Annotated in this window: 182 protein-coding genes, 1 tRNA gene and 2 pseudogenes (1 of these 185 running past the window's edge); 100 read left to right on the forward strand and 85 right to left on the reverse strand. The window is 68.1% G+C overall.

Annotated features, from left to right (window positions below):
- Positions 1–774: the 5' portion of a signal recognition particle protein gene (gene ffh / locus CAL24_RS20535; protein WP_028352855.1), read on the reverse strand. 636 nt of this gene lie to the left of the window's left edge; only the first 774 of its 1,410 coding nucleotides appear in the window; its start codon is at positions 772–774; its stop codon lies off the left edge, out of view.
- 108 nt (positions 775–882) lie between these two features.
- Here ffh and CAL24_RS20540 point away from each other — a divergent pair, with 108 nt between their 5' ends.
- The 4 genes from CAL24_RS20540 (at position 883) to CAL24_RS20555 (ending at position 3,285) form a co-directional block, all read left to right on the forward strand.
- Complete coding sequence (locus CAL24_RS20540; RefSeq protein WP_094807765.1) at positions 883–1,725, forward strand: cytochrome C assembly family protein; 843 nt, start codon at positions 883–885, stop codon at positions 1,723–1,725.
- Between the two features lies 1 nt (position 1,726).
- Entirely contained in the window at positions 1,727–1,978 is a 252-nt protein-coding gene (locus tag CAL24_RS20545; RefSeq protein WP_094807766.1) for a PP0621 family protein, read from the forward strand.
- Positions 1,979–2,072: 94 nt separating this feature from the next.
- Complete coding sequence (ampD, locus tag CAL24_RS20550) at positions 2,073–2,651, forward strand: 1,6-anhydro-N-acetylmuramyl-L-alanine amidase AmpD (protein WP_028352858.1); 579 nt, start codon at positions 2,073–2,075, stop codon at positions 2,649–2,651.
- A gap of 13 nt (positions 2,652–2,664) precedes the next feature.
- On the forward strand, positions 2,665–3,285 hold the full coding sequence (locus CAL24_RS20555) for a glutathione S-transferase family protein (protein WP_028352859.1): 621 nt from the start codon (positions 2,665–2,667) through the stop codon (positions 3,283–3,285).
- A gap of 22 nt (positions 3,286–3,307) precedes the next feature.
- Here the strand turns inward: CAL24_RS20555 and CAL24_RS20560 are convergent, their stop codons facing one another.
- Together CAL24_RS20560 and CAL24_RS24465 are read right to left on the reverse strand one after the other, a co-directional pair.
- Positions 3,308–4,114, reverse strand: a complete 807-nt coding sequence (locus CAL24_RS20560) for an IclR family transcriptional regulator (RefSeq protein WP_094807767.1) — start codon at positions 4,112–4,114, stop codon at positions 3,308–3,310.
- A gap of 109 nt (positions 4,115–4,223) precedes the next feature.
- Entirely contained in the window at positions 4,224–4,349 is a 126-nt protein-coding gene (locus tag CAL24_RS24465) for a hypothetical protein (RefSeq protein WP_269321370.1), read from the reverse strand.
- Here CAL24_RS24465 and CAL24_RS20565 point away from each other — a divergent pair.
- The 4 genes from CAL24_RS20565 (at position 4,348) to CAL24_RS20580 (ending at position 8,547) form a co-directional block, all read left to right on the forward strand.
- On the forward strand, positions 4,348–5,355 hold the full coding sequence (locus tag CAL24_RS20565) for a 2-dehydro-3-deoxygalactonokinase (RefSeq protein WP_094807768.1): 1,008 nt from the start codon (positions 4,348–4,350) through the stop codon (positions 5,353–5,355). The genes CAL24_RS24465 and CAL24_RS20565 overlap by 2 nt on opposite strands.
- Complete coding sequence (locus CAL24_RS20570; RefSeq protein WP_094807769.1) at positions 5,352–6,005, forward strand: 2-dehydro-3-deoxy-6-phosphogalactonate aldolase; 654 nt, start codon at positions 5,352–5,354, stop codon at positions 6,003–6,005. The genes CAL24_RS20565 and CAL24_RS20570 overlap by 4 nt, the downstream gene beginning before the upstream one ends.
- A complete protein-coding gene (gene dgoD, locus CAL24_RS20575) occupies positions 6,002–7,150 on the forward strand; it encodes a galactonate dehydratase (protein ID WP_028352941.1) in 1,149 nt (382 codons plus the stop codon). Before CAL24_RS20570 ends, dgoD begins: the two co-directional genes overlap by 4 nt.
- An 89-nt stretch (positions 7,151–7,239) precedes the next feature.
- Positions 7,240–8,547: an MFS transporter gene (locus CAL24_RS20580; RefSeq protein ID WP_051439247.1), complete on the forward strand. Its 1,308-nt coding sequence runs from the start codon at positions 7,240–7,242 to the stop codon at positions 8,545–8,547.
- 17 nt (positions 8,548–8,564) lie between these two features.
- Here the strand turns inward: CAL24_RS20580 and CAL24_RS20585 are convergent, their stop codons facing one another.
- Positions 8,565–9,056, reverse strand: coding sequence for a MarR family winged helix-turn-helix transcriptional regulator (locus CAL24_RS20585; protein WP_028352863.1), 492 nt, complete (start codon positions 9,054–9,056; stop codon positions 8,565–8,567).
- Between the two features lie 140 nt (positions 9,057–9,196).
- Here CAL24_RS20585 and CAL24_RS20590 point away from each other — a divergent pair, with 140 nt between their 5' ends.
- From CAL24_RS20590 to CAL24_RS20600, 3 genes are read left to right on the forward strand one after another with little or no spacing between them, the layout of a single operon-like run.
- The gene (locus tag CAL24_RS20590) at positions 9,197–10,462 is read left to right on the forward strand and encodes a flavin-dependent oxidoreductase (protein WP_094807770.1); all 1,266 of its coding nucleotides are present in this window, start codon (positions 9,197–9,199) and stop codon (positions 10,460–10,462) included.
- The gene (locus CAL24_RS20595) at positions 10,459–10,938 is read left to right on the forward strand and encodes a DUF3237 domain-containing protein (RefSeq protein WP_028352865.1); all 480 of its coding nucleotides are present in this window, start codon (positions 10,459–10,461) and stop codon (positions 10,936–10,938) included. Before CAL24_RS20590 ends, CAL24_RS20595 begins: the two co-directional genes overlap by 4 nt.
- Before the next feature lie 57 nt (positions 10,939–10,995).
- Positions 10,996–11,961, forward strand: coding sequence for a Bug family tripartite tricarboxylate transporter substrate binding protein (locus CAL24_RS20600; RefSeq protein WP_028352866.1), 966 nt, complete (start codon positions 10,996–10,998; stop codon positions 11,959–11,961).
- A 135-nt stretch (positions 11,962–12,096) separates the two neighbouring features.
- Here CAL24_RS20600 and htpG read toward each other — a convergent pair whose 3' ends face one another.
- Positions 12,097–14,004: a molecular chaperone HtpG gene (htpG, locus tag CAL24_RS20605; RefSeq protein ID WP_028352867.1), complete on the reverse strand. Its 1,908-nt coding sequence runs from the start codon at positions 14,002–14,004 to the stop codon at positions 12,097–12,099.
- Between the two features lie 274 nt (positions 14,005–14,278).
- Between htpG and azu the strand changes: the two genes are divergently transcribed.
- From azu to CAL24_RS20650, 9 genes are all read left to right on the forward strand, one after another.
- The gene (gene azu, locus CAL24_RS20610) at positions 14,279–14,728 is read left to right on the forward strand and encodes an azurin (protein WP_028352868.1); all 450 of its coding nucleotides are present in this window, start codon (positions 14,279–14,281) and stop codon (positions 14,726–14,728) included.
- A gap of 140 nt (positions 14,729–14,868) precedes the next feature.
- A complete protein-coding gene (locus tag CAL24_RS20615; RefSeq protein WP_094807771.1) occupies positions 14,869–17,112 on the forward strand; it encodes a NosR/NirI family protein in 2,244 nt (747 codons plus the stop codon).
- A gap of 43 nt (positions 17,113–17,155) precedes the next feature.
- The gene (gene nosZ, locus CAL24_RS20620; protein ID WP_028352870.1) at positions 17,156–19,063 is read left to right on the forward strand and encodes a TAT-dependent nitrous-oxide reductase; all 1,908 of its coding nucleotides are present in this window, start codon (positions 17,156–17,158) and stop codon (positions 19,061–19,063) included.
- 9 nt (positions 19,064–19,072) lie between these two features.
- Positions 19,073–20,368, forward strand: a complete 1,296-nt coding sequence (locus CAL24_RS20625; protein WP_028352871.1) for a nitrous oxide reductase family maturation protein NosD — start codon at positions 19,073–19,075, stop codon at positions 20,366–20,368.
- The gene (locus CAL24_RS20630) at positions 20,365–21,270 is read left to right on the forward strand and encodes an ABC transporter ATP-binding protein (protein WP_094807772.1); all 906 of its coding nucleotides are present in this window, start codon (positions 20,365–20,367) and stop codon (positions 21,268–21,270) included. Before CAL24_RS20625 ends, CAL24_RS20630 begins: the two co-directional genes overlap by 4 nt.
- Positions 21,267–22,097: an ABC transporter permease gene (locus CAL24_RS20635; RefSeq protein WP_094807773.1), complete on the forward strand. Its 831-nt coding sequence runs from the start codon at positions 21,267–21,269 to the stop codon at positions 22,095–22,097. The genes CAL24_RS20630 and CAL24_RS20635 overlap by 4 nt, the downstream gene beginning before the upstream one ends.
- A complete protein-coding gene (locus tag CAL24_RS20640) occupies positions 22,094–22,666 on the forward strand; it encodes a nitrous oxide reductase accessory protein NosL (RefSeq protein ID WP_094807774.1) in 573 nt (190 codons plus the stop codon). The genes CAL24_RS20635 and CAL24_RS20640 overlap by 4 nt, the downstream gene beginning before the upstream one ends.
- Positions 22,663–23,709, forward strand: coding sequence for an FAD:protein FMN transferase (locus tag CAL24_RS20645; protein WP_094807775.1), 1,047 nt, complete (start codon positions 22,663–22,665; stop codon positions 23,707–23,709). The genes CAL24_RS20640 and CAL24_RS20645 overlap by 4 nt, the downstream gene beginning before the upstream one ends.
- Positions 23,710–23,762: 53 nt before the next feature.
- Positions 23,763–23,847: transfer RNA gene (locus CAL24_RS20650), tRNA-Leu, on the forward strand.
- A 54-nt stretch (positions 23,848–23,901) separates the two neighbouring features.
- Here CAL24_RS20650 and CAL24_RS20655 read toward each other — a convergent pair.
- Positions 23,902–24,723 carry an AraC family transcriptional regulator gene (locus tag CAL24_RS20655; protein WP_094807776.1) on the reverse strand — a complete coding sequence of 274 codons (822 nt, stop codon included), beginning with the start codon at positions 24,721–24,723 and terminating at the stop codon, positions 23,902–23,904.
- A 150-nt stretch (positions 24,724–24,873) separates the two neighbouring features.
- Here CAL24_RS20655 and CAL24_RS20660 point away from each other — a divergent pair, with 150 nt between their 5' ends.
- Positions 24,874–25,827, forward strand: coding sequence for an alpha/beta fold hydrolase (locus CAL24_RS20660; protein WP_028352886.1), 954 nt, complete (start codon positions 24,874–24,876; stop codon positions 25,825–25,827).
- 108 nt (positions 25,828–25,935) lie between these two features.
- Here CAL24_RS20660 and CAL24_RS20665 read toward each other — a convergent pair whose 3' ends face one another.
- The gene (locus tag CAL24_RS20665; RefSeq protein WP_094807777.1) at positions 25,936–26,958 is read right to left on the reverse strand and encodes a zinc-binding alcohol dehydrogenase family protein; all 1,023 of its coding nucleotides are present in this window, start codon (positions 26,956–26,958) and stop codon (positions 25,936–25,938) included.
- Between the two features lie 102 nt (positions 26,959–27,060).
- On the opposite strand from CAL24_RS20665, the gene CAL24_RS20670 reads away from it, so the two are divergent.
- A complete protein-coding gene (locus tag CAL24_RS20670) occupies positions 27,061–27,456 on the forward strand; it encodes a winged helix-turn-helix transcriptional regulator (RefSeq protein ID WP_038852881.1) in 396 nt (131 codons plus the stop codon).
- Here the strand turns inward: CAL24_RS20670 and CAL24_RS20675 are convergent.
- Genes CAL24_RS20675 through CAL24_RS20695 form a run of 5 tightly spaced genes read right to left on the reverse strand, consistent with a single transcriptional unit; the run spans position 27,434 to position 32,145 of the window.
- The gene (locus tag CAL24_RS20675) at positions 27,434–28,525 is read right to left on the reverse strand and encodes an SDR family oxidoreductase (RefSeq protein ID WP_094807778.1); all 1,092 of its coding nucleotides are present in this window, start codon (positions 28,523–28,525) and stop codon (positions 27,434–27,436) included. The genes CAL24_RS20670 and CAL24_RS20675 overlap by 23 nt on opposite strands.
- A gap of 7 nt (positions 28,526–28,532) precedes the next feature.
- The gene (locus CAL24_RS20680) at positions 28,533–29,504 is read right to left on the reverse strand and encodes a tripartite tricarboxylate transporter substrate binding protein (protein WP_094807779.1); all 972 of its coding nucleotides are present in this window, start codon (positions 29,502–29,504) and stop codon (positions 28,533–28,535) included.
- A complete protein-coding gene (locus CAL24_RS20685; RefSeq protein WP_094807780.1) occupies positions 29,501–30,448 on the reverse strand; it encodes an SMP-30/gluconolactonase/LRE family protein in 948 nt (315 codons plus the stop codon). Before CAL24_RS20685 ends, CAL24_RS20680 begins: the two co-directional genes overlap by 4 nt.
- Positions 30,449–30,457: 9 nt before the next feature.
- Positions 30,458–30,784, reverse strand: a complete 327-nt coding sequence (locus CAL24_RS20690) for an AtuA-related protein (RefSeq protein WP_028352890.1) — start codon at positions 30,782–30,784, stop codon at positions 30,458–30,460.
- Positions 30,785–30,786: 2 nt separating this feature from the next.
- Positions 30,787–32,145 carry an acyclic terpene utilization AtuA family protein gene (locus CAL24_RS20695; RefSeq protein ID WP_094807781.1) on the reverse strand — a complete coding sequence of 453 codons (1,359 nt, stop codon included), beginning with the start codon at positions 32,143–32,145 and terminating at the stop codon, positions 30,787–30,789.
- 123 nt (positions 32,146–32,268) lie between these two features.
- Between CAL24_RS20695 and CAL24_RS20700 the strand changes: the two genes are divergently transcribed.
- Positions 32,269–33,192 carry a LysR family transcriptional regulator gene (locus CAL24_RS20700; protein ID WP_249278599.1) on the forward strand — a complete coding sequence of 308 codons (924 nt, stop codon included), beginning with the start codon at positions 32,269–32,271 and terminating at the stop codon, positions 33,190–33,192.
- A 65-nt stretch (positions 33,193–33,257) separates the two neighbouring features.
- Here the strand turns inward: CAL24_RS20700 and CAL24_RS20705 are convergent, their stop codons facing one another.
- Together CAL24_RS20705 and argH are read right to left on the reverse strand one after the other, a co-directional pair.
- Positions 33,258–34,226, reverse strand: a complete 969-nt coding sequence (locus CAL24_RS20705; protein ID WP_094807782.1) for a Bug family tripartite tricarboxylate transporter substrate binding protein — start codon at positions 34,224–34,226, stop codon at positions 33,258–33,260.
- Between the two features lie 43 nt (positions 34,227–34,269).
- A complete protein-coding gene (argH, locus tag CAL24_RS20710) occupies positions 34,270–35,772 on the reverse strand; it encodes an argininosuccinate lyase (protein WP_170947134.1) in 1,503 nt (500 codons plus the stop codon).
- A gap of 165 nt (positions 35,773–35,937) precedes the next feature.
- Here argH and CAL24_RS20715 point away from each other — a divergent pair, with 165 nt between their 5' ends.
- The 11 genes from CAL24_RS20715 (at position 35,938) to CAL24_RS20765 (ending at position 45,210) form a co-directional block, all read left to right on the forward strand.
- Positions 35,938–36,849: a LysR family transcriptional regulator gene (locus CAL24_RS20715; RefSeq protein ID WP_094807783.1), complete on the forward strand. Its 912-nt coding sequence runs from the start codon at positions 35,938–35,940 to the stop codon at positions 36,847–36,849.
- A gap of 117 nt (positions 36,850–36,966) precedes the next feature.
- The gene (locus tag CAL24_RS20720; protein WP_028352896.1) at positions 36,967–37,869 is read left to right on the forward strand and encodes an amidohydrolase family protein; all 903 of its coding nucleotides are present in this window, start codon (positions 36,967–36,969) and stop codon (positions 37,867–37,869) included.
- Between the two features lie 715 nt (positions 37,870–38,584).
- Positions 38,585–38,869 (forward strand): hypothetical protein, encoded by a 285-nt coding sequence (locus tag CAL24_RS24245; protein WP_212591748.1) that lies wholly within the window; start codon positions 38,585–38,587, stop codon positions 38,867–38,869.
- Positions 38,870–38,989: 120 nt separating this feature from the next.
- Positions 38,990–39,997 (forward strand): GlxA family transcriptional regulator, encoded by a 1,008-nt coding sequence (locus CAL24_RS20730; protein WP_081760312.1) that lies wholly within the window; start codon positions 38,990–38,992, stop codon positions 39,995–39,997.
- Between the two features lie 163 nt (positions 39,998–40,160).
- Complete coding sequence (locus CAL24_RS20735) at positions 40,161–40,844, forward strand: ABC transporter permease (protein WP_028352898.1); 684 nt, start codon at positions 40,161–40,163, stop codon at positions 40,842–40,844.
- Positions 40,841–41,845, forward strand: a complete 1,005-nt coding sequence (locus tag CAL24_RS20740; RefSeq protein ID WP_094807784.1) for an ABC transporter ATP-binding protein — start codon at positions 40,841–40,843, stop codon at positions 41,843–41,845. The genes CAL24_RS20735 and CAL24_RS20740 overlap by 4 nt, the downstream gene beginning before the upstream one ends.
- Positions 41,842–42,555, forward strand: a complete 714-nt coding sequence (locus CAL24_RS20745; protein WP_028352900.1) for an ABC transporter permease — start codon at positions 41,842–41,844, stop codon at positions 42,553–42,555. The genes CAL24_RS20740 and CAL24_RS20745 overlap by 4 nt, the downstream gene beginning before the upstream one ends.
- A gap of 36 nt (positions 42,556–42,591) precedes the next feature.
- On the forward strand, positions 42,592–43,473 hold the full coding sequence (locus CAL24_RS20750; RefSeq protein WP_028352901.1) for a glycine betaine ABC transporter substrate-binding protein: 882 nt from the start codon (positions 42,592–42,594) through the stop codon (positions 43,471–43,473).
- Between the two features lie 14 nt (positions 43,474–43,487).
- Positions 43,488–44,342 carry a nitrilase-related carbon-nitrogen hydrolase gene (locus CAL24_RS20755; RefSeq protein ID WP_094807785.1) on the forward strand — a complete coding sequence of 285 codons (855 nt, stop codon included), beginning with the start codon at positions 43,488–43,490 and terminating at the stop codon, positions 44,340–44,342.
- A 116-nt stretch (positions 44,343–44,458) separates the two neighbouring features.
- The gene (locus CAL24_RS20760; protein ID WP_028352903.1) at positions 44,459–44,782 is read left to right on the forward strand and encodes an ArsR/SmtB family transcription factor; all 324 of its coding nucleotides are present in this window, start codon (positions 44,459–44,461) and stop codon (positions 44,780–44,782) included.
- Positions 44,779–45,210, forward strand: coding sequence for an SRPBCC family protein (locus CAL24_RS20765; protein ID WP_094807786.1), 432 nt, complete (start codon positions 44,779–44,781; stop codon positions 45,208–45,210). Before CAL24_RS20760 ends, CAL24_RS20765 begins: the two co-directional genes overlap by 4 nt.
- 109 nt (positions 45,211–45,319) lie before the next feature.
- Here the strand turns inward: CAL24_RS20765 and CAL24_RS20770 are convergent, their stop codons facing one another.
- Entirely contained in the window at positions 45,320–46,102 is a 783-nt protein-coding gene (locus CAL24_RS20770) for an NAD(P)H-dependent oxidoreductase (protein ID WP_094807787.1), read from the reverse strand.
- A gap of 97 nt (positions 46,103–46,199) precedes the next feature.
- Here CAL24_RS20770 and CAL24_RS20775 point away from each other — a divergent pair, with 97 nt between their 5' ends.
- The gene (locus tag CAL24_RS20775) at positions 46,200–47,132 is read left to right on the forward strand and encodes a LysR family transcriptional regulator (protein WP_094807788.1); all 933 of its coding nucleotides are present in this window, start codon (positions 46,200–46,202) and stop codon (positions 47,130–47,132) included.
- Here the strand turns inward: CAL24_RS20775 and CAL24_RS20780 are convergent.
- The 5 genes from CAL24_RS20780 to CAL24_RS20800 form a co-directional block, all read right to left on the reverse strand.
- On the reverse strand, positions 47,129–47,452 hold the full coding sequence (locus CAL24_RS20780) for a DUF2007 domain-containing protein (RefSeq protein ID WP_028352907.1): 324 nt from the start codon (positions 47,450–47,452) through the stop codon (positions 47,129–47,131). The two genes, CAL24_RS20775 and CAL24_RS20780, sit on opposite strands and share 4 nt — an antisense overlap.
- A gap of 85 nt (positions 47,453–47,537) precedes the next feature.
- A complete protein-coding gene (locus CAL24_RS20785) occupies positions 47,538–48,533 on the reverse strand; it encodes a Bug family tripartite tricarboxylate transporter substrate binding protein (protein WP_028352908.1) in 996 nt (331 codons plus the stop codon).
- Positions 48,534–48,579: 46 nt separating this feature from the next.
- The gene (locus CAL24_RS20790; RefSeq protein WP_094807789.1) at positions 48,580–49,491 is read right to left on the reverse strand and encodes an allantoinase PuuE; all 912 of its coding nucleotides are present in this window, start codon (positions 49,489–49,491) and stop codon (positions 48,580–48,582) included.
- A 1-nt stretch (position 49,492) separates the two neighbouring features.
- Positions 49,493–50,011, reverse strand: coding sequence for an ureidoglycolate lyase (locus CAL24_RS20795; protein ID WP_094807875.1), 519 nt, complete (start codon positions 50,009–50,011; stop codon positions 49,493–49,495).
- A complete protein-coding gene (locus CAL24_RS20800; protein WP_028352911.1) occupies positions 50,011–50,667 on the reverse strand; it encodes a GntR family transcriptional regulator in 657 nt (218 codons plus the stop codon). Before CAL24_RS20800 ends, CAL24_RS20795 begins: the two co-directional genes overlap by 1 nt.
- Positions 50,668–50,992: 325 nt before the next feature.
- On the opposite strand from CAL24_RS20800, the gene CAL24_RS20805 reads away from it, so the two are divergent.
- Positions 50,993–51,964, forward strand: a complete 972-nt coding sequence (locus tag CAL24_RS20805; protein WP_094807790.1) for a Bug family tripartite tricarboxylate transporter substrate binding protein — start codon at positions 50,993–50,995, stop codon at positions 51,962–51,964.
- Positions 51,965–51,993: 29 nt separating this feature from the next.
- Positions 51,994–52,902 carry a LysR family transcriptional regulator gene (locus CAL24_RS20810; RefSeq protein ID WP_028352913.1) on the forward strand — a complete coding sequence of 303 codons (909 nt, stop codon included), beginning with the start codon at positions 51,994–51,996 and terminating at the stop codon, positions 52,900–52,902.
- Between the two features lie 22 nt (positions 52,903–52,924).
- Here CAL24_RS20810 and CAL24_RS20815 read toward each other — a convergent pair whose 3' ends face one another.
- Complete coding sequence (locus tag CAL24_RS20815) at positions 52,925–53,833, reverse strand: alpha/beta fold hydrolase (RefSeq protein ID WP_094807791.1); 909 nt, start codon at positions 53,831–53,833, stop codon at positions 52,925–52,927.
- An 88-nt stretch (positions 53,834–53,921) separates the two neighbouring features.
- Here CAL24_RS20815 and CAL24_RS20820 point away from each other — a divergent pair, with 88 nt between their 5' ends.
- On the forward strand, positions 53,922–54,308 hold the full coding sequence (locus CAL24_RS20820; protein ID WP_094807792.1) for a MerR family transcriptional regulator: 387 nt from the start codon (positions 53,922–53,924) through the stop codon (positions 54,306–54,308).
- Between the two features lie 5 nt (positions 54,309–54,313).
- Here CAL24_RS20820 and CAL24_RS20825 read toward each other — a convergent pair whose 3' ends face one another.
- Genes CAL24_RS20825 through CAL24_RS20850 form a run of 6 tightly spaced genes read right to left on the reverse strand, consistent with a single transcriptional unit; the run spans position 54,314 to position 59,247 of the window.
- Positions 54,314–55,036 carry an amino acid ABC transporter ATP-binding protein gene (locus tag CAL24_RS20825; protein WP_094807793.1) on the reverse strand — a complete coding sequence of 241 codons (723 nt, stop codon included), beginning with the start codon at positions 55,034–55,036 and terminating at the stop codon, positions 54,314–54,316.
- Between the two features lie 23 nt (positions 55,037–55,059).
- Positions 55,060–55,752, reverse strand: a complete 693-nt coding sequence (locus tag CAL24_RS20830; protein ID WP_028352917.1) for an amino acid ABC transporter permease — start codon at positions 55,750–55,752, stop codon at positions 55,060–55,062.
- A gap of 6 nt (positions 55,753–55,758) precedes the next feature.
- The gene (locus tag CAL24_RS20835; protein ID WP_094807794.1) at positions 55,759–56,463 is read right to left on the reverse strand and encodes an amino acid ABC transporter permease; all 705 of its coding nucleotides are present in this window, start codon (positions 56,461–56,463) and stop codon (positions 55,759–55,761) included.
- A gap of 25 nt (positions 56,464–56,488) precedes the next feature.
- Positions 56,489–57,319, reverse strand: a complete 831-nt coding sequence (locus CAL24_RS20840; protein WP_094807795.1) for an ABC transporter substrate-binding protein — start codon at positions 57,317–57,319, stop codon at positions 56,489–56,491.
- 18 nt (positions 57,320–57,337) lie between these two features.
- Positions 57,338–58,570, reverse strand: a complete 1,233-nt coding sequence (locus CAL24_RS20845; RefSeq protein WP_094807796.1) for an aminotransferase class I/II-fold pyridoxal phosphate-dependent enzyme — start codon at positions 58,568–58,570, stop codon at positions 57,338–57,340.
- Positions 58,571–58,578: 8 nt separating this feature from the next.
- A complete protein-coding gene (locus tag CAL24_RS20850) occupies positions 58,579–59,247 on the reverse strand; it encodes an RraA family protein (protein WP_028352921.1) in 669 nt (222 codons plus the stop codon).
- A 391-nt stretch (positions 59,248–59,638) separates the two neighbouring features.
- On the opposite strand from CAL24_RS20850, the gene CAL24_RS20855 reads away from it, so the two are divergent.
- From CAL24_RS20855 to serB, 4 genes are all read left to right on the forward strand, one after another.
- Positions 59,639–60,160, forward strand: coding sequence for a sigma-70 family RNA polymerase sigma factor (locus CAL24_RS20855; RefSeq protein ID WP_028352922.1), 522 nt, complete (start codon positions 59,639–59,641; stop codon positions 60,158–60,160).
- Positions 60,157–61,230, forward strand: a complete 1,074-nt coding sequence (locus tag CAL24_RS20860) for a FecR family protein (RefSeq protein WP_231501663.1) — start codon at positions 60,157–60,159, stop codon at positions 61,228–61,230. The genes CAL24_RS20855 and CAL24_RS20860 overlap by 4 nt, the downstream gene beginning before the upstream one ends.
- 166 nt (positions 61,231–61,396) lie before the next feature.
- Positions 61,397–63,787: a TonB-dependent siderophore receptor gene (locus tag CAL24_RS20865; RefSeq protein ID WP_170947135.1), complete on the forward strand. Its 2,391-nt coding sequence runs from the start codon at positions 61,397–61,399 to the stop codon at positions 63,785–63,787.
- A gap of 98 nt (positions 63,788–63,885) precedes the next feature.
- Complete coding sequence (gene serB, locus CAL24_RS20870) at positions 63,886–64,779, forward strand: phosphoserine phosphatase SerB (protein ID WP_249278601.1); 894 nt, start codon at positions 63,886–63,888, stop codon at positions 64,777–64,779.
- Here serB and CAL24_RS20875 read toward each other — a convergent pair.
- The 8 genes from CAL24_RS20875 to CAL24_RS20910 are packed head-to-tail and all read right to left on the reverse strand — an operon-like array spanning position 64,743 to position 73,868.
- Positions 64,743–65,744 carry a LacI family DNA-binding transcriptional regulator gene (locus CAL24_RS20875; RefSeq protein ID WP_081760314.1) on the reverse strand — a complete coding sequence of 334 codons (1,002 nt, stop codon included), beginning with the start codon at positions 65,742–65,744 and terminating at the stop codon, positions 64,743–64,745. The two genes, serB and CAL24_RS20875, sit on opposite strands and share 37 nt — an antisense overlap.
- The gene (locus CAL24_RS20880) at positions 65,741–67,927 is read right to left on the reverse strand and encodes a N,N-dimethylformamidase beta subunit family domain-containing protein (protein WP_051439253.1); all 2,187 of its coding nucleotides are present in this window, start codon (positions 67,925–67,927) and stop codon (positions 65,741–65,743) included. The genes CAL24_RS20875 and CAL24_RS20880 overlap by 4 nt, the downstream gene beginning before the upstream one ends.
- 43 nt (positions 67,928–67,970) lie before the next feature.
- Positions 67,971–68,666: an ABC transporter ATP-binding protein gene (locus tag CAL24_RS20885; RefSeq protein WP_038852887.1), complete on the reverse strand. Its 696-nt coding sequence runs from the start codon at positions 68,664–68,666 to the stop codon at positions 67,971–67,973.
- A gap of 2 nt (positions 68,667–68,668) precedes the next feature.
- Positions 68,669–69,415, reverse strand: coding sequence for an ABC transporter ATP-binding protein (locus CAL24_RS20890; protein WP_028352927.1), 747 nt, complete (start codon positions 69,413–69,415; stop codon positions 68,669–68,671).
- Positions 69,412–70,392 carry a branched-chain amino acid ABC transporter permease gene (locus CAL24_RS20895; protein WP_051439254.1) on the reverse strand — a complete coding sequence of 327 codons (981 nt, stop codon included), beginning with the start codon at positions 70,390–70,392 and terminating at the stop codon, positions 69,412–69,414. Before CAL24_RS20895 ends, CAL24_RS20890 begins: the two co-directional genes overlap by 4 nt.
- A complete protein-coding gene (locus CAL24_RS20900) occupies positions 70,392–71,252 on the reverse strand; it encodes a branched-chain amino acid ABC transporter permease (RefSeq protein ID WP_028352928.1) in 861 nt (286 codons plus the stop codon). The genes CAL24_RS20895 and CAL24_RS20900 overlap by 1 nt, the downstream gene beginning before the upstream one ends.
- A gap of 24 nt (positions 71,253–71,276) precedes the next feature.
- Positions 71,277–72,497 carry an ABC transporter substrate-binding protein gene (locus tag CAL24_RS20905; protein ID WP_028352929.1) on the reverse strand — a complete coding sequence of 407 codons (1,221 nt, stop codon included), beginning with the start codon at positions 72,495–72,497 and terminating at the stop codon, positions 71,277–71,279.
- Between the two features lie 45 nt (positions 72,498–72,542).
- Positions 72,543–73,868, reverse strand: a complete 1,326-nt coding sequence (locus CAL24_RS20910) for an aspartate aminotransferase family protein (RefSeq protein ID WP_028352930.1) — start codon at positions 73,866–73,868, stop codon at positions 72,543–72,545.
- Positions 73,869–74,225: 357 nt separating this feature from the next.
- Between CAL24_RS20910 and CAL24_RS20915 the strand changes: the two genes are divergently transcribed.
- The 4 genes from CAL24_RS20915 (at position 74,226) to CAL24_RS20925 (ending at position 76,420) form a co-directional block, all read left to right on the forward strand.
- Positions 74,226–74,507 carry a peptidylprolyl isomerase gene (locus tag CAL24_RS20915; protein ID WP_028352931.1) on the forward strand — a complete coding sequence of 94 codons (282 nt, stop codon included), beginning with the start codon at positions 74,226–74,228 and terminating at the stop codon, positions 74,505–74,507.
- 239 nt (positions 74,508–74,746) lie between these two features.
- Positions 74,747–75,115, forward strand: coding sequence for an EF-hand domain-containing protein (locus CAL24_RS20920; RefSeq protein ID WP_028352932.1), 369 nt, complete (start codon positions 74,747–74,749; stop codon positions 75,113–75,115).
- Between the two features lie 22 nt (positions 75,116–75,137).
- Positions 75,138–75,302, forward strand: a complete 165-nt coding sequence (locus tag CAL24_RS24180) for a hypothetical protein (RefSeq protein WP_155808128.1) — start codon at positions 75,138–75,140, stop codon at positions 75,300–75,302.
- 59 nt (positions 75,303–75,361) lie between these two features.
- Positions 75,362–76,420, forward strand: a complete 1,059-nt coding sequence (locus tag CAL24_RS20925; protein ID WP_051439256.1) for a LacI family DNA-binding transcriptional regulator — start codon at positions 75,362–75,364, stop codon at positions 76,418–76,420.
- Here the strand turns inward: CAL24_RS20925 and CAL24_RS20930 are convergent.
- Together CAL24_RS20930 and CAL24_RS20935 are read right to left on the reverse strand one after the other, a co-directional pair.
- A complete protein-coding gene (locus CAL24_RS20930) occupies positions 76,387–77,733 on the reverse strand; it encodes an Nramp family divalent metal transporter (protein WP_170947136.1) in 1,347 nt (448 codons plus the stop codon). The two genes, CAL24_RS20925 and CAL24_RS20930, sit on opposite strands and share 34 nt — an antisense overlap.
- 118 nt (positions 77,734–77,851) lie before the next feature.
- Positions 77,852–78,721 carry a TauD/TfdA dioxygenase family protein gene (locus CAL24_RS20935; protein ID WP_028352933.1) on the reverse strand — a complete coding sequence of 290 codons (870 nt, stop codon included), beginning with the start codon at positions 78,719–78,721 and terminating at the stop codon, positions 77,852–77,854.
- Between the two features lie 172 nt (positions 78,722–78,893).
- Between CAL24_RS20935 and CAL24_RS20940 the strand changes: the two genes are divergently transcribed.
- From CAL24_RS20940 to CAL24_RS20955, 4 genes are all read left to right on the forward strand, one after another.
- Entirely contained in the window at positions 78,894–79,493 is a 600-nt protein-coding gene (locus CAL24_RS20940; RefSeq protein WP_028352934.1) for a hypothetical protein, read from the forward strand.
- A gap of 68 nt (positions 79,494–79,561) precedes the next feature.
- Positions 79,562–80,329 (forward strand): GntR family transcriptional regulator, encoded by a 768-nt coding sequence (locus tag CAL24_RS20945; protein WP_094807798.1) that lies wholly within the window; start codon positions 79,562–79,564, stop codon positions 80,327–80,329.
- Between the two features lie 5 nt (positions 80,330–80,334).
- Positions 80,335–81,192 (forward strand): sulfite exporter TauE/SafE family protein, encoded by an 858-nt coding sequence (locus CAL24_RS20950; protein WP_094807877.1) that lies wholly within the window; start codon positions 80,335–80,337, stop codon positions 81,190–81,192.
- Positions 81,189–81,488, forward strand: coding sequence for a DUF1634 domain-containing protein (locus CAL24_RS20955; RefSeq protein ID WP_028352937.1), 300 nt, complete (start codon positions 81,189–81,191; stop codon positions 81,486–81,488). The genes CAL24_RS20950 and CAL24_RS20955 overlap by 4 nt, the downstream gene beginning before the upstream one ends.
- Positions 81,489–81,494: 6 nt before the next feature.
- Here the strand turns inward: CAL24_RS20955 and CAL24_RS20960 are convergent, their stop codons facing one another.
- Positions 81,495–81,968 carry an Lrp/AsnC family transcriptional regulator gene (locus CAL24_RS20960; RefSeq protein ID WP_038852892.1) on the reverse strand — a complete coding sequence of 158 codons (474 nt, stop codon included), beginning with the start codon at positions 81,966–81,968 and terminating at the stop codon, positions 81,495–81,497.
- A gap of 129 nt (positions 81,969–82,097) precedes the next feature.
- Here CAL24_RS20960 and kynU point away from each other — a divergent pair, with 129 nt between their 5' ends.
- Positions 82,098–83,348, forward strand: a complete 1,251-nt coding sequence (gene kynU, locus CAL24_RS20965) for a kynureninase (RefSeq protein ID WP_028352939.1) — start codon at positions 82,098–82,100, stop codon at positions 83,346–83,348.
- A gap of 49 nt (positions 83,349–83,397) precedes the next feature.
- On the forward strand, positions 83,398–84,813 hold the full coding sequence (locus CAL24_RS20970; RefSeq protein ID WP_028352940.1) for an amino acid permease: 1,416 nt from the start codon (positions 83,398–83,400) through the stop codon (positions 84,811–84,813).
- Between the two features lie 472 nt (positions 84,814–85,285).
- Here CAL24_RS20970 and CAL24_RS20975 read toward each other — a convergent pair whose 3' ends face one another.
- The 4 genes from CAL24_RS20975 to CAL24_RS20990 are packed head-to-tail and all read right to left on the reverse strand — an operon-like array spanning position 85,286 to position 89,603.
- Positions 85,286–86,899, reverse strand: coding sequence for a GMC family oxidoreductase (locus CAL24_RS20975; protein ID WP_038853714.1), 1,614 nt, complete (start codon positions 86,897–86,899; stop codon positions 85,286–85,288).
- Between the two features lie 19 nt (positions 86,900–86,918).
- Positions 86,919–87,734 (reverse strand): shikimate dehydrogenase family protein, encoded by an 816-nt coding sequence (locus tag CAL24_RS20980; RefSeq protein WP_094807799.1) that lies wholly within the window; start codon positions 87,732–87,734, stop codon positions 86,919–86,921.
- Between the two features lie 22 nt (positions 87,735–87,756).
- Complete coding sequence (locus tag CAL24_RS20985; RefSeq protein WP_094807800.1) at positions 87,757–88,737, reverse strand: transketolase family protein; 981 nt, start codon at positions 88,735–88,737, stop codon at positions 87,757–87,759.
- A gap of 11 nt (positions 88,738–88,748) precedes the next feature.
- Entirely contained in the window at positions 88,749–89,603 is an 855-nt protein-coding gene (locus CAL24_RS20990) for a transketolase (RefSeq protein ID WP_094807801.1), read from the reverse strand.
- Positions 89,604–89,717: 114 nt separating this feature from the next.
- On the opposite strand from CAL24_RS20990, the gene CAL24_RS20995 reads away from it, so the two are divergent.
- The 8 genes and pseudogenes from CAL24_RS20995 to CAL24_RS21030 all read left to right on the forward strand — a co-directional run bounded on the left by CAL24_RS20995 (position 89,718) and on the right by CAL24_RS21030 (position 98,419).
- On the forward strand, positions 89,718–90,449 hold the full coding sequence (locus tag CAL24_RS20995; RefSeq protein ID WP_028354945.1) for a GntR family transcriptional regulator: 732 nt from the start codon (positions 89,718–89,720) through the stop codon (positions 90,447–90,449).
- Positions 90,450–90,459: 10 nt separating this feature from the next.
- Positions 90,460–91,527, forward strand: a complete 1,068-nt coding sequence (locus tag CAL24_RS21000; protein ID WP_094807802.1) for a glycerol dehydrogenase — start codon at positions 90,460–90,462, stop codon at positions 91,525–91,527.
- Between the two features lie 491 nt (positions 91,528–92,018).
- Entirely contained in the window at positions 92,019–93,218 is a 1,200-nt protein-coding gene (locus tag CAL24_RS21005) for an ABC transporter substrate-binding protein (protein WP_028354947.1), read from the forward strand.
- Positions 93,219–93,288: 70 nt separating this feature from the next.
- Positions 93,289–94,155, forward strand: coding sequence for a branched-chain amino acid ABC transporter permease (locus CAL24_RS21010; protein WP_028354948.1), 867 nt, complete (start codon positions 93,289–93,291; stop codon positions 94,153–94,155).
- A gap of 10 nt (positions 94,156–94,165) precedes the next feature.
- Positions 94,166–95,947 carry a branched-chain amino acid ABC transporter ATP-binding protein/permease gene (locus CAL24_RS21015; RefSeq protein WP_094807803.1) on the forward strand — a complete coding sequence of 594 codons (1,782 nt, stop codon included), beginning with the start codon at positions 94,166–94,168 and terminating at the stop codon, positions 95,945–95,947.
- The gene (locus CAL24_RS21020; protein WP_094807804.1) at positions 95,940–96,644 is read left to right on the forward strand and encodes an ABC transporter ATP-binding protein; all 705 of its coding nucleotides are present in this window, start codon (positions 95,940–95,942) and stop codon (positions 96,642–96,644) included. The genes CAL24_RS21015 and CAL24_RS21020 overlap by 8 nt, the downstream gene beginning before the upstream one ends.
- A gap of 14 nt (positions 96,645–96,658) precedes the next feature.
- Entirely contained in the window at positions 96,659–97,654 is a 996-nt protein-coding gene (locus CAL24_RS21025) for an NAD(P)H-quinone oxidoreductase (RefSeq protein ID WP_094807805.1), read from the forward strand.
- A 2-nt stretch (positions 97,655–97,656) separates the two neighbouring features.
- A pseudogene (locus CAL24_RS21030) lies at positions 97,657–98,419 on the forward strand (SDR family oxidoreductase).
- Positions 98,420–98,449: 30 nt separating this feature from the next.
- Here the strand turns inward: CAL24_RS21030 and CAL24_RS24390 are convergent.
- The 8 genes from CAL24_RS24390 to CAL24_RS21065 all read right to left on the reverse strand — a co-directional run bounded on the left by CAL24_RS24390 (position 98,450) and on the right by CAL24_RS21065 (position 105,596).
- Entirely contained in the window at positions 98,450–98,845 is a 396-nt protein-coding gene (locus tag CAL24_RS24390) for a hypothetical protein (protein ID WP_249278602.1), read from the reverse strand.
- Positions 98,846–98,854: 9 nt separating this feature from the next.
- Positions 98,855–99,667 (reverse strand): beta-ketoacyl synthase N-terminal-like domain-containing protein, encoded by an 813-nt coding sequence (locus tag CAL24_RS21035; RefSeq protein ID WP_249278603.1) that lies wholly within the window; start codon positions 99,665–99,667, stop codon positions 98,855–98,857.
- On the reverse strand, positions 99,664–99,981 hold the full coding sequence (locus CAL24_RS24395) for an acyl carrier protein (protein WP_249278604.1): 318 nt from the start codon (positions 99,979–99,981) through the stop codon (positions 99,664–99,666). The genes CAL24_RS21035 and CAL24_RS24395 overlap by 4 nt, the downstream gene beginning before the upstream one ends.
- Positions 99,982–100,102: 121 nt before the next feature.
- Positions 100,103–101,257, reverse strand: coding sequence for a fimbrial protein (locus CAL24_RS21045; RefSeq protein ID WP_081760443.1), 1,155 nt, complete (start codon positions 101,255–101,257; stop codon positions 100,103–100,105).
- The gene (locus tag CAL24_RS21050; protein ID WP_094807807.1) at positions 101,242–103,683 is read right to left on the reverse strand and encodes a fimbria/pilus outer membrane usher protein; all 2,442 of its coding nucleotides are present in this window, start codon (positions 103,681–103,683) and stop codon (positions 101,242–101,244) included. Before CAL24_RS21050 ends, CAL24_RS21045 begins: the two co-directional genes overlap by 16 nt.
- Before the next feature lie 71 nt (positions 103,684–103,754).
- Positions 103,755–104,507: a fimbrial biogenesis chaperone gene (locus tag CAL24_RS21055; protein ID WP_094807808.1), complete on the reverse strand. Its 753-nt coding sequence runs from the start codon at positions 104,505–104,507 to the stop codon at positions 103,755–103,757.
- Positions 104,508–104,616: 109 nt separating this feature from the next.
- A complete protein-coding gene (locus tag CAL24_RS21060; RefSeq protein WP_028354957.1) occupies positions 104,617–105,144 on the reverse strand; it encodes a fimbrial protein in 528 nt (175 codons plus the stop codon).
- Positions 105,141–105,596 (reverse strand): hypothetical protein, encoded by a 456-nt coding sequence (locus CAL24_RS21065; RefSeq protein WP_212591750.1) that lies wholly within the window; start codon positions 105,594–105,596, stop codon positions 105,141–105,143. Before CAL24_RS21065 ends, CAL24_RS21060 begins: the two co-directional genes overlap by 4 nt.
- Positions 105,597–106,030: 434 nt before the next feature.
- On the opposite strand from CAL24_RS21065, the gene CAL24_RS21070 reads away from it, so the two are divergent.
- The gene (locus tag CAL24_RS21070; RefSeq protein ID WP_094807809.1) at positions 106,031–107,869 is read left to right on the forward strand and encodes an ATP-binding response regulator; all 1,839 of its coding nucleotides are present in this window, start codon (positions 106,031–106,033) and stop codon (positions 107,867–107,869) included.
- Positions 107,870–107,882: 13 nt separating this feature from the next.
- On the opposite strand, the gene CAL24_RS21075 is transcribed toward CAL24_RS21070, so the two are convergent.
- The 4 genes from CAL24_RS21075 to CAL24_RS21090 all read right to left on the reverse strand — a co-directional run bounded on the left by CAL24_RS21075 (position 107,883) and on the right by CAL24_RS21090 (position 111,930).
- Positions 107,883–108,563, reverse strand: a complete 681-nt coding sequence (locus tag CAL24_RS21075) for an Hpt domain-containing protein (RefSeq protein ID WP_028354958.1) — start codon at positions 108,561–108,563, stop codon at positions 107,883–107,885.
- Positions 108,564–108,624: 61 nt separating this feature from the next.
- A complete protein-coding gene (locus CAL24_RS21080; RefSeq protein WP_028354959.1) occupies positions 108,625–109,251 on the reverse strand; it encodes a response regulator transcription factor in 627 nt (208 codons plus the stop codon).
- Positions 109,252–109,255: 4 nt separating this feature from the next.
- Positions 109,256–110,965, reverse strand: coding sequence for a PAS domain-containing hybrid sensor histidine kinase/response regulator (locus CAL24_RS21085; protein ID WP_170947137.1), 1,710 nt, complete (start codon positions 110,963–110,965; stop codon positions 109,256–109,258).
- Between the two features lie 62 nt (positions 110,966–111,027).
- Complete coding sequence (locus tag CAL24_RS21090; protein ID WP_028354961.1) at positions 111,028–111,930, reverse strand: LysR family transcriptional regulator; 903 nt, start codon at positions 111,928–111,930, stop codon at positions 111,028–111,030.
- A 187-nt stretch (positions 111,931–112,117) separates the two neighbouring features.
- Between CAL24_RS21090 and CAL24_RS21095 the strand changes: the two genes are divergently transcribed.
- The 4 genes from CAL24_RS21095 to CAL24_RS21110 all read left to right on the forward strand — a co-directional run bounded on the left by CAL24_RS21095 (position 112,118) and on the right by CAL24_RS21110 (position 115,869).
- The gene (locus CAL24_RS21095; protein ID WP_094807811.1) at positions 112,118–112,735 is read left to right on the forward strand and encodes a nitroreductase family protein; all 618 of its coding nucleotides are present in this window, start codon (positions 112,118–112,120) and stop codon (positions 112,733–112,735) included.
- Between the two features lie 12 nt (positions 112,736–112,747).
- Complete coding sequence (locus CAL24_RS21100; protein ID WP_094807812.1) at positions 112,748–113,641, forward strand: EamA family transporter; 894 nt, start codon at positions 112,748–112,750, stop codon at positions 113,639–113,641.
- Positions 113,642–113,724: 83 nt separating this feature from the next.
- Positions 113,725–114,798 carry a tartrate dehydrogenase gene (locus CAL24_RS21105; RefSeq protein WP_094807813.1) on the forward strand — a complete coding sequence of 358 codons (1,074 nt, stop codon included), beginning with the start codon at positions 113,725–113,727 and terminating at the stop codon, positions 114,796–114,798.
- Positions 114,799–114,879: 81 nt separating this feature from the next.
- Positions 114,880–115,869, forward strand: a complete 990-nt coding sequence (locus tag CAL24_RS21110) for a tripartite tricarboxylate transporter substrate binding protein (RefSeq protein ID WP_094807814.1) — start codon at positions 114,880–114,882, stop codon at positions 115,867–115,869.
- A gap of 18 nt (positions 115,870–115,887) precedes the next feature.
- Here CAL24_RS21110 and CAL24_RS21115 read toward each other — a convergent pair whose 3' ends face one another.
- Positions 115,888–116,805, reverse strand: coding sequence for a LysR family transcriptional regulator (locus CAL24_RS21115; RefSeq protein ID WP_094807878.1), 918 nt, complete (start codon positions 116,803–116,805; stop codon positions 115,888–115,890).
- 126 nt (positions 116,806–116,931) lie between these two features.
- Between CAL24_RS21115 and CAL24_RS21120 the strand changes: the two genes are divergently transcribed.
- The 7 genes from CAL24_RS21120 (at position 116,932) to CAL24_RS21150 (ending at position 124,909) form a co-directional block, all read left to right on the forward strand.
- On the forward strand, positions 116,932–117,441 hold the full coding sequence (locus CAL24_RS21120) for a sigma-70 family RNA polymerase sigma factor (protein WP_028354967.1): 510 nt from the start codon (positions 116,932–116,934) through the stop codon (positions 117,439–117,441).
- Complete coding sequence (locus CAL24_RS21125; RefSeq protein WP_283162980.1) at positions 117,420–118,397, forward strand: FecR domain-containing protein; 978 nt, start codon at positions 117,420–117,422, stop codon at positions 118,395–118,397. Before CAL24_RS21120 ends, CAL24_RS21125 begins: the two co-directional genes overlap by 22 nt.
- Positions 118,398–118,531: 134 nt before the next feature.
- A complete protein-coding gene (locus CAL24_RS21130) occupies positions 118,532–121,123 on the forward strand; it encodes a TonB-dependent hemoglobin/transferrin/lactoferrin family receptor (protein WP_094807815.1) in 2,592 nt (863 codons plus the stop codon).
- Positions 121,124–121,193: 70 nt separating this feature from the next.
- A complete protein-coding gene (locus tag CAL24_RS21135; RefSeq protein ID WP_094807816.1) occupies positions 121,194–122,246 on the forward strand; it encodes a hemin-degrading factor in 1,053 nt (350 codons plus the stop codon).
- 17 nt (positions 122,247–122,263) lie between these two features.
- The gene (locus CAL24_RS21140) at positions 122,264–123,133 is read left to right on the forward strand and encodes a heme/hemin ABC transporter substrate-binding protein (RefSeq protein WP_094807817.1); all 870 of its coding nucleotides are present in this window, start codon (positions 122,264–122,266) and stop codon (positions 123,131–123,133) included.
- Positions 123,120–124,121, forward strand: coding sequence for a FecCD family ABC transporter permease (locus tag CAL24_RS21145; protein ID WP_038853728.1), 1,002 nt, complete (start codon positions 123,120–123,122; stop codon positions 124,119–124,121). The genes CAL24_RS21140 and CAL24_RS21145 overlap by 14 nt, the downstream gene beginning before the upstream one ends.
- Positions 124,121–124,909: a heme ABC transporter ATP-binding protein gene (locus tag CAL24_RS21150; protein WP_028354973.1), complete on the forward strand. Its 789-nt coding sequence runs from the start codon at positions 124,121–124,123 to the stop codon at positions 124,907–124,909. The genes CAL24_RS21145 and CAL24_RS21150 overlap by 1 nt, the downstream gene beginning before the upstream one ends.
- Before the next feature lie 10 nt (positions 124,910–124,919).
- Here CAL24_RS21150 and CAL24_RS21155 read toward each other — a convergent pair whose 3' ends face one another.
- Genes CAL24_RS21155 through CAL24_RS21175 form a run of 5 tightly spaced genes read right to left on the reverse strand, consistent with a single transcriptional unit; the run spans position 124,920 to position 129,311 of the window.
- Positions 124,920–125,909: a Bug family tripartite tricarboxylate transporter substrate binding protein gene (locus CAL24_RS21155; RefSeq protein ID WP_094807818.1), complete on the reverse strand. Its 990-nt coding sequence runs from the start codon at positions 125,907–125,909 to the stop codon at positions 124,920–124,922.
- Between the two features lie 53 nt (positions 125,910–125,962).
- Positions 125,963–126,628, reverse strand: coding sequence for an RraA family protein (locus CAL24_RS21160; RefSeq protein WP_094807819.1), 666 nt, complete (start codon positions 126,626–126,628; stop codon positions 125,963–125,965).
- A complete protein-coding gene (locus tag CAL24_RS21165; RefSeq protein ID WP_349290570.1) occupies positions 126,629–127,483 on the reverse strand; it encodes a carbon-nitrogen hydrolase family protein in 855 nt (284 codons plus the stop codon).
- On the reverse strand, positions 127,441–128,394 hold the full coding sequence (locus CAL24_RS21170) for a LysR family transcriptional regulator (RefSeq protein ID WP_094807821.1): 954 nt from the start codon (positions 128,392–128,394) through the stop codon (positions 127,441–127,443). Before CAL24_RS21170 ends, CAL24_RS21165 begins: the two co-directional genes overlap by 43 nt.
- A complete protein-coding gene (locus CAL24_RS21175; RefSeq protein WP_170947138.1) occupies positions 128,391–129,311 on the reverse strand; it encodes a TauD/TfdA dioxygenase family protein in 921 nt (306 codons plus the stop codon). The genes CAL24_RS21170 and CAL24_RS21175 overlap by 4 nt, the downstream gene beginning before the upstream one ends.
- 201 nt (positions 129,312–129,512) lie before the next feature.
- On the opposite strand from CAL24_RS21175, the gene CAL24_RS21180 reads away from it, so the two are divergent.
- Positions 129,513–130,373, forward strand: coding sequence for a GNAT family N-acetyltransferase (locus tag CAL24_RS21180; RefSeq protein WP_170947139.1), 861 nt, complete (start codon positions 129,513–129,515; stop codon positions 130,371–130,373).
- A gap of 26 nt (positions 130,374–130,399) precedes the next feature.
- Here the strand turns inward: CAL24_RS21180 and CAL24_RS21185 are convergent, their stop codons facing one another.
- Together CAL24_RS21185 and CAL24_RS21190 are read right to left on the reverse strand one after the other, a co-directional pair.
- Positions 130,400–134,359 carry a DUF3683 domain-containing protein gene (locus CAL24_RS21185; protein ID WP_094807823.1) on the reverse strand — a complete coding sequence of 1,320 codons (3,960 nt, stop codon included), beginning with the start codon at positions 134,357–134,359 and terminating at the stop codon, positions 130,400–130,402.
- A gap of 83 nt (positions 134,360–134,442) precedes the next feature.
- The gene (locus tag CAL24_RS21190) at positions 134,443–135,000 is read right to left on the reverse strand and encodes a YqaA family protein (protein ID WP_028354976.1); all 558 of its coding nucleotides are present in this window, start codon (positions 134,998–135,000) and stop codon (positions 134,443–134,445) included.
- A gap of 236 nt (positions 135,001–135,236) precedes the next feature.
- Between CAL24_RS21190 and ilvA the strand changes: the two genes are divergently transcribed.
- The gene (ilvA, locus tag CAL24_RS21195) at positions 135,237–136,745 is read left to right on the forward strand and encodes a threonine ammonia-lyase, biosynthetic (RefSeq protein WP_028354977.1); all 1,509 of its coding nucleotides are present in this window, start codon (positions 135,237–135,239) and stop codon (positions 136,743–136,745) included.
- A 170-nt stretch (positions 136,746–136,915) separates the two neighbouring features.
- On the opposite strand, the gene CAL24_RS21200 is transcribed toward ilvA, so the two are convergent.
- Together CAL24_RS21200 and CAL24_RS21205 are read right to left on the reverse strand one after the other, a co-directional pair.
- Positions 136,916–137,983 (reverse strand): porin, encoded by a 1,068-nt coding sequence (locus CAL24_RS21200; RefSeq protein WP_094807824.1) that lies wholly within the window; start codon positions 137,981–137,983, stop codon positions 136,916–136,918.
- Positions 137,984–138,301: 318 nt separating this feature from the next.
- Positions 138,302–138,628 carry a DUF4148 domain-containing protein gene (locus tag CAL24_RS21205; protein WP_094807881.1) on the reverse strand — a complete coding sequence of 109 codons (327 nt, stop codon included), beginning with the start codon at positions 138,626–138,628 and terminating at the stop codon, positions 138,302–138,304.
- Positions 138,629–138,860: 232 nt separating this feature from the next.
- Here CAL24_RS21205 and CAL24_RS21210 point away from each other — a divergent pair, with 232 nt between their 5' ends.
- Positions 138,861–139,778 carry a LysR family transcriptional regulator gene (locus CAL24_RS21210; protein ID WP_028354980.1) on the forward strand — a complete coding sequence of 306 codons (918 nt, stop codon included), beginning with the start codon at positions 138,861–138,863 and terminating at the stop codon, positions 139,776–139,778.
- Positions 139,779–139,787: 9 nt separating this feature from the next.
- Here CAL24_RS21210 and CAL24_RS21215 read toward each other — a convergent pair whose 3' ends face one another.
- From CAL24_RS21215 to purT, 8 genes are all read right to left on the reverse strand, one after another.
- The gene (locus CAL24_RS21215) at positions 139,788–140,336 is read right to left on the reverse strand and encodes an adenine phosphoribosyltransferase (RefSeq protein WP_094807825.1); all 549 of its coding nucleotides are present in this window, start codon (positions 140,334–140,336) and stop codon (positions 139,788–139,790) included.
- Between the two features lie 52 nt (positions 140,337–140,388).
- Entirely contained in the window at positions 140,389–142,071 is a 1,683-nt protein-coding gene (gene cydC, locus CAL24_RS21220) for a thiol reductant ABC exporter subunit CydC (protein ID WP_094807826.1), read from the reverse strand.
- On the reverse strand, positions 142,068–143,807 hold the full coding sequence (gene cydD / locus CAL24_RS21225; protein WP_094807827.1) for a thiol reductant ABC exporter subunit CydD: 1,740 nt from the start codon (positions 143,805–143,807) through the stop codon (positions 142,068–142,070). Before cydD ends, cydC begins: the two co-directional genes overlap by 4 nt.
- A complete protein-coding gene (gene cydX / locus CAL24_RS21230) occupies positions 143,804–143,929 on the reverse strand; it encodes a cytochrome bd-I oxidase subunit CydX (RefSeq protein WP_094807828.1) in 126 nt (41 codons plus the stop codon). The genes cydD and cydX overlap by 4 nt, the downstream gene beginning before the upstream one ends.
- 9 nt (positions 143,930–143,938) lie before the next feature.
- A complete protein-coding gene (cydB, locus tag CAL24_RS21235) occupies positions 143,939–145,093 on the reverse strand; it encodes a cytochrome d ubiquinol oxidase subunit II (protein WP_094807829.1) in 1,155 nt (384 codons plus the stop codon).
- Positions 145,094–145,108: 15 nt separating this feature from the next.
- Positions 145,109–146,686 (reverse strand): cytochrome ubiquinol oxidase subunit I, encoded by a 1,578-nt coding sequence (locus tag CAL24_RS21240; protein WP_028354986.1) that lies wholly within the window; start codon positions 146,684–146,686, stop codon positions 145,109–145,111.
- 126 nt (positions 146,687–146,812) lie between these two features.
- Positions 146,813–147,358: a GbsR/MarR family transcriptional regulator gene (locus CAL24_RS21245; protein WP_028354987.1), complete on the reverse strand. Its 546-nt coding sequence runs from the start codon at positions 147,356–147,358 to the stop codon at positions 146,813–146,815.
- Between the two features lie 135 nt (positions 147,359–147,493).
- Positions 147,494–148,708: a formate-dependent phosphoribosylglycinamide formyltransferase gene (purT, locus tag CAL24_RS21250; protein ID WP_028354988.1), complete on the reverse strand. Its 1,215-nt coding sequence runs from the start codon at positions 148,706–148,708 to the stop codon at positions 147,494–147,496.
- A 104-nt stretch (positions 148,709–148,812) separates the two neighbouring features.
- Between purT and CAL24_RS21255 the strand changes: the two genes are divergently transcribed.
- The 8 genes from CAL24_RS21255 to hprK all read left to right on the forward strand — a co-directional run bounded on the left by CAL24_RS21255 (position 148,813) and on the right by hprK (position 154,697).
- On the forward strand, positions 148,813–149,802 hold the full coding sequence (locus CAL24_RS21255; protein ID WP_028354989.1) for a KpsF/GutQ family sugar-phosphate isomerase: 990 nt from the start codon (positions 148,813–148,815) through the stop codon (positions 149,800–149,802).
- On the forward strand, positions 149,799–150,407 hold the full coding sequence (locus tag CAL24_RS21260; protein WP_028354990.1) for a KdsC family phosphatase: 609 nt from the start codon (positions 149,799–149,801) through the stop codon (positions 150,405–150,407). Before CAL24_RS21255 ends, CAL24_RS21260 begins: the two co-directional genes overlap by 4 nt.
- A gap of 13 nt (positions 150,408–150,420) precedes the next feature.
- Positions 150,421–151,038: an LPS export ABC transporter periplasmic protein LptC gene (gene lptC, locus CAL24_RS21265; RefSeq protein ID WP_094807830.1), complete on the forward strand. Its 618-nt coding sequence runs from the start codon at positions 150,421–150,423 to the stop codon at positions 151,036–151,038.
- Positions 151,035–151,649 carry a lipopolysaccharide transport periplasmic protein LptA gene (lptA, locus tag CAL24_RS21270; protein ID WP_094807831.1) on the forward strand — a complete coding sequence of 205 codons (615 nt, stop codon included), beginning with the start codon at positions 151,035–151,037 and terminating at the stop codon, positions 151,647–151,649. The genes lptC and lptA overlap by 4 nt, the downstream gene beginning before the upstream one ends.
- Before the next feature lie 32 nt (positions 151,650–151,681).
- Positions 151,682–152,467, forward strand: a complete 786-nt coding sequence (gene lptB, locus CAL24_RS21275) for an LPS export ABC transporter ATP-binding protein (RefSeq protein ID WP_028354993.1) — start codon at positions 151,682–151,684, stop codon at positions 152,465–152,467.
- Positions 152,468–152,720: 253 nt separating this feature from the next.
- Complete coding sequence (hpf, locus tag CAL24_RS21280) at positions 152,721–153,059, forward strand: ribosome hibernation-promoting factor, HPF/YfiA family (protein ID WP_028354994.1); 339 nt, start codon at positions 152,721–152,723, stop codon at positions 153,057–153,059.
- Positions 153,060–153,295: 236 nt separating this feature from the next.
- Complete coding sequence (locus CAL24_RS21285; protein ID WP_028354995.1) at positions 153,296–153,751, forward strand: PTS sugar transporter subunit IIA; 456 nt, start codon at positions 153,296–153,298, stop codon at positions 153,749–153,751.
- Between the two features lie 19 nt (positions 153,752–153,770).
- Positions 153,771–154,697, forward strand: a complete 927-nt coding sequence (gene hprK, locus CAL24_RS21290; protein WP_028354996.1) for an HPr(Ser) kinase/phosphatase — start codon at positions 153,771–153,773, stop codon at positions 154,695–154,697.
- Positions 154,698–154,737: 40 nt separating this feature from the next.
- On the opposite strand, the gene CAL24_RS21295 is transcribed toward hprK, so the two are convergent.
- Together CAL24_RS21295 and CAL24_RS21300 are read right to left on the reverse strand one after the other, a co-directional pair.
- Positions 154,738–156,018 (reverse strand): c-type cytochrome, encoded by a 1,281-nt coding sequence (locus CAL24_RS21295; protein WP_094807833.1) that lies wholly within the window; start codon positions 156,016–156,018, stop codon positions 154,738–154,740.
- A gap of 10 nt (positions 156,019–156,028) precedes the next feature.
- Positions 156,029–156,770, reverse strand: a pseudogene (locus tag CAL24_RS21300) (c-type cytochrome).
- 150 nt (positions 156,771–156,920) lie between these two features.
- Between CAL24_RS21300 and rapZ the strand changes: the two are divergent.
- Together rapZ and CAL24_RS21310 are read left to right on the forward strand one after the other, a co-directional pair.
- On the forward strand, positions 156,921–157,793 hold the full coding sequence (rapZ, locus tag CAL24_RS21305) for an RNase adapter RapZ (protein ID WP_028354999.1): 873 nt from the start codon (positions 156,921–156,923) through the stop codon (positions 157,791–157,793).
- The gene (locus tag CAL24_RS21310; protein ID WP_094807834.1) at positions 157,790–158,734 is read left to right on the forward strand and encodes a septal ring lytic transglycosylase RlpA family protein; all 945 of its coding nucleotides are present in this window, start codon (positions 157,790–157,792) and stop codon (positions 158,732–158,734) included. Before rapZ ends, CAL24_RS21310 begins: the two co-directional genes overlap by 4 nt.
- 1 nt (position 158,735) lies before the next feature.
- Here CAL24_RS21310 and CAL24_RS21315 read toward each other — a convergent pair whose 3' ends face one another.
- Both CAL24_RS21315 and rsmI read right to left on the reverse strand, forming a co-directional pair.
- Positions 158,736–159,299 carry a methylated-DNA--[protein]-cysteine S-methyltransferase gene (locus tag CAL24_RS21315; RefSeq protein WP_028355001.1) on the reverse strand — a complete coding sequence of 188 codons (564 nt, stop codon included), beginning with the start codon at positions 159,297–159,299 and terminating at the stop codon, positions 158,736–158,738.
- Positions 159,296–160,204, reverse strand: coding sequence for a 16S rRNA (cytidine(1402)-2'-O)-methyltransferase (gene rsmI, locus CAL24_RS21320; RefSeq protein ID WP_094807835.1), 909 nt, complete (start codon positions 160,202–160,204; stop codon positions 159,296–159,298). The genes CAL24_RS21315 and rsmI overlap by 4 nt, the downstream gene beginning before the upstream one ends.
- Positions 160,205–160,269: 65 nt before the next feature.
- On the opposite strand from rsmI, the gene CAL24_RS21325 reads away from it, so the two are divergent.
- The 6 genes from CAL24_RS21325 (at position 160,270) to CAL24_RS21350 (ending at position 164,506) form a co-directional block, all read left to right on the forward strand.
- Complete coding sequence (locus CAL24_RS21325) at positions 160,270–160,758, forward strand: YraN family protein (RefSeq protein WP_094807836.1); 489 nt, start codon at positions 160,270–160,272, stop codon at positions 160,756–160,758.
- A 29-nt stretch (positions 160,759–160,787) separates the two neighbouring features.
- Complete coding sequence (locus CAL24_RS21330) at positions 160,788–161,381, forward strand: phosphoheptose isomerase (protein ID WP_170947140.1); 594 nt, start codon at positions 160,788–160,790, stop codon at positions 161,379–161,381.
- A complete protein-coding gene (locus tag CAL24_RS21335; RefSeq protein ID WP_094807838.1) occupies positions 161,378–162,115 on the forward strand; it encodes a BON domain-containing protein in 738 nt (245 codons plus the stop codon). The genes CAL24_RS21330 and CAL24_RS21335 overlap by 4 nt, the downstream gene beginning before the upstream one ends.
- Positions 162,116–162,610 carry a peroxiredoxin family protein gene (locus CAL24_RS21340; protein ID WP_028355006.1) on the forward strand — a complete coding sequence of 165 codons (495 nt, stop codon included), beginning with the start codon at positions 162,116–162,118 and terminating at the stop codon, positions 162,608–162,610.
- Positions 162,611–162,667: 57 nt separating this feature from the next.
- Positions 162,668–163,552: a LysR family transcriptional regulator gene (locus tag CAL24_RS21345; RefSeq protein ID WP_038853708.1), complete on the forward strand. Its 885-nt coding sequence runs from the start codon at positions 162,668–162,670 to the stop codon at positions 163,550–163,552.
- A 129-nt stretch (positions 163,553–163,681) separates the two neighbouring features.
- A complete protein-coding gene (locus CAL24_RS21350; protein WP_094807839.1) occupies positions 163,682–164,506 on the forward strand; it encodes a TauD/TfdA dioxygenase family protein in 825 nt (274 codons plus the stop codon).
- A gap of 16 nt (positions 164,507–164,522) precedes the next feature.
- Here CAL24_RS21350 and CAL24_RS21355 read toward each other — a convergent pair whose 3' ends face one another.
- A complete protein-coding gene (locus tag CAL24_RS21355; protein ID WP_094807840.1) occupies positions 164,523–165,308 on the reverse strand; it encodes a MetQ/NlpA family ABC transporter substrate-binding protein in 786 nt (261 codons plus the stop codon).
- A gap of 224 nt (positions 165,309–165,532) precedes the next feature.
- Here CAL24_RS21355 and argB point away from each other — a divergent pair, with 224 nt between their 5' ends.
- From argB to slmA, 3 genes are read left to right on the forward strand one after another with little or no spacing between them, the layout of a single operon-like run.
- Positions 165,533–166,435 (forward strand): acetylglutamate kinase, encoded by a 903-nt coding sequence (gene argB / locus CAL24_RS21360; protein WP_028355009.1) that lies wholly within the window; start codon positions 165,533–165,535, stop codon positions 166,433–166,435.
- Positions 166,435–167,181, forward strand: coding sequence for a pyrimidine 5'-nucleotidase (locus CAL24_RS21365; protein ID WP_094807841.1), 747 nt, complete (start codon positions 166,435–166,437; stop codon positions 167,179–167,181). The genes argB and CAL24_RS21365 overlap by 1 nt, the downstream gene beginning before the upstream one ends.
- Before the next feature lie 36 nt (positions 167,182–167,217).
- Positions 167,218–167,790: a nucleoid occlusion factor SlmA gene (gene slmA, locus CAL24_RS21370; protein WP_094807842.1), complete on the forward strand. Its 573-nt coding sequence runs from the start codon at positions 167,218–167,220 to the stop codon at positions 167,788–167,790.
- A gap of 18 nt (positions 167,791–167,808) precedes the next feature.
- Here slmA and rodA read toward each other — a convergent pair whose 3' ends face one another.
- The 5 genes from rodA to CAL24_RS21395 all read right to left on the reverse strand — a co-directional run bounded on the left by rodA (position 167,809) and on the right by CAL24_RS21395 (position 173,622).
- Positions 167,809–168,945: a rod shape-determining protein RodA gene (gene rodA, locus CAL24_RS21375; RefSeq protein ID WP_094807843.1), complete on the reverse strand. Its 1,137-nt coding sequence runs from the start codon at positions 168,943–168,945 to the stop codon at positions 167,809–167,811.
- The gene (gene mrdA / locus CAL24_RS21380) at positions 168,942–171,056 is read right to left on the reverse strand and encodes a penicillin-binding protein 2 (RefSeq protein WP_094807844.1); all 2,115 of its coding nucleotides are present in this window, start codon (positions 171,054–171,056) and stop codon (positions 168,942–168,944) included. The genes rodA and mrdA overlap by 4 nt, the downstream gene beginning before the upstream one ends.
- A gap of 8 nt (positions 171,057–171,064) precedes the next feature.
- The gene (mreD, locus tag CAL24_RS21385; RefSeq protein ID WP_094807882.1) at positions 171,065–171,583 is read right to left on the reverse strand and encodes a rod shape-determining protein MreD; all 519 of its coding nucleotides are present in this window, start codon (positions 171,581–171,583) and stop codon (positions 171,065–171,067) included.
- A gap of 31 nt (positions 171,584–171,614) precedes the next feature.
- Positions 171,615–172,499: a rod shape-determining protein MreC gene (mreC, locus tag CAL24_RS21390; RefSeq protein ID WP_094807845.1), complete on the reverse strand. Its 885-nt coding sequence runs from the start codon at positions 172,497–172,499 to the stop codon at positions 171,615–171,617.
- A 79-nt stretch (positions 172,500–172,578) separates the two neighbouring features.
- The gene (locus CAL24_RS21395; protein WP_012247450.1) at positions 172,579–173,622 is read right to left on the reverse strand and encodes a rod shape-determining protein; all 1,044 of its coding nucleotides are present in this window, start codon (positions 173,620–173,622) and stop codon (positions 172,579–172,581) included.
- Positions 173,623–173,844: 222 nt separating this feature from the next.
- On the opposite strand from CAL24_RS21395, the gene gatC reads away from it, so the two are divergent.
- The 4 genes from gatC (at position 173,845) to CAL24_RS21415 (ending at position 179,578) form a co-directional block, all read left to right on the forward strand.
- Positions 173,845–174,153 carry an Asp-tRNA(Asn)/Glu-tRNA(Gln) amidotransferase subunit GatC gene (gene gatC / locus CAL24_RS21400; protein WP_028355016.1) on the forward strand — a complete coding sequence of 103 codons (309 nt, stop codon included), beginning with the start codon at positions 173,845–173,847 and terminating at the stop codon, positions 174,151–174,153.
- Positions 174,154–174,156: 3 nt separating this feature from the next.
- Entirely contained in the window at positions 174,157–175,713 is a 1,557-nt protein-coding gene (gatA, locus tag CAL24_RS21405) for an Asp-tRNA(Asn)/Glu-tRNA(Gln) amidotransferase subunit GatA (protein WP_094807846.1), read from the forward strand.
- Positions 175,710–177,167, forward strand: a complete 1,458-nt coding sequence (gene gatB / locus CAL24_RS21410; protein WP_028355018.1) for an Asp-tRNA(Asn)/Glu-tRNA(Gln) amidotransferase subunit GatB — start codon at positions 175,710–175,712, stop codon at positions 177,165–177,167. The genes gatA and gatB overlap by 4 nt, the downstream gene beginning before the upstream one ends.
- A 281-nt stretch (positions 177,168–177,448) precedes the next feature.
- Positions 177,449–179,578 carry a LamG-like jellyroll fold domain-containing protein gene (locus CAL24_RS21415; RefSeq protein ID WP_028355019.1) on the forward strand — a complete coding sequence of 710 codons (2,130 nt, stop codon included), beginning with the start codon at positions 177,449–177,451 and terminating at the stop codon, positions 179,576–179,578.
- Between the two features lie 126 nt (positions 179,579–179,704).
- Here CAL24_RS21415 and pyrE read toward each other — a convergent pair whose 3' ends face one another.
- Positions 179,705–180,382: an orotate phosphoribosyltransferase gene (gene pyrE, locus CAL24_RS21420; RefSeq protein WP_028355020.1), complete on the reverse strand. Its 678-nt coding sequence runs from the start codon at positions 180,380–180,382 to the stop codon at positions 179,705–179,707.
- A 150-nt stretch (positions 180,383–180,532) separates the two neighbouring features.
- On the opposite strand from pyrE, the gene CAL24_RS21425 reads away from it, so the two are divergent.
- Entirely contained in the window at positions 180,533–181,321 is a 789-nt protein-coding gene (locus CAL24_RS21425; RefSeq protein ID WP_028355021.1) for an exodeoxyribonuclease III, read from the forward strand.
- 418 nt (positions 181,322–181,739) lie between these two features.
- Positions 181,740–183,083, forward strand: coding sequence for an NADP-specific glutamate dehydrogenase (gene gdhA / locus CAL24_RS21430; protein WP_094807847.1), 1,344 nt, complete (start codon positions 181,740–181,742; stop codon positions 183,081–183,083).
- Between the two features lie 208 nt (positions 183,084–183,291).
- Here gdhA and CAL24_RS21435 read toward each other — a convergent pair whose 3' ends face one another.
- Both CAL24_RS21435 and CAL24_RS21440 read right to left on the reverse strand, forming a co-directional pair.
- Positions 183,292–183,864 carry a trimeric intracellular cation channel family protein gene (locus CAL24_RS21435; RefSeq protein WP_231501749.1) on the reverse strand — a complete coding sequence of 191 codons (573 nt, stop codon included), beginning with the start codon at positions 183,862–183,864 and terminating at the stop codon, positions 183,292–183,294.
- A 106-nt stretch (positions 183,865–183,970) separates the two neighbouring features.
- Positions 183,971–185,212 carry a muropeptide transporter gene (locus CAL24_RS21440; RefSeq protein WP_028355024.1) on the reverse strand — a complete coding sequence of 414 codons (1,242 nt, stop codon included), beginning with the start codon at positions 185,210–185,212 and terminating at the stop codon, positions 183,971–183,973.
- Between the last annotated feature and the right edge of the window lie 281 nt (positions 185,213–185,493).

Genomic DNA, 185,493 nt, shown 5'->3' on the forward strand with positions numbered 1-185,493 from the left:
CACCCCGGTCAGCGGCAGCGCGTCGGCGAAGGCACGCGCGGTGTTGACCGCGTCCTGGCCCTGCATGGCGTCGACCACGAACAGGGTCTCGACCGGGTGGACCAGGTCGTACAGGGCGCGGATCTCGCGCATCATGGCCTCGTCCACGCCCAGGCGGCCGGCCGTATCCAGGATGAGCACGTCGTAGTGGTGGCGGCGCGCGTGGTCGACCGCGTTGCGGGCGATGTCTTCCGGCTTCTGGCTGGGGTCGGAGGGCAGGAAGTCGATGCCGGCCTGCGCCGCCACGGTCTTGAGCTGTTCGATGGCGGCCGGGCGGTAGACGTCGGCGCTGACGGTCAGCACCTTCTTCTTGCCGGTGTTGCGGCCGTTCTGCACGTGCTGGCCCTGGGCCAGCCAGCGGCCCAGCTTGCCGCTGGTGGTGGTCTTGCCGGCGCCCTGCAGGCCGGCCATCAGGATCACGGCGGGCGGCTGCACGGCCAGCGACAGTTCCCCGGCGCCCTGGCCCAGGTCGCCGCCCATCAGGGCGGTCAGTTCCTTGTGGACCACGCCGACCAGCGCCTGGCCGGGGCTGAGGCTGCCGGCCACTTCTTCGCCCAGCGCCTTTTCCTTGACGCGCGCCACGAAGTCGCGCACCACCGGCAGCGCCACGTCGGCCTCGAGCAGCGCCATGCGCACTTCGCGCAGCATTTCCTGCGTGTTGGCCTCGGTCAGGCGGGCTTCGCCGCGCAGCGTCTTTACGACGCGCGACAAACGTTGAGTCAGGTTATCGAGCATGAGAGGCGTTTCCGCTTACACTAGTTGATTGAACGGTGGCCCGGGCAGGCGGCTTTTTGTGCCTGCTGGCGAATAGCGCCCTGCGGCCCCATCCAGACAACGGTTTTTATGTCATTAGGCATTGTATTTCACGCCGTGGCCGCCCTGGCCTACGCCGTGCTCGCGGCGGCGTTGTGGCGGCGCCTGCGGGGCGCGGGCAGCGTCGAAAAAACGGGCCGTATTGCCCGGGCCTGCCTGCTGGGCGCCCTGGTGCTGCACGGCATCGGCCTGCAGCAATCCATGCTCGGCGGCGGCAATCTGTTCATCGGCTGGGCCCTGGCCCTGTCGGCCGCGGTCTGGCTCGGCATGGTGGTGTTCTGGCTGGAAAGCCTGCTGGTGCGCATCGACGGCCTGCAACTGCTGCTGGTGCCGGCCGCCACGCTGGTCTGCGCCATGGCGGCGCTGTTTCCCGACGGCCAGCTGGTGCCGCACGCCGACAACACCTGGCTGCGCCTGCACCTGCTGATCGCCCTGGCGGCCTATGCGCTCATCACCGTGGCGGCGCTGCACGCCCTGCTGATGGCGCTGCTCGACCGCCACCTGCACCGCCCGCTCGACGCGCCGGCCGAGCGCAGCATCGTCAGCCGCGTGCTCGACGCCCAGCCGCCGCTGCTGGTCCAGGAACGGCTGCTGTTCCGCGTCATCTGGATCGGCTTCGTGGTGCTGACCGCCGCCGTGGCGTCGGGCTCGATCGCCTCCATGCAGCTCACCGGCAAGGTGCTGCCGTTCGACCACAAGACCGTATTCACCCTTTTGTCATGGCTGACCTTCGGCGTGTTGCTGCTCGGCCGCCACATCCGCGGCTGGCGCGGCCGCGTGGCGCTGCGCTGGACGCTCACCGGGTTCGCCTTCCTGATCCTGGCCTATACCGGCAGCCGGTTCGTGCTGGAAGTCATTCTTCATCGGAGCTGAAGTGGGCAAGCTGCTGATCTGGGTCGTCATCATCCTGGTGGCCATGCTGGTGCTGCGCATCGTCGCGGCGCGGGCCGCCACCAAGCGCAATGCTCCCCCGCCGCAACCGCCCGCGCGCCAGCCGGGCGGCCAGCCGGCCGAGTCGATGGTGCGCTGCGCCCATTGCGGCATTCACCTGCCGCGCTCGGAAGCGATCATGCTCGAGGGCAAGGTGTGGTGCAGCCGCGACCACGCCCGCCTGGGCGAGCGCTGACCCGGCGCGAGCCCGGCACGGCCGGCCCGGAGGGGGGCCGCCGGCAAGGCGGGCATAATGAGGGTTATGCTTCCCCATTCGATGAGCCGCATCCATGTTCCTACAGCTTGATCGACACGGGTGGCTGGCGCCCGCGCCGGGTGTGCGCCTCCTCCCTTCGCCCAATTGCGATGCCCGCCCCGCCGGCCTGCCGGTTTCCCTCCTGGTGATCCACAACATCAGCCTGCCGCCCGGCGAATTCGGCGGGCCGCACGTGGCCGGCCTGTTCCTCAACCGGCTCGACTACGGCGCCCACCCCTGGCTGGAACGCCTGCGCGGGCTGCGCGTGTCGGCGCATTTCTTCGTGCGCCGCGACGGCGCCATCGTGCAGTTCGTGTCCACCGAGGCGCGCGCCTGGCATGCCGGCGTCTCGCGCTTCGGCGCGCGCGAGCGCTGCAACGATTTTTCGCTGGGCATCGAGCTGGAAGGCACCGATACGCTGCCCTACACCGACGCGCAGTACACTGCCCTGGCCAAGCTGGCCCGCGTGCTGCGCGCGCGCTACCCGCTGCGCGCCGCGTGGGGCCACCAGCACATCGCGCCCGGCCGCAAGACGGACCCGGGCCCGGCTTTCAATTGGGCGCGCTTCGGCCGCGCGGCCGGATTCCCCCGGCGCATGCTCGCGCCCTGCTGACCAAGGAACCATCATGCTGAAGATCTGGGGACGCCTGAGTTCGGTGAACGTGCAGAAAGTCGTCTGGGCGGTGCGCGAGCTGGCGCTGCCGCACACGCTGACGCAAGTCGGCGGCCAGTACGGCGGCCTGGACACGCCCGAATACGGCAAGATGAATCCCAACCGCAAGGTGCCCGTCATCGACGACGGCGGCCTGGTGCTGTGGGAATCGAACGCCATCGTGCGCTATCTGGCCGCGCGCTACGGCGAAGGCTCGCTGTGGCCCACCGATGTGGCGCTGCGCGCCCATGCCGACCGCTGGATGGACTGGACCGCCACCGAATGGCAGCCGGCCATCGCGCCGGCCTTCTTGGGCCTGGTGCGCACGCCCGAGGCGCAGCGCGACGCGGCCGCCATCGAGGCCTCGGCGCGCAAGGCCAATGCGCTGGCCCTCATGCTGGAAGACGCCCTACAGCAGCGCGAATTCATCGCCGGCGCCCACTTGACCATGGGCGACGTGGTGCTGGGCTGCGTGGCGCACCGCTGGCTGGGCACGCCCATCGAACGCCCCGCCACCCCGGCCCTGTCGGCCTGGTACCGCCGGCTGATGATGCGCCCGGCCACCCAGGGCGTGCTGACCCTGCCGCTGGCCTGACGCGCGGCCCGGCCACCGCCGTTCAGGCGCGCGTTGCCGGACGCCAGCCCAGTTCCGCCGAGATCGCCGCGGCCACTTGCTTGACGGTGGGCGTCAGTTCGCCCATGCGTTCCAGCGACAGGTACGGCACCGTGCTGGACACGCTCAGCGCCGCCACGATGGCGCCGCCCGCATCGCGGATCGGCGCGGCCACGCAGCGGATCGACGGTTCGTTGTCTTCCAGGTCGTAGGCATAGCCGTGCGCGGCGTAGTCGCGCATGCGGTCGCGGAACGCCTCCCAACCCTGCCCCGCCCCCGCCGCGCGCGGCGACACGGGCGCCCCCACGCGCTGCAGGCGGCGCCAGTCGGACTCGTCCAGGTCCAGCAGCAGCGCCTTGCCGACGCCCGTGGCGGCAAGCGGCATCCGATGCCCCACGCGCGAGCGCATCTCCAGCCCCTTCTTGCCGGGGATTTTCTCCAGGTACAGCACTTCGTCGCCGTCGCGCACGGCCAGGTGGATGGTGTCGCCCGTCAGTTCCGCCAGCCCGTGCAGGTGCGGCCGCGCCAGCGCGGCCAGCGGGAACGCCTCGCGCGCCTGGAAGCCCAGCTCGATCAGCTTCGGCCCCAGCGCATAGCCCACGCCCGCCACGACGCGCAGATAGCGCTCCTGCACCAGGCTGCTGGCCAGCCGGTGCGTGGTGCTGCGCGCCACGCCGATGCGGGCGCAGATCTCGCGCAGGTCGCGCGCCCCGTCGGCCACCGCCTGCACGATCGCCAGCCCGCGCATCAAGGTCTGGGTGCCGGTGGGAGCGGCGGAAGCGGTCGAATCGGAAGCGGTAGGAGTGGGCATCGCGGAAATCTGCAAAACGGACGAGCGTGGCCGCCAGGGCGGCAAGCCCGCAAGAATACCGGACCGTGCCGGATTGCGCTGAGTTTATCCCTATATATGGGATTAAGTTCTATATTTTGAGATTTTTTCGCGATTCTTCTAGAATTTCCGGCATGCCGCCGGCCGCCAGCCGCGGCCACCCGATGACGACAAGGCAGCCGCCGCGCGCGGCCGCCACACGACGAGACAGCTTCATGCCTACCCATCCGCCCGGCCGCGCGGCCCTGATCGCGCTGGATTGGGGCACCTCCTCGCTGCGCGCCTATCTCCTGGACCAGGACGGTCAGACGCTGGAAACCCGCCGCCTGCCGTGGGGCATCATGCACCTGCCCCAAGCCGTGCCGCATGAGCCGGCGGCGCGCGGTTTCGAACTGGCATTCGAGCAGGCTTGCGGCGACTGGCTGCGCGCCGCGCCGGACCTGCCCGTCATTGCCTGCGGCATGGTCGGCAGCGCCCAGGGCTGGCGCGAGGCCGCCTACCTGGAAGTGCCCACCGAACTGCCGCGCATCGCCACCCGGCTCACGCTGGTCGAGCGGCCCGGCGCCACGCCGGTGCACATCGTGCCGGGCCTGATCCAGCGCCACGGCCTGGCCAACGTGATCCGCGGCGAAGAGACCCAGGTGTACGGCGTGCTGGCGCAACAGCCCGACCTGGCCGATGACGTGCTGATCGGCTTGCCCGGCACGCACTCCAAATGGGTGGCCGTGCGGCGCGGCCGCGTCACGCATTTCGACACCTTCATGACCGGCGAGGTCTACGCCGCCCTGCGCAGCCACACCATCCTGGGCCGCACCATGGCCGCCGACGCGCCGTCCGACCCGGCCGCCTTCGCGCGCGGGCTGCGCGTGGCCGGCTCGCCGGCCGGCCGCGCCGGCGTGCTGTCCACCATCTTCAGCGCGCGCGCGCTCGGCCTGGCCGGCGAACTGGCCCCGGCGGCCCAGCCCGACTACCTGTCGGGCCTGCTGATCGGCCACGAAATCGCCGCCCTGGCCGAGCTGCTGCGCCACAGCGGCGGCCAGCCACGCATCGTGCTGTGCGGCGACGCCGAACTGTGCCAGCGCTACGACGCCGCGCTGCGCCACTACGGGCTCGACGCGCCGGCGCTGGCCCGCCACGCCACGGAGCGCGGCCTCTATCACCTGGCCCGCGATGCCGGCCTGGTGGCCGCCGCGCCCGCACAACCCGCCAAGGAACCCTCATGAACGCTTCCGCCCTGCAAACCGCCATGGCTCGCTGCGGCCTGATCGCCATCCTGCGCGGCATCCGTCCCGCCGAAGCGGTCGCCGTCGGCCAGGCCCTGTACCGGGCGGGTTTCCGGCTCATCGAAGTGCCGCTGAACTCGCCCGAGCCGCTGGACAGCATCGCCGCGCTGCGCCAGGCGCTGCCGGACGACTGCCTGGTCGGCGCCGGCACCGTGACCGACTCCGCCGACTGCGCCCGCATCGCGGCCGCCGGCGGGCAGCTCGTCGTCATGCCGCACAGCGATGCCGCCGTGATCCGCGCGGCCAAGGCCGCCGGCCTGGCCTGCTGCCCGGGCGTGGCCACGCCCACCGAGGCCTACGCCGCGCTGGCGGCCGGCGCCGACGTACTCAAGATGTTCCCGGCCGAACAACTGGGCCCGGCGGTGCTCAAGGCATGGCGGGCGGTGTTGCGCCCGCCCGTGGCGCTGGTGCCGGTGGGCGGCATCGTGCCCGACAGCATCGCCGCCTACGCCCAGGCCGGCGCCAGCGGCTTCGGCCTGGGCTCGGCCCTGTACAAGCCGGGCGACGCCGCCGCCAGCGTCGCCGCCCGCGCCCAATCCTTCATCGCCGCCTGGCGAGCCGCCTATCCCGCAAAGGAAAACCAAGCATGAAGATCACCAAGCTCACTACCTACGTCGTGCCGCCGCGCTGGCTGTTCCTGAAAATCGAAACCGACGCCGGCGTGGTCGGCTGGGGCGAGCCCGTGGTGGAAGGCCGCGCCCATTCCGTGGCGGCCGCCGTCGAGGAACTGTCGGACTACCTGGTCGGCAAGGACCCGCGCAACATCGAGGACCACTGGACCGTGCTGTACCGCGGCGGCTTCTACCGCGGCGGCGCCATCCACATGAGCGCGCTGGCCGGCATCGACCAGGCGCTGTGGGACATCAAGGGCAAGGACCTCGGCGTGCCCGTGTCGCAGCTGCTGGGCGGCAATGTGCGCGACCGCATCCGCGTGTACTCGTGGATCGGCGGCGACCGGCCGGCCGATACCGCCGCCGCGGCCAAGGCGGCGGTCGAACGCGGCTTCACCGCCGTCAAGATGAACGGCACCGAAGAGCTGCAATTCATCGACTCGTTCGACAAGGTCGAGAAATGCCTTGAGAACGTGGCGGCGGTGCGCGACGCGGTCGGCCCCAACGTGGGCATCGGCGTGGACTTCCACGGCCGCGTGCACAAGCCCATGGCCAAGGTGCTGATCAAGGAACTGGCGCCCTACCGGCTGATGTTCATCGAGGAACCCGTGCTCAGCGAACACTACGAGGCGCTCAAGGAACTGGCGCCGCTGTCGTCCACGCCGATCGCGCTGGGCGAGCGGCTGTTCTCGCGCTGGGACTTCAAGCGCGTGCTGGCCGAGGGCTATGTGGACATCATCCAGCCCGATCCTTCGCACGCCGGCGGCATCACCGAGACCCGCAAGATCGCCGCCATGGCCGAGGCCTACGACGTCGCCCTGGCGCTGCACTGCCCGCTCGGCCCGATCGCGCTGGCGACCTGCCTGCAGATCGACGCCGGCTGCTACAACGCCTTCATCCAGGAACAGAGCCTGGGCATCCACTACAACGCCGACAACGACCTGCTCGACTACGTCAGCAACCGCGAGGCGTTCGCCTACCAGGACGGCATGGTGGCCATTCCGCAGGGTCCCGGCCTGGGCATCGAAGTCAATGAAGACTACGTGCGCGAACGCGCCGCGGTGGGCCACCGCTGGCGCAACCCGATCTGGCGCCACGCCGACGGCAGCTTCGCCGAATGGTAGGCCCGCCGGACCGCCCCTAGACCAACGATCCCTGTCCGCGCCGGCCGACGCCAGGCCGCGCGCGCCGCCAAGAGCCCGAGGAGACTTTCGTGCCGACCGCCAACACCGCCACCCTGGGCGCCGCGCAGCCCACGCGCAGCCGCTACCTGATCATGGTGATGCTGTTCATCACCGTCGTCATCAACTATCTGGACCGCAGCAACCTGTCGATCGCCGCGCCGGCGCTCAAGGACGAGTTCGGCCTGGACACCGTCCACGAAGGGCTGATCCTGTCGGCCTTCGGCTGGACCTACGCCGCCATGCAGATCCCGGGCGGCTGGCTGGTCGACCGCGTGTCGCCGCGCGTGCTGTACGCGCTGGCCCTGATCCTGTGGTCGGCCGCAACCTTCTTCATGGGCTTCGCCGGCAGCTTCGTGCTGCTGTTCGTGCTGCGCCTGGCCGTCGGCGCGCTCGAGGCGCCGGCCTACCCGATCAACAACCGCGTGGTCACCACCTGGTTCCCTGAACGCGAGCGCGCCACCGCCATCGGCTTCTATACCTCCGGCCAGTTCGTGGGGCTGGCCTTCCTGACGCCGGTGCTGGCCTGGCTGCAGCACCACTACGGCTGGCACATGGTGTTCGTCAGTACCGGCCTGCTGGGCATCGTATGGGGCGTGGTGTGGTTCCTGGTGTACCGCGAGCCGCGCGAGTTCAAGGGCGCCAACGAGGCCGAGATCGAGCTCATCCGCCAGGGCGGCGGCGTGGTCGACCTGGAGCGCCGCGTCACCGAGAAAAAAGCGCCGTTCCGCTGGAGCGACCTGGGCCTGGTGATGTCGCGCCGCAAGCTGTGGGGCGTGTACCTGGGCCAGTTCTGCCTGACCTCCACGCTGTGGTTCTTCCTGACCTGGTTCCCCACCTACCTGGTGAAATACCGCGGCATGGACTTCATCAAGTCCGGCTTCCTGGCCTCGGTGCCGTTCCTGGCCGCCTTCATCGGCGTGCTGTGCTCGGGCGTGCTGTCCGACTTCCTGATCCGCCGCGGCGCCACGGTCGGCATGGCGCGCAAGCTGCCCATCATCCTGGGCCTGCTGATCTCCACCGCGATGATCGGCGCCAACTTCACCGACTCGACCGCCTGGGTCATCTTCTTCCTGGCCGTGGCGTTCTTCGGCAACGGCCTGGCGTCCATCACCTGGTCGCTGGTGTCCACCCTGGCGCCGGTGCGCCTGCTCGGCCTGACCGGCGGGGTGTTCAACTTCGTGGGCAATTTGTCGTCGATCTGCACGCCCATCGTGATCGGCTTCCTGGTCACCCAGGACAGCTTTGCGCCCGCCATCATCTACGTATCGTCGCTGGCCCTGCTGGGCGCGCTGTCGTACATCCTGCTGGTGGGCAAGGTCGAGCGCATCGAGGCCTGAACGGCAACGGCCGCCGGCTAGCCGAGCCGCCCCAGCAAAGCCATCAACTGGCGGCGCTCGGCCGCGCTCAGGCCGGCGCTGATGCGCCGGTCGTGCGCCAGCACGGCCTCGGTGATCGCCGCATGGGCGCGCCGGCCCGCCGGCGTCAGGACCAGCGCGTAGGCCCGCTTGTCGGCCACCGCCTCGTGGCGGGCCACATAGCCCAGGTCCTGCAACTGGTTCACCAGTTGCACCGCGCCCGACCGGGCGATCCCCAGGATGCGCGCCAGGTCGGTCAGCTTCAGGTCGGCATTGGCGGCGATCAGCGTCAAGGCCGAGAAGCGCTGCGGCGTGATGTCCCAAGGCTCCAGCGCGGCCAGGAAGTCCTCGTAGATCAGGATCTGCGCGCGCCGGATGGCATAGCCCACCAGCTCGTCGAGCGCGCCGTACTCGACCCCGGCGACGTGCGGGTCGAAACGCTCGCCGCGCGCCTGCGGGCGGCGCGGCCGGGACGATCGGGCTTGGGGCATGGCAACGGCTGCAATTCAAGGGGACTACACACTACCCCAGACCCGCCCGCCGCGCCACCCGCCCCGGGTTAGTCCCAGTGTGGCCGACCCGGCGATTTTGTTATGGTGCATAACAAAATCGATAAAGCTGGAGAGAGACCATGGACATCGTGATCGCCGGCGCGGGCATCGGCGGCCTCACCCTGGCATTGCTGCTGCACCAGCGCGGCATCGGTTGCCGCGTCTACGAAAGCGCCCAGGAACTGCGGCCGCTGGGGGTCGGCATCAACCTGCTGCCGCACGCCGTCAACGAGCTGGAGCAGCTCGGCCTGCTCGATGCGCTGGCGCGGCGCGCCATCCCGACTTCGGCGCTGCACTACTACAACAAATTCGGCCAACCCATCTGGCGCGAGCCGCGGGGCCTGGCGGCCGGCTACCCGCTGCCGCAGTTCTCCATCCATCGCGGCGAGTTCCAGATGCTGCTGGCCGATACCGTGCGCGCGCGGCTGGGCCCGGACGCCATCGTGACCGGCATGGCGCTCGAATCGGCCGACCAGGACGGCGGCCAGGCGCGCGCGCACCTGCGGCGCCGCGCCGACGGTGCGCTCCATACGGTCACGGGCGACGCGGTGGTGGGCGCCGACGGCATCCATTCCGCCTTGCGCCGCCAGCTTCATCCCAGCGGCGACGAGCCACGCTTCTCGGGCCGGATGCTGTGGCGCGCGGCCACCGAGGCCCCGCCATACCTGGACGGCTGCACCATGTTCATGGCCGGCCACCAGGACCAGAAGTTCGTCTGCTATCCGATTTCCGAGCCGCTGCGCCAGGCGGGCCGCTCGCTGATCAACTGGATCGCCGAACTGGCGGTCCCCGGCGCCGCGCTGCCGGCCACCGACTGGAACCGCCGCGTCGACGCATCGGTATTCGCCGGACGCTTCGCCGACTGGCGCTGGGACTGGATCGACATCCCCGCCATCATCGACGGCGCGCAGGCCATCTACGAATTCCCCCTGGTCGACCGCGACCCGCTGCCGCGCTGGACCCGCGGCCGCCTGACCCTGCTGGGCGACGCGGCCCACCCCATGTACCCGATCGGCTCGAACGGCTCGGCGCAGGCGATCCTGGACGCGCGCTGCCTGGCCGACTGGCTGGCGCAGGCGCGCCAGGGCAAGGTCCGCGCCCTGGAAACCGCGCTGCTGGAGTACGAAGCCGAACGCCTGCCGCGCACGGCCGGCATCGTGCTGCGCAACCGGCTCAACGGCCCCGAGCAGGTCATGCAAATGGCCGAAGAACGCGCCCCGCAGGGCTTCGCCGACATTGCCGATGTAATCGACGAACAAGAGCTGCACGCCATAGCGCTGCGCTACAAGCAGCTGGCCGGCTTCGACCCGGCCGCGCTGCGCCGCCCCGCCGGAGAGACGCCATGACCACCGCCGCCGCGCATGCCGCGCCGCCCCCGCTCGAATACGTGGCCACGCTGCACGTCCAGGTAGGCCCGCCCCAGGAAGTCGGCGACACCCCGCAGGGACGCCGGCGCGTCATCCCGATCCTGGGCGGGCGGGTCGAAGGCCCGCTGCTCAATGGCGCCATCCTGCCGGGCGGCGCCGACTTCCAGTCGATCCGGTCGGCCACCTACACCGATATTCATGCGCGCTACGTCATCGAGACGCCCACCGGCCAGCGGGTCTATGTCGAGAACACCGGCATCCGCACCGGCAGCGCCGACGACATCGCGCGGCTGGCGCGCGGCGAACCGGTCGACCCCGCCCGCATCTATTTCCGCAGCTACCCGCGCTTCGAGACCGCCGCGCCCGAACTGGCCTGGCTGCACGACTGCCTGTTCATCGGCACCGGCGCCCGCTACCCGGACCGCGTGGAACTGCGCTTCTACCGCATCGGCTGAGCCCGAGTATTGACAAACGCCGGCCACGCACCGGCGGCCATCCCAAGGAGACGACCCATGCCCTCGCTTTCCCGCCGCCTGCTGACCGCGGCCCTATTGTGCCTGCCGCTGGCCGCCGTGGCGCAATACCCCGACGCGCCCATCCGCCTGAACGTCGGCTTCCCGCCCGGCACCGGGCCCGACATCGTCGCGCGCACCCTGTCGCACCACCTGGGCGAACGGCTCGGGCAGAGCGTGGTGCTGGAGAACCGCGCCGGCGCGGGCGGCCAGATCGCCGCCCAGGCGGTCGCGCGCAGCCCGGCCGACGGCTACACCCTGCTGCTGGGCGAAGTCGGCTCCATCAGCATCTCGCCCGCCACGTACAGCAACCTCAATTACGACCCGGCGCGCGACTTTGCGCCGGTCTCCGAAGTCGTGCGCGCCGACTTCGTCCTGGTGGTGCCGGCCAGCTCGCCGCACCGGGACCTGGCGGCGTTCATCGCCGCCGGCAAGAACGCCGGCGACCGCGTGAACTTCGGCACGTTCGGCGCCGGCACGCCGGGCCATTTCGGCGCCGAGCTGTTCGCGCGGGAAGTCGGCATGAAGATCGAGCCAGTGCACTACCGATCCACCGGCGACGCGGTCTCGGCCTTGATATCGGGCGGCGTGCAGGCCGCCTTCGTCACCACGGCGATGGCCGCGCCGCAGGTCAAGGGCGGCAAGATGCGCGCGCTGGCCATCACCGGCGCGCAGCCTTCCCCCGCGCTGCCCGGCGTGCCCACCTTCGCGCAGGCCGGCTACGACAAGGTCGATTTCGGCGCCTGGTTCGCCCTGTTCGCGCCGGCCGGCACGCCGGCAGCGGTGCTGGACCGCCTGCAGTCCGAAAGCGCCGCCGCATTGCGCGTGCCCGAGGCCCGACGCACCCTGGGCGACGCCGGCTTCACCATCGTCGGCTCCGACCGCCAGGCCCTGCAGGCCTTGCTGGCATCCGAAGCCCGCCGCTGGTCGGACATCGTCAAGGCCACCGGCTTCAAGGCCAACTGACGCATCCCCGCCGCGTCCTGCATCAACTCAGCGACGGCAAGTGTCGTTCCAGGTGTCAGACACGTCCAGCGGCGACATCCATACCCAGGTCTGCAGGTGTCAGACACCTCCGGTGTCTGACACCCATTGCCCACCTCAAGCCTTCAGCAACAAGGCATTCATGCGCTTGACGAAGGCAGCCGGGTCGGCGATCTGCGCGCCTTCGGCCAGCAGCGCCTGGTCCAGCAGCAGGCGCGCCCACTCGCCGAACTCGTCGTCGCCGGCGTCGCGCACCCGCGCGATCAGCGCGTGCTCCGGGTTGATCTCCAGCACCGGCTTCACGTTGGGCGCGTCCTGGCCGGCGGCCTTCAGCATGCGCAACAGGTGGGGGCTCAGCTCGTTCTGGCCCACCACCACGCAGGCCGGCGAATCGACCAGCCGCAGCGTCACCCGCACTTCCTTGACCTGGTCTTCCAGCGCCTTCTGCAGGCGCTCGACCAGCGGCTTGAAGGTCTCGGCCACTTCGGTCTGGCGCTTCTTCTCGTCCTCGTCGGCCAGCTCGGCCAGGTCCAGGCCGCCCTTGGCCACCGACACCAGCGGCTTGCCGTCGAATTCGCGCAGGTAGGACAGCATCCATTCGTCGACGCGGTCCGACAGCAGCAGCACCTCGATGCCCTTCTTGCGGAAGATCTCCAGGTGCGGGCTATTGCTGGCCGCCGCGAAGCTGTCGGCCGTCACGTAGTAGATCTTGTCCTGGCCTTCCTTCATGCGCGACACGTAGTCGGCGAACGACACGGTCTGGGCAGCCTCGTTGGCATGGGTCGAGGCAAAGCGCATCAGCTTGGCGATGCGTTCAAGATTGCCGGCATCCTCGCCCGCGCCTTCCTTCAGCACCTGGCCGAATTCCGTCCAGAAGGCGGCGTAATCCTCCGGCTTGTTCTCGGCCAGGTCCTCCAGCAGCGACAGCACGCGCTTGGCCGAGCCCTCGCGGATGGCGCGCACGTCGCGGCTTTCCTGCAGGATCTCGCGCGACACGTTCAGCGGCAGGTCGGCCGAATCGATCACCCCGCGCACGAAGCGCAGGTACGACGGCAGCAGTTGCTCGGCGTCGTCCATGATGAACACGCGCTTGACGTACAGCTTCACGCCGCGCCGCCCTTCGCGGTCCCACAGGTCGAACGGCGCGTGCTTGGGCACGTACAGCAGCTGCGTATATTCGCTGCGCCCCTCGACCCGGTTGTGGGTCCAGGCCAGCGGGTCGTCGTAGTCGTGCGACACCGTCTTGTAGAACTCGCGGTACTGCTCGTCGGTCACGTCGTTCTTGCTGCGCGTCCACAGCGCATTGGCCTGGTTGACCGTCTCCAGTTCGTCCTTCTTGACCTGCTCGCCCTTGTCGCTGTCCCACTCTTCCTTGGCCATGCGGATCGGCAGCGAAATATGGTCGGAATAGCGGCGCAGGATCTCGCGCAGCTTCCAGCCATTGAGCAGTTCGTCCTGGTCTTCGCGCAAGTGCAGCGTCACATCGGTGCCGCGCGTGTCTTTCTCGGCGGCGGCGATGCTGAACTCGCCCTGGCCGTCCGATTCCCAGAGGATCGCCTCGCCGGCGGCGGCGCCGGCCCGGCGGCTCAGCACCGTGACCTTGTCGGCCACGATGAACGACGAATAAAAACCCACCCCGAACTGGCCGATCAGCTGCGCGTCTTTCTGCTTGTCGCCGGTCAGCTGCGCGAAGAACTCGCGCGTGCCCGAACGGGCGATGGTGCCCAGGTTGGCCACGGCCTCGTCGCGCGACAGCCCGATGCCGTTGTCGGAAATGGTGATGGTGCGCGCGGCCTTGTCGTAGTCAACGCGGATGGCGAGCTCGCCGTCGCCTTCCAGCAGCGCCGGGTCGTCGATGGCCTGGAAGCGCAGCTTGTCGCAGGCGTCGGAGGCGTTCGAGACCAGTTCGCGCAGGAAGATTTCCTTATTGCTGTACAGCGAATGGATCATCAGGTGCAGCAACTGCTTCACCTCGGCCTGGAACCCCAGGGTTTCAGGCGTGGCGGACGTGGCGGTTTGGCTCATGATTCGAACGATATGATCAAAAATTGAACAAAATACCGGCCCGGCGTCGGGGATTCCGCCGGCCGGGCCCGGAAACCGCAAGTTATATGGGCGGCCCCGGGGAATTTCAAGACACCGCCCGCCCGGCCCGGTGGGCACTTAACATAGCCCCTTGCATGTGTCATTGTGTGGGGTCAAAGCCGCCGCAGGCAGGCCTGGATAAACTTTTGATTTTGGCGACACCGCCCCCGGCCCCTGCCGGCCCCTTCCCGTCGCCGTGTTACTGGAGATCCCCATGCTGGTCAAAGCCACCCTTGCCGTCCTGCTGTCCGCCGCCAGCCTGCCCGTGCTGGCAGCGCAGTGCGAAACCACCGTCGAAAGCAACGACGCCATGCAGTTCAACACCAAGGAAATCGTCGTCGACCAAAGCTGCAAGGAATTCACCGTCCACCTCAAGCACGTCGGCAAGATGGCCAAGGCCGCCATGGGCCACAACTGGGTCCTCACCAAGGAAGCCGACATGCAGGCCGTCGCCACCGACGGCATGACCGCCGGCCTCGACAAAGACTACGTCAAGCCCGACGACGCCCGCGTCATCGCCCACACCAAGCTCATCGGCGGCGGCGAATCCGACTCCGTCACCTTCGACACCTCCAAGCTCGCCGCCGGCGACAAATACGCCTTCTTCTGCTCCTTCCCCGGCCACTGGGCCATCATGAAGGGCGCACTGAAGTTCGGCAGCTGATCCGCCTCGCTTCCATCGACGGGCGCCCCACGGGGCGCCCGTTTCGTTTCATACGTCCCCGACCGGGTTGACCTAGCGCAACGCGCGCCCCTGCGCGCCTGCGTAGCATGGCGTGCAACAACATTTCAAAGAGTAATCGCATGCCAGGGCTCGTAGTACCGGCGAATTCCTCGGGGCTATTTCGCATCTTCGCCTTCCTCCTCCTGGCCTGTACCGCTGTCCTCCTCAGCACGGCGCAAGCCCAGCGGCTGCCGCATTTCCTGGCCGCCTTCCCGCCCGGCGAACTCTACCCCGGCGCCGACCGCCTCGGCCCGCCCGAAGGCCAGCCGCTCGCCGCCCGCGCCTACGCCGGCGACCGCCCCCTGGGCCATGTCTACCTGACCACCGACGTGGTCAACACGCGCGGCTATTCCAGCAAGCCCATCGACGTCGTGGTGGCCCTGGCCGACAACGGCCGCATCGAAGCCGCCCGCCTGGTCGAACACCACGAACCCATCGTGCTGATCGGCATCCCCGAATCCCGCGTCGAGGCCTTCATCAACGGCTATGTGGGCCTGAACTTCATCGATTCCCCGCCGCGCCACGGCGCGCCGCCGCCGGTCGACATCATCAGCGGCGCCACCGTCACGCTGATGGTCATCGGCGACAGCATCACCCGCTCCGCCATCGCGGTGGCGCGCAGCCGTGGCATCGGCGCGCCCGCCGCCGCCCCTGCCGGCGCCCCCGCCGCGCCGGCGCGGGTGGTGGACGACGCCCTCGGCCCGGTCCAGCCGTGGCAAGCCCTGCTCGACAGCGGCGCGGTGCAGCGCCTGCGCCTGTCGGTGGCCGACGTCAACCAGGCGTTCGAGCGCACCGGCCGGCACGACGCCGCCGCCCGCCCGGAAGCCGCCGACCCCGCCGCCACCTTCATCGACCTCTACGCGGCGCTGGTCAGCGTGCCCACCATCGGCCGCAGCCTGCTGGGCGACGCCACCTGGCAGCACCTGTCCGCCCGCCTGGCGCCGGGCCAGCAGGCCGTCCTGGTGGCGGGTAGCGGGGCCTACTCGTTCAAGGGGTCGGGCTACGTGCGCGGCGGCATCTTCGACCGCATCGAGATCATCCAGGGCGAAAGCAGCTTCCGCTTCCGCGACCGCGACCACCAGCGCCTGGCCGACGTCGCCGCCCCCGGCGCCCCGTCGTTCCCGGAAGTCGCCCTGTTCGTCGTCCCGGAAGACGCCACGCTGGACCCGGTCGCCCCCTGGCGCCTGCAGCTCATGGTGCAGCGCGTGCTCAGCGTCACGGACAAGGCTTTCGTCACCTTCGACCTGCCGTACGAACTGCCGCAGGCCTACACCCGTCCGGCCCCCGGGGCGGCGCCGGCCGACGCGCCCGTCGCGCAGCCCGCCGCGGCCGAGCCCGCCTTCGACGACACCGCGCCCGCGCTCTGGAAGCAGATCTGGCACGCCAAGCGCGGGCAGGTCGTCATCCTGGCCGTCGGGCTGGACGTGCTGGTGGGCATCTTCTTCTTCCAGGACCAGCTCACCCGCCGCCCCCTGCTGCACGACCGCGTGCGGCTGGCCTTCCTGGCCTTCGCGCTTTTCTGGATCGGCTGGTATGCCCAGGCCCAGCTGTCGGTGGTCAACGTGCTGACCTTCACCACCGCGCTGCGCACCGAGTTCCGCTGGGACGACTTCCTGATGGACCCGCTGGTGTTCATCCTGTGGTGCGCCACCGCCATCTCCATGGTCTTCTGGAACCGCGGCGCGTTCTGCGGCTGGCTGTGCCCCTTCGGCGCCCTGCAGGAACTGGCCAACCGGCTGGCCAGGCGGTTGGGCATCAAGCAGGTCACCGTGCGCCACGGCGTCAACCAGCGCCTGTCCACCCTCAAGTACGTCATCTTCCTGGTGCTGTTCGGCTATTCGCTGTACGACCTGGCCCTGGCCGAGAAGCTCGCCGAAGTCGAACCCTTCAAGACGGCCATCATCCTGCGCTTCGTGCGCGACTGGCCCTTCGTGGTGTTCGCGGTGGCGCTGGTGGTCGCCGGGCTGTTCATCGAACGCTTCTTCTGCCGCTACCTCTGCCCGCTCGGCGCGGCGCTGGCCATCCCCGCGCGCCTGCGCATCTTCAACTGGCTGCGCCGCTACCACGAATGCGGCAACCCCTGCCAGCGCTGCAACCAGGAATGCCCGGTGCAGGCCATCGACCCCACCGGCGCCATCAACCCCAACGAATGCATCCAGTGCCTGCATTGCCAGATGCTGTACCACCATGACGGCAAATGCCCGCCCCTGATCCAGAAGAAGGCCAAACGCGAACGCCGCCGCGCGCCGCCCGCGGAAGCCGTGCTGCACCACGTGCCGCGCGCCAAGCCCGACTCGCCGCCGTCTCCCTCCGCCAATTTCTGACCCCACACCACGGCCCCACGCCATTACATCCAAGGAGTTAGCCATGTCCGATCAGAAAACCGACCGAACCGGACTCAGCCGCCGGGGCTTCCTGGGCACCGCCGCATTATCCGGTGCCGCAGGCCTCGTCGGCGGTGCGCACCTGTCCGGCGCCCACGCCAAAGACGACAAGCCGGGCGGCCAGTCCGGCCACGTGGCCCCCGGCGAGCTCGACGAATACTACGCCTTCAACTCCGGCGGCCAGTCGGGCGAAGTCCGCATCCTGGGCCTGCCCTCCATGCGCGAGCTGATGCGCATCCCGGTCTTCAACCACTGCAGCGCCACGGGCTGGGGCGTCACCAACGAAAGCCGCAAGGTTCTCACCGAGGGCCTGACGGAAGAAACCCGCGCCTACCTGAAAGACAAGGGTGGCGTCTACCTGAACGGCGACGCGCACCACCCCCACATGTCGTTCACCGACAGCACCTACGACGGGCGCTACGTCTTCATCAACGACAAGGCCAACAACCGCGTCGCGCGCATCCGCTGCGACGTCATGAAAACCGACAAGGTCACCGAGATCCCCAACGCCTCGGGCATTCACGGCCTGCGTCCGCAGCGCTACCCGCGCACCGGCTACGTGTTCGCCAACGGCGAGCACATCGTGCCGCTGCCCAACGACGGCACCGTCACCGACGACCCCAAGAAGAACTTCTTCGCCATCTACACCGCCATCGACGGCGACACCATGAAGATCGCCTGGCAGGTCATGGTCGACGGCAACCTCGACAACGGCGACGCCGACTACCAGGGCAAGTACTCCTTCGCCACCTGCTACAACTCCGAGAAAGGCGTCACCGTCGAAGAAGCCTCGGCCAACGAACAGGACTGGGTCGTGGTCTTCAACATCAAGCGCATCGAGGAAGGCGTCAAGGCGGGCGACTTCAAGACGCTGAACGGCGTGCCGGTGCTCGACGGCCGGGCCGGCTCCAAGTACACCCGCTACATCCCCGTGCCCAACTCGCCGCACGGCTGCAACGCCGCGCCCGACGGCATCCACGTGGTGCTCAACGGCAAGCTGTCGCCCACCGTCACCGTGCTGGACGTGCGCAAACTGGACGACCTGTTCGACGACAAGATCAAGCCGCGCGACTGCGTGGTAGCGGAACCCCAGCTCGGCCTGGGCCCGCTGCACACCGCCTTCGACGGCCGCGGCAACGCCTACACCACGCTGTTCATCGACAGCCAGATGGTCAAGTGGAGCCTCGACAAGGCCCGCCGCGCCTATGCCGGCGAGAAGGTCGACCCCATCATCCAGAAGCTCGACGTGCACTATCAGCCCGGCCACAACCACAGCACCATGGGCGAAACGCGCGAGGCCGACGGCAAGTGGCTGGTGTCGCTCAACAAGTTCTCCAAGGACCGCTTCCTGAACGTCGGCCCGCTCAAGCCGGAGAACGACCAGCTCATCGACATCTCGGGCGACGAAATGAAGCTGGTGCACGACGGCCCCAGCTTCGCCGAGCCGCACGACATGCTGCTGGTGCACCGCTCCAAGGTGCATCCGCTCAACGTCTGGAAGCGCGACGACCCCATGTGGGAAGACGCCCGCCAGCTGGCCAAGAAGGACGGCGTGGTGCTCGAGGACGCCGCCAAGGTGGTGCGCGACGGCAACAAGGTGCGGGTCTACATGATCGCCGTGGCGCCGATGTTCAGCGTCAAGCGCTTTGAGGTCAACCAGGGCGACGAGGTCACCGTGGTGGTCACCAACATGGAAGTCATCGAAGACCTGACCCACGGCTTCACGCTGGAAGGCCACGGCATCGCCATGGAAATCGGCCCGCAGGCCACTTCCTCGGTCACCTTCAAGGCCGACCGGCCGGGCGTCTTCTGGTACTACTGCCAGTGGTTCTGCCACGCGCTGCACATGGAAATGTCCGGCCAGATGGTCGTCCTGCCCAAGAAGTCGTAGCGGGCACGCATGGGCCATGCCTTTTCCCCGCCGTTGCGCGGCGTGGCCCCGGCCGGCATGCTGCTGGCCGGGCTGGCCCTGGCCGGCGGCGCCGCGGCGGCCGTCGTCGCGCTGCCGGCCGGCGCCGACCTGCAACAGGCCATCGCCGCCGCCGCGCCCGGCGACGTGCTGCGCCTGGCGCCGGGCGAATACCCCGGCAACCTCGTCATCGACAAACCGCTCACGCTCGAAGGCCCGGCCGACCGCTCGGCCGTCATCCTCGGCGAGCGCGCCGGCCGCACCATCTGGGTGCACGCCGAGCGCGTCACGCTGCGCCAGCTCACCATCCGCCAATCCGGCCTGAGCCTGCCCGCCATGGACGCGGGCGTGTTCCTGGACCGCACCGCCCACCATGCCGTGGTCGAGCACAACGACATCCTCGACAACCTCATGGGCGTCTACGTATGGGGCCCGAACGAAGCGCTGGTGCGCGCCAACCGCATCGTCGGCAACACCGAACTGCGCGTGGCCGAGCGCGGCAACGGCGTATCGCTGTGGAACAGCCCCGGCAGCCGGGTGCTGGACAACGACATATCCGCCGGGCGCGACGGCATCTTCTCCAATACCAGCCGCAACAACATCTTCCGCGGCAACCATTTCCACCAGCTGCGCTACGCAGTCCACTACATGTACACCAACGACAGCGAAGTCAGCGACAACTTCTCTGAAGACAACGACATCGGCTACGCCATCATGTATTCCCATCGCCTGGTTGTGCGCGGCAACACCGCCGTGCGCAGCCGCGACCAGGGCCTGATGTTCAACTATGCCAACGACGCGGTCATCACCGGCAACGCGGTACGCGGCGCGCCGAAATGCGCGTTCCTGTACAACGCCAACAACAACCGGTTCGACGCCAACCACTTCCAGGACTGCGACATCGGCATCCATTTCACCGCCGGCTCCGACGGCAACGAAATTTCCGGCAATGCCTTCATCAACAACAAGAACCAGGTCAAGTACGTGGGCACGCGCGTCATCGAATGGTCGCGCCACGGCCGCGGCAACTACTGGAGCGACAACACCGCCTTCGACCTGAACGGCGACGGCATCGCCGACACCGCCTACCGTCCCAACGACGTGGTCGACCAGATCCTCTGGCGCGCCCCGGCCGCGCGCATCCTGCTCAACAGCCCCGCCGTTTCCATCGTGCGCTGGGCGCAGTCGCAATTCCCGGCGCTGCTGCCGGGCGGCGTCATCGACAGCGCCCCGCTGATGCAGCCGCCCGCCCTGCCCGCCGCCGGCGCCATGAGGGCCGCCCGATGAACGCCGTGCAAATCGCGCTGGAAGGCGCCAGCAAGCACTACGGCGCCCATCGCGCGCTCGACCGCGTCGACCTGCAACTCAACGCCGGCGAGTGCGTGGCGCTGGCCGGCCACAACGGCGCGGGCAAGAGCACGCTGATCAAGCTGGTGCTGGGCCTGATCCGGCCCACCCACGGCCGCGTGCGCCTGCTGGGCCACGACGCCGCCAGCCGGCCGGCCGCCCGGCTGCGCCACGACATCGGCTACCTGCCCGAAACCGTCGCCCTGCACCCCGCCATGACCGGCGCCGAAACCCTGGACTTCTACGCGCGCCTGAAGCGCCAGCCGCTGGCGCGCAACGCGGCGCTGCTCGACAAGGTCGGCATTGCCGACGCCGCGCGCCGGCGCGTCGGCGGCTATTCCAAGGGCATGCGGCAGCGGCTGGCGCTGGCCCAGGCCTTGCTGGGCCAGCCCCGCATCCTGCTGCTGGACGAACCCACCACCGGGCTGGACCCGGCCTCGCGCCTGATGTTCTACGACATCGTGCGCGAGCTGCGCGACCAGGGCGCCGCCGTGCTGGTCAGCACCCACGCGCTGGCCGAGATCGCCGACCACGTCGACCGGGTCGTCGTCATGAAGAGCGGCCACAAGATCGCCGACGGCAGCCTGTCGCAGCTGCGCCGCGCCATCGACGTGCCGGTGCGCATCGGCATCACCCTGGCGGTCGACGCCGCGGCCGGCGCGCTGCCGCCGCCATGGCGCCAGACCGGCCCCGCCCGCTTCGAACGGACCTGCGCCGAACACGACAAGGTCGAGGCCGTCCGCGCGCTCGGCGCCATCGACCTGCCCATCGCCGACCTCCACGTGCACATCCCCAGCCTGGACGAGATCTACGCCCACCTGCTCGAACGGAACCCCGTATGAACGCCGTATTCACCATCGTCGGCAAGGAAATCCGCGACGGCCTGCGCAACCGCTGGGTGCTCGCCACCGCGCTGCTGCTGGCCGCGCTGGCCCTGTCGCTGGGCTTCCTGGGCAGCTCGCCCACCGGCGCGGTCAAGGTCGACCCACTTACCGTCACCGTGGTCAGCCTGTCCAGCCTGTCGATCTTCCTGGTGCCGCTCATCGCCATGCTGCTGGCCTACGACGCCATCGTCGGCGAAGCCGACCGCGGCACCCTGGCCCTGCTGCTCAGCTACCCCGTGTCGCGCTGGCAGGTCATCGTCGGCAAATTCGTCGGGCACCTGGCCATCCTGGCGCTGGCCACCACCGCCGGCTACGGCTTTGCCGGCCTGGCCCTGCAGCTTGCCCATGGCGGCGCCGATGCCGCCGCCTGGCGCCCTTTCGCCTTCCTGATCGCCGCCAGCGTGCTGCTGGGCGCCAGCTTCCTGGCCATGGGCTACCTGGTCAGCACCCTGGTGCGCGAGCGCGCCACCGCCGCCGGCATCGCCATCGGCGTATGGCTGTTCTTCGTGGTCATCTACGACATGGCCCTGCTCGGCCTGCTGGCCGCCGACCAGGGCCGCACCGTCACCGCCGGCCTGCTCAACGTGCTGCTGCTGCTCAACCCCTCCGACGTCTACCGCCTGATGAACCTGACCGGCTTCGAGAACATCTCCATGTACGCCGGCATGGCCGGCGTCAGCGGCCAGGCCAGCCTGGGCACCGCCACCCTGGCCATCGCGCAACTGCTGTGGATCGCCATCCCGTTCCTGCTGGCCGCCATCGCCTTCCAGAGAAAATCCCTATGAGCGCGCCGCGCAACCTGCCCGCCCGCCTCCGGCCGGCCGCCTGCGCCGTCCTGCTGGCCCTGCTGGCCGCGTGCGGCGGCGACGACCGGCAAGCCGCCTCGGCCCCGCCGCCGGCGGCCATCACCGTGGACGCCGTCGGCCACTACTGCGGCATGGCCCTCAATGAACACGTCGGCCCCAAAGGCCAGATCTTCCTCGACGGCCGCGACACCCCGGTGTGGTTCTCGACCGTGAAACAGGTCTTCGCCTACACCGTGCTGCCCGAGGAACCCAAGACCATCCGCGCCATCTACGTCAACGACATGGCCGGCGCCGAACGCGGCGTCGCGCCCGACCCCGCCGCCTGGATCGACGCGCGCCGCGCCTACTACGTCATCGAAGGCGGCTACATCGGCGGCATGGGCGCCGAAGACGCCCTGCCCTTCGGCCGGCGCGACCAGGCCGAGGCCTTCGCCCAGGCCCATGGCGGGCGCGTCGTCGCTTTCCACGACATGCCCGAAAGCTACATCTTCTCTTACGACGCGCCGCCGCCCGCGCCGGCCCCTGACTCGTCCGGATCCACGCCATGAACCCACCCGTCCGCGCCCGCCGCCGCTTCCTCGGCATCACCGCCGCCGTCTCCGCCTGGGCCCTGGTCCCCGCCAGCCTGCGCCCGGCCCGCGCCGCCAGCGCCACGCCCACCGCGCAATGGCGCGGCGTCGCGCTCGGCGCCGACGCCGAACTGCGGCTCTACCACCCCGACCCGCGCGCCGCCCGGCGCCTGCTCGACCAGGCCCTGGCCGAAGTCCAGCGCCTGGAAAAGCTCTTCAGCCTGTATCGCCCAGACAGCGCGCTGGTCGCCCTGAACCGCCAGGGCCATCTGGACCAGCCGCCCGCCGACCTGCTGCGCCTCTTGAGCGAAAGCGCGCACTACAGCCGCCTGACCGACGGTGCCTTCGACCCCAGCGTGCAGGCCCTATGGCAGGTCTATGTCGACCACTTCGCGCGCCCGGGCGCCGCCCCGGACGGCCCCGACGCCGCCACCCTGCAGGCCGCGCTGGCCCGCGTCGACCACCGCGCCATCCAGGCCGGCCCCGCGCGCATCGCCTTGCTGCGTCCCGGCATGGCCCTGACCCTGAACGGCATCGCCCAGGGCTACATCACCGACCGCGTCACCGAACTGCTGCGCGCCGGCGGCCTGGACCGCGCCCTGGTGGACCTGGGCGAAATCCGCGGCCTGGACCGATCCGCCCCCGGCCAGTCCGCCCCATGGCGCGTCGGCCTGGCCCAGCCCCAGGACGCCGAGCGCATCCACACCACCGTGGAAATCCGCAACCAGGCCATTGCCACCTCGAGCGGCTACGGCACCCCGCTGGATCCGGCCGGCCGCCACAGCCACCTGTTCGACCCGCGCACCGGCCGCGCCCAGCCGCGCTACCGCAGCGTCTCGGTGGCCGCCCCCAGCGCCACCACCGCCGATGCCCTATCCACCGCTTTCTCGCACATGCCGCTGGACGCCACGGCACCGCTGGTACGCCAGCTGGGACTGCGGGCCTGGTTCGTGCTGGCCGACGGCAGCGTCACGGCACAAGGCCGGGACGCCCCGAGCGCGAAGTCCAAAGACCGCATATAATCGCGAGTTCCTCTCCACGCCAACCCGCTTGTCGAGGTTGCGCGCCCCCCCGTGCCCGGGTGGTGAAATTGGTAGACGCAGGGGACTCAAAATCCCCCGCCGCAAGGCGTGCCGGTTCGATTCCGGCCCCGGGCACCATCCAGCACACCCCTCGCGCCCCCCACTCACCTCCTGGCCCCTCTCGGTCGAACACTATAAATAACTCGCTCGCCATTCCCGCGGCGACTGTCCCGACTGCGCCTTGAACGCGCGGGACAGCGCGGCTTCGCTGCCGTATCCCACCTCGGCGGCGATGATCTTCAAGGGGCGGCCGCGGCGCAACGCCTTCTGCGCCAGCCGCACCCGCCAGCCTTGCAGATACTGTCCCGGCGTCAGGCCGACCTTGTCGCGGAAGGTAGTGGCGAACACGCTGCGCGACATGCCGGCGGCATTCGCCAGTTCGTCCAGGGTCCAGTCCCGCGCCGGCGCTTCGTGCATCGCCACTAGCGCGTTGCGCAGGCGCGGATGCGACAGGCCGGACAGCAGGCCGCCATGTACCGCACCGCTTTCCATCAACTGGCGCAGGACCTGGATCATCACCACTTCGAACAGCCGCTCGATCAGCGCGACGCGGCCGCAGCGCTGTTCGAAGGCTTCCTCGAACAGCAGCGCCAGCACCGGCTCGGCGCCTGCGATGTCTTCGAGCGGCAGGCAGACCACGTCCGGCAGCGCCGCGGCGATCGGATTGCCCGCGCCGCCCTCGAATGACAGGTTCGCGCACACCATGTCCGCGCCGCGCGCCGGGTCGGTGACGAAGTGATGCGTCAGGGGCCGCGGGAACAACAGCAGGCTGGGACGCGCGACGGGCAGCAAGTCCGTGCCGTAGCGCACCTCGACCCAGCCGCTGCGCACCAGGTGCAGCTGTCCGTGCGCGCCATCGCTGTGCACCGTGTTGAGGCCGCACAGCGCGCCCGTGTTGAACACCTGGGCGTTCACCGGGAAATGCGCCATCAATGCCGCGAGCCGGTCAGCCATGGCAGTACTCCTGATCAAGTTTTCCGTATTTTACGTCACCTGGAGTTTCGCCTGGGCGCGCAGAATGCGTCTTACCGGGTCCACCCGCCCGGCCAGCCCACTGATTCGGAAACCCTTCCCCGTCCTCTACGCAACTCAGGAGTTACTGCCATGAAAACCACCACCCGCACCATCGCCGCCGGCCTGCTGGCGGCTTCGCTGCAAGCCGGCGCCGCCGAGCACGCCTCGCAACCCGCCTCTCCCGCGCAAATCGCCGCGCGCGCCACGGTAGACGGCAACTACATCGTCACGGCCGACGGCGTGCGCCTGTACTACAAGGACTGGGGCCCGAAGGATGGCCCGGTCGTCACCCTCAGCCACGGATGGCCGCTCAGTTCGGACAGCTGGGAATCGCAGATGATCTTCCTGGCCGACCATGGCTACCGAGTGATCGCCCACGACCGGCGCGGTCATGGACGGTCCAGCCAGCCCTGGGACGGCAACGACATGGACCACTATGCCGACGATCTCGCTGCCGTGATCACCGCCCTCGACGTGAAGGACGTCACCGCGGTGGGGTTTTCCACCGGCGGCGGCGAAGTGGCGCGCTATATCGGCCGCCATGGCACCAGCCGGATCAAGAAGGCCGTGCTGGTCAGCGCGGTGCCGCCGCTGATGCTGCGCACGGCGGACAACCCGAACGGGCTGCCGCTGGAAGTCTTCGACGGCATTCGCAAGGCCTCGCTGGAGAACCGCTCGCAGCTGTACCTGGACCTCGCGTCCGGCCCGTTCTACGGCTTCAACCGTCCCGGCGCCAAGGTTTCGCAAGGCCTGGTCAACAGTTGGTGGGCGCAGGGCATGCAGGCCGGCCACAAGAACACCTACGATTCCATCGCGGCCTTCTCGGCCACGGATTTCCGCGCGGACCTGAAGAAGTTCGACGTGCCCACCTTGGTGATCCACGGCGATGACGACCAGATCGTGCCGCTCGACATTTCCGGCAAGGCGTCGGCCGCGCAGATCAAGGGGGCGAAGCTGATCGTCTACCCCGGCGCGCCGCATGGCCTGACCGACACCCACAAGGCGCGCTTCAATCAGGACCTGCTGGATTTCCTCGAGGACTGAGCCGGCCGCCAGGCGCTACCGGCCGCGGGAGCATGTCCCGCGGTCGTTCGCGGCCCGCGCCCTGTTGCCGGATCCGCAACAGGGCGCGGGCTTTGGCCTTGTGCCCGGCTATTGCGGCGCGAACCCGGCCAGCGTGATCTTGCCGATAGCCTGGCCGCTCTCCAGCAGCGCATGGGCCCGGCGCAGGTTCTGCGCGTTGATCGTCCCCAGCGACTGGGCATGGGTCGAGGCGATCTTGCCCTGGTCGGCCAGCCCGGCCACCTCGCGCAGGATCTCGTGCTGGCGGGCGATATCGGCGGTTCCCAGCAGCGGCCGGGTGAACATGAATTCCCAATGGATCGACAGGCTCTTGCGCTTGAGCGGCAAGATGTCGAGCGACTTCGGGTCGTCGATGAGCGCGATGCGCCCCTGCGGGGCGATGAGCGCCACGATGTCGTCCAGGTAGCGGTCGGTATGCGTGGTGGAAAAGACGAAGGCCGGCGCCCCCAGGCCCAGGGCTTCGACCTGCGGGGCCAGCGGCTGGCGGTGGTCGATGACGTGATGGGCGCCCAGCCTGGTGGCCCATGCGACGCTCTCCGGCCGCGAGGCGGTCGCGATGACGGTCAGGCCGGTCAGGGCGCGCGCCAGCTGGATGGTGATGGAGCCGACGCCGCCGGCCCCGCCGATCACCACGATGGCATCGGCCGCGCCCGCCACGGGCTGCCCGACCCGCAAGCGGTCGAACAAAGTCTCCCAGGCGGTCAGCGCGGTCAGAGGCAGCGCCGCGGCCTGTTCGTCGCCGAGCGTGGCCGGCGCATGGGCGGCGATGCGCGCGTCCACCGCCTGCAGCTCGGCGCAAGAGCCCTGCCGGTCGATCGCGCCCGCATAGAACACCCGGTCGCCGGGCTTGAATCCCGTCACGCGGGAGCCGACCGCCCGTACGCGGCCCACGGCATCCCAGCCCGGGATGCGCCAGGCGCCGGCGGCGGGCTGCGCGGACGCGCGCACTTTGGTATCGACAGGATTGACGGCGATGGCCTGCACTTCGACCAGCAGGTCGTGTTCGCCGTAGTCAGGGTCGGGCAGGTCGAGGTCGACCAGGGCGCGGGGATCGGCAATCGGTAGCGGCTGGTTGAAACCGACGGCTTTCATGGCGTGCTCCATTCAGTGAATAATGGATGCCATTTTTGCCGTTATTGCCGGTCTTGGTAAGAACGCACATATTTTGCATATAGTGTCGAAAAAGGTACTGTCATGGCCCGCACCCCGCATCAATCCTTCACCTGCGCCGCCGGCTGCACCGTCGAGGCCACGCTCAACCTGATCGGCGGCAAGTGGAAAGGCGTCATCCTGTACCGCCTGCTCACCGAACAGGTACTGCGCTTCAACGAACTGCGCCGCCTGCTGCCCAGCATCACGCAGCGCATGCTCACCAACCAGCTGCGCGAGCTGGAAGGCGACGGCCTGATCACCCGCAAGGTCTATCCCGAGGTGCCGCCCAAGGTGGAGTACCGCCTGAGCCAGTACGGCCAGACGCTGGCCCCGGTCATCCATGCGCTGAAGGCGTGGGGCGACGCCCATATCCAGGGCGGCGCGCGCCAGGCCCAGGGCCGGCAGGAGGCCAGGCTCAGGCGCCCGGCGCCGGGATGATCTTGCGGTCGGCCAGCACCCGCAGCCAATGGTGTACGCACTCTTCAGTGTCGTAGACCTGCGTGAAGCCCGCCTGCTTGATCTTCACGGTGCTGACGAAGGCGGGCGCGGGCGCCGCGCGCAGGCCATAGCCGAATCGCGCGTCGGCCGAGTAATGCGACTGGCCCAGCAGTTCCTCCATGCCGAGCGGCCGCAGCCCGTGTTTCTTGACGATCTGTGCCCACAGCGTCGCGCGGCTGGGCAGGTACTCGGCCAGGCACAGGGGCTGGTCCGGGCCCGGCTCGACTTGCAGCAAGGCGGCCAGGCCGGGCCACAGATCGCGCCAGCTGAAGACTTCGCCGTTGGTCAGGTTGTAGTGCTCGCCCCAGGCGCGCGGGTTGCCGGCCGCCCAGACGGCGGCGTCGCCGATCAGGCGCGCGTCCACCGCTTCGCGCGGGTACGGAATGTGGCCGGGATAGCTGAACGCCCTGCCCTCTTCCCGGCACAGCGCGGCATACACGCCGATGACCGGGATGGTGTTCATGGCCACGCCCACGTTGGGTCCCAGCACGATGGCGGGACGGAAGATGGTCCAGCCGAAGCCGTGTTGGCCGGCCTGCTCGCGGATGTAGTCTTCCTGGAACCAGTATGAATTCGGATGGTCGTCGCGCGGCTCGCGCTCGCGCGCGGGGATGCGGATGGGATGCAGGTGGACGCCGTACGCCTTGGTCCCCTGCAGCAGCGTGACATGCCGCAGGTGCGCCGTGCGGGCCAGCGGCTCGATCACGTTCTTGATCATGGCCAGGTTGGTGGCCATTTGTTCCGGGTCCCGCCAGCCGGCGATCAGGGTCGGCTTTTCGTAGACCGCGGCGTAGACCACGTGGCTCACTTGCGGCAGGCGCCCGAAGGCGGCCTGGCAGGCGGCGGCGTCCTGCAGGTCGACGGGCAAGTGCGTGAACGGCCGCTCGCTGAAGACTTCGGGACGGCGCCGCGAAACCGCGACCACGTCCCAGCCCGCGTTCAGGAACGAATCGACCGCCGCGGTGCCCACCAGGCCGCTGGCGCCGGTAATCAGTACGGTACGAGGCATGGCCGCGTCAATCCATGACCAGGTTGATCTGCTTGAACAGCGTCTTGAAGCGCTCGAACTCGTCGCGCATGCGCTGGCCGAACGCGGCGCGGCTGTCCGAGGCCGCCACGATGCCCAGGCTGGCGAACTTCGCCTGCACGTCGGGACTGGCCACCGCCTTGGCGATTTCGTCGTGCAGGCGGTCCAGGATCTCGGTGGGCGTGCCGGCCGGCGCCACGATGCCATACCAGGCCACGCTCTCGGCGCCCGGCAGGCCGGCCTCGGCCACCGTGGGCACGTCGGGCAGCAGCGGCGAGCGCTTCGCGTCGGCGACCGCGATGGCCCGCAGCTGGCCGGATTTCACGAACGACAGGATCGGCGGCACGCCGCTGATGACGATCTGGGTGCGGCCGCCCAGCGTGTCGGTGATGGCTTCGCTGTTGCCCTTGTACGGCACGTGCAGGATGCGGGTCTTCGACAGGTGCTGGAACAGCTCGCCGGCGATGTGGCCGCTGGTGCCGACGCCGGCCGACGCGAAGCTGACCTTGTCGGGGTTGGCCTTGATGTAGGCGATCAGTTCCTGCAGGTTCTGTACCGGCAGCGACGGATTGACCAGGATGACGTTGGGGCCGGTGGCGATCAGGGCGACCGGCGCCAGGTCCTTCATGGAGTCGTAGGGCATCCGGGAGCGCGCGTTCGGGTTGACGGTAATGGGTCCGGCGGAGGCGAAGCCGATGGTGTAGCCGTCCTTGTCGGCCTTGGCGACGATGTCGGTGCCCAGGTCGCCGCCGGCGCCCGGCTTGTTCTCGACGATCACGGGCTGGCCCAGTTGCTCGGACAGCGGCTTGGCCACCAGGCGGGCGATGATGTCGATGGAGCTGCCGGGGCCGTAGGTGGCGATCAGGCGGATGGGGCGCGCGGGCCAGGTGGTGGCCGCCTGGACGGCGGCCGCCGTGGCCAGGCCGAAGGCCAGGCCGGCGATCAAGCGGTGCAGCTTCATGATGTTGTCTCCTGAGGATGTGCTGTGCTTGGCATGTGGGAATACATCGGCTTGCCGGGATGCGGCAGGCGCGCGCGCAGGATGACGCCCTGCTCCGCTTCGGTGATATACAGGCTGCGCCCGTCGTCGCCGCCGAACGCGACGTTGGTGGTCCGCAGGCCGGCGCAGGAACGGATGCGGTACAGCGGCTCGCCCAGCGGGCTGAACAGCCACACCGTGCCGGCCTGGGCATGCACGATGGCGAGGTTGCCGGCCTCGTCCAGCGCCAGGCCGTCGGGGCCGGCGGTGCTGCCCGACAGCTGGATGAAGCGGCTGGCCTTCTTCATGGCGCCGCCGGGCTCCAGGCGCAGGGCGTAGATGGCGTTGTCGTGCGTGATGGCGACGTACAGCACGTTCTCCGCCCGGTTCAGCACCAGCCCGTTGGGGCCGGCCAGGCCGTCCATCAGCAGGTCCACGGTCTTGCCGTCGGCGCGCAGGCGGAACACGCGGCCGGTGGGGTTTTCCAGCGCGCTCTCGCCCTGGTCGGTGAAGTACAGGTCGCCGTTGGCGGCGAAGAACAAGTCGTTCAGGCCGCGCAGCCCTTCGCGCTGCACATGTTGCAGGTAGGGCCGGATGGTGCGGGCCGCGGGGTCGACCAGCATCAGGCCGTGCAGATGATCGGCCACGAAGATGCGCCCGTCCTGGTGGATCTTCAGGCCGTTGGGCTCGCCCTCGTAGCGCACCACCACCTCGAAGTTGCCGGCCGGGTCCACCCGCAGGATGCGGCCGTGCGCCAGGTCCACGCACCAGAGGTTGCCGGCGCGGTCGAAGGCCGGCCCCTCCAGGAACGAGTGCATCTTCACATGGCGCGCGGCCAGCCAGGTGGACGGCTGGTCCGTCAGGTACAGCGATTCCGGCAGGCGGGCGAATATCTCGGTGGGCAAGGGTTCTGCGGGAGGATACATATCGGCCTCTCAGGATTGCGCGGCGCCGCCGGGCAGTTCGATGCCCAGCATCAGCGCGCTCAGCGACTTGCCATGCGGGTCGAGCCGCAAGGAACGCGTCACGCCGCCGGCCAGCACATTGGGAATGACGAAATTCAGCGCCTTCAGGCTGGCCACCTCGTAGCGCCTGACCGCCCCCGCCCCCAGGTGGGCGAAGGCCTGCTCGACGCGCGCGGCGGTCAGTTGCTGGCGCAGCACCTGCCAGCCGGCATCGTCGTAGGCAATGACGGCGATGCTGGAAGTATTGCCCTTGTCGCCGGCACGCGCATGCGCCAGTTCGTAGACCAGGATGCCCATCGCTATGCCCTCGCCATGATCACTTGCGGGACGACCCAGTTGCGCGGGATCAGCACCGCGTCCACGGCGATGATTTCCTTGGCGCCCAGGTTGACCGGGCCGCCCGCGCCGTAAGGCCCCTGCATGTTCAGCTGCCGCACATGATCGCCCAGCAGGTGGGCGCTCTTCTTGTCGGGGCAGCGCGCCGCCACGCGCAGCCGCACTTCATAGGGTTGGCCGGCCAGCGCCGCCGGATGGCTGCCGTGCAGGCTGGTGACGCCGATCAGGTCGACCTGGATTTCGCCGGCGACGCCGCCATCGAGCCGGAAGCGCTCTTTCACCGTCTCGGCCGCCAGCTGCGCGCGCGCCACCGCGTTGACGCCGGCGTAGGCCACTTCGCCGGTGCCGATCCAGCCGTCGAAGTAGCCCACCACCACTTTGTAGCTGTCGGTGCGTGGCCGGGCATGGATGCCCCGCACGGCCACGCGGTCCGGCGACAGCGCCTCGAAGTGCAGGCCGTCCAGGCTCAGCACGCAATCCGGCGTGATGTAGGCGTCGGGATCATGGATCTCGTACAGCGCCTGCTCGGTGCAGGTCATGCGGTCCAGCCGGCCGCCGGAGCCGTCCGGCTTGCCGATGAACAGTTCGCCGTCGGGGTACAGGTCGGCATAGGGGTAAGGCAGCTCGGCCAGGCGCGGCACGTCTTTCTTGCCCGGGTCGGCGAAATAGCCGCCGGTGACCTGGGCCGAGCATTCCAGCAAGTGACCCATGATCGTGCCGGCCGCCACGCTCGGCAGGTCGTCATAGGCCCATTGGTGGTGGTGCAGCGCCACGCCCAGGAACAGCGAGGGGTCGGCCACGCGGCCGGTCATCACCACGTGGGCGCCGGTGGCCAGGGCGTCGCGCACGACGTCGGCGCCCAGGTAGGCATTGGCCGAGGCCAGCCGGGGCAGGATGTGCTCCAGCGGCAGGCCGCGGTCCATCAACTGCAGTTCCGGATGCGTGCGCACGCGGTCGATCACGTCGTCGCCCACCACCGCCGCGCATTGCAGGTCGCGCCAGCCCTGCTCCCGGCCGATCGCCAGGGCCGCCTGCGCGGCGCCGACGGGATTGGCCGCGCCCATGTTGGACACCAGCCGCACCCCCTTGCGCCGGCACAGCGGCAGGAAGGCGCGCATGCGTTCTTCCAGCATCGGGTTGTAGCCGCGCGCGCCATCGTGGCGGCGCGACAGGGTTTCCCTGGCGATGGTGCGCTCGGCCAGGCATTCGCAGACCAGGTAATCCAGGTCGCACTGTTCCAGCAACTGCAGCGCCGGGCCGATGCGGTCGTCGGCCATGCCGGCCCCGACCCCGACGCGCAGGCGCCTGTGCGGCTCGTTCATGCTTGTCTCCGTACGGCCGCGCCCGCCCCACTGGCGGCGCAGCGCTTGCAGGCAGTATGCGCAAGGATGCCTAATGTTCAAAATGATATATTTATATCTCGGTGATAACTTTTGTGCATTACCATGGCAAGCCCGCGGCTGACCCTCACTATCTCAGAACTGGAAGCCGTGCTGCTGGTGGCGGAGGCGCGCAATTTCCGCATGGCGGCCGAGCAGGCGCACGTCTCGCAGCCGGCCCTCAGCCGGCGCATCCAGGCGGCCGAGCAGAAGCTCAATGCCCGGCTGTTCGACCGCGACAAGCACGGCGTGGCGCTTACCGATGCCGGCGCGGAACTGGTGCCGATCGCCCAGCGCATGCTGTCCGAGTTCCGCGATTCGCTCAGCGACCTGTCCGAATTCATCGCCGGCCGGCGCGGCAGCGTCAACATCTGGGCCCTGCCGTCGGTGGCGGCCGCCGTGCTGCCCCCGGTCGCGCAGGCGCTGCGGCAATCGCACCCGCACATCCGCCTGGTGATCCAGGCGGCTTCGGCGCGCCAGGTGACCCAGGCCGTGGCGGAAGGCAAGGCGGACCTGGGCATTTCCATCGAGATCGCCGGCCAGCCCGCCGACGTGGAGTTCGCGCCGCTGCTGAAGGAAAAGTTCGTCCTGATCTGCCCCATCGACGACCCGCTGGCGCGCAGGAAAAAGGTGGACTGGAGCGTATTCGCGAGCCGGCCGTTCGTGGCCAGCGGGCCGGCCAGCAGCATCCGGGTGGTGACGGACAGGATACTGGCCGCCTCGGGCCGCGCCGCGGACGCGAACTATGTGGCCGACAACATTTCGGTGGTAGGGGCCATGGTGGCCGCCGGGGTGGGCGTGGCGGCCGTGCCGCAACTGGCGCTGCGCCTGATGGACACCACGCGCCTGCGCAGCGTGGCCCTGCATGCGCCGGTCGCCACCCGCGAGATCGGCATCCTGATAAGAAAACGGCGCTCGCTGTCGGCCGCGGCGCTAAGGTTCGTAGGAGTACTGCAAAAGGTCAGCGGAAAGATTGCCGAGGCACAATAGCTCTCCGACAACAGTCATCCTGCCGCGTCGACGGCAGCCAGGCATCCTCCAGAATCCCGCGCGGCTCAATCGACCGTGGCCCCCGAGGCGCGCACCAACACGGCCCACTTCTCGGCATCCGCGCGGATGCGGCCGGCGAACTCCTCGGGCGTGCCCGATAGCGACGCGGCGCCCAACTGCACCAGCCTGGCCTGCAGTGCCGCGTCCTTGCCCATGCGCATCATCTCGGCCGACAGGCGGTCGACGATGTCCTGCGGCATGCCGCGCGGACCCACCACGCCGAACCAGACGTCGGCCACATAGCCCTTGACGCCGGCTTCGTCCATGGTGGGCACGTCGGGCAGCTGCGGGGCGCGGGTCTGGCTGGTGACGGCCAGGGCGCGCAACTTGCCGGCCTTCACGTACGGCAGGGCCCCGGGGAAGTTGTCGAACATCAGCTGCAGCTGGTTGGACAGCAGGTCGGCCATGGCCGGGCCGCTGCCCTTGTAGGGCACGTGCATGATGTCGACCTGCGCCATCGACTTGAACAGTTCGCCCGACAGGTGGTTGGTGGTGCCGTTGCCGGCCGACCCCATGTTGAGCTGGCCCGGATTCTGCCGCGCGTAGGCGATCAGTTCCTGCACATTGCGGGCCGGCACGGCCGGGTTCACCACCAGGATGTTGGGCACGCCGGCGAACAGGCCCAGGGGCGTGAAGTCCTTGTCGATATCGAAGGGCAGCTGCTTGTACAGCGAGCCGTTGATGGATTGGGTGCCGACCGTGCCGAACAGCAGGGTGTAGCCGTCGGCCGGCGCCTTGGCCACCACGTCCGAGCCGATGACGCCGCCCGCGCCCGGCCGGTTCTCGACCACTACCTGCCGTCCCAGGCTATCGGCCAGGCGCTCCGCGAATACGCGGCCGAGCAGGTCGGTGGTGCCGCCCGGCGGGAACGGCACGACCAGGCGGATGGGACGGTCCGGGTACGCGCCTGCCTGCGCGCCGGCGGCGGCGACAGACAGCACGGCAATCGACAACATGCGGATGATGGCTTTCATGATGATTCCCCTTGTTTGATGTTGCGTCGTTGAACGGCCGCCTTCAGCCGGCGGCCAGGGCCTCCAATGCCTGCTCGCGGGATTGGGCGGCTTGCGCCAGGGCCGCGCGGCGCGCCGCCAGCCGTTGGCGCGCCGCCCGCAGCGCGTCGTCCTGCTCGCGCGCCCGCGCCGCGACCCGCTCCGGCGCCGGCCCGCCCGGCACCGCCCGGGCCGCCACGCCGGCCACCGGATCGAGGCAGCGCGCCACGGTCCGCGGGTCCAGGCCCATCGGCCGGCCGAGTTGCTCGCGGCCGGCGGCATCGATCATCTGCGCCGTGATCGCGTCGGCCGGCAGGCCCTGGTCCAGCGCCTGGCGCACCACCGCGCCGACGATATGGTGGGCCTGCCGGAACGACACATCGGCCTGGCGGACCAGCGCATCGGCCAAGTCGGTGGCCATGGAAAAATCCTGCCGCGCCCGCGCCTCCATGTGCGCGCGCAGCGGCCGCGCGGCGCCCAGCACCAGGCCGAACAGCCGGGCGCCCCGCTCGCATTCCTGCGCCGCCTCCCAGAAGCTGCGCATGCTCTCGCGATTGCCGTGGCCGGTATGCGTGAAGTTGGACTCTTTCACGCTGCTGAGCGCCGCCGCCTGCAGGCCGATCATGTGCCCGGCCTTGCCCTTCAAGTATTCGAGCACCACGGGGTTCTTCTTCTGCGGCATGATGCTGGAGGTGCCGGCCACGCTGTCGGGAAACTCGATCAGGCCGAACTCGGGCGTGGACCAGACGTAGAAGTCCTGCGCCACCCGGCTCCAGGTCACGGCCGCGACCGTCATCGCCGCCAGCAGTTCCCAGGCGAAGTCGCGCGAGGCGACCGAGTCCAGCGCATTGCTCGTGCAGGCGGCGAAGCCGAGCAGGCGCGCGGTTTCTTCGCGCTGGATCGGGAAGGCCGTGCCGGCCAGGGCGCCGGCGCCCAGCGGGCAGGCCTCCAGCCCCGCCAAGGCGGCTTCCAGGCGGCCCAGGTCGCGGCCCAGGGTCTCGGCGACCGCCGCCAGGTAGTAGCCATAGGTAATGGGCTGGGCCGCCTGCAAGTGCGTATAGCCCGGCATGACCACGCCGGCGTACTCGCGGGCGCCGTCGAGCGCGCGCTGCCAGGCGTCGCAGACGGCGTCCATCAGTGCCAGGCCGGCATCGCGGGCCCGCAGGCGGTCGTGGGTGGCCAGGATGTCGTTGCGGCTGCGCGCAATGTGCAGGCGGCCGCCCGCCTCGACGCCGGCCAGCTCGATCAGGCGCGCCTCGTAGTTGAAGTAGGCGTCTTCGCGCTGTGGGTCCAGCGGCACCGCGGCGGGCCCTTCCCGCTCCATCTGCCGCAGCACGCGCGCCAGTTGCGCGGCGGCTTGCGGCGCCAGCAGCCCGGCCCGGCGCAGCATCAGCAAGTGGGCCTGGTTGATCTGGGTGAGATACGCGAAACCGCTGGCGAACTCGCGCGCCAGGCGCGGCTCGTAGATGTATTCGCAGATTTCCGGCGCGGTGGCCTGCCGCAGGCGCCGGCTGACTTTCGATTCCATGATGCGGTGTCCTTCATCCTCATGCGCGCCATTGCCGGCGCCGACTGCAGGCAGTATGGAAATCGCCTCATATACGGTCAAATCATTTGTTTTGTAGAATTCATACGGTTTTGATATGACCTTTCCGACACGCCGCCGCGCCGGCCGGCACACGTCTCCGCCGCCATGAACTTCAAGCAGATCGAGACTTTCCGCGCCGTCATGCTGACGCGCTCCATGACCGTGGCCGCGGCCCAGCTGCATACGTCGCAGCCCAATGTCAGCCGCGTGATCGCGCAGCTCGAGGCCGCCACCGGCCTGCGCCTGTTCACGCGGCAGTCCGGCCGCATCGAACCGACCGCCGAGGCGGAATTCCTGTTGCGCGAGGTGGAGCGCTCGTTCGTCGGCCTGGACAGCCTGCGCGACGCGGTGCGCGCCATCCGCCAGCAAGGCGCGGGCACGCTGCGCATCGGCGTGGTGCCCTCGCTGGCGATGAGCGTCATCCCGCTGGGCATCCGGCTGTTCCGCCAGCGGCATCCGCAAGTCCCCATCGCCGTGCATACCAGCGATTCGCCCACCGTCGCCAAGTGGACGGCCACGCGCTTCTGCGATGTTGGCCTGGTGTCTTATCTTTCCGACGTGCCGGGCGTGCAAGCCCGCCTGTGGCATCGCGAGCAAGGCGTGTGCATCGTATCCGCCGGCCACCGGCTGGCGCGCAAGCGCCGCATCGCCAGCCGCGACCTCGATGGTGAAGAGTTCATTTCGCTCAACCATGGCGACGGCACGCGCGCCATCGTCGACGCCGCCTTCGTGCCGGACCGCCGCCGCCTGACTTTGGAAACTCCCTACGCGGTCACCATCTGCACGATGGTCGGCATGGGCCTGGGCGTCAGCGTGGTCAACCCGCTGGTCGTTTCCAGCCTGCAGCTGCCCACCGTCAAGAGCCTGCCCTTCGAACCGGCCACGTTCTTCGAGAGCCATGTGCTGCACGCGCAGTCGCACGCGGAACCGGCGCTGGCCGGCGTGTTCATGGAATGCCTGCAGGAAGCGATCGACGCCGGCGCGCGGCCCGGCGACGCGCGGCGAGCGCGCCGTTAGGGGGCGGCAAGCCCCCATCATCGGCATGGCGACTGCTTGATATGAGTTGTCGCTTTGGTCGGAGGGAGCAAGCAAGGGAAACGTATATCTTCGTGTCGTTCTGATGAGCTGTCGGCCATGACGACCTCCACGCCACGAATCGATGCACACGTGCATTTCTTTACCCTGCGGGACTTGCAACGCGCCGGAACCCGGCTTCCCTATGCGCTGCCCGCGCCGCACTCGCTGGGCGGCTATCTCGACCGGCTGATCGGCGCCGGGGTGCGCATGGCACTGCTCAACAATGTGCACCTGAGCATCTTGCCGGATTCCAGCCACGTATTCGCGTCGTTCGCCGAACTGGCGCAATTGCAGCGGCGCGATCCGGGCCGCTACGGCGGTATCCGGCTGGTAGGCACCATTCTGGCCGACCCGGCCTACGCCACGGCGCAGCGCCTCGCCCACCCGCAAGTACAGGGCGTGCGCATCGTCCTGCACGATACCCCTGCCGATGCCATTCGCGACGATGCTTACACAGGGCCGGACTGGCAAGCCCTGTTCCACCGATTGCGCGGCGACCAGCACGTGCACATCTATGCGCAGCATGCACAGGCCAACCTGAAAGTCCTGCGCCAGTTGCCGCCGCTCGCGCGCGTGCTGATCGACCACCTGGGCACCTGCCACGCCGAGCGCGGCGCCGACGAACCGGCCTATGCCGAATTGCTCGACGAAGCCCGCCGGCGCGGCAATGTCTATTTCAAGGGCCCGGGCTACCGCACCGCGACCGATCCGGCAGTAGTCGCGCCGTTCGCGACACGCATCATCGAACGGGTCGGCCCTGGCAGATTGCTCCTGGAGGCCAGCGATGCCCCTCACGTGGGCCGCGCGGCACGGGGCAGCGCCTATGCGGACCGCTTCACTGCCCTGGCCGCGCTCGATTTCTCGACGCGGCTCGCCGAGGCCGCCGCCAGGCGGACAGGCCTCGCCGCGGAGACCCTGCTGCGCGGGGCGTGCCCCGACCTCTTTCCCTCCTCTCGTTGAAACACTGCGAGCAAAACCATGATGAACATCATCGAAGAAGACATTGCCTTTCCCGTTCCGTACCGCGATGGCGTCCTGCAACTGCGCGGACGCGTGCTGCGTCCCGCCGATTCCGGCGGCGCGCAACCCGAACTGCCACCGGTCGTGTTCAACTCCGGCTTTACCGGCGGCGCCAGCATGTACGGGCAATTGGTCGGCAAGGCGCTGGCCGAGCATGGCTACCGCGTCATGACGTACGACGTGGCGGGCTTCTTCAAGAACAAGGATGTGCGCAATACCTTCCGGCGCGACGGCCGCACGATTACCGATGTCGACCTCGAGGACCAGAAGATCGAAGTCCTGGCCGCGGTATCCTGGACACAACAGCGCTTTGGACGCATGCCGGTCGTCGCTTCCTGGGCGATGGGATCGGTGGCCAGCCTGGCGGCGGTCGCCGAACTGGCCCGCTCGGGCGGCGAACAAGTGCCCTTCTATGTGCCGATGAACTACACGCGCATCGCGGCGCTGCAGGACCTGCGCGCCGACAAGGCCGCCGCCCACGCGGCGCTCATGCGGTTGGCCGATGACGACGGCATTCCGCCGTTCGATACCGGCACGGAGGCGACGCGGCTCGGCTACTACCCGCTCGATCCCGCCACGCAGGCTTATGTCGACCGCCAACTGGGGGGGGTACACGGATGCCGAAGGCGTCGAACGCTGGCCCGGTTGCGCCTACGTGAGCGCGAGATCCTACAAGGAAGGCATCGGCTTCGACCCGGAAGCCGGGCTGGGCGCCGCCGCCGGCCGCTTCCCGCCCGCGCTGATCATTCACGGCGCGCGCAATACCCTGCACATGCCGGGCGAGTCGATCCGGCTGCACCATGCCTATCCCGGCCAGAAGCAGGACCGGCCGCTGCTGATCGAGGATATGGAGCACGGCCAGCAGATGGCATCCGGGCATCCCGTGTTCCGCTACATGATCGGTCAGATCGACCAGGGAATCCGCGCGCACTGCGCCTGAGGCGCGCAAGCGCGGCGGCGCCCGCCGGCGCCGCCGCGGCAGTGGCCGGACGCGCCGCCTTTCTGCTATACACCAACTTCGACACGGGCCACCGGCACTGGCAATGCAGAAAGGAGCACTATGGGAAATTCGTCAGCGACGACGACCGGAATCGCGGACAGCGCAGCCCCGGCCTCTGCCACGCCACGGCGCATCGGCCTGCTGATCTTTCCCGAGTTCTCCCTGATGGCGCTCGCATCCGCCATCGAGCCCCTGCGCGCGGCCAACCGGCTCGCCGACCGCCAGCTCTACACCTGGCATCTACTGTCGCCCGAGCAAGGCGGCGTATCTTCCAGCAGCGGATTCGAACTGCAGACCACGTCAATCGACGATGCGCCGCCAATAGATCGCCTGTTCATCGTGGCCAGCCTGAGAATCGAGAAGCTGCACGATGCGCGCGTCAATCGCTTCCTGCAAAGGCTTGCCGCAACCGGGACCACGCTCGGGGCCCTGAGCACCGGCACCTTCGTGCTGGCGCGTGCCGGCCTGCTTTCCGGCCACCAATGCACGCTGCACTGGGAATCGCTGCGGCAGTTCGCCGAAGAGTTCCCTACCATACAAGTCTGCCGTGAACTGTACGTGCGCGACCGCACCCGCTGGACCTGCGCCGGCGGCACCGCGGCGATAGACCTGATGCTCGATCAGATATCCAGCGACTACGGGGGCCAGCTGGCGGCCGACGTGGCCGAGCAGTTCCTGCACAGCCGCATCCGCGGCCCGCACGAGCACCAGCGCATGGCGATCCAATGGCGCTATGGCGTGAACGATTCCCGCATCACCGCGGCAATCGCCTGCATGGAAGAAAACCTTGAGCATCTAGTCGCCATCGAGGATATCGCCAAGCGCTGCAACCTGTCCCTGCGACAGCTCGAACGCCTGTGGCACCATCACTTCGGCATGACGCCCCAGCGCTTTTACCTGGCCGTGCGGTTGAACGAGGCGCGCCGGCTGCTCAAGGAAAGCACGGAATCGATCTCGTCGATCGCGCTGCGCTGCGGGTTCGTCTCGGCTTCGCACCTGGGCAGCGCCTACCGCAACGCCCACGGCCATACGCCCGGCGACGAACGTCGGAAATCCGACAATCGCTGAACAACCGCCCGGCGCTCCAGACTACGCGGCAAGGGGCTGGGCAGGCCGGCGCCCGGCGCATGATGTCGGATTCTTGATATAGTCTGTCGGGCCATCGGTTCACCCCCGGGCGCCTCTTATAGCATCATCCCCCCCAAACCCCACCCGAGGGGAGGAGACGCAAATGGAGACGCTTCGCTTCATCGGCGAGAACTTGCCGTTGATCGGCTCGCTGACGCTGCAGCACCTGGGCATCGTATCGGTGGCCGTCGGGCTCGCCGTGCTTACCGGCGTGCCGATCGGAATCGCAATATCCCAGCACGAACGCGGCGCGCGCGTAGTGCTGGCCGTCGCCGCGATCGTGATGACCATACCGTCGGTCGCGCTGTTCGGCCTGATGATTCCCCCGCTTTCGCTCATCGGGCAGGGTATCGGCATGGTCCCGGCGATCATCGCGCTGTTCCTGTATTCGCAGTTGCCGATCATCCGCAACACCACCACGGCGATTTCCAACGTCGATCCGGCCCTGCGCGAAGCCGCGTACGGCATGGGCATGTCGTCATGGCAACGCCTCTGGAAGGTTGAACTGCCCATCGCCGTTCCGCTCATCATGGCCGGTGTACGCGTGGCCGTGGTCATCAATATCGGCATCGCGGCTATCGCCACCTACATCGGCGCCGGCGGATTGGGCGCCCTGATCAGCCGCGGCATTTCGCAATCCGATTCGCGCCAGCTACTGGCCGGCGCCCTGCTCATCAGCATCATCGCGGTGGCCGCGGACTACCTGCTGCACTGGCTTCAAGGCGCGCTGACGCCCGAGGGCCTGCGTCAGCCGGCGCGCGCCAGCCGCAAGGAAGCCATTGCATGATCCAGATCCAGAACCTCTGCAAGCGATACGGCGCCATCACGGCGGTCGAGGACGTCTCGTTCGAAGTCGAGGAAGGCCAAGTCTGCGTGCTGCTCGGCTCTTCAGGCTGCGGCAAGACGACGACGCTGAAAATGATCAACCGTCTGATCGAGCCCACGTCGGGCCGGGCGCGGATCGCCGGCCGTGACACGGCCGAGCTGGACTCGGTCACGCTGCGACGCTCCATCGGCTATGTCATCCAGCAAGTCGGCCTGTTCCCGAACATGACGGTCGAAGACAACATCTGCGTCGTCCCCAACCTGCTGGGATGGGACAAGCAGAAAAGCCGCCGGCGCGCCGCCGAACTGCTGGAGATCGTCGCGCTCGACCCGGCCATGTTCCTGAAGCGCTATCCGCGCGAACTGTCGGGCGGCCAGCAGCAGCGCGTCGGCGTGGCCCGGGCGCTGGCCGCCGACCCGCCTGTCATGCTGATGGACGAACCCTTCGGCGCGATCGACCCGATCAACCGCGATGCCATCCAGGACGAGTTCATGCGCATCCAGCGGCAGGTCCGCAAGACGGTGCTGTTTGTCAGCCACGATATCGACGAGGCAGTCAAGATGGCCGACTGCGTCGCCCTGTTCCGGGCTGGCCGGATCGAACAATTCGGATCGCCGGACGACCTGCTGGCCCGTCCCGCTACGGACTTCGTCGCGGATTTCATGGGCAGCGACCGCATCCTGAAGCGGCTGCGGCTGATGCAGGCGCACAGTATCGTGCGCCGCGATGCCGGGGCGGCCGGCGTGCCGCTGGAGATGGACCGCGATGGCCGGATCATCGGCGCGGTGCCTCTGCGGGTGCGCCCCGCGGATGACCTGCGGCACGTGCTGTCGGCCCAGTTGGCGAGCCGCACCACCTGGGCGGCGTGCGTCGATGACGACCGGCGCTGCCTCGGCGTCGTGCTGCAGTCTGACATCCTGGCCAGGCTGACGGAACACCAGGCGACCGCGAGGCAGGCATGACGCGCAAGGGCCTAATCCTCGCTTGCGCCGCGCTGCTGATATCCGTGGCGTATTCGGCCCATGCAGGCGTGTGGACCGCCATGGGCGCCTATCGCGAAGACGTCGTCTACCTGTCTATCCAGCATATGCAGCTCGTCGCGATCTCGAGCAGCCTGGCGTTGGTCGTGGCGATTCCGCTGGGCATCTGGATGAGCCGCCCCGCCATGTACCGGTTCACGCAGCCGATACTGCAGCTGCTGAATATCGGGCAGGCGATTCCCAAGCTTGCACTGCTGGCGCTGGCGATGAGTTTCGTCGGGCTGGGCGCGCCCTCGGCGATCTTCGGGCTGTGGGTGGCCACCCTGCTGCCGGTCGCCGTCAACACCTTCGAAGGCCTGCGGGCCGTGCCCGCCCATCTCGTCGAGGCGGCCGAAGCCATGGGCATGACGCGCGCGCAGATCCTCTGGCGCGTCGAGCTGCCGAATGCCCTGTATGTGATGTTCGCCGGCATCCGCACCGCGCTGGCGATCAATGTGGGAACGGCGCCACTGGCGTTCCTGGTGGGCGGCGGCGGCCTGGGCGAGCTGATTTTCACGGGGATCGACCTCATGGAACCCGGCATGCTCCTGGCAGGCGCCATTCCGACCGCCCTGCTGGCCGCGGCCGTCGACTTGCTCATCGGCCAGGTCCAGTTCTGGCTCATCCCGAAAGGGGTCAACCCGCTGCGCTGACTGCGCGGCCTGAATCAACAACAGGGGATCAATACCATGCTCACACGTACCTTTCATATTGCGGCGATGGTCGCCGGCGCGGTGCTATCACTGTGCGCGCAGGCCCAGACGATCGTCGTTGGCGGCAAGAATTTCACGGAGCAGCAGATCCTGGCGGAGATGACCGCGCAATACCTGGCCGGCAACGGTTTTACCGTGGACAAGCGGGTCGGCCTGGGATCGGCGGCGCTGCGCCAGGCGCAGGAAGCCGGCCAGATCGACGTGTACTGGGAATACACCGGCACATCCCTCGTCACTTTCAACAAGATCAAGGAACGGCTGGATGCCAAGGCCACCTACGAGAAGGTCAAGCAGCTCGATGCCGCGAAAGGGCTGGTGTGGCTCAATCCGTCCAAGGTCAACAATACCTATGCGCTTGCCATGCGCCGCGCCGATGCGCAGGAAAAGGGCATCAAGTCGCTGTCCGACCTGGCCGCCAAGGTCGACGGCGGCGAGCCGCTCAAGTTCGGCAGCAATGCCGAATTCTATGCCCGCTCCGATGGCCTGCGGCCTCTGCAGGCCACCTATGGATTCGAATTCGGCCGGGCCAACATCGTGCGCATGGACAGCGGCCTGGTGTATCAGGCACTGCACGATGGACAGATCGACATCGGACTGGTCCTAGCGACGGACGGTCGTGTGCAAGCCTTCGATTTCGTCACATTGGTTGACGACAAAGGCCATTTCCCGAACTATGCGCTGACACCGGTCGTGCGGCAGGCCACCATCGACCGGCACCCGAAGCTGGCGCAGGCGCTGAACAAACTGTCGGCGAAACTCGACGACACGGTCATGACCGGTCTCAACGCCGCGGTCGATGTCAACAAGAAGAGCGTCGAAGAGGTCGCGGCCGGATTCATCAAGGCACAATCTTGGTAGCTCGGGAGCAACCCATGGCCGCCCGCCTGAAAGTCGCCGTCGCGCAGATCGCCTGCATCCCGGGCGATTTGCAAGCCAACCTGCTCAATCATCTGCGCATGGCCGAACAGGCTCGCCACGCGGGAGTCGACCTGCTGGTGTTCCCGGAACTGTCGTTGACTGATTATCTTCCGGCGCCTGATTGCGCCGCGCTGGCGCTGGGACGCGACGCCCCGGTTTTCGGCCAGTTGGCCCGGGCGGGCGGCAGCATGGCGATGTCGGCCGGCTTCATCGAACGGGGCGACGACGGACGCTACTACAACGCGCAGGCTTTCCTCGCGCACGGCCGCCTGCAGGCCGTGCATCGCAAGCTCTACCTGCCCGGCTACGGCACGCTGCGCGAAGACCGCGTCTATGCCAAGGGAGAACAGCTGCGCATCCAGGCGCTTGGCGACAATTGGCAGGCGGCTACGCTGATCTGCGCCGATCACTGGAATCCGGCCTTGCCGTGGCTGGCGGCGCTGGGCGGCGCCAACCTCATGCTGGTGCCAGCGGCGTCGGCGCGCGGCGCGGTCGGCGACGGCTTCGACAACCCGCGCGGCTGGGAGATCAACCTGCTGCATACCGCGCTGACCTACGGATTGCCTACCGTTTTCGCCAATCACTGCGGCCAGCGCGGCGACGCCGATTTCTGGGGCGGCTCCCGCATCCTGGATGCCTGCGGCCGCGAGCTGGCGTGCGCCGGCAGCGGGCCGGACCTCATCATGGCCGACATCTTCGCCGCCGACGGCGTGGCCGCCCGGCGGCGGCTGCCCACCGCGCGCGACAGCGACCCGGTGCTGGTCGGACAATTGCTGGCCCGCTACCCGGGCGCGCGCGACACGCCCTGAAGAGTCCTCATTGCGCGACTTCGCGCCGGGCCCGCCGGTGCATCGGGCCCCCTGCTCTTGACCAATTGATAACTCATGATTTATGGTTAATTCATAACTTTCTGGTTATTAATTTCATGCCCCAACCGCCCGACCTCCTGTTCCGCACCTTGGCCGACCCGACCCGGCGGGCGATTTTCGAACGCCTGTGCCGTGACGGCGAACAGACGGTGGTCGCGCTCACCGCGCCGTCCGGGATCTCCCAGCCGGCGGTTTCCAAGCACCTGGCCGTGCTGAAGCAGGCCGGCCTGGTGCGGGATCGCCGCGCGGGCCGGTCGACGCACTACAGCGCCCGGCCGGACGCGCTGGCCCCACTAGTGGACTGGACCAGCCAGATGACTGAATTCTGGGAACGCCGGTTCGATGCCCTCGATGACCTCTTGAAAAGGATGGACCAATGAGCAATGCCGATACCGCCGCGCGTTCGGTCGTGGTCGAACGCGAATTTCCGCATCCGCCGGAAAAAATCTGGCGCGCCTTGACGCAGCCGCACCTGATCGCGGAATGGTTGATGAAGAACGATTTCCAGGCGGTGGTGGGCCACCGCTTCCATCTGAACGGCGATTGGGGCGGCACCCTGGACTGCGAAGTGCTCGCGGTCGAGCCGCCCGCGACGCTGTCGTACACCTGGAACTTCCCGAATGAAGACCCGGCCTACAACCTGCGCAGCGTGGTGACCTTCACGCTGGCCCCGACCGCCGCGGGCACGCGCTTGCGCGTCGAGCAGTCCGGCTTCGGCCCGGACCAGAAGCAGGCCTACGGCGGCGCCCGGGCGGGCTGGCCGCAGTTCCTGGACAAGCTCGAACAGGTGCTGGCCCGGGCCGATTGAAACGGCGGGGGCGGGGCGCCCTGGCCGGCTGGCCAGCCTGCGCGGGTTGCTGGTCAAGATCTCGGACGGCAAGACGCACCAGGACCCGGCCGCAGGCCCGCGGCCGGCGTCACTCGCGCACGTGCAGCGCGAAGCCCTTCGCGCCGCGCCCGCCGAGTTCCGGACGCAGCTCCATGCTGGGGATGAAATAGTCGCCGCCATTCTGTTTGCGGTAGGGAATCGGCGGCGTGGTTGCCAGCGCGCGCATCCGTTCGCGCAGCGCCTGCGCCGTCGCGGCGAAGGCGGCCTCGTCCATGCGGTCGACCTTGTAGGCCACGAACGGCGGCAGCACGTCGTAGCCGGGATAGTGCAGGATGCCGTGATTGATGGGGAACAGCAGGTCGTCGATCGGGCCGTTGATGCCGCGCGCCGAATAATGTTCCTGCCAGCCGCCGGTGGTCACGATCAGCATGGCGCGCTTGCCGGCGAAGACGCCTTCGCCGTACCGGTCGCCCCAACGAGTGTCGTTGTGCTCGCCCACGCCATAGGCAAAGCCGTACGAATAGACGCGGTCCACCCAGCCTTTCAGGATCGCCGGCATGGTGAACCACCAGAGCGGGAATTGCAGCAGCAGGGTATCGGCCCAGCGCAGTTTTTCGTGTTCCGCCTTGACGTCGGCGGTCAGGGCATCGGCGGCGTAGGCCTGCTTGGACGCGCGGCTGGGCTGCAGGCGCTCGGCCGCGTCCAGTTGCGGGAAATCCAGGCGGTCGATCTGGGCTTTCCAGCCGTCCGCGTACAGGTCGGACACGCGCACTTCGTGGCCGAGCGACACGAGTTCATCGACAGCGGCGTCGCGCAGGGCACCGTTCAGCGACCGGCGCTCGGGGTGGGCAAAGACCAGCAGTACTTTCATGATCGGGAATCCTTCGGGGTAAACACTCAGGCCTCAAGCGTAGACAGCCCGCCGTCAATCCGGTAGATAGCTGGAATGGATATGATTCTGCCGGATTATGGATAAATCAGACGTCACGCTCGAACGCATGCGCGCCTTTGTCCGGGTGGCCGAACGCGGCAGCCTGTCGGCCGTGGCGCGCGAGCTGGGCGTGGGCCAGTCGACCGTCTCGCGCCAGTTGAAAGAACTGGAGGAAGCCGTCGGCGTCGCGCTGCTGAGCCGCACCACGCGCCGGGTCACGGTGACCGACGAAGGCGGACGCTACTACGCCCACTGCGTGCAGATCCTGCGCCTGGTCGAACAGGCGCGCGAGGAAGCGCTGGGCGAGCGCGGCGCGGCCGCCGGGACCGTGCGCGTGTCATGCACCGCGGCCTTCGGCGTGCTGCACGTCAGCCGGCTGGTCTTCGCCTTCCAGGACCGCTTCCCGGATATCCGCGTCGACCTAGGCCTGACCGACGACCGCATCGACCTGGTGCGCGAAGGCGTCGATATCGCCCTGCGCCTCGGCCCGCTCGGCGACAGTTCGCTGAAGCTGCGGCCGCTCGGGCTGTCGCGGCGCCTGCTGGCGGCGGCCCCCGCCTACCTGGCGGCGCGCGGCACGCCGGCACGCCTGGCCGACCTGGCCGGCCACGAATGGATACGCATGTCGAACGTATCCGGCAGCGACAGCCTGGCGCTGCGGGGGCCGGACGGCAAGGAACACCTGGTGCCCATCGGCGGCCGGCTGCGGGTCGACCACGGGCTGGCCGCGCGCGAAGCCATCGCGGCCGGGCGCGGCATCGCGGCCGCCCACCAGTGGCTGGTCGGCGACTTGCTGGCCAGCGGCGCGGTCAAGCCGGTGCTGCCGGGCTACGGCTTGCCGCCGGCGCCGCTGAACATGCTGATCGTTCCCGAACGAGCCGGCATTGCCCGCGTGCGGCTGTTGATCGACTTCCTGGCCGAACACATCGGCGCCCTGCCCGGCATCGAGGCGCCGCGCCGGGGCCGCTAGCCGGAAGCGCCGGCCGGGCGCGCGGCGCCGCATTGCCAGCAAGTGGAGAACTGCGGCTCGAGCCATTCGCCGCAGGCATCGCAGTGCCAGTGCGGCAGGTCGCGCGCCGCGCCGGCATACCCCTCGATGAGGCGCATGGCGGCGGCGCGATCGTCCTCGTTGTCGATCCACAGGTCGGGGCCGCACTGGTCGACCGGGATCTCCCCGGCCGCCCCTTGCAGGTAGCGGCCACTGACGTGGCAGGCAATGCCGGCCTGCTGCAGCAGGTTGGCCCAGTGCTGGCCGAGCAGCAGGTCGGGAGCGCGGATCAAGCGGATCATCGGCACCACCAATGGAAGAAAGACCTCTTGCATCATAAAAGCAGATGCGAGCGGCTGTCCCGCGATGGCGCCGTGGCCCCGCGGCCTAGTCGAGCTTGACCCCCGCCCGGCCGACCACCTCGGCCCACAAGGGCACCTCGCGTTCGATCAGGGCCTGCAGGTCGGCCGGACTGGACGACTCCAGCAGCAGGCCTTCCTCGGCGTAGCGCTGGCGGAACTGCGGGTCGTCGAGCGCCTTGGCCAGCATGGGCTGCAGCACGTCCACGACTTCCTGCGGGATTCCCTTCGGGCCGACCACCGCATACCAGGTGGTGGCTTCGAGCCCCTTTACGCCCAGTTCGCCGGCGGTGGGAACATCGGGGATCACGGCGAGCCGCTGGTTGCCGGTGATGGCCAGGGCCTTGACCTGCCCGCCGCGATACTGCTGCAGCATCTCCGAGACCTGGGTCACGCCCAGGTCCAGCTCGCCGGACATGATGGCCATCAATACCGGCGCGCTGCCCTTGTAGGGCACGTGCACCATCGCGTTGCCCATCTGGGCGTTGAGCAGCTCGCCCGTCAGGTGCGTGATGCTGCCGGCGCCGGACGAACCATAGTTGAGCGCGCCGCGATTCGCGCTGGCGGAGGCGATCAGGTCGGTCAGCCGCTCGGCCGGCAGCTTGGTGCTGGCGGCGAACACCAGCGGGCTGCGCCCCACCAGGGTCAGGGGCGTGAAATCGCGGCGCGGGTCGTACGGCAGTTTGGAGTACAGGCTGGGCGCGGTCGCCAGCGTGGACACGTTGCCCAGCAGCAGCGTATAGCCATCGGCCTCGGCGCGCGCCACGCTCGCGGTGCCGATGGTGCCGCCGGCGCCGGCGCGGTTTTCCACGACCACCGGCTGGGCGGTCTGTGCGCCGAGGTTCTTGGCCAGCGCGCGCGCCAGGGTATCGGCCGCGCCGCCGGGCGCGAAGGGAACGACCAGCCGGATCGGCTTCTCCGGGTACGCGGCGCCATGGGCGGCGAGCGGCCCCAGGGCCAGCAGCGCCGGCATGACGGCAGTGGCGAGCAAGCGCCTGCGGGCAGCGCGGAATGACGTAACCATGGTGTTCTCCTCGTTCAGGTAGTTTGTGTTGTGGAAATGCCCCGCGTCAGGCAATGGGGGGATGCGTGGCCAGCCAATGGCGCGCCACATCGGCGCGCCGGCAGACCCAGACGTCCCGGTGGGCGGCCACGTGGTCCAGGAAGCGTTCCAGCCCGGCGGCCCGGCCGGGGTGCCCGGCCAGCCGCAAGTGCAGCCCGACCGACATCATCTTCGGCTGCGCGGCGCCTTCGCGATAAAGCATGTCGAAGGCGTCCCGCAGCGACTCGTAGAAATCATTGGCGGTGGCCAGCGCGCCGCGGATGAACTTGGCGTCGTTGTGGACCAGCCCATACGGCACGACCAGGTGCGCGCGCTGCTCGACCCGCACGTAATAGGGCAGCTCGTCGTTGTAGGCGTCGGAGTCATACAGGAACCCGCCTTCCTGCGCCACCAGCCGGCGCGTATTGACGCTGGGCCCGTAGCGGCAGTACCAGCCCTGCGGGCGCTGGCCGACGCTGGCCTGGATCGAGCGGACCGTGCGGGCGATGCGCTCGCGCTCCTCGTCCAGGCCGAGGTTCTGGTGGCGCTCCCAGCGCCAGCCATGCGCGCAGATGTCCCAGTCGCTTGCCCGGATGGCGCGGCAGACCTCGGGGTTGCGCTCCAGGGCCAGGGCGCAGGCGAACAGGGTGGCGGGAAACTGCCGCTCGCGCAGCAGCCGCGCGATGCGCCAGAAGCCCACGCGGCTGCCGTACTCGAACATCGATTCGGCCGCCAGGTCGCGGCCGGTGAAGCCGCCAGCGCCGCCCTCCGTCAGGCCGGTTTCCGACGCCGGATCGCCATCGGGCATCGACGGTTCGCCGCCCTCTTCGTAGTTGATGCAGAAATTCAGTGCCAGGCGCGCCTGCCCCGGCCACTTGGGATCGGGCGGATTGGCGCCGTATCCGACGAAATCGCGTGCGAGCGCATCGGCCAGGCTCATGTCAGGCTCCTTCGGGCAGGGTTGCGGGCATCGTCACATGCACCGGCGCGGGCAACGGCCAGAACTCGTCGTCGCCGCCGTCGCCGGCCACCGCCATGGTCACCACGAATTCGGCCCCGCCCCGCATGGCCGACAAGCCATGGTGCCAGACGCCCGGCGCGTAGCTCACGCCCTGGCGGCCGGACGCCACGAAGGCCTGCAGCCGGGCCAGGTCCGGCAGGCCGTCGGGCAGCGAAGGCGCGACGATGACCAGGTACGGGCTGTGCGTCAGCGGAATGAAGGTCTGGGCGGAACGGACGTGGCGCTCGAGGGCGGTCACGCCGACCGGGCTGGCGAGGGGCTGCTCGACGCGCGAGATCCACATCTTGTGCTGCAGGCCGCCGGCCGCCATCGAATAAGGCGTGGAGACATAGCGGCGCCGCGCCGGCCCGGCGTGTTCGAGCACATCGCCATAGGGCGCGAACGCCTCTTGTGTCAGCGGGACCGCGCGCACGGCGGCGGGCGGGGAAGATATCTGCATCATTGCCCCAGGTAGCCGAGCGTCTTGAGATAGGCCTGGCGCACGTTGGCCAGGTGCGCCACCATGGCGGCACGCGCCGCTTCCGCATCGGCGCGCCCGAGCGCGTCGAGGATCGCGAGGTGCTCCTGGCGCGCCAGCAACCAGCGGTCGGCGATCCGCTCTACGTTGCACAGCCGGGCGCGCAGGCGCACGTCGGCGATCATGGCCGCCATGGTGCGGTTGCCGCAATGCTGGGCCACCAGGTTGTGCACTTCGTTGTCGTATGACCAGTCCTGCTGCTCGGTCAGCATGGTCTGCTCCAGGATGGCCTGCAACCGCTCGCGCACTTCTTGCAGCCGAGCGGGCGGGATTCTGCCGGCGGCCAGCGCGGCCGCCTCGCCTTCGAGCAGCGTGCGCACCTGCAGGAATTCCAGCAGCTCGGTGGCGCCGAAAGCTTTCACGATGACCGAGCCGTTCGACAGGCGGGCCAGGATGCCTTCGCCCAGCAGGCGGTTCAGCGCGGCCCGCATGGGCGTGCGGGATACGGCCAGCTCATCGGCCAGGCGTCGTTCTTCCAGTACTTCGCCGGGGCCGATGCGCCGCGACACGATGCTGTCGAGGACCGCCTGGTAGGTACGCTCGGAGACGCTTTCCAGGGGTTTGGGTGGATACGGCATGTGTATACAGATGGGATCCCAATGGAATCCAATTGTAGCGGAAGTGCCGCCCTTGGCAAGCGCGGCCGTGTCCGCGGTCCGGACCACCCGCGCAGGGAATCTCCATACAGTCATTACAATCCTGCCCATGCAGGCGGGCGGCCATGCCCCCGCCCGGCACACATATCCGGGCCCGTCCTCCCACCCAGCGGCGGGCCCGTAGGGATGCCGACCCGCCTACGCGCGGACGGCATCCCATGATCGACCCGGCCCTACCCTGCGCTGCGATGTCGTTCTGATGATTTCCCGACCGATTCATTGAGAACCACGAAAAAAGGTATTTTTCATGTCGCAGCGACTCAAGCGCCTTGCCGGCCTTGCCGCCAATCTCCTCGTCAGCGCCGCGGGCGTCGCCCACGCCGCGTATCCCGAACGGCCGATCAACCTGGTGGTGCCCTTCCCGCCCGGCCAGGCCACCGACATCTTTGCCCGCATGGTGGCCGAGCAATTGGCCAAGGCAGTGGGGCAACCCGTCGTGGTGGAAAACAAGGCCGGCGCCGGCAGCAACATCGGCATGCAGCATGTGGCCCGCTCCGCGCCCGACGGCTACACCCTGGTGGTGGGCGGCAGCGCGGCGGCGGTCAACCAGACGCTCTACAGCAACCCGGGCTATTCGTTGCAGGACGACTTCAGGCCGGTGGGCGGCATCTTCACCGTGCCGCTGATCTTCCTGGCCACGCCGCAAAGCGGCATCGCCTCGCTGGCGCAGCTGATCGAACAGGCCAAGGCCAAGCCGGGCGAACTGGCATACGCCAGCGCCGGCATCGGCGGCACGCAGCACCTGTCGGCCGAGATGTTCAAGGCCGACGCCGACATCGACCTGCGCCACATCCCCTACAAGGGCAGCGGCCCCGCCCAGGCCGATTTCCTGGGCAACCATGTGCCGCTGATGGTGGACTCGGTGACCGCCGCGCTGCCGCACGTGCAGTCGAAGGCGGCCGTGCCGCTGGCGGTGACCACCAGCCAGCGCGTGCCGCAATTGCCGGAGGTGCCGACCGTGGCCGAATCCGGCCTGCCCGGCTTCGAGGCGGTCGGCTGGGCGATGATCTTCGCGCCCGCGCAAACGCCCGACGACGTGGTCGCCTACCTGAACCAGAAGGTCAACGCCATTCTCGAATCGCCCGAGATGGCGCGCGCCCTGGCGGAGCGCGGCGGCCAGCCGCTGGTCTACGCGCCCGAGGAAGGCCGGCGTTTCGTGGCCAACGAAGTGGAAAAATGGGGCAAGGCCGTGAAGCGGTCGGGCGCCTCGGTGGACTGATCGTCCGCGCACGCCGCCGAGCCGCCGCCATGCTGACCTTCAAGCAGATCGAAGCACTTTACTGGGTGGTGCAGCTCGGCGGCTTCGCCAATGCCGCCGAACGGCTCAACACGACGCAGTCGGCCATCACCAAGCGCATCCAGGAACTGGAAACCAGCTTCGACATCCAGATCTTCAACCGCAGCGGGCAGAAGGCCACGCTGACGCGCACCGGCGAGGAATTGCTGGAAATGGCCGCCGACCTGCTCGGCCGGCGCGACCAGATGCTGCTGAAGATGAAGGGCTTCAAGCCGTTTTCGGGTTCGCTGCGGCTGGGCATCACCGAGATCACGGCCATGACCTGGCTGCCGCAGTTGATGCAGGCCCTGCGCACTACCTTCCCCGAGCTGATCGTGCAGCCCAAGATCGGCATGGCGTGGCAGCTGCAGCAAAGCCTGCTGAACGGCCAGCTGGACATGGCGATCCTGCATTGGGAAATCCGCCATCCGCACCTGGAGATCGAACCGATTGCCCAGGTCGACTTCGGCTGGGCGGGCAGCCCGGCGGTGATTTCGCCGGCCAAGGTCTATACGCCGGAAGACATCTCGCGCATGAACATCATCCGGCAGGATCCGGATTCAGCCCTGAACGCCATTTACGACGAATGGCTGGCGCCCTATACCTCGCAGTCGAACCTGTTCACCATCAACAGCCTGCAGGCCATGGTGGGCCTGACCGTGGCGGGGTTCGGCGTGGCCTGCATCGCCACCGGGTATTTCTCGGACCTGTTCAAGAGCCGCAAGCTGGTGCTGGCGCGCACCACCAAGCCGATGCCCACGTCGATGTACTGCGCCATGTACGCCAAGCAATCGAACACCATGTTCTACCAGGAAATCGCCCGCATCGCGCGCGACGTGTGCGATTTCTCCCGGCCGTACGGCGGCGGCCTGGGCGCCTAGGCCGGCCGCAGGTTCCGCCGCCTCAGCGTGACAGGGCCGCGGCGACGAAGGCGGCCAGGTCGCGATTGAACCGCTCGGGCTCTTCCAGGAAAGGCGCATGGCCGGCATCCGCGTACAACCTGGCCTGGATGTCCGGGTTCAGGCTGGTGGCGCGGGCGATGGACGGGCCGGCTTGCACCAGGGCATCGTGGGCGCCATAGATCAGCAATAGCGGCACCCTGGCCTGGCCCAGGCCTTGGCGGGCCGCCACGCTCATCGACGGAACCGCCCGCTGCATGTCCCATGCGGCCAGCGCCGCATTGGCCAGCAGCCGCTCGAAGGTAGGCGCGTCCGGCTGCGCATGGAAGCACAAACGCAGGAACCGCCGCTGCCCATCCAGATGGGTCTTCAGGTCGGCCGACACCATGTCCCGGTATACCTCCGGGTGGGGCGCAATCTGGTCCGGGTGCAGCTCAATCACGCCGCCGACATAAAGCGCGCCGGCAATGCCTGCATCGCCATGGGCGGCCAGATAGTTCGAGATCACCGCGGCTCCCAGCGACCAGCCCACCAGCACAGGCCGGCGCGCGCCCGAGGCAGCGATGACGGCGGCCAGGTCGTCGGCCCAGCGCCGGCCGTCGCGATAGGCCTCCAGCCCGGCGGGCTTGCCGGACAGGCCGTGGCCGCGCAGGTCATAGGTAATCAGCCGATAGCGCTGCAACGCCGGACTGGCGAGCTGCCGTTGCCAGCTCAGGTGACTGCCCAGCAGCCCGTGGACGAAAATGACTGGCGGGCCGGCAGGGTTGCCGGACTCCTGGACCGCCAGGCTGACGCCATCGGGCGCCGTGACGGTATAGGCCTTGATGCCGGCCTGCGCGCTCGGCCACCAGGCCAACAAGACGAACGCCGCAGCCACCATGGCACAGGCGCGGCGAAGCAGAAGGGAATACATGGGTGAAGACTCCGCGATCATTGACATACGCGCAGTCTCAACCCTGACACCAGTGTAAGAGTCAAGCGGGAAGTGCTATCTTTTCGCCATGAACCCGACCACACCGTCAGGCCCCATGTCGATCGGCGCGTTGGCGCGCGCAACCGGGGCCAGCATACGCTCCATCCGCCATTACGATGCGCACGGATTGCTGGCCAGCGACCGCGCGGCCAACGGCTACCGGACGTTCCCTCCTGCGGCCGTGGCGCAGGTCAGGCAGATCCAGCGCCTGATCGCGACCGGCTTCAGCCTGGCGGAGATCCGCGCATTCCCGGACTGCATGCGCATGATCGAAGGCGCCAGCGCCTGCCAGGAAACCACCGGCGCGCAGCGCCGGCGGCTCGCCTCGATCGAGCGGCAGATCGCCGACCTGGAACGCCGCCGCGCCCGGCTACTGGAGATGTTGGCCGCGGGCGCCGTCCCGGCGAAGCGCTGAGCGCCTCAGTGCCGGATGTCGGCCAGGAACTTGCGGGCCCGCTCGGTGCCGGCCTGCGCGAAGAACTGCTCGGGCGGCGCCTGCTCGACGATGCGGCCGGCATCCATGAACCAGACGGTGTCGGCCACGTCGCGCGCGAAATTCATCTCGTGGGTGACGCACACCATGGTCATGCCTTCGGCGGCCAGCGACTTCATCACCAGCAGCACCTCGTTGACCATCTCCGGATCGAGCGCGCTGGTGGGCTCGTCGAACAGCATGATGCGCGGCTTCATGGCCAGCGCGCGGGCGATCGCCACGCGCTGCTGCTGGCCGCCCGACAGCTCGCCCGGATAGGCGTCGGCCTTGTGCGCCAGGCCGACGCGCTCCAGCAGCGCCAGCGCGGTCTCGCCCGCTTCGCCCTTGCTCATGCGCTTGAGCATCACCGGCGCCATCATCAGGTTGTCCCGCACGCTCATGTGCGGGAACAGGTTGAACTGCTGGAACACGAAGCCGATGTGGCTACGCATCTCGTCCAGCGACTTGCACTGGTAGACATCCACGCCGTCGACCAGGATGCTGCCCTTCTGGATGGGCTCCAGGCGGTTGATGGTGCGGATCAGCGTCGATTTGCCCGAGCCGGACGGCCCGCACACCACCAGCACCTCGCCCTGGCGCACGCTGGCGTTGATGTCGTCGAGGGCGAGATACTCGCCATACCATTTACTGACGTTCTTGAATTCGATCATGAGAGTACCCAGGGGCGCCGCCGCTAGACCGTCACGATGCGCGTGCCGCGCATGCGGGTCTCGACGAGCTTGACGACGCCGGTAAGAATCAGGTTCAGCGCGAAGTAGGTCAGCGCCAGCAGCGTGAACACCTCGAACGGCTTGGTCAGCAGGATGTTATTGACCTGGGCGGCGGCGAATGTCAGCTCGTGCACGCTGATGACGAAGCCCAGCGAGGTCTCCTTCACCGTGGAGATGAACTGGCTGAGCATGCTCGGGATGGTGTTGTACAGCGCCTGCGGCAGCACGATCTTGCGCATGGTCTGCATATGGCTCAGGCCCAGCGACCGGCCGGCTTCCATCTGCCCCTTGGGCAGGGCCTGGATGCCGCTGCGGATGATCTCGGACAGGTACGCGCCCTCGTAGATGATCAGCGCGGCGGCCATGGTGACCACGCCGCTGACCGAGGCGCCGATCACCAACGGCAGGAAGAAATAGGCCCAGAAGATGAACATGATGAGCGGCAGCCCGCGCACCACGTACACCACGGCCGTGGCCGGCCAGTAGAACACCCGGTGCGAGCTGATGCGGCCCAGCGCCAGCAGCACGCCAATGGGAAACGCCAGCGCCAGGCTGACCAGCGCCAGCCCCACGGTGGCCACCAGCCCGCCCATGGGGCCATTGGGCCACTGGCCCACCAGCAGCAGCAACCAGTTGTCGGAGAGAATTTCCAGCATGACGATTTACCGGGCCTTGGCCACGTAGGCGACCCGTTTGGACAAATAGGCGCCGGCCAGCATCAGCAGCAGCGAGATAGCGAGGTACAGCACCGTGACCACGAAATAGATCTCGAAGGTCTTGAAGGTGGCGGACTCGATCTCGCGGCCCGCGCCGGTCAGCTCGATCAGGCCGATGGCCATGGCCAGGCTGGTGTTCTTGAACAGCAGCAGGGTCTGGTTGGTGAGCGGCGGGATCGAGATCTTGAAAGCCTGCGGCAGGATCACCTTGCGCATCGCCTGCAGATAGCCCAGGCCCAGGCTGCGCGCGGCTTCCATCTGGCCGCGTGGAATGGCGCGGATGGCGCTGCGCAGGTCTTCGCCCACATAAGCGGCCGTGACCAGCCCGATGGCGATCGTGGCGTAGAAGAACTCGCCGCCGATGATGTTGATGGCGTCGTTCAGGGCCGGCGGCACGATGGACGCCACCCCGAAGTACCACAGCAGAATGTGCACCAGCATCGGCACATTGCGGTGGAAGGCCACGTACACGGCGATCAGCCAGTTGAGCGGCCGCAGGTTGAGCATGCGCAGCACGGCCAGCAGGCTGCCCAGCGTGAACGCCATCAGCCAGGCCAGCAGGGTCATCTTCAGGGTGGTGGCCAGGCCACCCAGTATCAGGGTCGGGTAGCCGTTACTCAGTAACGCACCAAAATCCAATGTGTATTTCATAACCAGCTACCCGCCACGCAGGCCATCAGCCCTTGATTTCCTCGACCTTGAACGCGCGCTTGGTCGGGAACTTGGTGTCCGGGCCGAACCAGCGGTCGAAGATGGTCTGCAGCTTGCCCGAGGTTTCCAGGTCGGCCAACGTCTTGTTGACCTCGTTGCGCAGGCCGTCCTCGCCCTTGCGCAGGCCGATGCCCCAGGGCTCGACGAACAGCGGCTCTTCGATGATGTCGAGCTTGACCGGCGACTTCTCGGCGTCCTGCTTGAACTTCAGCAGCATCAGCTCCGAGCCGACGAAGCCGGACACTTTCCTCTGCTGCAGGGCCATGAAGGCGGTCGGGGGATCCTTGAAGGTCACCGTGGTCACGTCGGGGATCAGGCGCTTGGCGCCGGCTTCCGACGACGACCCCGAGACCGCGCTGACGCGCTTGCCGGCCAGGTCGGCGGGCGTCTTCAGGGTGCCGGCGTCGTCGCGGCGGATCAGGATCTTCTGCGGGCTGACGTAGTGCTGGTAGCTGTAGTCGATCTGCTTGGCGCGATCGGCCGACCAGCCCAGGTTGGCCGCCACCAGGTCGACCCGCCCGCCGGCCAGCTCGGGAATGCGGGCCGCCACCGAGATCATCTTGATCTCCAGCTTCACGCCGAGGCGATCGGCGATCTCCTGGCACAGGTCCACCTCGTAGCCCACCACCTGGCGGGTCTTCGGGTCCTGGAAGCTGAACGGCTCGGACGTGCCCAGCGTGCCGCACACCAGCGTGCCGCGCGCCTTGACGTCGGCCAGCGCGTCGGCCTGCGCCACGCCCGCCACACCCAGGGCCGCCAGCAGCGGCACGCACTTCAACAGGTTCTTCAATCGCATGGTTTTCTCCCTGAATAGTTATTTAAGTTGGCCGCATGCCCACGCCAGCTTTTCGCAACCGGTGCGGATCGTATCCAGGTCGGTGGCGAAACTCATGCGCATGTGGCCGGGGTTGCCGTAGGCGGAGCCGTCCAGGACGGCGACACCCGCGGCGTCGAGCAGGTAATGCACGAAATCCAGGTCATTCCCGATGGGCTTGCCCGCGGGCGTGCGCTTGCCGATGAAGCCCTGGATGCTGGGAAATACATAGAACGCGCCCGCCGGCCGCGGGCACGACATGCCCTCGATGCCGTTCAGCAGGTCGACGATCAGGTCGCGGCGTTCCTTGTACAAGGCAATGATGTCGGCCACGCATTGCTGGTCGGCCGACAGCGCGGTGGCCGCCGCCACCTGGCAGATCTGGCTGGCGCACGAGGTGGACTGCGAAATCAGCGTCGAGATCGCCTTGACCAGCCAGGCCGGCCCGGCGGCATAGCCGACGCGCCAGCCCGTCATGGCATAGGCCTTGGACACGCCATTGACCAGCAAGGTGCGCGGCGCCAGCGCCGGCGCCACGGCCAGCGGCGAAACGTAGCGGCCATCGTAGCAAAAATGCTCGTAGATCTCGTCCACCATCAGCAGCACCTGCGGATGCTTTTCCAGCACGGCCAGCAGTGCGGCCAGCTCCGCGTCGGTGTAGATGGCGCCGGACGGATTATTCGGCGCGTTGAGCAGCAGCCATTTGGTGCGCGGCGTGATCGCCGCTTCCAGCGCCGCCGGCGTCACCTTGAAGTCCTGCGCCTCGGTGGTCGGCAGGATCACCGGCTTGCCGTCATTGAGCAGCACCATGTCGGGATACGACACCCAGTAAGGCGTGGGGATGATGACTTCGTCGCCGGCATCGAGCGTGGCCTGCAGGGCCGAGAAAATCAGCTGCTTGGCGCCGGTGCCCGCCACCAGCTGGTCCAGCTCGAACGACAGCCCGTTCTCGCGCTTGAACTTCTGCTGCACGGCAACCAGCAGCTCGCGGATGCCGGACGACGAGGTGTACTTCACCGCGCCGCTCTCGATGGCGGCGATGCCGGCCTGGGCGATGTGGCGGGGCGTGCCGACATCCGGCTCGCCGATCGTGAAATCGACGATCGTCTTGCCCTCGGCGCGCAGCAGGTCGACCTTGCGCTTGGCCGCCATGCTGGGCGACGGCTTGATGGCGCCCATGCGCCGGGCCAGGAACGCGGCGGCCTGGTCCTGTTGATTCGGGGTTGCGGTCATGTCGCGGCCTACAGCAGGTTCTTGGCTTCGAGGACGGGATGCAGCCAGCTCTGGCGCGCGGCGCCGCTGGCGATCTCCGCCATGATTCGTTCTTCCTTGGCGGCGTGCTCGCGCGCCTTCTGCACCAGCGCCTCGGCCTGGCTGGGCGGGAACGACACGATGCCGTCCTCGTCGGCCACGATCACGTCGCCCGGCTGGATCACCTGGCCGCCGATATTGACCGGCACGTTGACCTCGCCCGGGCCGTCCTTGTAGGGGCCGCGATGCACGTGGCCGCGCGCGTAGCAGGGGAATTCATCGTTCTCGAACGCCGCCACGTCGCGGATGGCGCCGTCGACGATCAGGCCGGCGCAGCCGCGCTGCTGCAAATAGCTTTTCATGATCTCGCCGACGCAGGCGTTGGTGAGGTCGCCGCCCGCATCCACCACCAGCACGTGGCCCGGCTGCACCAGGGTCATGGCGTGATAGATGAAGAGGTTGTCGCCCGGCCGCGTCTTGACGGTAAGCGCGCTGCCCACCAATTTGCCCCTGCGGTTGTAGCGGGTCAGCCCGACCACGCCGCGCTGGCGGTTCAGGTTGTCGCTCAGGTGCGGGGTGACGATCGACCGCAGCGCGGCGACCAGGTCGGCGCCCAGCACTGGCGGGGCGGGATTGAGAGTGAATGAAGGATTCTGCATGGGTCCGTACTCCAGGAGTAGCGATCATGCAAAAAACCTCTTGAATCCTAAAGGGAATTTAAAGCTTAAGCTTTTATTCCCTGGAGGAATGAAAGTCGCCCGCCGGCCTTGCCTCCGGCACCGGGAATGAGCCCGATAGTTCCGCCAAAACAAGGGCTTACCGCCGCACGAGGCGGCCACGCCGACGGCTGCGCCGCGGCACCGCGCCGCACATTCGTGGCGCACCGGACGGCCGCGGGTTGGGGTAAATCCCCATACGGCGCGCGTCCGCCTGCCGCAACAGAAGCAGACGAATAAGAACCATTTCCATTACTATTCATTTCCTGCTTCAACAATCCCGCAGGGTTCGATCGTGAGCGCCGCGCCCTTTCCCTACTCCTCCCCGCCGTCCATGGACGTGCTTTATGCGGATCACCACGCCTGGCTGCGCGCCTGGCTGCAGCGCCGCCTGGGCAACGCCGCCGACGCCGCGGACCTGGCGCACGAGGCGTTCCTGCGGCTGATCCTCAAGCCGGCGCCGCGCGGCTTCGGCAGCCCGGGAGAAGCGCGCGCCTACTTGCGCGCCATGGCGCAGGGCATGTGCATCAATCTGTGGCGCCGTCGCGAAATCGAACAAGCGTGGCTCGACACGCTGGCGGCCCAGCCGCAGGCCCATGCGCCCTCGGCGGAACGGCAGGCGATCGTGCTGGAGGCCCTGCAGGAAATCGCCGCGCTGCTGCTCGACCTGTCGCCCAAGGCGGCGCAGGCTTTCCTGATGTCGGCGGTGTGCGGCATGAGCGCGACCGAAGTCGGCGCCGAACTGGGCGTATCGTCGCGCATGGTGCGCAAGTATGTCGCCCAGGCCATGCTGCGCTGCATGCAGGGGCATGCAGCGCAGACGGCGGCCGCGCTGCGCCAGGCGGCCGCGCCTTGAGCGGCCCGCGCGCCCTGCCGGACACTCCCGCGGCCGCTGCCGCGCGCCGGCAGGCCGGCGGCGACGAGGCGCCGCCGCCGCACCATGTCATGGAGCAGGCGGCGCAATGGTATGCGCTGCTGGTCTCGGGCGAAGCCAGCGCGGCCGACCAGGCCCGGTGGCGCGCCTGGCTGGCGGCGCATCGCCAGCATCGCCAGGCGTGGCAGTACGTGGAATCGGTCAGCCAGCGCGTGCTGGCGCCGCTGCAGGACACGCCCGACCCGCGCCTGATGGCCAGCCAGGTGTACAGCGCCCATGCGCGGGTGCGGGCCCGCCGGCGCACCCTGGCCGCGTTGGGCGCCGTGGCCGCCACCGGCATCCTGGGTTGGGCGGGCCGACCCTGGCCGGCGCTGGAGGACGCCTATATAGCCTGGACCGCCGGCTACCGCACGGGCACGGGCGAGATCCGCGCTTTCACCCTGGAAGACGGCTCGCGCATCTGGCTCAATGCGGCCAGCGCGGTCGATGCCGATATGGGCGCCGGCATGCGCCGGCTGTACCTGGCGGCCGGCGAGATCCTGGTGGCCACCCGGTCCGGCGACCCGCGCCCCTTCATCGTCGATACGCCGCAAGGCCGCATGCGCGCGCTGGGCACCCGCTTCACGGTGCGGCGCGAGCCGGACCGCACCTTCCTGGCGGTGTACGCCGGCTCGGTGGAAATCCGCACCGCCGCCGATGCCGCATCGCGCGTCATCCCGGCCGGCCGGCAAGCCCGCTTCAGCCGCGACGCCATCCTGGCCAGCGCGCCGGCCGACCCCGCGCGCGAAGCCTGGAGCCGCGGCGAACTGATAGCCTGGGACTTGTCCCTGGCGCAGATCGTCGCGGAACTGGACCGCCATCAGGCCGGGCACATCAGCCTGGCCCCGGACGTGGCGCAGCGGCGCGTGTTCGGCACCTTTCCCCTGCATGACGTGGACGGCGCGCTGGCCATGCTGGCCGAAGCGGCCTCGGTGCGGGTCCGCCGGCCGCTGCCGTGGTGGATCTCCATCGAGGACCGCCCGCCGCAAGCGCCTGCCGGCCAGGGCTCATAGGGCCGGGCGACGGGCGCGCCCGGGCGGACGGCGTTTTTTTCTGCCGGGCCGGGTTCCGCTTTTTGCCCTCTCGATTGATTTACAGGCAAAGAGGCCCGTATCGGCGCCCCGCGCGCGCCGATACAAGCCGGCCACATCATCAGCCACCGTTCGAGAGGAAACCTTCATGTCTCGCTGCCCAGAGCATGCCTCGCATCCAGCCCGCCACGGGATGCGCCTGGCGGTCTGCACGCTCATCCTGGCCGGCGCCTGCCTGCCGGCGCGCCCGGCCGGCGCGGCCGAGCCCGCTGCGCCCGACGCCGCGACGTCCGCCGGGCAGCGCCGCTACGACATCCCCGCCGGCCCGCTCAGGACGGTGCTGACGCGCTTCGCCAGCGAGGCCGGCATCTACCTGGCGGGCTCGATCGCACTCGCGGACGGCAAGACCAGCCCGGGCTTGCGCGGCACCTACACCGTCGCGCAGGGCCTGGCCAGCGTGCTGGCGGGCACCGGCCTGCAGGCGGTCCCCGACGCGGACCGGCGCTATGTGCTGCGGCCCCTGCCCGTGGCGGGCGTCAGCGAGCTGCCGACCGTCACGGTCACCGGCCAGGGAGAAAGCGCCACCGGGCCGGTCGTCGGCTACATGGCGCAGCGCAGCGCCACCGCGACCAAGACCGACACGTCGATCGTGGAAACGCCGCAGTCCATCTCCGTGGTGACGGCCGAGCAGATCCGCGATACGGGCGCGAGCTCGCTGGACCAGGCGCTGAGCTACACCGCCGGCGTGCGCACGTCGATCTACGGCGCCAGCACGCGCCTGGACGCGGCCGAGGTGCGCGGCGTGGAGATCGAGGACATCTTCCTGGACGGCCTGAAGGACCGCGTGAACTTCTGGACCAGCACGCCGCGCGTGGAACCCTACCTGATGGAACGCATGGAAGTGCTGCGCGGGCCGGCGTCCATGCTGTACGGCCAGGGCGGCACGGGCGGGCTGATCAACAATGTCAGCAAACAGCCCCAGGCCGAGGCGCAGCGCGAGATCGGCGTGCAGGTGGGCAACCACGACCGGCGCCAGCTGCAGGCCGACCTGACCGGCCCGCTGACCGAAGACGGCACCTGGCTGTACCGCCTGGTGGCGCTCGGCCGCGAAAGCGGCACCCAGATGGACCACGGCCAGGACGACCGCCAGGTGGTGGCCCCTTCATTGACCTGGGCGCCCAGCGCCGCCACCGAACTGACCCTGCGGCTGAAATGGCAGAAAGACCGGGCCAGCGGCGACTCCGGCAGCACCCTGCCCTGGGAAGGCACGATCCTGCCGAATCCGAACGGGCGCATCGCGCGCCACACGTTCGTGGGCGAGCCCGGCCTGGACCACTTCGACGCCGACAGCTTGCAGGCCGGCTGGTCGTTCCGGCACGACCTGAACGACCAATGGACCTTCCGGCAGAGCACGCGCTGGACCGACAACCGCACCGACTACGCCGCCTTCGACGTGTATGCGCCCTACCTCGACGCCGAACAACGCGTCCTGGCCCGGGCCGGCTATTTCTGGAAGCACCGCACGCAGGTCCTGGCGGACGACCAGAACCTGCAGGGCAAGTTCTCGACCGGGCCGGTCGCGCACCAGTTGCTGGTGGGCGTGGACTTCCTGCGCTACCGGGACTCGGGCTCGGGCGTCGACGACTACACCGGGCTGGCGCCGATCGACGTCTACAACCCGGTCTACCAGGGCAATTACGAACCGCCGCCGCGCGAGCCGATCGCCACCAACGGGATCAAGCAGCTGGGCGTCTACATACAAGACGAGATGCGCTGGCGCAACTGGATCCTGCTGGCCGGCTGGCGCCACGACGAAGTCAAGACCTGGGAAGACGGCGCCGCGGACCGCAATGACCGCGCCGATTCGCTGCGGTTCGGCCTGATGTACGAGATCGTGCCCGGCCTGCTGCCGTACATCAGCTATGCCGAGTCGTTCCTGCCCCAGGCCAATACCAGCCATGGCCAGCGCCTGCGGCCGCTGCGCGGCAAGCAGTGGGAGGCCGGCATCAAGTACGAGCCGCCAACGCAGAACTGGCGCGCGTCCGCCGCCGTATTCGACCTGCGCGAAGTCAACCGCACGGTGGAGATCTCCGAAACGGAAGTCTCGCAGCGCGGCAAGACCAAGAACACCGGCCTGGAGCTGGAATGGATCGGCTCCATCACGCCGCAGCTGGATATCAACGCCAGCTTCACCTATGTGGATGTCGACAGCCAGCTGGCCGGCGTGCCCGAGCGCCAGGCCGCGCTGTGGAGCACCTACCGGTTCGCGCTGGGCAGCCTGGACGGCTTCACCGTCGGCGCCGGGGTGCGCTACGCCAGCGGGTTCGTCGACGATTCCAGCGCCGGCCTCGATGTGCCCCGCACGCCGTCGGCCACCCTGTTCGACGCCATGGTGGCCTGGGAAAACCGCCATTGGCGCGTCGCGCTCAACGCCAGCAACATCGCCGACAAGGAATACTACAGCCGCTGCTCGGAATGGGGCACGTGCGCGTACGGCGCGGGGCGGCTGGTGACGCTGACGACGTCCTATCGCTGGTAGCGGCGGCTGGCATGCCGCGCGCCAGGCCGGTGGCGCGCGGCGACGCGCTATGCTTGAGCCCTTCGCAGCGTCCGGCAGCGCCGGTATCGGGAAATTCCATGGAAGTCATACTGCAGGCCGACACTCCGCTGTCGGACAGCTTCGCCGAGCGCGCCGCGGCGTGCGTCGGCGCGCCGTCCTACACGCGGGTGGACGAGGGCCAGGTACAGCTGCGGGCCACCGCTCCCGCAGCCGCCCAGGGCGGATGGCGCGACGCCCTGCTCGCGCTGTGCCAGCCACAGCGCGCCGACGTGGCCATGCTGCCGCAACGGCGCAGCCTGGCCGACTATCGGCTCATCGTGTTCGACATGGACTCCACCCTCATCAATGTCGAATGCATCGACGAACTGGCGGCCTGCGTCGGGCGCGCGGCCGAAGTGGCCGCCCTGACCGACGCGGCCATGCGCGACCCGTCCATTCCCTACGACGACAGCCTGCGCGCGCGCGTGCGCTGCCTGCGCGGGCTGCCGCTGGCGGACGTGCATCGCACTTATGAGCAGCGAGTGGCATTCAATCCCGGCGCGCGCGAGCTGGTCGCGCATGCGCGCGGCCTGGGCCTGCGCACCGCGCTGGTGAGCGGCGGGTTCGCCGAATTCGCCGAACCCGTCCGCCAGGCCCTCGGTATCGACTACATGGTCTGCAACCGCTTGCAGGCCGCCGACGGCCTGCTTACCGGCGAACTGGTGGGCACATTGATCAACGCGCGCGAGAAAGCCAACGCGCTGCAGGCGCTGTGCGACCAATTGCACTGCCCCACCGCTGACGCCATTGCGGTGGGCGACGGCTCGAACGACCTCGGGATGATGGCATTGGCGGGTGTGGCGGTCGGTTATCGCGCCAAGCCGGTGGTGCGCCAGCGTGCCCACGTGCTGATCGACCATGGCAGCCTGCAGCGCCTGGCAAGCATGCTGGGCGGTCAGGCGGCTTCGGGCCGCGGCACCGAGTCCCGGTAGACGAATTCGCCGGGAAACACGCGCATCTCCGGCTCGCTGGCCGAGCCCAGCAGCAGCTCCAGCGCGTTCTCGATCATGACTTCCACCGGCTGGCGGATCGTGGTCAGCCGGTACGCCTCGCGCGACGCCACCGGGTGATCGTCGAAACCCAGCACTTGCACGTCTTCGGGGACGCGGCGTCCCAGGCCGAAGCGCAGCGCGTCCATCGCGCCGGCGGCGATCTCGTCATCGGCGCAGAACAGCGCATCGACGCCGGGATGCCGCTTCAGCATGGCGAGCGCCGCCTCGCGCCCCCAGTCGTAGGTGTACTCGCGCTCCACTAGCGCGATCGGCGAGGTGCCGCGCTCGGCCAGCGCCTCGACGAAGCCCCGCTTGCGGTCGCGGTTGGTCGAGACTTCCGGGATGCCGCCGATGAAGCCGATCTCGCTGGCGCCGTTGGCCAGCAGGACGTCGGCGGCCATGCGCCCGCCCCGCACGTTGTCGCACGACACCGAATGTGCGCCGCCGACGCTGGAATAGCGATTGAACTGCACCACCGGCACACCGCGGCGCGCGCAGAGCTCGGCGCCGTGGGAAGACAGCGTGGCAGTGGTAATGATGACGCCGCGCACCCGGTACTGCAGCACCAGCGCCATCATGTCGTCCACGGTATGCGGAGGGGTGGCATTGAACAGCAGCGCCTGCAGCCCGCGCGTATGCAATTCGCGGGTGATCTGCTCGAGCACGACCGGGTACCAGGGGTTGGTGATATTGGCCATGACGATGGCCACGATGTCGAACCGCCCGCTGCTCAGGCCGCGCGCCAGCGGATCGGGCCGGTAGTTCACCATCTCCACGGCCTTGATGATGCGCTCCCGGACCTCTTGCGACAAACTGCCATGGCCGGAGATGAAGCGTGATACTGCGGCCTGCGAAACACCCGCGAACCGGGCGACGTCTTTCTGGGTAGGAGGTTTTTTCTTCACGACGAGACAGCGCAACGGGTGTAGCGCCGCACGCAGTTCTGCAAGATGCGGGATACCCCGTTCTCGTATTGGTTATGGAACAGGCTACCCAGGAATGTAATCGATCCCGAGGCAAACAGCCCGCCGCCGCCGGCCGTCGTGCCGCACACCATGTGCGCGCAAATGCCCTCATAGGGGCGGGGCAGCCCGGCCGCCATGGTCCAGGTCAGGATCTCCTCGGGCACGGTCTTGAAGGACGGGCCGTGCCCCTGTGATACGGCGATCACGCGCAAGTTCTCGTCGCTGCCCAGGTCGAAGGCCCGCTGGTCCAGCTCGAAACCCGCCGCGCCGCCGCCCGACAGGCCGTAGTCGCCGATGCGCGCCTCGGCCACCCCCTCCAGCACCCAGGCCACGTCGGGATGCGTCGCCTCCTCGGTGCGCACATAGTAGCTGCCTTCGAAGTTGCCTTGCACCGCGAAGCCGACGCCGCCCACCACCTGGGGCGCCCGGCCGTTGCGGCGCCACATGCCGCCGTACTCGCCGTCGAGCTGGTTGTAGTATTCGCCGGGCTCGCTGGCCCACGCACGGATCCCGCCCTCGGCGCGCCGTATTTCCATGACGTGCGGCAACGCGGCGTGGCGGGCGATCTTCCAGTAGAAGCCGTTGGCTCCCATGTACATGAAATTGCCGCCGCCCTCGCGGTAGGCCAGAATGGCGTCCAGCATGCGCCGGGTATGGTACTCGGGATGCGAGCCGGTGATCACCAGGTCATAGCCGCGCAGCGCCTCGACACCCTGCTCGTCCAGGTCCTCGTCGGTAATGACGTCGAAGGCATGCCCGTGCACGCGCAGCCAGTCCGTCAGGTGCGAGTCCGCCACGAAATGACGCAGGCCCGAGCCGCGCGGATCGGCGAACGTCAGGTAGCCCGGGCGCATCGTCAGTATGGGACGCAGGCGCGACGACAGGCTGATGCCCGAGCCGTCCGAATGCCGGTTGTAGGTCGACTTGCCGTACAGCGTGACGCGGTCGGGGTTGTGGGGATACGCTCCCCAGGCCGCCACGCGCTCGGCCAACGCTCCCTCGAAATTGCCGCGCGCATGGTTGGCATATGCCAGGTACGTCAGCGTGGAAGCCAGGTACAGGATCTTCCGGCGCGGCGCTGCCCGGCCGGGCAGCACGAAGAACGGGATAGTGTCGGCCCCTTCGGCGCTGCGCACCTCCAGCCCATAGACGGCCGACTCGGCGTCGTCGGGAATGCGCAACGACACGCTGGTCTGCCACCCGCAGTCAGACAGGTCGTCGTCGTGGAAATGGATCGCGGCATATTGTTCGGGCGCGGCCTTCCAGTCCATGACCAGGCCGGTCCAGGCCGAAGAACGCACGGCGCGCACGGGCACGTTGACCAGCGCGAGGGCATGCCCCGGGTTGAGCCGGTCGGGCACCCGTTGCTCGGTCATGGCGTCGCCGAAATGCCAGTGCGCGGCGACTTCGAACGCCCCGTCGCCGCGCGCCAGCGCCAGCTCCGGACCTTCGAACAGGCCATTGCAGCAATGCGCCGGATGGCCCTGCCAGATCGCCGCCACGCACAAGGTGTCCAGCGCCGCCGCGAGCGGAGCCCCGGGCACCTCGAAGGTGGTTTCCCGGTCCGCCGCGCGCGCGCCGCGACGGGTATCGGCGAGGCGCACGCGCACCCGGCCGGCGGCCACATCCCAGGTGGCCGTCACCATGGTGTAGCGGCGGCTGGGCAAGCGCGGCCCATCCGGGGCCTCGCCGCCCACGGCCTGGCCATCGGCCAGCACGCCGCAGGCCAGCCGGCCGCGCCGCAGGCCCAGCCATACCCCTTGCCGGCCGGCGGCATCCTGCAGGCACCACAGCACTTGCGTCGCGTCGCGGTCCAGGGTCGGCTGCACCGCCAGGCGCACCCGCAGCGCCGTCGCGTCGCCCAAGGATGGCACGGCGCCCCATGCGCAGGAACCGGGGTACACGGGCTGCTCCTTGCCCGGATACCGGCCTTCCACGCCCATGGCGACCGGCGCCAGCTTCATGCCCGGCCCGGCGGGGTTCGGGTCGCAACAATCGATGCGCACCACGCGCGCCTCAAAGGGCAAGTCGGCGCGCGAGCTGACCTTGAATTCCAGCGTATCCCCCGGCCGGCCGCTCAGCGGCGTGACATAACCCACGATCGCAGGCACATACTCCATCATGATTCCTCAAATTGATGACCAGGCGGGCCGCGGCGGCCGCCGCTCAATGCACCGCCAGATACTGTTCCAGCCGGGCGGGATCGGCGCGCGCGACGCCGGCATCGAACCGATCCGCCACGCTGCCGTTCTCGAGCACCACGATGCGGTCCGCCAGCTCGACCGCCATCTGCAGATTCTGCTCGACCAGGACGATGGTCAGGTCGTCGCCCTTGAGGGCGCCGAGCGCCTCGCTGACGGCCTTCACCATGATCGGCGCAAGACCCTGCGATGGCTCGTCGAGCAGAATCAGGCGCGGCCCCATGGCCAGCCCGCGCGCCATCACCATCATCTGTTGCTGGCCGCCGGAGAGCTCGCTGCCTTTCTTGTCCAGCAATTCCTCGAGCAAGGGGAAAAGCGCCACCAGCCGGTCCAGGGGATAAGCGGAGCCCTTGCGCCACCCCAGCATGATGTTCTCGCGCACGGTCAGCAGCGCGAACGGATCGCGGGTCTCGGGCACCAGGGTCAGGCCCAGGCGCGCAATATGGTGCGGCGGCAGCGCGGCGATGTCCCGCCCGGCGAACAGTACGCGCCCGCGCGCCGGCGGGGTCAGGCCCATGATGGAGCGCAGCGTGGTGGATTTGCCGGCGCCGTTGCGGCCCAGCAGCGCCACCACCTCGCGCTCGCCCACCTCGAAAGAAACGCCATGGACGGCCTGGCTCTGGCCGTAGTAGGTGTCGATGTCCTGTACGCTCAATAGCATGCTCATCGTCCGAAGTAAGCCCGGTGCACGTCTTCATTGGCGGCGATCTCGGCGGCGGTGCCGCTGGCGATCAGCGCCCCCCTGTTCATCACATGGATACGGTCGGAAATTTCCATGACCACGTTCATCTTGTGCTCGATCATGATGATGGTGTAGCGCGCCTTGATGTCCTGGATGAAGCGCTTGACGCGCTCGGTCTCGCGCTGCGACAGGCCGGCGGTCGGCTCGTCCAGCAACAGGATCTCCGGCCGGGTGGCCAGCGTGACGGCGATCTCCAGCAGGCGCTGGTCGCCATATGAAGTCTGCTTGGCCGGCAAGTCGCGATAGCCCGACAGCCCCAGGTCATCGAGGATGCGCGCGGCCTGTTCGCGCAGGTCGCCATAGGCGTGCACGGGCTTCCAGAAGCCGGTCCGGCCCATGCGGGCAGCCCGGTAGACCGCCAGCCAGACGTTTTCGAGAAAGCTCAGGTCCAGGTAGACACTGGAAATCTGGTAAGAGCGGCCGACGCCGCGCCGCGCGATCTGGTGCGGCTTGAGATGGCTGATGTCCTCGCCCTTGAGCAGGATGCGGCCGCCGGAGATCGGCAGGTCGCGCGTCAGCAGGTTGAACAGCGTGGTCTTGCCCGCGCCGTTGGGCCCGAGGATGCTGTGCAGGCGGCCGGCCTCGAAGCCGAGCGACAGGCGGTCGATGACGGTGTTGGCGCCGAACCGCTTGCTGACGCCATCGGCATGCAGCACGTAGTCGCTCATTTGCCAGCCTCCCCGGCCCGCGCGGCCTTGCCGCCCAGCCGCGCGCAAAGACGTTCGAACAGTTCCACCACGCCCCCCTTCAGGAACAGCACGACCAGGATCACGAACACGCCGAACAGCAAGGGCCAGCGCGCCCAGATCAGGCTGAAGAAGCCTTGCAGCCAGATGAAAATGGCGGCGCCGAAAATCGGCCCCAGCATCGACGAAATGCCGCCGATCACGACCATGAACACGGCGTTGCCCGAATTGGCCCAGGACACCGCGTCGATGGGCATGATGCGGTAGAGCATGGCGAACAGCGCGCCTGCCAGGCCCGACAGCCCGCCCGCTACCACGAACGCCAGCAGCTGGGCGCGATAGACCGAATAACCCAGCGAGGCAGTGCGCCGGGCATTCTGGCGGGCCGCTTCCAGCACCAGCCCGAGCGGGCTGTGCGTCAACCGGTAAAGCAGCAGGAACACCAGCAGGAAACACACGGCGGTCAACACATAGAACGCGTGGTGGTCGCCCAGGTCGAGGCTGCCCAGGCCCGGCAGCCACAATGCCGGACGACCGATGCCGCCCAGGCCATCCTCGCCGCCGGTCACCGACCGCCAGCTGTAGGCCAGGTAGTAGATCATCTGGTTGAAGGCGAACGTGAGCATCATGAAATAGATGCCGGTGCGGCGGATACTCATGGCCCCGATTGCCGCCGCCAGCGCCGCGCCGGTCGCCACTGCCAGCGCCAGCCCCGCCAGCAGCGGCGCGTCGGTATGCACGAACAGGAACCCGGCCGCGTACCCGCCGGCGCCAAAGAACGCCGCCTGGCCGAATGAATAGAGCCCGGCCCGGCCCACCAGCAGATTGGTCGCGAGGGCGAAAATACTGAAGATGAGGATCTCGGTGGCGATGTTCACCGGCAGCGCCAGCGGCGCAGCCACCGCGATGGCCACCACGCTCGCCCCCTGCGCGAGCGCCCGTTTTTGCGTGTCGCGCATCAGCGTTCTCCAAACAGGCCTTGCGGCCGGATCATGATGGTGGCGACCATCGCCACGTAGATCAGCACCGTACTGGCTTCCGGCACGAAGACCGACGAAACGCTCTGGATCACGCCGACGATGAGCCCGGCGGCGATGGCGCCGTAGATCGAACCGAGCCCGCCGATCACCAGCACCACGAAGGCGATCGCCAGCATGTCCTGTCCCATCGTGGCATTGGCGCCCAGCAGCGGCAGTACCAGCCCGCCCGCCAGCCCGGCCAGGCCGGACCCGAGCGCGAACCCGGCCGTCAACAGCCGGCCCACGTCGACGCCCAGGCATTGGGCCATTTCGCGCTTGTCGATGCCCGCGCGGATCTGCGAACCGATGCGCGTGCGTTCGATCAACAGATAGACTGCCGCGATCACCAGCCCCGCCATCACCGCGTTGAACACCAGATACCGCGGCAGGTAGGTGAAGCCCAGGTCGAACGCGCCCTGCAGGATCTCGGGCGGACTCATGCTCAGGCCTACCGTGCCCCAGGCGATGATGATGAGTTGTTCGAGAATGAGCGCAATGCCGAACAGGAACAACAACTGGTACAAGTACGACGAGGCCATCAGCCGCGCGACCCCCAGTTTCTCGACCAGCGCGCCCAGCAGGCCGGGCGCCACGAAGGCGCAGACCAGCGCCAGCGCGAAAGGCGCGCCGGCCTGGTGCGCCGCATAGCAGACATAGGCCCCCAGTGCGTAGAACGCGCCGTGCGCGAAGTTCGGAACGTTGAGCAGCCCCTTGATGATGGACAGCCCGAAAGCCGTCAGTGCGTATAGCAGCCCGATGGCCAGGCCGTTGATCAATTGCGCCGCGAGTAAAGTCGTCATGAGGCGGTCCGGGATGGGCTGCGCTCAGGCGGCACGCTTGCACTCGTTGAGTTCGGCCGGCTGGGGTTTCTCGCCAGTGGCCACGATGGTGGCCAGGTCGAACTCATCCGCCATGTCCTGCTCCGCCTTGCACTGGATCACGTAGTACGGCCTGACGGTCTGGTGCGTGTGCGCATCGATCGAAGTCGCGCCGAAGATGCTGTCGAAACTCATTCCCTCCAGCGTCTTGGCCACTGCTTCCACCTCCACGCTGTTGGCCCGCTCCATGGCCAGCAACAAGGTGCGGAACGAATCGTAGCCGTAGGCCGACGCATACGACGGCGCCGAGCGGTGGGCCTTCATGTAGCGCGCCACGAACGCCTTGTTCACCGGTGTGTCGATCGTGTGGTAGTAGTTCAGGCCCAGGATCATGCCGGCGCGCATGCTTGCCGACAGTTCTTTCATCTGCTCGACCTCCAGCGTCCACGGCCCCACCAGTTGCACCTGCTTGACCCCGAAACTGTGGAACTGGCGCACCGCCGAGACGGCATCCGCGCCCGAGGTGAGCAGCAGGATGATGTCGGGGCGGGTCGAGAACGCCCTGGTGAAGTATTGCGTGAACTGTCGCTCGCCGGACGGATGGTTGGCGTTGCCGACCAGTTCCAGGTCCAGCTCCTTGGCGGCGACCTCGGTGTAATGCAGCAGCGACTGGCCGAAAACATAGTCGGCGGTGATGGTGTAGATCTTTTTCTTGTCGGGCATGTGCTGCTTGACGTATTCCAGCGTGGCCCGCAGGGCCGTATACGCGTGGCACGACCACTGGAAGGTATACGGGCTGCAACGCGCCCCGGTGAAGTCCTCGGAACCGCCCGCCGCGTATTGCAGCACCTTTTCCTGGCGGGCGACCTCGAGTTCGGCCAGGCCTACCGCGCTGGAAAAATTGCCGCCGAAGTAGCGCAGTTTGTCGGACGCGACCGCCTCGGTCAGGCGTCGCACGCCCACCGCGGGCTTGCCCTCGTCGTCGCGCGAGATCAGGTTGATCTTGTGGCCCAGTATCGTGCCGCCACGCTCTTCGACCGCCATCTGCGCCCCCTTGAGCACCAGCGGCCCGGTGTACGCGAACGTGCCGGTGTTCTGCGAAATGACGCCCATCGTCAATGTGCCGGCGCCGTCCTGCGCCCACGACAGGCCGGCCAGCGACGAGCCGGCCGCCGCCAATCCCGCCTTGAGCAAGGCGCGGCGCGAGAGATCGGGTTGGAAGTCCATATGCGTTCCCCTGAGTTTTCTTCGGTGATGGAGGCAAAGTGCCAGTTACAACGGCAGCTGCATTTCCCGCGCGAACGACCGCAGTCCGGATTCCAGCCGATCGAGCAGGTCCTGCAATTCGGTCTCGGTGATCGTCAATGGCGGCGCCACCAGCGCCGCATTGTTGTAGGGCGCGATGCCGGCTCCGTAGACAATCAGCCCGGCATCAAAACAATGGGATACGAACCGGCTATTGGCTTGCCGGGCGGCGGGCAGCGGCTCGCGCGTGGCCGGGTCCCCGACGAACTCGAATCCCCACAGCAGGCCGCGACCGCGCACGTCGGCCATCCAGGGATAGCGCGCCGACAGGGCCCGCAGCCCTGCTTCGAGGCGGCGCCCCTGTGCCGCCACGTTGTCCAGCACCCGGTGCGACTTCATGTAGCGCACCACCGCCAGGCAGACCGCCGCACTGAGCGGGTTGTTGCTGAACGTGTGGCCGAACGGAGCCGCCTTGCTGCCGGCGCGCGAGGCGTCCACCAGCTTGTCGCGGAACAGTACCGCGCCCATCGGGGTGTAGCCGGATGTCATGCCCTTGCCGGTGGCGATCATGTCCGGCACGATGCCATCGTGCTGGCAGCCGAACCACTCGCCCGTGCGCCCCATGCCGGTGATGACTTCATCGGCGATCAGCAGCACGTCGTGGCGGTCGCATATCTCGCGCAATGCGCGCAGGTAGCCCACCTCGGGCGTCAACGCGCCGCCGGCCGCACCCACCACCGGCTCGACGATAATGGCGGCCACCCGTTCCGGGCCGTGCTCGCGCAGCACGCGCTCCCATGCGGCGGCGCCGTGCTGCCCGGCATCCTTGCCCTCAAGGGGGAAGCGGTAGGGATACGGCGGCGGCGCCACCGCGAAGGTGTGCAACAGCGTGCCGTAATCGGCGCGGCGCGCCGAGTGTCCCGACATCGACAGCGCGCCCATCGTCATGCCGTGATAGCTGATCCGCCGGCCAAGGATGTCCGTCTTGCCGGGCTGGCCCTGCTCGCGCCAGTACTGCAGAGCGGCCCGCATGGCGAGTTCGGTCGCCTCGGAGCCGCTGTTGACGAAGAAGGCGTGATTGAGGTCGCCCGGCGCCAGCCCAGTCAGCTCGGCGGCCAGTGTCTCGGCGGCCTCGCTGGTGAAATGTGAACGGTAGGTGTAGCAGATACGGCTTGCCTGGCTGGCCATGGCCTGCAGGACTTCCGGCACGCCGTGCCCGATCGAAACCGTCATGGCGCCGCCCGAGCCGTCGAGATACTGCCGGCCCGCGTCATCGTAGATGTACACGCCCTCGGCGCGCGCCGCCCTGGGCGGCTGCTGGTCTAGGGTCTGCTTCAATAAGGCGCTAGTCATGAATACGTATTCACATTAAGTTCGAAAAAAGGTGGATGAACTCCACCTGCGATAACCCAGCACTACGAACGCTTTGCAACAGATCCGGCGCAAACCGGAGAGCATGAATCTGCCGTACTTGAATACGTATTCTGTTTGGTTTCCACCCTCCGCTGGAATTGGGGTTTTCCCCGTCACGCGCCGCGCATCCCCGCGCGGCGGGTTTTACTGCGCCGCCAGACTCGGGCAATATGGAAGCTCCTCCGTGGCGCCCCCCTGGCTTCGGCTCGAGAGCATGAATGCATGGGGCGCCCGCCCATCTGGTCCGCGGCGATCTGCTCCGGTAGTGCCCGGCCTTTCATCTCAAGGAGTACATCCATGGCCCAAGCGAGCGCCCGCCATATCCTGGTTTCGACTGAAGAGAAGTGCAACGAGCTCAAGGCCGCCATCGAAGGCGGCGCCGATTTCGCGCAGGTCGCGCGCGAACACTCCACCTGCCCCTCCAGCCGCGACGGCGGCAACCTGGGCACCTTCGGCCCCGGCCAGATGGTCAAGGAGTTCGACACGGTGGTCTTCAGCGCGCCGGTCAACGTCGTGCAAGGCCCGGTCAAGACCCAGTTCGGCTACCACCTGGTCGAAGTGACCGACCGCCAGGACTGATAAGCGGCAGGCCGGCGGCACGCCCGCCGGCCTTCTGCATTGCACGGAATACAGCCGCCTCTACATGGCGATCGCCGGTCGGCACGCCTCAACGACAAGCAAAAGTTACCGTTCGTTGAGAAACACTTCCCGCCCGCGGTTCATTAGGGTACGAGTGATATCCTCGACCGAACCCTCCATACGCCAGGCGGCGATGCGAGCCATCGGCCGGCCGGCACTTGATCGATAGGAATATCGCCATGAAGAAAGCCCTCGCCACGACCCTGTGCCTGGTCTTCGCCGGCATCGGCGCCGCACACGCGCAGCAGTCGTCCGTGCCCCGCATCCATCATGCCCAGTTGGAACCGCTGGACACCGACAAGAGCGGCGCCGTCAGCAAGGGCGAATACCAGACCTTCATGGGACAGGCCTTCGCCAAGCTGGACGTCAACGGCGACAAGCGCCTGAGCCAGGACGAATTGGCCAGCGTGGTGGCCCACGAACAGATCGTGGCGATGGACACCAGCCGCGACGGCAGCGTCGACCAGGCCGAGTTCATGAACCAGGTCATGGCGGATTTCACCGCCTCGGACACCGACGGCGACGGCCAGTTGCCCGTCACCCCCTGACACGAACGCCAAGAGACGCCGCATGCCGCGCCTGCTGATCGGCTGCGCCCTCGCGGCCATGGCCTGCGGCCTGCCCGCCAGCGCGGCCGAACGGATCCCGCCGCTGGCGCGCTGCCGGGCCGACCACGCTGCCGGCCCCGCAATAGGGCCGCGCGCCATGACGGCCGGCCAGCCGGACCTGCATTAATATCAGCAGGTCCGCGTCGCGGACTCTGTTCTCGTCGGCTTCATCCCTGGTGTCCCGCCATGACCCGAAAACTCACCAGCCTGGATATCGCGCGGCTGGCTGGCGTATCGCAAAGCACGGTATCGCGCGTCGTCCGCCAGTTGCCGAACGTGGACGAGCAGACGCGCGAGCACGTGCTGCAGGTCATCCGCAAGCACCGCTATGCGCCCAGCGCGGCGGCGCGCTCCATGAAGACCAACCGCAGCGGCAACGTGGCGGTAGTGGTGGCCAACCTGGACAACCCGCTGTACCCGGCGCTGCTGCACCACCTGGTGGAGCAACTGGCCCGGCGCGGCCTGCGCACGACCGTCTGGGAGCCCGCCGGCGACCTGGACGCCGCCACCGCGTGCGCCATCGCCGAGAGCGCGGCGGACGGCGTGATCTTCACCACGGCGGTGGACGCGGCGCAACTGCAGCACGAAGCCATCGCCCAGTCCAAGCCGGTCATTCTGATGAACCGCAGCCTGTCGGCCAAGCTCTTCGATGCGGTCGTCAGCGACAACCTGGCGGGCGGCAGGCTGGTGGCGCGGTACTTCATCGACGCGGGCCGGCGCAACATCGGCCTGATCTCGGGACAGTCGCCGGCCAGCACCATCCAGGAGCGCGAGCGCGGCTTCCTGCGAGAGCTGTCCCGGCACGGCAAGGCCCTGCGGTGCCACGCCTCGACGCTGCGCTTCGATGCGTTCAACTACGACAACGGCTACCGCGCCGCGCGCGACCTGCTGGCGCGCCATCCGGACATCGACGCGCTGTTCTGCAGCAATGACATCCTGGCGATCGGCGCGCTGGATGGGGCGCGCGCCGCCGGCCGCGCCATCCCGGACGACTTGTGGGTGGTCGGCTACGACGACATCCCCATGGCCGGCTGGGACGCCATCGGCCTGACCACGGTGCGCCAGCCGCTGCGGGACATGACCGCGCGGGCGGTCGAGCGGCTATGCCAGCGCATGGCCCAGCCCGACCTGCCGCCGCGCACGGTCAAGCTGGCGAACGAGCTGGTGCCGCGCCGCTCAACCCGCCGGGCGGCTGGCCCGGCGCCGGCGCCTCAGCCACCCAGCATGGCATTGAACGTCACGTAGGATCCCCAGATCGCCAGCAGCGTCAACAGCACCAGCACGATGGTGTGCAGCTTGTTGCCCGCCAGGTCGCCCATCAGGTCCTTGCGGTTGATCAGCACGATCAGGCCGATCGACACCAGCGGCATCAGCACGATTTGCGCGGCGTTGACGAATACCGTCAGCCAGATGAAGCCCGGCATGCCGGGAATGGCCCAGACCAGCGGCAGGATGGCGACCAGGAAATAAGCCACCCGGAACGCCGGATCCTTGCTGGGCGCATCGCGGTATTTTTCCTTGCGGGCCGGCGCGACGCAGTACAGGCACTCCATGGCCATCTTGGGAAAGCCGTGCGCATAGCCGATGACGGAACTGAAGCAGGCGCACAGCACGCCCAGGTAGATGATAATCTCGCCCGCCCGGCCGGCCACCTGGCCCAGCAGTTGCGCCAGGTCGTTGAAGTCCTCGATGGTGATGCCGCGCGGATGCAGCACCTCGGCGCCCATGACCCAGACGGCCAGGTCCAGCACGATGATCACGAAGATGCCGAACAACAGGTCATAGCGCTGCACGCGCCGGTGCTCGGGGCGGATGTAGCCCTTTTCCTTCATGAAGGTGGGGTACAGCAGGTTGGCCAGCGAGCCGCCCACCGCGCCGATCAGCGACACCACGATGACGACGGCGCCGAACGCGCCGACCTGCGTCGGCGTCTCGAAGGCGAACGTGCCCGTCACGATGGCGCCGACGTCGGGACGCGCCATGATGGCCCCGCCGACCAGGCTGGCGGCCAGCACCACCAGGATCACTTTCTCGACGGTCTCCAGGTAGCGGTAGACCGCCTTGCCGGTGATGGCGACCGCCGCGATCACGGCGAACACGCTCCACAGCAGCACCGAGCCGCTTTCCCCGGTAAGGTGGTACAGCGCTTCACCCGAGCCCCGGATGGTGTACGACTCATAGAAGTGGCCCAGCACGATGCCCCCCACGCCCAGCAGGATGGGGTAGTACTTCCAGACCAGCGCGTAGCCCTCGAATATGGTGTGCCCGCGCACATTCATCAACTGGTAGTGGGCGATGATGCTGACCAGGAAATAGCGCACCAGCAAGGCCAGGGCCAGCCCCCACATGAGCGCGTAGCCATAGTGCGCGCCGGCCATGGCGTTGTCGACCAGGTCGCCCGCCCCCAGCCAGGTCAGCACCAGCACGATGCCGGGCCCGAACGATTTCACATAGCCCCAGAACGAAGTCGGAATCGGCGCGCCCATGGCGGACGCGGCGACGCCCGCACTCCGGGCGGGCAAGGCGGGCTGATGCACCGCCGACGGATCTGCACTCATGATTGTCTCTCCCCATGTCGTTATGATGCGGTGCAGCGCCATGGCGTGCTCGCATGCGAGCACCGCCCGTGGGCGAGCCATGGCGGCGCGGGCCGGCCCGCGCGGTCCTGGCGGCGCGTCAGGCCGTGGCCAGTTCCAGGTCCAGCGTGGTGGTGCGGCGCAGTTCGCGCCGGTACTTCTTGTCGTCGAAGCGGCGGCCGCGATGCATGGTGGACCGGTTGTCCCAGATGACGAAGTCGCCCGGCCGCCATTCATGGCTGTAGACCAGTTCCGGCCGGGTGGCATGCTCGGTCAGGTCGCGCAGCAGCGCGCGGCCTTCCGGCACCGGCCAGTCGACGATGTGCGAGGCGTGCGAGGCCAGGTACAGCGACCGGCGGCCGGTGTTCGGGTTGACGCGCACCAGCGGATGCACGGCGCCCGGCAGCTTGCCCCGCTCTTCTTCCGAGAACTCGAAGCCGAGCACGTGGCGCGAGTACACAATGGAATGGAAGGCGCGCAGCGGCTCGATGAGCGCCTTGGTCTCGTCGTCCAGGGTGTCGTAGGCGGTGTACATGTCGGCGTATTCGGTATCGGCCCGCACCGGCGGGACGACCTTGCACGACAGCATCGAATAGCGCCCGGCCGGATCCTGGAACGACGCATCGGTATGCCAGAGCCGGTTGCTCAGCGAACTGACGCGGCGCCGGTCGTTGTCCTGCAGCAGCTCGCCCTTGTCGTTCACATTGGAGATATCCGTCAGGGCATCGCTGCCGAAGCGGTTCTTCTCCAGCACCGAGAGCGAGGTCTTGGTGTGCAGCACACCGTCGAAGCGCTGGGAAAACTCGAGCTGTTCCTCATTGCTCATGGGCTGGTCGTGAAATACCAGCACGCCGTAGCGGTCCATGCCGGCGCGCAATTGCGCCAGTTCGTCCTCATCGGCGCGGCGCAAGTCCACCCCCGCCACCTCGCCGACGAAACAGGGGTGAATCTGCTTGATCGAGAGTGCCATGATGTCTCCTCGTGTTATGGCTCTATGGCTTCCAATCAGCTGCATGACTACGTAATCATGTTTAAGCCGGCGCGGCGAAAAGTCAATGAGGAAGAATGCTACCGATTGATTCCGGCACGCCCGTCGGCCCCCTACAATTTCTGTCGCCATCACTCACTTATCGCGAGGCTCCATGGACGTAGAGGTAGCGTTACCCGTAAATCGCGACGTGTTCGTGCATATACGCACCATCCTGGGCATGGTGCTGGGCCTGAGCATGGCCCGGCTGGTCACCGGCCTGGCGCGCTTCGTACAGCATCCGCGGCGCGGGCAGATCTATCCGGTCCATATCGGCTGGGTCGCCTTCCTGCTGCTGTCGCTGGTGCACTTCTGGTGGTTCGAATTCGGGCTTTCGACCCTGCGCCACTGGACGTTCGAGATCTATCTGTTCCTGATCCTGTACACGATCGTGTTCGCGATGCTGTCGGTGCTGCTGTTTCCCGACCAGATCGACGAATACAAGGGCTACGAAGATTATTTCCAGTCACGCCGGCGCTGGTTCTATTCGTTTCTGGCCTTGATCTTCGTGCTGGACGTGATCGATACCTGGATCAAGGGGCCGGAGCATTTCCGCGCCCTGGGCATGGAATACCCCATCCGCCAGGCGGTATTCGCGCTGTTTTCGCTGGTGGCGGTGTTCACGCCCAGCCAACGGTTCCAGGCTGCGTTCGTGACCGTGGGCGTGGTGTACCAGACAACCTGGATCTTCCGGCAGTTCGACGTGCTGAATTGAGCCGCCCGGCGGGGCGCCCGCCTTCTGTCGGGCTGGTCATCACGACATCATGATGTCATAATGTCGAAATGCCGCTCGATCCCGCCGCCCCGTTGCCCCTCTACTCCCAGGTCGAGCAGGCGCTCGCCCGCGAAATCGCCGCCGGCGAGCGCGTCCCGGGCGATCGCCTGCCCTCCGAAGACGAACTCGCCGCCCGCTTCGGCGTCAGCCGCATCACCATCCGCAAGGCGGTCGAAGGGCTGGTGGCGCGCGGGCGGCTGGAAATCCGCCGCGGCAAGGGCACCTATGTCGCCGAACCCAGAATCCGCCAGGAACTGACCGAGTTGAGCGGTTTCGTGGAAGACATGCAGGCGCTGGGGCGCACGCCCTCGGCGCGCCTGCTGGGCCAGCAGGTGGTGGCGGCCGACCAGGTGGTGGCCGGCAAACTGGGGCTGGCCCCCGGCGCGCAGGTCTACCGCATCGAGCGAGTACGGCTGGCCGACGGCGTGCCCGTGTCGTTCGACGAAACTTATCTGCCATTCGAGATCGGGCGCCAGGTGGTCGAGCACGACCTGGAAGCCGAGCCGATCTTTTCCCTGCTCGAGGAAAAACACGGCGTGCCGCTGGTCGAGGCCGAATACCAGCTCGAGGCGGCCGCCTGCGACAGCCACGTCGCCGCGGCGCTGGCCGTGGCGCCGGGCAGCCCGGTCTTCCTGATCGAACGCACGTCGTTTTCGCTGCACGGCCGGCCGGTCGATTACGAGCGCCTGTATTACCGCGGCGACCTGATCCGCTTCGTCACGCGCCTGGCCCGCCGGCCCAAGGACGCGCGGCGCGGCGAAGGCGCGGGCGCCTGATGACCATGGACCCGCGGTATTCGCTGGGCCTGTGCGCGGCCGCCTTCGGCGCCAGCGCGCTGGGCGGCGTGCTGGGCATGGCCAGCGGCATCTTCATCGTGCCGGCGCTGACGCTCTGGGCCGGCGTCGACATCCGCGTCGCCATCGGCGCCAGCATCGTCTCGGTGATCGCCTGTTCCTGCGGCAGCGCCGCGCCCTTCCTGAAAAGCCGGCTCACCAACATCCGCCTGGCGCTGGTGCTGGAAGTGGCCACCACCCTGGGCGCGCTGACCGGCGTCTTCCTGATCGGCCTGGTGCCGGTCGCCTATCTGTACGGCCTGTTCGCCGTGGTGCTGGCGGTTTCCGCGCGCCAGATGCTGGCGCGGCGCGCCGACCCGGCCGTGCCCGGCGCGCCGGCCGGCGGCCTGGCGACCGCGCTGCGCCTGCATGCCAGCTACCCGGACCGGGCGGCCGGCCGCGAGGTGAGCTACCAGGTCTGCCGCGTGCCCATGGGCCTGTCGCTGATGTACGGCGCCGGCCTGATCTCGGCGCTGCTGGGCATCGGCAGCGGCGTGCTGAAAATTCCCGCCATGGACACGGCCCTGCGGCTGCCGATCAAGGTGTCGTCGGCCACGTCCAACTTCATGATCGGCGTGACCGCGGCCGCCAGCGCGGGCGCGTATTTCGTGCGCGGCGACATCGACGCGGCCATCGCCGGGCCGGTGGCGCTCGGCTCGGTGGCCGGCGCGCTGCTGGGCGCCCGGCTGCTGATGGGCCTGCCGGCGGACAAGCTGCGCCTGTTCTTCGTAATCGTGCTGGCGGCGCTGGCGGTCCAGATGCTGGCCAGCGCCTTCGGCCTGCACCTGACGGGGGCGCCGGCATGAGCCAGGCCGACACCACGCAATGGCGCGAACGCCGCATCGCCGGCTTGCTGCACCATGGCACCTGGCTGGCCTCGGCGCTGGTCGCCCTCGGCATGCTGGCCGCCTGGCTGGCCGGCGCCCCATGGGGCGCCACCCTCGTGCAGGCGGGCATCGGCCTGTTCATCGCCCTGCCGGTCCTGCGCGTGGCGCTGATGCTGGGCATGTTCCTGTATGAACGCGACTACCTCTACAGCGCGCTGGCGCTGACGGTGCTGGCCATCATCGCGGCCGGGCTGGCGGTCGGCATTTACGGCTGACGCGTCCTACCGCCACTCCTCCAGCGGCAGCATCCCTTCGCGGCTCTTGATCTTGCGCATGACGATGTGCGAACAGAGATCGCGCACGCCGGGCATCTTGCTGAGCTTGTCTTCCACGAAGGCCGAGAAGGCAGCCAGGTTGCGGGTGCGCACCGTCAAGATGTAGTTCGATGCGCCGGTGACGATGCTGGCTTCGGTGATCTCGTCGTGCAGCGCGATGCTGGCCAGGAAAGCCTCGTGCCAGCCGGCGCGCGACTGGTCCAGCGTGACGTGCACGATGGCCTCCAGCTCGAACCCCAGCTTCTCGGCGTCGAGCACGGCGCGGTAGCCCTTGATGAGCCCGTGCTCCTGCAGGGCGCGCACGCGCCGCAGGCAGGCCGACGGCGACAGCGCGACCTGCTCGGCCAGCTCCTGGTTGCTGAGGTGGGCGTCGTCCTGCAGGCGGCAGAGAATGCGGCGATCAATCGTATCGAGCTGCATGGCGCAATCCAGTTGTGAAATTTCCGTATTTCCGCAATTTACTGCGATTACGAGCCGCCGGCACGGCCGCAATCGCAATCCTGCGCCGCCGCCGCCCTGCTAGTATTTCCCGGTAATCAAGGAGCCCCCATGCGCACCCGCGAAGACTGCCTGCAGGCCGACCTGCACGACCCCCTGGCCCCGCTGAAACAGCAGTTCGAACTGCCGGCCGGCCTCATCTACATGGACGGCAATTCGCTCGGCGTGCTGCCGCGCGCGGCGGCGGCGCGCAGCGCGGCGGTCATCGGCCAGGAGTGGGGCGCGGGCCTGATCCGCAGCTGGAACACGGCCGGCTGGTTCGAGCTGCCCGCACGGCTGGGCGACAAGCTGGCGCGGCTGATCGGCGCCGGACCGGGCGAGGTGGTGGTCACCGACACCACCTCGCTGAACCTCTTCAAGGCGCTGGCGGCGGCGCTGCGCATCCAGCAGCACGCCGCGCCGCAACGCCGGGTCATTGTCTCCGAGCGCGACAATTTCCCCACCGACCTCTACATGATCCAGGGCATGATCGACCTGCTGCAGCAGGGCTACGAAATGCGCCTGGTCGACGAGACGCTGCCGCTCGAGCAGGCGTTGGACGATTCGGTGGCGGTGCTGCTGCTGTCGCACGTGAATTACCGCACCGGGCACATGCACGACATGGCGGCCGTCACGGCCCGCGCGCACGCGCGCGGCGCGCTGGCCATCTGGGACCTGGCGCACGCCGCCGGGGCGGTGCCGGTGGACGTGACCGGCGCCGACGCCGATTTCGCGGTGGGCTGCACCTATAAGTACCTGAACGGCGGGCCGGGCTCCCCTGCCTATATCTGGGTGGCCCCGCGCCACAGCCAGGACTTCTGGCAGCCGCTGTCGGGCTGGTGGGGACACCAGCGCCCCTTCGACATGGCGGTGGCCTACGAGCCCGCCGGCGGCATCCGCCGCTACCTGTGCGGCACGCAGCCCATCGTGTCGCTGGCGTTGGTGGAGTGCGGCCTGGACATCAGCCTGGCGGCGGACATGGCGGAAGTCCGCAAGAAGTCGCTCGCCCTGGGCGACCTGTTCATCCGCCTGGTCGAAGAGCGCTGCGCCGGCCATCCGCTGACGCTGGTGACGCCGCGCGAGCACGCGCTGCGCGGCAGCCACGTCAGCATCCGCCACCCGCAGGGCTATGCGGTCATGCAGGCGCTGATCGCGCGCGGCGTCATTGGCGACTACCGCGAGCCCGAAGTACTGCGCTTCGGACTCACGCCGCTGTACCTGGGCTATGCCGACGTCTGGGACGCCGTCGAGGTCCTGAAGGACGTGCTCGATAGCGGGGCGTGGCAGCAGCCGGAGTATTCGCGCCGCACCGCCGTGACCTGACCGCCGGCGCGGCGCCCCCATACATAACAAGACCATCGAGGAGACACCCATGCCAGACACCCCTGGCTTCGAGCATATCGCCGCGCGCGAACAAGGGCTCAGGCGCCGCCTGACCTCCGGCCAGATGGGCATGATCGCCATCGGCGGGGCCATCGGCACCGGCCTGTTCCTGGGCAGCAGTTTCGCCATCGGCTTCGCGGGCCCCAGCGTGCTGGTCAGCTATGCCATCGGCGGCCTGATCACGCTGCTGCTGATGGGCTGCCTGGCCGAGATGACGGTGGCCCACTCCACTTCCGGCTCGTTCGGCGCATACGCCGAGCACTACATCGGGCCGCTGGCCGGGTTTCTGGTGCGCTACGCCTATTGGTCGTGCATCGTGCTGGCGGTCGGCACCGAAGTGACCGCGGTGGCGGTCTACATGAAGTTCTGGTTCCCCGCCGTGCCGGCCTGGGTATGGGTGTGCCTGTTCTCGGCGGCGCTGATCCTGATCAACGCGCTCAGCGTGAAGGCCTTCGGCACCATCGAGTATGGGTTCTCGGCCATCAAGGTGGGCGCGATCGTGGCGTTCATCCTGCTGGGCGCCTATGTGGTGTGGGGCAGCCCGGATTATGGCGCCGCGCTGTACACGGCCCACGGCGGGTTTTTCCCGAATGGCTGGCAAGGCACGTGGATCGCGGTGGTGATCTCGATCTTCAGCTATTTGAGCGTGGAGATGATCGCGGTGGCGGCCGGCGAGGCCGAACACCCCGAGCGCGCCGTGAAGCAGGCGTTCCGGGCCACGATTGTGCGCTTGCTGGTGTTCTATCTGCTGTCGCTGGCGCTGATCCTGGCCATTGTGCCGTGGGACCAGGCCGGCAAGGCGGGCAGCCCGTTCGTCAAGGTGATGCAGGCGCTGGCCATTCCCGGCGCGGCGGGCGTGATCAATTTCATCGTGCTGGTGGCGGCGCTGTCGGCCATGAACAGCCAGCTCTACATCACCACGCGCATGATGTTCAGCCTGTCGCGCGCGGGCCATGCGCCGGCGGCCATGGGCCGGCTGACGCGCCATGGCATTCCGCTCAATGCGCTGCTGTTGTCCACGGTGGGCATCGCGCTGGCCACGGTGCTGAATGTGCTGTACCCGGACGAGTCGTTCACGCTGATGATGGCCATTTCGATGTTCGGCGCCCTGTTCACGTGGATGATGATTTTCCTGACCCACTATTTCTTCCGGCGCCGCTGGCGCCGCGAAGGCGGGCATGCCCTGTCGTTCCGCATGCCGGGGTTCCCGGTGCTGACGCTGGCGGGCTTCGTGCTGATGCTGGCGATCCTGGTCACCACGTACTTCACGGACGTGTTCAAGATGACACTGGTATTCGGCCTGCCCTTCCTGGCGTTGCTGTGCGTGCTGTACCGGGTGTTGTTCCGCGGGGCGCCGGCCACGCCGGTGGCGGCGGCGCGGGTAGCGGGGGATGAAGGGCTGTGATGCCGATGATGGGGTCACTGCTGGAACCGAGCGGATACTGAGTTCTTGAGACGCCCGCGCGTGCCGGCTCGCAGTTTCTCTGGTCGGCACTCCGGTGCCGCATGTTCGTAGGTATGCAGGTGTCAGACACCCCCTGCACGTCATCTCATGAGCAAGACAGTGCATAGGGGTGTCTGACACCTACCGACGAATCGCGAATCTCCCAGTCCTCAAAGGTTCAGCGGACCACCGCATGCCGCTGCTGTGAGTCCTGGGCGGGGCTGGGGAGTGCGGGACGGCCAGTTGGAGCGAGGGCAGCCCCCGCAGGGGGCCGAGGGCGCCTGGGGGCGCGCCCGAGCCGAGCGACGTGGCCGGCCCGCACTCCCCAGCCCCGCCCAGGACGCCCCAAGAACGCATCCCTCGCCCGCCGACGTCCCAAGCACACACCGACACCTCAGCACACACCCACGCCCCGCATGCATGCCCCCACCACCTAACCCCCCTCGCCCGCAGCATCCTCCAGAATCAAATCCGCCCCCTTCTCCGCCACCATCATCACTGCCCCCTGCGTATTCCCCGACACCATCCGCGGCATGACCGAAGCATCCACCACCCGCAAGCCCGGCACCCCGCGCACCCGCAACCGCGAGTCAGTCACGGCGGCCTCGTCGCTGCCCATCCGGCACGTGCCGATCGGGTGGTAGATCGTCTGCCCATTGCGGCGCGCGAAATCCAGCCATTCCTCATCGCTATCCACCCCGGCCCCCGGGCTGAGCTCCCGCTCCACATAGCGCTGCATCGCCGGCTGCCCGACAATGCGCCGGGCGATCTGCATCCCCCGCACCAGGCTGTCGCGGTCGACCTGCGCGCTCAGGAAATTGGGGCGGATCGCCGGCGGCGCCAGCGGATCGGCGGACTTGATATGAATGGACCCCACCGACTCGGGCCGCAACTGCGCCACGCCGATAGTCATGCCGGGGTGGCGGTCCAGTATGCGGTCCGCCGCATTCGCATAGCTGGCATGCACAAAGAAATACTGCACATCCGGTGTCGCCAAGTCCGGCCGCGTCTTGACGAAACCATGCACCAGGCCCGTGCCCAGCGTCAGGATGCCGCGCCGCGCCGCGTAATAGCGCGCCACCTGCGCCGCCAGCCGCCACCCGCGCGACATCTCGTTGAGCGTGACCGCATTGCGCACGCGCCAATTCATGCGCGTGGCATAGTGATCGATGTAATGTTCACCCACCTGGCTGGCCGCCGCGCGCACCGGAATCCCCAGCTCCCGCAGCCGCGCCGGGTCGCCCACGCCCGACAGCTCCAGCAACTGCGGCGACTGCACCGCCCCCAGGCACACCAGCGTCTCGCGCGCCGCCCGCACCTCCACCTCGCGGCCATCGCGCCGATAGACCACGCCCGCGCAGCGCCGGCCCTCGAACAACAGGCGCAGCACATGGGCGCCGCTCTGCACCGTCAGGTTGGGGCGCCGCAGCGCCGGCTTCAGGTAGCCGTCCACCACGCTCCAGCGCCGGCCGCGCCGCTGCAGCACCTGGTAATGGCCGAAACCTTCCTGGTCCGGGCCGTTGTAATCGGGGTTGAGCGGCTGACCGTCTTGCACCGCCGCCCGCAGAAAAGCATCGGAAACCGGGTAGCGCTCGCGCACCTGCTCCAGCACCATCGGCCCCGCCTTGCCGCGCCGCGCATCGCCCTGGGCATAGTTCTCGACCTTGCGGAAATACGGCTCGACCTCCGCCCATCCCCAGCCCTGCGCGCCATCGGCCGCCCAGGCATCGTAGTCCCGCGGCTGGCCGCGCACGTAGATCATGCCGTTGATCAGCGTGGAGCCGCCCAGCCCCTTGCCGCGCGGCACGGCGATCACGCGACCCTGCACGTTGTCCTCCGGCTCGGTCTGGAAGCGCCAGTTGAAATGCGGGTCCACCAGCAGCTTGCTGAAACCCGCCGGAATGGGAATCCACAGGCTGTCGCCCGCGCCGCCGGCCTCCAGCAACAGCACCCGGTAGCGGCCGCTGGCGCTCAGGCGGTTGGCCAGGATGCAGCCGGCCGTGCCGCCGCCGGCAATGACGAAATCGTATTCGCCCCTATGGTCCATCGACATCATGCCCTTCCGTTCAGGCGCCCGGCACGCCCAGGGCACGCGCCATCAGCGGAATCTGGCAGGCCAGCATGGGCGCGCCGTAATGCACCGGGCAGCCGCGCGCCTGCGCCGCCAGCAGCAAGGGCGTGTCCTTGGGCTGCATGATGACTTCGCACACCAGCTGCGCCGGCTGCAGGCGTTCGGCATCGAGCGGCAGCGGATGCTCGGGCGCCATGCCCAGCGAAGTCGCGTTGACCACCAGGTCGTGCCCGGACGGGTCCGGCGTGCCGATATCGATGCGGGCCTGCGGATACACCGACAAAATACGCTGGCGCAGGTCCTCGGCCTTGGAGCGGGTGCGGTTGGCCAGTGTCAGGCGCGCCGCGCCGGCCGCCACCAGGGCGAAGGCAATGGCATTGGCCGCGCCGCCGGCCCCGGCCATGTAGGCGGACTTGCCGCGCACCTCGCGGCCGGCCTCCAGCAGCCCGCGCACGAATCCTTCGCCGTCCAGCATGTGCGCGGTCAGGCGTCCGTCGGGACCGCGCGACAGCACATTGGCCGCGCCGATCTGCCGCGTGACTTCCGAAGCCTCGTCGCACAGCGCCAGCACCTCGGCCTTGTGCGGCATGGTGACGATCACCCCGCCCAGGTTTTCCATCTGGCGCAAGCCCGCCACGACGGCCGCCAGGCCCTCGGGCTTGACGTGGATGGGCACGCAGACGCCGTCGTGGCCGATCTGCGCGAAATAGGCATTCAGACGCTGCGGCGTCTTCACGTGATAGATGGGATCCGCCAGGATCCCGTACAGCCGGGTGTTGCCGGTAATCGTCTTCGGTTCGGTATCGCTCATCGGTGGACTCCATGGTTTCGGTTCATGCGGCCAGCAGCTCCAGCGCCACCTGCTCGACGCCGGGGCCGTCCAGCTTGTAGTGCGCGTACAGCGTGGTGGGCGGGGCGATCAGGCTGTATTCATCGTAGATGCCGTGGCGGCGCAGGCGCGCGCCGGCGCCGGATTCGGCCAGCACCTCGGCCACGGCCGAGCCCAGCCCGCCCAGCACATTGTGCTCTTCCACCGTCATCAGCAGGGGCGCCCGGCGGGCCGCGTCGAGCACCGCCTCGCGGTCGAGCGGCTTGATGGTGGGCATGTCGATCACCCCCACCGAATAGCCGCGCGCCCGCAGCCGCTCGGCGGCCTCCAACGCGGCGCTGACCGTGATGCCGCAGGCGACCAGGTTCAGGTCGCTGCCCTGCGAATGCCGCACCGCGCGGCCGAACGTGAACGGGCAACCGTCGGCATAGACCTGCGGGTCGCGCCCGCGGCCGATGCGGAAGTAGATGGGCTCGGGCCAGTCCACCGACGCCTTGACCGCCGCCGCGAGCTGCGCGCCGTCGGCCGGCGACACGACGGTCAGCCCGGCGATGGCGCGCATGGCGGAAATGTCCTCGGTGGCATGGTGTGAGGTGCCGTAGAACCCCAGGCTGATGCCGGTATGGTGGCCGACCAGGCGCACCGGCAGGCGCGCGTAGGCCACGTCCATGCGGATCTGCTCGCAGCACAGCAGGCCCAGGAACGACGCGAAGGTGGCGACGAACGGCATCATGCCCGTGGTGGCCAGGCCCGCGGCGGCGGACACCATGTTCTGTTCGGCGATGCCGAACTGCACATAGCGGTCCGGGTAGGCCTCGGCATAGCGGTTCAGGCCGTTGGAATACTGCAGGTCGGCCGCGCCGGCCACCACCGGATGGCCGGCGCGGGTCAGGTCGATCAGGGCGTCGGCCAGGTAGGACAGGCCCGGCGTTACCGCGTTCAGCGCGCGATACTGCCAGGAATCGGGGGAAAGCATTTGTGCCATGTCGTGCAGCCTCAGATGTCGCGTGACTGGATTTCGGCGATCGCGGCCTGCGCATCGGCCGGCGCCAGGTAGCCCAGGTGCCAGCCCGGCTCGGTTTCCATGAACGACACGCCCTTGCCCTTGACGGTGCGGGCGATGACGCAGGCCGGGCGGGTGCGCGCGGTATCGGCTTTCAGCCGGGACAGCAGCCCGGCCAGCGCGCGCAGGTCGTGGCCGTCGACTTCGTGCGTCTCCCAGCCGAACGCCGTCCATTTGTCCTTGAGCGGCTCCACGCCGATGACCTCGTCGACCTTGCCGTCGAGCTGGTAGCCGTTGCGGTCCACGATGGCGATCAGCCGGCCCAGCCGGTGGTGGGCGGCGAACTGGGCGGCCTCCCAGACCTGCCCTTCCTGCATTTCGCCGTCGCCCAGCATGACGAACACGCTGAACGGCAGGCCCTGCATGCGCCCGCCCAGCGCCATGCCGGCACCATTGGACAGGGCGTGGCCGATCGAGCCGGAGCTGAAGTCGACGCCGGGCACCTTGCTCATGTCGGGGTGGTCGCCCAGCGGGCTGCCGAGACGGGTATAGCGGTCCAGCAGTTCCGCCGGGAAGAAACCCAGGTCGGCCAGCACCGGGAACAGCCCCACCGCCGCATGCCCCTTGCCCATCAGGAACCGGTCGCGCCCTTCCCAGCGCGGCTCGCCGCGCCGCAGGCTCATGACGTGGTAGTACAACGCGGCGAAGATCTCCGCGCAGGAAAACACCGAGCTGTAGTGGCCGACCTTGGCGATCTCGATCAGCCGGATGGTCTCGAGCCGGATGAAGCGGGCTTTTTGGCGCAGCAGGCTCAACTGCGCGTCGGTGGGGGCGTGCGGCGCTTGCATCGCGTCTCCTCGCTGCCGTGTTATTTAATATATGATATATAATATAGCCCATGCGCTCAGAAATGGCTATGGCGAGCTAGAATTCATGCGTCCTGTTCCCCGCCGTCCACCGTCATGTCCAGCCTGAAACCGGTAAAAAAAGAAAACCTCTCCGTCAGGGTCTACAACGAGATTCGCAATGCCCTGATCAACGGGCAATACGAGCCGGGCGAACGCCTGATCATCGGCGAACTGGCGCGCCAGATGGGCGTGTCCATTACGCCGGTGCGCGAAGCCATCTTCCGCCTCATCAGCGAGCAAGGACTCGAAATGCAGGCCGCCACCGCGGTGTACGTGCCCTACGTCAATTCCGAGAAGTTGCGCGAAATCCAGCAGATCCGCTTCCACCTGGAAGGCATGGGCGCGGCCGAGGCCGCGCGCAACATCACGCCGAAACAGCTCGACAACCTGGTCGCGCTGCAGAAGGAATTCCTGTCCTACACGGCCACCGACCCCAAGCGGGCCAGCTACCTGAACCGCAAGTTCCACTTCTCTATCCTCGAAGCCAGCAACAAGCCCATCCTGCGCAACACGGTGGAATCGTTCTGGGTCATCACCGGCCCGATCCTGAAGGTGTTCCACATCAAGACCGCCGGGCTGGACTACTCCACCGACGAGCACCGCCACGAGGCGGTGCTGGCCGCGCTCAAGGCGCGCGACCCGGAAGCCGCCGCCAAGGCCATCCAGGCCGACCTGGTCTGGGGCGGCGAAATCATGATCGACTGGCTGGTCCAGCGCGAACAAGAGCAAGCCGAACAGGAACGCGAGCAGGGGCGGCGCCAGGCCGCGGGCCGGGCGCGCCGATAAGGAACCTTCCATGCTGAAGATCTTCGGCGGCCCCAGCCGCTATATGCAGGGCGCCGGCGCGCTGGAGCGCCTGGGCGAAGTGGCCGCCTGGTTCGGCAAGCGCGCGGTGCTGGTGGCCGACAGCTACGTGCACGGCGTGCTGGGCGGACGGCTGGCCGCCCTGTGCGCCGGCCACGGCGTCGCGCTGCGCCCGCTCATCGTCGACAGCGACCTTACGCCCGACCTGGTCGAGCGGCTGCGCGCGCAAGCGGCCGCCCAGCCGTTCGAACTGGTCATCGCGGCCGGCGGCGGCAAGTCGCTGGACGCCGGCAAGGCGGTGGCGCACGCGGCCCATTGCCACCTGGTCACCGTGCCCACCGTGGCATCGAACGACGCGCCCACCAGCAAGAACTACGTGCTGTACGACGCGCACCATCAGTTGCTGGCGGTCGAGCACATGGCCTTCAACCCGACGGCCGTCATCGTCGATACCGCGGTCATCGCCACCGCCCCGCCGCTTTTCTTCCGCGCCGGCCTGGGCGACGCGATCTCCAAGAAATTCGAGGCCGCGCAATGCCTGGGCGCCGGCGGGCGCAACATGTACGACGGCGCCTCGACCCTGACAGCGCAGTACATCGCCGACGGCTGCCTGGCCACGCTGCTGGCCGACGGCGAGGCCGCCCTGGCGGCGGCCGGCACCGGCCAGCCCACGCCCGCCTTCGAGCGCGCGGTCGAGGCCATGATCCTGATGAGCGGCCTGGGCTTCGAAAGCGGCGGGCTGTCCATCGCCCATGCGCTGACCCGCGGCCTGCCCCGCATCGCCGGCGTCGCCACCGCCCTGCACGGCCTGCAGGTGGCGGTGGGCCTGCTGGTGCAGCTGGATCTCGAACAGCGCGACGACGACATGCTGGCCCGCTTGCGGCGCTGGTACGGCAAGGTCGGCCTGCCGGCCAGCCTGCGCGACCTGGGCGCCACCACGCCGGACCGCCAGGCCATCGACGAAGCCGCCGCCCTCACCCTGAAGGCGCGCCATGCCGCCCATTTCGCGCGCACGCTGACACAGCGGGAACTGGCCGACGCCCTGCTGCGCCACTTCTGACGCACCCTCAGCCAGCCGGCGCAGAACAGTGCAGGTCGGCGCAGGTTGGTGCAGGTCGGTGCAGGTCGGTGCAGGGCAGTGCAGGGCAGTGCATGCAGGTGTCTGACACCCCAGGCGAAACCGCCGGCATGCCAGGACCGCCTAATTGGGGTGTCAGACACCTACCGCACCTACGGCACCTAGGGCACCTACGGCACCTTCGGACGATTCGAGAACCGCGCTCGGGCCCACAATTTCCACCCTTCCCGGCATGCGACAGAGATATAAGATATATGACAAAGATTGGCTCGCCGACCCCAACAACGCCGCACTACCGCAAAAAAACACTTATCTGACGCGGATTTAGGGAAATCCCTGATTTCCCGGCCTGCCATGCCAACTAGAATCAGGTCGGAGTTTTTCGAACTGGGATCACATATATCATATATTCTTTAACAGGCCGGCTGCGGGCTTGATCGGCCCCCATCCATACCAACAACAGGAGACAGGCAATGTTCAAAATCCGGAAGTTCGCCCTGGCGCTGGGCATCTGCGGCGCGCTCGCCAGCGGCAGCGCGGCGGCCGACATGAAAATCGGCGCGCTGTTCCCCTTCAGCGGCGCGCTGGCGCTGCTGGGCCAGGAAAGCTATCGCGGGCTGGAATTGGCGGTCAACGAGATCAACGCCGCGGGCGGCATCAACGGCGAGAAGATCGAAATCCTCAAGGCCGACGCGGTCGATCCCACCCAGGCGGTGTCGGAAACCAAGCGCCTGATCTCCTCCGAGGTCGTCGCGGTGTTCGGCAGCTACGCGTCCGGCATCTCGTACGCGGCGTCGCCGGTGGCCGAGCTGGCCGGGGTGCCCTACTTCGAGCTGGGCGCCACTGCCCACAAGATCACCACGCGCGGCTACAAGTACCTGTTCCGCAGCAATCCCAACACCGCGCTGTACGGGGTGGCGGTGGTCGACGCGCTGCACGAGATCATCGGCCCCGGCATGGGCCTGGACCCGAAGCAGATCAAGATCGGCATCATCCACGAAGACGGCCCCTACGGCACCGACGTGGCCGCCACCGAGAAACAGCGCGCGCAGGAACTGGGCTACACCGTGGCCGAAGTGCTGCCGTATTCGGCCAAGACGGTCGACCTGTCCTCGCTGATCCTGCGCCTGAAGGGCGCGGGCGTCGACGTGGTGCTGCAGACGGCCTACCAGAACGACGCCATCCTGTATTTCCGCCAGGCGCGCGCCGCCAACTTCAAGCCCAAGGTGGTGATCGGCGCCGGCGGCGGCTATTCGCTGGCGGACACCGCCAAGGCGGTGGGCGCCGACATGAACGGCGTGTTCGACCTGGACTTCCCCCAGGCGTCCATCAACCCGGCCGGCGCGCCGGGCCTGGACAAGTTCCTGGAGGCCTACAAGACCACCTACAAGAGCGACCCGCAGTCGGGCCACAGCCTGACCAACTACGTGGGCGCCAAGGCCTTCTTCGAAGCCATCGCCAACGCCAAGTCCACCGACGCCGACAAGATCCGCGAGGCCGTGCTGGCCTACAAGAAGCCGGCCGGCCAGAGCGCCAACGGCTGGGGCTTCGCCTTCGACGAGGAAGGCCAGAACACGGCCTCGACGTTCTATGTGATGCAGTGGCAGGACGGCAAGCTGGTCACCATCGCGCCGTCCAACCTCGCGCTCGGCAAGCCGATCTTCAACAAGTAGGGCGTACTGCCAGCCGGGAAATCCGGGCCCGCGCGGGAGCCCGGATTTCCGCATCTGACGAGGTTGCACAATGGATATATTCGTTCAACTGGTCATCAACGGCCTGTTGCTGGGTGGCGCCTACACCATCATCAGCCTGGGCCTGACGCTGATCTTCGGCGTGGTGCGCGTGGTGAACTTCGCGCACGGCGAATTCCTGATGGTAGGCATGTACCTGGTCTACCTGATCGCGGTGCAGTTCGGCCTGCACCCCTATGCCGGGCTGATCCCGGTGGCGGTCATCCTGTTCGCGCTGGGCGTGCTGACGCAGCGCGCCATCATCCAGCCGCTGCTCAATGCCGACGAGCATATCCAGATCTTCGCCACCGTGGGCGTGTCGACCATCCTGCTGAACCTGGCGCTGGTCATCTTCGGCGCCAACGTGCTGCGGCCGCCGGTCGAGCTGGGCACGCACTCGTTCAGCGTCGGCCCCTATTCCATGGTGACCGGCCAGCTCATCACCTTCGTGGTCGGCATCACCCTGGCCGTGCTGCTGCACCAGTTCATGCACCGCACCTACCTGGGCCGGGCCCTGCGCGCCGTGGCCCAGCACCGCTACGCGGCCATGCTGATGGGGGTCAATGTGCACAGCGTGTACGCCATCGCGTTCGGCCTGGGCACCGCGTTCGTGGGCATCGCCGCCGGCCTGCTGGCGCCCCAGTACCCGGTGTTCCCCACCGTGGGCACCTACTTCGTGCTGACCGCCTTCGTGATCGTGGTGCTGGGCGGCCTGGGCAGCCTGTACGGCGCGGTGGCCGGCTCGATGATCCTCGGCATCGTCGATACGCTGGCCGGCTACTACATCGCGCCCGACCTGAAGGAGGTGGTGTATTTCGGGATCTTCCTGCTGATCCTTGTCCTGCGTCCCACCGGCCTGTTCGGCATCGGCACAGAATAAGGAGCGCGCCGTGTTTCCCGACTTCCGCAGCCCCAAAGCCTACGTCAGCCTGCTGCTGCTGATCGCCATGTTCCTGGTGCCCGCCATCATGGGCACGCCCTTCTGGACCAACCTGTTTGTCCTGCTGTTCGTGTTCGCCGCCCTGTCGGTGGCATGGAACATCGTGGGCGGCTATGCCGGCCAGCTCTCGCTGGGCCATGCCGTGTTCTACGGCATCGGCGGCTATACGGCCACCTTGCTGACCCAGAACTTCGGCATCACGCCCTGGCTGGGCATGCTCGCCGGCGCGCTGATCTCCGGCGCGGTGGCGGTGGTGATCAGCTACCCCACCCTGCGCCTGCGCGGCCCGTTCTTCGCGCTGGCCACCATCGCCATCCTCGAAGTGGTGCGCCTGCTGGTCATCCATGAAGAAAGCTGGACCGGCGGCTCCAGCGGCATCAGCCTGCCGCTGAACATCGGCTGGACCTGGATCGTCTTCCGCGAGAAGCTGAACTACGTCATCATCGCCTTCGCGCTGCTGCTGCTGGTGTTGTGGGTGTCGTGGTTCATGCGCAAGTCGCGCGTCGGCCACTACCTCATCGCCATCCGCGAACGCGAGGACGCGGCGCTGGCGGTGGGCATCCACACCGTGCGGGTGAAGATCCTCGCCGCGGTGGTGTCGGCCATGCTCACCAGCATCATCGGCACCTTCCACATCACCTACCTGACCTTCGTCGATCCCAGTTCGGCCTTCTCGCTGGAGCTGTCCATCCAGATCGCCATGTTCGCCCTGATCGGCGGCCTCGGCACGGTGGCCGGGCCGGTCGCCGGCACCTTCCTGGTGCTGCCCATCGCCGAAATGGCGCGCGGCTGGCTCAGCGCGGTCGGCAACGGCATGCACGGCCTGGTCTACGGCCTGATCCTGGTGGTGGTGGTGCTGACCATCCCGCGCGGCCTGGCCGGCGCCTTCGGGCCGGCCATCGAGCGCCTGCTGGCGCGCCTGCCCTACCTGGGCACGCCGCGCGCCCGCCGCGAATACCCCGAGCACGGCATCGCGCGCGACCCGTCGCGCGACGGCCAGCCGGTGCTCAAGGCCGAGAACCTGCACAAGCGCTTCGGCGGCCTGCGCGCCACCAACGACGTGTCGCTGACCCTGCACCAAGGCGAGATCCTCGGCATCATCGGGCCCAACGGCGCGGGCAAGACCACCGTCTTCAACCTGCTGTCGGGCTTCCTGGCGGCCGACCAGGGCAGCGTCACCCTGCTGGACCACCATGGCCGCTGGGTCTCGTGCAAGTCGCCCGACGCCTTCGCGCACCACGGACTGGGCCGCACTTTCCAGATCGCCAAGCCGTTCACCGGCCTGAGCGTGCTGGAGAACATCATGCTGGGCGCGTTCATCCGCACCGCCAACCGCGACGAAGCGGAACAGATCGCCCGCCGCGTGGCCGAGCAGACCGACCTGACCGCCGCGCTTGACATCGAGGCGCGCAGCCTGACCGTGGGCGGCATGAAGCGGCTGGAAGTCGCCCGCGCGCTGGCCATCCAGCCGAAGATCCTGCTGCTGGACGAAGTGATGGCGGGCCTGAACCCGACCGACATCGAAAAAGCCATCGCCATGATCCGCCGCATCCGCGACAGCGGCGTGTCGGTGCTGCTGATCGAGCACATGATGCGGGCCACCATGGCGCTGTCGGACCGCATCATCGTCATCAACGAAGGCGCGGTGCTGGTCAGCGGCAAGCCGCAGGAAGTGGTGGAGAACCCGGCCGTCATCGAGGCGTACTTGGGCAAGGAGTACCAGGATGCTTAAGGTATCGAATCTGAGTTCCGGATACGGCAAGAGCCAGGTGCTCAACGGGCTGGACTTCGAAGTCCACCCGGGCGAGATCGTCACCCTGATCGGCGCCAACGGCGCCGGCAAGACCACCACCCTGAAGACCCTGTGCGGCATCATCCCCGCCACGGCCGGCACGGTGGAATTCGAGGGCCGCGACCTCACCAACCATACGCCGTACGACATCGTCGACGCCGGCATCACCATGATCCCCGAAGGCCGGCAGCTGTTTCCGCACTTCACGGTGCACGACAACCTGCTGATGGGCTCCTACAAGCGCGCCGCGCGGCCCATCGTGCAGCGCAAGCTGGACGAAGTGCTGGCCCTGTTCCCGCGCGTGCGCGAACGGCTGCGCCAGTACGCCGGCTCGCTGTCCGGCGGCGAGCAGCAGATGGTCGCGATCGCCCGCGGCCTGATGGCCGACCCGAAGCTGCTGGTGTTCGACGAGCCGTCGCTGGGGCTGTCGCCGCTGCTGGTGCAGCAAATGTTCGACACCATCCGCAACGTCACCCAGCACGGCGTCACCGTGCTGCTGGTGGAGCAGAACGTCTTCCGCACGCTGCGCCTGGCCGACCGCGGCTACGTGCTGGAGAACGGCGCGATCGTGCGGCGCGGCACCGGACAGGAACTGCTCAACGACCCCCATGTGAAAAAAGCCTACCTGGGCCACTGACCGAGGATTTCCGCATGACCGACACCTGCATGTATATCGACCACGGCCAGGGCGGCGCGCCCGCCTGCCTGGTGCCGGCGACCCGCCCGGTGGAACGGCCCGCCGGGCGGCAGGTACTGATCGAGGTCGCCTATGCCGGCGTGAACCGGCCCGACGTGCTGCAGCGCGCGGGCGCCTATCCGCCTCCGCCGGGCGCTTCCCCATACCTGGGCCTGGAAGTGTCCGGCCGCATCGTCGCCGTCGGCCCCGATGCGCGCGACCGCAAGGTGGGCGAGCAGGTCTGCGCCCTGACCCCCGGCGGCGGCTACGCCGAGTACTGCCTGGCCGACGAACGCCATTGCCTTCCCGTGCCGCGCGGCCTGAACCTGCTGGAAGCAGCCGCGCTGCCCGAAAACTATTTCACGGTCTGGACCAACGTGTTCGAGCGGGCCCGGCTGCGCGCCGGCGAAACCTTCCTGGTGCACGGCGGCTCCAGCGGCATCGGCCTGACCGCCATCCAGCTCGCGCAGGCCTTCGGCGCCGAGGTCTGGACCACGGTCGGCACGGCCGCCAAGGCCGACGCCTGCCGGCAGGCCGGCGCCGCCCACGCCGTGCTGTACCGCGAACAGGACTTCGAGGAGCAGATCCGCGCCGCCACTGGCGGCAAGGGCGTGGACGTCATCCTCGACATGGTGGGCGGCCGCTACATGAACAAGAACCTGCGCACCCTGGCGCTCAACGGCCGGCTGGTGCAGATCGCCTTCCTGGAGGGCAGCAAGGCCGAGATCGACGCCATGCCCATCATGCTCAAGCGCCTGTCCTTCACCGGCTCTACCCTGCGTCCGCGCAGCGACGAAGACAAGGGCGCTATCGCGCAGGCCCTGGCCGACAAGGTCGTGCCGCTGCTGGAAGCCGGCCGCTGCCGGCCGCGCATCCATGAAGTGTTCCCCCTGGCGCAGGCCGCGCAGGCGCACGAACTGATGGAAAGCAGCCGCCACATCGGCAAGATCATGCTCAAGGTAAAGGACTGACCATGCGCCTGGCAGGAAAGACCGCTATCGTCACCGGCGCGGCCGGCGGCATCGGCTCGGCCATCGTGGCCGGCCTGCTGGCCGAAGGCGCACGCGTCGGCCTGGTCGACGCCGACGCCGCCGCCGGCCGGGCACGCGCCGACGCGCTGGCGGCCGACGGCCACGCCGTCTGCTTCGCCGCGGCGGACGTCGCGCGCTTCGAGGCGTGCCGGGCGGCCCATGAGACCATCACCCAGGCTCTGGGGCCGGCCGACATCCTGGTCAACAACGTCGGCATCTCGCCCAAGACGGACGGCCGTGCGCTGAAGGTATGGGAAATGCCGCCCGGGGAATGGGACAGCGTGGTGGCCGTCAACCTCAACAGCGCCTTCTACATGACGCACCTGGTCGCGCCGCACATGGTCGGCCAGCGCGCCGGCCGCGTCATCAACATGTCGTCGGTGGCCGGCAAGGCCTATTGCGACATCGTCGGCGCCCACTACGCCGCCACCAAGGCCGCGCTGGTCGGCCTGACCCGCCACTGGGCGGCCGAACTGGGCGAATACGGCGTCACCGTCAACGCCCTGGCGCCCGGGCGCATCGGCACGCCGCTGCTGCGCTCCGTGCCGCAGGCCGTCAACGACGCCGTGCTGCGCGTCACGCCGCTGGGCCGCCTCGGCACGCCCGAGGAAGTGGCCGATGCCTGCCTGTTCTTCGCGTCGGACCAGGCCCGGTTTGTCACGGGCCAGGTGCTGGACGTGGCGGGGGGGCTGGTTGATGACGTAAGACTAGTAAGCGCCACGCTGTGCGGCACGGTCATGGCGCCCGCCCGAACGCAAGGACGGCGTTATTGCCGCCCATGCCGAAGGAGTTGCTGATCGCCAGGCGCAGGTCAAGCAATCGGCGCGCCGTACCCGGTACGTAGTCGAGATCGCACTCCGGATCGCCGCCTTCGAAGAACAAGGTGGGCGGGACGACGCCGCGCTGCACCGACAGCGCCGTGACAGCGGCTTCGATGGCGCCGGCCGCACCGATTGCATGCCCGATTGCGCCCTTGATGCTGCTGATGGGCAGATGGCAAGCATGTTCGCCGAATACCTGCTTGATGGCGGCGGTTTCGATACGGTCGCCCACCAGCGTGCCGGTGGCGTGGGCGTTGATATAACCGATGTCGCTTGCGGCCAAGCCGCCGTCGGCAAGACAGCGCAGCATCGCCAGCGCCTAACCGCGGGCGTCGGGGTGCACCGGATGGGTCCCGTCGTTGCTGACGCCATAACCACGAAGTTCGGCGATCACGGTGGCATTGCGTGCCCGAGCGTGTTCGGCGGACTCCAACACCAGCATTGCAGCCCCCTCGCCCAAGGCGAATCCGCTGCGTTTGTGACTGAACGGCCGGCAATAACCACCGCGCGCGTCCGCAGGCTCGGCGCACAGGACATACAACTGCTTCCACGCCGCCATGAGCGCGGGAGTGAACATCGATTCCGTCCCTCCCGCGATGGCGATATCCAGATAGCCATCGCGCACGCGGCGGAAGGCTTCTCCGATGGCGACGGCGCCGGCCGAACACGCAGTGGCGTAGGTTTGTGCCTCGGCGACCGACTCCAGCTTCTGCGCGATCAGCGCCGCCGGGGCATGGGGCATGACGGCGGGCACCACCAGCACCGGGCGACGGGGCCGGATGCCATGGTAAGCCTCGACCGCCTCGCACAGTGTCGACACGCCGCCGATGCCCGTCCCCACGAAAACGCCACACTCGGACAGGCGGGAAGCGTCCAGGGCCGCTTCCGCGACGGCCTGGTCGGTGGCGTACTGAGCCAGCAGCGTCACGCGGTCCATCATGCGGGCCTGGCTGGGCGGCGCGGCCCCGGAAACGTCCTCGCGCACATAACCGACACTCTTTTCGATGCCAGGATCGGGATGCCTGCCAATGCCGCACTTGCCGGCAATGAGCGCCTCGAAAGTTTCCCCAACCGAGCCGCCCAGAGGCGAAGCCATGCCGATAGCGGTGATCAATACACGTCGGCGCATCATTCGGCGGCCTCCGTACGCTCGGGTGGCTTCCCATTCTTGGCGGCGCCACGCCGAGCGGCCAAGACGGCGCGCGGGTCGGTGGCGTCGGCCTGCAGCGTGGCGCGACGCGCCGCCACTTCGTGCATATAGGCCATCAAGCCGCTCAAGTTCTTGGGAAACACGCTGGTGATTTCCTGCGCACCGAGGTTGTGGTCGGTAGGCAGCATTTCGTCTGTGGTCAGTCCGAACTCGGTTTCGATTTCCAGCAGGATCTCGAGCACGGCCATGGAATCGAACTGCGCCACGACGGCCCCGAACTCCTGGTCCTCGAGCAAGGGGGCTGACTCGCAGCGGCATGTCGCGGCGATGATGGAGGCCAGCTTTTCTCTCAGCAGCGCGGGCTCCGGCAGAGATACGGGTGGCAGCGGCGGAAGCAGGGTCGATATGCTTGACATGTCAGTTATAGGTGAAAGTCAGGACGGCGCCGGCACGCACCTTACCGGCGGTCACGGTCGGCTCGACCTGGAGATAGCTGGCGCCGACGCGGAACAACCAGCGGCTGGAAGGCAGTCCTTCGAGCGAGGCGCCCATGCCGTTTTCCACTTCCCCGAAGCGCGCGTGGCGATACTGGCCGGTTACCGGGTCTGCCAGCCAAACCTGGATGCCGACGCCGCGCGCACTCTGCGAACCCGTTTCCAGGTTGCTCAGCGTGGCCGGATAACCGGTGACGGGGTTGGTCGGCGTGATTTTGATGCTGGGCGACACATCGCTCGGCGAGCTGCAGGCGAGCTCCAGGTTGGCGGTCGTAATACCCATGCCTTCGCCGCGTTGCAGCATGTGTACCGGAAGCCCCGGAAGCTGGACAGTCAAGGCGGCGCTATTGCTGACGCTGCAGGTGGGCGGCGTAATCCGGATGCTTTCCGCCAGGAATACGCGGTACAGCGGTGCAGTGGAAATGGCCCCGCCGCCCGTCAGCGAAGCCCGCCCGAAGATCGAGCCAGCGCTGATCGTTCCGGGAACGATAGCATCGCCAGTCGCGATGAAATCGATGCGCGTCCGGAGATTAGTGCCCAGCTGATGAGCCCCATTGAACGGGAACACCATTACGCCAGCCTTGTACGGGTTGGCGTACTCCACCGGCGCGGGCCGGCTGTCCGTATCGCTGATGTAGTAATAGACGCGGTAGCCGATGCCGGGTACGCCGGTCGCATACAGATTATTGCCCATCAGCGCGCCGTTGCCGTCGAATCGTTCGATCGTTCCAGCCGGGCAACCATACACCGGCGCCGCTTGTCCCTGAGACCGGGTGTCACCAAGAAACGGAAGCGGCGTCTCCTGCGTGGAAAACAACAGCTCGCCGGCCGTTACGCGCGGCGGCAAGGCAATGGTCGTTTGCTGCGGCCGGACGGCCACCTGAAAGAGCGTACTGTTGTATCGGTCGTAAGCCTGCCCGCTGGGTGCCGTGCCGCCGGGATTCTGCTGGCACGCCGCCTGGGCCGACGAACTCCAGGCAAAACCTGCGAGCAGCGCGCATATGTGCCAGGCATACCGCCAGCCCTGGCGAAACCGGCTCGGCAGGCCGTAGCCGCGCCTCGTCATGATCCGACGCATCTCACCTCCTTGCCGGTCCGGCCGGCCGCGTCGCCGAGTGTCGACGCATCGATCTCGAAACTACACTGCTCCGCGCCGGATGCCCCCCATCTCACGGAAAAGCGCCGGGTTCCTTCCAGGCCGGTCAGCCAGACCCTGCCCACCGGACCGACGATGCCGCGCCGCTCGCCGTCGTCCGCATAGACGATGGCGCCGAACGGCAATTCCATACCGGCAGCGTCCCGCAGCACGATCAGCACCGTGCGGCCGATTTCGGTATCGAACCTGGCCACGACGATGGCGCCGCGGGTCGGCACGACGGTCTGTACGGTCTGTTTCAGGTACGCATCGTCGGTCTGGTAGTCGGATGCCAGCGAAATGCGGTTTTCCCGGTACGGATTGGCGTAGGGGATGAGCGCGCGCCCCTCGGCGTTGGTGCGCACGCCTGGCCGCGCGTCGACCCCCACCCCGGCAGCGCCGGGCGCCTCGACGATGATGGCGGTTTCGCCCAGCGACTGGCCGAGCAGCACGCCTTTACCATCCAGCAGTATGGCGCCGCTGAAATCGGCGTATGTGTTGGAAGTGTCGCGCGAATAGGCATGGCTGAGGTTGGCCGTCCCCACCGGCGACGCGTATCCGATCGCCCCGTATCCCGTGGCGCCGCTATGGCCGTTGTCCCCGCGGCCCGAACCGGCCTGCAAGGCATAGGTCAGGGAGTAGTCGTCGAGCATGGCTCCGTTGAGGCTGACGCCATGGCTGATTCCGTCGCTACGGGTCCGGTTCATCGTATAGCTGGCGCTGTGGCTGCCGCCGAGCGGGATATTGAGGCTCAACATCACAGTAGACTCACGCGACTGCCAGGGGCTGCGGCTGATCGCATAGTTCAGCGAATAGCCTACCCGGCCAATCGAGCTCGAATAGCCCAGCTGCGCGTACGTTGCGTTGCCCGAGGGGTTTCGATAGGCAATGCCGTAATAGCTGAGGGAGATTGATCCGTAGCGGTCCAGCCGCTGCGACACTGACAGCTGGTATTCGTGCTCCCGATCGAAGCCGTGGTGCTCCCGCTTGCCGGCACGTTCGCGGATCGCGTCGTCCAGGCTGCGATAGCCGCCCGAGTGGTAGCGGTAGCTGGCCAGGGTGAAGTCCGTGCCGGTACCGGGGAAGAACTTCGAATACTGCACGCGCGCGGCGCTGCCAGTCAGGGTATTGCCGGCCAGGCTACGGGAACGGGAGCTCGTGACATCGACCGACAACGCGCCCAGCGCGCGCAGGTTCGCGGCCACTCCCAGGGCGCCCGCATGGTAGCCGCCCTGGGCGCTGGTCCAGCCGCCATAGCCCGTCAAGCCATAGGGCAACCCATACGCCAGCGTCACCTGGCCCATCAGCGGACGGTTGGTATCGTAGTTGTGGCGGTGCTCTCCCACCATGGCGCTGTAGTTCCAGATACCTTCCCGCAACATCGCGGGCAACGCCGAAAACGGCTGGAAGTAGCGGGTGGTCCGGCCGCCCAGTTCTTCTATCTCGACCTCGAGGTCGCCGCCGCCCGGCGTTGAATACAGATCGTCTATCTCGAACGGTCCTGCAGGCACGAAGGTCGTGTAAATGGCATGGCTTTGCTGGCGTACGGTCACCTTGGCGTTGCCCGCCGCTACGCCACGGACCACCGGCGCGTAGCCGCGCTGGCTGTCGGGGAGCATGCCGTCGTCGGACTGGATCTGCGCCCCTCGGAAGCGGACCGACGTGAAGACATTCCCTGGCGTCGTGCTGTCCCCCATGCGCAACCGCCCGCGCCATGCGGCAATGTCGCGCTCCATGTACAGGTCGGACCAGTCCCAGCCTGTATCGTAGCCATTGTCGTAATAGGTTTCATTGCCCCGCAGCCGCCAGGCGCCAAGGTTCAGCCCGTTCCGGAAGCTGGCGTAGTACGTGTCGTTGGTATGCCTTCCCTGCATGCTGGAAAAGCTGGACCGGTTGTACGACAGCCGATAGGATGACCATAGCGCGGTCGTTCCCGGATCCCACAAGTGGGCCGGCACCACGCCTCGCGCCTTGCGATCCAGGGCGGCTTGAGGAATGGACAGGTTCATTACATTCTTGTCCTGGTCGTAGGTCACCCTGGCGGCAGGAATATGGCCAAGAGTGCGCGCGCAGTCGGCGTCTTGGAGTTGTTCCAGGCCCGGGAAAGCCTGTACCTTTACGCCCAGTTCGCGCAACGCCGATACGGACAGGCATGGCTGCGCATCTTCGTGTGCAGATCCCTCGACGAATTCGATCTCGCGCATGCCTAACGTCTGGCCATTGAGTTGCAGGACGACCGACCGCACGCCAGGCAGCACCCGGTTGGAAAAGGCAAAGACGGATAAATCCGCTCCCTGCTGATTGCGGTTGCGATGCAGGAAGGTTTCGTCGAATACCATGGCTTCTGCCTGCGATTGCGCATTGCTCATGGCGGGTAGCGCCAGGCAGAGCGCAGCAGCGATGCCTGCCCCCGCAGGCCCGCCCAGGAGACGAACCGGGGTCATCGTGCATGCGCCCCAGCGGTGTCGTCGGAGGCACCCTGCGGTGGCACAGCCACCCGCGGCCAGACCTCGAGCACGCCGTAATCATTGACGACACTCGGCGTCAGGCTGAAGGTCTGTGCCGCCGGACACTTGCCCAGCGGGATGCGGGTGATATCAAGCGGCCTGGCAATGACCGTGCGACCGAATCCCGGCGCCTCCCCGGGGATGTCGATGCGAGCGAAATTGACCGTGTAGGCAGATGTATTGTCGATCGACAACGTGCAAGCCTGCCCGTTGCGACTCCAGGCCCATTTGAGTTGACCTTCGCCGCGTGGCATTTTTTGAATGGCGGCGGGGCGATATAACAATTTGATCCGGGTGCGAGTGGTCAAGACCAGGTTGTTCGGCCCGGCCTCTTTTTTCTGAGGAATTTCAAGGACATTGATCCAGTAATAGGATTCGCGGTCACCCGGCAGGCCTTTTTCCGCCACGCGGGTGATGTCCAGCCTGCGCTCCACCCCGCCATCGAAACGGCTCAGCGGTGGAGTGATGAAGAATGGCGTATCCATTTCCTCGGCTTCGCCGTCGATCCAGGCCTGGACAACATAGGAATCGTTCGACAGGTTCTTGGCGAAAACGGAGGCATGCCGCTCACCCTCATTCATGATTACGCGGGTGCTCGAAAGCTGAATGGCAGCTTGCGCGGCACCGCCTGCCATTCCGGTGATCGCGGCGGAGGCCAGCAGTAGATGTCCGATGAGATTTTTCATGGTGGCAATCACACGGTCGGCACCATGGCCTGCCGATATGCCGTTGTGAATAAACAGGAAGGGGGGGGCCGGACAGACTCGCCCGGCCCTTGGGGTAACGCCAGTGGTACTACGAGTACGTCACCTCGAACACCGCCCGGGCGTTGGCGGGACCAGCAGTGACGGTGCTGTTGACCGCTTCGTAATACGCCTTGAACCGCAGAACGTTCGTGCCATCGACGAGGTTGTACGGGCTCGTCGCCGTACCGATGGTGATCGGCCCGGCGCTGTCGGCCAGACCCACGGCTACGCCCTGGGCACCAGCGCCGTTCTCCAGGCTCAGCAGACGACCGTCGACGATGCTGCCGGCGCCCGGCCGGAAGGTGAATGCCGCGGCGCTGGAAACCGTCGTGTCGCAACCGAGCAGGCTGATCTCGAACTCGGTCTCGGGCCCCTTGGAGCCCACGCCGGTAAAGACGTTGTTCGAGATGCTGCCCATCGGCACGACCATGTTGGCGCCGAGTTGGCCACCGCCGATGGAGCAAGCCGACGTGGTGATCTCGCCGACGAAGGAGATATTGCCGCTATCGGCGACAGCCGCCCCTGCCATCGTGCCGAGACATCCGGCGACCAGGATACTGAGGACCTTCTTTTTCATGGTTTAGAACCCAAGTAGAACGTTGTAGAAGAAATGCGCGACCGCTGGTGACCGAAGAACGAGCTACCCGGCTTGCCGGACAACCGGCGAACCGCGGATAGCGACAGAAAGACTCCGGAGCCGAGCAGCCAGTTGCTTGGCCAGAAAACACAGCACCGTATCAACCAGCCCCGCAAGTGGCGATGGTGGCTGACGCCTTTCCGGTATTTCAGGTCTGCCGCCATCCAGCGAACCGCGCGGGCTAGACCCCGTGCCAGCAACGGATACCTGAGCATCAGCCGGGAACATGGGTTCGCCCACAGGCGGTAGCCCAGGTAGGTAATCGGCGTAAAGGCTTGCGCGCAATGACTCGCGTCGAGAACCCAGTCTTCGAACGAAATCAGGTTCTGACGACGCAACTCGTTGCACACGATCTTCTGGTCGTAACCGACCCACACCCCCAGTTTTCCCATCAATTAGCTCAGTGAGTTTGATCCGTACAAGACACGGCTTGCATGCCATCGACCGACGCCGGCAAATGAAAGCAAGTGACGGTAGTAAACAGCAGGGGTCACAGCCCAACAAGCCAAGACGACCTGCCTTTTGGACTTCCTCAACGACGTGGACCAATAGGAAATTTCCTACATCTCGATGAGAATCTTCCCGCTTCCTTGACACAATGGTCATGGGTAGTTTCGTTAGATGGCTTGCTTGCCCGGAGCAGAGCCCCGGTACGCGTATTAAATGTAGGCAAAGTGGCGTTGAGGGCCGGCAGGAGAATGCAAGGATGCTTCCGTCCTATTCTTTGACCGCGTTCTTTTCCATGGCATCTGCAATGCGTAATGTCTCGAACACAGCGACGCCGACGGCAATTCGAATCGCTGGGCCATGAAACGAACTATAGGTAGTGACCATCCTGTACTCCGCATCAATTTCGATCCAACAATCACCGCGTGGGCGCCGCAGGTGGGACCTCTCCTTCGCGGCCACCGCCGTTCTTTTCCCCACTATGCCGATGGCCGGGATGCCACCAGAGATACCGGCAATGGGAAGTCAGGCCTGGTGGCTGTCCCCGCCCTTCTCTATAGTGCTTCTAATCGTGCTGGCGGGCCTCGTATGCGTTCTGATCATGCTGTACGGCGCGCTGCGCCAGGAGCGGCGTTCGGTACAGACGCTGAAAGCCCTGATGAAGATGCAACTCGCCGTTCTGGATGCGATCCCTATGCCGGTCTATCTGCGCGATCGCCAGCTGAATCTCACCGTATGCAACAGCAAGTACCAGTCGGCATGCAGGAAAACACGTGGCGCCCTGAGGAACTCTCCGCTTGAAGCCATTTCCGGGGTCATGGGAACCAGCACTTCGGACATCGAATCCCTCCGCCGCGATTACCTGCAAGTCATGGAAACAGGCGAACCGCTCATCCAGGATCGCACGCTGACGGCCCAGGGAAAAAGAATGGCCTTGCGACACTGGATCGCGCCGCTGCGTGACGCGTCGGCCGGAGTGGCCGGCGTCGTCGGCGGATGGATCGACGTCACCGATCGCCATCGGGCGCTGGCCGATCTGGCCGATGCACGCGACCGAGCGGAAGCCGCCAACCGTGCCAAATCCACCTTTCTCGCATCGGTCAGCCACGATATCCGCACGCCCATGAATGCCATCATGGGCATGTTGGAACTGACCCTTCTGCAGACCGCCCTCCCCGCACATGCACGCCAGCAACTCGAAATGGCGCTACAGGCGGCTCGCTCATTGCTGTCGCTGATCGGCGATCTACTCGACCTATCCAAGATGGAGGCAGGCAAGTTCCAGCTGCAGCCATGCTCCGCATCTCTACGCGAGGTCGTGCACGAAGTCGCAGGCGTGTTCTCCCCCGTGGCGCACAGCAATGGGGTCGTACTGGAGGCCACGGTCGCGCCATCCGTTGCGCCGATGCATTTGGTTGATCCCTTGCGTCTCAAGCAGGTGCTCAACAACGTCGTTTCGAATGCCGTGCGCTTCACCAGGCAGGGCCATATCCGGCTCGAGGTGAAAGCCACGCCGGAGAAAAGGCGGCACCAGTGGGTCGAGTTCACGGTCAGCGATACAGGCATCGGCATCTCGCGCAAGACCCTGCCGGCCTTGTTCGAACCTTTCGTCCAGGAGCACCCCGAAATCGGCGATCACGGCGCAGGCCTCGGACTCTCCATCTGCAAGCGCCTGGTCGACAAAATGGGAGGTGTCATACGCATTGAAAGCAAGTTGGGTCACGGCACGCGGGTCGTCACGCGCCTCCCCTTGCCAGTGGTTTCGAGTACTGCCCTGCAAGCGACCCAGGCATCGGCACCCACCGATCCAAACGTGGATGCCGCCCAGGATGACCTACCCATCCTGGTGGTGGACGACCAACCGTCCAATCGCCTGCTGATCCAGTTTCAGTTGCACAAGCTGGGACACAAGGTGGTATGCGCCGAGGATGGCTTACAGGCGCTGGCCGCCGCCGCGAAGCAACCATTCCAGTTGGTGATCTGCGATTGCGCCATGCCAGAAATGGATGGCTTTGCGTTCACCCAGGCGCTGCGCGCCCGGCCTGGCGCCAATGCCGCCATCCCGGTCCTGGCATACACGGCTGGCGCACAGGAAACTGACGTCAAGCGTGCGCTGGCAGCCGGCATGAATGCGGTGCTGATAAAGCCGGTCAGCATTGCCGATCTGCGCGAGGCGCTACATGCCCATTTGCCGCGGCCCGGATCCGATCAGCGCTAGGCGCGCCCCCAAGTCATTTCAGCGCCGCCAACACCGCCAGCACGCGCTCGACGGCTGGCACATAAATGGCATGTAGGGCCCGCAGGGTATCCGCCTGCTGCTGTTCTGCCAGGACCTCGATGCGTTGGCTAAGCCTAGCCAGCGAGGCCGTTCCCGCCATATGCGCGGTGCCCTTGATGCGATGGGCACGGGCGCGAACTTCTTGCCAATGCTGGGCGGCACAGGCTTGTTTGAAGCAAAGCAGGTCGGCCGATGTGGTGTCTATGAGGCTGGCTACGAGCTGCGCGATGATCGCGGTATCTCCCTCGACCAACCCGCTGATGTGCTGACCAATGGCCGGACATTCGCCGGGCAACGGCAGCAAATAGCCCGAATTGGCTAGCGCGGTGGCAATGACGCCTTCCGTAATGGGTTCGGGCAGGACTCTCCCGATGTACGCAGTGTTATCTGAAGCGCTGCCGACAACAAGTTGAATGGCATCGGATAACCCGGCGTCCCTCCATTGGGCTGCCGTAGGAGGCGGATCTCCCGGCGCTAGGCGGACAATAGCGACGGCATATGCCAGCGGATCTTTCGGCACGTCGTCGAAACCAACAGATTCGCACACGGCAAGGCTCAACCAGGAGAGCGCATCAGACAGCCCGCTGCCAGCGGCCCAGCCGGGGATGCGCGAAATAACCAGGGCATTGTGCATAAATGGATGAATATCGGCAGGGTATTTGACTCAGGCAACCGGCAAATAGAACCACGAGGATTCAGCGAGCGGCATCCTGTTTTCGGGCGAAATCAACCAGCTCCACCAGCGACCTGACACCGAGCTTGTTCATGAGCCGCGTCTTGTAGGTACTGACAGTCTTGTTGCTGATGTAGAGTGCGTCGGCAATTTCTTTATTGGACATCCCACGCACGAGCATCTGCATGACGATCAATTCCTTGTTGGACAGCCCGTCAAGCGCGTAGGCCCCGGCGGGTCTGCCCGCGACGCGCTGCGATCGGTCTATGTCGGGGAAAATGGTGTAGCCCGCCATGACCGCTTCTACAGCACGAACGATTTCGGGCATCTCCTGAGCCTTGCTGATGTAACCCTGCCCTCCGGCGGCCTTGACGCGCGGGGCAAAGACAATCGGATCCTGCCCTGAAATTACCAGGATGCGAACATGGGGTTGCAGCGCCTTCATGCGCGGGATGGCCTCCAGGCCGTTCATCCTCGGCAGGTCGATGTCCAGGACAATCAGGCCGGGGGCATGCTCACGCACTGCCTGAATGGCATCCTGGCCATTACCGGCTTCAAGAATGCCAGTCACACCGAGAATCTGAGACAAATGCTGCCTCAGCACCAACCGTAGGGAAGGATGGTCGTCGACGATGAGTACGGTGGTCACGAAACTAGTTTATCCATTTTTCGATGCACTGCCGCAAGGTCTCGGCAGTGACGGGCTTGATCAGGTGGTCGTCGATATCGGCGTCGCGACAACGCTGCATCTCGTCGGCACCGAGATGGGCGGTCAGCATGATGATGGGCAAGCGACGCCCGCTATCGGTCTCCTGCGCACGTACACGACGGGCCAGCTCGCAGCCATCCATTCCGGCCATGCCAAGATCGGTGAACAACATAGCGTAGGACCGATTGGCCAACGCAACCAGGGCCTGGGCGCCGTCAGCAACGGCATCGCATTCGAACCCTGCCTTGATCACCAATTGCCGGAGGATGATTCGATAGGGCTCGTGATCGTCAACTATCAGGATCCGCGCCTGCATGGCGGCGGTTTGGCCCAGCGGCTCCGACAGCATGGCAGCGGCGATTTCCGGTGATCCAGCTGCCTTGTCGATCGGTATCGTGGCAACCCTCAGCGGTAGGCGTACTTCAAATGTGCTGCCCATTCCCAGAGTACTGCGGAACCGGATGGTCCCCCCCAGGAGCTCAGCCAATTGGCGGCAGACTGCCAAACCCAGCCCGCTGCCCCCGTACTGACGGGCAATCGACACGTCGGCCTGCGTGAACGGCTGGAACAACTGGCTTTGAACTGATTCGGGGATACCAATACCGGTATCGGTCACTGACAGGACAATCCATTGCGGATCGGCACTGAGAAGGGAATCGATCCGCACGGAAACGACGATGCTGCCTCGCGCCGTGAACTTGACCGCATTGCCGAGCAGATTGAGGGCAATCTGTTTTATGCGGACAGGGTCGCCGAGCAGCCAAGGTGCTATCCGACCATCGATATCGAGGGAAAGTTCGAGTTGTTTGCGGCGTACCTGGGCATCGAATACCCGTAGGACCTCTTCAAGTAGAACGGGCAGTTCAAACGGCACGGATTCCGGCTTGGCGTTGCCCGCTTCCAGCCGTGAGAAATCAAGGATATCGCCAATGATTTCCATCAGCAGGCGGGCAGCATTGTCCGCCTGGTCGAATTGGTTGCGCTGGAATGGATCCAGCGCGGTGTCGCGCAAGAGATCCAGCGCGCCGATCAGCGTGGCCAGCGGGGTACGGATTTCGTGGCTCATGGCCGCGAGGAAACGGGCTTTGGCTGCGGCGCTGGCTTCGGCTGCGGATTTGGCCTGCGCCAGTGCCTGCGCCTGCTCATGTTCAGCGGTGGTATCGACCCAATAGCCTTTCCAGCTGACTGAACCATCGGCATTCTGTTCCGGCCGCCCCGTGCCCAGACGGATCCAAGCGGATTCCTCATCGTGGCGAACGCGTACATCGATCAGGATGGGACTGGAGTCGGCGATGGATCGTTCGATAGCTTGGCTGATCATGGGCCGGTCTTCGTCGAACACGCACTCATGCCAACGAGCGCCGTTGGCCATAATCTCCTCGGCGGGCAGGCCTATGAAAACTTCCGTGCGGCCGGTCACGTAGGGAAAATACTGGCGGCGCTCAGCATCCAGCCGCAAATGGAATAGCGCCACTGGCATCGCCTTAGTAATGCTGTCGATAGCATGCTGGATCTCGGAGGCGTGCCTCTGAAGCGCAGCATGCTCACGCCGCCGTTTCGAGCGATCGAGCAGCAGTGCCATCACGGTAACCAAGCCAATGGGCAGGAGCAGCCCGAATATGACCGTCCAGGCGGCCTGGGTTGGGTTGGCCATCGTCAAGCCTCCCAAAGCGTCGTATGGGCGCGAATGAGAGTAGCGTACAACGATGGGCCAACTCAGCATATAGCGGGATGCTGCGCCAGTTCGTCGACGATGAATTCGACGAAGGCGCGCACCTTGGCCGCCACATGCCGGCGCGAGGGATATACCGCGTAGATGTAGGTTCCAACCATCGACCAGTCGTCGAGCACGGTACGCAGCCGGCCCTCGGCCAGGTCTTGCCGAACGTAGGTGAGAGGAATCAGGCTGACGCCAAAGCCGGCCCTTAGCGCATCGCGCACGGCGAGGCTGGAGTTGACACGATAACGGCCCCTGATGGCGACCCGTACGCTTTGCCCGGCACGCTCGAACACCCACTCGTCGGCATGGCCCGACAGGCTGAAGCGAATGCAGTTATGCGCCTGCAGCTCTTCCGGACTAGCAGGCACGCCATGCTCTTCGAAATACGACGGAGCCCCACACAGCACGTGGGTCAACAACGTGAGCCGGCGCGCAACCAGGTTGGAGTCTTCGAGGCGGTCGCTGCCGCGAATTGCCAGGTCAAAGCCTTCCCGGACAATGTCCACGCGACGATCATCCAGATGCAGATCCAGGGATAAATCAGGATAAGCCCGCAAAAAGCGGGGAATGGCCTCGGACAGCCCAATGAGGGTCAGCGACATGGGTGCACTGACACGCAGCACGCCGCTGGGCCGGGACTGCATGGGCCCTAGTGAGCGGCCAGCCTCGTCGAGATCGTCGAGGATGCGGACGATCTGGTCGTAATACAGAGCGCCGGCCTCCGTAAGGCTCATGCGTCGGGTAGTGCGATTGAGGAGCCGCACCTGCAGATGGGCCTCGAGCTCGCCGACATTCTTGCTGACAGCCGCAGGCGACAGTCCCAGCTGTCGTGCAGCGTGAGCGAAGCTGGTTAGTTCGACTACCCGGCGAAAGACTCGCAGTGCAGTGAGATGATCCATAAATTATTCACCATTAGTGAATAGTGCATCAATTAAGTAGCTAATTATCAATTATAGGTAGCTCAATTAGCCTTGCACGACGGCGTCCAGAAAACGGACTCAATCCTTTTTGTTGCATCGCCGGAAGCACTCTGCACATTGTTGCGAGTCCACCGGGATGCTACCCACTTCAAGGAGTACAAGACTGATGGAGAACCCCCTTATCACCGCCATCGAACAAAGGATGTCGGCCAATTTCTTTGATTCCACATATCAAATGCCGGTGCCCCTGATCGAGCGGCTTGTCGGGCTGGCCACGCGCGCCCCCTCCGCGTTCAACCTGCAAAACTGGCGCTTCATTGCCGTACGCTCAGCCGCGGCGAAAACGCGCCTGTGTGCGCTGGCCTGGGGTCAGCGAAAAGTGCACGACGCCGCCACCACCTTCATTGTCGTGGGAGCCTTGGCACGTCACGACGTGCTCGAAGAACGGCTGCAACCCTCCATCGATGCAGGACTGATGCCATGCCGAATGGCCCGTGCCTGGATACAGGCCGCCCGCGAGCTATATGAAGGCTCGCCCCAACAGCAGCGCGACGAAGCCGTGCGCAGTGCTACGTTGGGCGCGGCGACGCTGATGCTGGCGGCCCAGGCGCTGGATCTGGCATCGTGCCCGATGAGCGGCTTCGACTCCGCCGGCGTGGCGAACGAGTTCGGCCTTGCCGGCGACGAGTTGCCAATAATGTTAGTGGCGGTGGGTCGCCCTTCTACCGGCAACTGGCCACAAAAGCCACGCCGGCCGCTCGCCCAAGTGCTGCAAGTTGTCTGACAAGGAAAGACCATGAGCCGCAGCGCCGACGTGCTGGCCACCGCCCTCGCCCCCGCCATCTGGGGCAGCACCTACATCATCACCACGGGGCTGCTGCCGGCCGGCTATCCGTTGACGGTCGCCATGCTGCGCGCCCTGCCCGCCGGGCTGCTGCTGTTGCTGTGGGCGCGCCGGCTGCCGCAAGGAGTCTGGTGGCTGCGGGCGGCGCTGCTGGGAACGCTGAACTTCTCGATATTCTGGGCCATGCTGTTCGTCACCGCGTACCGCCTGCCGGGCGGCGTGGCGGCCACGCTGGGATCGATCCAGACACTCATCGTCATCGTGCTGGCCAGGGCGCTGCTGGGCACGCCGATACGCGCGCTGTCGGTCATCGCGGCCCTGGCCGGCATGGGCGGCGTGGCGCTGCTGGTGCTGACGCCCGAGGCCGCGCTCGATCCCGTCGGCATTGCCGCCGGCCTGGTGGGCGCAGTGGCGATGGCGCTGGGCACGGTGCTGAGCCGCCGCTGGCAGCCGCCGGTGCCGCCGCTGGCTTTCGCGGCCTGGCAACTGGTGGCCGGCGGCCTGGTGCTGGCGCCGTTCGCCTGGTGGCTGGAGCCGGCGCTGCCCAGCCTGACGCTGGCGCACCTGAGCGGCTTCGCGTATCTGGCGGTGATCGGCGGCGCATTCACGTACGCGCTGTGGTTCCGCGGCCTGGCCCGGCTGGGGCCCACGGTGGTCGCTTCGCTCGGTTTCCTGAGTCCGCTGACCGCGGTAATGCTGGGCTGGGGCCTGCTCGGCGAGCGCCTGAACGGATGGCAGATCGCCGGCATGGCCGTCGTGATCGGCAGCGTGTGGCTGGTGCAGCGGGTCCAGCAGGGCGTGGCGGACCGGCCCGCCACCGTTAACCTGAAGTTGAAAAAGCTTTGACTTGCGCGGCGCCCGGCGCGGCATCGCGCTGGGTACAGTGCCCGACAACAAGCCGGCGGCTGGCGCCGGCGGGAGTCAGGCACATGAAGACATACCGCATCGCGACCATCCCGGGCGACGGCATCGGCAAGGAAGTCATCCCCGCGGGCCGCCAGGCCATGCAGGCGCTGGCCGAGGCCGACGGCTCGTTCGCCTTCGCGTTCCAGGACTTCGACTGGGGCGGCGACTACTACCGCCGCCATGGCGTGATGATGCCCGCCGACGGGCTGGACCTGCTGCGCGGCCAGGACGCGATCTTGTTCGGCTCGGCGGGCGACCCGGACATTCCCGACCACGTCACGCTGTGGGGGCTGCGGCTGAAGATCTGCCAGGGCCTGGACCAGTACGCCAATGTGCGGCCGACGCGCATCCTGCCCGGCATCGATGCGCCGCTCAAGCGCTGCGGACCCGGCGACCTGGACTGGGTGATCGTGCGCGAGAACTCGGAAGGCGAGTATTCCGGAGTGGGCGGCCGCGTGCACCAGGGCCTGCCGATCGAGGCCGCCACCGACGTGTCGATGATGACGCGCGCCGGGGTCGAGCGCATCCTGCGCTTCGCGTTCCGGCTGGCGCAGTCGCGGCCGCGCAAGCAGCTGACCGTGGTGACGAAGTCGAACGCGCAGCGCCACGCCATGGTGATGTGGGACGAGATCGCGCTGGAAATCAGCCGTGAATTCCCCGATGTGGCGTGGGACAAGGAACTGGTCGACGCGGCCACGGCGCGCATGGTGAACCGGCCGGCCTCGCTGGACACCATCGTGGCCACCAACCTGCACGCCGACATCCTGAGCGACCTGGCCGCCGCGCTGGCCGGCAGCCTCGGCATCGCGCCCACCGGCAACATCGACCCGGAGCGCCGCTTTCCGTCGATGTTCGAGCCGATCCACGGGTCGGCGTTCGACATCATGGGCAAGGGGCTGGCCAACCCGATCGGCACCTTCTGGTCGGTCGTGATGCTGCTGGAGCATCTGGGCGAACGGTCGGCCGCCGCCCGCATGATGCAGGCCGTGGAGCGCGCTACCGCCGATCCCGCGCTGCATACCGGCGACCTGGGCGGCCGCGCCACCACGGCGCAGGTGACGGACGCGGTCTGCCGCTACCTTAATGAAGGTGTCTGACACCCGCCGCGATACCTCCCGCGGGGAGTCAGAAACCGTCCGACTGCACCAAGACTATTCGACAAGAAAAGAGGAGACATCATGGAGAAGAAGCAACCAAGCGGCATGCGCCGCCTGCTGGCTGGCGCGCTGTGCGCCGCGGGACTGGCCATGGCGGCCGGCGCGGCCGCGCAACCGTATCCGAACCGTCCCGTCAACCTGGTGGTGCCGTTTCCGGCCGGCGGGACTACCGACGTGCTGGCGCGTGCGCTGGGGCAGGAACTGGCCAAGAGCCTGGGGCAGCCGGTGGTGGTCGAGAACAAGCCCGGGGCCGGCGCCACGCTGGGCGCGGACTACGTGGCCAAGGCGCCCGCGGACGGCTACGTGCTGCTGATGGGCGCGGTGCACCACACCATCGCCACCAGCGTGTACCGCGGCCTGCAATATGACTTCCAGAAGGATTTCACGCCCGTGACCACCGTGGCGCTAGTGCCCAATATCCTGGTGGTGAACCCGCGGGTGCCGGCGCAGAACGTGCAGGAACTGCTGGCGCTGGCGCGCCAGGAGCCGGGCAAGCTGACCTTCGGCTCGAACGGCATGGGCACCGGCCAGCACCTGATCGGCGCGCAGTTCCAGGACATGGGCGGCGTCAAGCTGCTGCACGTGCCGTACAAGGGCAGCGGGCCGCTGACCACCGACCTGCTGGGCGGGCAGATCGACATGTCGTTCGACACCATCACGCCGGTGCTGGCGCACGTGAAATCCGGCAAGCTGCGCGCCCTGGCGGTGACCACCGATCAGCGTTCGGCGGCGCTGCCCGAGGTGCCCACGCTGCAGGAGGCCGGCCTGCAGGGCTTCAACATGGGCACCTGGTTCGGCGTGCTGGCGCCCGCCGCCACGCCGCCGGACGTGGTGGCGCGCCTGAACGCGGAAATGGTGAAGATCATCAAGTCGCCGGGGTTCGGCCAGCGCATGGCGGAGATCGGCGCCGTGCCGATCGGCGACAGCAGCGCGCACATGGCGCAGCAGATCAAGGAAGACACGGAACGCTATGCCCGGCTGGTCAAGCAGGCCAACGTGGCGATCAACTGAACGGCCCCGCGCCGGCGGCTACCAGGCGGCGGCCTCGCCGCCCTGCCGCCGGTCGCGGAAATAGTCGACCAGGAAATCAATGAAGACGCGCACCTTGGCCGACAGATGATTGCGCTCGGGAAACACGGCGTGGATATCGGCGGGCGGCAAGGCGTAGTCTTCGAGCAGCAGTTCCAGCCGACCGGAGCGCAGGTAGCGCGCCAGGTCCCATTCGGCGCGCTGCAGGATGCCCAGCCCGGCCAGCCCCCAGGTCAGCGTGACCTCGCCGTCGTTGCTGCTGAGATGGCCGCGCACCTTGATGGTCTCGCTGTGGCCGTCCTTCATGAAGCGCCATAGCCCGTAGGTGTCCTCGTTCTGCCGCAGCACGATGCACTGGTGCCGCGCCAGGTCCTGCGGAGTCTGCGGGCGGCCATGGGCCTTCAGGTAGTCCGGCGACGCGCACACCAGGCGGCGGTTCGGCGCGATCTGCCGCGCGATCAGGCGCGAGCCCGGAATGTCGCCGAAGCGGATAGCCACGTCGAACCCGTCCTGCACGACGTCGACCGGCGCGTCGGTGAGTTCCAGTTGCACCCCGACATCGGGATAGCGGCGCGAGAACAGGGCCACCGCCGGGGCGATATAGGTACGGCCGAAACCCAGCGGCGCGTTGACCTTGAGCAGCCCGCGCGGCTGCGCCTGGCGGCTGGCGATGAGCTGGTCCAGGTGCTCGATGTCGCTGAGTATGCGGCGGGCATTGTCCAGGTACAGCTCGCCCTCGGCGGTCAGGCTGATGCGCCGCGTATTGCGATTGAGCAGGCGCACGCCCAGGCGGTCCTCGATCTGCGCCAGGCGCTTGCTGACCGCCGCGGTGGTCACGCCCATCTCGCGCGCGGCCGCCGAAAAACTGCCGGCGCGCACCAGCTCGACCAGCAACTGCAATTCTTGGGACTGGCCCATGGCATTCGGCATTGTGCGGGGATGGCGGCCATAGTAGCGCAGCGGCCCGCGCGTAACCGGAGTTTGCATCCGCGCGCGGATTATTTAGAATGAGAGCGGTTTTCATTTCTATTACGATATTGCGCCATGTCGACCTCCCTGCCCGCGCCGCATGACGCCGTCCACGGCCTTTACCGTGATCATCATGGCTGGCTGGACGGCTGGCTGCGGCACAAGCTGGGCAATGCCTGCGATGCCGCCGACTTGATGCACGACACCTTTGTGCGGGTGCTGCGCCATCGCGCCGAGCTGGCCACGGTGCGCGAACCGCGCGCCTACCTGACCACCATCGCCAAGCGCCTGCTGTCGAACCACTACCGGCGCCGCTCGCTGGAACGCGCCTACCTGGAAGCGCTGGCCGCCCTGCCCGAGCCGCAGGCGCCGTCCCCGGAGCAGCGGCTGCTGATCCTGGAAACCCTGCACCAGATCGACGCGTTGCTGCACGCCTTGTCGCCGCGCGTGCGCCAGGCCTTCCTGCTGGCGCAGCTGGAGCGGCTGGCGTACGACGAGATCGCCCGGCGCCTGGGCGTTTCGGTGCGCACCGTGCAGCGCTACATCGTGCAAGGCTACGAGCAGTGCATCCTGGCGACGCCGTAGAGGCCGGCGGCGAGCCGCCGCTGGACCGCGAAGCCGCGCGCGCGGCCGCGCGCTGGCTGATGCGGCTGCAATCGGGCCAGGCAAGCGCGGCCGATGTGCGCGCCTGCGACTGCTGGCGCGCCCGTAGCGCCGAGAACGAGCGGGCCTGGCAGCGCGCGCAGGCGATCAGCCGCGCGCTGGGGCTGATTCCGCCGGCCTTGGGCATGGCGACGCTGGGCCGGCCCGCCGCCAAGGGGCGGCGCGCCACGCTGAAGACACTGGTGGCCTTGATGATGGCGCCGGCGGCCTGGGGCGCGTGGCAAGCGGCGCCGGCGTCGTGGCGCGCCGATCATCGCAGCGCGGCCGGACAAAGACGCGACTTGCGGCTGGCCGACGGCTCGCGGCTGGTGTTGAACACGGCCACCGCGGTGGATGTGGATTTCAGCGCGACCGCCCATGCCGTGTGGCTGCGCGAAGGCGAGATCTACGTCGAAGCCGCCGGGCCGGACCTGCCGCTGCAGGTGCTCACCCGCCTCGGCGGGGTGTCCGCGCATGCCGCCCGCTTCGCGTTGCGGCTGCAGGCGCACCGCTGCCAGGTGGAAGTGACGACGGGCCAGGTGGAACTGCGGCCGGCGCGGGCCGACGCGCGTCCCGTATCGCTGCGCGCCGGCCAGCAGGCGGAATTCGACGCCAGCACGGTCTATCCATGGCGCAGCGCCGATCCGCGCGGCCCCGCCTGGCTGCGCGGCCTGCTGCACGCCGACGCCATGCGGCTGGACGCCTTCGCCGCCGAGCTGGACCGCTACCGCCCGGGCGTGGTGCGCTGCGACCCGGCAGTGGCGGCGCTACGCATCTCGGGCACATTCCAGCTGGCCAACACCGATGGCGTACTGCAGGCGCTGCCGGCGCTGCTGCCGGTGCGGGTGCGCTATGTGACGCCATATTGGGTCACGCTGGGTCCCGCGGACGAGGCATGAGCCGATGCGGACGGCCGTCAAGAAAATAAACAGAAAATCCGCGCCGGCGTGTCCGGTCCGGCCGCGATGCGGGTCATGGAGAGTAGAGGCAACCCCCTGCCGGTTGCCGTTGAACCTGCTCTCCAAGGTACCTCATGGCTTCTACGCATGCTTCTTTGTTCTTCACGATGCCGCCGCGCCCGCGCCGCACCGCGCTGGCGGGCGCGCTGCTCGCCCTGGGCCTGGCCGGCGGCCCGGGAACGGCGACCGGCCAGGTCCGGGCGCAGCCGGCGGCGGATGCGCCGCTGCGCGGCTACCAGGTGCCGGCCGGCGACCTGGGCCAGGCCCTGGCGCGCTTTGCCGACCAGGCGGGAGTCACCGTGCTGTTCCAGCCTGAAGCGGTGCGCGGACGCCGCAGCGCCGGCCTGCAAGGCGCGTATGCCGTGGACGAGGCATTGCGGCGCCTGCTGGACGGCAGCGGCCTGGTGGCCCGCGAGCGCGGCGTCAATGCATTCGTGCTGCTGCCGCAGGACGCCGCCGTCACCCAGCTTGCGCCGGTCACCGTCCAGGCCGACGCCCCGGACATCGAGCCCGCCTGGGCGCGCACGACCACGCGACAGGATCTGGACGCGATGCATGTGCGCGACTGGAGCGACCTGGGCAAGCGCCTGGATGCCGGCGTGGGGTTCAATCGGCAGAACAACAGCATCAATATCCGCGGGTTGGACGGCGACCGCGTCGCCACGCGCATCGACGGCATCCGGCTGCCGTGGCTGGACGACGGCGCGCGCGGCGTGAAGGGCGGCTTGAACGCGGTGGACTTCAATGCCTTGTCACGCCTGGATATCGTGCGGGGCGCCGACTCCGCTTCGGTCGGGTCGGGCGCGCTGGGCGGGGCGGCCGAACTGCGCACCCTGGACCCGGACGACCTGCTGCGCGACGGGCGCGACTTCGGCGCGCTGCTCAAGGGCGACTATGATTCCGCCGACACCAGCCGCGCCGCCAATGCCGCCCTGGCCGGACGCTTGCCGTCCGGCACCGCCTGGCTGCTGCAGGCCGGCGTGCGCAAGGGCCACGCCCTGGACAACCGGGCAAGCCACGGCGGCTACGGTCCGGAGCGCGACCGCCCCGACCCGGAACACTACACCCAGCGCAACGTGCTGCTGAAGCTGCAGCAGCGCTTCGACGGCGGACACCGCCTGGGGCTGACCGGCGAGTACTTCGACTTCGATTCCGACAGCGACAGCAAGTACGAGCAAGGCCCGGACACCAGCTACCTGACGGGAGAGAACACGGCCAGCGAGAAGATCCGCCGCGAGCGGGTGTCGCTGGACTACGAGTACCGCGCGCCGCACGCGGGCGCGCCGATCGACAGCGCCCGCGCGGTGCTGTACTGGCAGCGCCTGCGCCTGGACAAGGGGCTCGATGGCGTGCGCCGGGTGGACTCGCGCGCTTTCATCATCCCGGGCGACCCGATGCGCTACGGCTACCCCAACGGTCCCTATGGCCGCGACAACTCCATCCAGGAGACGCTGTTCGGCGTGAACGGCGAAGCCACCCGGCGCATCGACGGGACGGTGTCGCAGTTGTGGACGCTGGGCGCGGAATGGGTGGGCAACCGCACGGAACAGTATTCGGACGGCTATGACAACTGCCCCGAGCTGCCGCCCGGCTTGCCGGCGCGGTTCGGGCCGCGCGCTTGCGACATGCTGCACAGCAACCAGGCCGACATGCCGCGCGTCAAGGGCAGCCAGTGGGCCGTGTGGGCCCAGAACGAGATCGGCTTTGCCGACGGGCGCTACACGCTGACGCCCGCGCTGCGCTACGACCACTACGAGCAGAAGCCGCAGTCCACCGACAGCTACGGCAGCAATCCCAACGCCGACGGGCTGCCGCCATCATCGAGCGGCGGGCGCTTCTCGCCGCGCCTGCTGGGCACCTGGAAAGCGCGCGAGCAGGTGACCCTGTACGCGCAGTACGCCTACGGCTACAAAGCGCCAACCGCCACCGAGCTGTACACCAACTACGGCGGCCCCGGCACCTACCTGCGGGTGGGCAATCCGGACCTGAAGCCGGAAACGAGCCGCGGCTGGGAGCTGGGGGCGCGCCTCGGCGACGAGCAGTTGGGCGGCGCGCTGTCGCTGTTCGACACGCGCTACCAGGACTTCATCGACAAGCAGGTGCCGTTGACGGCCGGTTCGCCGCAGTGGCAGGACAGCTGGACCGGCCAGTACCCGCTGGGCGTCACCGGCGCGGTCAACCGCGCGCGCGTGCGCATCTACGGCGCGGAGGCCTCGGCTCACTGGCGCTTCGCGCCGGGCTGGCGCGCCTGGGGTTCGCTTGCATGGACGGTGGGCAGGGACCAGGACACCGACCAATACCTGAACTCGGTGCCGCCGCTCAAGGCCATCCTGGGCCTGGGCTACGAGCGCGAACAGTGGGGCGTGGATGCCCTGCTGACCGCGGCGGCGCGCCGCAACAAGGTCGAATATCCGGACGCCGCGCCGGAAGCGCCCCACCCGGATTTCCGCGTCCCCGGCTACGGCGTGATGGACCTGATGGCGTACTGGAAACCCGCCGCCGTGCGAGGGCTGCAAGTGCGCGCCGGCATCTTCAACCTGTTCGACAAGAAATACTGGGAGGCCATCAACGTGCCCACCGCCGGCGCAGTGGCGCTGCCGCGTCCGGTAGACTGGTACACCGAACCTGGCCGCAGCGTGCGCATTTCATTAACCTATCAATACTGACCCACGGGCCGGCACGCCGCGGCCCGGTGTCAGCACCGTCCGCCGCGCCCGGACACAGGAGAGCAACCTCATGAGCAATGCAAGCTACGACGAACTGGCCGCGCAACTGCGGGCGCGCAACGATGCCCTGGCCGCCGCCCAGCCCGGCCAGCGGGCCCGCAACCTGGCCCAGGCGCTGGGCGTATCCGAGGCGCAATGGGTGGCCGCGCAATGCGGCGGGCTGCGCGCCACGGCGCTGACGGGCGCGCCATCGCCGCAGCACGTCTTCCGCGAACTGGGCACGCTCGGCGAAGTCATGGCGCTGACGCGCAACGACTGGTGTGTGCACGAGCGCCACGGCCGTTATGAGTCGATCCAGGCAGAAGGCCCGGTGGGCCTGGTGCTGGGTCCCGACATCGATCTGCGCGTGTTCTTCAGCGGCTGGGACACGGCCTGGGCGGTCGAGCAGGACGGCCGCCACAGCCTGCAGTTCTTCGACCGCGCCGGCGTGGCGGTGCACAAGGTGTACCGCACCGATGCGACCGACGCGGCCGCTTACGACGCGCTGGTGGCGCGCTACGCGGGCGCGCCCGCCTGGCCCGAGACGCGCCCCTACCCGCCCGGCGACGAAGCCGGCACGGTGGCCGACCCGCAAGCCCTGCGCGACGCCTGGCTGGCGATGCAGGACACGCACGAGTTCTTTCCCATGCTGCGCAAGTTCAAGGTGTCGCGGCTGGCGGCGCTGGAAGCCGCCGGCATCGACCTGGCGCAGCGCGTCGAGGCCGATGCGGCCGAGCGCATGCTGCAGGCGGCCGCGGACTCGGAACTGTCCATCATGTGCTTCGTGGGCAACCGCGGCATGATCCAGATCCACACCGGGCCGGTCATGAACCTGCGCCGCACCGGGCCATGGTTCAATGTGCTGGATCCGAAATTCAACCTGCACCTGAATACCCAGGCCATCGTGTCGGCGTGGGTAGTCAGCAAGCCGACCAGCGATGGCTGGGTCACCTCGCTGGAACTGTACGCCGCCAGCGGCGACCTGATCGCGCAATTCTTCGGCGAGCGCAAGCCCGGCAAGCCCGAGCTGGCCGACTGGCGCCGCCTGCTGGCCAGCCTGTGCGCGCAGCCGCTGGCCGCATGACGAGGCAAAGGAGCACCATGGCGGCACGATTCCTGCAAGGACTGCTGGCCCTGCTGGCGGCCGCGTGCGCGGCCTGGCCGGCGCAGGCGGAGCCCGCCGCGCGCGTGGTGGCGCTGGGCGGCACGGTCACCGAGATCGTCTACGCGCTCGACCAGGGGCACCGCCTGGCCGGCGCCGACCTGTCGAGCCTGTACCCGGAAGCGGCCACCCGGCTGCCGCGCGTGGGTTATTACCGGGCGGTGCCGGTCGAGGGCGTGCTGGCCCTGCGTCCCGACCTGGTGCTGGCTTCGGACCAGGCCGGCCCGCCCGCCGCGCTCGCGCGCCTGCGCGAAGTGGGTGTGCGGGTAGAGATGGTGTCCGACCAGCCTTCGGTGCAATCGCTCGACGAGCGCATCCGCCAGGTCGCGCGCGCGCTAGACGTGCCGGAACGCGGCGAAAAACTGGCTGCGTCGGTGGCCAGCGCCCTGGCCGAGGCGCGCGCCCTGCCGGCCTCGCAGGCGCGCGCGGTGCTGATCATGAACCGCACCGGCACGCCGCTGGGCGCCGGCAGCGACACGGCCGCATCGCTGGTGCTGGAATTGTCCGGGCTGGTCAACGTGCTGGCGGGGCAGCAGGGCTACAAACCCTTGTCGGCCGAAGCCCTGAGCGCCCTGGCGCCGCAAGTGATCGTGGTGCCGCGCATGTCGCTCGAAGCGGCGGGCGGCATGGAAAAACTGCGCGCCATGCCGGGCGTGGCCAACACGCCCGCGGCGGCCGACGACTGCATCGTCGTCATGGACGACCTGCTGGCGCTGGGCACCGGGCCGCGGCTGCCGCAAGCCATCCGCACACTGAAGGAGACCGACTGTGTCGCTCGCCAGGGCCGCCGGCACCATGCGGCCCGCTAGGCAATCCGGGCCGGTCGTGCTGGCCGGGCTGGGCGTGGCGGCCCTGCTGGTGGCGCTGCTGGCGGCGCTGAGCGGCGCCGTGCAGATTCCCGTGGGCGATGCGCTGCGCGTACTGGCGGGCGCCGGCACGCGGCCGGACGATGCCCTGTGGCGCAATGTCCTGCTCGACATCCGCCTACCGCGCGTGGCATTCGCCATGCTGGCCGGCGCGGCGCTGGCCATCGCCGGCGCGGCCATGCAGGCGCTGTTCCGCAATCCGCTCGCCGAGCCCGGCTTGGTCGGCATCTCGGCCGGCGGCGCGCTGGGCGCGGTGAGCGCCATCGTGATGACCGCCGGCGGTTTCGCCGTGACCGCGCCGGCCGCCTTCGCCGGCAGCCTGCTGGCCACCGCCGCCGCGTATTCGGTGGGCCGCCGCGTGCCCGGCGTGGCCGGCCTGCTGCTGGCGGGCATCGCCATCAATACCGTGGCGGGCAGCCTGATCGGCCTGCTGACCTACATGGCCACCGACGCGCAGCTGCGCGACCTGACCTTCTGGAGCATGGGCAGCCTGGCGGGCGCGAGCTGGCCGCTGCTGGCCTTCCTGGCCCCCTGGACCCTACTGTGGTCGGCCTGGCTGATGCGCCAATGGCGCGCGATGAACGCGCTGCTGCTGGGCGAGCGCGAAGCGCAGCACCTCGGCTTCGCGCTGGTCACGGTGCGCTACAAGCTGGTGCTGGCCACGGCCCTGATCGTCGGCCCGCTGGTGGCGGCCACGGGCGGCATCGGCTTCGTCGGGCTGGTGGTGCCGCACCTGGTGCGCATGACCCTCGGCGCCGACCATCGCTGGCTGCTGCCGGCGTCGATGCTGGCGGGCGCGCTGGCGCTGACGCTGGCCGACTGGCTGGCCCGCATCGTGGTGATACCGGCCGAGCTGCCGATCGGGCTGGTCACCAGCCTGGTGGGCGGGCCGTTCTTCTTGTGGCTATTGGCGCGGGGGCGCAGATTCTGATGAGCGTGCGAGCCCATGACCTGACCCTGTCGCGCGGCGGCAGCCGCGTCCTGTCGAACGTGTCGCTCGAGATCGAGCCGGGACGCGTGCTGGGGCTGCTGGGCGCCAACGGCGCGGGCAAATCCACCCTGCTGGCGGCGCTGGCCGGCGAGCTGCGCGCGGACAGCGGCGACATCTGGTTGAATGGCACGCCGCTGGCGGGCCTGCCGTTGCGCCGCCAGGCACGCCACCGTGCCGTGCTGCCGCAAAAGCCCTCGCTGAGCTTCGACCTGGGCGTGCACGAGGTAGTCGCCATGGGCGCCTACCCCTTTCCCGAGCTGGATCCTGTGGAGGTCGACGAGCTGGTGGAGGCCGCCTTGACGCTGGCCGGCGTGCCGCACCTGGCAGCGCGCCGCTATCCTGAGCTGTCCGGCGGCGAGCAGCAACGCGTGCAGTTCGCGCGCGTACTGGCCCAGTGCCAGGCGCTGCGCGAACCCGACACGCCCCGCTACCTGCTGCTGGACGAGCCGATTTCCAGCCTGGACCCCAAGCACCAGATGGCGCTGCTGCGCACCACCGCGCAACTGGCCCACACGCAGGGCGTCGGCGTGCTGGTCATCGTGCACGACGTCAACCTGGCGGCGCGCTGGTGCGACCGCCTGGTGCTGCTGGGGGCGGGCGCCGTCGTGGCCGAAGGCACGCCGCAAGCGGTGCTGACGCCGGCCCACTTGCGCGCGGTGTACGACATCGAAGCCGACGTGCTGCCGCATCCCACCTTGCCGGGCCGGCTGCTGGTGCTGCCGCACTAGGCCATGGTCATTAGTTTTGCGCCGCGCCGGAAATGCGGACGATGTCCTTCCACTTTGCGGTCTCGGACTGCAGGAAACCGGCCAGCTGCTGCGTGGACATCTCCATCGGAACCAGGCCCATCGTATTGAGTTTGTCCCTGACTTCGGGCATTGCCATCAGCTTCGCCATTTCCGCGCGCAGCCTGGCGACGACCGCCTCGGGCGTTCCCGCCGGGGCCAGGAGCAGGATCCATCCCTGCAGGTCAAAGCCCTTCAGCCCCTGCTCCTGCAGCGTGGGGATATCCGGCAATGACGGAATCCGGGAAGCGGAAGTCACCCCCAGCGCCTTGACCTTGCCTGCTTGCAGCAGCGAATTGACGACGGGCACGTTGTCGGAAATGAAATCAATCTGCCCGCCGACCAAGTCGGCTGCGGTCTGCACCCCGCCGCGGTAGGGAACATGTGTGGCCTGCAGGCCGGACTGCTCCAGCATGGAGGAAATGACCAGATGCGGCGTCGTCCCGTTGCCGGACGAGCCGTACGTCAGGCGGACGCCGGGCCGTTTTGCGTAGGCAAGCAGCTCCTGGTAGGTGGACGCCGGATAATCCTTGCGTACAACCAGCACCTGCGGCGCCCAGGCCACCGCCCCGACGGGTACGAAGTCGCGCGCGGCGTCGTAGCCCAGGGTGCCTGGCCGCAGCCATTGGGCAATGGTCATGGGTCCGGTCGACCCCATCGCCAGGGTGTAGCCATCCGCCGGCTGGCCGGCCGCGTAATCCGTGCCGATCACACCGCCCGCGCCGGTGCGGTTCTCGACGATGACCGACTGGTGCAACGCCGCACTGAGCTTCTCCGCGATCAGCCGCATGGAAACATCCGATGAGTTGCCCGGCGGGAACGGGACGATGATCCGGACAGGACGCTCCGGCCAGGCGGCCATGGCACTCCCGGCCAGGCACCATGACAGCATGACGCAGGACATCAACCGATGCAGGCTTGCCTGCAAGAAAAAGGCGTTCATAGTTTTCCCCTTGAAGTTCTTTATGGATTGCGTGTCGACCGGGCGTAGACGCGTCAGCCGGCACGCGCCACGTGGCCGCTGGCGCCGGACAGGTCCCCCAGCCGTTCACCCTTGGCAATGCGCTGCGTGTTGCTGGCCTGCCGGGCCTGCTTGGCCGCCGCCATTGCGGCGACTTCCCGGACCTCGTCCGGCGGCAGCACGAGCACCCCGTTCTCGTCCGCCAGGATGACGTCGCCGGGCGCCACCACCACCCCGCCGCACGACACCGGCACATTCATTCTTCCGGCCAGGTCATAGATGCGCGTGGTAATGGGAGAAATGCCGCGGCACCAGACCGGCAGGCCGTAATGGGCGATTTCCGAAGGATCGGTACACATGCCGTCGACGATTGCTCCCGCGGCCTGCGCCGCCACCGCGCCCTGGGTCACGCCTCCGCCCCAGCATGCGTGCTTGAGGTCGCCCAGGCGATCTATCACGACGATATCGCCTGGCTGCAAGGAGCTCAGCGCATGATGCAGCATGGTCGAGTCCTGCGCGGGCAACGCCAGGGTGATCGCCCGCCCGACGATTTTCTTGCCATGGCCCAATGGCTTTATCCGAGGGTCCATGAAACCCCAGTGGCGGAAATGGCCGATCGTCGCGGTCTCAATGTCGGCCAGCAGCGTGTACACCTCCGCGGCCAGGGGCGGCGGCGGCGGGCCGATTTCATATTTCTGCATCTACAGCACCTTGTGGGAAGCCAACGGAATCTGCGCGCGAACCTGGGAGACGTAGGCGGGGTCCAGCCTGGTGGACACGGCGCCCACGCCATCGGAGGCCTTGGCGACGATATGGCCCCACGGGTCGCAGACCAGCGAATGCCCGTAGGTATGGCGCGTCTCGGTTCCCTGCTGGAAGGCGCCGTGCTGCGCCGGCGCGAGCAGATAACATTGCGTTTCGATAGCCCGGGCGCGGCACAAGACGTCCCAGTGGTCCTTTCCTGTCTGCAGGGTGAACGACGCGGGCAGCATGAGCACCTGCGCGCCCTGCTTCACGAGCTGCTGGAAGAGCTCCGGAAAGCGAATGTCATAGCAAATCGCTAGGCCGAATTTGATGCCATCCACATCCGCGACGACCACCTCGGACCCGGCCCGCACCGCGTCCGATTCGCCATAGCGCAGGCCGTCGGGCGTGACAATATCGAACAGGTGGATCTTGCGATAGCGGGCGATTTCCCGGCCGGCCGGATCGAATACCACCGAGGTGTTGAATACTTTCTTGCCATCCGGGGTGCGCTCGTAGAAGCTGCCCGTATGCACGTGGATCTGGTGGTCCGCCGCGAGCTGGCGACACATGGACCAGGCCGGGCCGTCCCGCTCGCCTTCGCCAGCCGCCACCTTGTCGGCCGCGCTGCCTCCCGCCCAGTCGAAATGCTCCGGAAAAGATATGAATTGCGGCTGCTCCGCCGCGATGGCGGCCCGCGCGAGACAGTCCGCGTCGTCGACATTCTTGCGCTTGTCCGGCACGGAATTCATTTGAATCAGACTGATTTTCACGATTTCTCCCGAGGAAGTTCGGGCATCGCGGTCTCCCACGCCAGGGCGGAATCGCAGGCCTCGCAATACCTGGAGGCCGCCTGCCGGGCCAGCGTCGCCACGGCGCGCGGCAGCTCGCTGCGGCCTTCGCGGATGAACGCCGCTACGTAATGCACCTGGGCAAATGGCTTGGTCGTGGGCAGCGCGACCAGCAAGCCCTGTTCGATCTCCTTGCTCACCGCGGCCAGGGGGACCGCGGTGATGCCGATCCCGGAGGTCGCCATTTGCACATTGGTGGGCAGAGCGGCGGACGCATGGATGATCACGGTCTGCTGCACCTCGCCCGCGAAATATTCTTCGATCCGCGCCTGGGAAGGAGTGCCAGGGGGGTAGCCGATGATGGGATAGCCGGCCAGTTCGCGTGGAGACAGCGGCGCGCCGCGGTCGATGTTGAATGCCGGACTGGCGACGAAGTGCATGGCGAACGAGCACAGCGGCGTCACTTCTATGTCCAGCCTGTCCGGCGGGGCGCTCGAGATGATGGCGACGTCGAGCCGGCCGGCCTCGAGCTCCTTGATCAACCGCTCGGACAACTCGGTCGTGACGCTCAGCGACACCTGGGGATATTCCTCCCGGATCGTGCGCACCAGCGTTGGGAAAACGGTCGGGATCATGGTGCTGACCGTACCCAGCCGCACGTGGCCCTTCAAGCGGGCCGGATCGAGCATGCTGCGCCTCAGTTTGTGGTACGCATCGATGATCTGCTGGGCCTGGTCGATGAACCGGAGGCCGTCCGGCGTGGGTTCGACCCCCTGTTCCGAACGTGTGAACAGGCACACTCCCAGGTCCTGCTCGATGGACGCGATCCGGTTGGAAATGGCCGTGTGGGTAATGCACAGCTTTTCCGCCGTGGCCTTGATGCTGCGCAGGCGCGCCAGCCACAGGACTGTCTCAAGGAACCGGATATTCATGCCGACCAGTCCCGTGTCTCGATCCCGGCGCGCACAGTAGCCATGATGGGGACATCGCCCTCCAGCGTCGTCCGATACATTGTCCTCACATAGGCGGCATCGTCGAAGCCGGTTGCGCAATGCTGCGTGCAGCGGTTGTCCCACAGGACGGCGTCGCCCGGCCGCCACTTCTGCGTGAAGATGAAGCGGGGCTGCTGGGCGAACTCCTGCAGATAACGAATCAGCGCGCGCCCTTCTTGCGGGTCCACGCCTTCTACATCGCAAGCCCAGCGGCCAATGTAGAGAGAGGTCCGGCCGCTGTCCGGATGCCGGCGCGCCAGGGGGTGGAAGACATCGGGACGATCCCGCTTCTCCTCTTCGGTCAGCGGGTCCATCAGGGGGTAATGGGTCGCGTGCAAGTCGATGCGGCTATACCGCGCGCGTCGGCCGGCGATGGCGTGGCGGACCGGTTGCGGCAGCGCTTCATAGACCGAATACATGTCCACGAACAAGGTATCGCCCCTTTCGGGCGGCACGCGCCGCGCATACAGCAGAGAGCCGGCATTGGGAATACGCTTGTCCTCGCCGTCGGTGTGAAACCCCTCTCCCGCCCGCTTCAGGCCGGCCTCGCCCGCCCCGCCCTCCCTGGATACGGGCTTGGAGGGGTCCTCCTTGCTGGCGTTCGACACGACGAACACCTCGGGATAGTCCGGCAAATTGAATTTGAGCGGCTTCATGATGTGCAGCTCGCCAAACCGCCGGGTGAAAGCAATGTGCTGCTCGGGCGACAAATCCAGGTCGCGGAACAACAGTATGGAATGATCGATCCAGGCCTGCCTGATCTTCTGGAAATCTGCCTCGCCGACCTCCAGGCTGGCCGGCACCCCGGCGACCTGAGCGCCGAAACCTCGTTCGAAAGGAATGATGTCTACAGGCATCGCTATGGCCTCGTGATGGGATGGCACCAGTATGCGAGCCCGGTTGCCGCCTGTCGAACGGGTTTTTATTGACCGGCTTACAAGTTTTTTATGCCCCCCTCGGCCACGCGGCGGCAGCCCTGGATTCGGTTCTGCGCCCAGCGGCCGCCCGGCCGGCGTTACCATGTCGCGGCAACGTTGACGCTATATGAGGACTACGAAGTGCCGCCCTCCCCGACCTCCGCCATCCAATACCGCCCCCTGCAGGAAGCCGACCTGCCCCAGGCCCATGCCCTGTCGGCCGCGCTGCAATGGCCGCACCGCCTGGAAGACTGGCGCTTCGGCTGGCGCCTCGGCGCCGGCGAAGCAGCGTGGCACGGCGCCGACCTGGCGGGAGTGGCGCTGCACTGGGATTACGGCACTTGCATGACGCTCGGTCATATCATCGTCGCGCCTGCCCACCAGGGCCAGGGCATCGGCGGCACGCTGGTGGCGCGCGCCCTGCGGCATGCGGCGGCGCCAGCGGCGCTGCTGCACGCCACGCCCGCCGGCGCGGGAGTCTATGCCCGGCAGGGTTTCGGCGTCGTCGGCCAGGTGGCCCAGCACCAGGGGGTGGTGCCCGCGCAGCTGCCGGCGGCCGGCCCGTTGCCCGCCGGGGTCGCGCTGCGCCCGCTGGCTCCGGGCGACCGCGCCTGGGCCATGGCATGGGACACGGCGGCCACCGGCATGCGGCGCGAGGCGCTGCTCGGCGCACTCTGGGACACGGCGCAGGGCGTGGCCTTGATGCGCGCCGGCCAGCCGGCCGGCTTCTCGCTATTGCGCCGCGCCGGGCGCGGCTGGGTCGTCGGCCCGCTGGTCGCGCCGGACCTGGACGGCGCGCAGGCCATGGTCCGGCACTGGCTGGCGGGGCGCCCGGGCGAGTTCTTGCGGGTGGACACCGGGGCTGATTCGGGACTGGGGCCATGGCTGGCGCGCCACGGCCTGCCGCGCGTCGACTTCGGCGCCATCATGTCGCGCGGCCCGATGCCGGCGCGCGACTCCCGCCGGCGCGCCTATGCGCTGGTGTCGCAGGCGCTGGGCTAGCGGCCCGGCGGACCGCGGCATGGTCCTTAGACCAGCACCCGCTCGATGCCGCCCGCGTTGGCGCGCCGCACGTAGTCTTCCATCCACTGCGCGCCGAGGATGTGGCGCGCCATCTCGACCACGATGTAGTCGGCGTCCATGGCGGTATCGCCCTGGTAGCGCGACAGGCCTTGCAGGCACGACGGGCAGGACGTCAGCACCTTGACTTCGCCGGCGTAGCCGTCCTGGCGCAGCGCGGCCTGGCCCTTCTGCAGTTCCTCTTGCTTGCGGAAGCGCACCTGGGTGGAGACATCCGGCCGGCTGACCGCCAGGGTGCCCGACTCGCCGCAGCAGCGGTCGGTCTTGACGGCGCCGTCGCCCACCAGCGAGCGCACGGTCTTCATCGGGTCCTGCAGCTTCATGGGGGTGTGGCAGGGGTCGTGGTACATGTAGCGCACGCCCTTGGCCCCTTCCAGCTTGATGCCTTTTTCGAGCAGGTACTCGTGAATGTCGATCAGGCGGCAACCGGGGAAGATCTTGTCGAACTCGTAGCCGGCCAGCTGGTCGTAGCAGGTGCCGCAGCTGACCACCACGGTCTTGATATCCAGGTAGTTGAGCGTATTGGCCACCCGGTGGAACAGCACGCGGTTGTCGGTGATGATCTGCTCGGCCTTGTCGTTCATGCCGTTGCCGCGCTGTGGATAGCCGCAACACAGGTAGCCCGGCGGCAGCACCGTCTGCACGCCGGCATGCCACAGCATGGCCTGGGTCGCCAGCCCCACTTGCGAGAACAGGCGCTCCGAGCCGCACCCGGGGAAATAGAACACCGCTTCCGTGTCGGCCGTGGTGGCCTTGGGATCGCGGATGATCGGCACGTAGTTGCGGTCTTCGATATCCAGCAGCTTGCGCGCGCTCTGCTTGGGCAGGCCGCCCGGCATCTTCTTGTTGACGAAGTGCACCACCTGCTCGCGCAGCGGCGGCTTGCCCACCGTGGCCGGCGGGTGCGCCGTCTGCTTGCGCGCGAAGCTGGACAGCAGGTCGTTGGCCAGGCGCTGCGCCTTGTAGCCCACGCCCACCATGGCCTTGCGGGTGGCGTTGATGGTGGCCGGGTCCTTGGCGTTCAGGAAGAACATGGCCGCGGTGGTGCCGGGATTGAACGACTTGCGGCCCATGCGGCGCAGCAGCGCCCGCATGTTCATCGAAACGTCGCCGAAATCGATGTCCACCGGGCACGGGTTGTAGCACTTGTGGCAGACCGTGCAGTGGTCGGCCACGTCCTCGAACTCTTCCCAGTGCTTCAGGCTGACGCCGCGCCGGGTCTGCTCTTCGTACAGGAAGGCCTCGACCAGCAGCGAGGTGGCCAGGATCTTGTTGCGCGGCGAATACAGCAGGTTGGCGCGCGGCACATGGGTGGCGCACACCGGCTTGCACTTGCCGCAGCGCAGGCAGTCCTTGATGGATTCGGAAATGGCGCCGATGTCGCTCTGCTGCATGATGAGCGATTCGTGGCCCATCAGGTTGAAGCTGGGCGTCCAGGCATGGCGCAGGTCGGCCCCCGGCATCAGCTTGCCGGCGTTGAAATGCCCGCGCGGGTCGACGCGGCGCTTGTATTCCTGGAACGGCGCCAGCTCGGCCTCGGTCAGGAACTCGTACTTGGTCAGGCCGATGCCGTGCTCGCCGGAAATGACGCCGTCCAGGTCGCGCGCGATCTGCATGATGCGCGCCACCGCCTGGTGGGCCTCGGTCAGCATCTCGTAGTCGTCGGAATTGACCGGGATGTTGGTGTGCACGTTGCCGTCGCCGGCGTGCATGTGCAGCGCCACGAACACGCGGCTCTTGAGCACGCGCGCGTGGATGGCCTGGAACTCGTCGAGGATGTGCTTGCCGGTGGCGCCCGAGAAGATGCCGCGCATGGGCGCCAGCACCTCGGTCTTCCACGAGACGCGCACCGTGCGATCCTGCAGCACGTCGAAGATGCGGGCCCGCGGCTGCGCCGCCACGCGGTCGGCCAGCGCCCCCTGCAGCGGCGTCATGCCCAGCCCGGACAGGTCGGGCAGCGCCTGCTGCACCGGCAGGTCGAGGTTGTCGAGCAGCCACTGCCAGCGCCGCCGCACGCCGGCCAGCACGTCGATGGCCTGGCGGGTGCGCTCGGCCAGCGCCTCGGCGCGCGTCGCCTCGTCTTCGGCGTCCTCGGCCTTGCCCACCGGCAGCGGCGCCGCCAGGAAGGCATCCAGCGCGTCCAGCAGCTTGAGCTTGTTGCGGGTCGACAGCTCGATGTTGATGCGCTCGATGTGGTCGGTGTATTCGCCCATGCGCGACAGCGGGATCACCACGTCTTCGTTGATCTTGAAGGCGTTGGTGTGGCGCGCGATGGCGGCCGTGCGCGAGCGGTCGAGCCAGAACTTCTTGCGGGCCTCGGCGCTCACGGCCACGAAGCCCTCGCCATGCCGCGTGTTGGCCAGCCGCACCACTTCGCTGGCGGCGGCGGCCACGGCGTCTTCGTCATCGCCGACGATATCGCCGATCAGGACCATCTTGGGCAGCGTGCCGCGCTTGCTCTTGGTGGCATAGCCGACCGCGCGCAGGTAGCGCTCGTCCAGGTGCTCCAAGCCGGCCAGGATGGCGCCGCGCGCGCGGCCCTCGCCGTCCAGGTAGCCCTTGACCTCGACGATCGACGGAATGGCGTCGCGCGCCTGGCCGAAGAACTCCATGCAGACCGTGCGGGTATGGCGCGGCATGCGGTGCAGCACCCAGCGCGCCGAGGTGATCAGGCCGTCGCAGCCTTCTTTCTGGACGCCGGGCAGGCCGGCCAGGAACTTGTCGGTGACGTCCTTGCCCAGCCCTTCCTTGCGGAACACGCGGCCGGCGATCTCCAGTTGCTCGGTCTTCAGCAGGCGCTCGCCAGGCTTGCCGGCGCCATCGAACCACTTGAGCTCGAAGCGCGCCACCTCGACGTCGTGGATCTTGCCGAGGTTGTGCTCCAGGCGGGTGACTTCCAGCCAGTTGCCGTCCGGGTCGACCATGCGCCACCAGGCGAGGTTGTCCAGCGCGGTGCCCCACAGCACGGCCTTCTTGCCGCCGGCGTTCATGGCGATGTTGCCGCCCACGCACGAGGCCTCGGCCGAGGTGGGATCGACCGCGAAGACGAAGCCGGCCTGTTCGGCGGCCTCGGCCACCCGCTTGGTGACCACGCCGGCGCCGGCATGGATGACCGCCGCCGGCTCGGTCAGGCCGGGCAGGATACAGGACTCCACCGGCCCCAGGGCGTCGAATTTCTCGGTGTTGATGACGGCCGACTTCCAGGTCAGCGGGATGGCGCCGCCGGTGTAGCCGGTGCCGCCGCCGCGCGGCACGATGGTCAGGCCCAGCTCGATGCAGGCGCGCACCAGGGCGGCGGTCTCGCCCTCGTTGTCGGGCGTCAGCACCACGAAGGGGTACTCCACTCGCCAGTCGGTGGCGTCGGTCACGTGCGACACGCGCGACAGCCCGTCGAACTTGATGTTGTCGCGCGCCGTGATGCGGCCCAGCACCTTCTGGGCCTGCTTGCGCAAATGCGCGGTCTGGTCGAATTCGCTTTCGAAGGCGGCCACGGCCGAACGCGCGCGCGCCAGCAGCTCGACCACCTTGGCGTCGCGCTGCGGGTCATGCCCTTCCTGCGTGGGCACGCCGGGCTCGCGGCGCTTGTCGATCTCGCCCAGGCGATGGTGCAGGGCCTCGATCAGCAGCTTGCGGCGCTTGGGATTGTCGAGCAGGTCGTCCTGCAGGTAGGGGTTGCGGCGCACCACCCAGATGTCGCCCAGCACTTCGTACAACATGCGCGCCGAACGGCCGGTGCGGCGCTCGCCGCGCAGGTCGCTGAGCCACTGCCAGGCATCCGCGCCCAGCAGGCGGCCGACGATTTCCCGGTCGGAAAACGAGGTGTAGTTGTACGGGATTTCGCGCAGGCGCGCGGTGGCTGCGGGCGGGATCGCCGCGGACAGGATTTGGCTGGCGAGGGGGGCGTTCATGGACAAGCGGAAGTAGGCCCTTAAAGAATCATTTTAAGACATTGCGCGACCGGACCTGTCCGCCCCCCCTTCCGGGCATGGCCTCAGACCGGCTGCGGGAAGAACCACAGCAGCCCGGCCGTCATGACCGTGTAGCGGGCGAATTTGCCGATGGCCATGTACAGGACGCAAGGCCAGAAGGCCAGCCGCAGCCAGCCGGCCACCGCGCAGAGCGGGTCGCCCACGGCGGGCAGCCACGACAGCAGCAGCGCCGGCGGGCCCAGGCGATGCAGCCAGTCGTGCGCCCGCAGGTGCCAGCGGCCGCGCATGCGGTCGCCGAAGCCGCCGGGGTGGCCGTGCGGCGCGCCCTCGGGGGCCGGATGGGGGTGCTTCTCGCGCCAGCGCTCGAAAGCCCGGTGGGCGCCCAGGCCCATGGCGTAGCTGATCGCCCCGCCCACGGTGTTGCCGACCGTGGCCACCAATACCGCCGGCCAGAACATTTCCGGCGCCAGCTTGACGAAGCCGAACACCGCCGGCTCGGAGCCGAGCGGCAACAAGGTAGCCGACACCAGGCTGACGACGAAAATGGCCGGCAGCCCCACCTCGGGCAGGGCCACCAGCGCCAGCACCCAGTGGACGGCGTTCAGCAGGCTTTGTTCCATGATGGGCGGCAGTGTAGCGCCAGCGGCCGGGCAAGTGGCAGAGCAGGTGTCGGGCACCCTGGGGGGCCCCGAAGGTGCCTGACACCCACAGGGTGTCAGGCACCTCACTGGCAAGGAAGTCGGACGCCTTGCCGCTCGCCTGCCCGGAAACCCGGAAATGCCCAAGCGGCCCGGCAGACCCGTGTGATATTCTGCCCCACGCCTTTTTTCCCTCACCCCGGCTGTTTTGCGCCATCATGTCCGCCGATTATCTGAAACGCATCCTGACCTCCAAGGTCTACGACGTCGCCGTCGAATCTCCGCTCGAAGCCGCTCCCCTGCTGTCGCAGCGAATTTCGAACACGGTGCTGCTCAAGCGTGAAGATACCCAGGCGGTGTTCAGCTTCAAGCTGCGCGGCGCCTACAACAAGATGGCCAACCTGGCGCCGGCGGCCCGCGCGCGCGGCGTCATCGCCGCTTCGGCGGGCAATCACGCCCAGGGCGTGGCCCTGGCGGCCAGCCGGCTGGGCTGCCGCGCCGTCATCGTCATGCCCACCACCAGCCCCCAGGTCAAGGTCGACGCCGTACGCCGCCTCGGCGGCGAGGTCGTGCTGGCCGGCGAAAGCTTCTCGGACGCCTATGCGCACGCCCAGAAGCTCGAAAAGAAAGAAAAACTGACGTTCGTCCACCCGTTCGACGACCCCGATGTCATCGCCGGCCAGGGCACCGTGGGCATGGAGATCCTGCGCCAGCACCCGGGCCCGATCGACGCCATTTTCGTGGCCATCGGCGGCGGCGGCCTGATCGCCGGCGTGGCCGCCTACGTCAAGCAACTGCGGCCCGAGATCAAGATCATCGGCGTGCAGACCGAGGATTCCGACGCCATGCTGCGCAGCGTGCGGGCCGGACGCCGGGTCCAGCTCAGCGACGTGGGCCTGTTCTCCGACGGCACGGCGGTCAAGATGGTAGGCGCCGAGACCTTCCGCCTGACGCGGCAATACGTGGACGATTTCGTGGTGGTCGACACCGACGCCATCTGCGCCGCCATCAAGGACGTCTTCACCGACACCCGCAGCGTGCTGGAACCGGCCGGCGCCATGGCGGTGGCCGCCGCCAAGCAGTACGCGGCCGAACACAAGCTCAAGGGCAAGACCCTGGTGGCCATCGCGTGCGGCGCCAACATGAACTTCGACCGCCTGCGCTTCGTGGCCGAGCGCGCCGAGGTCGGCGAAATGCGGGAAGCCGTGTTCGCCGTCACCATGCCGGAACAGCGCGGCAGCTTCCGCCGCTTCTGCGAACTGGTCGGCCACCGCAGCGTCACCGAGTTCAATTACCGCATATCCGACGCCGAGCGGGCCCATGTGTTCGTCGGCGTGCAGGTCAATTCGCCGGCCGAATCCGACAAGATCGCGGCCAACTTCCGTCGCCATGGCTTCGATACGCTCGACCTGACCCACGACGAAATGGCCAAGACCCACCTGCGCCACATGGTGGGCGGGCGTTCGGCGCTGGCCAGCCACGAACTGCTGTACCGCTTCGAGTTCCCCGAGCGCCCCGGCGCGCTGATGCGCTTCCTGAACGCCATGAACCCGGACTGGAACATCAGCCTGTTCCACTACCGCAACCAGGGCGCCGACTACGGCCGCATCCTGGTGGGCATCCAGGTGCCGCCCTCGGACAAGAAGCTATTCAAGACCTTCCTGGCCGAACTGGGCTACCCGCACTGGAACGAAACCGACAACCCCGCGTACCGGCTGTTCCTGTAGCCGCCGGGCGGTCGCCCTGGCAGCCGCCCAAAAAAGCGGAAGGGCCTCGAAGAGGCCCTTCCTTTCTAGGCACAGACACGTCCGGCGCAAACCTTCGCGGGGTCAGTTGTCACTCGACGGGCAGCGGAAAACCCGTGCATTCGGCAACCCGCGCCGGACGCGGCATGCGCTTAGAACCGGTGACGCAGACCGAACGCAACGGCAGTGCTGCGCAGGTCTTGCACGAACAGGTAGTCGTCCGCGTACGAGACATACGCGTACAGGTTGGTGCGCTTGCTCAGGTCATACGTGTAGCCCAGGCTGTAGACGTCCATCGAGGCGTCGTCGCCCAGGTGGTCGTCCTTGGGATCGGCGCGCTGCCAGGAAGCGAATACCTTGTGCGCGCCCAGGGGCACGGTGGCGCCCAGCATGTACGAATTGACCCGCGAGCCGTCCGCCAGGACGAAGTCGGGCACCGGCAAGCCGCGCGCGTCGGTGCTCACGAACCAGCCGTCGCGCGTCTGGCCGAAGGCGGCCGAGACCTTGACGACCTCGAAGTCGTAGGCCGCGCCGATGTTGTACTGCTGGATCCTGGCATCGGTATCGATGCTGCTTTCCGGGTTCATGCGATCGTAGGACAGGGCCACGGTCAGCGGGCCGTTGGCGTACTGCGCGCCGACGGTGATGACGCGGTTGTTGTCGCTGGTGCGGAAATTGCCCTCGCCGCTGGCGTTGAACGAATAGGCGACGCCCAGCTGCAGGCCCGAGAACGACGGGGTCTGGTACATGACCATGTTGTCCAGGCGCATGGTGTTGGCCGAACCGAAGGCCGTGCCCAGGTTGGCCGTTTCATAGCTCAGGCCGAACGGATCGATGGGGGTGAAGTACTTCGAGGCCAGGTTGGTCTGGCGGCCGAAGTCGAGGCGGCCCCAGGCATCGCTTTCCAGGCCGATGGTGGCCTGGCGCCCGAACATGCGGTTGTTCTGGGCGTGGTTGCCGGTATTCGGCGAGAAGCCGCCTTCCAGTTGGAAGACCGCCTTCAGGCCGTCACCCAGGTCCTCGGTGCCGCGCAGGCCGAAGCGCGAGCCGCTGTTCACGCCGTCGACGGCGCCAAAGCGGCTTTGCTTGGCATCGTGCAGCTTGATGCGGTTGTAGCCCAGACCCGCGTCGATCAGGCCGTACAGGGTAACGGAGGTCTCCGCCTGGGCCGCGCCCGCGAAGCCCGCGGCCAGGGCGACGGCCAGTAGCGTTTTCTTCATGATGATTCCCTAAAGCAAGGTGACAGGAAGGCCATGCGGGGCCGGCTCGCGAGGAGCCACGCGCCGCATGTTGCGTAAAAGTATCTTTCCAACTGCAAGAAGGATTAACCGCAGATTTGGCGAGCTGATAACCAAAAGCGCAGTTAATGCGTCCTACGTTGGGGGGATACCGCCTTCCGTCCCAGGGAAACGACGTCCTGGAAGCGCGGCCGCCAGCGCCGGATTCATGTCAAACAGGCAGGAGCGCGCCCCTGCCCACGTTGCATTTCAGCAACATTGACGGCCGCGCAGGCGCGGGCCGCGACGGGGCGAGGCGCCTCAGCGCGGTTCGGATGGGTAGTCCAGGTCGCCGAAGCTGACTTCGCCGGCGGCCTTGGCGGCCTCCAGCTCGGCCCGCACCTGCGCGCGGGTCTTGCGCGTGGCGGGCGGCCGTTCCGGCGGGTAGTCGAGGTCGCCGGAGCTCATCTCGCCGGCGGCGCGGGCGCGGGCGAGTTCCGCGCGCACCTGGGCGCGGGTCTTGTACGAGGCGGCGGGCGCCGGTGGCGGGTAGTCGAGGTCGCCGGAGGGGATCTGGCCGGCCGCGCGGGCGGCGGCCAGTTCGGCGCGCACCTGGGCGCGGGTCTTGCCGGGGGGCTTGGCGGACATGCGGGTCACCGTGCTGATCGCGCCGACCAAGCGGCGACGGGCCTCATGATACCGCCGCCCCTGCCTTCCAGTATTGGTATCGTTACGGTGCCGCGGCCCGGCGCGCCCATTGCGCAAGGTCATGCCACGGCTGTTCGCCCGCCGCGACGGCGCCGATTGTTCCATTTTCGACAAACGCATTGTCCATCGTGATGGGATATGTTTTCGCCAGGCATTGAACCTGAAGAGCACCATGGATATCCAGCTCAACGACATCGCGCTGTTCGTCGAAGTCGCCAAGCGCAAGAATTTCAGCCACGCCGCTGAAGCCCTGAATATTCCCGCCTCGACGCTGTCGCGGCGGGTCAGCGAGCTTGAACAGAGCATCGGCATGAAGCTGCTGAACCGCAGCACGCGCCGCATCGAGCTGACCGAGGCCGGGCTGGTGTACTTCGAGCGGTGCCGCCCCATCGTGGAAGAAGCCCGCGTGGCGCACGACCAGCTGCTGGACATGGCGGCGCAGCCCAAGGGCCGGCTGCGCATCTCCATGCCGTCGAGCCTGGCCCAGTTGTTCCTGCCGGCGGTGATCCGCGAATTCCGCACGCTGCACCCGGACATCGAATGCGATTTCGACCTGAACATGCAGCACATCGATCCCATCAGCAATCCGTACGACCTGGTGCTGCGGTTCGGCAAGCAGCCGGACTCCAGCCTGGTGGCCCGCCAGATCGTCCTGATGCAACACCGCCTGTACGCCTCGCCGCAGTACCTGGCCTTGCATGGCGAACCGCGCGCGCCGGCCGACCTGGGCCATCACGAATGCCTGCGGCCGGCCATGAGCGAAGCGTTTTCGTACTGGGTGCTGCATTCGGGCGAAAAGGTCGAACGCGTCGCGGTGTCGGGCCGGCTGGCGGCCAACAACATCGGCATGCTGTCGCGCCTGGCTAGCCAGGGGCTGGGCATCGCGCCGCTGCTGGTGTTCGACACCATCGGCCAGCCGATCCGCAACAAGGGCCTGGTGCCGGTGCTGCCCGACTGGACGCTGACGCCGGTGCCGCTGTTTGCCTTGCTGCCGTCGCGCGCCATTCCCGCCAAGACGCGCGCTTTCCTGGACTTCATCCAGCCGCGGCTCAGCGAGCCCGCTTCCTGGGCAATGGCCGAAGCCGCCTGAACGGCCGGCCTATTCCGCGCTGTCGTAGCTGCAGACCGTGAACAGCGGCGTGCCGGTGGCGGCCACCTTGCCGGAGCCGCCCAGCTCGGGCAGGTCGATGATGGCGGCGGCCTCGACCACATTGGCGCCCAGGCGCTGCAGCAGCTTGATGGCGGCCAGCATGGTGCCGCCGGTGGCGATCAGGTCGTCGACCAGCAGCACGCGCTGGCCAGTGCGCACCGAATCGGTGTGCATTTCGACGGAAGAATTGCCGTATTCGAGGGTGTATTCCTCGGCCACGGTGCGAAACGGCAGCTTGCCCTGCTTGCGCACCGGCACGAAGCCGAGGTTCAGTTCGTAGGCCAGCACGCTGCCGATGATGAAGCCGCGCGCGTCCACGCCGGCCACCAGGTCGAGGCGCTGGCGCATGTAGCGGTAGACGAACAGGTCGATCAGGACGCGGAAGGTGCGCGGATCCTGCAGCAGCGGAGTGATGTCGCGGAAGATCACGCCGGGCCGGGGCCAATCGGGGACGCTGCGGATGGTGCGCCGGATGAGTTCGGCGGTGTCGGTCTGCATGGGAACGCCCCGGAAAAATGAAGCAAGGCGAACTATAACCGTGTGGCCGATGTTAGGCCAGATCGGCGGCCGCCAGGCGGCCGCCGCGCAACCGCAGGCAGCGGTCCACCGTGCCGGGCGGCAGGCTGGCGTGCGTGACCAGGATCACGGTGCGGCCGCGCGCCGCGCCGGCCAGGTCGCGGAAGAACGCCTCCTGCGTGGCCATGTCCAGGCCCGCGGTCGGCTCGTCCAGGGCCAGGACCGGCGCAGGCGACAACAGGGCGCGCGCCAGGCACAGGCGGCGCGCCTGGCCGGCCGACAAGCTGGCGCCCGTCTCGCCGACCCAGGTATCCAGCCCGTCCGGCAGGCTGCGCACGAATTCGCCCAGGCGCGCCGCGTCCAGGGCCGACCACAAGGCGGCATCGGCGGCGCCGGGCGCGCCGATCAGCAGGTTGGTGCGCAGCGTGCCGAGGAAAACCGGCGCATCCTGGCTCAGCCATGCCACGCGCCGATGCAGTTCGGCCTGGGCGGCGTGGCGCACGTCCACGCCGCCGAAGCTCACTCGACCGGATCGGGGGTCTTCGAGCCGCAACAGGAGCTGCAACAGCGTGGACTTGCCGGCCCCGCTGGGGCCGATGATCGCGACGCGTTCCCCCGGGGCGATGCGCAGATCGATCCCGTCGAGCACCGCCGGCCCGGCCTGCCCGTCGGCGGCCGGATAAGCGAAATGGACCTGCTGGAACTCGACCGCCCCGCTGATCGGCAAGGCTTGCGGCGCGGCGGGGTCGCGCTGGTCGGGCGACTGTTGCATGACCGCCCCGATGCGCCCGGCGGCGGCCACCGCGCCGCCCAGCCGCGCGGCGCCGCGCATCAGCGGCCCGGCCACCTCGAACAGGCCGAGCACGGCCAGCAGCAGGCCGGCCAGCAGCGGGCCGCCGAGCTCGCCGCGCGCCAGCGCGTCGAGCCCGAACCACAGGACCGCCACCACACAACCGCCGGCGGCGACCTGCAACAGCCACAGGCCGGCCGCGGCCGTGCGGGCCTGCGCGTCGCGCGCCCGGGCCGCCGCGGCGCACTGGCCGGCGAAGCGCGCGCGAGCCTGGCCGGCGGCATGCAGGACGACCAGGTCGGCGTGGCCTTGCACGGCTTCCAGGGTGGCGGCGCGCAGGGCGGCCAGGCTTTCCTGGGCGGCACGGCCCGGCCGGCGCGCGGCCAGGGCCAGCCAGGCCGGGATCGCCAGGGTGACGATGCCCATGGCCAGCGCGAGGATCGCGCCCGCGACGGGCAGCCGGTACCCGAGCACGCCGGCCAGCAATGCGCCGGCGGCGGCGGCGGTCGCAACGGGCGCCAGTACATGGAGGAAGACCGTGTCCAGCGCATCGACATCGCCGGTCAGCCGGGCCACCAGGTCGCCGCCGCGATACCGCGCCAGTTGCCGCGGCGTCAGGCGCACCAGGGCGTCGAACACCCGCGTGCGCAGGTCGGTCAGCAGGCGCAGCGTGGCGGCATGGCCGACCAGCCGCTCGGCATAGCGCGAGGCGATGCGCACGAACGACAGCAGTCGCACCAGGGCCGACGGCACGAAGAGATTGAATGCCGTGCCGGCGCCGGCCAGCGCGGCGGCGCTGAGGAACCAGCCCGATACGCCCAGCAGGCCGACGCCGGCGGCGATGGTAAGCAAGGCCAGCGCGAGGGCCGCCAGCAGGCCGCGCCAGCGGCGGCGATACAGCGGCAGCAGCAGGCGCAGCGACCTCATGCGGGCTCCAGCGTGCCGCGCGCCAGGCGCACGACGCGCGGCAGGCGCGCCGCCACGGCGGGCGCATGGGTTGCCAGCAGCAAGGTGCGGCCGCGGGCAAAGGACAGGATTTCGTCCAGCACCTGCACCTGGGTGACATCGTCCAGGTGGGCCGTGGGCTCGTCCAGCAGGATCAGCCCAGGGTCGCGCAGGAACAGCCGCGCCAGGGCGACCCGCTGCATCTGCCCGCCGGACAGGCCGTGGCCGCCCTCGCCCAACTGCGTCTGCAGTCCGGCCGGCATGGCCTGCGTGAAGGCCAGCACATGGGCGCGGCGGGCGGCCTCGCGCACTTGTCCATCGGTGGCATCGGGGCGCCCCAGGCGGATGTTGGCGGCAATGCTGCCGGCGAACAGGTAAGGCCGCTGCCCGATCAGGGCCACGCGGGCGCGCAATGCCGCCTCGTCCCAGTCCGCCAGCGGCCGGCCGTCGATACGGATCTCGCCGGCGCAGGGCCGCAGCCGGCACAAGGCTTCGAGCAACGTGGTCTTGCCCGCGCCGCTGGCGCCCATCAGCGCCATATGGGCGCCAGCCGGCAGGTCGAGCCGCGCTGCGTCGAGCACCGGGACGGGCCGTCCGGCGACCGGCACGGTCAGGCCGCGCGCCTGCAACGCGGCCGCCCCGGACCCGGCCGGCACGGGCGCCTGGGACGGCTGGCGCGGCGCGGCCGCCTCGGGCAGCCCGTCGAAGACCTGGGCGATCTGCGCCACCGCCGCGCGGGCGGCGGCCCGGTCGTGGTAATGGGCGGCGAACTGGCGCAGCGGCGCATAGACTTCCGGCGCCATCAGCAGGCAGAAGAACCCGGTCTGCAGGGTCAGCGGCGTAGCGCGCAGGTCGAGAAACCCCAGGTAGGTAAGGCCGAAATACACGGCGATACCCGCCACGCCGAGCGCCGCGAAAAACTCGAGCACGGCCGATGACAGGAAGGCGATGCGCAGCACGGCCATCGTGCGCCGCCGCAGGGCCTCGCTGGCCGCGGCCACGGCCTGCCCCTCGGCCTCGGCGCGGCCATACAGTTTCAGGGTGACCAGGCCGCGCAGCCGGTCGGCGAAAAAGCCCGACAGCCGGGCGAAGGCGCGCAAATGGCGGCGGCTGGCCGCCTCGGCGCCCCACCCCACCAACGCCATGAACAGCGGGATCAGCGGCGCGGTGACCAGCAGCAGCACCCCCGCCACCAGGTCGAATGGCAGCAACGCCACGGCAAACGCCGGCGGCAGTACCGCCGCCGCGATCACGGCCGGCAGGTAGCGGGAGAAAAAACCGTCGAGCGCATCGACCTGGTCGACCACTGCGCTGGCCAGCTCACCCGAAACGCGCGTGCGCGACCAGGCGGGACCCTGCGCGAGCAGGCGCTCGAACAGGGCCAGCCGGACCGACTGCTTGATGCGCTCGGCGGCGCGCGCGCTGGCGCGCTCGGCCAGCCAGGCCAGCCCGGCGCGGGCCAGCATCAGCCCGGCGATCACGCCGATGGCGCCGGCCAGTTCGGCGCGCGGCGCCTGTCCCGCAATGGCGGCGTCGAGCAGGCGCGCCAGCCACCAGGCCTGCAGCAGCAACAACACGCCGCCGGCCAGGGGCGCCGCCGCGGCCAGGCCGAGCGGCCCGCGCACGGTGCGCGCCTGCGCCGCCAGCCAGCGCGCGTGTTCGGGCGACGACGGGCGCGACGCGGCGGGGTCGCGCTCCAGGCCCGCGATACCGCTCACGCGTCGCCGGAGGGCTTGGCCGGGTCGTGTTCAGCGCCTTCGCGCAGTTCGAACCACATGGCATTCAGGATGGCGAACGCGCAGGCCAGGCTCAAGCCGAGAATCCACGAGAAATACCACATGAGCGGCTCCTAGTAAGAATTGGGCGTGCCGCCCACCGATTCCTGCGTGACCTTGCCGCGCATCACGCGATAGACCCATGCGGTGTACACGGTGATGATGGGCAGGAAGAACAGCACGGCCAGCAGCATGATCCACAGCGTCAGCCGGCTGGACGAGGCGTCCCAGACGGTCAGGCCGAAACGCGGGTCGGTCGAGGACGGCATCAGGAACGGGAACAGCGCCAGCCCGACCGTGAGGATGACGCCGGCGATGGCCAGCGACGACACGATGAACGCCAGCCAGTTGGCCCGCAGCGTCAAGAGCAGCGCCACCAGCAGCGCGCCGCCCACGCCCAGCGCGGGCGCGATCCAGGCCAGCGGCCATTTCTCGAAATTGGCCATCCAGCCGCCGGGCTGCGCCGTCACCGCCTTGAGCAGCGGGTCGGAGGCCGCCATGGCGTTGGCCGGGCCGCTCAGGACATGGCCATCGATGCCGCCGGCCACCCAGACCCCGCCCGCCACGAACAGCGCCGCGGTCAGGATGGCGGCGACACGGCCGGCCTGCCGCGCGCGCTCGGCGACGGCGCCGTCGGTGCGCCAGGCCAGCACGATGGCGCCGTGCATGACCAGCATGGCCAGGCTCAGCAGGCCGGCCAGCAGCGCGAACGGGCTGAACAACTGGTAGAAGTGGCCGTGGTACACCGGCCGCAGCATGGCGCCGTCGAAACCGAACGGCACGCCGACGACCAGGTTGCCCATTGCCACGCCGAACACCAGCGAAGTCACCACGCCCGACGCGCACAGGACGTTGTCCCAGGTCTGGCGCCAGCGCGTGCCTTCCATCTTGCTGCGGTACTTGAATCCCACCGGCCGCACGATCAGCGCCACCAGGGCCAGCATCATGGCCAGGTAGAAGCCCGAGAACGAGGCCGCATACAGCAGCGGCCAGGCCGCGAAGATGGCGCCCCCCGCGGTGATGAGCCAGACCTGGTTGCCTTCCCAGACGGGGCCCACCACGTTGATCACCACGCGCCGCTCGATGTCGGTGCGCGCCACCACGGGCAGCAGCGCCGCCACGCCCAGGTCGAAGCCGTCCATGACCGCGAAACCGATCAGCAGCAGGCCCAGCAATACCCACCAGATGACCCGCAAGGTCGCGTAGTCGAAAGGAATGAGACTGTCCATTTGCGAGCTCCGTGGTCAGGCGGCGTCGATGGCCGCGATGGCGGGGTCGGCCGACGCCCCGGCAGAGACGGGCTTGTCCGGCTTCGGGCCGGCCTTGATGGCGTGCAGCATGACCTTCACGCCGATGACCAGCAACACCGTGTACAGCACCAGGAAGATAGTCAGGCTGATCAGCAGGTCGCTCATGGAGAGGCCCGAGGCCGCGTAGTAGGTGGGCAGCACGCCCTCGATCACCCACGGCTGGCGGCCGTACTCCGCCACGAACCAGCCGGACTCGATGGCGACCCATGGCAAGGGCAGGCTCCAGAGCGCCACCTTGAGCAGGGCCGGCCGGCTGTCGAGCCTGCCGCGCGAGGCGAGCCAGAAGGCCACGCCGAAGAACAGGATCAGGTACAGCCCCACCGCGACCATGATGCGGAAGGCCCAGAACAGCGGCGCCACGTTCGGGATGGTGTCGAGCGCCGCCTGCTGGATATCGGCCTCGGTGACCTTGGAGAGGTCCGGCTGGTGGCGCTTGACCAGCAGCGCATAGCCCAGGTCGGGCCACAGCCGGTCGAGCGTCATGCGGGCTTCGGTGTCATTGGGGTTGGCGCGGATGCGCTCCATTGCCGCGTAGGCCTGCAGGCCCTCGCGGATGCGGAACTCGGCGCGCTTGACCAGGTCGTCGATGCCCAGCAGCGGCGTGGTGAGCGAGCGCGTGCCGATGATGCCCATGACGTAGGGAATCTCGATCGCGAAGTCGTTCTTGCGCTCGGCCTGGTTGGGAATGGCGAACAGGTTGAAGCTGGCCGGCGCGGGCTCGGTATGCCACATGGCCTCCATGGCCGCGATCTTCATCTTCTGGTGCTCGGTGGTCAGGTAGCCGCTTTCGTCGCCCAGCACCACTACGGACAGCGCCGAGGCCAGCCCGAAGCTGGCGGCCACCGCCATGGAGCGCTTGGCCAGGTCGACGTGGCGCCGCCGCAGCAGGTACCAGGCGCTGATCGACATGACGAACATGGCGCCGGCCACATAGCCGGCGCTGACCGTATGCACGAACTTGGCCTGCGCCACGGGGTTGAAGATGACCGCGGCGAAATCGGTCATCTCCATGCGCATGGTGTCGGGGTTGAACACCGCGCCCACCGGGTTCTGCATCCAGCCGTTGGCGATCAGGATCCACAGCGCCGAGAAGTTGGTGCCGAACGCGACCAGCCAGGTCACGATGAGGTGGCCGACCTTGGACAGGCGGTTCCAGCCGAAGAAGAACAGGCCGACAAAGGTGGCTTCCAGAAAGAAGGCCATCAGGCCTTCCAGCGCCAGGGGCGCGCCGAAGACGTCGCCGACGTAGTGGCTGTAGTACGACCAGTTCATGCCGAACTGGAATTCCATCACCACGCCGGTGGCCACGCCCAGCGCGAAGTTGATGCCGAACAGCGTGCCCCAGAACATGGTCATGCGGCGCCAGATGTCGCGGCCGGTCATGACGTACACGCTTTCCATGATGGCCAGTATGAAGGACAGGCCCAGCGTGAGCGGCACGAAGATGAAGTGGTACATGGCTGTCGCGGCGAACTGGAAGCGCGACAGATTGACGACGTCGAGATCGATCATGGACAGCTCCCTAGCAGACAGCAAACCACGAAGGCACGCACATGCCGAGGTCGATACGACAGCAGGCCCGCGATGCGGGACGCCGCGGCAAGTTCATGGGGATACTCCTCGATTTGTGCCGCGGTGTCATTCCCGGCCCCGCAGCTTGCCGGCAAAATCCAACACTTTTTGAACCTTGGTGCCCAGTTTCATCAGGCTTTGCAGCGTCTCGGGCGGCAGGCGGTGCACTTCGTCGAACCAGCCCGTGGACAATTCGATGAGCTCGAGCATTTCGCGCATGCGCTGCTGGGCATAGGCCTCGGAGGCGCCGGCGGGCGGCGCGAGCAGCGTGTCGCGCAACAGAGTGAGCGTGGGGTCGATTTCGCGCTTGCGCTTTTCTTCCATGAGGATGCGGAAGATTTCCCAGACATCCTTGGGCGACTCGAAATAGTCGCGCCGGTCGCCCACCTGGTGCACCAGCTTGACCAGGCGCCACGACTGCAGCTCCTTGAGCCCCATGCTGACGTTGGAACGGGAAAAACCCAGGGCTTCGGCGATGTCGTCCGCGTGCAGCGGCTGCGGCGACAGGAACAGCAGGGCGTAGATCTGCCCCACGGTGCGGTTGACCCCCCACCGGCTGCCCATTTCGCCAAAATGCAGGACGAAGCGTTCGGTCTGGGGGCTGAGCGTCATAAAAATTCTGTTACTTCGATTTCAGTAATTCCTGAAATTATCGAACCAACAGAAAGAGAATGCAAGCTCGTTGCGAATTGGCAAAGCAGCGTCCAGGCGGGAAAGCTAGGCGGGCACGACTGGCCCGCCTGCGTTTTATGTGCGCACGGCTACCGTGGCAGCGACGCGCCCGGCTTTTTCGCGGGCCGCGTCCACGTCGGCCGCCACCGCCAGGGCTACGCCCATGCGGCGCTTCACGTAGGATTCCGGCTTGCCGAACAGCCGGATGTCCGTGCCGGGCTCGGCCAGGGCCTCGGCCACGTGGTGGAACGACACCCCGCGCGCATCCACCCCGCCGTAGATGACGGCGCTGGCGCCAGGCTGGCGCAGCGAGGTGTCGACCGGCAGGCCCAGCAGGGCGCGGGCGTGCAACTCGAATTCGCTCTGGACCTGGCTGATCATCGTGACCATGCCGGTATCGTGCGGGCGCGGGCTGACCTCCGAGAACCAGACCTGGTCGCCCGCCACGAACAGCTCCACCCCGAATACGCCCAGCCCGCCGAGCTCGGTGGTGATGGCGCGGGCGATCTCGCGCGCGCGCTCGAGCGCCGCGGGGCGCATGGGATGCGGCTGCCAGCTCTCGACGTAGTCGCCGTCGACCTGGCGGTGGCCGATCGGGTCGCAGAAGTGGGTGTGCACCGTGCCGTCGGCCCCCCGCGCGCGCACCGTGAGCAGGGTGATCTCGTAGTCGAAGCGGATGAAGCCCTCGACGATGATGCGGCCCGCGCCCACCCGGCCGCCTTCCTGGGAATAGCGCCACGCGCCGGCGATGTCATCGGGCCCGTGGATGACCGACTGCCCCTTGCCGGAGGACGACATGACCGGCTTGACCACGCACGGGTAGCCGATGCCGCCGTCGATGGCCTGGCGCAGCTCGGCCTCGCTGTCGACGAAACGGTACGGCGAGACCGGCAGTTGCAGGGTCTCGGCGGCCAGGCGGCGGATGCCCTCGCGGTTCATGGTCAGCTGGGCGGCGCGCGCGGTCGGGGTGACGCGCACCGCGCCGGCCGCCTCGAGCTCGACCAGGACATCCGTGGCGATGGCCTCGATCTCGGGCACGACCACGGCGGGGCGCTCCTGCTCGATGATGCGGCGCAGGGCCGGCGCGTCGGTCATGGGGATGACGTGCGCGCGATGCGCCACCTGGTGGCCGGGCGCGTCGGCGTAGCGGTCGACCGCCACGACCTCGGCCCCCAGCCGCTGCAAGGCAATGATGACCTCCTTGCCGAGTTCGCCGGCGCCCAGCAGCATGACGCGGGTAGCCGAGGCGGACAGGGGCGTGCCCAGCACGGGCGCGGGAAACGAAGACATGATGTGACGGCCTGGAAAAAGAGTTGAAACCGGAAATTGCGCCGCCAGCATGCCATAGCCCCCCCGGCGCCAGCAACCTGCCATACTACGATTAAAATCCCGCCATGACTGAGCATCCCCATTCTTCGTCCGAAGCCGCCCTCGACTCGGCGCGCCGCACCCTGCAGGTCGAGGCGCAAGCCATCCACGACCTGTCGGCCCGGCTGGACGACGGTTTCTCGCGCGTGGTCGACATGCTGCTGGCCTGCCGCGGCCGCGTGGTCGTCAGCGGCATCGGCAAGACCGGCCACATCGCCCGCAAGATCGCCGCCACCTTCGCCTCGACCGGCACGCCGGCGTTCTTCGTGCATGCCGCCGAGGCCATCCATGGCGACCTGGGCATGATCACCCGCGACGACGTGCTGATCGCGATCTCGCATTCCGGCTCCGGCCAGGAATTGCTGACGATCCTGCCGGTGGCGCGCCGCATGGGCGCCGGCCTGATCGCCATGACCGGCAACCCGTCTTCCGAGCTGGCGCGGCTGGCCGACCTGCACCTGGACACCAGCGTGGCGCAGGAGGCCTGCCCGCTCAACCTGGCGCCCACTGCCAGCACTACCGCCGCGCTGGCGCTGGGCGACGCGCTGGCCGTGGCCTGCCTGGAAGCGCGCGGCTTCGGCCCCGAGGACTTCGCCCGCTCGCACCCGGGCGGCACGCTGGGACGCCGGCTGCTGACCCACGTGCGCGACGTCATGCGCAAGGGCGCGGCGCTGCCCACGGTGGCCCAGGATTCCCCCCTGTTCCCTGCGCTGGAAGAGATGTCGGCCAAGGGCATGGGCATGACCATCGTGCTCGACGCCGCCGGCAAGCCGGCGGGCATCTTCACCGACGGCGACCTGCGCCGGCTGATCGAGCGCCATGGCGACATCCGCAACCTGACGGTGGCCCAGGGCATGACGCGCATGCCGCGCAGCATCGGGCCGGATGCCCTGGCCGTCGAAGCGGCCCGCCAGATGGACGAACAGCGGCTCAGCCAGATGCTGGTGCTGGATGCCGACGGTTCGCTGCTGGGCGCCCTGCACATGCACGACCTGATGGCCGCCAAGGTGGTATGACCATGACAACCTCCCCCTCCGCCACCCATCCCGCCGAAGCCCTGGTGCTGGCCCGCATCGCGCCGGCCGTGCGCGAGCGCGCCGCCGCCGTGCGTCTGATGGTCTTCGACGTCGACGGCGTGCTCACCGACGGCAGCCTGTATTACGGCGAAAACGGCGAACTGTTCAAGCGCTTCCACGCGCTGGACGGCCACGGCCTGCGCCTGCTGATCGAGGGCGGCCTGAAGGTCGCCCTGGTCACCGGCCGCTCGGGCCCCATCGTGGACCGCCGCGCCGCCGAACTGGGCATCGCCGAAGTCCACCAGGGCGTGCGCGACAAGGCCGCCGCGCTGGCGGAACTCGCCCAGCGCAATGGCGTCGAACTGACACAGACCGGCTACATGGGCGACGACATCATCGACCTGCCCGCCATGCAGCGCGCCGGCTTCGCCGCCAGCGTCGCCAATGCGCCGGGCTATATCGCCCAGGCTGCGCACTGGGTCGCGTCGCAGCCGGGCGGCAGCGGCGCGGTCCGCGAATGCTGCGACCTGCTCCTGGCCGCGCAAGGCCGGCTGGGCGCCTTCATGATGGCGCCGGGCCTGCTGGGCCCCGGCGCCATCCAGTAACCGCCGCCACGGCATGAAAGAACGTCTCCCCTCCCTGATCGCGCTGTTCCTGCTGATCGCGCTCGTCGCCGGCACCTGGTGGGCCGCCGACTACGCGCAGCGCGCCATACCGGTCGACCCGCCGCGCCGCCTGACCCACGAAATGGATTCCTGGGGGCGGGATTTCGTCATGCTGCGCACCGACCCCACGGGCAAGCCGATCAACCGCCTCGAAGGCGACTATGTCCAGCATTTTCCCGACGACGATTCCTACCACGTGACGGCGCCGCGCGCGATCGGCCAGCAGGCCGAGAACCCGGTCACGGTCGGCACCTCCAAGACCGCCATCATGGAGCGCGACGGCAAGCGCATCATCATGAACGGCGAGGCGCATGTGCACCGCCAGCCCGACGCCAACAACGACGCGCTCGACGTGCGCAGCGAGCAGCTCATCATCCTGCCCGACGAGGACGTGGTCTACACCGACCTGCCGGCCGTGGTCGTGAAGGGCCGTTCGCGCATGAGCGGCACCGGCATGCACTACAACAACAAGACCCGGCAACTCCAGGTGTCGGCCTCCACCGACGTCAAGATCGACGGCTCCGAAACACGCCAGCGCCAGTCGCGCGAATCAACCCAGAATCGACCATGATCCATTCCCGCCCCCTTCTCGCCTCGACGCGGCTAATCGGCGCCCTGCTGCTGGGCGCGGCCATGTGCGCGCAGGCGCAGCAACAGAACGCGCCCGCCGAAGAGCCGAGCACGCTGATCCTGTCCGACACGCTGCACTACGACGACGTGAAGCGGCAGAGCATCTTCACCGGCAATGTGGTGCTGACGCGCGGCCTCATGAAACTGACCGCCGACCGGCTGGAAGTCCATGAAGACGCAGCCGGCAACCAGTACGGCACCGCCACCGCCGAGAAAGGCAAGATCGTCACCATTCGCCAGGAACGCCCCGAGACGTACGAAGTCATCGAGGGCAAGGGCCTGCGCGCCGAGTACGACGGCACCAAGAGCCAGTTCGACCTGATCGGGCAGGCGGTCGTCACCCGCTACATCTGCGGCAAGCCGTTCGACACCATCCGGGGCGAACGGGTGCGCTATAACGAGAAAACCGGCGTCTACCAGGCCCAGGGCGGCCCCAATTCGTCGGCGCCCGGCGGCCGCGTGCGATCGCTGGCCGAGCCGCGCGCCAAGGCCGACGCCGCCATCGCCGAATGCCGCGCCAGGGGCGGCAAGGGCGCCAAGCAAGGCAGCTGACCGCCCCCTCGCCTAATCCGAACGCATCCACGATGACCCAGACTTCCAAGCCATCTTCCCCCGCCCCGGGCGTCAAGCAGGGCAGCCTGCGCGCCACCGGCCTGCGCAAGATCTACAACGGCCGCACGGTCGTGCAGGATGTTTCGCTGTCGGTCGTCAGCGGCGAGGTCGTGGGGCTGCTGGGCCCCAACGGGGCCGGCAAGACCACCAGCTTCTACATGATCGTCGGCCTCGTGCCCGCCGATGCGGGCCGCATCGAGATCGACGACGCCCCGATCACCGCCATGCCCATCCACAAGCGGGCGCGCATGGGCCTGTCGTACCTGCCGCAGGACGCCTCGGTATTCCGGCGCCTGACCGTCGAGCAGAACATCCGCGCCGTGCTCGAACTGCAGATCGACGCCGACGGCAAGACCTTGTCGGAACCCCAGATCAAGGAACAGCTCGAGGCGCTGCTGGACGAACTGCAGATCGGCCACATCCGCGGCAACGCCGCCATTTCGCTGTCCGGCGGCGAGCGCCGCCGCGTGGAAATCGCCCGCGCGCTGGCCACGCGGCCGCGCTTCATCCTGCTGGACGAGCCGTTCGCCGGGGTGGACCCGATCGCCGTGATCGAAATCCAGCGCATCGTGCGCTTCCTCAAGGGACGCGGCATCGGCGTGCTGATCACCGACCACAACGTGCGCGAAACCCTCGGCATCTGCGACCGCGCCTACATCATCAGCGAAGGCAAGGTGCTGACCGACGGCCAGCCCGACGAGATCGTCGGCGACCCGGCCGTCCGGCGCGTCTACCTGGGCGAACACTTCCGCATGTAACCCAGCCGCGCCCGCGCGGCAAGCCCCCTCCCGCCCCGGGAAAACCCCTGCCCACGGCCGCCCTGGGAGGACGCTTGCGCTTGTCCCGGCGCAACTTGTTTTACCCGCCAGAGTCTATACACTAGTACTGAACGCCGCCGTTTTCCGCGGCGGCGCAAAGCCTCTTTTCACCCTTTCTACAGGAGACCCTTTTACAAAATCCCTCGCGCGATTCGCGCACCCATTTCTCTTTTTCAAGGAAGGAGAGCGCACTATGAACCTGAGCATCTGCGGTCGTCACCTCGACGTCACCCCGGCCATCCGGGAATATGTCATGAATAAACTGGCGCGAGTGCTGCGGCATTTCGATCACGTGATCGATACCCAGGTCATGCTCTCAGTAGAGCCCCTGCGGCACAAAGCCGAAATCACCATGAGACTGCGCGGCAAGGACATCCACTGCGAGGCAGTGGACGAAAACCTCTACGCAGCCATCGACCTGCTGGCCGACAAGATCGATCGCCAGGTCCTCAAGCACAAAGACAAGGTGCAAAGCCATTCAGCCGAGTCGGTGAAGCGACAAGCCGCTGCCATCGCGCAGCAGAATCCGTAGTCCCGCGCCTCACCTTTCGCTCGCGCCGAGCATGCGCCCGAGCTTGAAACCCACGATCCCACCGGTGGATCATCCGACCCCGGTGTCCCGCAGGATGCAGTACCCATCCCGTCGGGGCATCGGCTAGACACTCCCCCCTCCCATTAGCGTCCGGAACCGACTATGCTGTCGCGTTCACAAGGCTCGCCGCCGCCGTGCGTTTTTGCACTGCGGCATATAACCATATAATGACCCGCATGAATCATTTGTCGCGCATCCTACCCGCCGGCAACATCGTGCTCGACATGAACGCCACCAGCAAGAAACGGGCGTTCGAGCAGGCCGGGCTACTTTTCGAAAACCATCATGGCCTGGCCCGGACCGTCGTGTTCGACAGCCTGTTCGCCCGTGAGCGCCTCGGCTCGACCGCGCTCGGCCAGGGCGTGGCGGTGCCGCACGGCCGCGTCAAGGGGCTGGAGCAGCCCCTGGCCGCGTTCATCCGGCTGGCGCAGCCCGTCGCGTTCGACGCCCCCGACGGCCAGCCGGTCACCATGCTGATGTGCCTGCTGGTGCCCGAGACCGCCACCCAGCAGCACCTGGATATCCTGGCCGAACTGGCGCAGCTCATGTCCAACAAGGCGTTGCGCGAAGGCCTGGCCACCGAATCCGATCCGGCCGAAGTCCACCGGATGCTCACCACGGGCCAACGCTGACCTCCGCGGAGTCGCTGCCATGCTTACCGTGCAGGAACTGGTCGACGACAACGCCGACAAAATCCCCTTCAACTGGATCGCCGGCCACGGCGCCGCCGACCGGGCGATCCGCGACGACGGCATGGCGGCCGCCGACCTGGTCGGCCACCTGAACCTCATCCACCCCTCGCGCATCCAGGTGTTCGGCCAGGAGGAACTGGCCTATTACAGCCGCTTCGACCTGCGCCGCCGCACGCACCACATGGACGAGCTGCTGATCGGCGGCGTGCCGGCCATCCTGCTGGCCGACGGCCTCACCCCGCCGCAGGACCTGATCGACCAGTGCGAACAGCACCAGGTGCCGCTGCTGTCCACCCCGGTGGCGGCGGCCCAGCTCATCGACCTGTTGCGCATCTACCTGGGCAAGAAGCTGGCGCCCACCACCACCGTGCACGGCGTCTTCATGGACGTGCTCGGCCTGGGGGTGCTGATCACCGGCGAGTCAGGGCTGGGCAAGAGCGAACTGGCGCTGGAACTGATCTCGCGCGGGCATGGCCTGGTGGCCGACGACGCGGTGGAATTCTCGCGCACCGCGCCCAGCATGATCGAAGGACACTGCCCGCCGCTGTTGCAGAACATGCTCGAAGTGCGCGGGCTGGGGCTGCTGGACATCCGCACCATTTTCGGCGAGACCTCGGTGCGCCGCAAAATGCGCCTGAAACTGATCGTCCACCTGGTGCGCGCCACCGCGCAGGACAAATTCGAGCGCCTGCCCCTACAGGACATCACCCAGGACATGCTCGGCCTGCCGGTGCGCAAGGTGATGCTGCAGGTCGCGGCCGGCCGCAATCTCGCCGTGCTGGTCGAGGCGGCCGTGCGCAATACCATCCTGAAGCTGCGCGGCATCGACACCCTGGGCGAGTTCATGGAACGCCAGGCCATGGCGATCCTGCAGAGCAGCAAATAGCCCCGCCATCGGGCGGGGCTCTGCCCAGGGCGGGCCGGCCCTAGTCGAGCGTCGCGGCGCTGCGCACGCGCTTGACGTCGAACGCGGTGACCGAGCCCGCGCCATTGCCCCAGCTGGACCGCACATACGACACCAGCGCCGCCACGTCGGCATCGCCCAGCAACGGGCCGAACGGCGGCATGCCGTGCGGACGCGGGTTGGCCGCCGTGGCGGGGGCGTAGCCGCCGTCCAGCACCACGCGGATCGTGTTGACGGGCGACGGCGCGGTGACGGTCGGGTTGCCCGCCAGCGCCGGCCACGCCTGGCCGCTGCCGGAGCCGTCGGCCTGGTGGCATTGCACGCAATGCTGCTCGTACAGCTGGCCGCCGCGCTGCATCAGGGCGGCGCCGGCCGGGCGCCCCGGCACGGGCTTCGTCTCGGCGGCGGGCAAGGACTTCAGGTAGGCGCCGATTGCCAGGGCGTCGGCGTCGGTCAGGTATTGCGTGCTGCCGAGCACCACTTCGGCCATCGGCCCGGCGGCGCTCGAATGGCGCGCCATGCCGGTCTGCAGCAGGGTCGCGATGTCCTGCTCGCTCCAGCGCCCCAGCCCGGTAAGCGGATCGCCGTCCAGCGGCGGGGCGTACCAGTCCAGCCCGGCGATCAGGGCGCCGCCCAGGCGCTCGGCCCCGACGCTGGCGCCCAGGCGGTTGCGCGGCGCATGGCAGGCCGCGCAGTGGCCGAGGCCCTGCACCAGATAGCGGCCGCGGTTCCACTGCGCCGGCTGGTCGGGCTGGTCCTGCTGGACGCCGGGGCGGAAGTACAGCGCCCGCCAGACCGCCAGCAGCCAGCGCTGGTCGTAGGGGAACGCCAGGTCATGCGGGCGATTGGCCCGCTCGACCGGTTCGACGGTGCGCAGGAAGGCGTAGAGGGCATCGGCATCGGCCCGGGTAATGCGGGTGTACTCGGTATATGGAAACGCGGGATACAGCAGGCTGCCGTCGCGCGATTTGCCGTTGTGCAGCGCGCGCCAGAAATCGTCGGCGCTCCAGGTGCCGATGCCGGTCTGCCGGTCTGGCGTGATGTTCGGCCCGTACAGGGTGCCGAACGGGGTCGGGATGGGCGTGCCGCCGGCATAGGCCTGGCCGCCGCGGGCCGTATGGCAGGCCGCGCAATTGCCCAGCCGGGCCAGGTAGCGGCCGCGTTCGACGAGTTGGCCGGCGTCGGCCTGGACGGCGGCGGCGCCATCGGCGTCGTCTTCGCGAGTGCCCACCCAGTACAGGACGGAGATGCCCGCCGCCACGGCGAGCACCAGGACCAGCAGGAGTTGTTTGATGAGTTTCATGCCGCCCCCCTTAGTGCCCGGCCTGGCTGCCGCACTCGACCGGCAGGTCCGCCGACCCGGCCGGGTCGGGCTGGTAGGGCTCGACGATGGGGCGCGACGCCAGCCATGCCGACAGGGCGCCGATGTCCTGGGGGGGTGAGCTGGTCGGCGATGGCGGCCATGCAGTCCGGCTCCGCCGCCCGGCGCAGGCCGTTCTTCCAGCCGCCGATCTGCGCGGCGATGTAGTCGCGCGGCAGGCCCAGCAGGCCGGGAATGGCGGGGGCCAGCCCGCTGAACGCCGCCCCATGGCAGGCGGCACAGGCCGGCAGCCCGCGCTGCGGGTCGCCCTGGGTGGCCAGCAGCCGGCCTTGCTCCAGGACGGCGGCCGAGACGCCCGGCGCCGCCGGCGGCGGATACGGGACGTGCTGGTCGGCGAAGTAGGCCGCCATCTCGCGCAGGTAGTCGTCGGGCAGGCCGTCCAGCAAATGGGCCATGGGACGGTATTGGCGCCGCCCGTCGCGGAAATTCAGCAACTGGTGGTAGAGATAGTCGCGCGGCTTGCCGGCCAGCCGCGGATAGTAGCCATCCGTCCCTGCTTTACCCTGGTCGCCGTGGCAGGCGGTACAGGCGGCCACGCGCGCCTGCATGGTGTCCGGGCGCAGGGACTCGGCCTGTTGCGCCCCGGCGGGCCCGGCGGCCAGTGCCGCCATTCCCGCCGCGGCGGCCAGCGCGGCCCGGCCCGCAATACGGGAGAAAAGTGAAAATGCTGACATTCCTGGACAACATCGATGCAGAAGAAGGCCGCGCCTGGCGGGGAGCGGGAAGAGGAGCCCGCCCATGTTACAGGCCAATGGCGGTGTAATGCTATATCGGGCCGTATCAAGCGGGTATCACGACGGCAAAATCGTGCAACAATCAAGGCCATGTTGAAAGTCGTCCTCATCACCGGTATTTCCGGCTCGGGCAAGTCGGTCGCGCTGCGCATGCTGGAAGACGCCAGCTACACCTGCATCGACAACCTGCCGGTCCGCTTTCTCAGCGAAGTCATCGCCGGCGCACGCGACGACGGGCTGGAGCGGATAGCCATCGCCATCGACGTGCGCTCGCCGGGCGAACTGGCCGAACTGCCCGGGGTGATCACCGCACTGCGCGCCATGGGCACGTCGCTGCGCGTCGTGTTCCTGGACGCCAACACGAACACGCTGGTCCAGCGCTATTCCGAATCGCGCCGCCGCCATCCCCTGACCGACCGCCTGGCGCGCGGCGGCACGTCGCCGTCGCTGCTGGACTGTATCGCGCTGGAGCGCGACCTGCTGGCCCCCCTGCGCGAGCAGGAACATGTCATCGACACCTCCGACCTGACGCCGGGCCAGCTGCGCGCCTGGATCCGCGGCCTGATCCAGGCCGACCGGCCGCCGCTGGTGCTGACCTTCGAGTCATTCGCCTACAAGCGCGGCGTGCCCAGCGATGCCGACCTGGTCTTCGACGTACGCTGCCTGCCCAACCCCTACTATGATCGCAACCTGCGGCCCTTGACCGGCCGCGACGAACCGGTGGCGAACTGGCTGGCCAGCTTCGACATCGTCGGCCAGATGATCGACGATATCGCTGGCTACCTGGGCCGCTGGCTCCCGCAATACACGCAAGATACGCGCAATTACCTGACCGTTGCCATCGGTTGCACCGGCGGCCAGCACCGCTCTGTGTATGTGGTGGAGCAGCTGGCGCGCCGCTTCTCCGACCACACCCCCCTGCTGGTGCGGCATCGCACGCAATTGCCCGACGAACCCGCATGACGAGATCCCGACAACTATTCACGCTCCTGCTGATAAGCCTGGCCCTGGCGGTCGCGGGCTGCTCTTCGCCCAAGCCCCGCCAGACCGCCGGCGGCGGCTACTACCAGGACGACGGCCCCGACGCCAATCCGCCGGCCGGCCTGGAGAACCTGCCGGATGCCATCCCGCGCCTCGAACCGCTGGCCAGCGGCGCCAACCGGCCCTATACGGTGTTCGGCAAGCGCTATGTGCCCGACGACGGCGAGCAGCCCTACAAGGAGCGCGGCATCGCCTCCTGGTACGGCAAGAAGTTCCATGGCAAGCGCACCGCCATCGGCGAGGTCTACGACATGTACGAGATGACGGCGGCGCACCCGACCATGCCGCTGCCCAGCTACGCGCGGGTCACCAGCACGATCAACGGCAAAACCGTGATCGTGCGGGTGAACGACCGCGGCCCGTTCCACAGCAACCGCATCATGGACCTGTCGTATGCGGCGGCGCGCAAGCTGGGCATCATCAAGCCCGGCAAGGGCGAGGTCGTGGTCGAACGCATCCTGCCGGAGGAAATCCGCCTGGCGCAGGCCGACCGCCAGACCATGACCGACACCGCGCCGTCCCCCACGGTGCTCGCGTCGGCCAGCCCGTCCGGCCTGCCGCCCGAGCCGGCGGGGCTGACCATGACCGAGCTGGGCCCCGCGACGCCGGCCCCGGCGGCCGCGCCCGGCCAGGTGTACTTGCAGGTCGGCGCCTTCAGCGAGCCGGCCAATGCGCAATCGCTGCTGAGCCGGGTCAACCAGCAACTCGGCCCCGCCGCCGGCGACCCGCCGGCCACGGTGCAGCAGACCGGCAGCCTGTACCGCGTCAAGATCGGCCCCTATGCCGACCGGGCCAGCGCGCTGGACGCCGTCGGCCAGGTGGCCGATCGCATCGGCATCCTGCCCAACGTCGTCGGCCCCTGACCTACCAGGGCAGTTCGGCCTGGCCGCTGTCGACCCGGCGCGTGCGCGCGTGACGGCCCAGGTAGCGGTGCCCCTCGTGCGCCAGCAGGGCCTGCTTGCGCGGCAGCCCGCCGCCGAACCCGGTCAGCGAAGTGTCGCGGCCGATCACCCGGTGGCACGGAATGATGATGGAAATGGGGTTGCGGCCGATCGCCTGGGCCGCCGCCCGTACGGCCTTGGGCTTGCCGATGGCCGAGGCCAGTTCGCCGTAGCTGCAGGTCGCGCCGAACGGCAGGGCCAGCAAGGCTTGCCACACCGCCTGCTGGAACGGCGTGCCGAGCGGTTCCAGCGCCACCTCGAACTCGCGCCGCCGGCCGGCGAACCATTCGGCCAGTTCGGCGCGCGCCTGGCACAGCACCGCATGCGACGGCGCCAGGCGCCAGGCCGGCGACGGCGCGGGCAGGTCGTCCTGGTCCAGGAACCATGCGCCGCGCAGGGCGGTGTCGCTGGCGGCCAGCCGCAGCGGCCCCAACGGCGTATCGGTATCGAGATAGGCCACGGCCTCGGTGGCGGCCGGCGGCTTCATGATGCGGGGCGCCGCGCCAGCGCCAGGGCATAGAGGACATCGCGGGGCTGCCCGGTGACTTTCGCGGCCACCCGCGCCGCGTCGCGCACCGACAGGCTTTCGAGCAGCGCGTCGAGCAGCGCGCCGGTGGCCGGGTCGTCGGCGGCATGGACGATCAGCACGAATTCCCCCTGCTCGCGGTGCGGGTCGTCCGCCAGCCATTGCGCGGCCCGCGACAGCGGCATGGTGGCGATCTGCTCGAAGCGCTTGGTGAGTTCGCGCGCCACGGTCAGGCTGCGCTGCGGGCCGCAGACCTCGAGCAGGTCGGCCAGGGTCGCGGCCAGCCGGTGCGGCGACTCGAACATCACCACGGGCGCCGCCAGCGCGCACCAGGAACGCAGCCAGCGCTGGCGCGCCGCTGATTTGGACGGCGCGAAGCCGGCGAACGCGTAGGCCGGGTTCTCGTCGGAGGTGACGCCGCTGCCCATCAGGGCCGTGATGACGGCGCTCGGCCCCGGCACCGGCACCACCGCATAGCCCGCCTCGCGCACGGCGCGCACCACGCGGGCGCCGGGATCGCTGACCGCCGGCGCGCCGGCGTCGGACACCAGCGCGACCCGCTGCCCCTGCGCCAGCCGCTGGCAGATCTGTTGCGCGGCGGCGGCCTCGTTGTGGCGATGCGCCGCCATCAGCGGCGTGGCGATGCCCCAGGCATCGAGCAGGCTGCGGCTGGAGCGGGTGTCCTCGGCCGCGATCACGTCGGCGCGGGCCAGGGCCTGCCAGGCGCGCAGGCCGAGGTCGCCCAGGTTGCCGATGGGAGTGGCCACGACATACAGCGCGGCCTCGGGCCAATGCTGGCCGGCCACGCGCTCGGCCATGCGGGTCCAGGCGTCGCCGGCGGGTGCAAGCGGGACATTCTGATTCATTGACGGTGGCGGCTACGGGTGAAACTGTGCCAGTGTAGCCTTCCATTCCCGTCAACGGCATTGGCATGGACGACCCCGCCCCGGATATCGCCTTTGAACGCGCCCGCCAGGCGCAGCAGCGCCTGCTCAAGCGCCGCCGGGCCGCCGGCGGACGCGCGGCGGCCCGGCGCAGGCCCGAGGATGCGCCGCGCCTGTCGCCCACCCAGCGCGCCGGCGCGGCGCGCGAGACCCAGGCCGCGCGGCTCCTGACGGCGGCCGGCCTGGTTCCGCTGGCGCGCAACCTGCCCGGCGGCGCGGGCGAGATCGACCTGGTCATGCGCGATGGCGACGTGCTGGTGTTCGTCGAGGTGCGCGCGCGCGCCAGCGGCCGCTATGGCGGCGCCGCCGCGAGCGTCGGCCGCGCCAAGCAGGCGCGCCTGCTGCGCAGCGCCGCCATGCTGCTGCCCGCGCTGGCCGACCGGCACTGGGGCGGCCGCATCCCGGCGGCGCGCTTCGATGTCGTCGCCTTCGAGCCCGACGGGCCGCGCTGGCTCAAGGCTGCGTTCAGCCTGTAGCGCGGCGGCGCCATGAGATAATGGCGGTCATGGATATGACTTCTCGGATGACGTCGCACTTCCGCGACGCCATGGCCACCTGTGAACAGAGCATGCAGGCCTTGTCCGGCCCACTGGCGGGCGCCGTGGACCTGCTCTTCGCAGCCTTGGCCAACAACGGCAAGATTCTGGCCTGCGGCAACGGCGGCTCGGCCGCCGACGCGCAGCATTTCATCGCCGAACTGGTCGGCCGCTTCGAACGCGAACGCCTGCCGCTGGCCGGGGTGGCGCTGAACACCGACACGGCCATCCTCACCGCGGTCGGCAACGACTACGGCTTCGAAGAAATCTACGAGCGCCAGGTCAACGCGCTGGGCCAGCCGGGCGATGTCCTGGTGGCCATTTCCACCAGCGGCAATTCGGCCAATGTGGCCCGCGCCGTGCAGGCCGCCCACGACCGCGAAATGCCGGTCATCGCCCTCACCGGCAAGGGCGGCGGGGTAATGAGTGAACTCCTGGGCGCGCATGACGTCCATCTCTGTGTGCCCAGCGACCGCACCATGCGCATCCAGGAAATCCACGGCCTGCTGCTGCACGCGCTCTGCGACGGTATAGACGCCCTTCTTCTAGGAGACACCGAATGATGCCCGACGCCAAAACCGCCGCCCGTCCCCTGCTGTTCGCCGCCCTGCTCGGCACCGCCGCGCTGTCCCTGTCGGCGTGCGCGCCGCTGGTCGTGGGAGGCGCCGCCGCCACCACCGCCGTGGTCATCTCCGACCGCCGCACCTCGGGCGCCCAGCTCGAAGACAAGAACATCGCCTACAAGGTCGAGCGCGACACCGCCACCAAGCTGGGCGCCAGCGCCCGCGTCAACGCCATGGCGTACAACGGCGTCGTGCTGCTGACCGGCGACGTGCCGTCCGAAGCCGCCAAGAGCCAGGCCGCGGCCCTGGCGCAGAACGTCCAGCACGTGAAGAAGGTGGTCAACCAGCTCAACGTCGGGCCGGCCGCCTCGTTCAGCACCCGCTCCAACGACACCTGGCTGAGCTCCAAGGTCCGCACCGCCCTGATCAACACCAAGTACGTCCCTTCGGGCACCATCGACCTCACCACCGACCGCGGCGTGGTCTACCTGATGGGCCTGGTGACCGAGGCCGAGGGCAACTACGCCGCGACCGCCGCCTCGGAAGTGGGCGGCGTGTCCAAAGTGGTTAAACTGTTCGAAGTCATCAGCCGCGAAGAGGCCCTGCGCCTGTCGGGCTCCTCGACCCAGCAGCAGGGGTCGCAGTCCGGCAACGCGCAGCAGCAAAGCCCGGCTCCCATCGAGTCGGGCGGCGGCGGCACGGTCGACGGCGTCCAGGCGATACCCATCAAGTAAATGAAAAAGCTCATCCTTTCCCTGGCCGTCCTGGTGGCGGCCGGCATCGGCGCCTGGTTCGTCTGGCGCCCGGCGCCGATGGCGCCCGATGTCGCCTTCACCACCATCGAGGGCAAAACGTTCAGCATGCAGGACCTACGCGGCAAGGTCGTGCTGGTCAAGTTCTGGGCCACCAGTTGCGTCACCTGTGTCAAGCAAATGCCCGACACCATCCAGGCCTACCAGCAGTACGCCCCCGAGGGCTACGAGGCCATCGCGGTCGCCATGAACTACGACCCGCCCAACTATGTGCTGAACTTCGCCGAGACCCGCAAGCTGCCCTTCCCGGTGGCGCTCGACACGAAGGGCGACATCGCGCGCGCCTTCGGCGACGTGCGGCTCACCCCCACCGCCTTCCTGATCGACAAGCACGGCCGGATCATCAAGCGCTACCTGGGCGAATACGACCGGGCCGAGTTCCACGCCGCCGTCGAGAAGGCGCTGGCCGCAGGCTAGGGCCTGTTCCCTCCAAAAGCAGCGCGGGGCCGCCCCGCCCGCCACGGTCCGGCGCCCATGCCCCAGAAGATCAACTTCAAGCTGCTGTCGGCCTTCATCTCGGTGGCCGAGCACGCCAGCTTCCGCAAGGCCGCCGAGCAGAACTTCGTCTCGCTGCCCGCCATCAGCATGCAGATCAAGCAGCTGGAAGAACAGGTGGGCGTGGCCCTGTTCCAGCGCACCACCCGCCGTGTCGAGCTCACGGCCGAAGGCGAGCAGTTGCTCATCAGCACGCGCAAGGCCATGGCCGAGCTCGACAGCGGCCTGAGCCTGATCCAGCAGGCCGCCAATGCCCAGCACGGCACCCTGGCGCTGGCCTGCGTGCCCACGGTGGCCGGCACGCGCCTGCCCGCCCTGCTGACCGAGTACGCGCGCAAGTACCCGGGAATCGCGGTGCGGGTGCGCGAGCTGTCGCACCACGACCTGCTCGAGGCCGTGCGGCGGCGCGAGGTCGATTTCGGCATCAGCCCGGTGGAGGACAAGCGCCCGGAACTGGAATTCCAGCCCATTTTCGACGACGAGTACTGCGCGCTGCTGCCGCGCGGCTACCGGGACAACGGGCGCAAGACCATCTCGCTGCGCGAACTGACGCGCCTGCGGCTGCTCACGCTGGCGCCCAATTCATTGTTCCGCGGGCACCTGGAAGCGGCCCTGCAGGCCAATGGCATCGAAGCGGACCTGAGCTACGAGTTCACCCATGTCAGCACCTTGATCGCCATGGTCGAGGCCGGGCTGGGCGCCGGCATCCTGCCGCGCATCGCCATCCCGCGCAACACGGCCCTGAAGACCGTGCGCATCGCCCGCCCGGCCCTGCAGCGCACCATCGCGGTGGTCACGATCCGCGGCCATCGCCTGTCGCCCCCGGCCGCGCGGCTGGTCGACATGCTGCAACAAGGGCTGTAAGGCCAGTGGCGTCCAGTACTAAATTTTTCTGAACAATCGCTCATATTATTTGATTTGTCTGCACGCAGCGGGCGGCATACCATGCCTTCCAATACACAACCGGGTCCGCCCGCCACTGGAAGAGCGTTCATGAAGATCAGGAAAATCGCCGGCGCACTGGGCGCCGAACTGTCCGGCATCGACCTGGCCGGCGGGCTGTCGGCCGGCCAGGCCGCCGAAGTGCGCCAGGCGCTGCTGGACCACCAGGTCATTTTCATCAAGGGCCAGAAACTGGATCCGGCCCAATACCTGGCGTTCGCGCAGGCCATGGGCGAGCCGATCGAATACCCCTTCGTGCGCGGCCTGGAAGGCTATCCGACCATCATCGAGGTCAAGAAGCTGGAGCACGAGACGTCGAATTTCGGCGGCATCTGGCATTCGGATACCGCCTACCTGCGGGAACCGCCGATGGGCTCCATGCTGCTGTCGCGGGAAATCCCGCCCTATGGCGGCGACACCCTGTTCGCCAACCAGTACCTGGCCTACGAGAGCCTGTCGGCGACGATGCGCGGCGTGCTGGAAGGCCTGGTCGGCATCAACAGCTCGGCCCAGGCGGATGTCTCGAAGACGCGCGAGGACCGCATCCGCAGCGACGGGCGCGACGCCGCGCCGGTGGAATACGTGGCCGAGCACCCGGTGGTGCGCACCCATCCCGAGACGGGGCGCCGGGCCTTGTACGTGAATGTGGCCCACACCGTGGGCATCAAGGGCATGAGCAAGGAAGAAGCGGCGCCGCTGCTGCAGTTCCTGTTCCAGCACCAGGTCAGGCCGGAATTCACCTGCCGCTTCGCCTGGGAACCCGACACCATCGCCTTCTGGGACAACCGCTGCACCCAGCACAACCCGGTCAACGACTACCACGGCTTTCGCCGCGTCATGCACCGGATCACCCTCAAGGGCGACCGCCCGGCCTGAGCCGGGCGGCGCCGGCTCAGAATGCCGGCACGACGGCGCCCTTGTATTTGTCCTGGATGAACTGCTTGACCGCCGGGGAATGCAGGGCGTCCACCAGCTTCTTGATGGCCGGCGCGTCCTTGTTGTCTTCGCGGGCGGCCACCAGGTTGGCGTAGGGCGAATCGGCGCCCTCGATGAACAGGGCGTCCTTGGTGGGCACCAGGCCGGCTTCCAGCGCGTAGTTGGTGTTGATCAGCGCCAGCGCCACGTCGCCCAGGGCGCGCGGCAGCATGGCGGCCTCGAGCTCGCGGAACTGCAGCTTCTTGGGGTTCTCGACCACGTCCAGCGGCGTGGCCACGATGTTGTCCGGGTCCTTCAGCTTGATCAGGCCTTGCTTCTGCAGCAGCAGCAAGGCGCGGCCGCTGTTGGACGGGTCGTTGGGGATGGCCACGGTCGCGCCCTCGGGCAGCGCGTCCAGCGACTTGACCTTGCGGGAATAGCCGCCGAACGGCTCGACGTGCACCAGCCCCACCGACACCAGCTTGGTGCCGCGGTCCTTGTTGAAGGTGTCCAGGTACGGCTTGTGCTGGAAGAAGTTGGCGTCCAGCTCCTTGTCGGCCAGCTGCAGGTTGGGCTGCACGTAGTCGCTGAAGACCTTGATGTCGAGCTCGACGCCTTCCTTGGCCAGCACCGGCTTGACCACCTCGAGGATCTCGGCGTGCGGCACCTGGGTGGCCCCGACGGTCAGTTTTTCGGCGTGGGCGGCGCCGGCCAGGATGAAGGCGGACGCCAGCAGGGCGGTCCGGACGAAAGCAAAGCGCATGGGCGACCTCGTAGAGTGGGATGACGGCGGCCAGCCGGCCCCAGGGGGCGGCGGCCGTTGCAAAAACGCCCCCAAATTTACCTTAATGACGGTCATTTGTCGGGCATAACATCATGGGAACCGGGTATAAGCCGGCTATGGGTACTACAATTCCCAGTTGCGCCGAACCCGCGCCGGCGCAGGCATTTTTCCCTTTTTCAATCACTACCAGAGCGCATCCCGCCATGACCGACACCCCCGACCCTGCCGCCGTTTCGTCTCCCGCTGTGAAGGCGGCCGTTCTTTCCGAAGCGCTGCCTTACATCCGACGATTCCACGGCAAGACCATCGTGGTGAAGTACGGCGGCAACGCCATGACGGAAGAGCGCCTGCAGCGCAGCTTCGCCCACGACGTGGTGCTGCTCAAGCTGGTCGGCCTGAACCCGGTGGTGGTGCACGGCGGCGGCCCGCAGATCGACGACGCCCTGCGCCGCATCGGCAAGCAGGGCACCTTCGTGCAAGGCATGCGCGTCACCGACGCCGAGACCATGGAAGTGGTCGAATGGGTGCTGGGCGGCCAGGTCCAGCAGGACATCGTCATGATGATCAACGAGGTCGGCGGCAAGGCCGTGGGCCTGACGGGCAAGGACGGCATGCTGATCCAGGCCCGCAAGAAGCTCATGGCCAACAAGGACAACCCCGGCGAACCGATCGACATCGGCTTCGTGGGCGACATCACCCAGGTCGAGCCCGCCGTGGTCAAGGCCCTGCAGGACGACCAGTTCATCCCGGTCATCTCGCCCATCGGCTACGGCGAGGACGGCCAGGCCTACAACATCAATGCCGACGTGGTCGCCGGCAAGATGGCCGAGGTGCTGGGCGCCGAGAAGCTGCTGATGATGACCAACACCCCGGGCGTGCTCGACAAGAGCGGCAAGCTGCTGCGCAGCCTGTCGGCCCAGACCATCGACGAGCTGTTCGCCGACGGCACCATCTCGGGCGGCATGCTGCCCAAGATCGCCTCGTCGCTCGACGCCGCCAAGAACGGCGTCAACTCGGTGCACATCGTCGACGGCCGGGTGCCGCACTGCCTGCTGCTGGAGATCCTGACCGACCAGGGCGTCGGCACCATGATCAGCTCGCACTGATGCAGGTGCGCCGCCACCTGCTGCGGCCGGCGGCGCGCCAGCGCCGTTCGCGCCGCATCGCCACGGGCGTGCCCGACCGCCTGTGGCTGTTCGACCTCGACAACACCCTGCACGACACGTCGCACGCCATTTTCCCGCGCATCGACGACGGCATGACGCGGGCCGTGGCCGAATCGCTGGGCGTGGACGTCGACACCGCCAACCAGCTGCGCGCCAAATACTGGCGGCGCTACGGCGCCACCGTGATCGGCATGGTGCGCCACCACGGCATCGACGCCGACACCTTCCTGCGCCTGAGCCACGACTTCGACGTGGCGCCCCTGGTGCGCGCCGAAACCGGCCTGGCGGCCAAGCTGCGCCAGCTGCCGGGCCGCAAGGTGCTGCTGACCAACGCGCCCTTCCACTATGCCCGCGCGGTGCTGCGGCGGCTGGGCATCCTGCGCCACTTCGACAGCCTGTGGGCGATCGAGCACATGCGCCTGCACGGCGAGTACCGGCCCAAGCCCTCGGCGGCGCTGCTGCGCTACGTCCTGGCGCGCGAGGGCGTGCCGGCCGCGCGCGCGGTGCTGGTCGAAGACACTCTGTCGAACCTGCGCGGAGCGCGCCGCGCCGGCCTGCGCACGGTGCATGTCTACCATCCGGGCACGCCGTTTGCGCGAGGCGGCAACCATCGGCCAGCGTACGTCGACTTGCGGGTAAACTCGGTCAGTGACCTGCTGCTGCGCCGGCGTCCGCTGCGCGGATAGCGGCGCGACCTCCACCCCCTTCCCCGTTGTGAGCCCATGGCCAGCAAACCCGGCGAGCGCAAAACCCAGATTCTGCAGACCCTGGCGGAAATGCTGGAACAGCCGCACGCCGCCCGCATCACCACCGCTGCCCTGGCCGCCCGGATGCAGGTATCCGAGGCCGCGCTGTACCGCCATTTCGCCAGCAAGGCGCAGATGTTCGAGGGGCTGATCGAATTCATCGAGGTCAGCCTGTTCACCCTGGTCAACCAGATCATCGCGGCCGAGCCCCGCGGGCTGGGCCAGGCGCGCAAGACCGTATCCATGCTGCTGGCCTTCTCCGAGCGCAACAAGGGCATGACCCGCGTGCTGACCGGCGACGCGCTGGTCACCGAAGACAACCGCCTGCAGGAACGCATCAACCACATCAACGACCGCATCGAGGCGTCGCTGAAGCAGTCGCTGCGCGTGGCGGTGGGCGACGGCGACCTGGCGGCGGACGCCAACATCGCCGCGCACGCCAGCCTGCTCACGCACCTGGTACTGGGGCGCTGGCTGCGTTATGCGCAAAGCGGCTGGCGCGTCGCCCCCACCCTGCACCTGGACGACCACCTCAAGGCCGTGCTGTAGCACCGCCCGGCGGCGCCGCTACGACTGCGGACTGCGGTGCCGGGAAATGCTCATCAGGATGCCGCACGCAATGCCCATGGTGAACAGCGCGGTGCCGCCGTAGCTCATGAACGGCAGCGGCACCCCCACCACTGGCAGGATGCCCGTCACCATGCCGACGTTGACGAACACATAGATGAACACCATCATCGTCAGCGCGCCGGCCAGCAGCCGGCCGAATTGCGACGAGGCGCGCACCGATATGGCCAGCCCGCGCGCGATCAGCAGCCCGTACAGCACCAGCATGGCCACCCCGCCGTACAGGCCGAACTCCTCGGCATACACCGCGAAGATGAAGTCGGTGGTGCGCTCGGGGATGAAATCCAGGTGCGTCTGCGTGCCCTGCATGTAGCCCTTGCCGTACAGCCCGCCGGACCCGACCGCGATCATCGACTGGATGGTGTGGAACCCCTTGCCGAGCGGGTCGGAACTGGGATTGAGCAGGGTGCAGACGCGCTGTTTCTGGTAGTCGTGCAGCACCACCCAGTCGATCTCGGGCTGGCACAGCGTATCTTCGTAGTAGATCAGAGTGCCGATGCTCAGCACCCCCACCACCACCAGCGGCACCAGCAGCTTGAACGACAGCCCGGCGAAGTAGATCACGCAGAAGCCGGCGCCGAAGACCAGCAGCGCGGTGCCCAGGTCGGGCTGCAGCACGATCAGGCCGAACGGCGCGGCCAGCATGACGGCCGCCGCCAGGAAGTCGCGGATGCGCACATCGCCTTCATGCCGCTGGAAGTACCAGGCCAGCATCAGCGGCACGGCGATCTTCATCATCTCGGACGGCTGGATGCGGGTGATGCCGAGATCCAGCCAGCGCGTCGCTCCTTTGCTGGTCTCGCCGAAGAATTCCACGCCCAGCAGCAAGGCCACCCCCACCACGTAGAACGGCAGGGCCATCTTCATCAGGGTGCGCGGCGGCACCAGCGCCACCAGCCACATGGCGCCGAAGGCGATCAGGAAATTGCGCGACTGCTCGGCGAAGCGCCAGTCGGTGCTGCCGACCGCCGAATGCATGACGGTCAGGCCGAGGCACGCGAACAGCACCAGAATGAAGAGCAGCGGCCAATCGAAGGCCAGGAACACGCGAGCCAGCAGGGCGCCCAGGCGTTTCATGGTCGGTCTCCCTGCGCCGGCGGCGGCGACTCGAACAGGTCGTTGAAATCGGACAGCGCGGGCGCGGCCGGCACCGGCGATGACGCGCGCGGCGGCGGGCGGCGCTCGCCCTCCTCGGGCAGCTTGGGCAGGGCGCGCGGCCGGGGCGCCGGGCGCGGGGCCGGGGCCGGCTCGGGCGTGCGGACAGGCGCCGACTGCGGCGCGGCGCCCGGCGCCGCCGAGGCATCCGGCGCGGAGCCCGCGGCGGGCGGCAGCGGCGCGGCCGGCGCCGTCTTGGCCAGCCAGAAATCGAATACCTTGCGGGCGATCGGCGCCGCCACGCTGGCGCCCCAGCCCGCGTTCTCGACCAGCAGGGCCACGGCGATGCGCGGCCGGTCGAACGGCGCGAAGCCCATGAACAGGGCATGGTCGCGCAGCCGTTCGTCGATTTCGCTGGCGCGGTACTGCGCGCCGCGCAGGCTGAACACCTGGGCGGTGCCGGTCTTGCCGGCCGCCTGGTACGGCGTGTCGGCGAACGCGCGGCGCGCCGTGCCCACGCGCACCACGTCGGCCATGGCCGCCTTGATGATGTCGACGTTCTGCTGCTTGAGCGGAATGCGGTATTCCGGCGTGGACGGGGTCTTGGTGATCTGGCCCGTCCGCGTGTCGCGCGTCGCATGGACCAGGTGCGGCGTGCGGTACGCGCCGTTGCTGGCGAGGGTGGAGGTGGCCTGGGCCAGCTGCAGCAGGGTGAACGAGTTGTAGCCCTGCCCCACCGCCACGGAGATGGTCTCGCCGGCGTACCAGCGCTGCCGCTCGCGTTGCTTGTAGGCTTTGCGCTTCCATTCGGTGGACGGCAGCACGCCGGTGCGCTCGCCGTCCAGGTCGATGCCGGTGATCTGCCCGAAGCCGAACTGCTTGGAGAAATCGTGCAGGGCATTGACGCCGATCTCCGGCCCCAGGGAATAGAAGTACGTATCCGACGAGACCACGATGGCGCGGTGCATGTCGGTCATGCCGTAGGCGGCGCCGCCGGCGTTGCGGAAGCGCTGGCCGCCGAACTCGTAGTAGCCGGGGTCGGCGATGCGGGCGGTGGCGCTGCGCACGCCCAGTTCCAGCGCGGCCAGGGCCACGAATGGCTTGTAGGTCGAGCCGATCGGGTAAGTGCCGTAGAGCGGCCGGTTGATCAGCGGGTGGTCCGGCGATTCGTTGAGCAGGCGCCAGTTCTCGACGTCGATGCCGTCGATGAACAGGTTCGGGTCGAACGACGGCTGCGATACGAAGGCCAGCACTTCGCCGGTGGCGGGGTCGATCGCGACCAGGGCGCCGCGCTGGTCGCCGAAGGCTTCCTCGGCGACGCGCTGCAGGTCCAGGTCGATGGACAGCATGATGTCGGCGCCCGGCACGGGGTCGGTGCGCCGCAGGGTGCGCACCGGCCGTCCGCTGGCGGTCACCTCGACCTCCTCGACGCCGGTCAGGCCGTGCAGCTGCTGCTCCCAGCTTTTCTCGATGCCCTTCTTGCCGATGACGTCCGTGCCGCGATAGTTGCCGAGCTGCCCCGCCTCTTCGAGGGCCTCGATATCGGCGTCGGAAATGCGCCCGATGTAGCCCACCACGTGGCCGGCGGTGGCGCCATGGGGGTACTCGCGCACCCAGCGCGCGCGCAATTCCACGCCGGGGAATTCGTAGGCATGGGCGGCGAACCAGGCCGCCTCGGTCTCGTTCAGATTGTTGCGCAGCACCAGGCTGGCATAGCGGCTGGACTCGCCCACGCGCCGCTTGAAGCGGCGCAGGTCGCCCGGGCTGAGGTAGACAATGGGCGTCAGGCGCGCCAGCATGGCGTCGATGTCGCCGGCCTGCGCCGGCACGACTTCGAGCGTGTAGGTGCGGTAGTTGCGCGCCATGACCGTGCCGTTGCGGTCGAGGATTTCGCCCCGGCGCGGCGCGATCGGCACCACCGCGATGCGGTTGCGGTCGGCCCGCTCGGACAGGCCTTCATAGCGGTCGACCTGCAAATACCAGAAGCGGCCGGCCAGCACCCCGAAGCAGACCAGCGCGAACAGGCCGCCGACCCAGGCGCGCAACTTGAAGCGCTGCCGCTGCTGTTGGCCGGTCTGCTTGAACTCGAACATGGCGAGGCTCAGACGGACGACGATTCGACGTCGTCCGTGCCCCGTTGCGGCAGGTACAGCACCCAGCCGACCAGCGGCCAGATGGCCGCGGTAAGCAGGACGGAGATGGTCCAGTCCCAGCCCGGCCATTTGCCGGCCAGCCAGGCAAAGACCATCTGCTGCACCAGCCGGGCCACGAAGAACACCGGCAGCATGTGCATTGCCTGGCTCCAGAGGTCGAAGCGCTGCAGGCGCCGGTGCAGGGCCACCGCGCCGTAGGCCACCAGCGTGTACGAAAGTGCGTGGCCGCCCAGCACGCTGGCGTCGTGCACGTCCATCAGCACGCCGAACACGAAGGCCGCCACCATGCCGACGCGGCGCGGCTCGTGCACGCACCAGAAGGCCAGCACCAGCGCCAGGATATCGGGCGCGCCGGACCAGACGCGCCAGGGCAGCAGCGACAACAGCCACGCCAGCAGCAAGGAGCCCCACACGAAGGCCCCGTGCGCCGGCCGCACCAGGTGCTCGGGATGGACGTTGCTGGGCATGCCCAGGCGGCGGGGCGGCGGGGCCGGCTGATTATTGCGATCCACCGGTATCGGCCTCTTGAAGATCGGACTGGGCGCGCTCCACGTCCACTTGCAATACCAGGAAATGGCGGTAGCGTTCGGGGTGCGCCAGCGGTTCGCAGACGGCGCGCGCGAAGCCGGACGCGGTGTCGCGCTCGACTTCCAGCACCTTGGCTACCGGCAGGCCGGCGGGGAACAGCCCGCCGACGCCGCTGGTGACGATGATATCGCCTTCCTTGATGTCGGCATTGGCGGCCAGGTAGCGCACTTCGATGCGCCCGGGCGAATTGGAGCCGAAGGCGATCAGGCGCAGGCCGTTGCGCAGCACCTGCACCGGCACGGAGACGCGCTCGTCGGTGACCAGCGCGGCCTCGGCGGCCATGGGCGTGACGCGCACGATCTGGCCGACCACGCCGCCTTCGTCGATGACCGGCATGCCCGGCGCCAGGCCGTCGCGGCTGCCCTTGTTGAAGACCAGCCGCTGCTGGAAGCCGTTGGCCGGCTCGTACAGCACCTCGACCACCACGGCGGCCTGTTCGACCGTGTCGGTGACGCCCAGCAGGCGCCGCAACTGGGCGTTCTCGGCGGCCAGCTGGGCGGCGTGCGTGGCGACCTGCGAAAGCTCGATGCGCTGGCGCTGCAGGGCCTCGTTCTCGCTACGGATCAGGTTGGCGGCGTTGACCCATTCGTTGACCTGCTGGGCCACGTCGCGCGGCGCCATGACGGCGCGCTGGAACGGGTACAGGGCGACCGCCACGGCGCGCCGCATGGGTTCCAGCACGTGCAGCTGGGAATCGAGGACGAGCAGCACCACGCACAGGGCGGCCATGACGGCCAACCGGACTTCTGCCGGCGGGCCGCGCCTGAACAGCGGTGGAGTCCCTTGTCGTTGCATGAATACCCAGCCCGGACCTCAGCCCGCTGCCACTGCGCCGGGCGGCGCCGGCGAGGCGGCGCCCGCCGGCCGGACGGACTTAGTCGTTGATGAAAATGGCGCCCAGTTTCTCAAGGTGCTCGAGCGCCTCGCCGCAGCCGCGCACCACGCAAGTCAGGGGATCCTCGGCCACCACGACGGGCAGGCCGGTTTCTTCCTGGAGCAGGCGGTCGAGGTCGCGCAGCAGCGCGCCGCCGCCGGTCAGGGCGATGCCCTTGTCGGTGATGTCCGCGCCCAGTTCGGGCGGGGTCTGCTCGAGGGCGATCTTGACCGCGGAAACGATCTGGTTGAGCGGATCGGTGAGCGACTCGAGGATTTCGTTGGACGACACCGTGAAGCTGCGCGGCACGCCCTCGGCCAGGTTGCGGCCCTTGACTTCGATCTCGCGCACCTCGGAGCCGGGGAAGGCCGAGCCGATTTCCTTCTTGATCAGTTCGGCCGTGGGTTCGCCGATCAGCATGCCGTAGTTGCGGCGGATGTAATTGACGATGGCTTCGTCGAACTTGTCGCCGCCGACCCGCACCGACCCCTTGTAGACCATGCCGCCCAGGGAGATGACGGCGACCTCGGTGGTGCCGCCGCCGATGTCCACCACCATGGAGCCGCTGGCGTCGGACACGGCCAGCCCGGCGCCGATGGCCGCGGCCATGGGTTCCTCGATGAGGTACACGTGCGAGGCGCCCGCGCCCAGGGCCGATTCGCGGATGGCGCGGCGCTCGACCTGGGTGGAGCCGCAGGGCACGCACACGATGATGCGCGGGCTGGGCGCCAGCATGTTGCGGGGGTGGACCATGCGGATGAACTGCTTGAGCATCTGCTCGGTGACCGTGAAATCGGCGATGACGCCGTCTTTCATGGGCCGGATGGCCTCGATGTTGCCGGGCACGCGGCCGAGCATCTGCTTGGCCTCGTGGCCGACGGCCTGGATGATTTTCTTGCCGTTGGGGCCGCCTTCATGCCGGATCGCGACCACCGAGGGCTCGTCGAGCACGATGCCCTTGCCCCGGACATAGATCAGCGTATTGGCGGTACCAAGGTCGATCGCCATATCGCTGGAGAAATAACTGCGCAGGAATCCGAACATGGGAGCTCAGCGAGAAGGAATTAGGGTCAAACTGCCTGCGGCGGGCCACGAACGGGCCCTGCCAATCCAGAGCAGCGATTAAACCGTGAATGATAACTTATAATTTCCCTGGAAATAGCGCATAAATGCGGGCTATTCATGCTTTGTCACAGCACCGGGCGGTGTACGCTGCGGTACTGCGCCGGCCGGCCCGTCCCCTTCGATTTTTCTCAGTTTTCCCTCATGGCGCTCAACGAACAAGACGTGGCCCGCATCGCCCGGCTGGCCAGAATTGAATTGACCCCCGACCAGCGCACCCGCGCCCAGGACGAACTCAACGGCATCCTCCACCTGATCGAACGGCTGCAGGCGGCCGACACCGAGGGCGTCGAGCCCCTGGCCCACCCCCTGTCGGCCCACCAGGACATCGCCCTGCGCCTGCGCCCCGACGCCGTCACCGAGACGGCCACGGAAGCCCGCCGCGCCGAGCTGCTGGCCAACGCGCCGGCGGCCCGCGACGGCCTGTTCCTGGTCCCCAAGGTCATCGAGTAAGCCATGACGACTCCCGCCCTGCATACCCAATTCGGCGGCATCGCCGAGCTGCGCGCCGCCCTGGCGCGGCGCCAGGTCAGCGCCCGCGAGCTGGCGCAAAGCGCCCTGGCGGCCGCCCAGGCCGCCGCCCCCCTGAACGCCTTCCTGCACATCGACGAGGCGCAGACCCTGGCCCAGGCCGACGCGGCCGACGCCGCCCTGGCGGCCGGCACGGCCGGCCCGCTGGCCGGCGTGCCCATCGCCCACAAGGATGCCTTCGTGACCCGCGGCTGGCGTACCACCGCCGGCAGCAAGATGCTCGAAGGCTATGCCAGCCCGTTCGACGCCACCGTGGTGCAGCGCCTGCAAGAAGCCGGCGCGGTCTCGATCGGCAAGCTCAACTGCGACGAATTCGCCATGGGGTCGGCCAACGAGAACTCGGCCTACGGCCCGGTGCGCAACCCCTGGGACGCCGACGCGGTGCCAGGCGGCTCCTCGGGCGGCTCGGCCGCGGCGGTCGCGGCGCGCCTGGTGGCGGCGGCCACCGGCACCGACACGGGCGGCTCGGTGCGCCAGCCCGCCGCTCTGTGCGGCGTCAGCGGCATCAAGCCCACTTACGGCACCGTGTCGCGCTTCGGCATCGTGGCGTTCGGCTCCAGCCTGGACCAGGCCGGCCCGCTGGCGCCCAGCAGCCGCGACCTGCTCGAACTGCTCGACCCCATGAGCGGCTTCGACCCGCAGGACGCCACCAGCCTGGAAAGCTGCGACGGCGTCGCCAACGCGCCGGGCCGCGTGCGCGCTGACCACGACCGGGCCCAGGCGGCCTATGACGCGGCCGGCAGCCAGCCCCTGAAGGGCCTGCGCATCGGCGTGCCGCAGGAATATTTCGGCGCCGGCCTGGCCAAGGACGTGGCCGACGCGGTCGATGCCGCCCTGGCGCAGTTCGAGGCGCTGGGCGCCCAGCGCGTGGCGGTATCGCTGCCGCGCACCGAGCTGGCCATCCCCGCCTACTACGTCATCGCCCCGGCCGAGGCCTCCAGCAACCTGGCCCGCTACGACGGCGTGCGCTACGGCCACCGCGCCGCGGAATACGCCGACCTGAACCAGATGATCGCCCGCTCGCGCGCCGAGGGCTTCGGCGACGAGGTCAAGCGGCGCATCCTGATCGGCACCTACGTGCTGTCGCACGGCTATTACGACGCCTACTACCTGCAGGCGCAGCGCGTGCGCCGCCTGATCGCGCAGGACTTCCAGCGCGCCTTCGCCGGCCAGTGCGACGTGATCATGGGCCCGGTGGCCCCCACCGTGGCCAAGAACCTCGGCGACAACCGCGACGACCCGACCGCCGACTGGCTGGCCGACGTCTACACCCTGGGCGTCAGCCTGGCCGGCCTGCCGGCCATGTCGATCCCCTGCGGCTTCAGCCCCGAGGGCGCCGGCGGCGCCAAGGCGCGCCCCGTCGGCCTGCAGATCATCGGCAATTATTTCGACGAAGGCCGCCTGCTGGCCATCGCCGACCGTTATCAACAAGTCACCGACTGGCACCGCCGCGTGCCGGGGCAGCAAGGCACCGCGCAATGAACTGGGAAATCGTCATCGGCCTGGAAACGCACACCCAGCTTTCCACCGACGCCAAGATCTTTTCGGGCAGCAGCACCCGCTTCGGCGCCGCGCCCAACACGCAGGCCAACCTGGTGGACCTGGCCCTGCCCGGCAGCCTGCCGGTGATGAACCGCGGGGCGGCCGAGCGCGCCATCCGGTTCGGCCTGGCGGTGGGCGGCACCGTGGCGCCGCGCTCGGTGTTCGCGCGCAAGAACTACTTCTACCCCGACCTGCCCAAGGGCTACCAGATCAGCCAATACGAGCTGCCGGTCGTGCAGGGCGGGTCGATTTCGTTCTTCGTGGGCCAGGAGGAAAAAACCGTCAACCTGACGCGCGCCCACCTGGAAGAAGACGCCGGCAAGTCGCTGCACGATGAATTCACGCTGCCCAATGGCGCCCCCGCCAGCGGCATCGACCTGAACCGCGCCGGCACGCCGCTGCTGGAAATCGTCACCGAGCCGGAAATGCGCTCGGCCGCCGAGGCTGTCGCCTACGCGCGCGCGCTGCACAGCCTGGTGGTGTGGCTGGGCATCTGCGACGGCAACATGCAGGAAGGGTCGTTCCGTTGCGACGCCAACGTGTCGGTGCGCCCGGTCGGGCAGAAGGAATTCGGCACCCGCACCGAAATCAAGAATGTCAATTCGTTCCGCTTCCTGGAACGCGCCATCCTGTTCGAGGCGCGCCGCCAGATCGAGCTGATCGAGGACGGCGGCACCGTGGTGCAGGAAACCCGCCTGTACGATGCCGACCGCGATGAAACGCGCAGCATGCGCAGCAAGGAAGACGCGCACGATTACCGCTACTTCCCCGACCCGGACCTGCCGCCGCTGGTGATTGCGCCGGAATGGATCGAACAGGTGCGGGCCGGCATGCCCGAACTGCCGGCCGCCCTGCGCGCCCGCTTCGAGCGCGACTACGGCCTGTCGGCCTACGACGCCGCGCAGTTGTCGGCCAGCCGCGGCCTGGCCGCCTATTTCGAGGACGTGGCGCGCGCCCTGCCGGCGGGCCAGGCCAAGCAGGCCGCCAACTGGATCATGGGCGAAGTCGCGGCCACCCTCAACCGCGAGGAAAAGGACATCGCCGACTCGCCGGTGCAGGCGCCGGCCCTGGCCGCCCTGATCGGCCGCATCATCGACGGCACCATCTCCAACAAGATCGCGCGCGACGTGTTCGCGGCCATGTGGGCCGGCGAGCACGGCGGCCAGCCCGACGCCATCATCGAGGCGCGCGGCCTGAAGCAGATCAGCGACACCGGCGCCATCGGCGCCATGATCGACGAGGTCCTGGCCGCCAACCCGGCCATCGTGGCCGAATACCGGGCGGGCAAGCAGAAAGCCTTCAATTCCCTGGTGGGCCAGATCATGAAGGCCGCCAAGGGGAAGGCGAATCCGCAGCAGGTCAACGAGCTGCTGAAGCAGAAGCTGGATAGCTAGCAGTGGCGGGCGGCCGCCCTTTGGGGCCGCCGTGCCGCGTTCCGCCGGCACCGAGGGAGAGCCGGCCCGCTCATGCGGGTGCCAGGTGTCTGACACCTACGCACGCGGCCGGTTCCGTGAAGCCCGGCCACCGCTCGCGCCACCCCGTGACGGCCAATAGAACCACCTCCGCCGTCAATCACCCCCATGTACCGTCACACGCCGGTAACCGCCCCTTAACGCCCCTGTTGCACTCCCGCTCTACTGTTGCGCCTTTGCCTGACCAACAGTAGGAGCAAGTCTTGTCTTCTGAAGACCCCACACCCGCCGACCGCGATGAACCGCCGGCCTCGCCCAGGATCGACGCCCGCCGCCGCGTGCTCGTGCAAGCCGGCCTGGGCGGCTGGCTGCTGCCCGCGCTGGGCGCGACCTCGCTGCTGACTGCCTGCGGCAGCGGCAGCGACGACGATGATGACGCCGGCAATGGCGGCGGCGACGACGGCGGCACGACGCCCCCGCCCGCGCCGGCCAAGGTGTCCAGCTTCGGCCTGGTCGTGTTGCCGGACACGCAGTTCTATTCCCGCTACGCCACCGAAGAAACCGGCAACCAGTTCCGCAAGCTCTACGGCAGCGAACCGTACCTGGCGCAGACGCAATGGATCGTGCGCAGCGCGGCGGCGCTCAAGGTGCCGTTCGTGATCCACCTGGGCGACGTGGTCGACCAGGTCGGCAGGCCGCAGCAGTGGGAAGTGGCCGACACCGCCATGAAGGTGCTGGAGGATGGCGGCGTCCCGTATTCGATCCTGGCCGGCAACCACGACGTGTTGCGCGACATCGGCTACGACCGGGACCCGGTCGGCGGCACCGACGCCGACCGCGACCTGTCCCAGGAGCCCTATCTGCAATGGTTCGGCACCGAGCGGGCCAGCAAGCAGCCGACTTTCGGCGGACGCCATCCCAGCGGCTTCCACGAATATCACATCTTCGAGGCCGAGGGACAGCAGTTCCTGGTGCTGTCGCTGTCATGGCGCGCCTCCGATGACGCCCTGGCGTGGGCCTCGCAAGTGCTGCAGACGCACTCCAGCCTGCCGGCCATCCTGGTCAACCACCAGTTGCTGGCGATCGACAACGACAGCACCAGCCCGCTGGAAGTGGACTACGGCCTGATGCTGTGGGACAGGCTGATCCGCGGCCACGACCAGATCTTCCTGACGCTCAACGGCCACTACCATGGCGCTGCGCGCCTCACCAAGACCAATGACTTCGGCAATCCGGTCGAGGAAATCGTGGTCGACTACCAGATGGCCTACCAGGGCGGCAACGGCCTGCTGCGCTTCTTCGAGTTCGACCTGACCAACAACCGCATCCACGCCCTGTCGTTCTCGCCCTGGGTGCCGGAAAAGCCCGCCGACACCCTCAACGAGTTCGACCAGGCGATGCTGACCGACGCCAACAACCAGTTCAGCATCGAGATCGACTTCGCCAAGCGGTTCGCCGGCTTCAACCCAGGCTTCAAGGCCGCCGCGCCGACCAACGAATCGCTGGCCGCGGCGGCCACCGCGCTGGTCCTGGAAGGCTTCGAGGACCGGCCCGCGCCGCCCAGGACGCCGGCCGCCAACGACGAGGACTACCCGCACGTGGCCGAGACGGTGGCCCACTGGCGTTTCGTGGGCGGCGCGGCCGGCACGGCGGTGGCCGCCGGCACCGTCATCGCCGACAAGTCCGGCAACAACAACGGCATGACGCGCGCGCCGCTGGACCAGCCGGCCGGCAACCCGGCGCAGCTGGACGACCTGCAATGGAGCGCGGACCGCCATCACCTGTCGGCCGCGCCCGGCAGCGTCCAGTTCCGCAATGCCGGCGGCGACCGCCTGAGCTATTTCATGACCGACGCCGCCGCCGCGATCAACAACGAGACGTTCGCCAATGGCTACACGGTCGAGGCGTTCATCAAGCTGGACAAGGACTGGAGCGCGCAGACCAACGCGTGGATGAACATCATGGCGCGCGCCGGGCGGCGCGGCAACCTGCCCGGCTTTGCCGGCGGCCTGCCGGAATCGCCGCCGCTGCAATTCGCCATCTCCAACCTGCGCGAAGTGCAATGGGAAGTGATCCCGGAGAGCACCGTCTCCGGCCAGCGCTCGTCGCGCACCAACTGGTCGGGCGAGATCATGGTCGACACCTGGCTGCACATCGCGGTGGTGAACGACCCCGCCACGCGCGAGACCACCATGTACGTGGAAGGCGCGCCGGTGCTGCGCAACGCCATCGACACGGTGGGCCTGGCCACGCTGGGCTTGCCGTGGGCGGTGGGAGCCGGCTTCTGGGACGGCGGCCCGCCGGGCAGCGGCTTCCTGGGCGCGCTGGGCGAGATCCGCATCGTCGCCAAGCCGCTGCCGCCCGGCCAGTGGCTGACGGCGCGGGCCGGCTGATCGGGCGGGTGGACCTCGATGGGTGTCTGACACCCCGCGCGAAACCGCCGGCCGGCGGCGGGCGTTTCATGGGGTGTCAGACACCTGGGGGAGCCGGGTCCGGACGGGTGTCAGACACCCGATGCTTCAGAGAATGCCGTACTTGGCCCGGTATGCCAGCACCGCCTCGCGGTTGCTGGCGAACTGGGCGTCGTGCTGCAGCAGGGTCAGGATGTCGGCCAGCGAGGCGATACTGACCACCGGCATGCCGTAGGTGCGGGCGACGTCCTGGACCGCCGAGTGCGGCGACAGGGCGTCATCGGGGCCGGCGCGTTCCTGGCGGTCGAGGGCGATCAGCACGGCGGCCGGCTCGGCGCCGGCGGCGCGGATGATTTCCACCGATTCGCGCACCGAGGTGCCGGCGGTGATCACGTCGTCGATGATGACTACCTTGCCCTGCAGGGGCGCGCCCACCAGGGTGCCGCCCTCGCCGTGGTCCTTGGCTTCCTTGCGGTTGAAGGCGAACGGCACGTCGCGCCCGCCCATGCCGGGGTGGCCGGCCAGCGCCACGGCGGTGGCGGTGGCCAGGGGAATGCCCTTGTAGGCCGGGCCGAACAGCATGTCGAAGGCGATGCCGGAATCCAGCAGCGCCTGGGCGTAGAACTGCGCCAGCCGCCCCACCGAGGCGCCGCTGTTGAACAGGCCGGCATTGAAGAAGTACGGGCTGATGCGGCCCGACTTGACCTTGAAACTGCCGAAGCGCAACACGCCCTCATCCAGGGCGAAACGGACAAAATCGGTAGAAGTGGCGGAGGCGGCGGCCATGCGGGAGGTTCCGGGAAACGAGACAGACCGGCATTTTAGCCGCCCGGGCCGGGGCCCATCGGGCGGGCCGGCCGCCGCCACCGGCCGCGAGTCGGTTAAATTCAGCCCTTGGACCGGCGCCGGCCGGGCCGCTTTTTCAGGAGTCCCGTCGTGCTGCGCATTACCTCGATCAACCTCAACGGCATTCGTTCGGCGTTCCGCAAAGGCCTGCAACCCTGGATGCAGACCCACGCGGCCGATGTGCTGTGCCTGCAGGAAATCAAGATCTCCGACAGCGACCTGACCGATGACATGCGCCATCCGCCCGGCTACACCGGTCATTTCTGCCACGCCATCAAGAAGGGCTACAGCGGCGTGGGCATGTACCTGCGCAATACAGCCGAGCGCGTCACCACCGGCATGAACTGCGAAGAGTTCGACGCCGAAGGCCGCATCATCCGCGCCGACTGGAAGGACTTGTCGGTGATCAGCGCCTACCTGCCCTCCGGTTCCAGCGGCGACGAGCGGCAGCAGGCCAAGTACCGCTTCCTGGACGTATTCGGCCCGTGGCTGGACGATCTGATACGCGAACACAAGAAGACCGGCCGCGAGTTCGTGATCTGCGGCGACTGGAATATCGCGCACAAGGAAATCGACCTGAAGAACTGGAAGAGCAACCAGAAGAACTCCGGCTTCCTGCCCGAGGAGCGCGCCTGGCTGACGGAGGTGTTCGACAAGCGCGGCTTCATCGACGTGTTCCGCACGCTGGACGAGCGGCCCGAGCAGTACACCTGGTGGAGCAACCGCGGCCAGGCCTGGGCCAAGAACGTCGGGTGGCGCATCGACTACCAGATCGCCACGCCGGGCATCGCCGCGCGCGCCCGGGCGGTGTCCATCTACAAGGACGAGCGCTTCAGCGATCACGCGCCGCTGACGATCGACTACGAAACCGCGCTTTGAGCCGCCCGTGGCCCTCATTAAATTGGGGCCACATTATTGCGAAGGTAGCGCCGCGATGTCGCTGCGTCCGATTTTCGACCAGCCCTGATACGCGGCGCGCTGCCACGCGCGGCCAGCGCAGCTACGGCAAATAAAACAGGGACGCTTTCCATGCGCCAGGAAATACGGGCATGAGCGCGCGGCGCGCCCCCTGGCGCATGCCCTGCCGGGCGCACCCGGAAATAAAGCGTCCCCAATAACGATCGGCCGCAACACCAATATCCATGCGGGTTTCCGGCCGACGGCGTTTTGCCGGGGGAGCCGGAATCGCCTTACAATCCCGCACCGAACCAGTGCAATGACGCACTGGGTTGGACCGAATGCGCACCACATCGACGCAAGCCTGCACCGATCTGTTGCGTTCCCCCAGGAGACCGGTGTGAAACTGCAGAGTCTTGACGACTTCCTGCGCCAGGTCGCCGCGCGCGACCCGCAGCAACCCGAATTCATGCAAGCCGTGCACGAAGTCATGGCGAGCTTGTGGCCCTTCCTCGAGCAACACCCCCACTACGCCGACCATGCGCTGCTCGAGCGGCTGGTCGAACCCGAACGCGTGATCCAGTTCCGCGTCTGCTGGACCGACGACCGGGGCCAGGCGCGCGTGAACCGCGCCTTCCGCATCCAGCACAATTCGGCCATCGGCCCGTTCAAGGGCGGCATGCGCTTCCACCCGTCGGTCAACCTGTCGGTGCTGAAGTTCCTGGCCTTCGAGCAGACCCTGAAGAACGCCCTGACCACCCTGCCCATGGGCGGCGGCAAGGGCGGCTCGGACTTCGATCCCAAGGGCAAGTCCGACGGTGAAGTGATGCGCTTCTGCCAGGCGCTGATGGTCGAGCTGTACCGCCACCTCGGGCCGGACACCGACGTGCCGGCCGGCGATATCGGCGTGGGGGCGCGCGAAGTGGGCTTCATGGCCGGCATGATGAAGAAGCTGTCGAACTCGGCGGCCAGCGTGTTCACGGGCAAGGGCCTGACGTTCGGCGGCAGCCTGATCCGTCCCGAGGCCACCGGCTACGGCACGGTCTACTTCGCCGAGGAAATGCTCAAGCGCGCCGGCATGTCGTTCGACGGACTGCGCGTTTCGGTATCGGGCTCGGGCAACGTGGCCCAGTACGCCATCGAGAAAGCCATGTCGCTGGGGGCGCGCGTGGTCACCGTGTCGGATTCCGACGGCACGGTCATCGACGAGGCCGGCTTCACGCACGAGAAGCTGGCCGCCCTGATGCACCTGAAGAACGACCTGCGCGGCCGGCTGGCCGAGTACGCCGGGCAATTCAAGCTGGGCTACGCGCCCGGCAAGCGGCCGTGGCACGTGCCGGTCGACGTGGCGCTGCCCTGCGCGACCCAGAACGAGCTGGAACTGGAAGACGCCCGCACCCTGATCGCCAACGGCGTGAAATGCGTGGCCGAGGGCGCCAACATGCCCGCCACCCTGGAAGCCGCCAAGCACTTCATCGAGGCCGGCGTGCTGTACGCGCCGGGCAAGGCCAGCAATGCCGGCGGCGTGGCCGTGTCGGGCCTGGAAATGAGCCAGAACGCCATCCGCCTGGCCTGGAACCGCGACGAAGTCGACCAGCGCCTGCACGCCATCATGCGCGACATCCACGAAAACTGCGTGCGCCATGGCCAGGGCCGCGGCACGGCGGTCAACTACCTCGACGGCGCCAACATCGCCGGCTTCGTCAAGGTGGCCGACGCCATGCGCCAGCAAGGGCTGTATTGAACCCTGCGCGGAGCGCGGCCAAGGTGTCAGGCGCCGGAGGTGCCTGACACCTGCTTCGGGCGCCGTCCCTGTCGTGGCCTCGAGGTGCCAAAGGTGTCAGACACCTCTGGTGTCTGACACCTGTCTTGCACACCTGTCCTCCCCGTGGTGTCTGACACCTGTCTTGCACACCTGTCCTCCCCGGCCTGCCGCTGGCCGCGCGCGCCCCTCAGTGCCAGTCGTCGCGATACACGAAGCGCGGCATCTGCCAGTTGTAGCGCAGCGCCAGCAGGCGCAGGGCCAGGCCGACCGCCAGCGCGACCGGCACGGCCACATTGGCCACCACGCCCATGGCCGACAGCCCCAGGTACAGGCCGCCGGTGACGATCGATACGCTGGCGTACAGCTCTTTGCGGAACAACAGCGGCACATCATTGCACAGGACATCGCGCAGCACCCCGCCGGCGCAGCCGGTGATCATGCCGCTGATCAATACGATGCCGGGCGACAATTCCATGTGCTGCGCCACCTGGCAGCCGATGACGGTGAATGCCACCAGGCCCAGGGCGTCGAGCAGCAGGAACAGGCTGCGCAGGTGCCGCATGAGCGGCGCCGCCAGCGCGGTCAGCATGGCCGCGCCCGCGGTCATGCCGAGGTATTCCGGGTGCACCACCCAGGTCAGCGGATAGTGTCCCAGCAGCACATCGCGCAGCGAGCCGCCGCCCAGCGCGGTGACGCAGGCGATGATGCACACGCCCATCCAGTCCATGTCGCGCCGGCCGGCGGCCAGCGCGGCGGTCATGGCTTCGGCCACGATGGCCACCAGGTAGAGGACGTGCAACAGCACGGTGGATGTTTCAATCGACATGGGCGACCCCAGGATTGGCCGCGCGACGCGGCCGGGACGATCAGGCCGGCGGCTCCAGCGCGTCGATGGTACGGCGCTGGCGCCACAGCAACAACAGCCCCGGCAGCGCGATCGCGACCGTGAGCAGGAAGAAGCCCGGCCAGCCCAGCCAGTGCACCAGCGGCGGCGTCAGCGGCCCGGCCAGGTAGATGCGGCCGACCGCCGACAGCGCCGACAGCAGGGCGAACTGGGTGGCCGAAAAGCGATGCTGGCACAGGGCCATCAGCAGGGCCACGAAGGACGCCGTGCCCAGCCCGCCGCACAGGTTCTCGATGCCGACCGCGGCGCCCATCAGCCAGATGCTCTTGGGAGCGACGGCGATGACCCAGTAGCCCAGGTTGGAGATGGCCTGCAGGATGCCGAACGCCATCAGCGAGCGGAACAGCCCCCAGCGTGCCATCAGCGAACCGCCGGCGAGCGCCCCGACGATGGTGGCGGCCAAACCCAGCACTTTGTTGACCGTGCCGACTTCGGTGGGATCGAAGCCGGCGCCGCGGATCAGGAAGGTGGTGGAGAGGGCCCCGGCGAAGGCGTCGCCGAGCTTGTACAAGACGATCAGCGCCAGCACTGTATAGGCGCCGCGCCGGCTGAAAAACTCGCGGAACGGCTCGACCACCGCCTGGCCCAGGTTGCGGGGGGCGGTGGCGGGCTGCTCGGGCTCGGGAGCCCAGAGCGTGGCGAGCGAGCAGGCGAGCATCAGGGCGCCCATCAGGATGTAGGTGGGGCCCCATCCCAGCCATTGGTCGGCCAGGATCAGGGCCAGCCCGCCGGAGACGACCATGGCCAGCCGGTATCCCAGTACCTTGATGGCCGCGCCGGCGCCGCGCTCTTCGCGGCGCAGCACGTCGGTGCAGTAGGCGTCGAAGGCGATATCCTGGGTGGCCGAGAAGAACGCCACGGCGACCGCCAGCAGGGCCAGCGGCAACAAGGCGGTGGCCGGGGAGAGCGCCCCCATGGCCATGATGGCGGCCGCCAGCAGCCACTGGGTCACCAGCATCCAGCCGCGCCGGCGGCCCAGCAACGGCGGCACATAGCGGTCCACCAGCGGGGCCCACAGGAATTTCAGCGTATAGGCGGACCCCACCAGGGTGAGGAAGCCGATTTCTTCCAGCGACACGCCATCGACCGTCGCCCATGCCTGCAAGGTCCCGCCGGTCAGGGCCAGCGGCAGTCCGCTGGCGAAGCCCAGCACCAGCAGGGGCATTACCCGGCGACTGAAATAGACATGGGATGCGGCGGTAATGGAGCTCTCCTGGCAATGACGGTGGCGCGTCGCGCGACATCCGGCATATTAACCAATGCGCTTGGGCGGGCTGGCCAGCCTGAACGGGCCGGGTGGCGTTCGTTGGGCGTCCTGGGCGGGGCTGAGGGAGGCGGGCCGGCCACGTCGCTCGGCTCGGGCGCCTCAAGAACTCAACACCAGGCACCCCACGAGCAACCCGTCACGCGCCGAACCTCAAATCGCTATTCAGCCGCATACCGATACACCGCCAACGTACTCCGCCACCCGGGCAGCACCGTGCC

The sequence above is a fragment of the Bordetella genomosp. 2 genome (assembly GCF_002261345.1).
Lineage (GTDB): Bacteria > Pseudomonadota > Gammaproteobacteria > Burkholderiales > Burkholderiaceae_B > Bordetella_A.

Bases quoted from the DNA above. Each gene is read 5' to 3' on its own strand.
- CAL24_RS20540 (WP_094807765.1), top strand. From the start codon at position 883: ATGTCATTAGGCATTGTATTTCACGCCGTGGCCGCCCTGGCCTACGCC.
- ampD (WP_028352858.1), top strand. From the start codon at position 2,073: ATGTTCCTACAGCTTGATCGACACGGGTGGCTGGCGCCCGCGCCGGGT.
- CAL24_RS20555 (WP_028352859.1), top strand. From the start codon at position 2,665: ATGCTGAAGATCTGGGGACGCCTGAGTTCGGTGAACGTGCAGAAAGTC.
- CAL24_RS20560 (WP_094807767.1), bottom strand. From the start codon at position 4,114: ATGCCCACTCCTACCGCTTCCGATTCGACCGCTTCCGCCGCTCCCACC.
- CAL24_RS20565 (WP_094807768.1), top strand. From the start codon at position 4,348: ATGCCTACCCATCCGCCCGGCCGCGCGGCCCTGATCGCGCTGGATTGG.
- CAL24_RS24465 (WP_269321370.1), bottom strand. From the start codon at position 4,349: ATGAAGCTGTCTCGTCGTGTGGCGGCCGCGCGCGGCGGCTGCCTTGTC.
- CAL24_RS20570 (WP_094807769.1), top strand. From the start codon at position 5,352: ATGAACGCTTCCGCCCTGCAAACCGCCATGGCTCGCTGCGGCCTGATC.
- dgoD (WP_028352941.1), top strand. From the start codon at position 6,002: ATGAAGATCACCAAGCTCACTACCTACGTCGTGCCGCCGCGCTGGCTG.
- CAL24_RS20585 (WP_028352863.1), bottom strand. From the start codon at position 9,056: ATGCCCCAAGCCCGATCGTCCCGGCCGCGCCGCCCGCAGGCGCGCGGC.
- CAL24_RS20590 (WP_094807770.1), top strand. From the start codon at position 9,197: ATGGACATCGTGATCGCCGGCGCGGGCATCGGCGGCCTCACCCTGGCA.
- CAL24_RS20595 (WP_028352865.1), top strand. From the start codon at position 10,459: ATGACCACCGCCGCCGCGCATGCCGCGCCGCCCCCGCTCGAATACGTG.
- CAL24_RS20600 (WP_028352866.1), top strand. From the start codon at position 10,996: ATGCCCTCGCTTTCCCGCCGCCTGCTGACCGCGGCCCTATTGTGCCTG.
- htpG (WP_028352867.1), bottom strand. From the start codon at position 14,004: ATGAGCCAAACCGCCACGTCCGCCACGCCTGAAACCCTGGGGTTCCAG.
- azu (WP_028352868.1), top strand. From the start codon at position 14,279: ATGCTGGTCAAAGCCACCCTTGCCGTCCTGCTGTCCGCCGCCAGCCTG.
- CAL24_RS20615 (WP_094807771.1), top strand. From the start codon at position 14,869: ATGCCAGGGCTCGTAGTACCGGCGAATTCCTCGGGGCTATTTCGCATC.
- nosZ (WP_028352870.1), top strand. From the start codon at position 17,156: ATGTCCGATCAGAAAACCGACCGAACCGGACTCAGCCGCCGGGGCTTC.
- CAL24_RS20625 (WP_028352871.1), top strand. From the start codon at position 19,073: ATGGGCCATGCCTTTTCCCCGCCGTTGCGCGGCGTGGCCCCGGCCGGC.
- CAL24_RS20630 (WP_094807772.1), top strand. From the start codon at position 20,365: ATGAACGCCGTGCAAATCGCGCTGGAAGGCGCCAGCAAGCACTACGGC.
- CAL24_RS20635 (WP_094807773.1), top strand. From the start codon at position 21,267: ATGAACGCCGTATTCACCATCGTCGGCAAGGAAATCCGCGACGGCCTG.
- CAL24_RS20640 (WP_094807774.1), top strand. From the start codon at position 22,094: ATGAGCGCGCCGCGCAACCTGCCCGCCCGCCTCCGGCCGGCCGCCTGC.
- CAL24_RS20645 (WP_094807775.1), top strand. From the start codon at position 22,663: ATGAACCCACCCGTCCGCGCCCGCCGCCGCTTCCTCGGCATCACCGCC.
- CAL24_RS20655 (WP_094807776.1), bottom strand. From the start codon at position 24,723: ATGGCTGACCGGCTCGCGGCATTGATGGCGCATTTCCCGGTGAACGCC.
- CAL24_RS20660 (WP_028352886.1), top strand. From the start codon at position 24,874: ATGAAAACCACCACCCGCACCATCGCCGCCGGCCTGCTGGCGGCTTCG.
- CAL24_RS20665 (WP_094807777.1), bottom strand. From the start codon at position 26,958: ATGAAAGCCGTCGGTTTCAACCAGCCGCTACCGATTGCCGATCCCCGC.
- CAL24_RS20670 (WP_038852881.1), top strand. From the start codon at position 27,061: ATGGCCCGCACCCCGCATCAATCCTTCACCTGCGCCGCCGGCTGCACC.
- CAL24_RS20675 (WP_094807778.1), bottom strand. From the start codon at position 28,525: ATGCCTCGTACCGTACTGATTACCGGCGCCAGCGGCCTGGTGGGCACC.
- CAL24_RS20680 (WP_094807779.1), bottom strand. From the start codon at position 29,504: ATGAAGCTGCACCGCTTGATCGCCGGCCTGGCCTTCGGCCTGGCCACG.
- CAL24_RS20685 (WP_094807780.1), bottom strand. From the start codon at position 30,448: ATGTATCCTCCCGCAGAACCCTTGCCCACCGAGATATTCGCCCGCCTG.
- CAL24_RS20690 (WP_028352890.1), bottom strand. From the start codon at position 30,784: ATGGGCATCCTGGTCTACGAACTGGCGCATGCGCGTGCCGGCGACAAG.
- CAL24_RS20695 (WP_094807781.1), bottom strand. From the start codon at position 32,145: ATGAACGAGCCGCACAGGCGCCTGCGCGTCGGGGTCGGGGCCGGCATG.
- CAL24_RS20700 (WP_249278599.1), top strand. From the start codon at position 32,269: ATGGCAAGCCCGCGGCTGACCCTCACTATCTCAGAACTGGAAGCCGTG.
- CAL24_RS20705 (WP_094807782.1), bottom strand. From the start codon at position 34,226: ATGAAAGCCATCATCCGCATGTTGTCGATTGCCGTGCTGTCTGTCGCC.
- argH (WP_170947134.1), bottom strand. From the start codon at position 35,772: ATGGAATCGAAAGTCAGCCGGCGCCTGCGGCAGGCCACCGCGCCGGAA.
- CAL24_RS20715 (WP_094807783.1), top strand. From the start codon at position 35,938: ATGAACTTCAAGCAGATCGAGACTTTCCGCGCCGTCATGCTGACGCGC.
- CAL24_RS20720 (WP_028352896.1), top strand. From the start codon at position 36,967: ATGACGACCTCCACGCCACGAATCGATGCACACGTGCATTTCTTTACC.
- CAL24_RS20730 (WP_081760312.1), top strand. From the start codon at position 38,990: ATGGGAAATTCGTCAGCGACGACGACCGGAATCGCGGACAGCGCAGCC.
- CAL24_RS20735 (WP_028352898.1), top strand. From the start codon at position 40,161: ATGGAGACGCTTCGCTTCATCGGCGAGAACTTGCCGTTGATCGGCTCG.
- CAL24_RS20740 (WP_094807784.1), top strand. From the start codon at position 40,841: ATGATCCAGATCCAGAACCTCTGCAAGCGATACGGCGCCATCACGGCG.
- CAL24_RS20745 (WP_028352900.1), top strand. From the start codon at position 41,842: ATGACGCGCAAGGGCCTAATCCTCGCTTGCGCCGCGCTGCTGATATCC.
- CAL24_RS20750 (WP_028352901.1), top strand. From the start codon at position 42,592: ATGCTCACACGTACCTTTCATATTGCGGCGATGGTCGCCGGCGCGGTG.
- CAL24_RS20755 (WP_094807785.1), top strand. From the start codon at position 43,488: ATGGCCGCCCGCCTGAAAGTCGCCGTCGCGCAGATCGCCTGCATCCCG.
- CAL24_RS20760 (WP_028352903.1), top strand. From the start codon at position 44,459: ATGCCCCAACCGCCCGACCTCCTGTTCCGCACCTTGGCCGACCCGACC.
- CAL24_RS20765 (WP_094807786.1), top strand. From the start codon at position 44,779: ATGAGCAATGCCGATACCGCCGCGCGTTCGGTCGTGGTCGAACGCGAA.
- CAL24_RS20770 (WP_094807787.1), bottom strand. From the start codon at position 46,102: ATGAAAGTACTGCTGGTCTTTGCCCACCCCGAGCGCCGGTCGCTGAAC.
- CAL24_RS20775 (WP_094807788.1), top strand. From the start codon at position 46,200: ATGGATAAATCAGACGTCACGCTCGAACGCATGCGCGCCTTTGTCCGG.
- CAL24_RS20780 (WP_028352907.1), bottom strand. From the start codon at position 47,452: ATGATCCGCTTGATCCGCGCTCCCGACCTGCTGCTCGGCCAGCACTGG.
- CAL24_RS20785 (WP_028352908.1), bottom strand. From the start codon at position 48,533: ATGGTTACGTCATTCCGCGCTGCCCGCAGGCGCTTGCTCGCCACTGCC.
- CAL24_RS20790 (WP_094807789.1), bottom strand. From the start codon at position 49,491: ATGAGCCTGGCCGATGCGCTCGCACGCGATTTCGTCGGATACGGCGCC.
- CAL24_RS20795 (WP_094807875.1), bottom strand. From the start codon at position 50,011: ATGCAGATATCTTCCCCGCCCGCCGCCGTGCGCGCGGTCCCGCTGACA.
- CAL24_RS20800 (WP_028352911.1), bottom strand. From the start codon at position 50,667: ATGCCGTATCCACCCAAACCCCTGGAAAGCGTCTCCGAGCGTACCTAC.
- CAL24_RS20805 (WP_094807790.1), top strand. From the start codon at position 50,993: ATGTCGCAGCGACTCAAGCGCCTTGCCGGCCTTGCCGCCAATCTCCTC.
- CAL24_RS20810 (WP_028352913.1), top strand. From the start codon at position 51,994: ATGCTGACCTTCAAGCAGATCGAAGCACTTTACTGGGTGGTGCAGCTC.
- CAL24_RS20815 (WP_094807791.1), bottom strand. From the start codon at position 53,833: ATGTATTCCCTTCTGCTTCGCCGCGCCTGTGCCATGGTGGCTGCGGCG.
- CAL24_RS20820 (WP_094807792.1), top strand. From the start codon at position 53,922: ATGAACCCGACCACACCGTCAGGCCCCATGTCGATCGGCGCGTTGGCG.
- CAL24_RS20825 (WP_094807793.1), bottom strand. From the start codon at position 55,036: ATGATCGAATTCAAGAACGTCAGTAAATGGTATGGCGAGTATCTCGCC.
- CAL24_RS20830 (WP_028352917.1), bottom strand. From the start codon at position 55,752: ATGCTGGAAATTCTCTCCGACAACTGGTTGCTGCTGCTGGTGGGCCAG.
- CAL24_RS20835 (WP_094807794.1), bottom strand. From the start codon at position 56,463: ATGAAATACACATTGGATTTTGGTGCGTTACTGAGTAACGGCTACCCG.
- CAL24_RS20840 (WP_094807795.1), bottom strand. From the start codon at position 57,319: ATGCGATTGAAGAACCTGTTGAAGTGCGTGCCGCTGCTGGCGGCCCTG.
- CAL24_RS20845 (WP_094807796.1), bottom strand. From the start codon at position 58,570: ATGACCGCAACCCCGAATCAACAGGACCAGGCCGCCGCGTTCCTGGCC.
- CAL24_RS20850 (WP_028352921.1), bottom strand. From the start codon at position 59,247: ATGCAGAATCCTTCATTCACTCTCAATCCCGCCCCGCCAGTGCTGGGC.
- CAL24_RS20855 (WP_028352922.1), top strand. From the start codon at position 59,639: ATGGACGTGCTTTATGCGGATCACCACGCCTGGCTGCGCGCCTGGCTG.
- CAL24_RS20865 (WP_170947135.1), top strand. From the start codon at position 61,397: ATGTCTCGCTGCCCAGAGCATGCCTCGCATCCAGCCCGCCACGGGATG.
- serB (WP_249278601.1), top strand. From the start codon at position 63,886: ATGGAAGTCATACTGCAGGCCGACACTCCGCTGTCGGACAGCTTCGCC.
- CAL24_RS20880 (WP_051439253.1), bottom strand. From the start codon at position 67,927: ATGATGGAGTATGTGCCTGCGATCGTGGGTTATGTCACGCCGCTGAGC.
- CAL24_RS20885 (WP_038852887.1), bottom strand. From the start codon at position 68,666: ATGCTATTGAGCGTACAGGACATCGACACCTACTACGGCCAGAGCCAG.
- CAL24_RS20890 (WP_028352927.1), bottom strand. From the start codon at position 69,415: ATGAGCGACTACGTGCTGCATGCCGATGGCGTCAGCAAGCGGTTCGGC.
- CAL24_RS20895 (WP_051439254.1), bottom strand. From the start codon at position 70,392: ATGCGCGACACGCAAAAACGGGCGCTCGCGCAGGGGGCGAGCGTGGTG.
- CAL24_RS20900 (WP_028352928.1), bottom strand. From the start codon at position 71,252: ATGACGACTTTACTCGCGGCGCAATTGATCAACGGCCTGGCCATCGGG.
- CAL24_RS20905 (WP_028352929.1), bottom strand. From the start codon at position 72,497: ATGGACTTCCAACCCGATCTCTCGCGCCGCGCCTTGCTCAAGGCGGGA.
- CAL24_RS20910 (WP_028352930.1), bottom strand. From the start codon at position 73,868: ATGACTAGCGCCTTATTGAAGCAGACCCTAGACCAGCAGCCGCCCAGG.
- CAL24_RS20915 (WP_028352931.1), top strand. From the start codon at position 74,226: ATGGCCCAAGCGAGCGCCCGCCATATCCTGGTTTCGACTGAAGAGAAG.
- CAL24_RS20920 (WP_028352932.1), top strand. From the start codon at position 74,747: ATGAAGAAAGCCCTCGCCACGACCCTGTGCCTGGTCTTCGCCGGCATC.
- CAL24_RS24180 (WP_155808128.1), top strand. From the start codon at position 75,138: ATGCCGCGCCTGCTGATCGGCTGCGCCCTCGCGGCCATGGCCTGCGGC.
- CAL24_RS20925 (WP_051439256.1), top strand. From the start codon at position 75,362: ATGACCCGAAAACTCACCAGCCTGGATATCGCGCGGCTGGCTGGCGTA.
- CAL24_RS20930 (WP_170947136.1), bottom strand. From the start codon at position 77,733: ATGAGTGCAGATCCGTCGGCGGTGCATCAGCCCGCCTTGCCCGCCCGG.
- CAL24_RS20935 (WP_028352933.1), bottom strand. From the start codon at position 78,721: ATGGCACTCTCGATCAAGCAGATTCACCCCTGTTTCGTCGGCGAGGTG.
- CAL24_RS20940 (WP_028352934.1), top strand. From the start codon at position 78,894: ATGGACGTAGAGGTAGCGTTACCCGTAAATCGCGACGTGTTCGTGCAT.
- CAL24_RS20945 (WP_094807798.1), top strand. From the start codon at position 79,562: ATGCCGCTCGATCCCGCCGCCCCGTTGCCCCTCTACTCCCAGGTCGAG.
- CAL24_RS20950 (WP_094807877.1), top strand. From the start codon at position 80,335: ATGGACCCGCGGTATTCGCTGGGCCTGTGCGCGGCCGCCTTCGGCGCC.
- CAL24_RS20955 (WP_028352937.1), top strand. From the start codon at position 81,189: ATGAGCCAGGCCGACACCACGCAATGGCGCGAACGCCGCATCGCCGGC.
- CAL24_RS20960 (WP_038852892.1), bottom strand. From the start codon at position 81,968: ATGCAGCTCGATACGATTGATCGCCGCATTCTCTGCCGCCTGCAGGAC.
- kynU (WP_028352939.1), top strand. From the start codon at position 82,098: ATGCGCACCCGCGAAGACTGCCTGCAGGCCGACCTGCACGACCCCCTG.
- CAL24_RS20970 (WP_028352940.1), top strand. From the start codon at position 83,398: ATGCCAGACACCCCTGGCTTCGAGCATATCGCCGCGCGCGAACAAGGG.
- CAL24_RS20975 (WP_038853714.1), bottom strand. From the start codon at position 86,899: ATGGACCATAGGGGCGAATACGATTTCGTCATTGCCGGCGGCGGCACG.
- CAL24_RS20980 (WP_094807799.1), bottom strand. From the start codon at position 87,734: ATGAGCGATACCGAACCGAAGACGATTACCGGCAACACCCGGCTGTAC.
- CAL24_RS20985 (WP_094807800.1), bottom strand. From the start codon at position 88,737: ATGGCACAAATGCTTTCCCCCGATTCCTGGCAGTATCGCGCGCTGAAC.
- CAL24_RS20990 (WP_094807801.1), bottom strand. From the start codon at position 89,603: ATGCAAGCGCCGCACGCCCCCACCGACGCGCAGTTGAGCCTGCTGCGC.
- CAL24_RS20995 (WP_028354945.1), top strand. From the start codon at position 89,718: ATGTCCAGCCTGAAACCGGTAAAAAAAGAAAACCTCTCCGTCAGGGTC.
- CAL24_RS21000 (WP_094807802.1), top strand. From the start codon at position 90,460: ATGCTGAAGATCTTCGGCGGCCCCAGCCGCTATATGCAGGGCGCCGGC.
- CAL24_RS21005 (WP_028354947.1), top strand. From the start codon at position 92,019: ATGTTCAAAATCCGGAAGTTCGCCCTGGCGCTGGGCATCTGCGGCGCG.
- CAL24_RS21010 (WP_028354948.1), top strand. From the start codon at position 93,289: ATGGATATATTCGTTCAACTGGTCATCAACGGCCTGTTGCTGGGTGGC.
- CAL24_RS21020 (WP_094807804.1), top strand. From the start codon at position 95,940: ATGCTTAAGGTATCGAATCTGAGTTCCGGATACGGCAAGAGCCAGGTG.
- CAL24_RS21025 (WP_094807805.1), top strand. From the start codon at position 96,659: ATGACCGACACCTGCATGTATATCGACCACGGCCAGGGCGGCGCGCCC.
- CAL24_RS24390 (WP_249278602.1), bottom strand. From the start codon at position 98,845: ATGCTGCGCTGTCTTGCCGACGGCGGCTTGGCCGCAAGCGACATCGGT.
- CAL24_RS21035 (WP_249278603.1), bottom strand. From the start codon at position 99,667: ATGATGCGCCGACGTGTATTGATCACCGCTATCGGCATGGCTTCGCCT.
- CAL24_RS21045 (WP_081760443.1), bottom strand. From the start codon at position 101,257: ATGCGTCGGATCATGACGAGGCGCGGCTACGGCCTGCCGAGCCGGTTT.
- CAL24_RS21050 (WP_094807807.1), bottom strand. From the start codon at position 103,683: ATGAGCAATGCGCAATCGCAGGCAGAAGCCATGGTATTCGACGAAACC.
- CAL24_RS21055 (WP_094807808.1), bottom strand. From the start codon at position 104,507: ATGAAAAATCTCATCGGACATCTACTGCTGGCCTCCGCCGCGATCACC.
- CAL24_RS21060 (WP_028354957.1), bottom strand. From the start codon at position 105,144: ATGAAAAAGAAGGTCCTCAGTATCCTGGTCGCCGGATGTCTCGGCACG.
- CAL24_RS21065 (WP_212591750.1), bottom strand. From the start codon at position 105,596: ATGGGAAAACTGGGGGTGTGGGTCGGTTACGACCAGAAGATCGTGTGC.
- CAL24_RS21075 (WP_028354958.1), bottom strand. From the start codon at position 108,563: ATGCACAATGCCCTGGTTATTTCGCGCATCCCCGGCTGGGCCGCTGGC.
- CAL24_RS21085 (WP_170947137.1), bottom strand. From the start codon at position 110,965: ATGGCCAACCCAACCCAGGCCGCCTGGACGGTCATATTCGGGCTGCTC.
- CAL24_RS21090 (WP_028354961.1), bottom strand. From the start codon at position 111,930: ATGGATCATCTCACTGCACTGCGAGTCTTTCGCCGGGTAGTCGAACTA.
- CAL24_RS21095 (WP_094807811.1), top strand. From the start codon at position 112,118: ATGGAGAACCCCCTTATCACCGCCATCGAACAAAGGATGTCGGCCAAT.
- CAL24_RS21100 (WP_094807812.1), top strand. From the start codon at position 112,748: ATGAGCCGCAGCGCCGACGTGCTGGCCACCGCCCTCGCCCCCGCCATC.
- CAL24_RS21105 (WP_094807813.1), top strand. From the start codon at position 113,725: ATGAAGACATACCGCATCGCGACCATCCCGGGCGACGGCATCGGCAAG.
- CAL24_RS21110 (WP_094807814.1), top strand. From the start codon at position 114,880: ATGGAGAAGAAGCAACCAAGCGGCATGCGCCGCCTGCTGGCTGGCGCG.
- CAL24_RS21115 (WP_094807878.1), bottom strand. From the start codon at position 116,805: ATGGGCCAGTCCCAAGAATTGCAGTTGCTGGTCGAGCTGGTGCGCGCC.
- CAL24_RS21120 (WP_028354967.1), top strand. From the start codon at position 116,932: ATGTCGACCTCCCTGCCCGCGCCGCATGACGCCGTCCACGGCCTTTAC.
- CAL24_RS21130 (WP_094807815.1), top strand. From the start codon at position 118,532: ATGGCTTCTACGCATGCTTCTTTGTTCTTCACGATGCCGCCGCGCCCG.
- CAL24_RS21135 (WP_094807816.1), top strand. From the start codon at position 121,194: ATGAGCAATGCAAGCTACGACGAACTGGCCGCGCAACTGCGGGCGCGC.
- CAL24_RS21140 (WP_094807817.1), top strand. From the start codon at position 122,264: ATGGCGGCACGATTCCTGCAAGGACTGCTGGCCCTGCTGGCGGCCGCG.
- CAL24_RS21145 (WP_038853728.1), top strand. From the start codon at position 123,120: ATGCGGCCCGCTAGGCAATCCGGGCCGGTCGTGCTGGCCGGGCTGGGC.
- CAL24_RS21150 (WP_028354973.1), top strand. From the start codon at position 124,121: ATGAGCGTGCGAGCCCATGACCTGACCCTGTCGCGCGGCGGCAGCCGC.
- CAL24_RS21155 (WP_094807818.1), bottom strand. From the start codon at position 125,909: ATGAACGCCTTTTTCTTGCAGGCAAGCCTGCATCGGTTGATGTCCTGC.
- CAL24_RS21160 (WP_094807819.1), bottom strand. From the start codon at position 126,628: ATGCAGAAATATGAAATCGGCCCGCCGCCGCCGCCCCTGGCCGCGGAG.
- CAL24_RS21170 (WP_094807821.1), bottom strand. From the start codon at position 128,394: ATGAATATCCGGTTCCTTGAGACAGTCCTGTGGCTGGCGCGCCTGCGC.
- CAL24_RS21175 (WP_170947138.1), bottom strand. From the start codon at position 129,311: ATGCCTGTAGACATCATTCCTTTCGAACGAGGTTTCGGCGCTCAGGTC.
- CAL24_RS21185 (WP_094807823.1), bottom strand. From the start codon at position 134,359: ATGAACGCCCCCCTCGCCAGCCAAATCCTGTCCGCGGCGATCCCGCCC.
- CAL24_RS21190 (WP_028354976.1), bottom strand. From the start codon at position 135,000: ATGGAACAAAGCCTGCTGAACGCCGTCCACTGGGTGCTGGCGCTGGTG.
- ilvA (WP_028354977.1), top strand. From the start codon at position 135,237: ATGTCCGCCGATTATCTGAAACGCATCCTGACCTCCAAGGTCTACGAC.
- CAL24_RS21200 (WP_094807824.1), bottom strand. From the start codon at position 137,983: ATGAAGAAAACGCTACTGGCCGTCGCCCTGGCCGCGGGCTTCGCGGGC.
- CAL24_RS21205 (WP_094807881.1), bottom strand. From the start codon at position 138,628: ATGTCCGCCAAGCCCCCCGGCAAGACCCGCGCCCAGGTGCGCGCCGAA.
- CAL24_RS21210 (WP_028354980.1), top strand. From the start codon at position 138,861: ATGGATATCCAGCTCAACGACATCGCGCTGTTCGTCGAAGTCGCCAAG.
- CAL24_RS21215 (WP_094807825.1), bottom strand. From the start codon at position 140,336: ATGCAGACCGACACCGCCGAACTCATCCGGCGCACCATCCGCAGCGTC.
- cydC (WP_094807826.1), bottom strand. From the start codon at position 142,071: ATGAGGTCGCTGCGCCTGCTGCTGCCGCTGTATCGCCGCCGCTGGCGC.
- cydX (WP_094807828.1), bottom strand. From the start codon at position 143,929: ATGTGGTATTTCTCGTGGATTCTCGGCTTGAGCCTGGCCTGCGCGTTC.
- cydB (WP_094807829.1), bottom strand. From the start codon at position 145,093: ATGGACAGTCTCATTCCTTTCGACTACGCGACCTTGCGGGTCATCTGG.
- CAL24_RS21240 (WP_028354986.1), bottom strand. From the start codon at position 146,686: ATGATCGATCTCGACGTCGTCAATCTGTCGCGCTTCCAGTTCGCCGCG.
- CAL24_RS21245 (WP_028354987.1), bottom strand. From the start codon at position 147,358: ATGACGCTCAGCCCCCAGACCGAACGCTTCGTCCTGCATTTTGGCGAA.
- purT (WP_028354988.1), bottom strand. From the start codon at position 148,708: ATGTCTTCGTTTCCCGCGCCCGTGCTGGGCACGCCCCTGTCCGCCTCG.
- CAL24_RS21255 (WP_028354989.1), top strand. From the start codon at position 148,813: ATGACTGAGCATCCCCATTCTTCGTCCGAAGCCGCCCTCGACTCGGCG.
- CAL24_RS21260 (WP_028354990.1), top strand. From the start codon at position 149,799: ATGACCATGACAACCTCCCCCTCCGCCACCCATCCCGCCGAAGCCCTG.
- lptC (WP_094807830.1), top strand. From the start codon at position 150,421: ATGAAAGAACGTCTCCCCTCCCTGATCGCGCTGTTCCTGCTGATCGCG.
- lptA (WP_094807831.1), top strand. From the start codon at position 151,035: ATGATCCATTCCCGCCCCCTTCTCGCCTCGACGCGGCTAATCGGCGCC.
- lptB (WP_028354993.1), top strand. From the start codon at position 151,682: ATGACCCAGACTTCCAAGCCATCTTCCCCCGCCCCGGGCGTCAAGCAG.
- hpf (WP_028354994.1), top strand. From the start codon at position 152,721: ATGAACCTGAGCATCTGCGGTCGTCACCTCGACGTCACCCCGGCCATC.
- CAL24_RS21285 (WP_028354995.1), top strand. From the start codon at position 153,296: ATGAATCATTTGTCGCGCATCCTACCCGCCGGCAACATCGTGCTCGAC.
- hprK (WP_028354996.1), top strand. From the start codon at position 153,771: ATGCTTACCGTGCAGGAACTGGTCGACGACAACGCCGACAAAATCCCC.
- CAL24_RS21295 (WP_094807833.1), bottom strand. From the start codon at position 156,018: ATGAAACTCATCAAACAACTCCTGCTGGTCCTGGTGCTCGCCGTGGCG.
- rapZ (WP_028354999.1), top strand. From the start codon at position 156,921: ATGTTGAAAGTCGTCCTCATCACCGGTATTTCCGGCTCGGGCAAGTCG.
- CAL24_RS21310 (WP_094807834.1), top strand. From the start codon at position 157,790: ATGACGAGATCCCGACAACTATTCACGCTCCTGCTGATAAGCCTGGCC.
- CAL24_RS21315 (WP_028355001.1), bottom strand. From the start codon at position 159,299: ATGAAGCCGCCGGCCGCCACCGAGGCCGTGGCCTATCTCGATACCGAT.
- rsmI (WP_094807835.1), bottom strand. From the start codon at position 160,204: ATGAATCAGAATGTCCCGCTTGCACCCGCCGGCGACGCCTGGACCCGC.
- CAL24_RS21325 (WP_094807836.1), top strand. From the start codon at position 160,270: ATGGACGACCCCGCCCCGGATATCGCCTTTGAACGCGCCCGCCAGGCG.
- CAL24_RS21330 (WP_170947140.1), top strand. From the start codon at position 160,788: ATGGATATGACTTCTCGGATGACGTCGCACTTCCGCGACGCCATGGCC.
- CAL24_RS21335 (WP_094807838.1), top strand. From the start codon at position 161,378: ATGATGCCCGACGCCAAAACCGCCGCCCGTCCCCTGCTGTTCGCCGCC.
- CAL24_RS21340 (WP_028355006.1), top strand. From the start codon at position 162,116: ATGAAAAAGCTCATCCTTTCCCTGGCCGTCCTGGTGGCGGCCGGCATC.
- CAL24_RS21345 (WP_038853708.1), top strand. From the start codon at position 162,668: ATGCCCCAGAAGATCAACTTCAAGCTGCTGTCGGCCTTCATCTCGGTG.
- CAL24_RS21350 (WP_094807839.1), top strand. From the start codon at position 163,682: ATGAAGATCAGGAAAATCGCCGGCGCACTGGGCGCCGAACTGTCCGGC.
- CAL24_RS21355 (WP_094807840.1), bottom strand. From the start codon at position 165,308: ATGCGCTTTGCTTTCGTCCGGACCGCCCTGCTGGCGTCCGCCTTCATC.
- argB (WP_028355009.1), top strand. From the start codon at position 165,533: ATGACCGACACCCCCGACCCTGCCGCCGTTTCGTCTCCCGCTGTGAAG.
- CAL24_RS21365 (WP_094807841.1), top strand. From the start codon at position 166,435: ATGCAGGTGCGCCGCCACCTGCTGCGGCCGGCGGCGCGCCAGCGCCGT.
- slmA (WP_094807842.1), top strand. From the start codon at position 167,218: ATGGCCAGCAAACCCGGCGAGCGCAAAACCCAGATTCTGCAGACCCTG.
- rodA (WP_094807843.1), bottom strand. From the start codon at position 168,945: ATGAAACGCCTGGGCGCCCTGCTGGCTCGCGTGTTCCTGGCCTTCGAT.
- mrdA (WP_094807844.1), bottom strand. From the start codon at position 171,056: ATGTTCGAGTTCAAGCAGACCGGCCAACAGCAGCGGCAGCGCTTCAAG.
- mreD (WP_094807882.1), bottom strand. From the start codon at position 171,583: ATGCCCAGCAACGTCCATCCCGAGCACCTGGTGCGGCCGGCGCACGGG.
- mreC (WP_094807845.1), bottom strand. From the start codon at position 172,499: ATGCAACGACAAGGGACTCCACCGCTGTTCAGGCGCGGCCCGCCGGCA.
- CAL24_RS21395 (WP_012247450.1), bottom strand. From the start codon at position 173,622: ATGTTCGGATTCCTGCGCAGTTATTTCTCCAGCGATATGGCGATCGAC.
- gatC (WP_028355016.1), top strand. From the start codon at position 173,845: ATGGCGCTCAACGAACAAGACGTGGCCCGCATCGCCCGGCTGGCCAGA.
- gatA (WP_094807846.1), top strand. From the start codon at position 174,157: ATGACGACTCCCGCCCTGCATACCCAATTCGGCGGCATCGCCGAGCTG.
- gatB (WP_028355018.1), top strand. From the start codon at position 175,710: ATGAACTGGGAAATCGTCATCGGCCTGGAAACGCACACCCAGCTTTCC.
- pyrE (WP_028355020.1), bottom strand. From the start codon at position 180,382: ATGGCCGCCGCCTCCGCCACTTCTACCGATTTTGTCCGTTTCGCCCTG.
- CAL24_RS21435 (WP_231501749.1), bottom strand. From the start codon at position 183,864: ATGACCGCCGCGCTGGCCGCCGGCCGGCGCGACATGGACTGGATGGGC.